The sequence below is a fragment of the Sphingopyxis sp. DBS4 genome (genome assembly GCF_024628865.1).
Taxonomy (GTDB): Bacteria; Pseudomonadota; Alphaproteobacteria; order Sphingomonadales; family Sphingomonadaceae; genus Sphingopyxis.
In genome coordinates this window covers 1,098,758-1,327,804 of the sequence record NZ_CP102384.1, presented here as the reverse complement: position 1 = coordinate 1,327,804, position 229,047 = coordinate 1,098,758, and the positions used below count along the sequence as shown (strand labels likewise).

The window sequence follows — 229,047 nt, the reverse complement described above, 5'->3', positions numbered from 1 at the left end:
CGAAGCGTTCGGCTATATCCAGTGAATGATAATGAAACGTTTCATAGGAGATTTTCCGTGAATGTCGCCGTGCTGGGAAGCCTGAACCTCGACGTCGTGTTTCACTGCGAAGCGCTCCCAATCCCGGGGCAAACGCTCCTCTGCGACGACTTCGCGACCGGCCCCGGCGGCAAAGGGCTCAATCAGGCTGTCGCGGCACGGCGCGCGGGCGCCGAGACGAGCTTGCTCGGCGCGGTCGGTGCCGATGCCAGCGGTGACGCGCTGCTGAGCTTTCTCAAGCGCGAAGATATTCTCACGCACGGGGTCGTAACCCTTGCCGATGCGCCGACCGGGGTTGCTCATATCGTCGTCGACCGAGACGGCGAAAATTCCATCATCGTCGCGAGCGGCGCCAACCGGGCCGTACCCGCGGATCGGTTGGCGACGGCAGGTTTGCAGGCGCTTGTCTGGCTCGCCCAACTCGAAATGGATATCGAGGTTGTAGGAGGCTTCCTGCGCGAAGGTCGGCAGGCAGGGGCAAGAACCATCCTGAACGCGGCACCGGCAATCGAAGCAGCCAGGAGTCTTTTCGGGGACGCCGACCTTATCATCGTAAACGAACATGAATTGGCGCAATTCAGCGGTGTCCCCTGCCCTGCCGGCAATGACGCGGCGATCGAGCAAGCCGCGCGCAAGCTCATGGTGCGCGATGATCAGATACTGATCGTCACCTTGGGAGCCAAAGGCACGCAGCTTGTCGATTCCAGGTCATCCTTTCATGTTGCCGCCGCTCCCGTGGTCGCCGTCGACACAACAGGTGCCGGGGATTGCTTCTGCGGCGTGCTAGCGGCAAGCTTGGCGCAGGGAGCGTCCGTCCCCGATGCCGTCCGCCGCGCGAATATCGCCGCGGGCATTGCAGTCGGGCGGACCGGTGCCGCGCCCGCCATGCCGCTGAAAGACGAAATCGAAGCCGTATCGAACGGCTGACAATTCGTCCTCGGCGTCATGCCGGCTGTGCGATAGGGGCGCTGTTTCAATATCCCCAACCTAAAATCCAGATTGGCGGCATGCTTGATTCAAGGACATGGCATGGCTCCTGAAGCGCGTTCGGATGGCAAGGAGCGGGCGAAGGATCGACGCTGTTTGCACACGACATGATCGCCGAAGCGGAGTTTGCTTGCCATCTTTGGCATCAAGCCATATGAAACGTTTCACGAATAGCCGCCGCATATTCGAAACGAGCGGCAAAACGCCTCGGAGCAGGGAGACGATATGCCATATGCCGACTTTCTCCGCGGGTGCCTGGGCCTGCTCATATTCCTTGCGATCGCGTGGGCCCTTTCGGAGAACCGGCGTGCAATTCACTATCGCGCCATGGCTGGCGGGCTCGTTGCGCAGATTTTGATCGCGCTGTTGCTCACGAAGGTTCCCGAGGTAGTCGATGCACTGGGCAGCGTCGCACACGGCGTCGACCATCTGCAGCGATCCGCCGAAAGCGGTGCGATGTTCGTTTTCGGCTATCTCGGAGGCGGCCCCCAGCCGTTCGTCCGGACCAACCCCCAGGCGTCCACCTTCATCTTTGCCGCCCAGGTGATACCGGCCGTTCTGCTGGTCAGCGCCCTCGCCGCGCTGCTTTGGCATTGGGGGCCCTTGCGCTGGATCGTGCGCGGTTCGGCCTGGCTCTTCGGCAGACTCTTCGGCGTCAGCGGACCGGTGGGCGTATCGACGTCCGCCTGCATCTTTCTGGGCATGATTGAATCGCCGTTGCTCGTAAGACCGCTGCTGCCGCGCCTCTCGCGCGGCGAGTTCTTCATCATCATGGTCGATGGCCTGTCCGTGATCGCCGGATCCTCGATGATCCTTTTGGGTGCCATGCTCGCAGGCAAGATTCCCAACGCCTTCACCCACCTCCTCACGGCCTCGCTGATCAGCACCCCGATGGCGATCACCCTGGCCCGGATCATGATCCCCAGCGAGGTCGTGCGCTCATCCGAGCGCATCCCGCTCGAGAGCAGCTACAAGAGCAGCCTCGATGCCATGACTCACGGAACGATCAATGCGGTGCGGATCGCCGCCTATGTGGTCGCCCTGCTGATCGTATTTGTCGGCTCGATCACTATCGTGAACGCGCTGCTGGCCCTCCTTCCCCACCAAGGGGCGCCTATCACGCTCACGTCGATCTTCGGGGCGCTGCTGGCTCCCGTGGCCTGGCTGATGGGTGTCCCGATGAGCGATCTGCAGACCGTTGGCGGCCTGCTCGGCACTAAAGTGACGCTCAACGAGGTTGTCGCCTATGGTCAATTGGCCGACCTGAGGCCCGGCACGCTGACCGAGCGCGGCACGCTGATCGCCACCTATTCGCTGTGCAGTTTCGGAAATTTCGGCAGCGTCGCCATCCTGATCGGCACGCTCACCGCCATGGCACCCGAAAAAAGCGACGAAATCGTCGATCTCGGCCTCAAGGCCTTGCTCGCGGCCTTTCTCACCACCTGCATGACCGGCACGATCGTCGGCTTGCTCAGCATTCTATTCTAGGAGCCTTCATGTCTGCCAAACCGAGCTTCGTCGCTTTCACGGGTGTCGATTCCGCAATGCTCATCAGCGATATGCAGACGCTGTCGCGGCACTATCCGATCGAATGGGGCATATTGATCGACGATGCGAAATCGGATGATCCGCTTTTCGCCGACGTCGATATCCGTGCGCGCCTTCTCGAATCGTCCGGGCTTCGTTTTGCCGCCCATGTTTGCGGCGAACAGGCTGGCCTGATCGCGAACGAGCCGGACCATGCAACGATCGACCTCACCCGATTTCAGCGTCTTCAGGTCAATCACGGCTTTTCGGGCAGTTCCCTGCAGCAGGTCGAAAACTGCATAGGTTTCGGGCGGTCGCGGACGATCCGAACCATGCTGCAAGCTCTCGACCGTTTCCCCGACGACACACGGCTGGATTGGCTCTTCGACACATCTTTCGGCACGGGAAAAACACCGGACGCCTGGCCCCCTCTGCCCGCCACCTCGGGTCCATTCTGCGGCTTTTCCGGCGGCATCCGTTCGGAAAATGCCCGCTCCGTCGTCGATGCGATCGCAGCGCCGGAAGGTGCGCAATATTGGATCGACATGGAATCGGGCGTTCGCACCGACGGCCGGTTCGACCTCGGCAAATGCGAAGCCGTCTGCCGCGCCGTGTTCGACTGAACGGCCCGATGCCGACATCATCAGGCGAGAGCGGAGTTCCGATGGCGACCGAAGACACAAAGACGGTCATCCTGGATACCGATCCCGGGATCGACGACGCCATGGCGCTTCTTTACCTGAGCGCATTACGGAGCGTCCGGTTACACGCGATAACGACGGTCTTCGGAAACGGCAGCGTGGAAATGACGACGCGGAATGCCGCCTATCTGGTCGAGCGTTTTGGCCTCGATCTTCCCATCTATGCCGGCGCGGCGGCTCCCCTCGTGGGCGCACGTCATATCCCCGAGCTCAAGGTACATGGAGAAGATGGGCTGGGCGACACGGGTCTCGCATCCGATTTTCCCCTTCCCTGCATGAATGCTCCCGCCTGGGAGCATATGGCCGAAACGATCACCGCCAATCCCGGAAAGATATCCTTGCTTGCGCTTGGCCCTCTGACCAATCTGGCGCTGGCCCTGCGTAACAGACCGGAAATCGCGGCCCTTACCCGGGAAGTCGTCGTCATGGGCGGCGCGTTTGGAACCCATGGCCGCCACGGCAATATCCGTCCCACGGCCGAAGCCAATTTCTTTTACGACCCACAGGCTGCCGACGAGGTACTGGCGGCATCCTGGCCGGTAACGGTCGTCGGGCTCGACGTATCGAGTTCCTGTATCCTGTCTTCGTCCCAAGCCCGGGCGCTGACAGTCGATGGCGGCGATCCCGGGGCGTTCCTCTGGCAAATCTCGCGCGGCTACGAGCGGATATACCGAATCTTCGACGGCGCGGACGGTGCCGCCATTCACGATGTCGCTGCCGCGGCCTGCCTGGCTTCGCCTGACCTCTTCGATACCCGAACGGGTCCGCTCACCGTGCAAACCGGAGGGAGATCGCCCGGTCGCTCATATATGGCAAAGACCGGGACGCGTCCGCTGCATCGCTATTGCGTCGACGTCGATGCCGAAAAACTTGTAGGCGCATTCGTTTCAGCCATTGAGCGCCTCGCGCAGGACGGCCGTGCGCCGGAGCCGCGGGACAAAATGCGATGAAAGTCTCCGTGGGGCTGTGGTCGACAGTCCTGTTATGGAGCCTCGCCGGCTGCGTTCAATTCGATGGAATATCGGACACGCCCGGTCCTTCACCCGCGACAGGCTGCGGGATCCGATCGGTTCGGCTCTGGGGCCAAGGGACTTTACCCGGAGAGCTGTCGCTCGACAGCGGGGTGGTCGGCGGACTTTCGGGCATCGACTACCGGTCCAGGCACGACGATTATCTGTTGATCAGCGATGATCGCGGCACTCATGGCGGCGGCAAAGCCTATGCGGCGACGATCGACTTCCTCCCCGACCATCGACTCTCCGTCCATGTCGCGGATTCCATCGCATTGCGACAGGCCAATGGCCGCCCTTTCTCCCGCGAGCAGGAACAGGGTCCCGGAACCGACGCTGAATCCGTTCGCGCGGGCGCCGGTGGCTGGATCTATTGGTCGAGCGAAGGCGACAGCAGGAAAGAACAAGGGCCGGACGTCTATCGGATGCGCTGGCGCGACGGCCGGAGCTTTCGACTCCCCCTTCCCTCCCGCCTGCTTCGGGATCCAGGCCAGAAGAGCGGCCCTCGCGACAATCGCTCCTTCGAAGGCCTGTGGGTCGACCAACGCACCCATGACGTCTGGCTTGGAATCGAAGCGCCGCTGATCGAGGATGGTCCACTCCCGACGCTGACGAGCGGCGCCTGGACGCGGATCATGCGTTTGCCCCATCGGCGGAATCGGGGAGCGGATTTCCTCTATCCCCTCGAGCCGATCGCCCGCGCCCTGCCGGGGAAGCTCGCCGACAATGGGCTCAGCGAACTGCTGGTGTTGCCCGGCCCGGCATTCCTCGTTCTCGAGCGATCAGGAAGCCAGCAAACCGATGGCTCGTTCCGCTTCACGACCCGCCTGTTCTGTGCGGCGCCGAAACCGCAAGCGACGGCGTCATCAGGGACTCGCGTGCTCGAAAAACGCCTCGTCGCCAACCTCAACGATCTGGGCAGTTTCGACAGCGCGAACTTCGAAGGGGTGACATTCGGCCGCCCCCTGCCCGATGGGCGCCGCAGCCTGATCCTCGTCGCCGATAATAATTTCGATGAAAGGCAACCAAACCGGTTCCTCGTTCTCGCCGTGGACGATCAGCGATAGGCAATGAGATGGTCACCCGTCCAGCCGACGAGAGCTTCGATGAAGCGGCGCACGGCCTGAGCGAACAGGCCCGCTTCACCCACGAGACATATCCGCATCCATGCCTATCCGCCGGATCATCGGATGTTCCAAACGAGGGGAAGCCTGGGCCTCCCCTCCCGCCATGGCAGCTACGCTCAGAAGCGTGCGCGCAGCGAAGCCGTGACGGTTCGCGGCGCCCCGATGAAATAGCGATCCAGCGTCGGCACCGTACCGGTCCCCGCGAGGCCGAAGTCCGGCAGCGTCGCCGTGGAACTGGTAACGGCGCCGACATATTTCTCGTTGAACAGATTATCGACGTTGAATTGCAGCTTCAGCTCCTTGAACGGACCCGTGTCGCCAAAGCCGTAGCTCGCGTTCAGGCCGACAACGGTGTAGCTGGGCAGATATTCGACACCCATTTCCCGATTGGTCGTCGGCTGGATAAGATGCGCCCCGACCCGTCGCCCGACATAGCGGCCGCTCAGTTGAAGGCTGGCGCCTTCGAAGGGCTTGATCTCGACCTGGCCGAACAGGCTGTTCGTCGGAATATCGCGAACCCGCGCGCCCCCGATCACACCGACGGAGGCCAACTCCAGCCGAGCGGCCGAGCCGACGGCGGGATCGTCATGCCGCGCGTCCTGATAGGAATATGAGAGGTAGAAATTGACCCAGTCATAATCGAGGATCGCGGTCGCCTCGATCCCCTTGCTTTTGGTACCTGCGATATTGGCGGCGCGCGTCGTCACGTTGCCGCGAATGATCTCATCGGGATCGACCCCGGTAATCGAAGTCGGCACCGTGCCGATATTATTCTTGAGCCGCGTATAATACCCCTGCAGCGAGAGAGCGATATGATCGGCGGTGAAACGAACGCCGGCATCCATATTCTCGGTCTCGATCGGGACGAGGTCGCGCGGATTGATCGCAGAATTCGATCCCAGGAAAGCGTCTTCGGGAATGCCCGCGAAATTCTGGGCATAGCCAGCGAAGATTTCGAGCCCCTTTACCGGCCTGAAACCAATTCCGATCTTGGGATTGATCCCCGAACTCTGGTCGAAGCGCACGAGTTGCCGATATTCCAACGGCGACCGGGCGCGATAGGCCACGTTGAACCAGGTCAGGCCCGCATCTAGCCGCAACATGTCGGGGATGATGTCAAACTGGTCCTGCACATAAAGCATGCTGGTATCGATCGTCGAACGGCGGTCATATTCGACATAGGCGAGGTCCGCACGATCGATTGCGATGCTCTGCGCCGAATTGAGGATTGGGTAGAAATTGCGGGTTTCCGAGGCCTTGGCATTTTCCCACCAGCCCCCTACCCGCAGCGTATTCCCCGGAAGAAAATCCTTGAACTGGAATTCGCCGGTCACCCCCATCCGGTCGGCATCGCGCGGAGTGAGGCGCATGTCCGCCGGACCACCGACGATATTACTGTTGCGCGTGGTGACGAGCGCCGGACGGATGGCGCCGCCCAAAGCATTATAACCAAGCACCGCATAGGGATCTTCGCCGGTGAGCCGGCGCTGACGATCCTGATAGCGCGAAGATTCGCCGCGAAGCTGCTGATAATAGGGATTGATGCTGAAGCTGACGTCGTCGGCAAGATAGAAACGCGTATTGATGTAGGCGAGGAAATCCTTGCGTGTGCCGCCAAGGGCACCACCATAATCGAGGTCGAGCGCCGGGATGCCGGTCAATGCGTCAAGCGCCCGATCGTTCCGGGGGTCGGACTTGAACTCGGCCAGGGAGATGATGTTGAAATCATTGTCACGCTGATCATTATAGGCCGCACGAAATTTGATGAAGCCGCCGTCGGCCAGATCCTGAACGGCCTTGAACTCGATATGATCGCGCCGCGAATGACGGCTTCGCGGCCCGGCCCAGATATCATTCTCCTGATGCGAATAGCTCAGATAGGATGTTAATCCGGGAAGCAGCTCGCCCGTGTCCAGACGGACATAGCCCCGATAGAAATTGTCCGAGCCCACGCCCGCTTCGACTGTCACACCCAGATTATCGCGGGGATCCGCGGTTATGAAATCGACGAAACCACCAAGCGCGAAACGCGAGGGCGCGCCGATATCACCTGCGCTTTGCGACACGTTGATCCGCGAAATATTGCTCGATTCGATGAAGCGTTGCGGCGGCGAACCCCCGTTGAATCGGGCGTCGCCGGTCGGGATGCCATCGAGCGTCAGACCCACCTGTTCCTTGTTGAGTCCACGCAGATAAAGCTCGAAGGAAAAGCTGCCGCCCCGCGCGTCACCGGAGGAGACCTGCACGCCGGGCACCTTTGCCAGGCTCTGCGTAACATCGGCGCCCAGTGGCCGCTCCTGAATGTCCTCCACGCCCAGAACCGCCGCCGCGCGCACATTGCCGGCACCGATTCGCTGCGCCGTCACAACGATCTCCGACTCTCCGCCACTCGCATCGGCCGCCTCCCGGGCCTCCGCAGTCGCGGGAAGCCCCAAGGTCGATAGGGACAAGATCCAAAGGCTGGCCCTGGACGATATATTTTTGGCTTGGCTACGACGCATCTTGATTCCTCCCCCACAATCGGCGGACCATGATCATAGCCTAATGAAACGTTTCATGCAACCTTCATAAAAATTCATTCCAGTTGAGAGCATCCAATCGCCTCCTCCGAATTTTACGCGATGGCCCCAGCTAAAGCGCGCCGGCTACCCGCCGGGGCACGACATCCCGTTGGTGCGCAAAGGCGATGACGCCAAAGGGAAATGCAATTCAGGGCGATACGGCGGTACGAGCAAGCTTGTGCAGCAGCGTCCTGAAGACCGTCAGATCGGCGGGATTGGACGGTTCGTAATTTCGTTGCTCGCCGACCTGGCGGCTGTTGCAGATGAAAAAGAGGATACCGGCACCGACGCCGTTGACGAACATCATCGTCGAGATGGAGGCGAAGGCGCCCTTCTCGATCCCATAAGCTAGCGTGCGGTCCATATCTTCGAGCACGCGAAAGGAAAATTGGACCGGATTGCCCCGCCGCACCGCGGTATCGGCGACCAGTCGCTGAAGAATCCGCGCGGCTGACGGTCGAACGAGGAAAAAATCGAGCCACGCGTCGAGGTGCGCGATGAGCCGCTCCATCGGGTCCGCGATGCCCGCGATCCGCGATTCGCTCGCTGCGCTCATATCGGCGAAGAGGCGCTCCTCAACGGCGTCGTAGAGCATCTGCTTGGTCGCAAAATGGTGGAGCAGCGAGGGCCGGCGGATGCCGACGGCATCGGCGATATCCTCGAGCCGCGACGCCCGGAACCCCATGATCGCAAAGACATGCTCGGCCTCGCGCAGGATCGCCTCGCGGGTCGCATCGGCGCGCTCCTTGCGCGTCGCCGGCATCGAAATGGCCATCTCCATCGGCCTTCTGTGGCCGATTCCCTTTGCTCTTGCAATTCGCCGACTCGCGGCTAGACATTCACCTACTCACCAGTAGGTGATTCAAATGCGGACAAACCGCGAAATCGGGAGGGTGTTTATGGTCAGGAAAAAAACGGGTCCGATGCGCGTGGCTTTGGCGGCCTCGGTTGCCATGGGGGCCATGGGGCTGGCGGCGACGCCGGCGAGCGCGCAGGCAAGCCAGTCGACGCAGGACATCGGCGTCGCCGACATCGTGGTGACGGCACAGAAGCGCGAAGAAAACCTGCAGGACACGCCGATTTCGATGGTCGCGCTCGGCGCCGAGGCGCTCGAGCAGAAGGGAATCGGTTCGCTGAACGATCTCTTCACCGGCACCGTGCCGTCGATCCGCATCGCGCCCTTCGTCGGCCGCGTGTCGGCGGTCAGCATCGGGATGCGCGGGCTCGTCCCGGTCGACGCGACGCAGGTGACGCGCGACGCGACGGTCGGCGTCTATATCGACAGCGTCTACCTCGGCCGCGTGTCGGGGCTCGGCATGGAACTGGCCGATGTCGAACGCATCGAGGTGCTGCGCGGGCCGCAGGGCACATTGTTCGGCCGCAACACGATCGGCGGCGCGATCAGCGTCGTGTCGAAGCGTCCGACGGGCGAACTCGGCCTCGACATGAAGGCCGGGATCGGCAATTATCGCGGCCGGTCGTTCGCGGCGCACGTCAACCTGCCCGAGGCGGCGGGGATCAGCGTCAAGATCGACGGCGTCTATGAAGGGCGCGGCGGACTGGTACAGAATCCGCTCGGCCCCCAAGCGCTCGACTATGGCGAGGTCAAGAAATACGGCTTCAAAATCTCGGCGCTGTGGCGTCCGGCCGACGATATTTCGGTCCTCTATTCCTACGACCTGTCGCGCGACAAGCCGACTGGCCTCTATCACTATATCACCGCATCGACGCAGTCGCCGGCCAATACGCCGTCGTTCGTCACGCTCGACACCGGCCGCGTCAAGACCGGCCGCATCGGCCTGCCGCTCTTCCGCAATCCGCAGGAAGCGAAAGGACACAGCCTGACCGCCGAATGGGAGCTCAGCGACGCACTGACCCTCCGCTCCATCTCCGCGTGGCGCAGCCTCGATTCGACGCAGATGGACGGCGACGAGGGGTCGAACACGACCTGGGGTCCGAACCGTCGCTTCGGTCGGCTCAGCTATGCCAATGTGAAGCAGAACCAGTTCAGCCAGGAAGTGCAGCTTGTCGGCGATCTGGGTGAACTCGAATTTGTCGTCGGCGGCTATTACTTCAAGGAAAACGGGCGCGACGAGGCGATCGTCTATTCGCTGGGGACGCTCAATTCTACGCTGACGGGGGTCAACCTCTTCCCCGAACCGTCGCCCGACGGCGGTGCGAGCCGCCTGCCCGACCGCGCCGCCGACGTCCGCGTCCGGTCGAAGGCATTGTTCGGGCAGGCGACCTGGTCGCCCGAGGCGGTTCGCGGGCTGCACATCACCGCCGGCGCGCGCTACACCGACGATCACAAGGACGGCCGCCTGCTGTTCATCGCCGGTGCCGACCCGGACCTCTCGTTCGTCTTCAATTCGAGCCGCGTCGATCCGATGGCGACCATCGCCTATGATTTCAGCGACGACATCAACGCCTATGTGAAGTGGAGCCGCGCCTATCGTGCCGGCGGTGCCAACACGCGCTCGACCATCCTGCGCACCTTCGGCGAAGAAGAGTTGACGGCGTGGGAGGCTGGAGTGAAGGCCGACCTGTTCGACCGCCATCTACGCGTCAACCTTGCCGCCTATACGAGCCGGCTGTCGAACCAGCAGGTCGATTTCCTGAACCCGGCGTTCATTTCGAACACCGAAACGGTGAACGCGCCCGAAAAGCGTCATATCAAAGGGATCGAAGCCGATATCACGCTCGTTCCCGTCCGCGGCCTGTCGCTGGCGGTCAACTATGTCTACACCGACGCGCCGCCGACGCCGGTTCGGAACATCTTCACCGGCGTGATCGAGGAAACTTTTTCGGCCTTCACGCCGAAGCATAGCGCGTCCTTCTCGGCCGACTATGCCTTCCCCGCCTTCTCCTTCGGGCAACTGCGCGCGCACGTCGGACTGGACACCGCGGGCGATTATATCCCGAACGGCACGGTGGACGTGAAGGCCGACAAGGCGCTGTTGCTGAGCAGCCGGCTGTCGCTCGGCGAGATCGCGCTCGGCGGCGGCGAGATGGAAATTGCGGTCTGGGGCAAGAATCTGACCAACACGACCTATAATCTGCTCGACTTCCGCATTCCGGGCCGCGTGACCGCGACATTCTATAACGAACCGCGTACCTATGGCCTCGAAGCCCGGATGAAGTTCTGAGGGGGGAGTCGCCCGGCGGGGTGGTTGCCGCCGGGCGATTTTTGAAAAGGGACAGGATATGAAAAAGGCATTTCTCGCGCTGCTGCTCCTCTCGCCCGCGACGGCGATGGCGCAGGGTGCCCCCGTTGCGACGGCGGCTGCAGTCGACCCTGCGACGACGGTAACGCGTGAATTCGCGCTCAAGGGCGGCGACAATTTCCGCGACGTCGGCGGCTATCGCACCGCGGACGGCCGCAAGGTGATGTGGGGCAAGCTCTACCGCTCGGCGTCGGTCGGGCGCTACACCGCCGAGGATCAGGCGCTGATCCGCGGCCTGTCGGTCGGGTCGATCATCGACCTGCGCTCGACACGCGAGCGCCAGGCCGACAAGTCCCCATGGATGCAGGGCGCCGACATCGGTTACTGGACGCGCGACTACGACCTGTCGGGCGGCAATCTGGGCGCGCTGTTCGCCAAGGGCGCGAAGATCGACGCCGCGACGATGCGGGGCGCGATGATCGACGGCTATCGCGCTTTCCCAAAAGAGCAGGCGGCGTCCTATCGCGTGCTGTTCGACCGACTGCTGCATTCCGACAAGGCGGTGATCGTCAATTGCACCGCGGGCAAGGACCGCACCGGCCTCGCCACCGCGCTTGTGCTGAGCGCGCTCGGCGTTCCGCGCGACACGATCATGCGCGACTATCTGCTCAGCAACAGCGCGCTCGACATGGATGCGCTGCGCGCCGATGCCGGGCTGAAAGCCGCGGCAGCGGCGCTGCCCGCCGACGTCATTCAGCCGTTGCTCGACGTCGAGCCGGCCTATCTCGACGCCGCGTTCGACCAGATCGACAAGGATTATGGCAGCGTCGAAAATTATCTGAAGCGCGAACTGGGGGTCGACCGCGCGGCAATCCAGCACCTGCGCCAGCGGATGCTGCGCTGAAATCCCAAACGCCGTCATTGCGAGCGAAGCGAAGCAATCCAGAGTAGGCATAAACCGCCCTGGATTGCTTCGCTTCGCTCGCAATGACGATTTCAGGAGAGACGAGGGTCTGCGATCTTACCCGCCGCTCGCCAGCGTCAGAAACACCGGCCGCTCGCCGCCGCCGTGCGCGGCGATGCGCGCGCCGCTGACATAGGCGGCATCGGGGGAGGCGAGGAAGCTCACGACCCCGGCAATGTCCGCGCCCGTCGCCATGCGGCCGAGCGGCAGCATCGCGTCGATGCGCTTCATGCCCTCCGCGCCGCCATAATGATCGATCGCCGCCTCGGTCGCGACGAGCCCGACGACGACCGCGTTGACGCGGACCTTCGGCCCCCACTCCATCGCGAGCGATTCGGTGAGGCTGAGCAGCCCCGCCTTCGCCGCGCCATAGACCGCGGTCCCCGGCGAGGGGCGCACTCCCGACACGCTGGCGATGTTGACGATGCTGCCGCCCTCGGCTTGGCGCTGCATGATCCGGTTCGCCGCCTGCGCGACGTGCAAGGGGCCGAGCAGATTGAGCGCCAGCACGCGCTCCGAAAAGCGCGGCGAGGCGGTCGCGGCGTCCGCCTCGGGCGAGCCGCCGGCATTATTGACGACAAGGTCGAGCCGGCCGTGGCGCGCGAAGATGCGATCGACCATCGCCTGCACCGCATCGGCGTCGCGCACGTCGCACGCCTCGAACTCGGCAGCGACGCCATTATGCGACGGCGGACGTTCGGGCGCATTGCGACCGCAGATCACGACCGCGAAGCCGTCGGCAAGCAGGCGCTGCGCAATCGCGCGGCCGATACCCTTGCCGCCGCCCGTGACCAGCGCCACGCGTCCTTTTCCGTCCGCCATATCCGCCTCCATCCTTCGACCGATCTCTTCGCTCCGGCAGCAAGAAAGTCTCCCCCCATATGGCGGTATCGGACCCACCGCCAGAGTCCCTAATCCAGCCTCGCAAATGCCCCATGCGTGTTGGAGAGGGAATTGAACAAGCAACTGACCATCGAGCAGTTCGTCGCCTCGCTGAAGAGCGGGATGACGATCGGAATCGCCGGCTGGGGGCCGCGGCGCAAGCCGATGGCGCTGGTCCGCGCGATCCTGCGCTCCGACCTCACCGACCTGACGATCGTCGCCTATGGCGGCCCCGACGTCGGGATGCTGTGCGCCGCGGGCAAGGTGAAGAAGGTCGTCTTCGGCTTCGTCTCGATGGACGCGATCCCGCTCGAACCCTGGTTCCGCAAAGCCCGCGAGGCCGGCGGGCTCGACATCCTCGAACTCGACGAGGGGATGCTGCAATGGGGCCTCAAGGCCGCGGCGTTCCGTCTGCCCTTCCTGCCGACGCACGTCGGGCTCGGGACCGACGTGATGACGCACGGCGGCTTCAAGACCGTCCAGTCGCCCTATGCCGATGGCGAAGTGCTGCTCGCGATGCCGGCGCTGAAGCTCGACGCGGCACTGATCCACGTCCAGCGCGCCGACCGGCTCGGCAATATCCAGGCGCTCGGCCCCGACACTTACTATGACGAATGGTTCGCGCGCGCCGCCGACCGGACCTTCGTCTCGGCCGAGGAAGTGGTCGACCGGATGGACCACAGCTATCCCGAGGATGCCCGCTTCAACATCGTCGAGCGCTGCTTCGTCCACGCGGTGGTCGAAGCCCCGTTCGGCGCGCACCCGACCTCGATGCCGCCCGCCTATGGCTGGGACATGAAGCAGCTCAAGGCCTACGCCGCAAGCGCGCGGGAAGAGGCCGGCTGGGACGCCTATGCCGCCGACATCATCGGCGCCGACGAGGCGGGCTATCTCGACCGCGTCGGCGGCAAGGACGCCGTCGCCGCCCTCCCCCTTCCCATTTTCTGAGGCGGCCGAGACCATGACCACCGCACCCGAATTCACCCTTTGCGAACAGCTCATCGTCGCCGCGTCCGAGGCGTGGCGCGCCAATGGCGAACTCGTCGCGACCGGCATCGGCCCCGCGCCGCGCCTCGCCGCCGGCCTTGCCAAGCTGACGCACACCCCCGAACTGATGATGACCGATGGCGAGGCGTATCTGGTCGAGGACCCCGTGCCGCTGGGCCCGCGCGGCTATGACGACCGCAAGGCGGCGGGCTACCTCCCCTTCTCGCGCTTCTTCGACGCCGCGGTGTGGTCGGGCAAGCGTCACGCGATGGTGACGCCCAGCCAGATCGACCGCTTCGGCCAGACGAACATCTCCTACCTCGGCGGCACCTACGACCAGCCGAAGGTGCAGATGCTCGGCGCGCGCGGCTTTCCGGGCAACAGCATCTGCCACATCAATTCGATGTTCATCCCCGCCCACTCGAAGCGCGTCTTCGTCGAGGGCGAGGTCGATATGGTGTCGAGCGTCGGCTACAACCCGGCGCGCCGCACCCCCGGCGTGAATTTCAGCCGCGTCGACCTGCGCCTGATCGTCACCGACCTGTGCGTCATGGACTTCGGCGGCAAGGACAAGGCGGTCCGCGTCGTCATGCTGCACCCCGGCGTGACCTTCGATCAGGTGCAGGACGCGACCGGCTTCGCGCTCGAAGCCGCGGACGAGATCAAGACCACCCCCGCCCCCACGCCTGAACAGCTCGCGATCATCGCGCGGCTCGACCCGCACAATATCCGCGCGGGCGTGCTCAAGGACAATCCCGCGGGCAAGAGGAGCTGAGCGATGAGCGATCAGAATGACGGGCTGGTCCCGCGCGTCGAGGAAACCCCGGTCTACGAGACCGATACGCCGATCCTCTACGAAGCCGCCGACGGCATTGCGTGGATCACGCTCAACCGCCCGCAATATCACAATGTCCAGAACAGCCAGATGACCTACGCGCTCGACGACGCCTTCTTCCGCGCCGTCGACGACGATGCGGTCAAGGTCATCGCGCTGAAATCGGACGCCAAGCATTTCAGCGCCGGGCACGACATCGGCACGCCGGGGCGCGATTTTCATTCGCGCGTCGAGCGCCGGCTGATGTGGTACGATCACTCGACCAAAGCGGGCGCCGAAAAGGCCTATGCCCGCGAGCATGAGCAATATCTCGGCATGTGCAAGAGGTGGCGGGACATTCCCAAGCCGACCATCGCGCAGGTCCACGGCGGCTGCATCGCCGGGGGGCTGATGCTCGCCTGGGTGTGCGACCTGATCATCGCATCGGACGACGCCTTCTTTCAGGACCCGGTGCTCCAGATGGGCTTCCCCGGCCTCGAATATTTCGCGCATTGCCATGAGCTCAACGTCCGGCTGGCGAAGGAATTTCTGTTCCTCGGCGAGCGGATGAGCGCCGAACGCGCGCGCGAGGCCGGGATGGTCAACCGCGTCGTGCCGCGCGCCGAGCTGGCGGGCGAGGTCAAGCGCGTCGCCGAACGGATCGCGACGCAGCCGCGCCTCGCGCTGCAGCTCGCGAAGCAGGCGTGCAACCATATGGAGACGCTGGCGGGCAAGAACGCCGGGATCGACGCGGCGTTCGGCTATCACCATTTCGCCCACGCCAACAACAGCCTCGTCAAGGGCGACTATATCGCCGGTTTCGACGGCAAGAAGATGGCCGAAGCGAACAAGAAGGACGCAAAGGAAGGCTGATGGCCGACGCGCTCGCCACCATCCTGACCGAACGGCTCGGCTGCCGCCTGCCCGTGATCCAGACCGCGATGGGCTGGATCGCGACGCCATCGCTCGTCGTCGCGTCGAGCGAGGCGGGCGCCTTCGGCTTCCTCGCGGGCGCGGTGATGCAGCCCGCCGAGCTCGAAGCCGCGATCCTTGCGGTCAAGGCGGGCACGAAGCAGCCCTTCGGCGTCAATTTCCACATGTTCCAGCCCGGCGCGGCGGAGATCGTCGAGATCATCCTGAAGCACCGCGATCAGGTGCGCGCGGTCAGCTTCGGGCGCGGCCCCGATGCGAAGATGATCAGCCGCTTCAAGGACGCGGGCATCCTCTGCGTGCCGACCGTCGGCGCGGTCAAGCATGCGCAGAAGATGGTGCAGCTCGGCGTCGACATGGTGACGGTGCAGGGCGGCGAAGGCGGCGGGCATACCGGATCGGTCGCCTCGACGATATTGCTGCCGCAGGTGCTCGACGCGGTGAAGGTGCCGGTGATCGCGGCGGGCGGCTTCGGCGACGGGCGCGGGCTCGCGGCGGCGCTGGCCTTCGGCGCGGTCGGCATCGCGATGGGCACGCGCTTCCTGATGACGCGCGAAAGCCCGATCCCCGACGTCACCAAGGCCCGCTATGTCGGCGCGGGCACCGACGACATCCTCGTCTCGACCAAGGTCGACGGGCTGCCGCAGCGAATGATCAAAAATGCGCTGCTCAGCCGGATCGAGCGCTCGACCGGACTCGGCATCTGGCGCCGCGCGGTCGAGAGCGGATTGCAGATGAAGCGCCAGACCGGCGCCTCGTTCGCCGAACTGTTCCGCGCGGCCAAGGGCATGACCAGCCACGGCGGCCTCACTTTGCCGCAGGCGATGATGGCCGCCTCCGCGCCGATGCTGATCCAGAAGGCGGTGGTCGAGGGCGATCCCGACCACGGGCTGATGGCGACCGGCCTCGTCGCGGGCCGGCTCGACGACCTGCCGAGCTGCGCCGACCTGCTTGGCGATATCGAGCGTGACGCGCGCACGCGCATCGCCTCCCTCTCCTCTTCCTCGTCAACAGGGGCCTGACCCATGCCGATCCATACCGAGATCAAGGACCGCATCGCCGAGATCGTCTTCGACGTCCCGCCGGTCAATGCGTTCGACAGTGAAACGTGGAACAGCCTGCCCGCAATCATCCGCGAGGCGGGACAGAACCCCGAAGTCAATGTCGTCCTCATCCGTGCCGCCGAAAGCGCGCGCGGCTTCTGCGGCGGCGTCGACATCAAGGAGATGCAGGCGCATCCCGAGCGCATCACTCTGCTCAACCGCGGCAATTACCTGACCTTCAAGGCGGTGCGCGATTGCGAGGTTCCGGTGGTCGTCGCGGTGCATAAATTCGTGATCGGCGGCGGCATCGGCATCTGCGGCGCGAGCGACACGATCATCGCCGCCGACGACGCCTTCTTCTCGCTGCCCGAGGTCGATCGCGGCGCGATGGGCGGTGCGTCGCATCTCTCGCGCATGCTGCCGCTGCACAAGGTGCGCGCGGCCTTCTTCACCGGCGGCAATATCCCGGTCGAGGAAGCCTACCGGCTCGGCGCGGTCGAGAAGATCGTGCCGCGCGCCGCGCTCGTCGAGGAAGCGCGCGCTTTTGCCGCCATCATCGCGGGCAAGTCGCGCAAGGCGCTGGTGATCGCGAAGGAAGCGCTCAACGGCCTCGAAGACCGCGACGTCGATCGCGGCTATCGCTGGGAACAGGGCTTCACGCTCGAAATGTATATGCACGAGGACAGCCAGAAATCGCGCGACGCCTTCGTCGAGACGGGCAAGGCGGCCGAATTCTGATGGACCTCGCCTACACAACCGAACAGCAGGCCTTCCGCGCCGAGGTGCGCGCGTGGATGGAAGCGAACGTCCCGCAGGAACCGCTCGTCACGCTCGAGCGCGAGGACGGCTATCACCAGCATGTCGAATGGGAGCGAAAGCTCGCGAGCGGCAATTGGGGCATGGTGACATGGCCCGAAGCCTATGGCGGGCGCGGGCTCGACCTCATCCAGTGGCTGATCTTCGAAGAGGAATATTATCGCGCCGGGGCACCGCTGCGCGTCAACCAGAACGGCATCTTCCTGCTCGGCCCGACGGTGATGGAATTCGGCACAGACGAACAGAAGGCGCGTTTCCTGACCCCGATGGCGAAGGGCGAAGTGATCTGGGCGCAGGCTTGGTCCGAGCCGAACGCCGGGTCCGACATGGCCGCGATCACAACCAAGGCGATCCGTGACGGCGATCATTATGTGATCACCGGCCAGAAAACCTGGTCGAGCCGCGCGAGCTTCGCCGACTGGGGCTTCGGCCTGTTCCGCACCGACCCCGATTCGAAGCGTCACAAGGGGCTGAGCTTCATCCTCTTCGACCTCAACTCGCCCGGCGTCACGCGCCGCCCGATCCGCCAGCTTCACGGCGACCCCGGTTTCGCCGAGCTCTTCTTCGACGAAGTGCGCGTGCCGGTCGAAAACCGCATCGCGGGCGAAGGCGAAGGCTGGAACGTCGCGATGGCGACCGCGGGGTTCGAGCGCGGGCTGATGCTGCGCTCGCCCGCGCGCTTTCAGGCCGCCGCCGAACGCCTCGTCAAGCTGTTCCGCCAGCATGAGGCGAAGGCCGCGCCCGCTGCGCGCGAGCAGGTCATGCAGGCATGGATGGACGCACAGGCCTATGCCTACAACACCTATGCGGTTGCGTCCAAAATCATGGCGGGCGGGCACATCGGCGCCGAGGCGAGCCTCAACAAGATCTTCTGGTCCGAACTCGACCGCGCCGCGCACCGCACCGCGATGCAGATCCTCGGCGCGTCGGCCGAGCTGCGCTACCTCGACGGCGGCGCGCTCAACACATGGCTCGAAGGCTATATCTTCTCGCTCTCGGGCCCGATCTACGCCGGGTCGAACGAGATCCAGCGCAACATCATCGCCGAGCGCCTGCTCGGCCTGCCGAGGTAAGCGGGCCCATGGACTTCACCATCACCGAAGATCAGGCGACGCTGACCGGGGGCGTGCGCGATTATCTCGCGGGTGTCCACGCGCCTGAATTGCTGCGCGCGCTCGACGCCAGCGACAGCCGCCGATCGGCCGACGTCTGGCAGGGCCTGACCGAAATGGGCCTGCCCGGCCTGCTCGTTCCCGAGGCGCAGGGCGGGCTGGGCCTGTCGCTGCTCGACGCGGTGCTGATCGCCGCCGAACTCGGCCGCGCCGGGGTCGCCGAGCCGCTCGCCGATACCGCGCTCGTCGCCGCGCCGCTGCTCTCGAAGGTGGGCGGACAGGAAGCATTGCTCGCGGCGATTGCCGCCGGCGAGGCCAAGGTCGCGCTCCAGCATCCGGTCAATCCGTGGGTCGCCGATTTGGACGGCGCGAGCCATCTCCTGTCGGTCGAGGACGGCGCGCTGCTGGTCGCCGAGCATAGCGGCGGCACCGACCTCCTCGACAGCGTCGATCCGCTGCGCCGCCTCTATGTGCCCATCGCACCTTCGGGCACAGCGGTCGGTTCGGCCGACGCGCTTCTCGATCATGCCGCGCTGATCGCCGCGGCGCAGCTTGTCGGCCTTGCCGACGCGATGCTCGAACAGGCGACCGACTATGCGAAGAACCGCAGCCAGTTCGGCCAGCCGATCGGCAGCTTTCAGGCGGTGAAGCACCACCTCGCAACCGCCGTCGTGAAGATCGAGTTCGCCAAGCCGGTGATCCAGCGCGCCGCGGTGGCGTTGCAGGAAGGCGCCGCCAGCGCCCCGGTCCACGTCAGCCACGCCAAGCTCGCGGCAAGTGACGCCGCCTGGGCGATGAGCGAGACCGCAATCCAGACGCACGGCGCAATGGGCTATACCTACGAGGTCGACCTGCATTTCTGGATGAAGCGCGCCTGGGCGCTCTCCGGCGCATGGGGCGACCGCGCCTTCCACCTTAGCCGCATCGACGCCGCCGTCCTCGGCGGTGCGCTACCGATCGGCCCCGGCCACAGCTTCGCATAAGGAAAAGGGAATAATGGCTGAAGCCTATATCATCGACGCCGTCCGCACCCCCATCGGGCGCAAAAAGGGCAGCCTCGCCGCCGTCCACCCCGCCGACCTCGCCGCGCATCCGATCAAGGCGCTCGTCGCGCGCACCGGCATCGACGCCGGTCTGGTCGACGATGTCGTCTGGGGCTGCTGCGACACGATCGGGCCGCAGGCGGGCGACATCGGGCGCACCGCGTGGCTCGTCGCCGGAATGCCCGAGCATGTCCCCGGCACGACGATCGACCGCCAGTGCGGGTCGTCGCAGCAGGCGGTGCATTTCGCCGCGCAGGGCGTGATGAGCGGCACGCAGGACCTGGTCGTCGCCGGCGGCAGCCAGGCGATGAACGCCATTCCGATCTCGGCGGCAATGTTCGCGGGTCAGCCCTACGGCTTCGACAGCCCCTTCATCGGCTCGAAGGGCTGGGACGCCCGCTACGGCACCGAAGAGGTCAACCAGATCAAATCGGCCGAGATGATCGCCGCCAAATGGCAGATCAGCCGCGAGGCGATGGAGGCGTTCGCGACCGAATCACACCGCCGCGCGCAGGCCGCGATCGACAACGGTTGGTTCAGGGCCGAGATCGCGCCGCTCGAAGGGCTGGAACAGGACGAGACCGTCCGCCCCCAGACGACCCCCGAGGGCCTCGCGACGCTGCGCACCGTCAACGAGGGCGGGGTGATAACCGCCGGCATCGCCAGCCAGAATTGCGACGGCGCCGCAGCGCTGCTGATCGCGAGCGAGGCGGCGGTGAAGGCACATGGACTGAAGCCGCGCGCGCGCATCCATCATCTGTCGGTGCGCGCCGACAATCCGGTGTGGATGCTGACGGGCCCGATCCCGGCGACCAAATATGCGCTCGAAAAGGCGGGCATGTCGGTGAACGACATCGACCTGTTCGAGTGCAACGAAGCCTTCGCCAGCGTGCCGATGGCGTGGATGCAGGAACTCGGCGTGCCGCACGAAAAGGTCAATGTGCAGGGCGGCGCGATCGCGCTCGGCCATCCGATCGGCGCCACCGGCGCGCGGCTGATGACGACCCTGCTCGGCGCGCTCGAACGCACCGGCGGCCGCTATGGCCTCCAGACCATGTGCGAAGGCGGCGGGCAGGCCAACGTCACCATCATCGAAAGGCTGTAAGCATCATGGGTATCTGCAACGGGCGGACCGTCATCATCACCGGCGCGGCGCGCGGGCTCGGGCGCTCCTATGCGCTCGCCTTCGCCGCCGAGGGTGCCAATGTCGTCGTCAACGACATCGGCACCAGCCTGTCGGGCGAGGGCCGCGACACCTCGGCGGCCGACGGGGTGGTTGCGGAGATCAAGGCGGCGGGTGGCAGCGCCATCGCCAATTATGAAGACATCACCGACTGGGACGCGGCGAAGCGCATCGTCGATGCCGCCGTCGAAGCGTTCGGCGGCCTGCATGTCGTCGTCAACAACGCCGGGATCGTGCGTGACCGCATGTTCGTGTCGGCAACGCCCGAGGAATGGGACGCAACGATGCACGTCCATCTGCGCGGCCATTTCTGCGTCGCCCGCCACGCCGTCGATTATTGGCGTGCCCAGCAGAAAGCCGGCAACCCCGTCGATGCGCGGATCATCAACACGACGAGCGGCGCGGGGCTGCAGGGCTCGATCGCGCAAGCGGCCTATTCGACCGCCAAGGGCGGCATCGCCGCACTGACTTTGGTGCAGGCCGCCGAGCTCGGCCGTTACGGCATCACCGCCAACGCCCTCGCCCCCGCGGCGCGGACGCGGATGACCGAACAGGCGTTCGCCGACAAGATGGCGGCGGTCGAAACCGGCTTCGACGTGCAGGACCCCGACAATATCGCGCCGACCGTCGTGTGGCTCGGCTCCGAGGCGTCGAAGCACGTCACCGGCTGCGTTTTCGAACTCGAGGGCGGGCGGATCACCATCGAGGACGGCTGGAACCTGGGCCCGACGGTCGATCAGCAAGCCAGGTGGAACCCCGCCGATGTCGGTGCGGCCGTCGACAAGCTGCTGTCCGAACGCCGCGAGCCGCGCAAGGTCTGGGGCAGCTAGGATGCATTTCGCCTTCACCGACGAACAGGCGATGATCGCCGAAACGGCGAAGGCCTTCTTTGCCGAGCAGGCAACGAGCGAGCGCACCCGCGCCGCGATGGCTGCGACGGGCGTCGACGAGGCGCTGTGGCAGGCCTTCACCGCCGAGCTCGGCCTCGCCGGGGTCGCGGTGCCCGAGAGCGAGGGCGGGGTCGGGCTGGGCATGATCGAGCTTGCTATCCTCGCCGAGGAAGCTGGGCGGCATGTCGCCGCGCTGCCACTGCTCGCCAGCGTCGGCCTTGCCATCCCGGCGATCCTCGCCGGCGGCAGCGACGGGCAGAAAATGCGCCTTCTTTCGCGCCTCGCGGCGGGCGAACTGGTCGCGAGCTTCGCCGAAGCCGCGCCCGGTACGATCTGGAGCGACGGGGCATTGACCGGCTCCGCGCTTCATGTCCCGCACGGCGCGCGCGCCGATCTCTTCGTCGTCGCGGTCGACGACAAGGCGCTGCTGATCGAGCGCGACACGCCGGGCCTTGCCGTCACCCCGCTCACCAGCATGGACCAGACGCGTCCCTATGCGCGGCTCGATTTCGGCGCGGTCGCGGCCGAACCGCTCGCCGATCCCGCCGCAGCCCTCGCCGCCGCGCGTCATACCGGCGCGCTCGTCCTCGCCGCCGATGCGCTCGGCGGCGCGCAGGCGTGTCTCGATCGCACCGTTGCCTATGCGCAGGAACGCATCCAGTTCGGGCGCGCGATCGGCAGCTTCCAGGCGGTCAAACATCGCCTCGCCGACATGATGGTCGGGATCGAGCAGGCGCGCTCGGCGGTCTATTGGGCAGCTTGCGCGATCGACGAGCGATCGGACGAAGCCGTCTTCGCGGTCCACGCCGCCAAGGCCTTCGCCTGCGACACCTACAGCGACGCTGCAGGCGAGATGATCCAGCTTCACGGCGGCATCGGCTTCACCTGGGAGCATGACGCGCATCTCTATTTCAAGCGCGCACGCAGCGATCGCACCCTGCTCGGCACCCCCGACTGGCACCGCGAGCGGATCGCGCAAATGGCCGGATTGGACGAAGCGGCATGAAGCTGGGATTCTCCCCCGACGAAGAGGTTTTCCGCGCCGAGGCCGCGGCCTGGCTGACGGCCGAATTGGGCGGTCCGTTCGCCGACGTGCGCGGGCTCACCAGCCTGACCGATGCACCCGAACGCCGCCGCGACTGGGAGCGGCGGCTCGGCGAAGCGGGCTGGAGCTGCGTCGGCTGGCCGAAAGCCTATGGCGGGCGCGACGCGACGCTCGCGCAGCAGGTCATTTTCGCCGAGGAATATGCGCGCGCGGGCGGCCCGCCGCGGCTCAACCATATCGGCATCGAGCTTGCGGGCCCGACGATCCTCGCCTTCGGCACCGACGAGCAGAAAGCCCGCTTCCTGCCCGCCATCGCAAAGGGCGAGGAAATCTGGTGCCAGGGCTATTCGGAGCCCGGCGCGGGGTCCGACCTCGCCAACGTCCGCACCCGCGCCTGGCGCGAGGATGATGATTGGGTGATCGAGGGGCAGAAGGTCTGGACCAGCCTCGCGCAATTCTCCGACTGGATCTTCGTCATCGCGCGCAGCGAGGAAGGGTCGCGGGGCCCCAAAGGCCTGTCCTTCCTGCTCGTCCCCGTCGACCAGCCCGGCGTGACCGTCCGCCCGATCCACCAGATCACCGGCGAGGCCGAATTCAACGAGACCTTCTTCGACGGCGCCCGCACCGATGCGGCGAACATCCTCGGCACGCCCGGTGACGGATGGAAGGTCGCGATGGGGCTGCTCGGCTTCGAACGCGGCGTTTCGACGCTGGCGCAGCAGATGGGCTTCCGTAACGAACTCGACGCCGTAATCGCGGCGGCGCGCACCAATGGCGCCGCGAAGGATCCGCTGATCCGTCAGCGCATCGCGAAGGCCGAGATCGGGCTCAGGCTGATGCGCTATGGCGCGCTTCGGATGCTCACCCACGCCGAGGACGGCAAGCTCAATCCCGCCGCGCTGACCTACAAGATCCAGTGGGCGACGTGGCGCCGCGACTTGGGCGAACTCGCAATGGACGTGCTCGGTCAGGCGGGCGAGACGACCCCCGGGGGTGACTATGCCTTTCCCGCCCTGCCCAACCTGTTTCTCTACAGCCGCGCCGACACCATTTATGGCGGCACCAACGAGATTCAGCGCAACATCATCGCCGAGCGCGCGCTCGGCCTGCCCCGCGAACCGCGCGGCGACCTCAAGTAAAGGAACCGAAACGTGGCACGCCCCGCACCCGACTATCCCACCCCGACCGGCCTTCTCAAAGGCAAGACTGTGCTGATCACCGCCGCCGCGGGCAGCGGCATCGGCGGCGCGGTCGCACAGCGCGCGGCGGAGGAAGGCGCCACCTTGTTCCTCTCCGACATGCACGAACGCCGCCTCGGCGAGACCGCCGATCGCATAGAGGGTCTGGGCTTCGCGCGTCCGGGCACCCTCGTCTGCGACGTCACCGACGAGAAGCAGGTGCAGGCGCTGGTCCAGGGCGCGATCGGCGCGATGGGGCATGTCGATGTGCTGATCAATAACGCCGGGCTCGGCGGCGCGGCGCCGGTCGTCGAGATGACCGACGAGCAATGGCACAAGGTGCTCGACGTGACGCTGACCAGTGTGTTCCGGATGACGCGCGCGATGCTGCCGCACATGTATGCGCGCCAGAAGGGAGCGATCGTCAACAATGCCTCGGTGCTCGGCTGGCGCGCGCAGAAATTGCAGGCGCATTACGCCGCGGCGAAGGCGGGAGTGATGGCCTTCACCCGCTGCTCGGCGCTCGAAGCCGCCGAGCAGGGCGTGCGGATCAACGCGGTGTCGCCCAGCCTCGCGATGCACGCATCGCTGTCGAAGGTAACGCCGCCGGGGCTGCTCGAGGAACTGACCGAAAAGGAAGCCTTCGGCCGCTATGCCGAACCGTGGGAGGTGGCGAACGTCATGCTGTTCCTTGCCAGCGACCTCTCTTCCTATATGGCGGGCGAAGTCGTCGCCGTGTCGAGCCAGCAGGCATGAGCGCGCGCGTCTTCGCCACCCCCGCAGCGCTGCTGGACGCGGTGGGCGAGAATTTCGGTCCGACCGAATGGGTCACGATCGAGCAGGAGCGCATCGACCTGTTCGCGCGGGCGACCGACGATCATCAGTGGATTCACGTCGACCCCGAACGCGCCAAGGACGGCCCCTTCGGCAGCACAATCGCGCATGGCTACCTCACGATGAGCCTCGTCAACCGCTTCCTTCCCGACCTGGTCGAGGTACGTGGCGTTTCGATGGGGATCAACATCGGCACCGACACTCTCCGCTTCCTGAACCCGGTTCGCACCGGCAGCCGCATCCGCGGCGTCGGAGAACTGGTCAAGGCCGAGGAAGCCAAGGGCGGCGTCCAGGCGGTGGTGCGCGTGACGGTGGAGATCGAGGGCGAGGAAAAGCCTGCGTGCGTGGTCGATACGATCAGCCGCTTTTATCCGGATTCCTAGGTTGGCTTTGGGGTGGGGAGCAGACGTTGACCAACCACTCCGTCATCCCGGCGAAGGCCGGGATCTCGCCGGTGCGTCATGGCGATAAGGTGAGATCCCGGCCTTCGCCGGGATGACGGAACTGGGGTCGAAACCATCCGATTCCCATCACGCCTTAAGCAAAAACTTCTGTACTTTCCCCGCTGCGTTCATCGGCAGCGCGTCCCTGATCTCCACCCGGCGCGGCACCTTGTAATTCGCCATATTGTCGCGGCACCAGGCGATGATCGCCTCCGCCGACGCAACCGCACCTGGCCGCAGCACGACGAACGCCACCGGCACTTCGCCCAGCCGCTCGTCGGGAACCCCGATCACCGCCGATTGCAGCACCGCCGGATGGGCGGCAAGCAGGCCCTCGATCTCCGCCGGATAGGCGTTGAAGCCGCCGACGATGAAGAGGTCCTTCGCGCGGTCGGTGATCTTCACATTGCCGCGAACGTCGCGCACCGCGATGTCGCCGGTGCGGAGCCAGCCCGCAGCGTCGATCGCGGCCGCGGTCGCTTGCGCGTCGTTGAAATAGCCCCGCATGACGTTGGGTCCGCGCACCAGCAGTTCGCCCGCTTCGCCCGCCGCGACGTCCTGCCCATCGCGATCGACGAGCCGGACCTCGATGCCGCTCAGCGGCCGCCCCGCGGTATTCGCCACCGTTTCCGCATCATCCCCGGCGCTGCACATGGTCACGACGCCGCACGTCTCGGTCAGCCCATAGGCCGTGAGCACGATATCGATGCCAAGCGTGCCGCGCATCTCCTCGATCAGCGTCACGGGAACCGATGCGGCCCCGGTAATCGAAACGCGAAGCGACGAGAGATCATAGTCGCGATACGGCCCGGCGAGCAGGCTCTGGAAAATCGTCGGCGGCCCCGGCAACAGCGTCACCCGCTCGGCCTCGATGCGTTTCAGCACACCCTCCGTGTCGAACACCGCGTGCGGCAGTACCGTCGCCCCATGCATCAGCGCGACAAGCCAGCCTGCCTTGTAGCCGAAACTGTGAAAGAAGGGATTGATGATCAGGAAAACATCATCCGGGCCATAGCCGAGCCCGCCGCCATAAGCGCGGTAGAGCCGAACATTCTGGCCGTGCGTCGTGACAGCGCCCTTGGGGTTGCCGGTCGTGCCCGACGTGAAGAGGATGTCGCTGACATCCTCCTCGCCAAGCGCCGCGAGCCGTTCGGAAATCGCCTCTTCCGCAACCCCTTCGCCCCGAGCCAGAAATTCACGCCAGGGCAGCCCCTCCCCCTCGCCTTCGAGCAGCACGACCTCACCCAGGTCGGGCAGATCCTCACCTGCGATCAGTGCCGGATAATCGGTGCCGAGAAAGCGACCGACGGTGAGGAGCAGCTTCGCGCCGCTCGCCCGCAATATATAGCCCGCCTCGCGCCCCTTGAGCCGGGTGTTGAGCGGAACGATCGCCGCGCCCGCCGCTTGCGCACCGACCGCCGCGATAATCCATTTGACCGAATTGGGTGCCCATATCGCGATGCGGTCGCCGCGCGACACGCCCGCGGCGATGAAGGCCGCGGCGCTGGCGCGGATCAGCGACGGCAGATCGTCATAGGCGACCGCCCGGCCATCCTCGCCACGGATCGCGATACGACCGGCATGCGCCGCTGCGGCATCGAAGATGTTGTGCGGGATCGTCATCTTCGGTTCGGACACGGTCATCATCTCTCCGTTCGCGCGCGCATAGCGCACGCCTTTTTCTGCTCGTTCCGGTGGCGCGCCGTGCCGCGTGCCACAACCCCTATTCGGGGGCTTCGGCATCAATATTGCCGCGCCAAGGGGGTGGCTTATAGAGAGAAGACGGCGGATCGGGGAACGGAGTCGGAATGCCCAGCTACAAACCTGTTGCCGAAGTCGACGAGTTGGTGACGCTGATCTATCGCGGCGCGCTGGAGGAAACGCCCTGGCAGAGCTTCCTCGAGGCGCTCAGCCACCGGATGCAGCGTCAGAGCGCCGCGATCACCCTGCGCCTCAGCCGCCCGGGGATGCCGCCCTTCATCATCTGGGCACCGCCATTGCCGATCGGAGAGCAGGAAGCTCGGCGCATCCATCGCATCCACGCCGAACTCGGCGATCTCGACCCGCTGCGCAACGCGCTTGCGCGGCCGGGCGATATCTATCGGCTGAGCGAGATCGTCTCCGCCGACGACCTGCACGGCAGCCGTTTCTATGCCGAAATATTGCAGCCCTATGGCATCGAATATCAGCTCGGCATGTATATTTCCGAACCCGACGGGTGGGAAGGCAATGTCGGCCTGACCGATGGTCCCGACGGCGAGGATTTCTCCGAAGACGACAAGGCAATGCTGATCGCACTTCGCCCGCATCTCGAGCTTTCGCTCGCGCTCTTCGCGCGGCTGCGGCGCGAAGAGACCGAGGTACAGGTGATGATCGACACGCTCGATCGGCTGACGCTCTGCACCTTCATTCTCGACGGCGCGGGACGCATCCTCCGTAGTAACAGCGCGGGTCGCGCGCTGCTGCGGTCGAGTACGGGTCTGCGCACCGCCAATGATCGGCTCGCGCTGGTCAGCCAGTCGGGCAATGCGCAACTTCAAAAGCTGATCGGCAGCGCCGTCGCCGCGCACCGCGAAGGCGGCGGCTTCGCCGAGGGGTTGCGCGTCGAGGCCGATTTCGATCGGCATCTGGGCATACTCGTCCGCTCGATCGAGGCCCGGTCGCATTACGGCAATGAAGCGGGCCCGGCAGCGGTGGTCTATGTCTCGGGGCTCGACAACCACCAGCCGCTAGAGGGGCTCGTTGCGCAGATTTTCGACCTGACACCGTCGGAGGCGCAGCTTGCGGCGCTGCTGGCATCGGGGCTCAGCCTTTCCGAAGCGGCCGAAAAGCTGGAGTTTACCGAAAATACGGTGCGCAGTTACTGCAAGACGATCCTCAGCAAGACCGGCGTGGGCCGCCAGGCCGATCTCGTCCGCCTGATTCTGCGCAGCGTCGCCGTGCTGGGATAGCCAAAATGCTTTTGCTCCCCTCCTCATTGCGAGCGGAACGCAGCAATGACGCGTCGGATCGAAAGCAAGACGCGATCTTCTAGTCCAATTGGCCGATGCAGCCCTTAGCTGCGGTCCTAGTCTCGCCCGATCGCCCGCGCCGCCGGGAGCAGGACAGGAGCGCGCAAGTCGATGGCAACCAACGCGGATAGGATCGCCTTTCGCAATGCACTGGGGTCCTTTGCCACCGGGGTGACGATCGTCACCACATGCGACAAGGCGGGGCAGGATTGCGGCCTGACCGCGAACAGCTTCAATTCGGTATCGCTCGATCCGCCGATGGTGCTGTGGAGCCTCGCGCGCGACTCACTGAGCATGGAAGCCTTTCGCGATTCCGAATATTTCGCGGTGCACGTCCTCGCCGCCGATCAGGAACCGCTATCCAACGGCTTCGCCAGGCGCGGCGCCGACAAGTTCGCGGGACTGACGCCGGATCGCGGTGCCGGCAACGTGCCGCTGCTCGCCGGCTGCGCCGCGCGCTTCCAGTGCCGAACGGCCTATCGATATGAAGGCGGCGATCATGTCATTTTCGTCGGCGAAGTGATCGCCTTCGACCATGACGACCGCGCGCCCTTGCTCTTTCACGGCGGCCGCTACGCGCTGGCCGCACGCCGAGCCGCCGCGCTCACCGCCAGCAACGCCGAGGAAATCGATACGCCGGGCAGCTTCGGCGAGGATTTTCTCGGCTATCTGCTCGGGCGCGCGCATTTCCAGCTTTATGGGCGCATGCAGGCCTGCCTGGCACGGCATCGCCTCGACGCCACCGATCATTTCGTCATCTCGATTCTCGGAATCCAGAACGGGCGCACCGCGGCCGAGGTGGAAGGGATGATCGGCTTCACCGGCGCGCGCATCACGCCCGAACATGTCGCTTCGCTGAGCGCGCGCGGCATCGTCCGGCCCGACCCCGCGACCGATCGCCTGTGGCTGACCGACACCGGACGCGGGATATTGATCGAACTCGCCGCTGCCGCCAAGGCAGCCGAGGAGGAAGCGCTCGAAACCTTCGACGACAATGAAGCGGCGCTGCTCAAACATCTGCTCAAGCACGTCATCCGGCATACCGATCCGGGCCTGCCCGACCCCTGGGCCCCCGCCGACGCAGCCTGAACCACGGGAGATCACCATGCCGGACGCCGACGACAAAGCCTATCCGAACCCCGACGCGATCGTAATATCCGAGCGCGTCGAGATTGCCGCGCCCGCCGCGCTCGTCTGGGACATCCTCATCGACCTGCCACGCTATGGCGAATGGAACCCCTTCTGCATCGCAGCCGAATCAACGCTCGAGATGGGCGCGCCGGTCCACATGACGCTGAAAAGCTATACCGAGCCCGATGCGACCTTTCCCAATTGCGAATATGTCTGCGCGTTCGAGCCCGAACGGCTGCTGTCGTGGGCGCTGCCGCACGACGACGCCTGGCCCTATCCCGCACGGCGCGACCAGATGATCGAGTCACTGGGCGAGGAAGCCTGCGCCTATCATTCGACCGACGCCTTTCTGGGGCCGAACGGCATTCATGTCATGCGCTTCGCCGGACCATGGGTAAAACGCGCCTTCGACGACACGGCGCTCGCCCTCAAGGTCCGTGCCGAGGCGATGCACGCCGCATCCCGTCGCGGCTGATACGGCTTCGCCGTTTCCGGACCATTTGGTCATCGCACATAAAAAAAGCCGGATACCGATTGCTTGGCATCCGGCTCTCCCATTTTACCCGGACAGGGTCCGATCAGAATTTGAATCCGACCTCGATGCCGTAGCTGCGGGGGTCGCCATACATGACGCCGGCGAAACCCAGCGAGCCGAAGTCGATGCCCGAAAGCATATAGTCTTCCTTGGTCAGGTTCCGGCCCCACACCGCGATCGAGGCCTTCGCGCCGCCGACATCGATGTCGGAGATCGACAGGCGCGCGTTGAGCAACCCGACCCCCCCGTCGGCAATCGCGTCGTTGAACGGATTGACCGGGTGCCAATAGATTTTGCTGCGATAACTCCAGTCGGCGCGCGCCGTGAAATTGCCGAAACTGCCGAGCGCCGTCTCATATTGCGCGCCGATATTCGCGGTCGTCGCCGCCGAATATTGGAATTTCGCGATTTTCGAGATGTCGCTGGTCACGCCGGTCAGCGGATCGACGAAGAGGAACTTCTTATATTTGCGATCGGTGTAGCCGATCGAGCCGTCGACGGTGAAGCCGTCGAAGAGACGCGCCTGAAGCTCGGCCTCGATGCCCGTATAGGTCGCTTTCGCGGCGTTGACCGTGGTGCTCGACGCGCCGCCGGTGCCGGCAAGGAACTGCTGCACCTGCAGATCGTCATAAGTCGCGCGGAAAGCCGCGACGTTGAAGCGCAGGCGGCGGTCGAACAGCTCGCTCTTGAACCCGATCTCGTAGGAGGTGAGATCCTCGGGATCGAAACCGTTATTGTCCGCCGCACGCGCGTTGAAGCCGCCCGCCTTGTAGCCCGTGCTCGCACGGACATAGGTCATGATGTCGTCGCTCCAGTTGTACGAGATGTTCGCCAGCCAGTTGAGCCGATTGAACTTGCGCGTCAGGTCGCGCGGCGCGGGCGGCACCGGCGCCGACTGGATCAGATGCTTCTTGTCCTCGGTGTAGCGGAGACCGCCGGTAATGCTCAGCCGGCTGTCGAGCGCCGCCGGTTTCCAGGTGAGCTGGGTGAAGGCCGCCATCGAGCGCGAGATATGGCGGTAGGACAGCAGCGTATCGAGATTGACGCCAAAACTGTTCAGGTCGACGCCCGGCGCGATCGGGATCGGCACCGGCGACGGAAGGACCAGCGTGAAACCCTGCGGATTGTCTTCGGTCGCGCGCTCGCGGAAATAATAAGCGCCGAGGACATAGTCGAACTCATCGCCGATCGAACCGATCAGGTTGAATTCCTGCGAGAACTGCTTCTGGTGCCGTTCGTTGCTGGTGTGGAACAGGTCGATCGGACCGACACCTTCGGGAATGAAGGGATAGGGCGGCGCGAGCACCGCCGGACTGACGAGGAAGCCGACGAGGCCGCCGTTGCCGTCGAGATCCGAACTATCGCTGACATTATCCCACTTGCGATAGCCGGTGATCGAACGCAGCGTCGCGTCGCCGATCTCCCAATTGATCGTCAGCGCATGGCCCTGCACCCGGTCGTGAGCGTTGCCGTCGTTGTCGAGGCGGACCTGCGACAGCCGGTCCTGCGAGACCTGCGGCACGGCCCCGCCCAAAGCGGATGAGGCGTTCAGATAGTCGAGGATATCCTGACGCACGGCGCGAAGCTGAAAGGCGTTGGCGCGGCCGTTGCGGTCGCTCGAATCGAAGACATAGTCGACGGTGAAACCCGTGCCCTTGTCGAAGCGCACCGCGGCGCGCACCGCGTCGGTGTTGCGGGCGCCGGGATCGCGCTTGTCGGACGGTTCGAGCAGATTATCGACCGTTCCGTCGCGCTGGCTGTGATAATAGCCGAGCTTCAGCGCGAGCCCGGTGTCGCCGAGCTCGCCCGTGTCGAGCAGCGCCTTCACCATATATTCGTCGAACTTGCCATAGCCGACCTGCAGCTTGCCCCCGAACTCCTTCGACGGTTTGGCCGAGATGAGGTTGACCGCGCCGCCGGTGGTGTTGCGACCGTAAAGCGTGCCCTGCGGACCGCGCAGCACCTCGACGCGCTCGAGATCCATCATGTCGAACAGCGCCCCCGCCGATCGCCCGACGATCACGCCGTCGACATAGAGGCCGACGGCCGGGTCGGCGGTCAGGATAGGGTCATTGTCGACGATGCCGCGGATCGAGATCGAGGGATTGGCGGTCGCCGAAGGGGTTTCGGTGATGATCAGATTGGGTGCCGCGCTGCCCAGCGCCGCGACGTTGGTGATCCCGCGCTGCTCGATCGCCTCGGCATTGATCGCGCTGATCGCCAGCGGCGTGTCCTGCAGGCTTTCGGAGCGCTTTTGTGCGGTAACGATGATCTCGTCGAGGCCGCCGGATGCGGTCTCCCCGGCAGCGGGCGCGGTCTCCTGCGCGTGCGCAGCGCTCGCCATCCAGGGCGCGATCAGCGCGACGGCGGCCAAGTGCGCGCGAAGATAAGTGCGGTGATTCATCAGTCCCATCCCTCTTTCAGTCAATTGCGGCGTATGATGCGCAATTTATCGATCAGATATCACGACATGCGTAACGTATACAATATATAACTACGCAAGAGGGTAATGACCTACCCCCTTTTGGTGGTAGGTGCGCGAACGAAAAAGGGGCGGCAAAGCCGCCCCAGGTCGCCGCGGAAATCCGCTCATGGCAAGTCGTTCAAATTCCCGGCTGATCTTTCGGGATGTGGACCCTCAGCCCGTCCAGATCCTCGGTGATATGGATCTGGCAGCTCAGCCGGCTGGTCCGCCTGACCTCGATGACGTCGGCGAGCGCGCCCAGCATCTCGGCCTCGTCCTCGCCCGGCGGGCCGACGCGCGCGGCCCAGGAATCGTCGACATAGACATGGCACGTCGCGCACTGGCGCACGCCTCCACATAGGGCATCGATCCCGTCGACGAGATTGCCGATCGCGAGATGCATCACCGCCATGCCTTCGAAATTGGTGCACGTCTTCTCGCTGCCGTCAGGCTGGACATAGGTAACGCGCGCCATCAGTTCGCGCCCGTCGCGTGCATCGGACAGCCTGCGGCCGCGGCTAGCGCGGCGACGTCGGCCGCCGGCCGTTCGGCAATCGCGCGGCGGCGATAGCGAACGCGGCATGGCTGTTCGGGCCAATAGGTTCCCGCTCCGGCAATCGGACGCGGTTCATCGATCAACTCCATCTCGTAGCGCTGGAGAAGGATGGCGATCACCACCTTCATTTCCATGCGCGCGAAATTGACCCCGGCGCAACGATGCATCCCACCGCCGAAACCGATCAGGCTGTTCGATTCGACCTTGGTATCGGCGCGTTCGGTATTGAAGCGTTCGGGATCGTAATCGTCGGGCCGATCGAATATCTCGGTCATCCGGTGGCTGACCGACGGCGCGAGCAGTATCCAGTCGTCCTTGCGAATCTGATAGCCCTCGCGCTCGAAATCGCTCGCGGCCTTGCGGATCATCGTGAAGGCGACGGGGTGCAGCCGCTCGGTCTCGCGCAGTGCAAGGTCCATCTTCTGCATCGCGATCGCCTGTTCCCAGCCGAGCTCGGCGCCGGTTCCGGACCCGATAAGGCTGCCGATCTCCTCGCGCAGCACCGCCTGATAGCCGGGGTTCTGGAGGACGTCGATGAGCGCCCAGCTCACCTGCCCCGCGGTCGTCTCATGTCCCGCCCAGACCAGCAGCAGGATCATGTGGATGATCAACTCGTCGGGGATCGGGCTGCCGTCGGGATAGGTCGAGGCGACGATGTCCTGAAAGAAATCGGCGGGTTCGACCGGGCTCGCGCGGCGCTGCGCGATCCATTGCCCGAGGATGCGGTGCAGCTTCTTCTTCGCGGCCTGGCTGCGGCGCATCTTCCTCGTCGGCAGCCACAACGGCAGGACGAATTCCATGCCGCCCGAAAAATCGCGGAACAGCTCGAAGAATTCATGCCCCAGCTTTTCCTTGAAATCGCGGCCCATGAAGGCGTGCGCCGCGATATCCATCACCACCGGGCCGAGCGTCGGGATCAGATCGAACTCCCCGCTGTCGCCGAGCCGGTCGCACAGCCCCAGCGCCTCCTCGGCCATCACGGGCACATAATTCTTCATCGCCGACGCCTTGAAGCGCGGCATGATCACCGCGCGCTGGCGCAGATATTCCTCCATCTCCGCGAAGGAATAGAAATCGGGCGAGAACATCTTGTGGAAGAAGGGCATCGATTCGCGGATCGACAGCAGCTTGTCGGTTTCCTGAAAGACGAAGCGGTTGTTGTCGGGGCCCAGCATCACGACCATCTTCCGCCCGCCCATGCGGAAGGAATAGATCGGGCCATGATCCCGATAGCCTTTGCGCAACAAGGCCACGGGGTCTTTGAAAAAATCGGTCAGATGGCCAAGGAACGGCTTTCCCCCGCCCATCGCGGGCGGCTTCATTGCGATTGCCGACATGATAATCTCCCTTTCCACGCCGTCTTCGCGGCCGGATGGAAGGATCATCGCGCGTCGCTGGCGCCTTGCCGAGCGCGTCGCGCCTCGATAGCGAATTTCAATCCTGTGAGGATCGCTTGACACGCCTGTCGGTGCCGAGCGAGCCGGAGCCGACGTCGCGTGCGACCATCGGCAGCGGAATCGGAGTCGAGGCGATCAGCAGGCCCACGTTGGTCTTGACCGCGGGCGACAGCGGCGCGTCGCGCGCGACCAGATCGCGGACCTCGCGGAACAGGCTCGCCAACCGCCGTTCGAGCAGCGCGCGCGATGCCTCCGAAAGCTCGCCGATCTCGAACTCCCAGATCGATCCGGGCGCCGAGAAATCATATTGCAGAAACTCCTCCTTCACCCGCCGGTCGAAGAAGCGCCGCATCGGCCCGCCGCGCCGCCAGCCGATGCTGCGCGCGGTCATCAGCCGGATCGCGTTGCCGGGGAGGAGCTGGATCAGCCCGATCCGCTCCAGCTTGAGCAAGGCAGGGACAAGCTGCGTCTGGTCGATGCCATAATCGGCCTCGATCCGCCCGACCGTCCAGCCGCCGAGCACGAGGTGAAAACAGAAAAGCGCGAGCGGCTCGTCGACCAGCGCCTGTTCCTGCGCGTCGGTCAGCGTCGTCGGCCTCGCGGGCCGCATCTCGTCGGCCATCCGCGCGAGCGTGAGAAAATCGATTCCCGCCAGTTCGCAAATCTCATCGATCCGCGCGAGGGAGAAGCTGCGCTGCGCGAAGGTACGCCGGACGCTGGCGTGGCTGATGCCGAGCGCCACCGCGACATCGGCATAGGTCATCCCCCGTTCCTTCAGCACGCGCTTCAGCGCCTCGACCAGATAGGCGCTCTGCATGTGCAGGGGCTCGGATGCCGTCATCGGGCGTTTATCGCCTTAAAGGACCGAAGCCTCAAGCGTGCAGAAGCTGTGGCAGAGCCGCGCATCGACGATCCGGTCGGGGCATTCCGGGTCGAACCAGCGGTCGATCCGCGCCCAATGATAGGGGTGCAGCATATAGGGACCGAGCAACCCTTCGCTGTCGCGATATTCCTGCTCCCAGACATGCGTCCAACGCCGTTCGCCGAATGCGGCATCGGCACGGCTGAGCTGCCAGTTGCGGATCGCAGGGATATAATGCGGCATCATCCGCGTTTCGGCCTCGAACTGCGCGACCACCTCGGGATCGCTGCCTTCGTCGACGCTGAGCAGCAGGACGCGATAGACCCCGTTTGCAAGGTCGGGATCGCGCTTGCCGTCGGGCGATCCTTGATAATCGGCGCCATCGACCGACGCGACGGGCGCCCCGGCCAGCAGCGTTGCCAGCACTGCGCCGAACGCGTCGCGCTGCTCCGCGCTGTCGAACGCGCCGTGCACGATCAGGTCGCCGCCGAAATGGCTGCCCGGCAGCGTCGCCGCGACGAGCCGGCGCCAGGCGCCGTGCGTGGCGGCGAGCACGCGCGCCTCGTCCGCGAGCGAATCGAGCGCCGCGGGATCGGCGAGCGTAACGAGGCGGGTCAGCTTAAACATTGCAAAGCCCCTCGATATCGGCGGGCTCGGCGGCGAAGAAACGGCGGCGACTGACCGCGCGCGCATCCGCTTCGGCCCACCAGGCGATAACCTCGGGATCATTGCCGCCGACGAAGCGCATCTGCCACCAGCCGCCGGTGTCGGTGATCGACCAGCGGAAGCTCAGCGTGTTGGACTGGTCGTCGAGCCACATCGGCGGGCTGACCAATATCTGCTCGAGCACCATGCCGCCCGCCCGCGCGCCGGGTACATAGCGCGCGAGATAATCGTCGAGCAGCGCCTTGCCCTCGCCCGGCTTCGCGACGATCTCGTCGATCGCGTGGATGAGCCGCCGTTCACCAGTCGTCATGAGCGGCCACCTCCAATATGATCTTGCCGCGGACATGCTGCCCCTCGACACGGCGGTGCGCTCCGGCCGCGTCGCCCAGCGGCATCGTCTCGATCGCCGGCGGCGTCACCTGCCCCGCGCCGCACAGCGCGGCGAGTCCTTTCAGATGCTCGGGGAGCCGCGCGACCGCGACCATATTCGACAATATGGCGATATCCTGCGCAGCCGCGCGCGCGACCAGGTCCTCGGCGGCGCGCGAGATCAGCGTCTCTATCTCGATATAGCGCCCGCCCGGCGCGACGATGTCGAGCGCCGAGGGAAGCAGCGTATCGAGCCCGACCGCGTCGAGCACCAGATCGACGCCGTCCGGCGCCCATTGGCGGACTGCTTCCACCACACCGCCGCCGCGATAGTCGATCGCCAGTTCGGCACCGAGACCTCGGACATAGGCCTGATTGTCGGCGCCGCAGGTCACCGCGACGCGCGCGCCCAGGGCTTTTGCGATCTGGATGCCAATACTGCCGACCCCGCCCGCGCCGCCGTTGATCAGCAGTTGCTGCCCCTCGCGCAAAGCTCCGGCATCGACGATCCCGCCATAGGCGGTCGTCCCCGCGACGGGCAGCGCCGCCGCCTGCGCGAAGCTCCACCCGGACGGCAAGGGTGCGAGAAATGCGGCGTCGGCAAGGCAGTATTCGGCGTAGGCCCCATCAAGCCCCTGCCCTTGCCGCGACATGCCGAAGACGCGGTCGCCGGGCCGGAAGGTTTCGACGCCTTCGCCGACCGCTTCGACGATACCCGCGAGATCGAAACCGAGCACGAAGGGGAAATGATATTGAATATAGGCCGACAGCTTGCCCTCACGCGTCTTCCAGTCGGCTGGGTTGACCCCGGCGCAGGCGACCCGCACCAGCACCTCGCCCGGCCCCGGCTGAGGCATCGGCAACTCGCCCCAGTGCAGCATGTCGGCACCGCCAAAGCCCTCGATGATCATCGCCCGCATCGCGGCTCTCCTATTCCGCCGCCTCTGCGGCCTGCGCCTTGAAATGCGGGATCACATGCGTGCCGATATTGCGGATCGTCTCGAGGATCGCCTCGTGCGGCACCGCGCCCATCTGGAAGAGGAAAAGAATCTCGTCCGCCCCCGCATCGAACAGACGCTGGACATAGCGAATGCAATCCTCCGCAGTGCCATAAGCGTCCTGCACCTCCTCATAGGCGCCGGTATGCTCGGAACCGATGGTGATCTTCTCTTCGGAGAGATAGGCGACGACCGCCGCCTTCTCCTGCTGGAGGATGGCGGCCTGTTCGTCGCCCGACAGATTCTCGACGGTCGGCTTGGGGCCGCCCTGATACCAGTAGCCGAGCGATTCAACGAAGAAGCGCTGGCCGCGCAGCCCGATGCGCCGAGCCTTCTCGCGGTCGTCCAGCACCAGCGCGGGGCAGAGCGCGGCGAGATGCTCGGTCGGGCGGAATCCGACCTGGTCCTCGGTCTTGCGATTTGCCCAGGCGGCGCGATAGATCGCATTCTTGCTCGCGATGTCGTCGGGTCCCGCAAAGCCGAGGACCAGCGCGCCGATGCCGCGCGCGCCGGCGGTGGTCAGCGCATCGGCGCGGGTGCACGCCATATAGAGCGGCGGGTGCGGATCCTGATAGGGTTTGGGATGGATCGGGCGGCGCGGGATCCGGATATGTTCGCCGTCGTGCTCGATCTCGTCCTGCACCATGATCTTGGGGATCAGATACATGCTCTCGTCGATCATCGGCTGGAGCGCGCCGAGGTCGTAGCCGAAGGTGCCCGCTTCCTGCTGGGTCCCGCCCTTGCCCATGCCGAAATGGACCCGCCCGTTCGACAATATGTCGAGCGTCGCGATGCGCTCGGCGACCTTGACGGGGTGGTTCATCGCAGGCGGCAGGCAAACGACGCCATGGCCGATGCCGAGCCGCGTCGTCTTGCCGGCGAGAAAGGCAAGGAAGGTCTCGGGCGCCGACATATGCGCATATTGGGTGAGCGCGGTATGCTCCACCGCCCATACGGTGTCGAAGCCCATCTCCTCGGCAAGCACCGCCTGCTCGACGATCTCGTGGAAACAGCGCGCCTCGTTCGCGCGCGACGTGTCCACCATCTGCGCTTCGTAAATGATCGAGAATTTCATGCCCGTCGACCCTCTCCGCCATCTGCTTTCGGCTGTGCATAGGGCGGCGGGCCGATCGCCCTCCTCGTCCAATTGGATCAATTCGCGCCGCGCCGCCGATGCTAGGCAAGGCGCGACAATCGGCAGGAAGAGGAATTGCGATGGGCATGTTCGAAGGCAAGGTCGCACTGGTCACCGGCGGCGCTTCGGGAATCGGGGTCGCAGCGGCGCTGCGCTTTGCCCAGGAGGGCGCCGCGGTGGTCATCGCCGACCTCAACGAGACCGGCGCCGAAGCGATCGCCGATCAGGTCCGCGCCGCTGGCGGCCGCGCCCGCGCGGTCCGCTGCGACGTCGCCAAGGCGGCGGACAATGACGCGATGGTCGCTGCCGCCCGGCAGGAATTCGGCCGGCTCGACGCCGCATTCCTCAACGCCGGCGCCTATGCGCAGACCGTGTTCGAGGACACCGATGCCGCGACGCTCGACAGCATGATCGCGATCAACCTCAAGGGCGCGTGGTTGGGCCTGCAGGCGGTGCTGCCCGCGCTCGAACGCGGCGGCGCGGCGGTGGTCACGGCCTCGACCTCGGGGATCATCGGGCTCAACGTCGCCGCGGCCTATAGCGCCGCCAAGCATGGCGTCATCGGCGCGGTGCGCTCGGCCTCGCAAAGCTTTGCGCGGCGCGGGCTGCGGGTCAATGCGATCTGTCCGGGGCCGGTCGCGACCGCGATCCTCGGCGTGACCGATCAGGCGCCGCTCCAGCCCGCCGACGCGCTCGCGCTTCCCGGCGCCGATGGCTTGCTGCTGCCGCAGCATATCGCCGAACTCGCGCTGTTTCTCGCGAGCCCGCGCTCGGGCGGGATCAACGGGCAGGAAATCATCGCCGACGCGGGCTTCCTCGCCAGCTATCCGCCGATGCCCGAATGAGCCGGCGGGCGCGTCAGTCGCGCTCGACGCGGATACGGCTGAGCCGGGTTCTGGCGATCAGCCAGCGCCCGCGCGCCTTGCGATAGCGGTCGTGATAATGGCCGAAGCCGTGGTGCGAGCGACCGGCAAGGTCGCTCCCTTCGCCCGCCCAGAAATGGTCGTCCATCGCCCATATGCCCTCGGCATCGCGCGCGCCGGTGAAACGAATCTCGAAGCTGTGGACATGATGGACCGTCGTGGCGTGCTCGAGCGCGGCGGCGACTCCTGCCACGAAGGCGTCGGCGCCGGTGGTCAACAGGGATTCGTCCGTCTCGCCCGGCATCTCGCGGAAATCGCCGACCATGTCGTCGGTCAGCAGGCTGCGCAACAGAGCCCAATCCTTGGTATCGAGCGCGCGCAGGTAGCGCGCCTTGAGCAACCGGATTTCCTCGATTGCGGCGAGATTGACGGCTTCGGTCACAATTTATGTCCTCTCCAGGAAGGCGGCTCGGTAGGCCGCGAAACGCTGTTCGACATCGGAGCGGACCAAGCCGAAATCTTCAAGGGCATATTTATGCGGCGCGCGATCTTCGCGCTTGTTGGCCTCGACCCATTCGGCCATCCCCGCCCGAACGTCCGGCGTTACCTCAACCCCCGCAGCTTCGAGCACGCGCGTGCCCTCGCCGATCGGATCGCTGAGCAGATCGGCGTAGCGAACGTCGATGAAATTCTGTCCCCCGACCTGGCTGCGCACCGCCATGAAGCGTTCGAGCAGTTCGGCAAGACGCGGCACCCAGAAAGCGGCAACGCTCGCCGGATCGACGCGGTCGGACACCATCTGATAGAGGCTGTGCTCCATGCTGCAATAGCTCGGCACCGTCGCCACCGGGTCGCGGTGGGTCATCACGATCTTCGCCTCTGGAAACAGCTCGATCACCGCGTCGAGCGCGAGCAGGTGGCCGGGGGTCTTGAGCACCCATTTGGCGCCCCCGCGGCGGCGATCCTGCCATTGCAGCGACTGGATGATCTGCTTCAGGTCGCGGTAGCACTGAATGCGGTCGTTCTCGGTCAGCCAGCGCGCATAGCCGGGGACGTGATAGGTTCCCTCGATCATCGTGCTCGAATAGAGCTGGCCGAGGATGATCAGCTCCTCGTCGGGCTGGTCGATGCTCATCGGATGGATCGACATGAGGTCGGGGATCGTCGCGAGCATATAGTCGAGAAAGCCGCGCGCTGCCGCGCGCCGCGGCTCGGGGTCCCCGCGCGTCTCGTTCGGGAAGGGCGCGTAATTCTGCGTCTCGAACCAGCGCGTCCCGGTCATCCCTGGCGCCGAGGCGAGCATCCGGTGGAGCATCGTGCTGCCGGTGCGCGGCAGCCCGACCACCACCGCCGCGACCTCGACCTTTTCGTCGAGGATTTCGGGATGGCGCTTGACCAGTTCGACATGGCGAAGGCGGTTGACCAGGCCATTGACGATCATCGCCGACGCGCTGCCGACACCCGCTTCGCTCAAGCGCGCTTCGCCGTTCAGCGCCGGAACCAGCGCGTCGATATTGGCGAAAAACCAGGTGTCGCCGAAATCCGAAAGCCCCGTCTGCTCGCAGGCGCGCGCCACCAGCGTCGCGCGATCGGGCACCTGTTCGACCGTCTCTCCCATCCCAAACCTCTTATGCATAATGCAGATTATTTGGGATATGATATACGATATTCGTATTTTTCCAAATATATTTCTACGCAGAACGACGAATGGTTTCGCTCAGGTCATGCCCGCATGGAGCAGATGAACGAGTTGCGACTGGCGCCGCGCACCGGTCTTCGCGAAGATCGAGCGCAGGTGCGAACGCGCCGTATTGTGCGCGATGCCCAGCCGGTCGGCAGCCTCGACCAGCGACCCGCCGCCCGCCAGCGCCGCGGCGAGCATGGCCTCCATCCGCGTGAGCTGAAACAGGTCGCGGATCGCCTCGGGATCGGGGGCCGCATCTTGCCCCGGATCGCTGACGAACAGCGCGAGCGCCGCGCCCTTGCCGCCGCGCATGAAGGCAGGGGTCGTGACGGCCTTCGCCACGACGGCAAGGTCGCGGCGGCCCGAGGGGCGTTCGATGCGGAAGCGCTGCGGCGGCGCGGCGGCGGGGTCGCTCTCGGCCTTCAGCAGCCGCAGCAGCTTGTCGAGCGCGCGGTGTGCATCGCTGGCCGTAAGGCGCAGCCGCCCGCCCGCGAGCGCCAGCCCGTCGCCCTCGGCGAGCAGCCGTTCGGCAACCGCATTGGCACGCACCAGCTTGCCGTCATGATCGAGAATGATCGCCGCGACCCCCATCTGCTCGACAACGCCACGATAGACGCCGTCCTCGGCGCCTGCCGCCTGCAAGCGCTCGAACAAGCGGAGCGCGCCGCGCAGATGCGGGACAAGTTCCTGCAGCGCTTCGCGCTCGGCTACGGCGAAATTGCTGCGACTGCTGTCGCGCGTCACCCGGAAGCGCGCCTCGAACCCGCTTTCGAAGCGCAGGTCGACGCCCAATATCTGATCGCCGCCCGCCGCTTCGAGGAAATCGCGCCAGAAATCGCTCGTCCGCGCATCACCCTGCACGAAATCGGCAAAGGCGGTCACCTTGCCCTCGGGCAGCCCCTTGAAGGGATCGCTGGTGAAATAGCTTTCGATATAATCCTCTGCGGTTTGGGGGTCTCCCCCCGGGGTGACCAGCGCGCCGGGACGGCTCGCCCCCGGCATCGTCAGGATCAGCGTCGCATAGCTGGCGTCCAGATAAAGCGCGAGGTCGCGCAGGAAATCCTCCCACGGCGTCTCGGCGAGCAGCCCGGCATAAAGGCCCAGCAGCAGGCCAGAAAACGCCGCATTGGTCCGGTCCGCCGTCACTGCCGCTCCCTCAATTCCATCCGTTCCATCCCACAAACAGGAGCCTATTGCCATGCCCATTGATCCCGTGCTCGCGCCGCTGCTGGACATGATAGGCGGCCTGCCGCACATGAACCCGCCGTTCGACGTCGCCGCGCTCCGCCTTGCCGACGAGCAGCCGATGCCTGTGTTCAGGGCCGAGGTGGCCGAGGTGCGCGACCTGACGCTCGACACCGCCGCCGGCCCCATCCCCGCGCGCCTCTATCACCCCGCGCCCGGCACCGAACTCCCGCTCCTCTTCTTCCTGCACGGCGGCGGCTGGGTGTTCGGGACGATTGAGACGCACGATCCGCTGTGCCGCGCGCTCGCCTCGGCGGCGGAGGTCGCGGTGCTGTCGCTCGACTATCCGCGCGCGCCCGAGCATCGCCATCCCGTCGCGCTCGACGCAATGCACGCCGCGCTGGTGGCAGCGGCGGCGCAGGCCGACGCGCTCGGCATCGACCCCGCGCGGATCGCGGTCGGCGGCGACAGCGCGGGCGGCAACCTGTCCGCCGCGCTCTGTCTGAAGCTGCGCGACGAAGGCGGCCCGGCCGTCGCGCACCAACTGCTCTTCTATCCCGTCATCGACAACGACTTCACCCGCGCTTCCTATGTCGAGAACGGCGCCGGCTATTTCCTGTCGAGCGCGATGATGCAGTGGTTCTGGGCGCAATATCTTGGCGATGCCGGCGGAGAACCCGGCCCGCTCGCCGCGCCGATCCGCGCGGCGAGCCTCGCCGGCCTGCCCTCCGCCACCGTGATCACCGCCGAATATGATCCGCTGCGCGACGAGGGCAACGCCTATGCCGAACGCCTCGCGGCCGAGGGTGTGGCGGTGACGCACAGCCAGACCCCCGGCGTGATCCACGGCTTTGCCTCGATGCTCGGGATGCTGCCGCAGGCCGATGTCGCGGTGGGCACCGCCGCGAAGGGATTGCGGCACGCCTTCGGGCTGATGGAGGCGGCGGCCTGACATGCGCGCGGGCGGATCACACCCCGTATCCGCCCGCGACCGCAATCTGCTGCCCGGTGACATAGGCGGCTTTCGACGAGGCGAGGAAGACAGCGGCATGACCGATTTCTTCGGGTTGTCCCCAGCGCTTGAGCGCGAGATTCTTGTGGACCTCCCTGGTCCACGCCTCGTCGAACACGCCCTGTTTCGACAGTTCCAGGAACATGCCCGCCTCGATCACCCCGACCAGGATCGAATTGGCGCGGATGCCATGCTTTCCTTCCTCGCGCGCGAAGCCCTTGATCAGCGCCTCGTTCGACGCCTTGGGCGCGACCGACAGGCCGTCGCGGTCGGGCCAGCGCAGGTCGCCCGCCGACCCCAGATGGACGAGCGAGCCGCCGCCCGCCGTGCGCATGTGCGAAATGATCGCGCGTGCCGCGTTGAAAAAGCCATGCACCTCGACGTCGATCGCGCGGCGCCATTGCTCGCTCGTCGTCTCGGTCAGCGGAACCTGCGCAACGAGCGGTCCGGCGCCCCACAGCAGCGTATGGACGCGGCCGTGCGCCGCGACCGCATCGTCGATCGCCGCCGCCAGCGCGGCCTCGTCGGTGACGTCGCAGCGGTGCAGGGTCGCCTTGCGCCCCATCGCCTCGATCTCGCCGGCAAGGGCCTTCGCGTCCTCTTCTTTCGACCGCCATGCGATCGCGACGTCGCTGCCGACTTTCGCGAATTCGCGCGCGATCGCGGCGCCGATGCCGCCCGTCGCCCCGAAAATCAGCACCGCGCCCGCGGGAAACAGCGATTCTGCACTCATGGTCACCCTCCCTGATCTTGCATGATGTTATTTTTCGTGCGATATAACATCGAAATGCGATAATATAATCGATTTTTGCAACGCAAAATGCAAATTTAAATATGGGACACGCATCAAGAGAGGTCTTTTTCATGGCGACAACCGCAGATTATGGGCTGGGCGACCAGGTCTTTCCGCGCGGCTGGTTCATGATCGCCGCCGCTGCCGAACTCGAAGGCACCACCCCGCTTCCCGTCCGCTTCTTCGGGCGCGACCGCGTCCTGTATCGCGGCGAGTCGGGTCAGGTCTATCTGGTCGACGCCTATTGCCCGCACATGGGCGCGCATCTGGCGAAGAACACGACAAGCTTCGTCATCCGCGACCAAGAGCATGTGCAGGGCGATTCGATCCGCTGCCCCTATCATGGCTGGCGCTTCGGCCCCGACGGGCGCTGCAACCAGATCCCCTATTCGCCGCAGCGCATTCCCGCCGCGGCCAAGCTCGAAAGCTGGCCGGTGATCGAGCGCGCGGGCTGCATCTGGATGTGGCATGATCCCGAGGGACTCGAGCCCGAATATGAGCTGCCCTCGTTCGAGGAATATTATCAGCCACATTGGGTCAAATGGGAACTCGACCGGCTCGGCGAACTGGCGAGCCACCCGGTCGAGATTCTCGACAATATGGCCGACCGCGCCCATTTCGAACCCGTCCACGGCAATGACGCGGTCGATGTGTTCGAGAACGACTTCGACGACCACCGCGTCGTCCAGCGCCTGCGCGCCGGTCACCGCACGCTGCAGGGTGAGGCTCCGCTCGAAACCGACACCTGGTATACCGGCCCCGGCATCCTCCAGTCGCGCATGTCGGGCCAATTCCCGTCGATCATCCTGATCACGCATACGCCGGTCGACGACGGCGTGGTCAAGGTGTGGCACGCGCTGCTGGTCAAGGTGCCGAACGCCGAGCCGACCGAAGACGATATCGCGATGGCGCGCGCCTATCAGGCCGCGGCCTGCGCCGCCTTTTCGCAGGATTTCGAAATCTGGTCGAACAAGAAGCCGTGCGTCAATCCGATGGCGGTGCAGGGCGACGGGCCGATCGGCAAGCTGCGCATCTGGTATCGCCAGTTCTACAACCCGCGCGCGCGCGCCGAGGAATTCCAGAAGCGCGTCAACGGCACCCACGTCACCCGCGGCACCCTGTCGGCGCCGTTCGAACAGAAGACCGCCTGAGCGGCGACAACCGAAAGCAGAGGAAAAGACATGGGCAGACTGGCAGGCAAGGTCGCGATCGTGACCGGCGCGGCGCAAGGCATGGGCGCCGCGACCGCGCGCCTTTTCGCGGCCGAGGGCGCGAAAGTGGTACTGTGCGACATATTGGAGGAAGCCGGACAGGCGACCGCGGCCGAAATCGGCGACGACGCAATGTTCCGCAAGCTCGACGTGCGATCGGACCGCGAATGGGAAGCGGTGGTTGCCGAGACGGTCGAGCGCTTCGGCCAACTCGACATCCTTATCAACAACGCCGCGATCGTTCATTTCAGCCCGATCGAGGCGATGACGGCGGAGGATATCGAGCGCGTGCTGGCGATCAACGTGATGGGGACGATGCTCGGCGCCAAACATGCCGCGCGCGCTATGGACGCGGCGGGGCGCGGGGTAATCGTCAACATCTCGTCGGTCGACGGGCTGCGCGGCTGCAACGGCCTGTCGGCCTATACCGCCAGCAAATGGGCCGTGCGCGGCCTGTCCAAGTCGCTCGCCTTCGAGCTCGGGCCGCGCGGTATCCGCGTTTGCACCGTTCATCCGGGTGGCGTGAACACGCAGATGGGCAATCCGACCGGGCTGACCGGCGACGCGGTCAATATCGGCTACGAGCGCGTGCCGCTCCAGCGGATCGGCGAACCCGAGGAGATCGCGCGCGCGAGCCTGTTCATCGCATCGGACGAAGCAAGCTATATCAGCGGCGCCGAACTCGCGGTCGATGGCGGATGGTCGGCAGGCTATTACCAGCCCTTCCTGCCCGGAGCCCCGGCAAGCCTCATCGGCCAGCCATGACGATATCACCGAATTGAGGCGGCAATGATGCGGGCAACGGACGATATCATTGCGATCCAGCAGTTGCTCGCCGCCTATGTTTTCGCAATCGATGCGAAGGACTATGATGCGCTCGACGCCGTCTTTCTGCCGGGCGCAACGGTCGACTATCGCGCGGCGGGCGGCGCAACCGGAAAATGGCCGACGATAAAGGCCTGGCTGGAGGCCGCGCTCGCTCCCTTTTCACTGACCCAGCATCTGATTGGGTTGCCGCTGATCCGCCTCGACGGCGACCGCGCAAGCGCTCGCACGATGCTGTTCAACCCGATGCGGCCGGCACGATCCTCGAACGACGCGTTGTTCTTCGTCGGCTGCACCTATCTCGACGACCTTGTCCGCACATCCGACGGTTGGCGGATCGCGAAGCGCGTCGAACAGGATTTCTGGGCCAAGGACGCGCCCGCCGACCTCGAGCCCGCGGCATGAGCGGCGATCCTTTCAGTCCCGTCGCGATCGGTCCGCTCACGCTCCGCAATCGCTTCATCCGCTCGGGCGCGAACGAGATGATGAGCAAGGACATGAAGCCGACCCGCGCGCTGCTCGATTTCCATGCGGCCTATGCGCGCGGCGGGATCGGGCTAACCACGCTCGCCTATGTCGCGGTGTCGAAGGACGGCCGCACCCTGCCCGGCCAGGGGGTGATGAGCGCCGACAGCCTGCCGCATTACCGCGCCGTCACCGACGCGATCCACGCAGAAGGCGCCAAGGCCTCGGCGCAGATCACCCACGGCGGCAGCTTCTGCCAGATCGCCGACCTCTCGACCCGGCGCGCGATGTCGGCAAGCGGCGGGATCGACAAGATGGGCGTGCTGATGGGCCGCTTCTTCCAGCGCGCGATGACCCGCGCCGACATGGACATGGTGCGCGCGGAGTTCGCCGCGGCGGCGCGGCTTTGCGAGGATGCGGGCTTCGACGCGATCGAGGTGCATATGGGGCACGGCTATCTGCTCAACCAGTTCATCTCGCCGCTCTCCAACAAGCGCCGCGACGCTTATGGCGGCTCGCCCGAGAACCGCATGCGCTTCCCCGCCGAGGTGCTCGCCGCGGTAAAACATGCGACCGGCGGACGGCTCGCAATCCTCGCCAAGATCAACCTGACCGACGCTGTGCCCAAGGGGGCCACGGTCGACGACGCGATCGTCACCGCCCGCGCGCTGGACGCAGCGGGCGCCGACATGCTCGTCCTGTCGGCGGGGCGCAATATCGAAAGTACATGGGCGATGTTTGGCAGCCCCCTGCCCTATGACGACCTCGCCGCGATGCAGGACGGATGGTTCGCCAGGCTGCAATTCGCCATCCTCAAGCGCAGCGTTCCGAAGCTGCCGCCGTTCCGCGAAAATTACCTGATGGAGCAGGCGCTGGCGCTGAAGGCCGGGCTGGGCACAAGCCCGATGAAGCTCGCCTATCTGGGCGGAGTCCAGTCGCTTGTCGCGGCGCAGGCGGCGCTGGACGCGGGCTTCGATGCCGTCACCCTCGCCCGCGCGCTGATCCACGATCCACACATGATCGAGCGCTGGCGGACGGGCGAAAGCAAGGTTTCGGGCTGCAACGCGTGCAATCGCTGCGTCGCCGTCATGTACGGCCCCGCAGGCACGCATTGCCCGGTCGTCGGCAATGCGCTCGCCCCGGAACTCAAGGACATATTCGCAGGAGAGACGGTTTCCCATGCTGCTTGAGAAGAAGGTCGTCGTCGTCAGCGGGGCCGGCCCCGGCATGGGACAGGCACTCGCGCGGATCGCGGCGCGCGAAGGCGCGAAGGTCGTGCTCGGTGCGCGCAGCGCCGATTTCATCGAGGGGGTCGCGGCCGAAATCCGCGCCGCAGGTGGCGAAGCGATCGCGGTGCCCGTCGATGTCGGCGATGCCGACCAGTGCCGCGCGCTCGCCGCCGCCGCGACGCAAGCGTTCGGCACGATCGACGGCCTCGTCAACAGCGCCTATATCCACGGCGCCTGGACTACGGTCGATCAGGCCGATCCCGAGGATTGGGCGAAGGTATTCGACGTCAACTGCCTCGGCGCCCTCAGGATGACGCAGGCGGTGCTGCCCGCGATGCAGGCGGCAGGCGGCGGCGCGGTGGTCAATGTCGCGACCATGTCGCAGGTCTCGCCTTTCCCCGGCGAGGGCGGCTATGCGAGCGCCAAGGGCGCGCTGACCACCATGACCCGCCACATGGCGCAGGATTTCGGCCGCTGGAACGTCCGCGTCAACGCAGCGCGCATGGGCTGGATCGGCGGCAAGCCCGTTTACGACTGGGTCGACCGCGAGGTCGCGGGCGGCGCCGACCGCGACGCGCTGGTCGCCGGGATCACCGCGCGCATCCCGCTCGGCGTTATTCCGCCCGAGGAAGAATGCGCGAAAAGCGTCCTCTTCTTCGTGTCCGATTATGCGAAAATGGTCACCGGCGCGACGCTCGACGTCAACGGCGGCCAATATATGGCGCCTTGAGATGAGCGACGACCGCCTGCTCTCCCCCGATGTCTGGCGCGACTTCTGCCGGCGGCTCGAAGCCGCGGGCGAGATCGTCACCGGCGCCGAGGCCGCCGCCAACCCGCTCGACCGCACCGAGGGCTATCGCTACCTCACCCGGCTCCTGCGCATCGCGCTCGACATGCAGCTCGAACATGCCGACCCCGATTTCCCGAGCTTCTATGCCGCCTCGCACGAGACGGCGAAGATCGGCGCCGACAATCCCGACAATATCTATATGAACGCGGCCGTTTCAGGCGCGCGCTCCTATCGCATCCGCGGTACGCGCGGCACGGTGCCGATCCTGAGCTTCGGCACCAAGGCGAACCGCTATGCGATCGACGGCACCATGGCCTCGACCGGCGAGATCGATTCGACCGACATGGCGGTCGCTCCCGACGGATCGTTCGAGATCATCGTCAGCCGCGAGCGCGTGCCGGGCAACTGGTTGCCGCTCGCCGACGACAGCTCGATGGTCATCGTCCGCCAGACCTTCCTCGATCGCGCAAGCGAGATTCCGGCATCGGTGACGATCGAGGCGATCGACGGCCCCGCCTATCCGGAGCCGCTGTCGCCCGACAAGCTGGAGGCCGCGCTCGAACGCGTCACCGGCTTCGTCGCGGGGACGGCACGCACCTTCGTGCAATGGACCGAGGATTTTCGTGCCGAACAAAAGAACCGGCTCGCGACGGTCGACCAGACGCGCTTCTTTCGCGCCGGGGGCGATCCGACGATCTTCTATCTCCACGGCTGGTGGCAGCTCGAACCAGGCGAGGCTTTGCGCATCGATACGCGCGTGCCGGAGTGCAGCTTCTGGAACTTCCAGCTCGACAATTACTGGATGGAATCGCTCGATTACCGCTACCATCGCATCCATGTGAACGGCCATGGCGCGCGGCTGAACGACGACGGCACGCTGACCCTGATCGTCGCCCCGCGCGATCCGGGTTTCGGCAACTGGATCGACACCGCCGGCCATCATCAGGGCACAATGCTGCTGCGCTGGACCGGTGCGACCGATCATCCCATCCCCGAAACCAGGATAATCCGCCTCGATGACTGATCTCGAAACCCGCATCGCCCGGCTGGAGGCCGAAAGCGATATCCGCCGCCTGAAGGCGCGCTACCTAAACGCCTGCGACGCGAAGGACGTCGACGCGCTCCGCGCCTGTTTCACCGAAGACGCGGTCATCGACTTCCCACCGCTCGGCGAGTTCGGTCTCGACGGTCTGATCGGCATCTTCACGCAAATGGCCGCGACGACGCCGATCACCGACGTCCATCAGGGCCATAATGGAGAGATCGAGGTCGCGGGCGACGAAGCGAAAGCGCGCTGGAATCTCGGCTATGCGACCTACGACCCGCGCACGCGGGGTTTCCGCTTGCTCGCGAGCTTCTACCACGACCGTTATCGCCGCACCGCGGACGGCTGGCGCATCTGCTATACGCGATCGGAACCGCGCGCGATCGTCGACGGCGTGCTGGCGGAGGACGGGATCAAGGCGAACTGGGTAGCGGCGTAAAAATAACCGATGTGTCACGTTCTACGTCTCATAGCTTCGTCATTCCCGCGAAAGCGGGAACCCAGTGTGGAGTCAGCCGATGCACGCTCTGGGTTCCCGCTTTCGCGGGAATGACGAAGGTTGGGAAATGTCCGCTCCCACCCCTTAATGGTCATGCCAGCGCACTTTCCGCAATCGAACCCCGCTCAATCGACCAGCGCGCACCAGCGATAGTCGTGCTTGATGAAATTCTGCCCCAGGCTGTAGCGCACGCGCCGTACACCCGGAATCTTGTCGATCGTCTGGTGCAGGAAATCGGTCAGTTCGTTGCCGTTTTCGACCAATGTCATCGCGAGCACGTCGGCACGGCCGAGCGTGGTCGCGACGAAACCGATCTCGGGCAGGCTCGCGAGCCGTTCGGCGACGTCTTCGATGTCCGCCGCCGTATCGGCCTCGACCCACAGATAGGCGAGGATGGGGTTGCGCAAACGATTGGCGTTGGTCACCGCGGCGACGCGGATCACGCGATTGTCGAGCAGCCGCTTGAGCCGCGAGCGGATCGTGCCTTCGGTCAGGTCGAACTCGCGGCCGATCTCGCGGTTCGACACGCGCGCGTCGTGGCCCAGCCGTTCGATGATCTTGTGATCGAGTTCGTCGAGGCTGATCCTGGTCATAGCGGAGCCCATTCCGGGTTATATTTGAATACCTTGAGCGCGAGACTGGGGAAAATCCGTTCCACCCCATCGATCTTCGCGATGACGTGGGTCAGGAGCTGCTGCATCTCCTCCAGCGTTTCCGCCACCACCTGTATCTCCAGATCGTGGGTGCCGATCGCAACGTTGACGGTGATGACGCGCTCGAGTTCGGCAATGTCGGCGCCCACCTCGCCGGCCGACCGCCCCTTCACCTGGACGCCGACCGGCGCCAGATAGCCGAAGCCCATGGCGGAAAGATCGCGCATCGCGACGACGCGCACCATCCGCGCATCCTCGAGCCGGCGCAGGCGGGTGCGCACCGTCGCCTCGTTGAGTTCCATGTCGCGTGCGATATCGCGGTTGGCGATCCGGCCGTTCTTGCGGAGCGCCGCAATGATCTGCTCGTCGACCTCGTCGAGCGCGAACGGCCCCGCGTCGGGCCCAGCACCCGCGGCCTTGCCCCGCGTCCTTTTTCCGGCTTTGGTCGCGCTTCGCAACGCCTTCACTCCCATTCCGCCCAAAAGGCCCGCAACGCGCGGACATGACTTTTCACAGACCGCATCGCCACCCTTCTGTCAACACCGTCAGCCGAAACCATATAAATTATGCATTTGCGTAGAAAAATGATTTTTCAAGAACGCAATTATTAGATAATGACGCATGACAAGTCGTGAATAGCAGGTTTCGGAGCCAAAGGGACAGAGGAGCAACCAGCGTGGCACGTCACGAAGTCGATATATTGGTCGTCGGCTCGGGAGCGGGCGCGCTCACCGCCGCCTTTACCGCCGCCGACGCCGGCGCCGATGTGCTCGTCGTCGAGAAAAGCGCGCGGTACGGCGGAACCTCGGCGACGTCGGGCGGCGGCATCTGGATTCCGAACAGCGCCGATGCGCGCGCCAAGGGCCACGCCGACGATCCTGCCGAAGCGCTCGGTTACATCAAGGCGCTGATCGGCGGCGACGTGCCCGAATCGAAGCTCGAGACCTATGTCGCAAGCGCCACGCGGATGCTGAGCTATCTCGAGGAACGATCGGACGTCCGCTACACCGCCTATGCCTATTCCGACTATCATATGGACGTCGCGGGCGCGCGCGACGGCTGGCGGACGCACGATCCGATCCCGCTGATGGCCGACACGCTGGGCGAAGATTTCTGGCAGATGGAGCCGCCGCATACCGAGACGCTGACCTTCGGCCGCTTCACCTGGACGATGGAGGAAGCGAAGCTGCTCCTGACCATGAGCCCCGGCGCCAAGCCGCTGCTGTTCAAGCTGATGCTGGCCTATGCGTTCGACCTGCCCTGGCGCTTCAAGACCAAGCGCGCGCGGCGGCTGACCGGCGGCAACGCGCTGATCGGGCGGCTCAAGCTGTCGCTCGACGCCAAGGGCGTGCCGATCTGGCTGAACACGCCGATGGTCGATCTGATCATCGAAAAGGGCCGGATCACCGGCGCGATCGTCGAGCGGGAAGGTCAGCGTATCGAGATCCATGCGCGCAAGGGCGTGGTGCTCGCGACCGGCGGCTTCGATCACAACGAGATTCTGCGTCGCAAATATCTTCCCCAGCCGACTTCGGCCGACTGGAGCGCGGGGGTGCCGAGCAACACCGGCGACGGGCTCGAAGCCGGGCTGCGCGCCGGCGCGGCGACCGACCTCATGGACTCGGCCTGGTGGGGGCCGGGCTTCCTGCTCGAAGGCGAGGATCGCGCGCGCATCCTGTTCGTAGAGCGCGCCCTCCCCTCCTCGATCATCGTCAACCAGGCGGGGCGGCGCTATATGAACGAGGCCGCCTCCTATCATGTCGCGGGCGGGGAGATGCATCGGTGCAACCGACCGGAGGCCCCGACCGTACCGTCGTGGTTCGTGTTCGACGCGCGTTATCGCGGCAAATATATGCTGGGGCCGATGATGGCGGGCAAACCCTCGGCCGACGACCGCCTGCCCGAAAATATGCGCAAGATTTTGAAGAAGGCCGACAATCTCACGGCCCTCGCGGCGCAGATCGGTGTCGACCCCGCGGTGTTCGCGGGCGAGGTCGCACGCTTCAACACCCATGCGGCAAAGGGCGAGGATCCCGATTTCGGTCGCGGCGCGTCGGCCTATGACCGGCATTATGGAGACGCTTCGGTGACGCCCAACCCCACGCTCGCGCCGATCGCCGAGGCACCCTTCTATGCGATCCCCATTTACCCATGCGATCTCGGCACCAATGGCGGGCTCCAGACCGACGACGACGGACAGGTGCTCGATACGGCGGGTAAGCCGCTCGGCGGGCTCTATGCGGTGGGCAATGTGTCGGCAGCGGCGATGGGCCGCACCTATCCCGGTGCCGGAGCAACGCTGGGTCCGGCGATGACTTTCGGCTGGCGCGCCGCGCGTCATGCGATGCGGGTGAATGATTAGGGCAACCCCCTCAAATCAGCGCCGCTTCTCAAAATCCCTTCGTGCTGAGCCTGTCGAAGCACCGCTCTTCCTTTCTGGGGCCGCAAGAAGAACGACCCTTCGACGGGCTCAGGGCGAACGGGTGAATTGGAAGGCGGGCGTTTTGACTTACCGCGCCAGATAGCCGCCGTCGACCGCGAGCGGGTGACCGGTGATGAAGCTTGCCTTGTCCGAGCAGAGGAAGACGACCGCGTCGGCGACCTCCTGCGCTTCGCCGATTCGGTTCATCGGGTGCATCGCGGCGATGAAGCGCGCTGCCTCTTCTTCCTGCGCGACCGCTTCGACCATCGGGGTGCGGATCGCGCCGGGACAGACCGCGTTGATGCGGATGCCCTGCGCGGCATAGCGTAGCGCCGCCGAGCGCGTCAGCCCGACAACGGCATGCTTCGACCCGCAATAGCCTGCACCGCCCGCCCCCGACAGCCCCGCAATCGAGGCGGTGTTGACGATCGCCCCGCGTCCGGCCTTTTCCATGTGACGCAGTTCTGCGGTCATGCAGAGCAAAAGCCCGCGCTGGTTGACCGCGATGCTGCGATCATAAGCAGTGAGATCGCCCCACGGCGTCTCCATCCCCTCAAGCGCGACACCGGCATTGTTGAAGGCGCAGTCGAGCGTTCCCCATTCCGCCACCAGCGCATCGACGAAAGCATCGACCGCCGCGCCGTCGGTGACATCGAGCGCTCCGTGGCGTGCCTCGCCGCCCGCCGCCCCGATCAGCGCCGCAGTTTCCGCCGCGCTGTCGGCATTCAGATCCCCGACCGCAACCCTGACACCCTCGGCAGCGAAGGCGAGCGCTGTCGCGCGGCCGATACCGCTGCCTCCGCCGGTGACGAACGCAACCTTTCCTGCCAGCAGCGGCATGAGCGTTCAGCCCGCCACCGTGCGCATGTTGGCAGGACTCCAATAGGCGCGCATCTCGGTCACCTTGCCCTCGATGTCGAACTTGAAGGTGTCGATCACCTCAATCTCTTTCGGCCCGCCGAAATCGACGATCACGGTAAAGGCAAAGGCGGCATAGTCGCCGCCGGTGCGCACCGGACCATCGAGGCGAAGCTTGGCGCCCGCCTGCATCGACATCGCGTAGAAGGCATGGATCGCGTCGCGGCCGCGATGGATCGGGGTGCCGATCGGATCCTCGACCGTCGCGTCGGCGGCATAGAGCTCGGCCGCCATGGCGGCATCGCTGTTGGCGAACGCCTCGACATAGCGCTCGACGGCGCGGACCATTTCCTCGTGGCTGGGCATGATATTCTCTCCGATAAGGGGGATGAAGGACCGGCGCGGCGTCAGCCGCCGAAATCCCACTCATGACCCCATTCATCTTCCCTGATGCTGATCGTCGGGGTGAAATTCTGCCAGTCGGGCCGAATCCCGCCGAAGCCATATTCGATGTCGAAGCCACCGGGGCTGCGCATGTAGAAGCTGACCATCTTGTCGTTCATATGCTTGCCGAGGCTCGACGATATATGGACGTTCGCCGCCTTCGCACGATCGAGCGCGCGGCCGACGTCGTCGAGGCCGGGCACCTCGACCATCATGTGCACAAGCCCGCTCGGCACCGGAAATTCGGCAAGCGCGACACTGTGATGGCGCGGATTGTCGCAATGGAGGAAGTGCAGGCCGACACCCGGATCGTCGGGCCCGCCGCCCTGAAGATAGGCGCGCATCGTGTCGGTGTCGCCGAAGCCGAGCAGATCGACATAGAAGCCGCGCGTTTCGGCCAGCTTCGTCGCCGGGAAGACGACATGCCCCATCCCCATCTCGCCCGTGACGAAGGCGGAAACCCCCGCGGGCGAAACGAAGGGGTCGCCGTCAACGACGCGGCCCCAGCCGATCTCCAGCCGGTTGCCCGACGGGTCAGCGCAGCGGACGAACTCGACGACATGACGGTCCTTCGCCTCTTCGGCGGAGGCAGGCTCGATGGCCACGCCCGCGTCGCGCAATCCCGCGATGCCGCGATCGAACGCGGCCTTGTCGGGATAGACGAGCCCCGCGGCATGGAAGCGCTCGCCGTCGCTCTGGCGGATCAACATGCGGAACGGGCGTTCGTCCATGCGCAACCGCAGCCCGCTGTCATGATCGGCCGCCTGCATTCCCAGTACCCGCTCGCCATAGGCACGCCAGGCTTCGATATCGACCGTATCGACCACGACATAGGCCAGTGACCTGATCGCCATTCGCTCATCCCCTATAGTCCCATGCGCATCCCGCGCACCAAGTTGAACGCAAGCTACAAGCGAACTCACCTCTTATCAAGTGCGATACGTAAAAATATGCGTTTAAAAATACGCAAACCGTTATTTCATATCGGCAGCAACTCCACCGGTGAAGCGCCCCCAGGACGCAGCCACCCCTACGGCAAGCAACGCTTTGCGTATCGAAGGTGGAGGCACGCTACGCGGCTCAGCCCGTCAAACGCTCCGCAACGCCGTTTTGCATAGAAAGTCGATTGACAGCTTGCGTAGAGAAATGCAATATTCTCTACGAATATAGAAACGATATGGCGAATGCGCCTTCCGCAAGCGCAGGAAACACCCGAGGAGAGCTTATGGCCACCGCCCTGAATCAAGCCGGCGAATCCGCCGTGCCCGCCGCCGAGGAGCTGATCGAACGCGCGCGCGCGATGATCCCGACGCTGAAGGCCCGGGCGCGCCAGACGACGCTGGACGGCAATGTCCCGGCGGAGACCGTGGCCGAGATGAAGGAAGCGGGCTTCTTCCGCATCCTGCAGCCCAAGCGCTGGGGCGGCTATGAAATGCACCCCAATGTCTTCTTCGCGGTGCAGAAAGCGCTTGCCGAAGGCTGCATGTCGACCGGCTGGATTTATGGCGTGCTCGGCTGCCACCCCTATGAACTCGCGCTGTTCCACGACGAAGCGCAGCGCGACGTCTGGGGTGACAACGATGGCGAGATGCTCGTCTCCTCGACCTATCAGCCGGTGGGCAAGGTCGAGAAGGTCGAGGGCGGCTTCTACCTTTCGGGACGCTGGGGCTTCTCCTCGGGATCGACGCATTGCGGCTGGGTGCTGCTCGGCGCGATCAATTTCGACACCGACGGCGGTCCGCCCGACATGCGCACCTTCCTGCTTCCGCGCGGCGACTATCAGGTCATCGAGGGGACGTGGGATGTGTTCGGGCTCCAGGGCACCGGCAGCTTCGACATCCTCGTCGAGCGCGTCTTCGTTCCGGAGCATCGCACCCACCGCGCGGCCGATGGCTTCGCTTGCGCGAATCCCGGCCAGACCGAGAATGATGGCTCGCTCTATCGCCTGCCTTGGGCGCAGGTCTTCGTGCGCTCGGTGTCCACCGCGGCGTTCGGCGGCGCCCGCGCCGCGGTGAACGCCGCGATGGAGATCATGCAGAGCCGCGTCTCGACCAACACCGGCAAGGCGTCGAAGGCCGACCCGCTGCTCCACGGCGCGATCGCCAAGGCCCATGCGCAGATCCTCGAAATGGAACTGACCCATCAGGCGACCTTCGACACGCTGATGACTAAATCCGAAAAGGGCGAGCCGATCACGCTCGAGGAACGCGCACTCTATGCCTATCAGTCCTCGACCGTCGTGCGGCGGCTCGCCGCGCTGGTCGACGGCATGGTCCAGCTTCTCGGCGGCCGCGCCATCTATATGTCGAGCGCAATCATCCAGCCGTGGCTCGATCTCAACGCGGCGCGCGCGCACGTCGCGAACGATCCGGGCAACCGCGCCGCCGACGTCGTGATGACGCAGCTCGGCGAGCCGCCGGCCTTCACCTTCATGTAAAAGGAAACGACCATGGGAGAGTTCAAGGAAACGACCTATCGCGTCGCGGGCGGCTATGACATCGCGATCACCGAAACGGGCGCGGGTCCGGCGGTCGTGTTCATTCACGGCAGCGGCCCCGGCGCGTCGGGGCTGTCGAATTTCAAGCAGAATGTCGCGGCCTTCGCGGACGCGGGCTACCGCGTGCTGCTGCCCGACATGATCGGCTATGGCGCGTCGTCGAAGCCCGAGGGGATCGACTATACGCTCGCCCTTTTCACCGACACCTTGTTCGACGCACTGAAACAGGCGGGCGTGGCCGAGGCGGTGCTGGTCGGCAATTCGCTGGGCGGCGGGGTCGCGGTGCAGATGGCGCTCGACCATCCGGGCTTTGCGACCAAGCTGGTGCTGATGGCGCCGGGCTGCATCGAGGAACTGCCCGTCTATTTCGCGATGCCCGGCATCGCCAAGATGGTCGGCGATTTCACCAGCCCCGATTTCACCGTCGAGGATCAGAAGAAGCTCGTCTCCAACCTCGTCTACGATGCATCGGTCATCACCGACGAACTGGTCGCCGAACGCTATGCGGTCGCGCGCACTCAGCCCAAGGACGTGCTCGCACGGATGCGCACCCCCAATCTGGCGCCGCGGCTCGGCGAACTGCCGATGCCGATCCTCGGCTTCTGGGGCCTCAACGACGAATTTTGCCCCGCCTCGGGCGCGCAGCGCTTCCTCGATGCCTGCCCCGATGCGCGCTTCATGACCTTCAACAAGGTCGGCCACTGGGTGCAGGTCGAGCGCACCGAGGAATTCAACCTTTATGCGCTGGCGTTCCTGCGTGACTGATGTCGCCGCCCATGGCGCCGAGCTGTTCGCCGCGCTGCGTGATCGCCGTACGCTCGCACCGCTCAGCGAGCGCGATCCGGCGCTGACGATCGACGACGCCTATGCGATCAGCCTCGCCTTCCTCGCGCGCCGCACCGCGGAGGGCGAGCGCGTCGTCGGCAAGAAGATCGGCGTCACGTCGAAGGCGGTGCAGGAGATGCTGGGCGTCCATCAACCCGACTTCGGCTTCCTGACCGATGCGATGCACGTCGCGGGCGATATCGACATCGACGCGCACCGGCTGATCGCCCCGCGCGCCGAGGCGGAGATCGCCTTCATCCTGAAAGCGCCGCTGCAAGGCCCCGGCGTCACCGCCGTCGATGTGATCGCCGCGACCGAAGCGGTCGCGCCCTGCTTCGAGATCGTCGACAGCCGCATCGACGACTGGCGGATCGGCATCGTCGACACCGTCGCCGACAATGCCTCATGCGGGGTGTTCGTGCTGGGCGAAGCACGGCGCGACCCGCGCGGGCTCGACCTGCCGGGCCTGCATGTCGCGGTGGCGAAGAACGGCGCGCCGCTGTCCGAGGGCTATGGCCATGCGGTGCAGGGCGATCCGGCGCAGGCGGTCGCCTGGCTCGCCAACACGCTCGGCGCGCACGGCGTCACGCTCGATGCCGGCGACATCATCCTGTCGGGCAGCCTCGTCCCGCTCGCGCCCGCGGTAAAGGGCGACACCTTCGAAATGATACTCGGCGACGGCCACCGCACGCTCGGCCAGTGCGTCGCGCGCTTTGTGTAAGGAACCATCATGACCCGCGTGAAGGCAGCGATCATCGGATCGGGCAATATCGGCACCGACCTGATGATCAAGATGATCAAATATCCGCAGAATATGGAACTGGTGGCGGTCGTCGGCATCGACGAGAAATCCGAAGGGCTCGCCATGGCGCGCGAGCGCGGCGTCGCGACGACGCACGAGGGGCTCGACGGGCTGAAGGCGATGGACGTCTATCCCGAGATCGGCATCGTCTTCGACGCGACCAGCGCCTATGCACACAAGGTGCATGACGCGGCGCTGCGCGCCGACGGCAAGCAGGTCGTCGACCTGACCCCCGCCGCGATCGGCCCCTATACGATCCCCACCGTCAACGGCGAAGCGAACCTCGACGCGGGCAACGTCAATATGGTGACCTGCGGCGGACAAGCCACGATCCCGATGGTCGCCGCGGTCAGCCAGGTGGCGACGGTCCATTATGCCGAGATCGTCGCCTCGGTCTCGTCGCGCTCGGCGGGTCCCGGCACGCGCGCCAACATCGACGAGTTCACCCGCACCACCGCGGGCGCGATCGAGAAGGTCGGCGGCGCGGCGCAGGGCAAGGCGATCATCATCCTCAACCCCGCCGAACCGCCGATGATCATGCGCGACACGGTGTTCACTTTGTCCGAAGGCGCCGACGAAGAGACGATCCGCGCTTCGGTCGAGGCGATGGTGAAGAAGGTGCAGACCTATGTCCCCGGCTATCGCCTGAAGCAGGACGTGCAGTTCGAGCGCTTCGGCGACAACAACAAGCTCAAGATTCCCGGCCGCGGCGAGTTCACCGGCATCAAGACGATGATCCTGCTCGAGGTCGAGGGCGCGGGCGATTATCTGCCGAGCTACTCGGGCAATCTCGACATCATGACCGCGGCGGCGAAGGCGACGGGCGAACTCCTCGCCGAACGCATCCGCGACGGAAAGAAGGTGGTGGCATGAGCCGGTTCAACGTCGAGGCGGGCGACAAGCTCTATATCCAGGACGTCACACTGCGCGACGGGATGCACGCGATCCGCCACATGTACGGCATCGATCATGTGCAGACGATCGCGAAAGCGCTCGACGAGGCCGGCGTCGACGCGATCGAGGTCGCGCATGGCGACGGCCTCAATGGCGCGAGCTTCAACTATGGCTTCGGCGCGCACACCGACTGGGAATGGCTGGAGGCCGTCGCCTCCGTGTTGACCAAATCGATCCTCACCACGCTGATCCTTCCCGGCGTCGGCACGGTCGAGGAACTACGCCGCGCCTATGACCTCGGCGTCCGCTCGGTGCGCGTCGCGACGCATTGCACCGAAGCCGACGTGTCGAAGCAGCATATCGGCATCGCGCGCGACCTCGGCATGGACGTCGCGGGCTTCCTGATGATGAGCCATATGATCGAGCCCGAGGCGCTGGCTGAGCAGGCTCTGCTCATGGAAAGCTATGGCGCCGAATGCGTCTATGTGACCGACAGCGGCGGCGCGCTCGACATGGACGGAGTGAAGGCGCGGCTCGACGCCTATGACAGGGTACTCAAGCCCGAAACCCAGCGCGGTATCCACGCACACCACAATCTGTCGCTCGGGGTCGCCAACAGCATCGTCGCGGCGCAATGCGGCGCAGTGCGCATCGACGCCAGCCTTACCGGCATGGGCGCGGGCGCCGGCAACGCCCCGCTGGAGGTGTTCGTCGCCGCCGCCGACCGCAAGGGCTGGAACCATGGCTGCGACGTCAACATGCTGATGGACGCCGCCGAGGATCTGGTGCGCCCGCTCCAGGACCGCCCGGTCCGCGTCGACCGCGAGACGCTCGCGCTGGGCTACGCCGGGGTCTATTCCAGCTTCCTGCGCCACGCCGAAAAGGCCGCCGAAACCTACGGACTCGATACGCGCACCATCCTCGTCGAACTCGGCCGCCGCAAGATGGTCGGCGGACAGGAGGATATGATCGTCGACGTCGCGCTCGACATGCTCAAGGCTCAAGAGACCGCCGCATGAACCACATCTCCACCGCTCGCCCCTTTCCCCACGAACAGGTCGAGCAGTGGGATGAGGAAACCGACGTCGCAATCGTCGGCTTCGGTGCCGCGGGCGCCTGCGCCGCGATCGAGGCAGCGGGCGCCGGCGCCGCGGTGACATTGTTCGAGGCGGCGTCGGGCAGCGGCGGCGCCTCGGCCTTGTCGGGCGGCGAAATCTATCTCGGCGGCGGCGGCGGCACCGACGCGCAGCGCGCGGCGGGGTTCGAAGACAGCACCGAAGCGCTCGAAACCTATCTGACGATGGCGGGCGGACCCGACGCCGATGCGGCGAAGATCGCGCTCTATGCGCGCGAAAGCCTGACCCATTATCAATGGCTCAAGGATCAGGGCGTCCCCTATAAAGGGACGTTCCTGCCCGGCAAGATCATCGAGCCCGCCGAGGATGACACGCTGATCTGGTCGGGCAGCGAGGCCGCCTGGCCCTTTTCCGACGCCGCGACGCCCGCGCCGCGCGGCCACACGATCCAATCGATGGGCTGGGGCGGCGGGCGCAAGCTGATGGACATATTCGAAGCCCGCGTCCGCGCGCTCGGCGTCGATGTGCGCTGCGACGCGCGCGTGCTGTCGCTGGTCGCCGATGGCGAGGGCCGCGTCGCCGGCCTCGTCGTGCGCATCGACGGACAGCCGCGGTTCGTGCGTGCGCGCAAGGGCGTCGTGCTCGCGACCGGCGGTTTCTGCATGAACCGCGACATGCTGCGTCGCTACGCGCCGCAGACGCTGCGCCTCACCGATCCGATCGGCGAGCAGGACAATGGCTCGGGAATCCTGATGGGCATGGGCGTCGGCGGCGATGCGATCCATATGGACGAGTTTTTCACCACCTGTCCGTGGATCATGCCCGAAAGCCTGGTGAAAGGCATTTTCGTCAACACGCACGGGCAGCGCTTCATCAACGAGGATTGCTATCACGGCCGGGTCAGCCGGACGATGCTCGACCAGCCGGAGGACCGCGTCTATCTGCTCGTCGACAATGCCATCTTCGCCCGCCCGCTCGACATCGCGCGGATCGAGATCGCGGCGGTCGGCGACAGTTGGGAAGAGATCGAGCGCGAACTGGGAATGCCCAAGGAGACGCTGGCGGCCACCGTACGCACCTTCAACCGCTATGCGGCCGAGGGGCGCGACCCCATGTTCCGCAAGGCGCCCGAGTGGCTGAAAGTGCTGGACGAAGGCCCGTTCGCGGCGCTCGAACTAAATGTCGGCACCAGCTTCTTTTCCTTCTTCACGCTGGGCGGCCTCGCCACGCGGCCGTCGGGCGAAGTGCTGGGCCGCGCGGGCGATCCCATCCCCGGCCTCTATGCCGCCGGCCGCGCGACGTCGGGCCTGCCGCGCTGGGGGCATGGCTATAGCTCGGGGCTGAGCCTCGCTGACTGCACTTTCTTCGGCCGTATGGCGGGGAAGAACGCAGCGGCGGGTTGAAACACAGCGCGTCCCCGCGAAGGCGGGGACCCACCTCCGATCGATTCCATCTTGCACCGACCGGTGATGGGCTCCCGCCTTCGCGGGAGCACATGGTTTTTCTTATTCGGCAGTTCAGTACACCACCGCCGGATTGGGTTCGGGCGGGCTGCCCAGCATCTCGCGGTGCGACGGCGGCGTCCGGCCGCGGTCGGTGATGCCATAGCGCCCGGCGATCTCGGCCCCGATCAGCGTGCGGCCCGACAGTTCGTCGCCCTCCGGGTCGTTGGCGATCGCATGGATGATATGCCCCGTGAACTGCGGCATCTCGGCCATCGCCATGAAGCCCTCATATTGCTCCTTGTGGACCTCGGCGGCGTTCAGTGCGCGCTCGGTGATCTGCGGTCCCAGCCAGATCGACACGGCGCGCACCCCGTGCGGCCTGAAATCGAACGCCATGTCGTGCGCCAGCTTGTCGACCCCGGCCTTCTGCGCGCCATAGGCGGGCCCGTGCATATAGCAGCTCGCGCCGAAGGAGGAGGTGAAGGCGACCAGCCCCGAACCCTGTTCGACCATCATCTTCGCCGCATGCCAGCTCCCGACATAGGCCGAGCGCAGCCCGACATCGATGATCCCCACCATCGCCAGTTCCTTTTCCCAGAAGGGCGCCTGCTCGATCAGCTGATGATGGATATGGGTCGCGTTGTTGACGAGGATGTCGAGCCGCCCCGCCTCGGCGCGGACCCGATCGAACAACGCGGCGATCTGGGCGTCGTCGGCGTGGTCGCAGGCGACCGCGATTCCCCTGCCCCCCGCCGCGGTCACCGCCGCCGCGGTCTCGTGGATCGTCCCCGCGAGCGGCTTGCCGTCCCAACCCACCGCATCGCTGTGCTCGACACTGCGTCCGGTGACGAATACCGTCATCCCCTTTTCGCCGAGCCCGATCGCGATGCCCTTGCCGGCGCCGCGGCTGGCACCCGTCACAACCGCAATAGCCGGATTCGTCATTATCCACTCCCAGATTGATCATTTGCGTAGCGTTGCCGCCCATATTCTACGATATTAGTCACAAAAATCCATGCAAATTTCCGCAAAGCACGGATTTCCTCTTCCTTATCGATCGTAAATGCGTGACAGGATGGCGACATCCTTTCGCACTTTGGAGAATCGGTTCGATGGACCAGGATCAGCTTTCCCCCACGCTCGGCGCCCCCGGCACCGCGGTGATCGTCACCGGCGGCGCGTCAGGCATCGGGCTCGCGTCGGCCGAGGCGCTTGCGGCGGTGGGGCGCAACGTCGCGCTGTGGGATATCGACGGCGGCAAGGCATCGGCGCAGGCGGACGCGATCGTCGCCCGCTTCGGGGTCAAGGCGCTGCCGATCGCGATCGACCTCACCGATATCGCCGCCTATGCCGCAGCGATCGACGCGAGCCGCGCCGCGCTCGGCCCGCTCGGCGGCCTCGTCCATGCGGCGGGGATCGTCGATACGGGTTCGCTGGAGGGCATCACCCCGCAAAGCTGGGACATGGGGATCAACACCCACCTCCGCCCGCTAGCACTGCTCACCCAGCAGCTTTATGCCGATTTCGCGGCCAATCCGGGCTCGGCGGTGGTCGGAATCGCCTCGATCAACGCGACGCTAGGCAATGCGGTGAACCCGATCTACAGCGCCGCGAAGGGCGGGATGCTGTCGCTGGTCCGCGCGCTCGCCGACCGGCTGGCGCGCGACAATATCCGCATCAATGCGGTATCGCCGGGGCAGATCAAGACACCGATGATGCAGCCCGCGATCGACAATCTGCCCGAAGGCTGGTTCGAGCGGCGCATCCTGCTCGAGCGGATGGGCGACCCAGCGGAGATCGGCCGCGTCGTGCGCTTCCTGCTGTCGAACGAGGCAAGCTACATCACCGCCGCCGAACTGGTGGTCGACGGCGGGAATATTTCGTCGCAGCGGCAATAGGCAGCGCGGCACTAGTTTGGATCGTCATTGCGAGCGAAGCGAAGCAATCCAGAGTGGCGTAAACCGCCCTGGATTGCTTCGCTTCGCTCGCAATGACGGCAATAGGGGTTGATCTTGACCGAGGCGCGCGCCGCGCTCAGGCTTGAACCTGCGCGCCCATCATCTCGAAATCGGCGAAGTCGGGCTTCGCCATCACCTCGGCGAAATGACCGTAGCTCCACGGCCAGGTCATCGGGACGCCATCCTTGCCCAGGTACCAGCTTGAGCAGCCCGATGCGAAGATCGTGCCCTTCGCGGCCTCGGTGCGCGCCCGGTCGTAACCTGCCATTGCATCCTGCGTGACGGAGATTTCGGCGCATTCGCCGGTCGCCACCTTGTCGAGAAGCTGCTCGATATAGCCCCACTGGCGTTCGGCCACGTCGATCAGCGAGAAATTGCCGACCGGCCCCGTCGGCCCGTTCAGGAAGAAGAAGTTGGGGAAATCGGGGAGCGAGATTGCATTGTAGGCGGTCGCATGGTCGCGCCACATCTCGTCGAGCGATGCGCCGCCGCGCCCCGTCACCACCGCCGGGCGGATGAAGCGATCGGCATGAAAACCCGTCGCGAGGATGATGAGGTCGAGCTCGTGGAGCACCCCGTCGCTGGTGCGGATACCCTGCGGCTCCACGCGTTCGATCCCCTCGATCACGATATCGACGTCATGCTGCTGGACGACCTGATAATAGTCGGGCGAGAAGATCAGCCGTTTGCACGCCGCGCGGTAATTGGGGCGCAGCCGTTCGCGCAGCACCGGATCGGCAACGCTTTGCTCCAGATTGTCGCGCACGATCGTCTCGATGATGTGCATCTCTTCGCTGTCGGGCTTGATGATACCCGCTGTGAAACGCAGCACGTTCGCCTGATATTCGGGGTCGTAGCGCACCGCGTCGATCAACGCCGGGTCGCGGCGGAAAGCTTCGCGCTCCTCCTCCGTATAAGGCGTATTCGGCATCGGCATGATCCATTGCGGCGAACGCTGGAAATGGCCGAGCTTGGCCGCGCGCCCGGCGAGCGCCGAGACGAGCTGGACGCCGGTCGATCCGCTACCCACCACGCCGACGCGCCGACCGTCGATCGGGGTCGATTCGTCCCAGCGCGCGCTGTGCGCGACCGTGCCGGCAAAGCTGTCCAGCCCCTCGATCTCGGGCATGCGCGGGTGATGGAGGACGCCGGTCGCGGTGATTACCACATCGGCCTCGATGGTCATGCCCGCTTTGGTGGTGACGGTCCAGATGCCGCCCCGATAGGTGCAGCTATCGACCTCCTGCCCGAAATGCGCGATTTCGCGGAGGCCATAGCGGTCGGTCACGCCCTCGAAATAATCCTGGATTTCCGGGCCGGGCGCCAGATAACTGCTCCATTCGGCATTGGGCGCAAAACTGTAGGTGTAGGCGTGCGCGGGAACGTCGCAGTTGAGCCCCGGATAGCGGTTCTCGCGCCAGGTGCCGCCGATCGTATGCGCCTTTTCGAGCAAGGTGACGTGCCGATAGCCCGCCTCGCGCAGCCTGATGCTCGCCAATATCCCCGACATGCCCGCGCCGATGACGACATATCGCAAATCCAGATTGCGCTGCACCTTATCCACTCCATCTGCCTGTTTCGATACTCTCCCCTATGCGGCCGCCACGGACCCGACATCACTCAAACGGACGATTTCGTGCCGGCATTCTCCCTCTATGGGCGTGACAGCAAAAAACCCGCGAATGGGGCCAGGAAAGACCGGTTCCACCGTTCGTCCGCGAGGTTGCCCCCTATCATGCCCCGCTCAGCTCGAAGGAAATCCAGATTGACTGCGATCACGCTCGATCAAGCCAATGCCATTATCGCCGCGGGTCTGGCAAAGGGCCGCGAGCTTGGCCTTCAGCCCCTCGCGATCGCAGTGCTCGATCCGGGCGGTCATCTTCTGGCCTTTCAGCGGCAGGACGGCGCCACGACATTGCGTGTCCAGATCGCGTCTGCGAAGGCCGGCGGCGCGCTCGGCCTCGGCGTTTCGTCACGCAGGATCGGCGAGATGGCGGCCGAGCGTCCCGCTTTCATCGCGTCGCTCGGCCCGATCGCGCCGCAGGGCGTGGTGCCGGCCGCGGGCGGCGTGATCGTGGCCGACGACGCCGGCCTGATCCTCGGAGCGGTGGGGGTTACCGGCGACACCTCCGACAATGACGAACTGTGCGCGCTTGCCGGGATCGCGGCTGCCGGACTGACCCCCGCGCAGAGCCAGGGTCAGCCTTCAACCGCGCGCCGGTAGTGCGGCAGCGCCACCAGCAACAGCGCGATGATGAGCGGCAGCACGGCGGCGCCGGCAATCGCGATCGAATAGCCGAGCGCGGCCTGATCGCCGAAGCCGAAATCGGTGATCGCGGCGATAACGCTCGCACCGAGACCCATCCCGATCAGGTTGACGAAGAGGAGCGAGATGGCGGTGACCTGACCGCGGAGCTGGTTCGGCGTCACATCCTGGATCGCGGTCAGCATCACGCCCTGCGACGCCTGACCGATCAGGGTGCCGATCGCCATCATCGTCAGCGACAGGAAGGCCGTCGGCATCAGGGGAGCGACGATGATCGGCAGCCCCTTCAGCACGGTGGCGATCAGCACGACACGCATATTCGCGTCCGCACGCCCGCTCTGCATCAACCGGCCGGCAAGCCAGCCGCCCGACAAGGTCCCGACGGTGCCGCAGACGAGCATTACCAACCCGTAGGAGAGGCCGACCTCGGCCGGGGTCATCCCATAGCTGCGAATGAGGAAGGTCGGGAACCACAGCGCGGTGCCGATCGCGAGCAGCGCAATCAGGCTGAGCGAGCCGATCAGCGATCCGAAGAGCGCCCAACGCTCGGCAATGTAGGCAAAGCCTTCGCGCAGGCTGCTCTTTGCCGAGAGGTCGGCGGCCAGTTCCTGCCGCGCGGGTTCGCGGATCGTCATCATCAGCGCGGCGACGACGAGTCCCGGCGCCGCCGCGCAGAGGAAAACCGCCTGCCACGGTGCGAAGGTGCCGAGGACCGGCAGCGTCCATCCCCCCGTCCCGGTGAAATGGCCGAGCAACCAGCCGCCGAACAGCAGCGCGAGCCCGCCGCCGATCGGATAGCCGATCGCATAGAAGCTGATCGCCAATGCTCGGCGGCGGCGCTCGAAATAGTCGCTGATCAGCGAATAGGCGGTGGGGCTGAGCGTCGCCTCGCCGACCCCGACCCCGACGCGCGCGAGGAAGAGGCCGATGAAACTGCTCGTGAAACCGCATGTCGCGGTCATCAGGGACCAGAAGAGTACCCCCCAGACGATCAGCGTCGCCCGCCGTTTCGTGCGGTCGACGAAGCGCCCGATCGGCAGCGCGGCGACGCTGTAGAGCAGCGAGAAAGCGAAACCCTGCAGCAGGCTGATCTCAAAATCGCTGAGGCCGAGATCCTGCTGGATCGGTTCGACCATCAGCGTCAACACGCGCGCATCGATCGCACTGAAGCAATAGCCGGCGAAGAGGATCGCGACGACGAGCCAGCGATAGACGCCGCGAGATGGAGAGGCCTCCACCTCCGGAGCGGCAGACGCGGACGCCGCCGCGCTCACCATGCCGAAGGCGGATCCCGCCGCGCCAATATCTGTTCGGTGCGCGCCGCGATCAGCACATCATTCTCCTCGCTCTCCGGCAGCAGCCAGAAGCGCCCCGCACGCACGCCGTCCAGCGCGAAGGCCGAAACCTCCGCGGGTTCGGTCAGCTTGAGTTTCAGCCCCGTCGTGCGGACCAGATCCTCCATCGTGCGATAGGCGACCTTCGTCTGCGCTTCATTCTCGACATAATCCGCCGGGCGCACCTCGCCCGAGGCCATGATCGCGGTGTTGACCGTATGCGGGCCGGGGAAGAGGACCGCAGCGCGCAGCTTTCCGCCCTCGCGCAGGAGCTGCTGGTGCAACACTTCGGAGATGCTGGTGACCGAGGCCTTGGTTGCGGCATAGATCGGTGTATTCGGAAGCGAGCGCAGGCCGCCGTTGGTCGAGCTGGTGTTGATCACCACCCCTTCCTCGCCCGCCTCGATCATCCGCGGCACGAACGCGGCGATGCCGTGAACGACGCCGAGGACATTGACGTCGATCCCCCAGCGCCAGTCACTGAGCGGCAGGGTCCATATCTTGCGCTGCGCTTCGCCCAGCCCGACCCCGGCGTTGTTGAAGAGCAGGTGCACGGTACCGAAATGTGCGAACACCTGATCGGCGAGCGCGCGCACCGACGCTTCCTTCGTGACGTCGCAAGCGATGGCGAGCACTTCGCCCGCGCCCAGCGCATCGATTTCCGCGCGCACCGTTTCGAGCCGCGCGGGATCAATATCGGCTATGACGACATGGGCGCCGGCGCGAGCGAGGTCGGCGCACAGGCATTTGCCGACGCCGCTCGCCCCGCCGGTAACGACCGCCACCCGGCCGGAGAAATCCTGCATCAGGCAGCCTTCCGCGCGCCGAGTTCGAGGCCGGTGTTGCGTGGGTCGTCGTGGCGCCCCACCCAATGCGGCGCGATCCATTCGCCGGGCACGGTGCGCAGAATGGTGCCGCCGGTCGCGGTGCCGCCCTCGACATATTCCATGTCGACGAGACGGCGGACCGGGATGTCGGCGAGCGGATCATAGGGCGATTCACGGAGCGTGATCGTTCCCGTCATCGCACGCCGCCCGCTGTAATTGCGCACCCAGTTGAGGCGGGTGAGAAAGACGTCGCCATCGAACTGACCCGGCGTGTCGATCGACGGCATTCCCTTGTAGCAGAAGAGATGCTCCTCGAACGCCAGCGGCGCATCGACCGCCTCGCCGATCGTGCCTTCGATCTCGAAATAGGCGATGCCGTGGCGCGAACAGGTCGCGCGCAGATGGTCGCCGTTGCGCTCGAAATGCGTCTCGGCGACCTTCTTCGGCTCGCCGAAACGCTCGCGGCCCGAGGTGACGACGGTTTCGCCCTCCATCGCCATGTGGAAGCAATAGGCACCCGGTGCGCCCTCGTGGGTGCAATTGACGCCGACGGTCAGCGCGCCGATCTCGACCGTGTCGGTTTCGGTCACATGCATCGCGACATGAACCATCTGCAGCCAGATTTCCGGGCGCTCGACCGCAACCAGCGGCTGGGGCAGCAGCGCGGCGATCACCTCGGGATCGGTTTCATAGGTAGCGCGGATACCATAGACGGTGTTCTTGAGCATTCCCGGCGCGCGGGTTTCGACTGGTCCCTGGACATAACGCAATCTGGACATCGCAATATTCTCCCAATGGCGCCCGCGGGCGCAGTTAGAGGATCGATCCGTACTGAACGAAAAAGGGGGTGTTATTCGGCCGCTTCGACGAGACGGCTTCCCTCGGGACCGTCGGCATAAAATTGCTCGAAATAGCGGCGGAAGCGAAGGATCGGACCGTCTCCGTCGCAGAGATAGGGCCGGGCACGGTGGATTTTATTGTGCCAGATCGGAATGTCGCCCTCGACGCCCTTCTGGCCGCACGTGCTCTCGATCGCCGCCTCGATCGCCTTTTCCTGCGGCGACCCGGGTTCGACCTTCGGATGGGTGAAGCAGAAGCGCAGTTCGACGTCATCGGCCTCGACCGGCGTCGCGATCACCAGCAGCGACAGTTCGACGAGCCCGCTCAGCCGCGTGAATTTCTGTCCCGCCCCGTTCTGGACGGTTTCCACCGAATAAGGGAGTTGCTTGCGCTCGCCCGACGGCAGGTCGACCGTCCGATGGCCCCGCGCGACGCTGCGCCGCAGGACGCCGTCATAATCGGTCTCGCCCTCGGGCACCGCATCCATCGCATGGACATAGGCGAAGTGCGCGACGTCGACTCCGTTTTCGGCAATTTCCTGCGGATTGCTGGCAAAGCGCCATTCGCGCTTGACCGGTTCGGCAAAGGCCGGATCGATGAATTCGGGATAGTCGATGACGTCGAACATCGGCGCGACATCGTCGGGATGATACCAGGCCCAGATGACGCCGCTCTTTTCGGCGACCGGATAGGATTTGGCAAGCGGCTCGCGCTTGGCACGCGGCGGAAAGGCCTTGGCGTAGGGGATCGCACTGCAAAAGCCATCCGGGCGGAACGCCCAATGATGGAAGGGGCAGCGCAGACTGTCGCCCTCGACCTGCCCGCCGTGTCCCATATGCGCACCGAGGTGCGGGCAATAGGCATCGAGCAGCCCGGCCTCGCCGCTCTCGTTGCGGAACAGCACGAGGTCGCGGCCGAAATAATGGACCGGCCGTACATCGCCCTGCTTCAGCTCGGCACCATAGCCGACCCCGAACCAGCCATAGGGGATGGGCATCGGAAAGCGTTCAACCTTTGGCAACGTCAGTCTCCCGAATGGCCGCCCTTACCGAGCGGTCCTTGTGAGGCGAGTGTATCGACTGCGACGCTGGAGGTAAGACCCAAATGGCGCACAGTTTGTGCGCTGTGACGAACAATGGACCGCGGCGGAGGCGTCCGGTCCGTCCCTCGTCCGGCAAATGCCGGAATTAGCGGGTTATCAACCGTTCGAGATAGGCACACAGCATATCGGCCAGCGCCCCGGCATAAGCTTCGATTTCATCCGGTGCGCGGGGCACAGACGAGAAGCTGGCCCCGACTTCGCCGAGCGTCGTTTCGATGAGGTTACCGGCGCGCGACCGATCCTCCGGCGCGACCCCGGGCAGGACCTCGCGCATGAAGGCTTCGAAAATATCGGCTGAGGCCGCCCGGACCTCAATCGCTTCGGGGGCATCGCGGTAAAGGGGCGCGGCATCGTCGAGCGCACCGCGAATCTGCGCCTCCTCGCATTCGGAGCGGATGAAGGCATGAACGAGCTTGCGCAGCCGTATCAGCGGCGGCGTGGGCTTGTCGGCGAGGATATCGCGCAGCAGCTCCGAGGTGCGACGCCATTCATCGCTTTGCAGCCTGAACAGGATCGCCGCCTTGTTGGGGAAATACTGGTAAAGCGATCCCACGCTGACCCCGGCGCGCTCGGCGACTCGCGCGGTGGTAAAACGGGGCGCTCCTTCCGCCATTAAAACCTGAACAGCGGCATCGAGCACGGCCGAAACCAGTTCGGTCGAGCGGGCTTGTTGCGGATGCTTTCGCGAGGAAACCCGCGGGGTTCTTGAGCGGGGCATGGAGAACTCCCTGCAATGCGAATATGAAACGCGACGCATTATTCGTATTTTCCATACCGGGCAAACATTCCTTCGCCCGACCATCGGAGAAACCACATGACCACTCTTGCCAGCGCCCCTGTGGCGCCTCTTCTCGATCGCCTGTTCGCCGAGGCCGACGCGGCATCGCCGCTCTCCAGCCCTGCTTTTGCGGCGCTGTCCGACGACGAAAGCCAGCGGCTGATGCGGAGCAAGAAGGATTACCGCGAACTATATGCGAATCTGAAAGAGTTTGCCTTGCCCGTGTCGCGCGAAACCGGACGGTTGCTCTACATGCTAGGCCGCGCCACGCGGGCGCAATCGATCGTCGAGTTCGGAACGTCGTTCGGTTTGTCGACCCTGCATCTTGCGGCGGCCCTCCGCGACAACGGCGGCGGCCGACTGATCACCAGCGGATTCGAGCCTTCGAAAATAGCGCGTGCAAGGGGCAATCTCGTTGCCGGCGGGCTCGCCGATCTCGTCGAGTTTCGCGAAGGCGACGCGCTCCGGACGCTTGCCGTCGACTTGCCGGAACAGATCGACCTGCTCCTGCTCGATGGCGCCAAGTCGCTCTACAGGGACATCCTCGATCTGGCGGAAAGCCGGCTTCGCCCGGGCGCGGTGATCGTCGCCGACAACGCTGATTATTGTCCGGAATATCGGGACCATGTCGGCTCGATCGCGAACGGTTATATCACGATGCCCTTCGCCGACGACGTCGAGCTGTCGATCTGGCTGGGCTGAACGACGCTTCCTGCCGGCCGACATCGGGAGATGCCGGCCGGCAGAACGCTCTGACGGCCGGGCGCAGGCCGCAATCGGCAAGAACTGTCGGGATGACCGGACGGGGTAGAACGATATCCACTAATATCGCGCTGCGAGCGACGCCGCCATCGACGGCCGGACCTTCACGCGCGAGAATTGGCGGACCAGATAGTCGATGAAGGCGCGCGTCGCGACCGACATGATCCCCGGCGAATAGACGACCCAGCATTTCCGGTCGTAAAAGGACCATTCGGCGTCGAGCGCGAGCATTCCCCCGCTGGCGAGATCCTGGCGGACGATGCTGACCGGAAGGCTCGCGATGCCGAGCCCCTTGCGCGCCGCGCTGCGCAGCGCGATGCCGCTGTTGCTCATCCAGCGCGCGTGGACCTTGACGCTGACATCGTCGTTGAAACTCATCGTCGCGCTGAGGTCGGTCAGACAGTCATGCTCCAGCAGATCCTGCGGCGCCTGCGGCCAGCCGCGCGCCGCGACATATTGGGGCGCGGCGCACAGGCAATAGGAAAGATAGCCGAAGGTGCGCGCACGCAGATTGGAATTGGGCAGGACGCCATAGCGGATGACAACGTCGAAACGCTCCTGCACGATCTCATTCTCGTTGAGATAGGCGATCGGTTCGATGACGATGCCGGGATGCTCGGTACTGAATTCGGCGAGCAGCGACGACATGAAGTCGGACCCGAAAATGTCGCTGAGACCGACGCGCAATCGCCCGACCGGTTCGGTGCTGTAGCGGCCGATCTGCTTTTCGACTTCGCCGAGGCGCATTTGCAGGTCGGCACATTCGCGGTGAAAACTCTCGCCCGCGCCAGTCAGCGAAAGACGGCGCGTGGTGCGAAGGAGCAACTGGACCCCCAACCGCTCTTCGAGCTCATGCACCGTCTTGCTGACATAGGATTTGGAAACCCCCAGATGATCGCCCGCGGCCGTAAAACTGCCTTGCTCGACAACCGCCAGAAATTCCTCGATTCCGCGCCAGCTCGACATCATCCCATCCCAAAAGGCCGGGATGCTATCAAGCAGGCGCCCGAATGCAATTGGCTATAAGCCCCTCCCCCCGGGGGAAGGGCTCGTCTCGATCATTCCGCCGCCTGTTTGACGAACAATTCGCGGCGCGGACCGATCTGGCCCGCGACCTTCCACAGCGCGTCGGCGTCGACGTCGTATACGTCGAGCGCGTTGATCCCGAGCATCGCCTGAATATCGTCGTCGGGCAGGCCGCCGAGGCTGACCGTCATCTTTTCGAGCGTGCTCGGCCAGGTGCCTTCGGGGTGCGGATAGTCGGTACCCCACAGGATGCGATCGACGCCGATATCGTAATAGGCCTGCGTCGTTTCCTCATCGGGTAGCGCCGAACAGCCGACCCAGACGTTGCGCGCGAAATACTCGCTCGGCTTCATGCTCATATTGGCATAATAGTCGCCGAGCTTGCCGCTCGTGTGCTTGGCCGATGCGCGAATGTCCATGAGCTGCATCACCCACGGAAACCAGAATTCGCCGCCCGCCTCGGTGAAGCAGACCTTGAGCTGCTTATATTCCTCGAACACCCCGCCGAAGGTCATCGACCAGAGCGGCCGCGTCATCCAGAAGGCGAATTCGCACAAATAGGTGCCGATCCAGCCGGGCTGGGTCGTATCATAAGCAGGCGCCCCGCCCGAATGGAAATGAAGCGGCATGTTATAGTCCTGGAGCATCGCCCAGATCCGGTGATATTTGGTGTGATTGTAGAGGTCGTATCCCTCGGTCACCGCGGGGAAGAACACACCCTTGAGCCCGTTCTTGCGCGCCCATTCGATCTCCTTCGCGGTTTCGTCGAGATCGTAGAGCGCCGGGATCACCGCAAGACCGATACGACGATGCGGATCGTCCTGGCAGAATTCGGCGAGCCAGCGGTTGTGCGCGCGGGCGCCCGCCCATTGCAGTTCGGCGCGCGCGGGCGATGGCTTCAGTCCGATGTCGGCGCCGAACGGCGGCGCGTTGCGTTCGGTGATGCCGTCGGGAAACAGCACTTCGGCCGCGACCCCGTCCTGATCGAGCACGCGGTTGCGGATCGTGCCGTCCCATGCGCCCTCGAGGCCATCGCCGACGCGCGCGCGCCACTTGTTGTTGAAATCGTCGATCAGGAAGCGCTTTTCATGCTCCTCGCGCGCCTTGATCTCGAGCTGCACCGTCTCGTCGAACTGCTGGTGATATTTCGATTCGAGATAGTCGCGATATTGCTCCGGCGGGAGGCCGACGTGGCCGTCCGACGAAATGACAAGATAACGATCCATGATTCCTCTCCGCTTCATTTTTTCCATGCACGCCGTGCCCGGCCGCTGACGCAGGCGGGACCAGGCGGATCTCGATGCTTCGACATTATGCGCTTCGCGCGCGCGAAAAAGCGGCCCGGCGGCAACGCACTATCGCTCGTCATGAACAATGTTCGAGCCGGACGGGGGCCGGACGCAGACTGGCAAGCAACAGCCCGCCGCTGATCGCCACCGCGATCGCGAACGGCGCAGGGAGCCAAAGCTGATACGCCATCGACGCGGCGATCGGCGGCAGGGTGATCGATGCGCCGGCAATCAGCGTGATCGCCGATGCGATGCCGACCTGCTCGCGCGCCGATCCGGCCAGCGACGCCGCAGCGCTGAAGCCCGGTCGCGCCAGGCCGTAACCGAAGCTCGCCAGCACAAAGCCCGAGACCGCCGCCCATACGCCGCCATCGAGCATGGCCGCGATATTGCCGCCGCAGGCCAGCGCCGCCCCGGCGCGCATCATCGTCGCGGGCGACAGCGACAACAGCCGCACGAGCCCCCATTGGGCGAGCAGCGCGGCGATCGCGCCGCTCGTCATGGCGATGCCGATCATCTGCTGCGCGGTCAGCGCCGCGGGCGGCGTGCGGTCGATGATGACGAAGCCGATCGTATAGAGGTTGATCGCCTGCGCCGAACAGAGAAGCAGCCCGAAATTGAGATGACGGCCGATTGTTCCCCGCCGCCACACCTCGGTGAGCGAGGGCGCATCGGGGTCGCCCGACGCCACTGCTTCTCCCGGTGAGGTGGCCGGAAGAAATATATAGCTTCCCCCGAGCGCCAGCAGCCCGAACAGCGCGAAGCCGAGCATCGGCCCCAGGGGGCCCAGCGGATCGACCATCATCGCGGGGGCGATCGCCGGGCCGACGATCGTCCCTAGGCTGAGCGCGCCGGCGAGTCCCGTGATCGCCTGCGTCCGCTGCGCGCCTTCGGTCCGCGCCGCGACGAATGCCTGCGTCGCGGTCGCCGCCGCCGACCCGAGCAGGCCATAGACCGAGCGCAGGCCAGCAAAGCAGCCGAAGGTCGCGAGTGGCGGCAGCAGGCCGGTCAGGCCAAGTTCGACCGACAGCGCGCAGCCGCCCATCGACAGCAGGAAGCCGACCAGCCCGGCGCGGATGTAGAAGGCCGCCCCGGCCCGCTCGATCCGTGACACCCAGAAGGGCGAGCTGATCGCCCATGTCAGCGCCGAGACCGAGAAGATACCGGCGACGAGGAAATCGGGGATATGCAGCATCCGCCCGATCGCCGGCATCACCGACACGAGGCCGAGATTGCCGATCGCGGTCAGGAAGGTGACGGCCCCCAGAAAGGGCAGCACCCACCGCGACCCGGCGAACGACGGGGAGGACAGCGCCGACATCGAACCGCCCCGATCAGAAGCGAATGCGCAGCTCTCCGCCGAAGCTGCGCGGATCGCCGAACTGACTGAGCGTCAGGACGCTGAGGTTGATCGCGCTGACCAGATATTCCTTGTCGGTCAGATTCTTGCCCCACAGCGCGACCTCGGCGGTCGTACCGCCGCCCAGCGCGATCCCGGCGAGCGCGATGCGGCCGTCGAGCAGGCCATAGGAGGGCATCTTGGCCAGCGGATCGGGGGTGATCGACGAGAACTGACTGCTCCGCCAGCTATAATTCAGGCTCGTCTCGAGCCGCGCGCCGCCGACATCGTGGCGATAGAGCGCGCCGATTTGGTAATTCCATTTGGGCACGCGCGAGAGGACATAGGTCTTGGTGACGTCGGTGCCGTCGGGCAGGACGAAGTCGGTGTAACGCGCATCGACATAGCCGCCGCCGAAGTTGAAGGTCAGCCCGTCGACCGGACGCAGCGTTCCCTCGACCTCGAAGCCCGTGAACTTCGCCTCACCGGCGTTGATGATGTTCGTCGTCACCAGCGACGGGACGAACACGCCAGCCTGAAAATCCTTGTAGATCGAATGATAGACGGCGGCGCTCAGATTGAGCGCGTTGCCGAGGCCGGCATATTTCATGCCGAATTCGAACGACGTCAGCTTTTCCGGGTTATAGGCCGTCATGAAGGCGCTGTTTGTCGCCGCCGTGTCATTGATGCCGCCGCTCTTGAAGCCCGTTGCGACGCGCGCATAGACCGAGAAATCAGGCCGGAATTTATAGAGAATGTTGAATTCGGGATTGAACCGCTTCCAGACACCCGAATTTTCAAGCGGAGTCAGATCGGTGTAACCGATCCCGCCGGAGCCCGGCCGCGCCCCCGCGGCGGGGCCACCGCTACGGGTGATCGGATTGCCGTCCTTATCGCGCAGGAACACCCCCGATCCGGGAGAGGCCGGATCGGTTCGATAGGCGGAATTGGAAAGCAGCAGCTCATAGGCGTGCTTGGATTCGCGCGTGTAACGGAGCCCCACCGACGCCGTCAGCTTCTCGTCGAGTGCGCGCGGCGTCCACGCAAGCTGGCCGTAGCCGGCATAGGATTTCGAATGGCCGCCGCGCTCGCTGATATCGAAGGCGTTGCCGCCGAACTGGAAGTTCCAGCGCGGATTATACACGTCGTAATCGTCATCGAGGTAGAAGGCGCCGAGCGTGTATTTGAAATCGCCGACAGTCCCGATCGCCTGAAATTCCTGGGTGAACTGCTTGTAATTGTTGTCGAGAATGATGCGCAGCAGGTCGAGCGGACTGCCGTCGAAATCGCTCGCCGACCGCGTAACAGCGGTTCGCCGTGCAGTGATCGACTTGAGCGTCAAGTCGCCAAGACCAGGTTCCCATTCGAGCGTCAGCGCGTGGCCGTTGGTGCGATAGTCGCTGCGGAGCGCGCTTTGCGCCCCGATCTCGCGCGTTCGCCCCGAAACGACATAGGGCGCGAGCAGCGCGTTGACGAACGCGGTCGTGCCGGACCCGGTGACCGCGGTGGTCGCGAGCTGGTTGGGAGTGCCTTTGCTGTCCGAAATATCATAGCTGTAGAGCGCGCTGAAGCTGTCCGACGGCCGCCACAGAAGATCGGCCCGCGCCGCCCACAATTCTTCCTCGCCGAAATTTTCCTTGCGCAGCGAATTGCGATAATAGCCGCCGTCGAGCTTGGTGATCACGCCGACCTTGGCGCTGAATCCCGCCACCTCGGGCAGATCGACCGAAATCCGCTGGTTGAACTGCCCCCAGCTCCCGACGCCCGCCAGATATTGTCCGCCGAACTCGCCGCTCGGCTTGCGGGTGATCAAATTGACCGCGCCGCCGATCGTATTCTTGCCATAGAGCGTGCCCTGCGGCCCGCGCAGCACCTCGACGCGTTCGAGATCGACCGTGTCGAAGGCAGCACCGGTCGATTTCCCGATCGGCACGCCGTCGATATAGAGGCCCACCGGCTGGTCGCGGGCGAGGCTGGTGTCGGCCGACGGCGACAGGCCGCGGATGGTGATCAGCGGACCATAGCTGTTACCGATGGTTTCGTTGATCTGGATGTTCGGGACGATCGTCGCGATGTCCGACACGGTGCGAACCTGCGCGCGGTCGATCGCGGCGCTGCTGACCGCCGAGACCGAGATCGGCACATCGACGAGCCGCTCCTCGCGCCGCTGTGCAGTGACGACAATATCGCCCTCACCGCTGGCGGCCTTGTCCGCCGCCGCGCCTTCGGATGCCTCCTGCGCCATCACGACCGATGAACTCAGCGCCGTCGCAGCCATGACCGCCCAAAGAGCAGTTTTCCGAAATACCATAATGCCTCCCTCTCCAGCAGCAGCTTCTTCCGAGCCGCCAAAATCCGGGCTTCTTCCTGCTTGGCCCGATTACGGAGCGGGACGATAACCAACCTTCCGTGGCGATAAAGCGCGCCATCGGAACTACACTGTTCACCCATGTGGCGAATAGCCGCGTACCCTGAAAATGGCACCCTTCCAGTTCCCGACCGGTTTGCCGCCCGCAGAATCGATGTGGTCGTTGCTGAATCGAACCAATTGACTGGACTATCAGTTCAGCATATTTCGTCACCGGCCGCAAGGGAATGCGGCGACGCAAGGGAGGAGATGCGCGCGGATGGCGGATGCAATATTCGGGGCGATCGACCAGCTCGGCTTTGTGGTCACCGACCTCGATCGCTCCCTGTCCAGCCGGATGCGCGCACTCGGCCTTGGCCCGTGGACGGTTTTTCGGGGGGTGACGCTCAGCGGACGTTTGCGGGGGCAACCGACTCAAGTCACGATCGACGTCGCCCTTGCCTATCAGGGAGACATGCAGATCGAACTGATCCAGCCGGTTGGCGACGCCCCTTCCCCCTATCTTGATGAAAAGGGCGCTCCGCTTTGCGGGATGCATCATATGGCGTGGATCGTCGACGATCTCGACGCAGCGGTGGCGAACGCGACCGCCCGGGGATTGTCCGTGGTGTTCGAGGCGTCGAACCCTTCGACCCGCGTCGCCTATCTGGAGGCCGAGGGCGATACCGGCGTGCTGTACGAATTCATCGAGGGTGCCGGAATGCACGAGATGGTCGCGGCCGGCGTTGCCGCGGCGCGGTGCTGGGACGGCAGCGACCCGGTCACGACGATCCATGTGGGAGGGCAATGACATGACCGACGGACGGCTCGCCGGGAAATCTGCGCTCGTGCTGGGCACTGCACCCGGCAATGTCGGCGAGGCGATCGCACGGCGCTATGTCGAGGCGGGCGCGCGCGTTACGGTCGCGGGCCGCCGCGCCGACGCGCTCGCCGAGGTAGCGGAGGCGATCGGCGCCGGCCGGCAGCTTTGCGACATCACCGTCGAAGGCGACCCCGAACGGCTGGTTGCGGACACCGCGGCGCGCCAGGGCGGGCTCGACATCGGGGTCAACGCGACCGGCTGGGGGTTGCTGAGGCCCTTTCTCGCCATGACGCGCGAAGATCTCGACACAATGAACGCGATCCAGTTCACCGGCCCCTTCCGCTTCTTTCAGGCGCTCGTCGCGGCGATGCCGCAGGGCGGATCGATCATCCAGATCTCGTCGGTCACCGCGACGATCATGTTCGACGACCACGCCGCCTATATGGGAACCAAGGCAGGCATGGATCATGTCATCCGCTGCATTGCGCACGAATTCGGTTCTCAGGGCATTCGCGCCAATTCGATCGCGCCGGGGGGTGTCTCCGATGCGCCGATGTCGGGTGGCGGGCTGATGCTCGATAGCGTCGCCGCCCTCTATCGGCGCGAAGTGCCGCTGGGACGCAGCACGTGCCGTGCCGACGTCGCCGACGCAGCGCTGTGGCTGGCGAGCGAAGAGGCGTCTTTCGTCACCGGCCAGACCATCCATGTCAGCGGCGGTCAGACACTGCGCCGCAATCCTTCGATCGGCGAGGTCTATGCCGCCTATGGCGCGGCGGGCTGACCGATGCGCGCGGCCGTCTATCAGGGAGCGAACCAGCCGCTGACGATCGAGCGGATCGATGATCCGCGCCCCAAGGTCGGCGAGGTGGTAATCGCGGTTGCGCGCGCGGGCATCTGCGGATCGGATCTGCATATGGCCGAATATGGCTTTGCACCCGCGGGCACGATCTTCGGCCACGAGTTCGCCGGAACGGTCGTCGAATGCGGCGCGGAGGTGCATGGCTGGGCGGTCGGCGATCGGGTGACGGCGCTGCCGCTCCACGTCTGTTCGCAGTGCGACGCCTGCGCCGAGGGGCTGCCCGGTCTCTGCCGCAGCGGCGTCTTCACCGGAACCTCGCTACTCGCGCAAGGCGCCTATGCCCAATATGTCGTCGCCCGTGCGGCGATGCTGCAGCGCCTGCCAGCCGGGGTCGGCTTCGACGAAGGCGCGATGGTCGAACCGCTCGCAGTCGCGCATCATGCCGTCGCGATGGCCGATCTCGGCGCCGCGGACGATGTGCTGGTGATCGGCGCCGGGCCGATCGGCGTCGCCGTGGCGCTGTTCGCGCGGCTTGCGGGCGCGCGCAGCGTCGTCGTCAGCGAACGCTTTGCCGATCGCCGCGCACTCGCGCTGGCGGTCGGCGCCAGCGCGGCGATCGATCCCGGCACCGGCCCCGTCGCAGCAGCCTTCTCTGCGCTTGCAGGTCGCGCGCCGCCGGTCATCTTCGAATGCGTCGGCGCGCCGGGGCTGATCCAGCAATGCATCGACCTGGCCGGTATCCGCGGCCGCGTCGTCGTTGCCGGCGCCTGTTTTCAGGACGACGCGATCAAGCCAATCACGGGGCTTGCCAAGGAAGTCTCGCTGCGGTTCAGCCAATGCTATACCGAGCGTGATTTCGAAGCGGTCATCGGGGCGATCGCCGCGGGCCGCGCCGACCCTGAACCGCTGCATACGCGCACCATAGGCTTCGACGAACTGCCTGTCGCCTTCGACGCGCTTCGCAGACCATCGGCCGATTGCAAGATATTGATCGACCCCGCCGCCTGATGCCAACCGAAGGAAGCCGCCATACCGGGGCAAGATCATTCCCGTTCCCCGATCGCGGCGAATGCAATAGGGCCTGAAGCATGAACATGGCCAAACCATCTCGCCCCAGGGGCCTGCGCGCGGGCGGACGGAACGGTTTCCAGCAACAGCGCAAGGAACAGACCCGCGCCGCGATCCTGGCGGGCGCGGCCTCCGTCTTTTCCGCCACCCCCTATGTCTTCGCGACGATCGACGAGTTGATCGCCGCGGCCGGGGTCAGCCGGGCCACTTTCTACACCTATTTCGATTCGAAACTCTCGCTCGCGCTCGCCATCTATGATTCGATCGAGAGCGATTGGCAGGGTCTTTACAACGAGCTGACGTCGATGAACCCGCCGGACCAGCTCGGCCTCGAAACCTGGCTCCGCCGCCTCGCCCATATCTATGTCGAGCACGGCTATATCACCTCGCTCGTCATCCAGCTCGCGACCTTCGAACCCAGCTTCAGACAGCGGCTTCGCGATGACGGCGACCGGCTGATCGACATGCTGGGCGGCGCAGGCATCCCCGGCTTTCGTGCCGCCTTGTCCGAAAAAATCGAGCGCGTGCGCGCCCGTTTGATCCTGACACGGCTCGACCAGATTTGCTCGGAGCTCGCAGCCGGCAATATTTTGTCAGGCGAGGAACAATCCCTCTACATCAAAATAGGCGCCAAAGATCTTCTCCGCTTCATTGGGATGACCTGAGCAACGAACGGATCATCATCCGGGACTCGAAACCTGCTATCGCAGGAGGCAATCATCGCCCCAGACCAGAATAGAGAAGCAAATGGTGCAGAAGAGGACTCAAATATTACGTTTAACTTATTGTAAGATAGGTATTTTCTCCTCGTGATTTTGAGATGATACCCAGTCCGATACCCCCTTTATATTCGATGTGGTGGTTCGAGTCCCAAAAGCTTAGTTCGCACGTTTCGGAGCGGCGATTCGGGACGTGATGTCATGGCAAACCGATCGAGACAGGCAATCGCGAGGATCACCCGCGCCAAGCCCCCTGCTTCACCTCCCACGATGCTCAACATGCCTTGAGAGGTATATCTTAGGAATATCCCCTGCGGGGTATAAACCCAATTTATTCCCTAGAGGGTATGGATCCAGCGTCACTGGCGATGTTTGGATTCAGCACTCGTCAGGCACCTTCAATGCCGGCTCGCCCGTTCCCAGCGCTTTGAAATATAAGTCTGGAATATATCCAAGACGCACTTCACGCATATAATTCAAACCCAATTCCGTTTAGAGGTCGCCCAGCACCCTCACGTTGGCATCAAAGATAATAGCGTGACGGGTAGAAATCGTGATCGTCATCGTCGCCGAAAATCCGATCACCTTCGAAGCGCGCGGCGAGCCCATCTGCCGAGAAGACCGCTTCCCGCGCCGCTAGTCGCTTGTCGGCGAATTCGACGAACGCGCCGACCCGGCCTTCCGAATCGCTTCCGATCTGGGAACGCAATGTCGAGACGAGACCGCGCATGCGCTCGAGCGCGGCAAGTTCTTCGAGAACCTTGTCGAGTTCGGCCACCCGGCGCTTCTGAATATGCTCTGCGCGTGCGCGCCGCTCCCGACTCTGCTGCTCCTCTTCACGCCGCCGCGCTTCTTCATCACGCCGGACCCTGTCGGCTTTTAGCGCCGCCGCGTAGACGGCGATCCCCACGGCAATATCGCCGGCGATCAATTCGAGGCGCTGGACCTTGGCGTCACGAAACGACCGCCGCGGACTGGCGTCCCAGAAATAGTGCTGATCGAGTTCGAACGAGAGCTGTCCGGTGGCATGATAATCCCATTCGGGAAACCGAGGTGCGAACTCGAAGCCGAAGTCGTCGTCGTCATCCCAACTCCGCGGCTTTCGGCGCTTGGCCCAGTATCGCTCCTGCTTCGTTTCCCAAGCTTCGCGCTCTTTCTGCTCCTTCTCGGTGAGCACATGCTTTTCGCGCCGCGTGAGTTCCGTCACCGCGAAGCCGACGCTTTCCCCGTCGCAGAGGAAGACAGCGCCCTTCTCTCCTGCTCCGAGCGTAATGCCGAGAGCCTCCGCCGCCGCGATGATCCGGTTGAGCACCAGTTCGAATCGGTCGATCGAAGCGGTGTCGACCAGCGTAGGGATGATGCCCTTTCCGCGCGCTGCGACGAGGATCGAATCGGCTCCGGGTTTCGCCTTTCGAAGCTTCGCAGCGGTGGCCGTGACGATCCGATGTGCGGGAACCACGGCCTCGCTATCAATCCCCGATGCCGCGATGCGCGCCTGCTCGCGGACGGCGGACATGGCTTCCGACTCTTTGCGCAGCTCACCGCTCATGATGCTGATCTTTGCGGCGGCTCCCTCCTTTGCCGGAGGCAGGGGCGTCTGCTCGACCGGCTTCCCCGCATGCTTCTTCGCCCACCACCCGAGCGGAGGCTTGGGAATATCGTGCTTCTTGCAGATCTTGTGCAGCGCTACGTCCGAAAGGAAGAACTGCTTGGCGAGCTGCGTCATCGGCTTCGACCAGACAAGGTCGTAGAATTCCTGTCGGCTGAAGGATTGCGACATCGCACGCGGCTCCGGATGGATTGGGAGGAAGAGACTCTGAGGCGGCCCATATCCCCCCGACCGACGCCAAAAATCAAACCGTTTCGGCTCGAGACTCGATGGTTTCGCCGCTCGAAAACAATTGGCACACGATGCTTGTCATCGCACGGCGGCGCTGCTAGTGGCGCCCCTCGTTGCCGCTTTAGCTCAGTTGGTAGAGCACATCATTCGTAATGATGGGGTCACAGGTTCGAGTCCTGTAAGCGGCACCATCGAACCCATTGAAAATAAACGATTTTATTCGGGCGTTCGGCACGGGCTGCGGCGCCTTGTTCGCGTGCGCCAGGAAGCGCAGCATCCCACCATCGTCAACCAACAGTTGAGGTGATGTCGATGTTGACCGTCCGTCAGATCCAGTCGCTCCGCCCCCGCCCCAAGCCATATAAGGTCTATGACGGGAATGGGCTATTCCTGCTGATTCAGCCCAATGGTTCGCGCCTCTGGCGCTTCCGATACCGGCTCTATGGTCAAGAGCGAAGGTTGTCGCTCGGCAAATATCCGATTGTGGGACTGAGGGCCGCCCGCGCGAAATGCTTCGACGTCCGCGATCAACTCGCGGCGGGGCTCGATCCCGCCGTCGCGAGGAGAAATCGGAACCTCGAGACCATCGCAGCGTGCCGGGTGACCTTCCGTGCCATCGCCGACGAATATATCGCCAAGATGGAAGCCGAAGGAAAAGCGCTGACGACCCTCGCGAAGCTCCGCTGGTTTCGCGATTTGCTCGACCCGCACATCGGCGCAATGCCAATCGGCGGGGTATCGCCGCACGACCTGCTCTCGGCCCTCAAGACGATCGAGCGCCGGGGCCACCATGAGACCGCTACCCGGACGCGGGGGTTTGCCGGACGCATCTTCCGCTACGCGATTGCGACCCTTCGCGCCGAGCACAATCAGGCCGAGGTACTCCGCGGCGCCTTGCTCGTCCCGCGGGTAACCCACCGCGCCGCGATCGTCGATCCGCGGCATGTCGGCGAACTCCTGAGGGCGATCGACCGATACAGCGGACGCCCGGAAACGCGGATTGCGCTGCAGCTTGCGCCGCATGTCTTCCTGCGACCGGGCGAGTTGCGCACCGCCGAGTGGAGCGACATCGATTTCGAGGAGGCGGTCTGGACCATACCGGCGACCCGGACGAAGATGCGACGGCCCCATGCCGTGCCCCTGTCGAAACAGGCACTCGCGCTTCTCGAACAGCTGCGGACGATCGGCAATCCGGGACGCTTTCTTTTCCCTGCTCTGCACAATTGGCAGCAGCCGATCTGCGAGAACAATCTCAATAACGCCCTTCGTCGGCTGGGATACGAAGGCGACGAGATGACCGCGCACGGGTTCCGGGCGATGGCTAGCACGCTGCTGAACCAGAGCAGCCTGTGGAATCAGGACGCCATCGAGCGTGCGCTGGCGCATTACGATCCCGACCCCGTCCGCGCGGCCTACAATCGGGCGAGCTATTGGGACGAGCGGGTGCGAATGGCCCAATGGTGGTCTGACCATCTCGACGGCCTCCGCGACGTCGGGAATGTCATCCATGTCGATTTCCGTCGCGGAAGATCGGCAAGCCTGCCGGCCTGGCAGGAACGCTAGTGCTTCTCGAACAGCCGTTTCAGGCTGTCGTACCGGATGAAGGTCGAGCGCCCCACCTTGACCGTCTCGATCTCGCCGGCGGCGATGAGCTCATAGATTGTCGAGCGGCCGATGCCGGTGAGCTTTACCGCCACCGCGATCCGGACGCATATCGGCTCCAGCGCAGCCGCGTCGACAGGCGCCGAGCAATCTGAAACGACGCCAGTAGACGGATGCGACTTCCGCATCATCGCGATCTGCCGCGGACAAAGGCGCGGTCGCTGGCAAGGAACGCTTCCAGCATGGCCGGAACCAGGTCGCTCACCGGCTCCTCCTTGCCATAGGCCTCCCGATATGCGGCCGCATATTCGACGAGTGCCGCATGGAGATCTGGCATGACGCCGATCGTTAATCTGACCGGTGTCCGGTCGGGAAGCCGCGGAAGTTTCAAGTCAGCCATCGACTTTCTTCCCGCCCTGCCATGGCGCCAGCAGGATATCCTTGTGGACAACGACGCGCAGCGGCCACCCTGGGCGCACGCGCAAGGTCGACTGGATGTCGAGCGACCGCCCGACGATCTGGTCGCCGGCGCGCGCGCCATTCTGCTGCGCCGCCTCGCGGATGGCGCCCACGAGATCGGTTTCGCCGCTTCCGAACCCTATTTCGGTCCCGACGCCGAGCAAGGTCGAAAGGGCGACGCCCCTGAGGAGCTGCCAACCATGCCGGTCGATCCGGTCCGATAACCCCGCATATCCCTGCCTATCGGTTGCCGGCACATTGTCGATGCGGATCGAAGAGCCGTCAGGAAGGATGATGCGCTGCCAGACCACGAGCGCTCGGCTCTGCCCGAAAGCAACGACGCTGTCGTAGCGGCCGATCAAGCGCGAGCCCTGCGGGATCAGCATCGTCCGTCCCGTCACGCTGTCATAGGCATTTTCGGTAACCTGCGCCGTGACCAGCCCAGGCAGATCGGAATCGAGACCGGTAATCAGGCTTGCGGCGATAACGCTCCCTGCGCTCAGGACATGAGGTGAGACAGCCGGCATCAACCGGTGCGGGCTGACCTCGTCGTCGCGATTGGTGCGACCGACGAGGTCATTCTTGCGCAGCTGTCCGCCCGGATCGCGCTCCGCCGCCGCTGCCGCCGGCTGCGCGACCGCAATGTCTTCCCGGACAATCGCAGGTGGCGGAGCGGCTAAGCTCTGTCCTGCCAGCGGCATCATCACGCCGGATTCCCGCGCCGCAAGGACGGCGGCGGCACGACGCTGGCGTTCGGCCTCGGCATCTTGCGCCGCCCGCCGGTCTGCATTCGCAAGGGAATCCGCAGCGTCTGCATTGTCTGCGATCCCGCGCCGATGATTGAGGATCGGCCTGCCGAGATCGCCGGGAAGCGGCGGGCCGAGCTTCGGTACATCGCCGTAGCTGGCGGGAGCACCGGCGAGCGCGTCGGGCGGCACCTTCGCGCCGGTTTGGGTATCGTCCGCAGCGACGACCAGGCCGAGACCTGCGGGCTTGAGCGCCAGCCACGCGACCCCGGCAATCGCGACCGAGCCAGCGGCGGCGATGCCGACGATAGCTCCGCGGCGGAAACGGGTGACGCGCATCGGCGCAGCGCGGAGCGCCAGCGTTTCGGGATCGGCCTTGGCCGGAACCGCGCCGCCGGGCGGGACATCGGCCGCGCTCATTGTCCCTTCCCCCGCTTCGGCCGACCGGCTGTGATGCGCACGATCTTCTGCTTCTTGCCGCCGAGCCGGAGTTCGGCGGCGGCGAAGATCCGATCGACGACATAATAGCGGCCCGCGACGCGATAGTTGACGAGGCTGGCTTCGCCGTCATCGCCGAGGACGAACAGCGGCGGCGCCTCGCCCACGGTGATGCTCGGCGCAAACTCGATATAGGTCTGCCGCCCGTCGTCAAAGGCGCGCAGCGGTCGCCACGCGGGCTTGTCACCCGAAATCGCGTAGCTGAAATTGAGGCTGTCGAGCTGCAGCCCTGCCGCAACAGGGGCCGCTGCGATCGCCGCATCCTGCCGTCGCCGCAGCGCGATCAGCTCATCCTCAGGATATCTCCACGAGAGCGCAGCCATTGCGCCCGCCGAACGACTCTCGAGTTCGAGCCGATAGACGCGGCGGTCGGTGGTCACGACAAGGTTGGTTCGCAGACCGGCGGAGAAGGGCTTTACCAATATATGGCTGCGCCGCCCCTCACCGCTCCCGCTCGTCGTATCGCCCACGGTCCAGCGCACCGTGTCGCCGGCGGCGACCGCGACGATCGTTTCGCCCGGCTGCAAGGCGATATCGGTGATCCGCTCGGGCGCGGCATAGAGGCGGAACAACGCGCCCTCCGCATAGGGATAGACCTGGACGGCATCGAGATAACCCGCGCGCGACGGCTCGCGGAGCGCCGCCTTGTTGGCGGCATCGACACGCGCGACGGGTTGGGCGGCAGCGGGAAGAGCGAGGGTGGCAATGCTGGCAGCAAGCATCAGTATCCGGATCATCGGTCGTTCCTTTCGGGAGTGGATGCAGGTTCGGGGGGGACGCCGCCGGCTTCGGGCCGCGCGAAGTCGGATAGGTCGCCGTCGGGTCCAGCGACCACCGCATCCGGCATGGCAGACGCGCCGCCCGGCGCCGTGGCCGCGGTTTCGAATTCGCGGCTCCAATCGATCGCGTCGACATACAGGCCGAGCGGATTCTTGCGCAGCGTCTCGGCGCTGCGCGGCGGCCTGAGCTTCACCCCGAGCATCGCGGTCCAGCGCGACGTGCCCGAGAGGCTGCCGCGCTCATATTCTCTTTCGGTCCATTTGACCTGGAAGCTGGTGTCGGACGCCCGCACGACGCTGGTGACCTGGACCGACACGGTCCGCCGCCCGACGTCGGCGAAAGGATCGGCGGCGCGGGCATATTCACCGAGGAAAAGCGCGGCGCGATCGGTCGCGAAATCGTAAGCTGACAGCCAGTTCTCGCGCATCAGCACCGGATCGAGCGACCGCGCCCGGACGTTGGCGACGAAGCGTCCGAGGTGCCAGGCGATTTGGGGGTCGGTCGGCCGATAGCCCGTGACCGCCGGCGCCACCGCGCGCGCCTCACCGAGCCGGTCGACCTCGACCACATAGGGAACGACGCGGCTCTGCAGCGATTGCCAGACGAGTGCCGCTGCAAGTCCGGTGGTGATGAGCAGGCCGCCGAGCGCCATCAGCCGCCAGTTGTGGGCCTGCGCGCGCGCCGAGCCGAGCCGATTGTCCCATATTTGCCCGGCTCGGCTGTAGGGCGTCTCGGACTCGGGTGTCCGTCCGTAGCGCTCGGCCGTTCGTCTGAATCGCATCTGTCAGTCCCTTTCCTTGATGTCGGGTGCAGCGCCGGCACCACCCTTGTCTCCGCCCTGGATGGTGTGGAGCGCCACCTGGCGACGGTGCCGGCGCGCATCGTCGGCGCTGCCCGGAAAGAGCTGGCGATAGCGCTCATCGAGCCGGTCGACGCGGAAGTCGATGCCCTGCGCCTGCCCCATAAGCCGATCGATCTCGCCGAGCTTCTCGCGCAGCCGGTCGAGTTCGGGAAAGTCGATGCGGGCGAGATTCTTCTGCTGGTTGACGAGCATCTGCGCCTCGTTCTGAAGCGACTGGATTTGCTGGTTGATCTGCTGGAGCGTCCGCGCCGCGGTGAGCAGATTCTGCGAATAATTGGCGCTGTCGAACACCGGCATCGCCTGCGCGGGCGATGCCGGGCCGGCGACCCCGAGACCGGCGGCGGACGCACCGAGCAACGCGGCGATCATATAGCACTTCATTCTTCTTCTCCTTGCGTGGGGCGGGCGGCGGGAAAACGGGCGAGCAGGTCGGCCGCCCAGGGGAGACCTGCGGAGGTGAGGAAGGCACCCGCGAAATCGGCGGCGCCCCCGTCGGCGAGAAGGCGGTCGATCCGCTTCTGCGCCTCGGGGTCGGAGGCGCCGCAGAGCGCGAGCGCGAGGGGGCCGAGCCCGAGTTCGAACAGTCGGTTGCCGCGCGCCGATTGCAGATAATATTGGCGCTTCGGCACCGCGCGGCTGACGAGTTCGATCTGCCGCGCATTGAGGCCGAAGCGCTCATAGGCGGCGGCGGACTGCGGCTCGATCGCGCGGTCGTTGGGGAGAAGAATGCGCTGGGGACAGCTCTCGATGATCGCGGGCGCGATCGCGCTGTCGGCGATATCGGCAAGCGACTGGGTAGCGAACAAGACGGCGACGTTGCGCTTGCGCAGCACCTTCAGCCATTCGCGGATGAGGTTCGGGAAGCCGAGGATGGTGAGGGTGCGCAGATGTGCCTCGCCCAGCATCGGCTCGAGACCGCCGGTGAGCGGCGTGTCGGCGAGGAGCCCGTCGAGATACATCGGGGTCTCGGGCACGCCGATGGCATGGGGTCGTGTCGAGATCGTCCCATGCAGGAAGGTCAGCGTTTCGCCGTCGTCCAGCGCGCGGACCTCGGGCATGAACCCGGCAAGGAGATCGAGCGCGCGGTCGGTCTCGGCGACGAAGCGATCGAGCGCCTGCCGCCAGTCGCGGCCCTTGAGATCGTCGCCGCGTTCGACCAGCAGGCGCCCGGCGCGGTCGCCCGCCGCGTCAGCCAGCTGCGGAGCGCTTCGTTGACGATGCGCGACTTGTTGCCGCCGCGCCGCACGACCAGCGCGTCGAGCGCATCGCTCAGCTCGCGGTCGATATAGAGATTCTGGCGGACCTTCATCGCTCAGAGCCCCGGCAGCAGGTCTTGCGACTGCGCCTGGTTGATCGCATGACCGCGCACGATCGTGGCGCGAACGCGGTCCATGACGCGCTTGTCGGCGGCAGCATCGGGATCGTCGCGTTCGAGATCGGGCAGCTCGAGTTGCTGGGCCCGCGCGGACACGGGGGCCGGTTCCTCGATCGCGGGATGACGCTGCTGCTCGAGCCCGCCGTCATCGTCGGCGCCCGCGCGACCGTCGCCCGCCAGACGATCATCGGCTTCGCGGACAAGCCCGCTCCAGTCGTCGGCACGCGGCGCGGGCCGGTCGGCGTAGTCACCGGTGCCCAAGGCGGGCGGCGGCACGACGCGCCCGCGAAAATTGCGGTCCTCATAATAGCGCAGCTTCCTGGCGCGGATCGGCGCCATGCCCGATACGAGGACGAGTTCATCGGCGGGCGGCAGCTGCATCACCTCGCCCTGCGTCAGCAGCGGGCGCGCGGTTTCCTGGCGGCTGACCATGACATGCGCGAGCCAGGGCGCGAGGCGGTGGCCGGCATAGTTGCGCATCGAGCGCTGCTCGGTCGCGACGCCGAGCGCACCCGCGAGAGCGCCGGCCTTGTCGAACACATGCGGCGCATAGGCATCGAACGAATACCACCACCAGAAGATGGCCCAGGGGCGGTAGACTGGAACGCCGCCGACCTCGAACCAGGCTACCCCGAGTTCGGTCTGATAGCCGAGCATCGCCGCACACCATTGCGTGGCGATCCACACTCCCGCGAGCACGATCGCGAGTACGACGAGAATCTGGCCGATCAGTAGCTTGGTCGGGGTCATGAAGCGGCTCCGCCCCGGGGCGGCAGTCGCCCCGGTTCACGCCCCGAAGAATTGACGAACTGGCAAACTGAGAAAATTACGCCCTTCACGCGCCACCAGGCGACACGGCGCGCCATACTTGCCGCTCAGCTAGATGGCGGGGTAGACCAGACGGATAGACTATGCCGGTGAATGGGCAGGCGCAGGCCTATGACCACGGAGATCGAATGGCGGGCAATCACACTTACGGTCAGGACAGCAAAAAGCGCGCGAGGCACATCGCCCTTAAGCGAGCGGTAAAATTGGTCACGACCAAGCGCAACACCGCTGCCATCGTTGCGAGCGATCATGTGCGTCGCGTCTGGCGCGCCAAGCTCAACTCCGACAATCGGTACGATACCGAAGCCATGTCGGCCCTTCGCCCGAACGACATCGCCAGCTGGGAGCGGTACCGACGAAATGTGGTAGGCAAGCGTCGACCGGAGGAGATTACCGTCGCTTACCTCGCGGGGCCGGAGCCCGGCAACGATCTCCAGGAACTGCTGGAACTTGGTGTGCGTCCCGAGAATATCTGGGCGTTCGAGAGCAAGGGGTCCGACGCGAAAGCAGGTCACGAGCAGCTCGCGGGCCTCGCGACACGCGGCGTGAAGTTCCTACATATCGACATCGAGGACTTTTTTGCCGGCTCGCCGCGGCGATTCGACATTATCTACATTGACGCCTGCGCGTCACTTCCAGCCGAAGCGCGGCTTTTGGTAACTCTTTTTCGGCATGCCGCATTGGCACCACTCGGCGTCCTCATCACTAATTTCTCGAAGCCCGACGAAACCAATGTGGTGCAGCTAGAGAAGCACGTCCACGCCATTGCGGCATATCTTTATGGAAAAGACTTCCTCGACATCAAGAAGGGCGGGTGGACGGACGGTGCAGCCGCCCACGGCTACGTCATGTCGCAGAGCGAGATTTTGCCGCTCGAAGATGGCGAGGACGCACCCGAGTGGAACGACCGGCTGTTTCAAGATGTCGTGCGCGAGGAGTTCGCGCACTATTATGGTTCCTTCGTCACGCGACACATCATGGACATCGCCGCCCTGATCGCCCCGATGGCGCGTCTGGCAAACACGAAATTCTGGAAGCAACTCTCGTCACAGCCGATAGAGGTCGCGGCGAAACGCGGGCGTGAGATGTTGGTGTGGCCCGATGTCGACGATGAAGACGGGGCGGACTTCGATTTCGAGGCAGAGCCAATCGCCCTGAAGGGAGGCGAGGCTATCAGTGAGTCCGGGACGCATTCGCTCCTTAAGTCGTTCGAATTGTGCGGCGCTTACGGCTCGCTACCAGATCAGGACGGTCTTGTTCAAAATCTTGCGGGATTCATTCACTCCTGGATGCAAGCCCTGCGCGGAAAGGACCAAGGCAAAATGACTGGAGCGGACCTTGCCGCCGCCTATTATGGGCTGCGCGGCGACACCGAGTTGCAGTCAGATGGGTTGCGCCGGGTGACAGAGTATACCTACAGGAAGATGTCCTTTCTCTGCGACGTACCCAATGCAGATATGGGCTTCTATCCGGCCATTGCGCAGCTTGCCCATCCGAGCCACTGCAACGTCAGAGAGGCAAGACGCTACCGCTACACCGCCAAGACGAACGAGATGTTTCTCGACGTCCTCCCGTTCGACGAGTGTCGCTATGTCTACGACTGGCTCTCCGTCTTCTCGCTGGTACCGGGCGATTGGGCATACGAGTCTTGACCGGCCCCCACCGAGTGGTCCGCTGGGATTGTTAGTGCATTGACGCGTCCATCGCCAGTGTTGGCCGCAGGTGGAGCGAAGCGGAACCGGCGGGCGACACTGGCGATGGAACGGCCTCCGGCGCCGGTGGTCGATATCCCAGCGAGCTGTGCGGCCGGACGGTGTTGTAATGCCGCCGCCAAGCCTCGATCAGGATCCGGGCCTCCGCGAGCGAGTAGAAGATCTCGCCGTTGAGCAGCTCATCGCGCAGGGATCCGTTGAAGCTTTCACAATAGCCATTCTCCCATGGCGATCCGGGCGTGATATACAGCGTCTTCACGCCGATCTGGGCGAGCCATTGCTGCACCGCCGTCGCGATAAACTCCGGGCCGTTGTCCGACCGGATATGCGCCGGCGGCCCACGCGTGACGAACAGCTCGGCCAGTGCCGCGAGCACGTCGTCGCTCTTGAGCTTACGCGCCACCGGCAACGCCAGGCACTCCCGGCTCGCCTCGTCGATGATCGACAGGATCCGGTATTTGCGACCATCGTGCGTCCGGCCCTCGACGAAGTCGTAGGACCAGACATGGCCGGGATATTCTGGCCGCAGCCGGATGCACGATCCGTCGTTCAGCCACAGACGCCCGCGCTTCGGCTGCCTTTGTGGCACCTTCAGCCCTTCGCGGCGCCAGATACGCTCAACCCGCTTGCGGTTCACATGCCACCCCGCATCGCGTAGCAACGCCGTCACCCGGCGATAGCCATAACGACCATATTGCCGGGCCAGTGCGATGATATCCTCAGTGAGGGCCGCTTCGTCATCCGCCCCGCGTGGCGCCTTGCGCTGCGTCGATCGGTGCTGCCCGAGCACGCGGCACAGCCGCCGCTCGGACACCGGCATCATCATTCTGATGTGGTCGATACAGCGCCTGCGGCGTGCGGGGCTCAGAAGTTTCCCCGGGCAGCCTCCTGCAGGATCAGCTTGTCCAGCGTCAGGTCCGAGATCGCACGACGAAGCCGCGCATTCTCCTTCTCCAGATCCTTCATCCGACGCGCCTGATCGGTCTTCAGGCCGCCATATTCCTTGCGCCACCGATAATAGGTCTGCTCGCTGATCGCGATCCGACGACACGCCTCGGCGGTCGTAGCGCCCTGCGCAAGCACAACCTCCGCCTCACGTAGCTTGCCGATAATCTCTTCCGGGCGATGCTTCTTGCTCGGCATTCTATATCTCCTTCGTCGTCCAAAATATCATCAATTTTGGACCACTCAGAAGGGGGCAGATCACTGACGCTGTCGGCATCGCCCGCTTTCACCGGCGGCGCGCGAGCGCAAGCGCAACTGAATGAAACCCTCCTGTCGAACGCGGCCAGATTACTCCTTCGGCCGCAAATCGTAATCGGACTTGTGATGGAGAAGGTTAAAGATGGCGTCCTGGTCGACGAGCAGTCTCTGGCGTTTTTGCAAAGCGGCCTCGCAGACCTCGTGCGAGAAATCGAGGCCAGCACCTCGACCGCGTAACCTGTCTGCCAAGCCCGCCCGCTGCCCCGATTCAGCCGCCAGGAAGTGAGCTGATATTAGTTGACCGCAGACCGGATTTAATGATCGCCTGATTACAAAGGGATTTTCTCTGCCGTCTGCTTACCGTTGGGATGCGTATCATTCATCGGTTTCCCTTGACCTGCTCTGCCTATTACGCCTCCGCGAAGCCCGCCGGGCGGGTTTCTTTGCGCCGCTTTTCGTCAGTCACCGAAGCCGCTCGCAGGCCCAGCGCATATTTCGCGCATTCGCGGGGGCGCGCCGCGCGATGAGACGCGCAGTCTGCCCCGACCGCCGTCCGATCGGCTGGTCAAGAGCAGGTTGGATGCGAGCGGGCACGCTATTGGTTTTATGTGCGGTCCTCATTCTCTTGGCAGCGCAAAAGGCGGCACTCGACGTGCGGCAGGCAGCTCAGATACAGTTCATGCACGGAATGGGGATCTTCGCATGCGCGACATTTATGAACATAGGGGCTGAGAAGGCGAAATATGTGCCTGCCTGCTTTATCGCGGGGATCGTACTTTATTGCGGACCGGTGTATTTGGCTGCCGCATCAGATTTCTCGCCTCCCCCCGCCGTTGGCGTTGCAGGTATGCTGTTCCTCGGCATCGGCTGGTCCATTCTGGCCATCGCCTCCGGCACGATCGATCAGATAGACAGGAAGAATTGAAGACATCGGGCCTGGTTCGAACGGCGGGACGCGGGACGCGGGACGCTCGATGCGAGGACGAACGCAAGATCGCGATAAAGGGGTAATGTTCCGAATCTGTGTAAAAGGGACACGACAATCAGACTCCGTCGGAGGAGCGGTCAGCCTGGAGAGGATGTCAATGAAGCTTAGTCATTTCGACCTCAATCTGCTTCGATCGCTGGACGTATTGCTCGCCGAACGCAATGTGACGCGCGCCGCGGCCAAACTCTATGTCACGCAGCAGGCTGCCAGCGGCGCGTTGCAGCGGCTGCGTCAGCATTTCGACGATGAATTGCTCACCCGCGTCGGAAGGCGCCTCGAATTGACGCCGCTCGCCAGATCGCTGGTCGTCCCGGTCCGCGAGGCCCTTCTAGCCGTCCAGTCTGCCTTGGACACTTTCCCGACCTTCGACCCCAAGGACACCATGGCGACCTGCCGTATCGCGATGTCGGATTACGCGCTGCTGGTGCTGTTGCCGCGCTTTCTGCAACTGCTCGGCGAGCGGGCGCCGCAGGTCAAGTGTATCGTGGAACCCCTGACCAAAGACAGTTTCGATCGGTTGGAAATGGGCGATCTCGACTTCTGCGTCGCGGCACATGATGTACGGCTGTACGGGGCGCATCGGCCCAGCAGCAAGATTCGGTCAAAGGAAATGTTTCACGACGATTTCGTGTGTGTCGTCGATCCGAAACGGGTTGATGTTTCGCGCGGTATGTCGCTCTCGACTTACCGTTCCCTCCGGCACAATTCCGCCGCTTTCGGCACGGGCGTCAATTCCATTGTCCAGCGCGCCTGGGCCAACTCCAATTTCGATTTTGAAATCGCGGTGATGGCGCCGAGCTTCTCGGCTCTGCTATTCATGCTGCCTGGAACATCCTTGGTCGCGACCGCGCAAAGGCGCCTCGCTAACACCATCGCCCCGCGCCTCGCACTTGCGATCGTAGATTGCCCGCTCAAATTGCCCGACCTTCAGGAAAGCCTCATGTGGCATGATCGAAGCGAGAATGACCCGGTCCACATATTCCTGAGGGAAACGCTCCAGGACGCCGCGTCGGAATTGGATAGGCCTTGTCGAGCAGCCAGCGAATCTTGCTGAGCGTGATCTCCGCCATGCCTTCACGCTCGTTCTTGGCGATCCATTCCAGCGCGACCGATTTGAAACTGTTATCCTCTTCGACGCGCGCCTTCGCGAGGTCGATCTTTCGCTGATGCGACGGGTCGATCCCGAGCGCCAGCAGGCGCCGTGCCTCATCACGCTTCGCTCTTGCATCCGCGAGGCCGAGGGCCGGCCACTGTCCCAGCGACTGGGTCTTCTGCTTTCCGAGCCAGCTGTAGTTCAGGCGCCAGAGCTTCGACCCGTTCGGTTTGACGAAGAGGTGTAAGCCACCGCCGTCGAACATCTTGTAGGGACGCTCGCGAGGTTTCGCGTTCGCAATAGTGGTGGCAAAGAGCTTGCTCATAGGGGTATCGCCTTCACGAAGAGGCGAAATCGATACCTATCGGGGTGCCCTATTTGTTCCCGATTGGTGCCGTATCCGCCCGGATTTGACCGGACGGCTATAGCACAAAAAATGGCTGAAATCTCCCGTTTTTCGGACGTTCTCGGACGCCCCCGGAAGAACAAATGGTGCCCAGAAGAGGAAACTAAGAATACTCCTATGATTTTGATAAGAAAAATCAAACTATCATGAAAATACAAGATGACCCCAATGAAGACACCCCAGATTCAGAGATGAAGTGATAAGATTACCGATCAACAACGCAGCATCTCACTTAATCTTATACATTCCGTATTCGTCCCATACAATGCTTTTCTTTCAAAACTCATATGGTGTCCATCTGGTATCTTTTCTGACAAGGCTCTCGGAATCGACGAAGCGCGAGCACCGATCGCCGACGCGCTCGCCGCCTTGAGCGATGTCAGCGATACCGAGCTCGCGGGCTACCTAGCCTATGGCAGTGATCACAATGGGAAGGATGACAGCGCCCGCAACTGTTCGATCACGCGCCGGTGATCGGCGATATCCACACTCGCCATGTGAAGCCGGTGAACGGTTGTGCCCACCCGGTAGCGGCCAAGCACTCCCGGGGCGCTTCGAAGCGCCGCATGATGTGGGTAGAGCAACGTCAGCAGGCCGCATTCATAGAGCTGCCCATAGGCCATCATCTGATAGACATCCGACTGGGATACGCCCTGTTTGGGATCGTCGATGCGCGCCGCGATGCGTTTCCATTTCGTGTCTATGATCTGAACGACCTCGTTACCCCGCCGGACCAAGATATCGGGCTTTGTCTGGAAGGTGCGACGGCCATCGCCGGCCTCTTCAAGACAAAAGAGGCGTCCGCCTTGAAGATGCACGGTCAGCCCGGAACCCGAAAGCGCCCGGCGTAGCATCCGGCCAACATACTCCTCGAAGAGTGTATTCATCTCGAACAGTAGGGAGAAGCCAGCCTGCTCGCCCACCGATGTTGTCTGAAATCGCTCGCCAAGAAGAAGCCGCGCGAGAGCCAGCAAATCCTTCCAGCGGGCATTAGTACGGTCGAGCTGCACCTCGTCCCAGCGCAGTGCCTGCGGAGACATGGGCGTGATGTCGGCATAACTGAAGGCAAGTTCGGCCAATCGTCTCTGATTGTCCGGGCTTTGCGATATCCGGTGCAGGCGATCGATTGCTGCCCGCATGATCTGGTTGATCGCGATATCGGGGGAAAGCTCGTCGAAGCGGCACGCGAGCCGAGCGGGATTGGCTGCGAGCCTGGAAAACTGACGGGTCATATCGAGCCGTCCGCGAAGCGTGGCGAGGTCTTCCTCGCGCTCCACATACCGGCGCGGCATACCCTGACGCAGCGCGTCGATCAGCTTGAGACTGAAGAGCCGGATCAGAATTTCGAGAAGATTGTCTTTTTGCCAGCCAAGCTCGGTGACAGAGCCACCGTCGATATCAAGATCCATGGCGACAGCGAGCAAATGAATGAGCTTCTTTCGGATCAGCCCTTGCACCGCCTGCTCATCGCCAACTGCAGGAACATCGATCTTCGGAAGTATTTCCAAGGTGCAGTTGTCTGCAACAACGATTCCGACCATTTGCTTGGCGCCAAGTGCGTTCCGGCCGTGAGTGAGAATCCGCCTACCGTTTTCGCCACCCAGCGGAGACTTACGCGCTACGGCAGCGAGACGATCCGCCGCCCACACGGGGATTTGCGTCTCCTTGTCATCGCCGTAAGCGATCGATTTCCATTCAAAGAGTGTGCGCCGGATCACGCGAGACCGGAATAGGCTTCAGTCGCAAAATCTTTGCGGACCGACCAGCGCCATCGTGATGGCATATCGGCGTCCATGTCGAGACCTGCGGGAGGTTTGAGCTCGTCACGCTTGAGGAATCGCTCTCCATTCGGGTCGCCAAGGATCGCGGCAACCTTTGCCCAGTCCTCGTAAAAATATTCGGCCAGGAGCGGGATCACGCGTCCGCGCATACAGTCGTCGACATCTTCGCGCGACCGGCAACCGATGAAGTAGGCGTGGCCGATCTGGTGCTCGCGATCGAACAGATATTCGATGCGCTCGTTGAGCACGCGAAGCAGTTGCGGCAGATCGACGCCGCTGTCGGCGGCCGCCTCGGCGAGTACCTCCGGCTTCGGCAGCATCTCGACAAATTCGAACCGCCGCCGAAGGGCCGTATCGAGCAAGGCGATCGAGCGGTCGGCCGTGTTCATGGTGCCGACAATGTGCAGGTTGGAGGGAACACCGAACTCGTCCTCCGAATATGGAAGACGCACCTTCAGCTCGTTGGCTTGACCGAGCCTCTTGTCCGGCTCGAGGAGGGTGATGAGTTCTCCGAACACCTTCGAGATATTTGCGCGATTGATCTCGTCGATGACAAGCACAAACTGGTCGGGTGCGCCTGAAGTCGGCGACGAGCCCGACTGCTGGCTGTTCAGATAGCGTTCGAGCGCCGGGATATCGAGTTCCGCTCTGGTGAGAAGGTAGATGGTACGCATGCTGAATTTGCGCTGGTATATCTCGCTGACTGGCACGCCTTCGCGATCGACCCACAGCCATTTGACCTTGCGGCGGTGAGCATAGCCGCCTTCGGGACGCGGGCGATATTCATAACCGCCCTCGACAACACCGATCGCGCGGAAAAGACTATTGCCTTTCGAAACGACGACAAGATCTCCTTCCCTTACCCAGTTGCGGAAGATGAAAGGCATCTGGACGCGCCCGGAGAATGAATTGGGATCGTCCGCGCCATCGCCATGTTCGCGCTGCGCAGCGATGATCGCCTCGCGCGAGGCATATTGGTCATCGCTCCAATCGATGTCGCCAAAGCCAAGTAGCGTATGACCCTCGGCAATTGCTTCTTCGAAGAGATAGGCGTCTTCGGGATTGGCCGCCTCGCCGATGGACGTCTTGAAGACCTGCCGCTCGCCGACGCGAATTGCGCCGGGTCCTTCGGAATGACCGAGGCTGGTTTCAGCGCGACGCGCAATGCGGCGGAATATTCCCGGAAAGGTCTCGAGACGAAAGCCCCCGCCTCCCTCTTCGCCATCCGCCCCCGTCACGGGTTGCTTTCCCTCGACAAAATCCTCGTAGCTCATCGACTGATGGAAGGTGACGAACTCGATACGCTTCGCGTCGCTTAACCGGCGATAGCTTGCCATGAGCTCGCTCCGATCGGCCGGCACCGGTTCGCCGCAGAGCCGGACGGCCTCGGCAGCGGTCTCATAGGTCTTGCCGGTTCCCGGCGGCCCGTAAAGAATGAGGTTGGTCGGCCGGCTCAAGCGACTGGCTTCGTCCATATTATCTTCGACCAAAGCCGGATCCTTCCCCATTATTTCAAACCCCAATCGCTCCAGGATCGTGTTGGCCGCCTGTTCACCGTAACCGCCGTAAAATTCGCGGGCGCTTTTCGATTTTCCTTCGGGCATGAATCCGTAGGATGCCCCCACCGTCGCTTTTGCGGGAAGCAGCATCCCACCGGGAAGGCGGCGCGTCCAATAGTCGCGCGGCTTGCCGAAGCCATATTTGGCAAGGAACGCGTCAACGCCGATCGTCTCGCACTCCGTCATAGCCTCCTCGACCGCCTCGCGGGTTAACACGTCTTTCCGCATATCTTCACCCTCCGACATGGCGACCCAAATGAAGCTCTGGACGTCCATCAACGATTCCGGGGCCCACCCCCACTCTTCGAGAGTCTCACGCATCCGACTTACGAGCGCTTGAAACTCTTCAAAATCTGCGAGCTCGAACTGCGATGCAGCGAAGAGACGACGACCGAGCAACTGCTTGCCTAGCCGCCCGAAGGTGCGTGCTTTGAACCAGCAAGCGTCGTTGACGTTGCGAGTGCCGAACACCGATATCGCGATGTTCAGAATTTCGCCCCGTTTCAGGGTATCGACCCCTGCGTCACGCAGCGCCTCAAGCTCGCGCGCACATATTTCGAGCTCCGCAAGATCATCGCCTTCGATCTCAGAGAGCCGGGCGATCGTCTCGTAGAAGCGGCGCTGCATACCCGCATTAGCCTGCGCCACCGCGCCTTGCGTCCGCCAACCGAGCGGCAGACCCTGACGCGTACTCAGTAGTAGCGACTTATAGACATTACGGCCCCGCTCTTCAGCGGGCTCGCCGGATGCGGCAGAAGCCATGAGAAAGTTACCGCGGGCTTCACGCTTGTAAGCAGTCTCCTGGTCGTAGAACTCCCCTTCCTCATCGGAGAAGCGCTCGAAGTCGGGCATCTTCTCGAGAAAGTCGAAGCGAAGCTTTTCCATTCCCTGCGCAAAGAGGTCGGGCACCTCCTCGCCGTCGCGCCAGACGAGCGCACGGCCATAGTCACCAAGCCAGTTGCTCCACTTCGCTAGGCGGTTCCTCGGATTTTCCGATTCCGGCATCAGGGTGCGATATTCGCTGCCCCCCGTCAGCGCGTCTGCCCGGATCGAGCGGATGCGGGCACGTAGCCTTTCGAAGCAATCGTCGGCAAACGCCGCATCAAGATCGGCATAGGGAAAACCAAGGTCGCGAAGATTATCCTCGATCTTCCCAACAGCGTAAATGCGCGCAGCCTGCGCGGATTTGGACGTTGCGCCCTTCCAATTGAGATAGTTTCGGAACGCCTGCTCATCCATTCTTTATCTTCATCCCGTGCTATGCAGGCGCGGTCACATCGCCCTCGCCCCATGAGCAGACATTGGCGCTCGGCTGCTCAGGGGCGCTCAAAAAAACCCCGCCGCCGACAAAGTGCTCGCGGCGTCGCGCGACATCCGAGCCTGCTTAATCCTTCGCCACTACCGTGTCATAGAGGCCGTAATGAGTCAGCCCTTCGTGGCTTTCGATGCCGGTATATCGTAGCGAGGCGTCCTCGTAGCGACGGAAGGCGAAGACGGCCTCATTCATTCTCTCCGTGTTAAACACTTTCAGACGCACCAAGAGATGGAAGTCCGCCACCGTCAACCCGGTGACCGTTAAAAACAGGTCTGGCTCCAGCTTGGTAATAACATCTTGGAGCGTGTTTTCACGAAAATCAGTCAGATACATGAAGGCCGGAATACGGGTAGCAAACTTGATCAGCTTTTCCTGAACGAGCTTCCGCTTCGATTTATATTCCTTTTCCTCTTCGGTCAGCTCTTGCCTTTCCTTCCTGGAAAGCTCGCTATCCTTCGCCTTGTTCTTGAGTTCTTTGACCTTCTCGCTCTTGTTGATAATGGTTTCGATCACATTGTCGCCTAGGGCGCGCCAGCCCTCTATGCGTCCGACGGCGGCCATCGCCTCGGGATTATCGAGGACGCGGCGCAACGTGTCGTTGTCCACGTTGACAAGCATTGCCGATTCCCATTTGCGGGCCAAAAGCGTTGCCGATGTACCTGCCATCGCGATGTCGAGAATGCCGCCCGCGTCGATTTGCGTCATATTCGCGCCGTCGTAGGCCAGGACCGGCAGGAATGAGACAAGTTCGCGCACGGCGTTTTCCGGATTCGCTTCGCCGGGCGACAGACCGATGCCGTATGCCGACAATTGCCGCAGCGCGCGCGTAGGTGCGAAGTCGAATACGAAACAGACGGGCTTGAAGATCTCTTCCTCGTTGGGGTTATCGCCGTTGGGGTTCTTGAGTGACCACGGTGACTGCACGCGGAAGGCCGCCTGAAAATAGGTTTCAGGAGACTTGAGATTGCGCAGCATCAGGATCGACGCCCATTGCTCCACCGTGACGCCGGTTGTGAGCTTGCCGCATGAGAGCGTGATCGTCTTGGTTTCGAAACCGCTACCGATTGCCTCGCGAACGGGCGGCAAGGCGTCGAGGCCGATTCCCGCTGCAGGTCCGGCCGACACGACAACGTTATAATCATGCCAGAAAATGTTATGTTTTTCTTCCAGAAGGTTCGCCATCGCGTAACAGGAGGCGACGTTGGGCAAGAACCAGAAGCTGTGCTGCAGATGCGGCAGCAGCCTCGTGTCTGAATATGGCCATGGTGGAACGATACCAGCCTTGAGACTATCCAAGGATCGAGGTGCGTCCGGGGCGTTGCGAATGACGTTCAGCCATTTCTGCACCTCATCCTTGTGCTTGAACTGTGCCAGTATGCCCGTTCCGCTCGCAGCGAAAAATTCATTCAGATCGAACTCGTCGAACTCCCCGCCACTAGCGATGTGCGTTATCTCCGGCGGCATCTGGTATGTCAGCAACCGCATTTGCGGCAGCGCTCCATAGGGGTTTCGCTTGCCGGGGTTCGTCGCCGCGAACTCGGCCTTGGCCCGCTGTTCGTCCGTGTAAGTCCAATTGAATATCTGTTCTTCAATGAATTCACCGGTAGCCAGCGCCTTGAACGGGGTGCCGGATAGATAGAGGTACGCTCGTGTGGTGATCGGCAGAAACTCCGCCTCGCTCTCCGACAGGACACCCAAATCCTCGTTCACGTTCTCAAGATCAGCGGCATATTCGATGCCGGCTTCCTTTTTGGCAACGGCCGCATCTTCGCCTTCGAAAAGCTCCTTGGCTGTCTCGCGCCATGCGCCGAAATGATATTCATCGAATACGACCAAATCCCAATTTGTCGTGTGAACCCATTCGTGTCGGGCTTTGATGTTACCAGCCTTGTCGCGGCCTAACAGATCCTGGAACGACCCGAAAAAGACCACGGGTTTGTCGGGATCCACCTGGCTTGGATCTCGCCCGGACTTTCGCGACAGATATTGCCAGCCATCAAAATCGACGTGAGATTCGAGGTCCGTCTGCCAGGCGTCTTCGACCGCTGGCTTGAAGGTCAGGACAAGAACGCGCTTGGCGCTCAGCTTCTTCGCAAGCTGGTAGCTGGTGAAGGTTTTGCCGAAGCGCATTTTCGCGTTCCAAAGGAAGCGAGGCACGGCGGTGGCATCTTCCTGCCAGCGCGATTGATAATAGGCGTAGGTCTGCTCCAACGCCCGCGTTTGTTCATCGCGCGGCGGAAAATCTTCGTGGTGGTTACCGCTAAACTGCAGGCCGCTGCGAAGCTCAGCCAAGACGGTCTTCACGTCGGCAACCGTGCATCGCATCCATTCGAGCTGGGGATTGGCAAAACCCTTGCGCCGCAGCGCATCGCGCACGGTGTGATCCGTGAATATTCCGCCGTCATCCCGCTCGGCACTTTCGTCCAGCTCGATGGTGTAGTTGGCGATGGCGGCGGTCTTTAGCTGCTCGGCTACCCGCTGTTTCACATTGCGGCTAGTCTGGCCGACTTTCAGTAGGCCGTCATGGGCCGCGTCAGCGATGGCGTAGGCATAGATGCGCGGACGCGCTTCGGGTTTCGGTGTGAGGATTTCCTCAATTGTGGGCTTATTCACGACCGCCCCCCATTGGGCGGATCATCTGCTCTATGAAGGCCGTCTCATCATCGGTGAGACCATATTTCTGGTATAGGGCTGAATCGCTCCATTTTTGATCCCACGGCTGGATAGGGACCCAGCGGTACATACCTCGAAAAACATGCTGTGCTGGTTTGCGAAGCGAAACAAGGAACCTTGCCAGCCTCGTTTGCAGATAAGACTCGATACTTTCTGCCTCATCTTTTGAATTTAGAGGGCCCGCAACAAGATAAGTTTGGGTGCATACAGACCCCGGCTCGCCGATGATCGGCGGTCCAAGAACAATGTCCACGCCGCTTCTTTCGCGCTCACGGCCCGAACCCGCAACAGGAAGAAATAATTTCCAAACGTCTATCAACTGGATATTTTTGGTTATCTCTTTGCGCTCGATTGCACCGCGGACTCGTTTCGTCGCTTTATTGGCATAAAGCAGCACCTGAGCATCGTTCGGAATCGAATCGCGAATATAGTTCGTAAAATTCGTAGCTAAACCGAAAGGCGTGTCTCCGCTGACGAGCTCCTCAAAAGACCGCTCGCCTGCCGCCAGCACTTTGTGCAGAATACCGACGGCGCGATTGTCACGAACGAATACATCAAACTCGTCCAAGATACGCGGATGCGGCCCAATGGTCACGCCGTTCCGATGGTAAGTGCTATCGCATGGCCCCGGATTGTCCCGGTTCCATAAGAAATAGCAAATGCCGCCACCGATCCCTACGGTTGGAAAGGCGTCCTTTGCGTTCTCATAGTCAACAAGAGTTCGAATACGTCGGTCGGCAAGAAATTCGGCGCGAAAATCGCCAAGGCCACGCCCGCCAGCCATCCACCGAGAAGGGATAACCATGCACAGGAACTTCGGCTCTAACTTCACGGCTTGCTGAACGAACATCTGATAGATGGGGGAATCATTGGTTCCGCCGCCACCGCCTGTCATCTGATATGGCGGATTCCCGATAATAACGTCGAACTGCATTTCGCCTCCGAAAAGCTCGCCGAGGCGGCCTTTGATGTCGTCCGTATGAATGAATGCATAGGCGTGAGTCTCCAACCCCTCGCCGCGATCAAGCGTTTCCTTGCTGGCTCCGCAAAACGCGCAACGCCCCTTGTCCCAAGCGTGCTCAGTGCGCTGAAACCAAATATTACCTTCATCATGAGCGAAGCTCTTGGCAATCGAATGTTCGCCCCTAGCGTGCTTTGAACAATAAAGGCTCCGCCGCGTGAGTAAGCTGGTTAGCGTCGTGATACCGATGCCGAACACCTGCCGGGTCAGGATATGATCGACCCGCGTCTGCAGGTCGGGAATTTCCTCCGCCAGCCCCGCGATCAGTCGCGTGGTGATTTCACGAAGGAACACGCCAGATTTGGAGAATGGGTCGAGGAACGTGACCTTGCTGTCCGCCCATATATTTGCACCGCCATTACTGGCCGACCATGCCTCCGTCAGCGTATCGAGCATCCGGTTGGCGAACTCCGGCGGCGTAAACACCTCGTCGTTGGAGAGGTTAGCAATGCAGGTCAGAACATCGGGGTTACGCCCCCGCAAGGTAAACCCTGCTTGCCCGTTCATACAGCCCCCCTCGTTTCGCCACCTGCAAAGCCCGCCAAGTCATTTACCGTCACTGGCGGATATGACGAAGTGGGCGTAAAAATCTCGTGCTTGCCGAGACCGGCGAACAGCGAGCCTTCCGCACTAAAACTTGCCATACCGGTTAGGACATCGAGCCTGAAATCGCGGCGCTGGAATTTTCCTCTGCCCAAATAGCCCCATTCGACCACGCGGATCGGCGCGGAATCAATCGCGCGCATCGTCATAGCATCGCCGTGGACGAGGTTGAGCGACAGAACCTGAAAGGCCGCACGGTATAGATCCTCCTCCGTACTCAGCGCCAGATAGTCCGCGAAAACCTCCAGCATATTGGCGCGACATTCGGCGATGTTGTCGGCCAGCAATTCGATGCCATAGCAACACATCAAGCCCAACAGCGCGTGATGCCGTTTCTCGAAATCTGACTTGCCGAATTTCAGCTCCACGGCGGCAAGCTTACGTTGCAGGATCGGCACGAGGAAATTCCCGCTGCCACAGGCAGGCTCCAAAAAACGGGCGTCGATCCGTTCCGTCTCGCCCTTCACGAGATCGAGCATCTTCTCCACGAGCCAAGGCGGTGTGAACACCTCTCCGTGATCAGCCACACGCTTCCTGGATTTAATTAGGCTCATGAAGAAAAAAACGCCGTGATCATTGCGTAAATGCTACCCCCTGGGTCAGGTCGATAGCCTGTTCAACCAATGCTCTCAACCGATTGGTCATTCCTTCCCGCTTCCTCAACCGCAGTCAGCGCACGCGGCGCGCCGGGAAGCACAGCGTCCATATCGGCGGTGACGCTTACCGAACTGTTTCCACCGATTTACATTGCGAAGACGAGGTTGAGCGAATCGGACGTCGTCCGATTGGCGACTGACATCGCGGCTGTGCCACTTGGCCCTTTCGCTGTGTCAAATTATGTACTCGGCGCCGCCTAAACGCCGCCTACGCGGCGCGGGTGAAGTGGTCTAAGTCTATTGCGTTTGGCCATTTTCCGGTTGGTCGGCTTTTGGAGTCATAATACGGTTAGCTGCCATTGGCGAAGAAACGCCGCGAAACCCTGACGTGTATGCGCCACCTTTTCGCAGCTAACAGGCCTAGAATACGCGGGCTTCTAATCCACGCGCAGTCTCTTGGGTTCATGTGCGAAGGGCGCGTCTGATTATGACGCTAAGTATCAAGATACTTCGCCAAGCGTTCGCTTGCTCCCGCCATTCGTCCGGAAAGGTCTGAGCGGTGAGATCCTTGCTCGTGAATATGCTGCCGCATCTCGTTCAAGCGCTCCAATCGACGCTCAAGTATTCTCTCGGGTTCGCCCGAAGATTGAGCGCTTCCGAAAGCCTCATTGGCCCATGACATCAGCGCGTTGAGGCCGAGTAGCACTAGGCGTGTTTCCGTCACGTGACACGCGAACGCGTCTGAGACCGCGTTGAACACGTTCAATCGATCTCTTGGACGCGTGCTCTGCGTATCGGTAACGCCCACAAAATTATGCGCACAAATCCGGCAGAGTTCGCGAAGATCGGCAAGCCGCTCGCCGGCGCGGCCCTGTCCGATTGTTCGGCTTGCGGATTCCATTGCTTGTTTGAATCGCTCGATGGCTTTGACGGGGTCATTTCGTCCCAAAGCCTGTCGACCCAGTTCAGCGTAGGCGCGAGCGCGAAGGAACGCGACATGACTACGGATGTCGTCAGGTGCTGCCTTCCCCACGACATCCAAAATGCCGAGCCAATCGCTTAGATGCGCCTTCGTTTCCAGCCAAGTGGGGAGCAATTCGACCCTACTGGATTTGAAGCGACTGGCCTCAGCAAATGCCTTGTCGGCTTCGTCGTATCGCGGTGGAGTGAGCTTGAGCTGGCACTGCCCCAAGATGCAATGAAGGTCGCCGCTTTTCTTATTATCCTTGACCGCGTTGCGGGCCGAAAACTCGGCGGCTTCGTAGTCGTCCTCCTTCCAGAGTGCGACGACTGTTCTTATCGCAAACGACACGCGGTCATCGACGCGCGGGGACTTTGAGCGCAAACGCGCACACTCTTGGGCGAGGCGCTTGGGATTTTGGACGCGCGCCTCAAGAATATCTCGCATGAGCAAGATGGGTTCCGGCACCTCCAGTTTGGCGCCCGTCCGCGGATCGCCGCCGCTAGCGTAGAGGTGGAATTCGCGCAAACGAGCAAGATCGTTGTTCAACACCTGTTCGTCGGCTTCCAGCACCTGCTTTAATTCAAGATGGGTGGTTACACCCAGAGAGCATAAGGCAAAAAGTGTGCGCGTTTGCGAGTCCGTGAGTTCGCGCAATTCACGTTCGAATGCGAACCGGCGCACCTCCTCCCCGTCCTTTCCCTTCCAGTTCCGCACAGCATCGTTGATGTTCTGACCCAGCGAGGCTAGGCGAATGATTGAAGAACAGAAAATGGGTGAGCCTTTTGAGGCGCTATGCAACTGCTTGATCAACCCATCGTTGATCTGGATCGATCGCTCGGTCGCCACCATCTTGGCATATTCGGTAAACTCGCGAAGGTCGAAGCCACGCACCGGAATACGCTGTGTGTCGGCCCCCAATTCAAGTCGCGACGTGAACAGAAACCGGCATCCGGTGTCGTGTAATCGCCCTGCCAGCTGCAGGATGATGGAAAATAGGTTATTTTGTTCCTCGGCCGGCAGGGTATCGATGTCGTCCACGACCACGAGACTAGGGAACAAGCGTAGACCATCGTAAACGAGATCCAGTAGCTCACCCTGGTCTCCTTCAGCCGCCTCGATTTCATGGTCCATCGCCCCGCATTCGCATGCGAGGGCCTCAAGAAAGTCGACCGGCGTGGAAAAGTCCGTCCGCGTCATTTCCTCGTAGCGGCCCAATATCGCGGAAAACGCTCGTTGTTTTGCCGAAAGCCAGATCAGCTTCGTGGCCCAGCTCGGCGCGTCCTCGAGAAACTGCTGACAAAATTCATACGCGATCGCAGTTTTTCCGGTGCCCCCGAGGGCGGTCAGCGTCTTCACGGCGGTATGCTTATCTATGAGCCAATCCCACAGCCGAAAAAGGTAGTCACCGCGTCCCACAAAACGGATGAGGTTCGGGTCTCGCGGCGGTAGATTGTGCTCGATCCTCCGCGGAGTGCCGCCAAGAGCCCGCCCCGAGCATAGGAGCTGAAGCAACGATGCATCGTCCGAAACGGGCATGCATGAGTCGCCTATTCGAGCAAAAATGGCATTCTTTTGATAGCTGGCCTTGTTTTTGACCTCTGGCGCGCCGCGCGCCATCCGAACAACAGCGCACGACGCGTCTCGCATCGGCACAACGAGAAGACCCACCTCTCGCGGGCCCATCGAAGTCATCACCGTGTGACTTGCAAACCGGCAATCGATCCGCTGCTTTGTATAGGTCTTGAGCTGCTCGTTGAGCTTCTCGACCGTGAACCCGCCAGCATTCAAGTTGTAACAACCGACAATGGGTTGCGCCGCATATTGATCGACACCGGCAATAATGTATCCGCCGTAGCTATTGTGAAAGGCTGTCACATCTTTGACGAGTTCAGCTATTTCGAGTGCCGCAGCTTGCAGCTCGGGGGCACTTCCACGTCCCGAGAGATTGGGAAGATGCCGTTTGTAATCCCACAGCGAGGTCTCATAGCTGTGTGGAAGACCATTAGGGAGAAGATAGTCGAGCACCTTCGCGTCTAGGCAGAGGTCGAGGACGTGGCCGTGTAATTCCTTCTCGGCACTAAGTCCTGTAAGCGCGAAATTATTGGCGTTCGTACTGATTTTTGCCTCCCCGTGTATATTATAGAATGAGGCTAACGTTGCGCGGTCGCTGCGACAATACCTCGCTTTCCTCCTCTTTCGCCCTGTAAGAGCGCTGTTGAGATGACAAGCCGGAATCAACTCCAGTTTGAAACCTTCTCACCGGTGCGAGGTGGCCGGTTGCGGTCAGGCAGCTTTCGAATGAGGAACTGACAAAGCTGTCGTGACACTTATCGATTTCAAGCGGATGTGGCCCCTCAGAATCCTGCCCGAATACCCAATCGTACCGTCAGTGGTCGCAGCGGCGTGATCTGCTTGCCGTCGGCGACGGTGAATGGGTTGCCATAGGAGAAGGTATTACCGCTGGCATCGAGCAGGTTCGTGGCATCCAGCGAGATGGCCCAGCCTTGCGATGCGACAAGCGACGCCGACAGGTCGACCTGGGTCGTTTCGCCATGTTCGAGGATGAGTGGCGCCGTCGTCCCCAGGCTCGACGCGCCGATCAGGCGGACGGTACCGTCGAGCTTGAAGGTAAGGCTGGAGGACAAGGGCCTCTCCCAAGCCGCGCTGAAACGCGCACCGGTCCGCGCAATATTAGGCAGCGGCCGTTCGTCGGCCTCTTCGAGCCCTTCGGCAGGGTTGGTCAGCGCGCTGCGATTGACGAACATCGCGCCATCGAAGAACAGGCGATCGGTCGCATGCCAGCGGCCGTTGATTTCAGCACCGTAGACCGTGCCGCGTCCGATATTTTCGGTAAAGGGCAGCCCGTCGACCCCGATCAGATCGGCCTGGATACTTGTCCAGATCGAATAGGAGGTCGTGATGCCGCCTGAGAAGCGGGACGTGGCAGTATCGGCTTCGCTCCCGAACCTGATTCCGAGCTCCGCGGTGTGGATCGAATCCGAATCGAAGCGCTGCGCGGTGTTGACCCGCCCCCCGGTGATCGCGATGCCGCCGCTCCGAAAGCCGCTTTGGTAGCGGAGAAAAGTTAGAAGTTCGGGGTTCGGTTTCCACGACAGCGCAGCGGTCGGGAGGACACGAACCTGCCGACGCTTCGGTTCGAAATCCTGATCCGAGCCACCCATCAACTCGCCGATCGTCTCAGCAAAGACGACACGTCCGCCGAGTGTCCCGGACAGGCGCGGAGCGATCTGCTGCGTCGCTTCGCCGAAGACGGCGACCTCGGTCTTCTGGTTGCGCAGCCGCGCGAGCGTGACGGGCGCGTCGAGCGGACCGAGACGACGGTCGATGCGGTCGATGTTGTGGACGAGACCGAGCCCCACGACCCAGCTGTTGCCGAACGGCCCGCGGTGCGAAAGTCGCGTCTCGTGGGTCAGCAGGCGAATTTCCTCATGCCCTTCGAAAATCTGCACCTCGGGATTGCCGCCAAATCCGGTCGCATCGAAGGTTTCCGACAAGCCATGGTCAACGATACCCGTCGATGAGATGAGCTTGAGATCGCTCCAGTCTTTGGCAATCTCGAACCCCGCCGCCTTGAAATCATTGTCATACGGCTGCGGGATATTTGCAGCATGGGTCCGACGCGGCTGATCGGACTCGGCATATTGGCCGTCGCGGGTGTCGATATTCTGGAGCAACGCGTTGACATCGATCGTCCAATTATCTCCCGGTTCAATTCGCAAGTTTGCGCGTGCGCCATCGATGCGGGTCCGGTTGGTATTCTCGGTCCCCAACGTGCTATTGTCGATATAGCCGCCTTCGACCTGTTTGTAGCCGACGACGCGAAGCGCCACCCGGTCGGTCAGGATCGGGAGATTGACCATTCCCTCGATATCATATCCCGGCTCGGCTCCTCGCGTGAACGATCGACCTGCGGTTGCCGAAGCGTGAAAGCCACCCGCGTCCGCCATTTTCGGAACGATCCGAATGATCCCGCCAAGCGCTCCGGCGCCATAGAGCGTGCCTTGGGGGCCCTCGATCACTTCGATGCGGTCGATATCATAGAGGCGCAGGTCAGGCTCGGGCGCATTATAGGTGAGCCGAAGGTCACCGAGATAGATACCAACGGTCGACTGGGTCGGTCCGGAAAAGCTGCTGTCGGCGATTCCGCGCACAAACAATTTGTTGCGGCCCGGCCCCAGATTGGTCGAGGTCAAGGTCGGGATGCGCGCGACAAAGGCAGCAGTGCCCTGACTCTCTCCAATACCGACGCTGCCTACCGACTCGATATGCGCGGTGCCCGGATAGCTGTCGAGCGGCTGGCCTTGCTTGGTCGCAGTAACGATGATTTCAACGGGCGGCGTCATCGTTGCCTCGATACGCGGCGCGGGGGGTGCAAGCTTCGGAGGCGCCACGGGCTTCGGCCTCGCCTGCGCCTGCGGCGCCGGAATGATACGAACGGTCTCGGCATCGACGATCCGGTAGGTAAAACCGGTACCTCGCAGCATCATGGTGAGCGCCTGTGCGATCGTCATCCGGCCGCGAACCGGCTTGCTGCGCACACCTGCCAGACGCTGATCGATGCCGCCGATAGAAATTTGCGTCTCGTTTCCGAGCGTGATCAAGGCATTGTCGAGACGCTGGGCCGGAATATTAAAGTTGCGGCTTTCCGCCGCCGCCGCCGCCGCCGGGCTCGCAGTAACGATGGCGATTGCCGCGGCAGAAAGAAAATGATTCCAGGTCACCGGATTAGCGCGTCAATTGCCATCCTTTGGCACTATGGCGGGCATGGACGCCAAGCAAGGACTCCAGTTGCCGGAAGAGCTTCGCTTCGTCGCGATCGATGCGGATAACGCCCGAAAAGCGCCGGCTTGTCAGATCCGGCGAAACAGTCACCGGCGTGCCAAGCGAACGCGAGAGATCGAGCGCGATCGTGGTGAGCGGCGCATCATGATAACTCAGCCTCCCCTGCCGCCACCCGCCGACCGAAGCCGGGTCGATGGCCGTCACCACCGCCTTGGACTTGCCGCGCTGGACACGGAGCTGTTTGCCCGCCGTTACCGTGACCGCTTGGGCGCCCGGATCATATTGGATGCTGCCTTCGGACACGCCGACTTCCAGGCCGTTTACCGACTGGCGCACGTTGAAGATCGTGCCGAGATCACGGAGCGTTCCGTCGCCCGTCTCGACGACGAACGGCCGCGCGCTGTCATGCTTGATCGTGAAGATCGCCTCGCCGCTGTCGAGGCGCGCGAAGCGTTCGGCCTTGCGATCGAGGTGAATAGTGGTGCCACCGTTGAGGCCGATCGTCGATCCATCGCCAAGAGCGATTTCGCGTGTTTCGCCGGGCTGGGTCGTAATCACTTCCACTCCAGGCGATCGAAAAAGCATAGGCGACAAGAACAGCGCGAGGACGAGACTCGCCGCGATCGAGAGAAAAGCGGTGCGCCGATACCAGGGCCGGGCACCGGGCTCGTTGTCATTGGTCAGCAGCGGCTCATATGCCTCGGGCGCACTGGTTTCGGCCAGTTCTTCCGAAAGACGCTCGTCGGCGAGCGCGACGGCATCATAGGCATCGGCGTGCGTCGGATCGGCTTCCATCCAGGCTGTGAACTCGGCCCACAGCGCGCCGTCGGCCGCCGGCCCTTGCAACCGTACATGCCATGCGACGGCCTCGTCCACGATGCTACCGGTCCCCATCATCAATTCCTTCGGCCACTTGACGTTGCGGCGCGTCGATATCCACATCCAGCTGCTGTTTGAGCTCCAGAACCGCGCGGTACCCCCGTTGCAAATGCTTCTCCACCGCGCTCACGCTGATCCCCATTTGGGCGGCGATCTGCTTTTGTGGCACGCCATCGATCCGCACGGCGCGAAACGCGAAGGCGGTGCGCTCGGGCAAGGCGTCGAGCACCGCATCGACCCGCCTCAGCTGGTCGCGGGCCACAAGCATGCGTTCGGCCGATGGCTGCGCATCGCGCGGTGCGGCCATGCTGCCGTCGATATGCCCCTTCGTCCATTCCTGCTCGCGCGCGATGCGGCGCTGCGCCGAGCGGCGCCGGTCGAGGACCAGATTCTCCGCGGTTCGATAGAGATAGGCGAGCGGCTCGGCGATCAGGCTCGCGTCGATACCGGCGAGCTTCAGCCACAGTTCCTGCAGGATGTCTTCACCGTCTCCATCGCCTCGAAGACGAACGCGCAAATAGCGCGACAAAGCTGGCCGATTGGCCATGAATATCGCTTCGAGCCCGCCGGATCTATTCATCAAACGCTGCGCTCTTTCGTCTTCGTCCTTGCGGCAAGGCATAGTGTCTGCCTCATATGGCGCGAATATGAAAGGCGTGAGGCTGCACGAAGCGGTTAAGGCGAACGGCGCGCTCATTGCGGACGATCCGTAACTCGCCACAGAGCGAAACCAAGCAGGCCCGCAGCGACCAACGCCTGCAGCAGGGCATGATAACCGGCACCCACGAGCCCTGCAGAGCGGGTAAACAGGGGCAGCAGCGGCATGAGGCCAAGTCCGGCGATTATATTTGCCCTCACCGACAAGCCGGGTCGCCCGATGGCGATCAGCGCTGCACTTGTCGGTGGCCCTGCCATCGCGACGACGCGGGCGAGCGTCAGCCAGAGCATGACCCCGGCAGCGTCGGCGAAGGCTTGCCCGCCGATCAATATTGCGATTTCGCGCGAAAAGAAAGCGAGGATGACGAGAAGAGGCAGCGCCGTGGCGAACGCAATGCCGATGCACCGGCCGAGCGCCTGCCGGATAACGAGACCCGCGCCGCCGCCAGCCGCGAGGCGCGCGAGCTCGGCATAGGCGGCTTGCCCCAACATTTGCGCAGGCTGCGAAATGACGATCGTCGCGCGGTGGGCGATCGAATAGAGGCCCGCCGCTGCCGGGCCGAGCATTGCCCCGACAATGAGCGGTGTCAGCCGTCCGGTCAGGTCGCCAAGCATGATATCGGCATTGGCGGTGAGCATGAAGCGGCCCAGCCCCTCATGCTCGCGCCGCGCGTCCGCGATGGCGCCTAGCAAGGGCTGATCGAGCATATGACGACGGGCGAGATAGATCGCCGCAATCCATAGCGACGCGCCCTCGAGAAGCGCAGCGACGAGCCACGCAACGAGGAAGGCCGTGAGCCCCAGATCGAAGACGATGATGATCAGCGTCCCGAGCAGCCGCATCACCGGGGTGACGATATTGTGAAGCGCGAGGAGGTCGAAGCGCCGTAGTATCTGCAAATAACCGCCCGGCGTCGCGCGCACTGTCGCCAGAACGGCAAAGCAATAGGGGACCGCGAGCGCCTGCGCGTCCGCCGACCATCCGAGCAGCGGGCCGACGAGCGGCACCGCAAGCGCTGCGACAATGACGGAGGCGACGCCCGCCGCCAGTTCGATGGCGCCGGCAAAGCGAAGCAGCCGGATGAGCTTCGCATGATCGGTCTCGGCGGGCTGGACCCCGTAGCGAACGATCGCGTGCCAGCCCGGAAAGGCGATGAGGCCGCCGATCAGCATCGCGAAATAATTGACGAGCACCAGCACGCCATATTGTTCGGGGCCAAGGACACGCGCGGCGACGACGACATAGATGAGACTGATCAGGCCGGCCGCAGCCTTGCCGCCAAGCAGGAGGCCGAGATTTTCGTAGATGCGGCGAACCGGTCCCGGCGGCGCCTTTGCGGTCTCAGTAAGCAAGGCGGCCATCGGGGGACCTGCCCTCGGGCATGACGCCGCGCGCGAGGCAAGCGATCGCACGGGCGGCGCGCGCCGACGATGGCTCGGCGGTGAGGTCGAACGTATGGTCGAAGAGTCGGCGCTGCACGGACCGATAGCGGCCCGGGTGATCCGCCACCGCTTCCTCCAAACCGCGACCGAGGTCGCCGGCTCCCGAGATCACCGGCCCCGATTGCCAATGGGCGAAATTGGGATCCCGGTCGGGGTCGATGCCGTGGCTGTTGAGGAAAAGACAGGGCCGCGGCGATTTCAAAAACTCGTAGATCTGGCTGCTTACGTCGCCGAGATAGATGTCCGCGCCGTTGGTGTAGCTCATGTCGGTCAGCGCGGCGCTGCCGAGATCGATATGGATATTGGGCGCCGCCGCATATCGCCTGTGCAGGTTGCCGGGCAGGCCGAAGCGGAGCTTGTCGATCGTCACCGCCATCCGCCGCTCGAACATCATGATGTGCGGCGCGAAAATCAGATTGTAACGATCGGAACCAAGGAAATAGTCGAGTACCGCGCGGCCCTGCTTGTACCAGGATGAGAGATGCGGCGAGACGTGCGGATTGTAGAGGACGATCGGCCGATTGCTGCCGCGAAACTTGATCGGCCGTCCCTGCCCTGCCGCGATATCGAATTTGGGATAGCCGGTGATCGTCAGGCGATCCGGGCACACGCCCGCTTCCCGGGTCAGCCTGTCCCGGATTTTCGGGCCTGCCGCCAGGATATGATCGAACAGCGCCGCGGACTTGCCGAAGCCGATCGCCCGGTCACCGGCGCCATGATCGGTCAGCACCATGCGGAGCGATGAAAGGCCGTAGCGCGTCTTGAGGATGAGCGACGTCCGCTCGGTCACGACAAGCAAATCGAGCGAGCGGAAGAAGTCGAGATTGTCACGATATACCAACAATTTGGCGGCCGGAAGAATCGATCCGAGCACTGCGTTGAGGCTCCGCGACGCAGCCGAATTCAGACCAAGCGCGACAAGCCGGATGCCAGCCGGCACAGTGCCGCCCATCAACCGGATCGCCTCGCGCGCCAGCAGATCACTGGTGGTCGCGACCATGATATCGGCGCCCGTGCCTGCGCGCGCCAGGGCCATAGCGACCGGCAAGCTGTGCGCCATCTGATGAATCTGGTCGTGGTTGAAGAGAAAGCCGATCCGCATAGGGAGAACGACGCCGCGGCGGCCTGATATCCACAGCAAGTGCGGAAAATAATTCGGGCGGCGTCGTTCCTGCGGAGGAAGTCGCCCATGACATCATCGCGTCCGCTCTCGATCTTCGATCTCGATCGCACCTTGACCATCCACGGGACCTGGTCGCCGTTCCTGCTTTTCGCTGCGCGGCGGCATGCGCCGTGGCGCCTCGTCTTCGTCCCGCTCGTGGTCGCCTTGATGGCGGCGTACAAGGCCCGCTTGCTGTCGCGCAAACAGCTCAAGCAGGCGATGCAGCGCCTTATGCTCGGAAGCGCTGTCGATCTCGACACAATAACCGATCTCGCGGGCGCCTATGCCGAGCAGAGTCTTGCACAAAATATCCATCGGGATGGCGTTGTGAACATCGCAGCCGAGAAAACAGCCGGGCGCCGCGTCGTCATCGCATCGGCCGCGCACCTGTTCTATCTCGAGGCCATCGCCGAGCGGCTCGGCGTCACCGATGTGGTCGGTACGGGGTCGATGTGGCGCGGGCGCGACCTCACGCCCCGGATCGCCGGCGCGAATTGCTACGGCGCGGACAAGCGTCGCATGCTCGAACATTGGCTGGCGAGTCAGGAGATCGATCGCGTGGACGTCCACATCCGCTTCTTTTCGGACGATCTTTCCGACCTTCCTACCTTCGAATGGGCCGATGAAGCGGTGGCGGTCAATCCGTCGCGCCGGTTGCTCCATATGGCCTTGCGACGGGGATGGACGGTCTATGACTGGCGTCAGCCAAAAGCTGCGCCCGTGCGAAGCCTGCACGAGCGGCGCTCCATTCGCGGCTGACGGGCAACCCTCATCTCCGACAATTGCGTGTCGCGAAGCGCAGCAGGTTCCACCAGACGGGGGCATGGGGAAGCCAATGAAAGGCGTTCGCCTCGCGTGAGCCGTCATCCGGCTGCGCCGACGGCTTTGGCGGATTGCTGTGCTGCGGACCCGGTGCCGTCATCGACCAGCCGACAATATCGGCTGCCGGTCGGTGGGCAGCCGCATCATCAGGCGGTCGAGGCGGAACCAGCGCGACAGATGCCGCGCGGGTTGGCTCGCCGACACCAGCATCGCCTCGATGGCGCCGGGCCCGCGACGGATCTGGGCGCGAAGCATCGCGAGCGCAACACAGGCAAAGCCAAACAGGATCGCGACCTGAAACAGGGGCGCTAACGCGTTGGCGCCATCCTCGATCGCGACGATCGTCTGGACGAAGCCCACAATCAGCATGATGCCGAGGCCCAGCCCAAGCGCGGACGTCGATCGCTTGGGCGGAACACCGAGGGCAAAACCGAAGAGCGGGACAAGAGCGATAAAGGCGGCGGACACAAACCGGCTACCGAACGCTGCGCGGGCTGCCGCGCGTTCGGGCTCGGTCGGGGCGTGAGACGCGGCGCGCCACAGATCGCCGAACATGAGCCGGTCGTTTCGATGGCGCGGCGTCATATGGACGGGCTTGGCGGCCATCAACTCTATGGGCATCGCCATCGCTTGAAACGACGTGACTTCGAGTCGGCCGCTGGGGGACGTCACGACCACATGGCCATCGAACAGTCGCAACAAGACCCCCTCGTGCCCGCCATTGATCACCCGCCCTTCGCGCGCGGCAACCGTCAGGCTGCGGCTCTGCACAAGAAGTCCGCGAAAAATGCCCGTGCTCCTGTCGACGGCATCGACATGAAACATCGTCCCGGGCCTGGGACGCAGAAACTCGCCCGGCGCGATCGACAGGCCGAGATTGCCAAGCGCGATCGACGTGCCGAGCGCATCGAGCCGCTGCTCGCCGGCCGGTTCTATATAAGCGCGAATGCCGACATGCAGCAGCGCTACCGCCAGCCCGAACATCAGCGGCGCGCGGAGCAAGCGACGGGGGGAGAGACCGATCGACGCAAATATGTCGAGTTCGCCCTGAAGAGCGAAGTCGCGAAAGACGACCGCGACCGATACGAACACGGCAATCAGCAGGCCAAGCCCGAGATATTCGGGAACAAGATAGAGCATCAGCTTGATCAGCACGGCGACGGGCTGCTCGACATTGCCAAGCAACGCCATCAGCCGGCGGCTGTTCTCGAGTGTCAGCAACAAGACAATTACAGCGCTGACGGCGAGAAAGGGCCGTGCGAGCCGCCGCGCGATATAAAGATCGATCGCGGACATCAGGCCGCCCGGCGGAGCGACGCGAACGAACGATAGCGGCCGAACAGCGCGCCGAAATGATCGTCGATCAGCGGCACGCTCCCGGCGCGCCGGGCGACGGCCGCAGCGAGCGCTGCCGGATCGCGCGCGAGGAGCCGTCCGATCGCATGCGCCGCAGCGCCTGCATCGCCCGCTTCGTAGAGTTCGCCATTGTCGCTGCGCACGAAGTCCGACGCGCCGCCTTCGTCGGGGACGATCAACGGCAGACCCGATGCCGCGGCCTCCGCCGCGACAAGGCCGAAGGTTTCGGCTTCGCAGCCGTGGATCAGCGCGTCGGCGCTGGCCATCACGCGTGCCAGCAAGGCGCGATCGGCGACCGGCGCAAGGAGATGGACGTGCGGATTACTGCCGATCTGGCGGACGAGCCGTGCACGGTCGCGGCCGTCACCGACAAGGACCAGGCCGATCGGACGATGCTGTGACGCCGCGAGGCAGGCATCGATCACCAGCGGCCAACGCTTTTCGCCGCTGTGGCGGCCAACCCCGATCAACAGGGTCGCGCTTTCCGGGAGCGCGCAGCGCGCGAGAAGATCCCGCCGCAGGCCGGGATCGCGGTGCGCCGGCGAGAAGAGCCCCGGATCGACTCCCATGGGTATCGTCTCGACTCCCGCCACACCGCCCGCCCTGAGCCGCGCCGAAAGATGGCGATTGGCGCTGACGACGCTGTCGAAGCGCGCACCCAGCCGGCGCAGATGGCGCCAGAAGAGATCGAAGCTCTTGTCGATCGTCTTGCGGCTGCCGAACCGCCCGAACCAGCGATAGGCATAGGCAGCTAGCGGATCGGCATGCATGATCAGGGCCCGCGGCGCATCGCCCTGCCAGTCGGCGACGATATTGGCGGTGCGCCAGGGCGATGAGGCTTCGACCACATCGGGGCGTTCGGCGTCGAGGCGCGCATGAACGGCCGCGGCGTCGTCGAAATAGCGATAGCGCCGGTCGACGAGCAATTGCGGGCTCGCAACATGGACGATCGTGCCGCCGCCCGCCCGCCGCTCGACCCGATCGTGCGAGCTTGGCGCAATGACGACGATTTCATGTCCCATCGCGGCGCCGATCGCGAGCTTGCGGTCGATATAGGTTTTCACCCCGCCGCCGTGCGGCGTATAAAAGGCGCAGACGTCGACGATCTTCATTTGCGTTCCAGTGGCTTATATCTCAGCCCGCTCAGATAATTCATGACGACCTCGGTGCGTGTTGGCCCCGCGCCCACCACGACCGACGCGGCAGCCGCCTTCGGCTTCGACCAGCCGAGCTTCGGATTGCCGCCGAACCCGAGCCCGTCGGACAATTTGTCCCATTTGAGATTATGGTTGCGATCGTGCAGGACCGACAGGCTGTACCGGCCGGGTGCCGGGACGCGCAGACAGAGGGTGACGGGCCCCGATGGCGGCAGCTCCAGGTCCACTCGCCGGAACAACTTTTGCGCGTTGATCAGGACCGCATCGTCGGCAAGGAAATCGCTGTCGTTCGCCGGATAGAGTTCGGCGCGTACCAGGCCCTTGCGATCCTTGAGGCCGATCACCGAGACGAGGACCGCCGGACCCGTTTCATTCGCCCGGCACGCGGCCCCGGCCTTGCCCAGCGACGGGTCGGGTTTGACGGGGGCTGCCGCCACCAGCAACAGCGCCATGGGTGCAATCGCGACCTTCACGACCGATGCGCCTTCGCAAGTTCCGAGAGCGTCAAAACGGCGCCGAGAAGAAGGTGCACGAACAGGATCAATCCGGCGATCATTGCGATCAGCGGCCCGATCGCGCCGTCGTGCCCGATCAGGAAGAGCGCAACGCTGGCGAAAACAAGATCCTTGTTTGGCACGAAAGGCAGGCGCGTTACGAGCAGTTGCAGTGTGGCGAGGAGGAGCAGCGAGCCCATGGGCACGGCCGGCAAGGCGCTGTGCCACATCACGCCCGAGAGCAAGGTGGTCAGCAGCAGCCGGCCGGTATGGACGCCGAAGATCATCTTCAGGTCGGAGCGGGATAGCGAGAAGATGCGGTGCCTGAAGGCGAGCAGGGCGAGCGAGAGCCCCATGATGACCGCCGCCGACAGCGCGACGGTTCGACCATGGAATTCGGGGGCCACCTCTCCGATGACCGGCCAGGCAAGCGCGAGCATCGCCAGGGTCATGAGATTGCCGGCGACCGCCGAAAGGATGCTGACATCCTTGATCGCGCCGAAAGGCGCCGCCGCCATCTTTGCATGGCGCCGCGCCCAGCCGTAGAAATAGGCCTCGCCGCTATAGCCGAACAATATCTCGTTGCTGACGAGCTTGCGCAGCAGCGCAGCGAAACCGGTGCGCGGAATGTTCCACAGGCGCCGGAATATCAGCCATTCGGAGGCCGGCAGCGCGAAATAATAAGCAGCAAAGGCAATCCAGAAGACCGGCGACGCGGGGACACCCCGCACGAGTCCGGCCAAGCCGATGCTCGAAAGCTTCGAGCCGAGCGCGGCAAGGAGCGCGAGCGACAGGCCGAGAGAAAGATATTTTTGCCAGGGATGTTGCTCTTGGAGGAGAGGACGAAGGCGCTCTGCCCATCTATTTGGCGTTGCACCCAATGCTTGAGAAGCCATCGATCACCTTTTGGCAGGGGTCACTGAGGGACTGACGCCAAGCCCCCGGTAAATCCGCACCAGCGATTCAGGAAAATCGGCCGGATGCCAGGTCTGCGTAGGCGGCCGGCTGGTGCGACCGCGTAAAAGCACCGAGCGCGCGAATAATCTCGCGCATCAACCGCGGCGAATCGACGTCGTGCGGATGGACCGCGAGACGGACCGTCGATGCACGTGCGAGCAACGTCGTTGCGAGGCGCGACCACAGGATCGAGCTCGCGATGCGCAGGCGCGACCGGCTCGCGTAGGTCACGACCGGCCCGCGCGCGAAAACCGCGAAATTCTGGGGATTCCAGACGCGTAAATGATCTTCGATCAAGCGTATATCCTGCGCCGCGAGCGCGGCGAGACTATCCTCTCCATAGAGCCACGCAGGCGCGACAAACCCGTCGATCGGCCGGCCGATCACCTGTTCGATCATATCGCGGCCTTCCCCTATTCGCGCTTCGGCCTCGCGCGTCGAGAGGCCGAGGAATTCACCCTCGCCGGCCGTCATGCGCGAAGCCTTCCAGCGGGTGGCCGCGCCTGCATGGCGGCTCTCGTCGATGTGAGTGAAACCATGCAGGAATATTTCGCAGCCCGCGTCGGCCCAGCCGCGCAGGCGGCGGGCGAACTTCGGATCGTCCGTCAACAGGCCCTGCCGATGAAAATCGGGAACGACAAGGAGGGCGTAGCGTCCCGGACCCACGGCCGCTTCGACGATCGGAACGAGGCGGTCCAGACGCTCGGCATGAACCGGCGTGACATCATGGATCGAGGCCAGCAGGCGGCGCGCGGTCATCGAGCCAGCCGGTCAAAGAGCGCCAGATATTCGGCCGCCGAGGCACCAAGCCTGTGGCGATCCGTGATCTTGCGCGCTGCATTTGGTGCAGGAGGCGACCGGCGGAGCTGCGCGACGATCGCCCCGGCGATGGCTTCGGGTTGCCGCTGGCGAACGATCGCCCCCAGTTCGGGCGACGGGAAGATTTCGGGCAAGGCGAGCGAACAATCGGTGGTCACGATCGGGACCCCCGCCGCGATCGCTTCGACGAGGACCGCGGGATAGCCTTCATAATGCGAGCTCATCAGATAGAGGTCCGCCTGCGCAAGATAGGGCGCGATATCGGGAACATGGCCCGGCATCTCGACGCGCGCCGCGACACCCAGCCTTTCGGCTTCGCGTTCGAGCCGTCCGCGCAGCGGCCCTTCGCCCAGGATCAACAACCGTGCCCTCAGCGCCGAAGGGAGTTCGGCGAAGGCACGGAGGGCGGTGATCAGATCCTTCTGCGGCGCGAGCCGCGCGGCGCAGAGGATGAGCGGCGCGGGTTCGAGGCCGGCACGGCTGTGCGGGGCGGCGGCATCGTCCTCGAGGATGGGCTCGGCGATTTCAATCACGGCATGGCCCGGAAATACCGACCGCGCTTCGTCAAGCAACGAAGGCGACATCGCGACCAGCATGTCGATCGGCGCGGCGGCGAGCCGGATCGCCGCATCGGCGAGCCCGCATATGTGGTGGCGAATCCCTGCCCGGCGGATCGGGTTGCTGAGCTTGTTGACGAAAATTGGCCGCTTGGCGAAGCGTCGGCGCGCGAGAAAGGCGAGGATGATGAGGTGAAAATTGCCCGGCGAAAAGATGATATCGGGCGCCTCGGCCCGCACGATCCGCGCCATCCGCCACCCGAGTTGCATGCGCGACCAGGGGCTGCGCAATGTTTCGGGCGAGCAGGTCCTGACCGCGACGCCGGGGCCGACGAGCGCGCGTGCCGCGCCCGTCTGCGTTCCGCAAATGATCGTCACCCGCCGCCCCAGTTCCGCCCAGCGATTGGCGAGGCGAATGGCGATGCGTTCGCTGCCTCCGGTCGAGAAATCATGGAGGATGATCGCGATATGCTCGGCATGGGTCATGGTCAGAATTTCTGCCTCAGAAAGATCTGGACGCGCGCGTCCTGGCGCTGGATGTCGCGATCTTGCTGATCGCGAAAATCGATGCCCACCGACAGGCGTCCGGGCTCCCCTGCGGGATATAGACTGGCCGTCAGCCCCCAGCCGCGAACCTCGCGAGGCGCGCCGCCGGCAAGGTCGGTGATGCGCTCGACGGCCGTCCGCCTGTTCGCAGGACCGGTGTCGAACAGCGTGCCCGCCAGATCGAGGCGATCATCGCGGGTCCAGTGCAGGGCGACGGCGCGCTCGTCGGTACGATAATAGCGGTGCGGGCCGACGATGAACGCCGGATGCCACCGCTGGGCGACATAGGTGCCTGCGAGCGTCAGCGTGTCGCGATCCGAGATATCCCGGGACAGGTCGGCACCGATCGCCATCATCGCGAAGCGCTGATACTCGAAACTTTGCCCGGCCATTCGCGCGGACTCCGACCGTCCGCGCATGGCGGCCAGATGAAAGGCTCCGCCGTCCCATTCGCGGCCGCCCGATTGGCTCCTGATGGTGCCGAGCATCGCGACGTCGCCGTTCAGCATGATGATGGGAGAAGGAGCTGCCGGGATATGATCGGCCGAAAAGGCCGCAACCGGTGACCGCATCGATGTTCGCCCGTAATGTACGGGCGCGCTATGCGTGACAGCAATATTCGGCGCTGCCTCCTGCGCCATCAGGGCGCATGGATCGAGCATGGCTGCAACCGCTGCGGCACGGATCGCTAAAGCCCTCATTCCATATCCCCCGAGTTCGCGGGGCACCTGCCAGCCAGATGCCTGAAGGGTCAGACGCCATGGGCCTCGCGTTTCCACACCTGACACGGGGAAGTGCGGATCGCGCGGCTCCGCGGCGTCATTCAGCCGATCTCGAACCGGAAGGAGCAACGCGGATGAGCAAGAAGGTGGCAGGCGTGACTATGCTGATCGCGATGGCGCCGATGCTGTTTGTCGCGACGGTCCCGCCAGCCGCTTCCGCTGCGCAGCCGTACACGTCCCCGCAGCCCGTCACCGCCGGGCTCTCGATCATGGCCTATAATGTGAAAGGCCTGCCCTGGCCTATAACCTCCGACCGCGCGGTCGACTTCGCGCGCATCGAGGAGCGCCTTCTCGCAATGCGGGCACGCGGCGCGCAACCGCATGTGGTCATCCTGCAGGAAGCCTTCACTGCGCCAGCCAAGGCGATCGCCAGACGCAGCGGCTATCGTTATGTCGTCGAAGGTCCGTCTCGCGATCTTCCGAGCCCGGTCCAGCCGCGACTGGGCGATCGCCCCTTCATCGACGGCGCCAGCTTTTTCAAGGGCGAGCGGTCGGGCAAGCAAGTCTCTTCAGGGCTCATGCTTGCGTCGGACTATCCCATCCTCTCGGTGCGCCGCGAGGCCTTTCCCGCCTTTGCCTGCGCCGGGTATGACTGCCTCGCCAACAAGGGCATATTGATGGTGACCATTGCCGTTCCCGGAAGTGCGACGCCGGTGACCGTGGTCACCACGCATATGAACAGCAAGAAAGCCTCCGGCGTCAGCCAGGAGCGCTCGCTTTATGCCTATCGGCGACAAGTCGAAATAATCGACGATTTCTTGACGCGATACCGCAACCCCGACCTGCCGGTCATTCTGGCGGGCGATTTCAACGCGAGCTCGGCCGAGCGACGGAGCTTTCTCACAGCTCACAGCGCGGCCAACTGGACCACCAAACGCCGGCTGCCGATCGACAATGCGCTCCAGCATTGCCTCAAGCCCGGCGAACCATGCGGACGCGCCGTGCCCTCGATCGTCGCGACGGTGTTCCAGAGAGGGCGCGACTGGCAATTCTTCTCACCGGGCTATCGCGCCTCGATCCAAGCGATTGCGATGGCGGTGCCGTTCGGCCGTGAGCGCGACGGCACGATGCTCTCCGATCATGTCGGCTATGGGGTGACCTATCGCCTGACTCAGGCGCTCACCGCGCATTCCCTGCGGCATCGCTCGAACGGCTGACGCGGCGGAGGGTGCGCCTCAGGCGGCTGGTGCGGATTCGCGCCGCGTGAGCGCCAGCAGCACCGCGGGAAGAAAGAAGAGCACCAGCGGCACGGCGGCGATCAGGCCGAAGATGATCGCGGTCGCCAGCGGCTGCTGAAGGCCGGCGCCCCGGCTGATCCCCAGCGCGAGCGGCGCGAGTGTCAGGACTGCGATGAGGGCCGACATCAGGATCGGACGTAGCCTCTTCTTGCCGGCCTCCAGCAACGTCGCAGCCGTCATGGGGCTGTCGCGGTCGATTTCTGCGAGGAAAAAGATGACGAGCTCGGCGACCATGCCGACGACCATGGTGAGCCCCATGAGCGCCGAAATATTGAGCTCGATTCCCATGATCCACAGGCCGATCATCACGGCTGCCGCAGTGAGTAGCACCGTGGCAATCGCCGCGACCGTCCAGCCGGCGCGCTCGAACAACAGGGTGATGAGCAAGGCGCTGAGCAGCAAGGCGGCGCCGAATACCAGCGAGAGATCGGCGAAGCTCTTTTGCTGCTCGGCATAAAGCCCGCCATAGTCGACGCGGACCGAGGCGGGCAGCTTGAGCCGTCCGACCGCGCTCTTGATCTCGGTCATCGCCGAGCCGAGATCGCGCCCCTCCAGCCGCGCGGTCACGGCAATATAAGGCGCCAAATTCTCGCGCGTGAGCTGCTTTTGGCCGCCCTGCGTCGACACGGTCGCGACCGCCGCAAGCCGGATGCTGCTCCCGTCGGGCGCAACCAGCGGCAGGTTTTCGATTTGCGCGACGTCGCTGCGTAAATCCTGCGGCGCGCGCACGCGCACGCCAATGAGCTGCGCGCCGATGCGGACCTGCGTCGCCGGGGTGCCGCCCACGGCAGTTTCGAGCTGCGAAGCGATGCTGTTGGGGTCGAGGCCATATTGGGCCGCGGCGCCCGGATCGACCGCGATGCTGATCGCGTCGCCCGCGACGCGCAGGCCGTCGATGACCTCGACCACGCCCGAAATCTTACCGATACGATCGCCGATAGCCTTCGCCGCGGTTTCGAGCGCTGCCGGATCGTCGCCGAACAATTTGACTTCGATCGGCTGCGGCACCGCAGTCAGGTCGCCGATGAGATCCTCCATGAGCTGGATCAGTTCGACTTCGAGACCTGGCACTTGAGCCGCGATCTTCTCGCGCATATCGGTCATCACCGCTTCGATATTCCGCCGCGAGCCGCCCTTGAGGCGAATGAAATAATCGCCCTCGTCCGCCTCGGTCAGGCCACCGCCGAGCTGAAGTCCGGTCCGCCGCGAATAGCTGGCGACCTCGGGCGTCGCGCGAATGATCGTCTCGACGCGTTGCAGCAGCGCGTCGGTATCTTCGAGCGATGCGCCCGACTGCGCCTTATAGTCGATGACGAACCCGCCTTCGTCCATCTTGGGCATGAAGCCCGAGGGCACGTTACGCCACGCCATATAACCGCTGACCGCCAGCAGCGCCGCGACCACGACCGCGAGCAAGGCCGGCCGCCCGAACGCGCGCGTGCTGGCGCGACCGTAGCGATCGAGCAGCGGATCGAGGATCTTGTTGGCGCGATCGGCGGACTCGGCGTCCTTCTCGCGGAGCCAATAGGCTGCGACGAGGGGGATGACGAAGCGCGCGAAGAGCAGGGAAATGACCAGCGCCGCGACCATCGTAATCGCAAGCGCCTTGAAGAAGCCGCCGGTCACCCCGCTGATGAAGGCGAGCGGAAGGAAGACGACGATCGTTGCGGTGGTCGAGCCGAGCAGCGGCATGCCCATTTCGGCTGCGGCGGAGAGCAGCGACCCGGGTTCGGCCAACCGCTGCTCCTGCATCCGCCGCATCATATGTTCGAGCATCACCACCGCATCGTCGACCACGAGCCCGACCGCCGCAGCCATGCCGCCAAGCGTCATCATGTTGAAGCTCATGCCGAACGCGAAGAGCAGTAGGCAGGTGGCGGCGAGCACCGCGGGCAGCATCAGGCCGGTGATGACCATCAGCCGCCCCGATCGCAGGAAGACGAAAAGCACGATCCCGGCGAGCAGCGCGCCCATCAGGATCGCGTCGCGCACGGCATTTGCCGCGCCGACGACCAGTTCGGACTGATCGTAGAAGGTGGTGACCTTGACCGATGGCGGCAGATGCAGTTCGGCGATCCGCGCATCGACCGCTTTGACGATCGCCACCGTATCGCCCTTCAGCGCCTGGCGGACGTTGACGAGGACAGCCTGCTTGCCGTCGGAGGTTACGCGGTTGAACGCCGGGGCCGTCGAGGGCGAGATCGTCGCGATCTGCCCGAGCGTGACGACCCCTGCCCCGCCTGCGGCCGCCTTGACCGGGATCGCGCCAAGATCGTCCGCATTGGCGACGCGGTTCTCGATCAGCACCAGATAGAGACGGTGGCGATCCTCGATCTTGCCGAGCCCACGGACCATATTGGCCTTGCCGAGCGCGGTGACGACATCGGTGAGGCTGATCCCGAGCGATTGCAGCCGAGCGGGATCGACATCGACCGCGAATTCGCGCGGACTGCTTCCCAATATGTCGACGCCGGCGACGCCCTCGACCGAAGTCAAGGCAGGCAATATCTTGAGATCGGCGATCGCACGAAGCGCCTCGGGGCTGAGGCTGTCCGAGGTCAAGGCGAAGCCGGTGACCGGGAAGATCGTCGGGTCCGAGCGGCGAACGTTGAAGCTCGTGCCCGGCGGCAAGGTCGGCAGCAACGTCGCGAGCGCGCCCTGCGTCGACTGGGCGGCCGCCACCATATCGTCGCCCCACTGGAAATTGAGCGCAACCTCGGCGCTCCCGCGGCTCGTGACCGAGCGGACATTGGTCACGCCAGGCACCGCGCGGAGCCCGATTTCGATCGGGCGGGTGATCTCGGCTTCCATCTGCGCGGCGTCGCGGTCGCCGGCGTCGACCGACACGACGACGCGCGGATAATCGATGTTCGGGAACAGCCCGACCGGCACGCGCGTCGCCGATACCACCCCCGCGAGCGCGAGCAGGATCACCGTGAGCCAGATCGACCGCGCATGCTTGCTGATGACGTCGGTCACTTCTTCGCGCCCTGGATGCGGGTCTTCATCCCGTCCTCAAGCGCGGTTACGCCAGCCGTCGCGACGCGTTCGCCGGCCTTCAGCCCGGAGGTGACGCTGATCCGGTCGCCGGTGCGCGGCCCGACGACGATATCGCGTCGCTTGGCGATAGTGTTCGCGATGACGAAGACGAAGGGCTGCCCCCCGTCATCGAGCAGCGCCGCATAGGGAATGGTGATGCCGCCCGAGATATTGGCGAGCAACACGCGCCCGGTCAGGCTTTCGCCCGCACCGACGCCGCGCTCATTCGGTATCTGGACATAGACCGACGCCAGCTTCGTCACCGAGTCTACCACGCTGTCGACCGACAGCACAGGGACGTTGAAGGCCCGCTTGCTGCCAGCCGCGGTAACCTCAACATAGCTCCCCTTGGGAATGCGCCGCGCGATCGCGGGATCGACGCCGAAGCGCGCGCGCAAGTCGCCTTCCTTGACCAGCGATATGATCGTCGTACCGGCCGCGACGAGTTCGCCCGCGCTTGCTCCGATCACCTCGACCGTGCCGCTTGCCGGTGCACGAAGCACCAGTGCCCCGTTGCGGGTGGCGAGGCTCGCGCGCGATGCGTCGGCGGCCTGTTTCGCGGCACGTGCGGTTTCGACCTCGGCATCGCTCACCAACCCGTCGGCGCGAAGGCGCCGCGCCCGGGCGTGCGCCAGATCTGCGGCATTGGCATTGGCCGAGGCGGTGGCGAGATCGAGCCGCGCGGTCGGGCTTGGGCTCAGCCGTACCAATATCTGGCCGCGCGTCACGTGGCTTCCTACCGGCGCATCGACGGCCTGAACGATCGCCTCCATCGGAGCCGAGAGCGTATATTTGCCCGCGCCATTGGCCTCGGCCGCGCCATAGAGCATGATCTTCTCGTCGATATCGCCGGTGGTCACGGCCGCAACGTCGATCGTCGCGACCGGATCGGCGGTCGCGGCCGTATCGGTCGAGGATTGGCAGCCGCCCAGAAGACAGGCGAAGACGAGCGGCAGAGCGAGGGACGTCCGGCTGATCATAGGGTCCAGGATTCCTGCGGGGCGCCGACGAGCAGTTCGAGCGCAATGGTTTGTTCGGCGATCGCCTGCTGCGACTGGAGAAGGAGCAATTGCCGATCGCGAAGGCTTTGCTCGGCGACCTCGGCGGTCGCCAGCGCAAGGTCGCCGCGCTGCGCTGCGCGGCGGCTCGCTTTCGCAAAGTTTTCGATGGCAGGCATACCAGCGTGAAGGATCTCATATTGCTGGCGCGCGATCGCGAGCCCCGACACCGCGGCGGCGATATCGGCGCGGGTCTGGAAGAGGCGCGCATCATATTCCTGATGGAGCGCTTCGCGCGTGGCCTCGGCGACCGCGATACCCCCGCGATTGCGGTTCCATAGCGGGAGCGTGAAGCCGATCGACGGGCCGAGCAGCTTGTTGCCGCCCGTATCGCGCGCGCCGTTGATCGTGAGATCAAGGTTCGGGAACTGATCGAGAATCGCGCGGCGGACAGCAGCTTCCTGCGCATCATAGCCGGCACGCAGCGCGTCGAGATCGCTGCGATTGGCAAGAGCGAGAGCGAAGAGGCGATCGGTCCCAGGCACCCCGGCCGGCATCGGTACCGGCGCGAGCCGCAGGGCATAGTCGGGCGGCAGACCGAGCAAGCGGTGCAGTTCGGATCGCGCGGCCGCGAGACCGGTCTGGGCGCTACGGAAATTGCTCTGCGCATCGAGCGCGGCGATGCGCGACGACTGGACCTGATCGGGCGAAATGTCGCCGCGGCCCGCCGCCTTCAGATAGCGGCCGAGAAGCGCTTCGCTCGCGTCGGCGCTGGTCGCCGCATTGGCAAGCGCCTGCTCGAGCGAGAGAACCCGCACCGCCTGCAGCCGCGCGTTGCAAGCCGTCTGCCATTCGGCCCAGGCAAGGTCGAGCCGCACCTGCCGTGCCTCGGCGACGGCCTGCGCGCGCTGCACCTTTTGCGTGCGCAGTGCATTCAGGCTGAAGCCCAGCGCGCCGGCGATATTGTCGAGCGGGTCCGGCCCCGAAAGAATATGGTCGACGCCGAAGCTGAAGGTCGGGTCGGGAAGCAGTCCCGCGGCAAAGACCTGCGCGTCACCGACACCGGCGCGCGCGCGCTGCGCCTTGAGATCGGGATTGGCGATCACCGCGAGGATCGCGATGCCATTGGGGTCGAGCGGCGCCGAAAGGTCGAGCGCGACGGGCTTCAGATAGGGCCGGTCAATCGTCGTAGCGTCGCGCGACAGGATATCGGTTAGCGGGGCCTGAAGCGACGGCGCAGCACCGGCATCGACGAGGAGCGGCTTTGGCTCGTAGTGAGCGCACGCCGCCAGCGGGAAGAGCAGCAACAGTGTCGATGAGGCCCAGAACCGCTTGATCATGCTCGAACGATAGCCCTTTCGTGCCTGGACGCACGCCATTAACAACTCGACATCATTAACATTGGGATCGTGCGGAATCGACATTGGGCTGTTGACGCCGCTGAAACGCAGAATCCGCACCCCATAAGGAAAAATGGGGCCGACGCTCCGGCGGCGACACACTCAGGCCGGCCGGAACGCGATGAGCACGACGCCCACAGTGATCAGGCCGCCCCAGAGCCACGCACGTCCAACGTCTCCCTCCCCGGCGCAGGCATGAGCGCGGGGGCCTATCGGAACGAACTCGCGCCGGCGCCGGCATTTCGGTTCGCCTGCTCGCCGCGCAGTCACTGTTCGGCATTTACGGGCGCCATTTCGGCGGCGGCGGCCTGATAACGACTACGCTTTGCGGGCTGCCAGTGAACATCCGCCCCCGCGAACTGTTCGCGATCCGCACCGCGATACTAGTGGCCACGAACTTCGCCGCGGCGTTCGTGTTCATCCATCCGTCCGGTTCCCCATCATGTCCATAATCAGACGACTGCTTTCAGTGTCGGCCAACCACGGACTGAGCGGCCAACATGAGGCGCAAAACAGCCGATCTTCATTGGCCGCTGGGCGGGCGAGCCTGGACGGTGCAAGCCACGGCTTTCTTCTTCTGTTGCGCCTGCTTCTCGCAGTCGGCAAATTTCTTTTCATTTCCCTCGTACAGCCTCGAAGCCCGTGTGAAAGCGTTCCACCGTGCAGGATCATCAGTCTGCATCAACCGAACAGCGGCGCCCCACATGTCGCTTTCTAAAAGGCTGGCTGCACGCCTCTCCGGCCAATGCCAGTCCTCGGGCACTGCTCGATCTATCGCGGTCGGAACAGTGCAGCCCGCCATGAAGGCGAGGATTGCGGCGACGCCAGCGGCGACAGCGACCCAAAAGTTCTGCTGCTCCTGTGTTCGTGCCGAAGCGACGACGAGCCTGATCGATTTCACTGCCTCATCAAAACGCGAACGCGCGTCGCGCAGGGCTTGTTGCTCGGTCTCGCGAGCGCGCGCACCCGCCGTCCTGATCTGCTCGCCCATGGCCTCGGGCGTGAGCGCCAGCGCGGGACGTTCGGTCAACCGCTTGAAGGCCTCGCGCGCCTTCTCCCAGTTCTGGTCGATCTTGGCGAGATCGTCGCTGTAATCCCGCCCCGCCAGATCGTTCAGACGCAAGCCGAACTGATCGATGGCCGCCTCGAGCGTCGACATTTTTCCCGACATTCGGTCGAAGGCTTGGTCGAGGGCGATATCTTCGGCGGCGACGTCATCGGAGCCGATATTTTTGGGTTCCAAGTTTGGCATGGCGACACCCTAAAGCCCCATGCCGAGGGAACGCGAGGGGCGGAGATACTCCTGGAGCGCCTGAGACACCGATTGTTTCTCAAGCGATTTCACGCCTAGCTCGTGAGCACGATTTCGGAGCAACGACTCGAGCTGCGGGTCGCGGTGCAGGCTTTTTGCCATGTCATTGAGATGAGCTCCAACACGCTTGGCACCGACATCGTCATAGTTCGCCTTATGCTCCCGAAGCTTCTTGGCGCTCGCCTGCCATTCGGCAACGAAGCGATCCGCCCGGGCCGGTGCGTCGAGACGCAGTTTCGCCTCGGAGCGCATCGCTTCCAAAGCACGCTGTGTGCAGCCGCTCGCCGCCTCCGCGGTGAGCGACGGATCATTGCGCAGCGCGGTGGCAAAATCCCTCGCCCCGTCGGTGCGAAGAGCGTCGATGTCGCGCGCAGCCGCATTGAGGCTTTTCTGCTGGTGGATGACCGGCGACAGCCCCTTGGCATGCATGCCATCGATCTCGCGCTGCGCGCGAGCATAGCGCTCGACTGCTTTGTCGAGCGCGCTGCGATCGGCCGCCGGGCCCAGCCCCCGCGCGCTGACGCGAATATTGCGGGTGCGTTCGGGCTGTGGTTGCGCGGGAGCCGCTTTGCCGAGGGATGCGGCAGAGACCGTGCGCTTGAGCTTCAGGCCCGCGAACATGCTCCGCTTCGGTTCGGCCGCCTTCGGCGGCGGCTCGGTCCCGATATTCCTGGACCGGTAATCGCTCGCCATGTCCTTGCCGCGCTCGCGGCTGAGGGTGCGAACGAGTTTGGACTGGCTGGCGAAGTCATCCTTGCCATAATGGACGTCGACAGCCTCGCGATGCCGCGACATCGCCACATAGGCACCATGCCTGTCCATTCCCGGCGTCGCGAGCAGCTGCACCCGATCGACGGTCATGCCCTGCGCCTTGTGGATCGTCGCCGCATAGCCATGATCGACATGGGCATAGTCCTTCAGATCGAACGCCACGCGTCGCCCATCGTCGAGCGTCACCACCATGCTGGTCGGATTTGCAGACTGCACCGCGCCGAGCGAACCGTTCTTCACGCCGAGGTCACGTTCATTCTTGAGGAACATGATGCGATCGCCTGTCGCAAAGCTTCGCTCGCCACGCTCGACAGCGAGCTTAACCTCATTGCCCAGCGTCCCGCCCGCTTTCAGCCGCTCACGCACCGCCTCGTTGAGCTCACGAACCTCGTCATTGGTGTGGGTGAGGATGATGCGGCTGGCTTCCGGATAGGCCTGACGATCGCGATCCCAGGCATCGACCAGTTCCACCCGCGCGGTCTCGCGCGTGTCGGCGACATGCACAAAGCCGGCCTCAGCATAACGCCCGATCGCCTCGCCGGTCCGCCCGGTGGCAAGTTCGCGCGTCGCCTCGCGCTGCCAGTCCTCCTGCTGCCGTCGGATATCCATGATCTCGACGGCACCATGACGTTCGGCCGCGGCGCGGAACGCCGCGCCGGCCTCGATCGCCTGCAGCTGTTCAGGGTCGCCGACGAGAACGACCTTCGCGCCCTGCTTCGCCGCCTCGGATACGACGCGTTCGAGCTGACGCGTGCCGACCATCCCCGCCTCGTCGATGACGAGAATATGTTTGTCGGTCAGCCGCTCACGATCATTCGCCCATTGATGTTCCAAGCTTGCGAGCGTGCGCGAGCCGATCCCCGAGCCACTCTCGAGACCTTCGGCTGCAATGCCCGAGAGCGCGGCGCCCTGCACCGCGTAACCCGCCCCTTCCCATGCCTCGCGGGCAACGCCGAGCAGCGCACTCTTGCCCGTTCCGGCATAGCCGATCACGTTGCTGACGCCGCGTGCCGATGTAACATGTTCGAGTGCGCCGCGCTGCTCCGGGGAAAGCTGCAAACCGCGATCAAGCGCGCGCTCCAGCGCCCGTTCGCGATGGCGGTCGAAGACAGCGTGATTACGCCGCGCGTCGAGCGTGGCGGTTGCCCGTTCCAACCGTTCTTCCGTCTCGATCATCGATCGCGACGTGAACCGATCATCGCCCCGCCCGTCCTTGCCGAGCGCCACCAAGTCGGGAGAAGATTTGACCGCCGACATCACGGCATCGAACTGCTCCTTGCCGTCGCTGTGCCGGTGCACGAACATCGCGAGGTCGCGGTTGGTGAACGTCGCCTGGCGATGCGTGATCGCGTCGAGCGCGATGCCGGGATCGGCGAGGATCTTCTCACCGTTCGCCCGGGCGATCTCGATATGCTCGGTGAGCCGGTCGGCCTCCAGTCCGTCGGCAGCCATGCGCGACGCCGCCGGGCCGATCTTGTGCTGCGGTTCGAGGTCGATGCCTTGCGCTTCCAGCGTGCGATGATCGATGCGCGCGTCGATGTCGAGCGATGCCAGGCGTTCATTCACGTGGTCGGCCCAGGCCTCGCGCCAGTGGGTCAGCAGCTCGGTGCGGTTCCAGTCGCGAACCTTCGCGCCGAACTCCGCGCTGCCATCCTCACCGAAGCGAATCTCGCGCATCGTCAGCATGACATGCGCGTGCGGCTTCCCGAGGCCGTCGGCGCCGATGTCCCAATGGACATTGAGATCGGCGATCATGCCGCGCTCAACGAACTCGGCAGCCACAAAATCACGAGCCAGCTCGATGCCCTGTTCCTGGGTCATTTCGCGCGGAATCGCGAACTCAATCTCGCGGGCGAGCTGCGCGTCCTTGCGGATTTCGACAGCTTCGATATCATTCCAGAGCTGCTCGCGGTTGCGCCATCCCTCACCAGCGCCCTCGGGCAGCATCACCTCGCTGTGAACGACCCCAGTCTTGTTCGAAAAATCATGGCTGCGACCGAGCCGCTCGTCGTGCAGCCGGTCGGCCGACCGATAGGCGGCGGCGGCGACCGCGCTGCTGCCGGCGGCGCGCGAAATGACTTTTGCGGAGAAATGGTAAAGCGCCATAGCGCCGTACCATTTACAGCAAAACGAGCACGTCGGCACGACGTATAAGCGCGCCCTCACACGATTTCATCGCGCTCGGGATCACAGCTTCTCACGAGATTTCAGCTACTTGAACGACGTTGAGACTCGGCATAGCTGGTTCGTCCGACCCCATTAACATGGAAGGACAGACGATGCGTAAACCACGCGATTTCGACGCCGAACTCCAGGCCCTCATCGACAAGACGAAGGCGCTCAAGACGAAGAAGCAAAGCCAGCTCGGGGAGCTGGTCATGGCAATCGGCGCCGACGCCATGTCGATCGAACAGCTCGCGGGCGCGCTGATCGACGCCGTCGGCGCCGACCCGGCGCGGAAGGAGGCGTGGCGCAAGAGCGGCGCGGCCTTCTTTCGTGGCGACGGCGCCCGCGCTCGCAAAGGCGCTCACCGCAACGCGGGCGGCGCAGCGGCGAGCGGTCCAAGCCCGCAACCGCCTGCAGGCGAAGCGGGCGCGGCATGACACGCGGGCGTGGCAGGTGAAGCGCCGCGAGCGCACGCGCCAGCTGATCGAGCTGGGCGGGCTCATCGCCAAGGCCGACCTCGTTGAGCTGACCGGTGACGATCGCGCGGTCCTGCTCGGCCTGCTCGTCGAGGCGGCGGCAACGCTACGCAGCGAAGCGCGCGAGCAGCAATTGCTGCTCTGGCGACGGCGCGGGCAGCGCGCCTTCGATGCAGCAGCGACCGACCTGTAAGGCTCCCTTACTGGAGATTTACCTTCGGCTGTCATGATCCGGGCATGGCACGGCAATGGCAGCAGCATAAAAGGAGACGCCGGCCGAAGAATTCGGCCGTCAATTTTCTCGTCGGCGCAGGGGTGGTCGGCGCGGTCGTCGGCCTAGGCTCCGCCGCGACCACCCCCGAAGGACGCACGCAATTAATGTCGGCGGCGAGTGACGCGGCGGTAGCGACCGGAATGGCTCGTGCGCGCGCACCGAAAGAGGGTGATTATTGGCGACGCTGCGACGACGCGCGCGCAGCTGGCTCGGCACCGATTTATCGGAGCGAGCCGGGCTATCGCGATGACCTCGATGCAGACAATGACGGGACCGCGTGCGAGCCCTATCGCGGGCAGTAGCGAGCGCTATTTCGCTTTGGCGCGGCCGTGCGTTGCGGGCTTACGGCCCCCGCCGCGCCCCTTGGTGCCGAGACCAATCTGCTTCGCAAGTGCACGGCGCGTTTCGGCATAGTTGGGCGCGACCATCGGATAATCCTTCGGCAGGTTCCATTTCGCGCGGTAATCTTCAGGCGTCATGCCATAATGCGTCATCAAATGGCGGCGCATCATCTTGAGCTTTTTGCCGTCTTCGAGACAGACAATATAATCGGGTTTGATCGACGCGCGGACCGACACGGCAGGCTGCTGCGGCTCGGGTTCGGGCTCAACCTTGGAAGACAGACCGGACAGCGCTTCATGCACTGAACGGATGACAAGCGGGATGTCCGAAATCGCGACGCTGTTGTTGCTGACGTGGGCGGCGACAATATCGGCGGTCAGCGTGACCAGCGTTTCGGCATCTTCCATTTGCGTTTTCCTTCGAGGTCTAACCACTTCGGTTGTTCCTTAGCGCCACATTCCCTTTCGGACAAATGACGTAGTTCTCGCAAATGTAATAAATCATGCCGCGCTATTCTGGCGGCAGTCGCCCAGCCGTGCGGCGAAGCTGTTCGAGCCGCTCCGAACAAATGGCATGCACGACCCGCCCGAGTTCTTCGACGCGCGCCCCAAGCCAGCGCAATTCCTCTTCGGTGATGCGGTAGTGCTTCGAGTAGCGCGCCTTCACATAGGCTTCCTTGAGCTTCTCGAAGTGCCTGCGATCCGATTTCAGTTCGCGCGGCCAAACATCGACGAGCCGCATATCAAGGCGTTCTGCCTGGGTACGCAGAAAGCCCAGATTGTGGACATGCGGCGTATAGAAGGTGCAGACCAGAAGAACGCCGTGATAGAGGCTCTCCGTGCCCTGATGTAGAAGAAACGCCGCTTTCTTCCAGTCTCGTTCTTCCAAATAGAAGCGGTACCCTTTTAGGAAACTCGCTGCGCCGGGTATCCACTCGTCAAAATACTCCTGCGCCATGTCGAGCGCCTCATCGGGCGTCTTCGGCTTGGGCTTGTGCAATTCCTTGTCGTCATATTCGTAGAGGGCGATGCCGTCCTTCGCGATGTCCATGAAGAAATAGCGGCCATGCGCGAGCCCGTCGTTCACTTCCTGCATGGTGTGAATAATGAGGTTGACGGGCGTGTGCAGCGTCTTGTCGATCGCCAGCTCGCGGTCCAAGCGATCCTCGATCTTGGGCCAAAACTCGACCTTGTCGGTGAGGCGCTTGTCGCTGACGATGATCAGCAGATCGAAGTCGGAACGATAGCCCTTGGCGGTGTGCGGCTCGTCGACCCAGCCGCCGCGCGCATAGCTGCCGTACAGGATGATCTTGTCGATCCGGCCCTTCTTCTTCCAGCTCATCGTCGCGAGCGCGATGCTGTCGGCGAACTCTTCGAAGATGATCTGCTTCACGCGCTCGAGTTCGCGCTGCTTGTTCGCGGGAAGATGATCGAGATCGGTTCTCATTGTTATCACCCTGTAATTGCGAAGGCCGGATGGCAAGCGCCATCCGGCCTTCGCGCGCTCCTCACAGCCGGAAACGCCACCACCATGGATCCTTTTCGTCCATTGCGACCATGAGGACGCGAAGGCTTCCGGCAAAATGCCATTCGACATCGGCGACGGTGATGCCGAAGCGCTGTGCGATTTCCGAATAGCTCAATTCCTCGACACGGATGGCAAGGAAGACCTTGCGGTCCATTTCCTCCATCCGGTCGACGGCGCGCTCGGCGCGCCACAGGCGCAGCCGGTCCTCGCGGTTCATGCGCGCGCTCATTGGTCCGCTCCCGCAAAGGCCAATAGAAAGTCAGCTGCCTTGCTCGCCTGACTGGCGGCGCGGATGATTGCCTTTTCGTCGTCGCGCAGCACCGACAGCCATGACGCGATATAGTCGGAATGACGAACGGTCGGCGCGATGCCGAGCGACGCACAGGTGAACGCCGACGCTATCTCGGCGACAAGTTCCTCCTTCGCGTAGCTGTCCGATCCGAACCCGCCCTTCTGGTCGCGGTCCAGACGGCTGCCGTGACCGGTCCAATGACCAAGCTCATGCAGCGCCGTCCGATACCAGTTGATCGGCTCATGAAACGCCGCCTGCGGCGGCACAGCCACAAAATCATGGCTCGGGCTGTAAAAGGCTTCACCGCCGCCAATCTGGAAGCGCGCGCCGCTCGCGGCGATCAGCGCGTCGGCCGCGCCGATGGCAATCACCGGATCGGGACTGACCATCGGCGTGATATAGGCCTCGGGCAGTCCCTCACATTGATCAACATTGAACACGACGAAGCGCTTGAGGAACGCCACCTGCCGCGCTTCGCGTTCGTCGCCGCGCGCGGCTTCGGCTTCCGCCTTGGGCGTGAAGCGATCGGCATAGCAGATGACCGTGCCCTTCTCGCCGCGCCGGACATTGCCGCCTGCGGCTTCGGCCTGCCGGTAAGTTAGCCAGCGCTGCGACGCATAGCCCTTGGCGACAACCTCGGCCCACAGGATCAGGACATTAATGCCGGTATAGCGCCGCGCGGTTCCGGCATTTTGCGGCATGGTGCATCCACATGCCGCGCTGTCCCAAGGCTGCACCCATGGCAGCCGCCCTTCTTCGAGCTCCACGATGATCCGGTTGGTGACCTCCGAATAGAGGCTCGCCCGTTCGATTCTTTCCTTGCGCATATCCTTGCTCCTTCCAGCCACCGCACCCCGGCCCGGAAGGGGGCGGAGGTGGGCGGCAGGAAGGAGCCGGCAGACCCGCATCATCGGGCGGGCTGCATCCGAAGGACCGAAACGAAGAGGAGGACCCGCAGGGTTGCGGCCCGACCGGGCGGGGCTAAGGCGAGTGACGCCCACCTCCGTCCCCGCAGCGCCGGGACATCTACGCCGCCGCAACGCGGCGACCGAATGCGCGCCAGCGGCGCCCTCGTCCCACGCGAATCAGATCATCCCCGCGCCGGTTACGGCGCGACATTTTGAGCGCGGCCGTCGCCGACGGCCTCATTTCCCTTCGGGCGGTGTCATCTGCGAGACGCTGTGAGAAAAAAAGTTCGAGCTACGCCAATACAGCCCGCGAACCTCCACGGACGCCCATGGATGCCCACGGCCCTACGCCATCTTGCGATAGCAAAAAGGGCGGGTTTCTGCGGTGTTGACGAAGGCAGCCCCGATCCCCTTCTATGATCTCCCGTCGCAATATGATCCCCCGACATATGGAGAAAAATCGCATGGCATATCAATCTCCCCTCCGTCTCATGCGGCTTACCGAAGTCCTCGATCTCACCGGGCTCAGCCGCGCCACACTGTATCGCAAGATCGCCGCCGGCACCTTCCCGCCGCAGCACAAGCTCGCCGAGCGCTGCTGCGGCTGGCGCGTCGGCGAAGTCGAGCTCTGGCTCCGCAATCCGGTTTCGTTCACGCTCGCCGACCTTGAGCGCTATCGCGACGCTGCCTGAAGGCCAGACACGGCAAAGCCCCGCGCCGCATCCGCGGCGCGGGTGGAAGTCCGCCTCAGTCGGCGGGGTTCCAGATGAGGGCGTAGCCATCCTCGCCGTCCTGCCCGGCCGCGCGGCCGAGGTTCGCATAGAGGCGGCGCGGCCCGAACTCGGGAGCGGCGAGGCTCAGCGAGACATAGGGTTCGCCCGATTGCTGTCCGACGCGGATCCAGCCGGCACCGATCTCGACGCCTTCGGACCAGACCCGGTAGTCGGGCTGGACGTCGCCGCTCTTCGAGCGGTTGGTCCGGATTTCGATCGCTGCGCGGATCGAGAGGGTCTTGAGTTGGCCCACGAAACCCGTTTCGATGGTGCCGTTCACAAAGCCGATAGCTGCCATTGGTCGTCTCCTTGAAGTACCGCGGGACCATCCCTGCGGCATGGGGCGGACCAGGAACCGGCGCGTAAGGCGTGCCGGGAACCCGAAGGGCCGAAGCGAAGCGGAGGAGTGCGGCGGCGCGATTATTTGAAGCGAAGCGGCCGCGAGGAGCGTGCGCAGCACGCGGGGAAATAATCGCGCCGCCGCGCTTTCGCGGGACGCCGCGCCGGTTCAGGTCACATCGCCCGTCGCCGGGATGGTCCTGCAGACCAGGTGGAGCGTGCCCGCGCTATCCGCGTGAACGATCAAACGAAACTTGAGTGAGAAATGCGATCTAACCGCGAACTGTGGCTACGATCAGAGCGGCCGCGCCCGAGTGGCAGTCCGTCTTCCTATCGGCTCATACCGCGCGGCAAGAAACCATGTCCAGGGCATGCGATTTGGCGTTTTCGTACAATCCCTGGGTCAGAAACGATATTATCGGGCTCGCCAACTTCCGTCCGGGCTTGGCGATTAGCGACCCCGGCAAGTCAGGATGGAGGGGCGAAGGATGCAGCATCCTCGTATGGGCGGCGCGAAGGCAACTTCGCGTCGCCTCTTTCTTTGGCTGAACCGCGGGCCGTCGCCGCTTGCGGCGGCGGCGCGCCCAAGTCATGAGCGCCGCGCCGGCCAACAAGGCCGGCGCGTCATTTTGCGCCCGCAGAAAAATAAGGCGGGCGACCAAAGCCGCCCGCCGTCTTCTCATGCTGCCAAAGGCTGTCCGTCTTCTGCATCGGGTTCGGACGCTGCCGGAGCCGCAAGCTCGTGCGCGACTCGCCGCGCCGATTTGACGCTGCCGACCCCGCCCCGCGTCGTATAGGCCGAAGGCGGAAACGCCATCCATTGCGGCACCCACGGTTGAGCCTTCGTCCGACCGTTTGACCCTTCAAGGCAATCGGAGACGATGGCCTTCAACGCCTTGCCCTTCTCACCGGCGTTCGCTGCGGCGACCTCCGGTCCCGCAACCTCGCCGACGATGGCGAGCAGAACTTCGCGGTCGCGAAGCTGGTCGAAGAAGGCCCCGTCCGCCGACCAGTGCTGGCGCATGTCCGTGCCGAGATGGAGCCCGATCATCTCCACCGCCTCGCTTCCTGCCTGCAACGTCTCCCCCATGACGATCGCCACAATCTCCAGCACCACCGGATCGGGAAGGTCCAGCAGCCGCGCGAACAGCGGGGCAAAAGGGGGACGGTTCATTGGCCTTCCCGTGACGGTCGGTGCGTCCTCGTCGAACCCGAGCACCGCGAGCACAGCACGGCGCTTGAGGTCGAATGCAGTTTCTGCGGAAGACGTCTCGACGCTCTCGGCAATATCCTCCTTTGGCGCCCGTTGGCCCTCGACATCGACGCGCCAGAGGTCGGCCCCCGCGATGACATGCGCGAGCATCGCCCGCAGCGCGACGCCGCCATGCCCTGCCAGATCGGCGCGCACCGCCGCATGGCGGTGGAGGTCGATATAGGCATTGAGCGGACCCGACACTTCGGCACGAACGGGCTTGGCGGTAAGGGCATCCCCGTCCTCGCTCCCACCTCCGCCCGAAAGCCGCTTCGCTTCTTTGGTGGTGACAAACCCCTCGTGGAAAGTCACCTCGCCGCTCTCGCGAACCTCGACATAGATGCGGCCGCCCTTGCGCTTGCCCGCATGAGTGTAATCCCACGAGCGGAACCAGTCGCCCCGCGCCATGACGGAAACATCTGACCATCCGGCTTCGAGATACTCCGCCTTGCGCGCCTCGATGGCGGCGTTCTGCGCCGACCAGAAGCCATCGGCGTCGGCAAAGAAGCTGTCCTCGCCGAACAGGTCAGACACGACTGCAAGCTTTGCTTCCTCGGCATCGAACAGGGCATGCTTGACCGCGATAGCCGTGCCGCCGAACAGCCATGCTTTCAGTTGATGGCCGGTCGGACAATAGGCGCCTTCACCGTCGAACAGCGCGAGCCATGACTTCTGCTGGCTCTTCGATGCAAGGGTCAGATGCCGGACGGTGCCCGCATCAATCTCGCCGCCGCGATAGAGGGTGCGGATGCGCGGGAGCAGATTGCCAAGCGCAAGGATGCGCTTCACCGCGCCCGGCTCGAACCCGAAACGGTCCGCGACCTCCTCGACCGACCGCCCCGCCTTCACAAGCGCGACGAACGCTTCCCACTGGCTGACCTCGTCGGGCTGCACCCGCGCGAGATTTTCGAGCATCGACGCTTCGAGCGCATCGGCATCATCGCCCTCGTCGAGAATGGCGCAGGGAATGGGCCGTACCGCCCCACCCTCACGCGCCACTGCGCCGACGGCGGTAAAACGCCGACGCCCCGCGACGATCTCGTAATGTCCATCCGCACAGTTCGGACGCACCAGCAGCGGAACGAGCACGCCCCGCGCGCGGATGCTCGGCATAAGGTCTGCGACGTCGGGGTCTTTCCCCTTCCGGCGCATATTGGCGGCTGCGATGGACAGGTTACCCAGTTCAATGAAATCAAGCTTCATGACTTACTTCCTTCTCTCTTCAACCACACCCGGCCCCGGACGGCGGGGCGGGCGGCGAGAAAAGGCGACGGGATCGCGCCAAAGGACGGCGCGCACCCAAAGGGCTGCAACGAAGTGGAAGAGCCGGGCAACGCCCGGCTTGCGCGACGGCCGAGCGGTCCCATAGCCGAGCGCCGAACGACACGCTGTCCGTGGCCGGCTCAAAACAACGCCGCCGTGCGGTCAGCGCGGCGTCCTCATCGGACAACGGACGCGCCCTTGGCCGAAGCCGCAGGCGGGGCGGCGTGCGCGCGCAGATGTGCTTAGCCGCAGCCCCGCCAAGACCAGCGAGCCAAGAGCGCAGCGCGGCAACCCAAGCAAACGCGCGACCTCTGGCGGCAGCCTGCCGCAGCCAGTGCGCGCTCATTTGAGGCCGCGCTCAACTTGCTTTCGGCTCTGTCCTTTTCAGGTCTCCCAGGCCTGATTGAGAACCACCGCTGCTAACGCCGATTTGTCATGCGGGAAAAATCGACCGTAATGCTTCGCGACAATTTCCGGGCTGTCCTGGATGGCATAGCCCGCTTGCTCGTAGGAGCCGGTCTTCTTGAGAACGTGCGTTGCCAACACATCGCGCACATTGTGCGGGCCGTGCGGAAGTAGGCCCTTGATCGCGCCGCGGCCGGTATAAGGATTATAGATGCCATAGCGCTGGATCTGACGTGCTCCCCTGAAATGTGACCGATTTTGAGTAGAGTCCGACACGAAGGAGTCGGACAGAATGAAGCGAAGCAGGTTCAGCGAAGAGCAGATCATCGCGATATTGAAGGAGCAAGAGGCGGGGATGCCGACGGCGGATGTATGCCGCCGTCATGGGATCAGCTCGGCGACCTTCTACAAGTATAAGGCCAAGTTCGGGGGTCTGGACGTGTCGGAGGCGCGGCGGCTTCGGGCGCTTGAGGACGAGAATGCGAAGCTGAAGAAGCTTCTGGCCGAGGCGATGCTCGACAATGCGGTGCTGAAGGATCTGACATCAAAAAAATGGTGACGCCCGGCGCCAAGCGGGAAGCCGTCGCATATGCTCGTGACCATCACGGGCTGAGCGAGCGTCGGGCGTGCAGCCTGGTCGGCGTGAGCCGCCGGGTGATCAGATATGAGCCAACGAGGCCGGATGACGGTGCTCTGCGGCAACGCCTGCGCGAGCTGGCGGCCGAGCGCCGCCGGTTCGGCTATCGTCGTCTGGGGTATCTTCTGGCGCGGGAGGGCATGCGCCCGAACCACAAGAAGCTGCTGCGCATCTATCGTGAGGAGGGACTGCGGGTCCGCCGCCGTGGTGGCCGCAAGCGGGCCCTGGGCACGCGGGCGCCGATGGCACTGCCGCAGGGTCCGAACCAGCGGTGGTCGCTCGACTTCGTGTCGGACAGCCTGGTGTGCGGTCGGCGGTTCCGCATCCTGTGCATCGTCGATGACTTTACGCGGGAATGTCTGGCGCTGGTGGCCGATACGTCGCTGTCGGGCATCCGCGTTGCCCGGGAACTGACGACGCTGATCGGCCTGCGGGGGAAGCCTCACATGGTCGTCAGCGACAACGGCACCGAACTGACCTCGTCGGCGATCCTGCGCTGGTCGCAGGAGCGTCAGGTCGAATGGCATTATATCGCGCCGGGGAAGCCGATGCAGAACGGCTTCGTTGAAAGCTTCAACGGACGCCTGCGTGACGAATGCCTCAACGAGACCCTGTTCACGTCGCTGGCGCATGCCCGCTTCGTGCTCATGGCTTGGCGATACGATTATAATCACGTCAGGCCGCACTCGAAACTGGGCGGGCAAACACCCGCCGAGATCGCCGGCCAATGGTCCTGGGGGCATGCCCCCAGGACCATTGCCATCCCATCAATCAACCATCATGAAGGAGCCGGACTCTACCTCTGACTGGTAACAATCAGGGGAGCACGTCAGATCGTCAGGCGCCAAGCGTCGTAGAAGCCGACCTGACTATAAGCGGCATTCTTCGTGGTCAGCTTCGCCGACTTCACGAAGAAGGTCTTCGGATCCTCAACGCGCCCAAGCAGAATTTGCCGATCGCGCTCGAGGTAGAGATCGATGAACTCATAGAGTCGCCCAAGATCGGGCAGCAGCAGGCGGTAAGGCTTCCGGCTGAAGAAGGACGAGGACGCATTCTTGAAGGCAACCGCCGGAATGAAGACCTCCCAACCGCCGGAAAGCTCATTCCATCGCAGTTCACCGCACTTCAGCTTTTCAAGCTGCTTCTCGCTGCTGTGGTGCCCGCCCCGGACGCAGAAGCGAAGCTGGCGCAGGTTCTTTTGCCGCAGGCCAAGATGCAGTCCGAAGCGCAGCATCAGAAAGGCGCGCACGGCCTCGGCCGCCGCTTTCGGATAGCGACGCGCACTCGGCAGCCGGTCCAGTATCTCCTCGGTGATCTTGCGATATTCGCCGACGGGGCTCTCAGCTTCAAGGATGGGCAATATGGGCTCGAAGGGATCGCGATGAACCTTCGCGACGCGCTGGACGTCCTTCTTTCGGTTCAGCGCATAAATGGTGAAGCGGTCACAGACCGCATCCCAGTCCCGCCGCGCCTCTTCGACTTCCGCAGCTGAAATCAAACCTTCAACGGGTTGCAGCGCATCTGCGAGGTCAGAGTGCTGCCGCATCCAGCCCGTCTTGTCTCTCGCAAGCGAGAGCGCGAAATCGAGCATGTTGATTTCCCAGCTCGTGTAGAAACCGCGGCGATCTTCGCGCCAATGGAGATACCAGTCCCAAAGAGACGGGAAGAGAAGCATGGCGAGGCACAGCCGATCGATAGGAACGCCGAGCCCCTTGATCTCGCCGCCGGCCGGCGACCGCAGCGCGCCGAAGAGCAACCCGAGATGCTCGAGTTTCTGCGATGCAGTCTCTTCGCCCCACATCCCCTGCCGTAGAAGCCCCGACGGAGCCAGGGTTGAGGTCTTGAACGCGATGAGGCGGCCGACTTCTTGCTGGAGATGCAAAGGTGCATCCCGGCACGCCAATTCCGTTCCCTCGTCCGGATCATCCTTAACGGAGCCGCCGCCGCCTCGAACACGGCCATCACCAAGGATTCCCGGAAAACGAAGCGAGAAGCGCTGTTGCGTCGCTTCGCGCTGGAAGCGCCGATAATCTGTGGCGCCCTCGATGATCACCGAGCGCACCCACGCCAATATCTCCTCGCGCTCGCGCTTGGGGCGTTTCGAGAAATCGCTCGGAAGGTGCCAGGCAAGCCGCCGACGCTCGGCGGTCGTAAGTTTCGCAATAGCAGGCCGCGCAGCGGCTCGGCCGCTCCGGTCCAGCTTCGCGTGGAAATAGCCCGTCGGCAGCCGATAGCGCCGCTCGATTCGTTCTAGGACGGCGAGGCTTTCTACGGTCCCTGGCGATTTTGCACCGACAGCCCAGGTCTGGATCGTCTTGCGGTCGATTTTGTCGCCGGGACGAATGATGGCGCGATGGAGATGATTGCAGCTGTCGCCGTGCCGCATCATGTGCAGCGAGAGCGCTTCCGGGAAAGTCGGTGGATCGGTCCAGTCCTCGGCCGACGGCTCGGGGTATTCGACAATCGGCTTCGGCTTGGGTCCACGCTTCAATTTGGGCCGAAGGACGGTCTCCGCTTCGTCACTGGCGGATATAGGGGATGGTCGTTCTGCCAATATTGTGGGCACGTTTGAAAAGCTCCTGAAATGGGGTGCGGAGCGGCGCCCGATGCCAGAAGCCTATTTTCAAAAGGAAAATGCGTTGTATCCCGGCCAAAGCAGCCACGCGACTGCACCGACAGGCGGAAGATATTCTCGGAATCAGATTCTGCGCGACGATGCTTGTCTTCGCCCCGGCACGCTGGTAGAGGCGCCCCTCGTTGCCGCTTTAGCTCAGTTGGTAGAGCACATCATTCGTAATGATGGGGTCACAGGTTCGAGTCCTGTAAGCGCACCATCGACCCCATAATTCAATGACTTAGATGGCGTGGACCGAGATGGTTCTTGCGGCTCGCAATGCTGCCCGCGACCCTCATGCCCGGAAAAAAGAATTGATCCGTTCCCGACGACCGGCGATTAGAACACCGGGGGGAGAATGACGCAGTCACGACTCTCAGGAAGGGCACGCAACAGCGCGCCGACTTGAGAGCGGACAATTCAAGCTGCTCCCGCACTCTCGTCAGTTCGGTAGATCAGAGAAGCTTGTGACGGCGCCACGATTTTCAGATAATCCTTTTGCAATACTCGGCGTCAGCCCCAGATCGCGGCGAAGCGAGATTAACGACGCTCACCAAGATGCGCTTCTCGATGCCGAGACCCCTGACGACGAGCGCAAGCTCGATATGGCGCGGCAAGCCCTTTTCACGCCGCGAGACCGTTTGTCGGCCGAACTGGCCTACCTTCTGGGGATGCGACCGAGCGATGCGCGCAAGGCACTAAGCTTCCAATCTTCGACGGAATTCGAGCAAGCTGCCAAAAATGCCGATGGCATTGCCCAGGCGAACCTCTTGGCAGAGGCCGCATCTCTCGCAACTAGCAAAGAAGGTGCCCGAGAAATTGTGGATCAACTTCTGGCGGCTCACGAGGAGATCGACGAAGGGGATCTTCACCGAACCGTCGAGGAGGAGAGATCGGTTTCCGGCTTCGGTACTGTTTCCCGTGCCGATCTTGGCAGCGAACTCAAGACAATCACCGAGCAGCATGCAGAAACAGCAATTGCAGCCTTCAAACGTTTTGACGCCCCTGCCGCTGAGGTCCTTCGCATTATCGAAGTGAGATGCGCCGCCAGCACACTTCGCCAGGACCGGCTGGCTATCGCCCTTCTAGCGCAATATGAACGTTCCGTCTCGACTACGCTCGAGAACGAAACATCGGCGATTTCCTCATTGCTGGACGAGTATGTCGAGGACCTTTCGGGTCGCGAAGCTTTCCCGGAGATCGAACGAAGATTGATTGATTGGGACAAGGTTGCCCAGCCGCTGCAACGGGCGGATGAGCATCTTGGCGCCGATGAAGTTCACTCCCAACGCCTGTACAAGGTCATTCGAAGGGCCGTGCTCACATTAGCCAATGAGCGTGAGCGTCCTTCGGATGCACTGCGTCTGAGCGAACTGGCTCAAAAGCTCTTCGCCGAGCTCCCAACCGCCGCGGCGCAGCTGGCGACGGATGTCGAGGCATTGGTTTCGCTCGAACAGGATCATCGGGTCGCATCAATCCTCATGCCATTGGCTGCCGCAGTTGATGCAGCGGAAGCGAATTTGAGCAAGATTAGCGCTACACTGGCACGGTCAGGCTTCACCGTTAATTCTCCTGATCCGATCGGAACGATACGACGCCTGTACGGAGAGATCGTCGATAATCAGAGAGATCAGAATGTCATAGCCGGTGCCGTGCGCATCGTTCGGTCCCTGTCGATCGCCCTCCACAATGAGCAGGAGGATTGCGATGGAGCGACCATCATTCTCGACTACCTGTTTCTGGTAGTCGATAGGCTGCCGAAAGAACTAGGGGCCGCTCTGCGCCGAGATCGCAACACGCTTGAGCGGACGACGGCATCCATTCGCTTGGCGGAGGCACTCAAATCCGGAAGGTTGAAGGATGCGAAGCTTCACTGCGCGATCCTTACCGAGAGCGACGACCCCGAGGAGCGGGCGCGTTTCATCCAAATACAACGACAAATCGACGAGAAAATCAGCTCCGCCCGCACCAGCTCGTTCGTAACCTGGGGTATCATTGGCCTCATTGCCGTCGTTGCAATCTACAGCAATTCCGGAAGCAAAGCAGACAGCGTTGCCGACGAGGCTGCCTACGCGAGTTCGGAGGACGCTTTCGTCGACGAGGCAGCCCAGGCTACGGACGAGCAATCATCCTATCCGAGCGAAGCCACCGCTACGTCAGATGACGGCATGGAGACACCCCCTGCCCCTTATTCAACGGCATCGCTCTCGATATCGGAACTTCGCTACTGTCTCAAGCAGACCGAACGGCTAGAGGCAGCGCGAACGGCCGTAAGCTCATATCCACAGCAAAACCGCTTCAATTCGGAGGTCTCGGACTTCATTAGCCGATGTGGTCGCTTCAATTACGATCAAAGAGACAAGTCGGTCGTCGACGGCGAAATTGCCGTTGAATCGGACCGGCTACGGCAAGAAGGCATCGAGCTGGTTGGGCGAGCCCCCTCGCCGACGCCAATTACTCCGCCCGCACAATCCTTTGCGCCCTCGAATCCCGGTACGCCGACGTTCGGGGATGCGGTTGATGCACTCGAAGAAAGTGGCACTGATGGACAATGATGTCGAAACCTGGGCGAACCTGGCTTCGGACTACTGGAAGTTGCTGCGCAGTTGCGAGCGAGTATCCGAAAGCCTCCCTGAGGGCAGGAGCGAACGGTTCGCGGCGCAGCTCCGTTTCTCGTCGGGCAGGCTTACGCAGCATCTCGCGGCTCTTGAAATCGAGCTCGCCACTTTCGAGGGCCAGCCATTTGGCCCCCAAATTCCGGCCGTGGCGATCAATCACGAAGAGTTCGCTGATGCGGATTCTTTAATTGTCGACAAAGCCATCGAACCGGCGATTATCTATAAGGGACAAGTAGTTCATTCGGCACGGGTGGCGATTAAGAAGGCGGACGACCATGTACCTCGGGATTGATCTTGGAACCTCAAATTCGGCGATAGTCGGTATCGATAGCGGCGGTATCCGGCTCTTCAAAACGGACGACGGGAAAGATGTGCTGTCGAGCATGCTCCACTTCGACCGGCGCGGTCATATGTCCGTGGGAACCCGCGCTCAGGCACAAGCGGAGCTCTCGCCGGAAAACGTCGCGCAGGGTTTCAAGCGGCTCATGGGGACATCGAGTACGATCGAGCTAAAGGGCGCGGAAAAAACGCTCACTCCTGAAGAAGCAAGCTCGGAGATTATCCGACAGCTCATTCGGCAGACGACGGCCGAAGCCGGCTCGGTCGAGGTGGAAGGCGCGATTATCACGATCCCCGCAGCCTTCAACCAGATGCAGTCAGAGGCGACGATCCGTGCTGCCAGGGAGGCAGGGTTGCCACGCGTCGGATTGCTTCAGGAACCCGTGGCTGCGGCCATGGCCGCCCTGGAAGGTGCGTCACGGCGTGATGGCCGCTTTCTCGTTTACGATCTCGGCGGCGGCACTTTCGACGTTGCGTTGGTTGAAGCCAGCGGCGGGGCCGTCAATGTGATAGCGCACGAAGGCATCAATATGCTTGGTGGCCGTGACTTCGACCGGAGCATTTTGGATTCCATCGTGCGCCCATGGCTCGCGGGCAAATTTGACCTGCCCGCCGACGCCTCGGTTCGTCCCGAATATCGGCGGATGTTTGGTATCCTGCGAATGAAGGTCGAGATGGCCAAAATCGAGCTATCTACCCGCGACAAAGCTATTGTCTTCCTGAGCGAAGAGGATGCGCGAACCACCGACGAATCCGGCGCCGAGATATACGCCGAAGTCGAGGTCACGCGCGCTCAGCTTGAAGGGCTGATCGCGGACCAGGTTAGTGACTCGATTGCATTGTGCCGTAAGATACTGACGGACAATGGGTTGAGCCAAGATGACATCGACCGGATCGTTTTCATTGGCGGACCGTCAAAAATGCCGGTCATACGCGAGACGGTGAGCCGCGAACTGGGGATTCCAGCGGACCATAAAACCGATCCGATGACAGCCGTTGCGAGAGGCGCCGCAATCTTCGCAGAGAGTCGCGATTGGGGAAGTCCGACGGGGCAAAGGAAAAGCGCACGCGGAACCATAGCGGTCACCGGAAAGCTTGAACTGAATCTGGCATTCACGGCGCGAACGTCGGACGAAAATGCGCGGTTGCGTATCACCTCCGACACGCGCGGCCAGACTTATCGCTATCAAATTACAGGGCCACAAGGCTTCGATAGCGGAATCGTCAACTTCGACGGCAGTGCCTCGCTCAGCCTTCCTCTCCCACACCTCGGCGCTCATCAATTCCAGTTGTCCATTACCGATCAGGACGGCCGTCCCGCATGTGCCACCCAAACCATAGAATTTCACAGATCGGCAGCGACTGCGGCCGCCATCCACGCAACTCAAACCGTCTCGGTCAAGGTCGCGGACGGCCCTGCGTCCGAGCGCCGCAACATTCTCGTGCCACTCATTTCGAAAGGCACGCCGCTACCGGTCAAAGGCACGTCGTCCTATCGTCTTCGAGAAACGTTGACCGGTGGCGTGTCCTCCCATTTCGACGTTGAATTGTTCAATCATGCAGAGGGTGTCGGCGACCCCCTGCTGAACCTGTCCGTTGGCGTTTTTCGCGTTCACGCAGACGACATCCTTGATCAAGGCGACACGTTGGTTGCGGGTTCCAGCGTCGAGATCCATTGGAGCATGGATGACAATGGTTTGATCAATTGCGAAATTGCTATTCCGGACCTTGGAATTCATCTGGACAATAAGAGCTTCTATGTCCCGCAAGCAAACCACGAACGCTTCGACGGTGACGAGGGAGGGCAACTCGCGTCCAAGAAGCTGAACGAAGCGCAGGAAGCCCTCTCTCACGCGAGGTCCGCTCTCGGCGCGTCGCCTGAGCTGGACCGAATGGAGCGGAGGCTCGCGCGCCAGCAGGATCTCCTCGACAATTCCACTGACGCCGAAGCCCGGCGTTCGGTGACAGAAGAAGCGCTACACGTCCAACAGGAGCTGGCCAGGCTTGGTGATGCACCTGAGCATCGCAAAGCAATTCTGCTCGAAGAGATCGACCGGATCGAGGAAGGTGCGGCCGACCTCATCGACAAAATCGAGGCAGAAACGGCCCAGCGCCTTTCCATCCTGCTACATTCGGCTCGCGAAGAACTCAGCAACGGCAATTGGAAGAAGGCCAGAGACCTCGTCGAACAGGCGCACGCGATCTTTCAACGCGCCCTATTTCAACAACCCGCCTTCATTGCGGCCGTCTTCGAAAACCTCCGTGACGAGCGGTTCTCCGCGCTCGACAAGGGCCTGCACGATCGTCTCTCCCGCGAAGGCGAAGCGGCGATCTCCAACGGTGATGTGGAGGGGTTGCGAGATGTGGTCGGGCAGATGTTCGGAAATCGAATGCCGACTGAACACTCTTCGAAGGGCGTCTCGATGCTCGCTGGCCTTCTGCGATAGGGCGTACGAACCTTGATCGGACGGATATGAAAAACGGTGTAGCTCGGCGGTGATCAACCAGCTCCGAAAGAGGTTCCGATCACTTGCCGACGACTTCTTTTTCATGATCCACGATGGGCGTGCACGGCAAGTTGCGGCCTCACAAGCCGCGATCGACTACGCGACTGACGAGTTGGAGAATAGCCTGGCTGACGCACGGGCGGAACTCGCCGTCGAGCGCGAGCGATTGTTCGGCCAGAAAATTCGTGCCGCGCGCGCTGAACTGGATGCGGGGCGGCGACAACAATCTCGTCTCACTCATGAGCTGTCGGTGTTCCAGACGGACTACCCCGCCAAAATCAAAGCGAAACTTCAGACCCTGAATCTCGTGAGACACGAACTCTCACTCGTTGTGGAAGCCATCGAACAGGCCCGCGGGGACGTCGCCGAGGCGAAGCATGACATCGACCGCTGGCACCGACGAGCTAATTCGCGACTTCCTCTTTATGGCAAACATGGAAAGGAAATTCCTAACCATCGGTTTTTCTCATTCAGCAAAGCGGACCTGAGGTCTGCACATCAAAGGCGAGAAACTGCCCAAGCATCTCTCGACGGCGCGAGGTCCGAGCGCGATGCGGTAAAGTCGAGAATGCGCGGCTGCCAGATCGCAATCAGGGTGCTCAACGCCGATCGAAATCTTCGACGCAAGCTTATCGCGGAGGGACACTCCTGCGCTAGCATCCGCCGGGATCTCGACGGAGCGAGAGTAGAGGTCGAGCGGCTGGAGGCCTGGGAGCAGAGCATTCTTCAATCTGAGTGCCAATTTTGCAAAAATGGTCCTCAAGCCAGATCCATACTCGCCATCGAGGCTCAAATTTCGGAGCAGTTCGCCCGGCGCAAGGAGAGAATGGCTTTGTTCGACACCCCCGAGGAGCGCGCAAGACGTCGTGCGCGCTATTCCGACCAGACAGCATGAGCAAATCACCCGCGGCTCTGATGTCCTCCGTCCGCGGACAGAGGACATCAAACCTAACCGCCCTTTAAGCTATCCCAAGTGGAGGCCATCGACATAATCCGTCAGAGTGCTCAAACCTGAGGTTGATCGGATCAACTCGATCGGCCGGCCACCGAGATCAAGGTTCTCGCAGTGCAGCCAGGAAACCACAGCTTCATCGCTGCCTAACTCTCGGTTCAGGCTGTCAAACAGCCGCACGAGATATTGACCGGCCCGAAAGGCCGGTTCGGGTCGAGCGAGTCGGAATGTCCCGTTACGCAAGTCCGTTGCGCGATTGCCCGCTATGCCGAGGATCTCTCCAAGCAATTCGTCACCGATGCTCCAGATCGCAGCAACGCGCGCCACAGCCTCGGACAGCACGCGGCTCTGCGCGTCCGACGATGTCTCCATCATCTCCTCTTTCCGATCCACGGTCAGTCCTCCAGCAAGGCAGTGATCGCCGCTTCATCATCGCTGCGCAGCGCATCCAGATAGTCGCTCCACCATTGGTGCATCCGTACCCGCTCCTCCCAATAGGGCGTCCGGTTATAGATGCGGCGGATCTGATTGTTGTCGGCATGCGCGAGCGACCGCTCGATAGCATCGGGGTTCCACTTGCCGCACTGGTTGAGAAGCGACGAGGCCGTCGCGCGAAATCCATGGGACGTCAAATCCCGCGGCCCGTAGCCCATACGGCGATAGGCCGCATTCATCGTATTCTCGCTGAGCGGTCGCTTCCACGTGTGGAACGCCGGAAAGACATAATCCTTGCCGCCGACATAGGGCCGCAGCTCTTCTAAAAGGGCGATCACCTGCCGCGACAACGGGACATAGTGGGGCCGCCGCATCTTCATGCGCTCCGGCGGGACAGTCCAGACGGCCTTCTCGAAATCGAACTCGGCCCAGCGCGCGAGCCGCAGCTCGCCGGGCCTCGCCATGACGTGCGGCAACATCTTGCAGGCGAGCAAGGTGATCGGATAGCCCGAGTATCCGTCTAGCGCGCGAAGGAACCCACCTACCTCCTCCGGCTCGACGAGCGCGGCGTGGTGCTTCGGCCTCGGTGCAATCAGCGCACCGCGCAGAAGCGTTGTCGGATCGGAGTCCGCTCGTCCCGAAGCGGCGGCATAGCGAAACACACGGCTCGCAAAGGAACGGCAGCGACGCGCCGTCTCGAAGTGCCCTTGGGCCTCGATTTTCTTGAGCACCGCGAAGAGATCGACGGCTTGCAGGTCCGCGATGGGCGTGCCCGCGATCGGCCTAAGCTTTTCGAGAAGCCACTTCGTCTTCTCAATCGTCGCTTCGCTCCGGCCTTCCTTGGTGACCATCTCGATATATTCCTCGGCGAGATCGCCGAAACAATTCGAGGCCTTGAACTTGCCGACGAGCTTGTGACGCTTGCGTTCCGCGAGCGGATCGGTCCCCTCATGGATCTTCAGCTTGGCCTCGTCGCGCTTGCGTCGGGCTTCGGCGAGGCCGACATTCGGATAGGCGCCAAGCGCAATGCGCTTCTGCTTTCCATGCATGGTGTATTTGAACCGCCACAGGCGCGCACCGGTCGGGTGCACCTCAATGTAGAGGCTGTGGGCGTCGGAGACTTTGTAGACGCGATCCCGCGGCTTGAGGGACCTGATTTGAACATCGCTAAGAGGCACGGCTCAACTCCTTTAAAAGGGTTAGGACCGGCACCAATCACAGCGCTCGAGGCGAACGGGCCATCGAGCAAAACTCACTCCAAAAAGACGGGCCATTATGGCTTTTTTGATGGCCCGTTTCGGAGTGAGATTGTGTGAGACACCCTCGGATAATTCGGAACAAAACCCACGGAAAACTAACAGATTTCCGGGATTTTGTCGATTGCCCTGAGAAGGGTAAATGGTGCCCAGAAGAGGACTCGAACCTCCACGACCTTGCGATCGCCAGCACCTGAAGCTGGTGCGTCTACCAATTCCGCCATCTGGGCACGGGGTAGGAGCGGGCGCTTAGCGGCGCCGTGCTCGGCTTGTCAACCGCGCTGCGCATATCGAGGCATATTTTATCGGCAATCGACGGTTTCGCGCGCGCGGCGGCGCCCTGCCCCTTGCCCGCCGCGCCGCTTCGCGGCATGGGAAGCGCCTGGATGCCGCCCCGGCGGCTTTAGAGAATCGGATACAGGCGGACATCATGCAGAAGCTCGACGGACAGTTGATCACCGTTTTCGGCGGCAGCGGCTTCCTCGGCCGCTATGTCGTGCAGCGGTTACTCGCGCGCGGCGCGCGGGTGCGCGTCGCCGAGTGCGAGCCGCGCAAGGCGCTGTTTCTCAAGCCGCTCGGCGGGCTCGGCCAGACGCAGTTCGTCGCCGCCGACGTCCGCGATGCCGCCAGCGTAACGCGCGCCGTCCAGGGCAGCGACGCGGTGATCAACCTCGCCGGCAGCTTCGACGACATGAAGGCGGTGCAGGCCGATGGCGCCCGGCATGTCGCCGCCGCGGCGAAGGCGGCGGACGTCCGCGCGCTCGTTCACGTCTCGGCGATCGGCGCCGACCCCGAAGGCGCATCGGCCTATGCACGCAGCAAGGGCGCGGGCGAGGCCGCGGTGCGCGCCGCCTTCCCCGCCGCCGCGATCCTGCGCCCGTCGATCCTCTTCGGCCGCGAGGACCATTTCATCAATCGCTTCGCGGCGCTGATCCGTCTGGCGCCAGTCGTTCCGGTGATGGCGCCGAACACGAGCCTCCAGCCCGCTTATGTCGGCGACGTCGCAGACGCGGTCGTCGCGGCGCTCGGCGACACCGCTGCGGGCAAGATTTTCGAGCTCGGCGGGCCCGAGGTGCTGACGATGGCGGCGCTTCAACAGTGGGTCGCGTCAGCCACCGGACGTAAGCGGTTGTTCGTCGAGCTTCCTGACGCGGTGTCAGGCGCGATCGCGACGGCTTTCGGCTGGGCGCCGGGCGCGCCGATCACCAAGGATCAGTGGCTGATGCTCCAGCGGGACAATGTCGTGGCGGAGGACGCCGCCGGGCTTGGCCAGTTCGGCATCGTTCCGACCTCACTCGACGCGGTCGCCGGTGGCTGGCTGGTGCAATATCGCCGCCACGGGCGCTTTGCCCAGACCGCCTGACGGCCGCCCGCATCAAATCGCCGCTGGCAAAATCGCCCTGCCCCCCGTAGGTCAAGCGATGGATGGGGGCGTCCGGCGAAGGTCGGACGCCCCTTCGCATCCTCGCAACCTTGATATGGGAACTCCATGAGCATCTGGCTGACCGCGATCATCCTCGGCATTGTCGAGGGGCTGACCGAATTTCTTCCCGTCTCGTCGACCGGGCATCTGATCCTCGCGACCGAACTGCTCGGCTATGACGCGTCGAAATGGGCGGTGTTCAACATCGCGATCCAGCCGGGCGCGATCCTGGCGATCGTCGTCCTTTACCGGCATCTCTTCTGGGACATGGCGGTCGGCTTCTTCCGGCGCGACCCGCAAGCCATCGCTTTCGTATGCAACCTGCTGCTGGCCTTCATCCCCGCGGTCGTGCTCGGGCTCGCCTTCGGCGACCAGATCGAGGCGCTGCTGGAGAATGCGACCGTCGTCGCCTGGGCGCTGATCATCGGCGGCATCGGCATATTGCTCGTCGAGCGCTTCGCGAAGCCGCGGGAAAGCGGTGGAGTCGCGGCGCTGTCAGTGCGCCAATCGGTCATCGTCGGCCTCGTCCAGTGCCTCGCGATGGTCCCCGGCGTTAGCCGCTCCGGGGCTACGATCATGGGCGCGATGGCGCTGGGCGTCGACCGCAAGACCGCCGCCGAATTCAGCTTCTTCCTCGCGCTGCCGACGCTGACCGGCGCGACCGTGCTCCAGCTCGCCAAGCATCACGACGCGATCACCCGGAACGATATCGGGCTGATCGCGGTCGGCGCGCTGGTGTCGTTCGTCGTCGCCTGGGCGGTGATCAAGGCCTTCCTGGCGGTGGTCACCCGCTATGGCTTCGGACCCTTCGCCTGGTATCGAATCGTTGTCGGGGTGGCGGCGCTGGCGTGGCTCGCTGTCAGATAGGTCCGAAACGATACCAATATGCGAAAGATTATTACACGCCGCCGCCGTGAGGTCGATTTTCCCTAAATTAAGGTCAGTAATACTGTCCTGATTGCGATTTTAGTCGTGACAGGCGAATTCACGCCATGCCATCGCCCTTGGCAACGAAGGGGATACTGCATGGCTTCCGAACGCATGCTCCAATTTGTGGGGCGTGACCAATCCTATCCGGACAAGCGCTCGCCCGAGGAGCGCGCGCGCGATTTCCGCGAGATCGCCGAGCGCTACGCGGCGCCTGACGCCGATGCGCAGGCGTCGCGCTGCTCGCAATGCGGCGTGCCCTATTGCTCGGTGCATTGCCCGCTGCACAATCATATCCCCGACTGGCTGCGCCTGACCGCCGAAGGGCGACTGCGCGAGGCCTATGAGCTCAGCAACGCGACCTCGACGATGCCCGAGATTTGCGGCCGCATCTGCCCGCAGGATCGCCTGTGCGAAGGCAATTGCGTGATCGAATTTTCGGGCCATGGCGCGGTGACGATCGGCAGCGTCGAGAAATATATCACCGATACCGCCTGGGCCGAAGGCTGGGTCGAGCCGATCCGGGCGGGCAAGCCGACCGGCCAGTCGGTCGGCATCGTCGGCGCGGGCCCCGCCGGGCTGACCGCCGCCGAATATCTGCGCGTCCAGGGGCATGAGGTGCATATCTACGACCGGCACGACCGCGCCGGCGGGCTACTCACCTATGGCATCCCGGGCTTCAAGCTGGAGAAGGACGTCATCATGCGCCGCATCGAGCGGCTGGAGGAAAGCGGCATCCGCTTTCACCTGGGCTTCGCGGTCGGCGAGGATGCGACGCTCGACCAGCTTCGCGCGAAGCACGACGCGATCCTGATCGCGACCGGCGTCTACAAGGCGCGCGAGATCAACGTGCCGGGAAGCGGCGCCGAAGGCGTGATCGCCGCGCTCGACTATCTGATCGCCTCGAACCGCAAGAGCTTCGGCGACGAGGTTCCGGCTTTCGACGACGGCCGCCTGAATGCAAAGGACAAGCATGTCGTGGTGATCGGCGGCGGCGACACCGCGATGGACTGCGTCCGCACCGCGGTGCGTCAGGGCGCGAAGTCGGTCAAATGCCTCTATCGCCGCGACCGCGAGAATATGCCGGGCTCGCAGCGCGAGGTCGCCAATGCCGAAGAGGAAGGCGTCGAGTTCGTCTGGCTCTCCGCCCCCGAAAGCTTCACCGCCGACAAGCATGTGAAACAGGTCGCGGCGCAGGGAATGCGCCTCGGCGCCCCCGACGCGAGCGGCCGCCGCAGCCCCGAGCCCGATCCGGGCCGCAGCTTCGACCTGCCCGCCGACATGGTGATCAAGGCGCTCGGCTTCGATCCTGAGGAGCTGCCGCACCTGTTCGGCGCGCCCGACCTGTCCGTCACCCGCTGGGGCACGCTACGCGTCGATCATCAGACGATGATGACCAGCCTGCCGGGCGTCTTCGCGGCCGGCGACATCGTGCGCGGCGCCAGCCTGGTCGTCTGGGGCATCCGCGACGGCCGCGATGTCAGCGACCAGATGGCAAAGTGGTTGAAAGCGAAAGCGAAAAGCGAAAAGAAGGCGGCATGACCAACAGGGAAGGAAAATTGATCATGTCGACCTGGAAAACCATGCTGCTCGCCGGCGCCATGGCATTCGTGCCCATGCAGGCTTTCGCCGCGCCCGAGGAGGCCCCCGATGCCGAAATCGTCGCCCCCGCCGTCGAAAGCGATGAAGGCCACGGCATGAGCGACGAGGCCATGATGGCCGACGCCAAGGCGAAGATGCAGAAGGAAATCGATCAGGCTGTCGCGATGATCGAAAAGATATTCGGCACCGACAAACTGCCGCCGATCGCGCCCGCACAGCTCGCACTCGCGCAGCAGACGACGACCGCGCTGGTTCCGCCGGGCAGCCTGGAGAAGATGCTCGACAATCTCTATGGCAAGCTTTTCAAAGGATTGATGGACGAATTTGGCGGCACGTCCGACCTGATGCTGTCGATCAAGACCGGCGTTGAGAGCGAGAAGATCGCCGCACTCGACGATAAGACCAAACTGGCGGCGGCTGGCATCTTCGATCCCTATCGCCAGCAGCGCGAGGATCAGATCACCAACATCGTCAAACCCCTGATCAGCGAGGCGCTGACCGATCTCGAAGGGCCGATGCGGAACGGGCTGGCGCACGCCTATGCCCGCAAGTTCACCGCCCAGCAGCTCGGCGAGATGAATGCCTTTTTCGCGACCCCGGCCGGCAAGGCCTATAGCTCGGAATGGATGGCGCTCCAGGCCGATCCCGAACTGATGCTCGCGATGATCAAGGCGGTGCCGCCGCTGGTGGGCAAGTTCATGGATCGCGGCTCGGAGATCGAGGCCAAGTTCAAAGATCTGCCCAAGGAAAAGCAACTCGCCGACCTCAGCGACGCCGAACTCGCGAAGCTCGCCAAGCTGATGAAGGTCAGTGTCAAGGAGCTGAAGGCGCATCGCGACGAGTGGAATACCCCGGTCGAGGAAGCGACCGAAGCCACCGAAGCGGTTGATGCAGCGGCCGACGCCGCGGCGGCCGATGCCGATGCAGCAGCGGATGCGGCACAGGCCGCGGCCGATGCCGCCGAAGCGACGGTAGACGACCCCGCCTACAACCGCGACAATTGGTCGGAGGCTGACCGCCAGCGCGTCGAGCAGCTCGAGGAAGCGGCGAGCAACGCCTCGTCGGCCGCCTATGATGCCGAGGAACAGGCCGTCGCCAACGCTCGCAAGAAGAAGCCGTCGACCTAAGACCCCATTCTCATCCCGGCCTTCGCCGGGATGAGGAACCGGGAAGCAGACCCGTCAGGACGAATATGATGACCCATTACCCCACCCCCGATCACGCGCGGCTTGCCGAAAGCGGCATGTATCGCCCCGACCTCGAATCCGATGCCTGTGGCGTCGGGCTTGTCGCGGCGACCGACGGCAAGCCGTCGCGCCGCGTCGTCGAGGCGGCGATCGAAGCCCTGCGTGCCGTCTGGCACCGCGGCGCGGTCGACGCCGACGGCAAGACCGGCGACGGAGCGGGCATCCATGTCGACCTGCCGGTCCGCTTCTTCGACGATGCGATCGCGGCATCGGGGCACAAGGTGCGCCCGAACCGCCTCGCCGTCGGCATGGTCTTCCTCCCGCGCACCGACCTCGGCGCGCAGGAGGAGTGCCGCACGATCGTCGAGGCCGAGATCATCGACGCGGGCTTCACCATCTATGGCTGGCGCCAGGTGCCCGTCGACGTTTCGGTGATCGGCGACAAGGCGCAGCAGACGCGGCCCGAGATCGAGCAGATCATGATCGCCGGGCCGCTGCCCGACGAACAGTCGGTCGCCGAGTTCGAAAAGCAGCTCTATCTCGTCCGCCGCCGCATCGAGAAAAAGGTGATCGCGGCGCAGATCCACGATTTCTACGTCTGCAGCCTGTCGGCGCGCTCGATCATCTACAAGGGACTGTTCCTCGCGGAGAGTCTGGCCGATTTCTATCCCGACCTCACGAACAAGCTGTTCGAGAGCCGGGTCGCGATCTTCCACCAGCGCTATTCGACCAACACCTTCCCGCAATGGTGGCTCGCCCAGCCCTTCCGCTGCCTCGCCCACAATGGCGAGATCAACACGATCCGCGGCAACAAGAACTGGATGAAGAGCCACGAGATCAAGATGGCGAGCCTCGCCTTCGGCGAGCATTCGGAGGATATCAAGCCGGTGATCCCGGCGGGCGCGTCGGACACCGCGGCGCTCGACGCGGCGTTCGAGACCTTGTGCCGCGCCGGCCGCGACGCGCCGACTGCCAAGCTGATCCTCGTCCCCGAAGCCTGGGGCCATGACGACGACATCCCCGACGCGCATAAGGCGATGTACAGCTACCTTGCCAGCGTGATGGAGGCTTGGGACGGCCCCGCCGCGCTCGCGATGACCGACGGCCGTTGGGCGGTCGCGGGGATGGACCGCAACGCGCTCCGCCCGCTGCGCTACACGCTGACCGCCGACAATCTGCTCGTCGTCGGCTCCGAAAGCGGCATGGTGCTGCTGCCCGAGGCGAGCATCCGCAAGAAGGGCCGCCTCGGCCCCGGCCAGATGATCGCGGTCGACCTTGACGAGGGCACGCTCTACGAAGACCGCGCGATCAAGGACAAGATCGCCGGCGACGCCGACTATGCCGCGCGCGTCAAGGGCTTCCGCACCATGGCCGACCTGCCCAAGGGCGGCAAGGCGACGCTCGAGCCGTGGGACCGCGCCGAACTGCTGCGCCGCCAGGTCGCGGCTGGCCTCACCATGGAGGATATGGAACTCATCCTCTCCCCGATGGTCGAGGACGCGAAGGAAGCGATCGGGTCGATGGGCGACGACACCCCGCTCGCGGTCATCTCCGACAAGCCGCGCCACGTCGCGCAATTCTTTCGCCAGAATTTCAGCCAGGTCACCAATCCGCCGATCGACAGTCTGCGCGAGCGGCATGTGATGAGCCTTAACACGCGCTTCTCCAACCTCGGCAATATCCTCGACGAAAAGGGGCAGAGCGCGCACGTCCTCGTGATCGATTCACCCGTCCTCGTCGGCGACGACTGGGACCGGCTGCGCGCCTATTTCGGCGATGCCGTCGCCGATATCGACTGCACCTTCGCCGCCGGCAGCGACGCATCGGCGCTCCGCGAGGCGATCGCGCGCATCCGCCGCGAGGCAGAGGATGCGGTGCGCGCCGGGCGCAGCGAATTGTTCCTGTCCGACCAGAAGATCGGCGAAGACCGCGTCGGGGTCGCGATGGTGCTCGCCGCCGCCGCGGTCCACACCCATCTCGTCCGCAAGGGCCTGCGCAGCTACGCCTCGATCAACGTCCGTTCGGCCGAGGTGCTCGATACCCATGCCTTCGCGGTGCTGATCGGCGTCGGCGCGACGACCGTCCACGCCTATCTCGCCGAAGCCGCGATCGCCGACCGCCACGCGCGCGGCCTGTTCGGCGGTGACCTGTCGCTGGGCGACTGCCACCTCCGCTATCGCAAGGCGATCGACGACGGCCTGCTCAAGATCATGGCGAAGATGGGGATCGCGGTGGTCTCCTCCTATCGCGGCGGCTATAATTTCGAGGCGGTCGGCCTCAGCCGCGCGCTCGTCAACGACCTCTTCCCCGGCATGCCCGCGAAGATTTCGGGCGAGGGCTATCAGTCGCTGTTCATCAATGCGACCGAGAAGCATGAGGCCGCGTTCGACGCCCGCGTCACCACCCTGCCCGTCGGCGGCTTCTACCGCCATCGCGCGGGCGGCGAGACGCACGCCTATTCGGCGCAGCTCATGCACCTTCTCCAGACCGCGGTCGCGACCGACAGCTACTCGACCTACCTCCAGTTCGCGCGCGGTATCGCCGACCTGCCGCCGGTCTATCTGCGCGACCTGATGGAATTCAACTATCCGGCGCAGGGCGTTGCGCTCGACAGCGTCGAGGCGATCACCGAGATCCGCAAGCGCTTCGTCACCCCCGGCATGTCGCTGGGCGCGCTGTCGCCCGAAGCGCATGAGACGCTGGCGATCGCGATGAACCGCATCGGCGCGAAAGCGGTGTCGGGCGAAGGCGGCGAGGCGAGCGAGCGCTACCAGCCCTATGCCAACGGCGATAACGCCAACAGCAACATCAAGCAGATCGCGAGCGGCCGCTTCGGCGTCACCGCCGAATATCTCGGCGCCTGCGACGAGATCGAGATCAAGGTCGCGCAGGGCGCCAAGCCCGGCGAGGGCGGCCAGTTACCCGGATTTAAAGTCACCGAGTTCATCGCGCGCCTGCGTCACTCGACGCCGGGCGTGATGCTGATCTCACCCCCGCCGCATCACGACATCTATTCGATCGAGGATCTGGCCCAGCTCATCTACGACCTCAAGCAGATCAACCCGAAAGCGCGCGTCTGCGTCAAGCTCGTGAGCTCGGCGGGCATCGGCACCGTCGCGGCGGGCGTCGCCAAGGCGCACGCCGACGTCATCCTCGTCTCGGGCAACACCGGCGGCACCGGCGCTTCGCCCCAGACCAGCATCAAATATGCCGGCACCCCATGGGAAATGGGCCTGTCCGAGGTCAATCAGGTGCTTACGCTCAACGGCCTGCGCCATCGCATCCGCCTGCGCACCGACGGCGGGCTCAAGACCGGCCGCGACATCGTGATCGCCGCCATATTGGGCGCCGAGGAATATGGCATCGGCACTTTGAGCCTCGTCGCGATGGGCTGCATCATGGTGCGCCAGTGCCATAGCAACACCTGCCCGGTCGGCGTCTGCACGCAGGACGAGAAATTGCGCGCGAAGTTCACGGGTTCGCCGGAGAAGGTGATCAACCTGATGACCTTCATCGCCGAGGAAGTGCGCGAAATTCTCGCCAAGCTCGGCTGCCGCAGCCTCGACGAGGTGATCGGCCGCACCGAACTCCTGCGTCAGGTCAGCCGCGGCGCCGAGCATCTCGACGACCTCGACCTCAATCCGATCCTTGCCAAGGTCGACGCGCCCGACGAGGAACGCCGCTCGCAGGGTCCGAACTTCCGCAACCCGGTGCCCGACAGCCTCGACGCGCAAATCCTCAGCGACGCGAAGCCTTTGTTCGAGCGCGGCGAGCGGATGCAGCTCACCTACAATGTCCGCAACACTCACCGCGCCGTCGGCACCCGCCTGTCGGCCGAGGTCACCGCGCGCTTCGGGATGAACGGGCTCGCCGACGACCATGTCCAGGTGCGCCTGCGCGGCACCGCGGGCCAGTCGCTCGGCGCTTTCCTGTGCAGCGGCATCACCTTGGAAGTGTTCGGCGACGCCAACGACTATGTCGGCAAGGGCCTGTCGGGTGGGCGCATCATCGTGCGCCCGACCGTGTCGAGCCCGCTCGTCAGCCAGCACAACAGCATCGTCGGCAACACCGTCCTCTATGGCGCGACCGCCGGCACCCTGCTCGCGGCGGGTCAGGCAGGCGAGCGTTTCGCGGTCCGCAACTCGGGCGCAAAAGTCGTGGTCGAGGGCTGCGGCGCCAACGGCTGCGAATATATGACCGGCGGCACCGCCGTGATTCTCGGCCCCGTGGGGTCGAACTTCGGCGCGGGCATGACCGGCGGCATGGCTTTCGTGCTCGACACCGACGCCGGCTTCGAGCGCCGCGCGAACGGCGAATCGATCGTCTGGCAGCGACTTGCGAGCGGCCATTGGGAAGCCGTGTTAAAAGCCCTCGTCGAGGAACATGCGCACGCCACGGGCAGCAAATGGTCGGCCGAAATCCTTGCCGATTGGGACCGTTGGCGCGATCGTTTCTGGCAGATATGCCCGAAGGAAATGCTGAGCCGCCTCGCCCATCCGCTGACTGAAGAGACGATGGAGGTCGTTGCCGCGGAATAGGCAACGCCTTTCACCATCGGCCATCGTCGCTATCGGGATGCGGCATTAACGGAGTGCTGACACCTTCCTCCTATGCGCGATGAGCGCCTGGAAAGAATGGCTGGGCTGAAAAGGCTATGCAATGATGTCCCCCGGCCTCTCGCACCGGATCAACGCCCGTTTTGGCACCACGCGCGGCCTTGTACGGCTGATCCTGTCCTATGGCGAAACGACGCTGGGGTTAGCCTCAGTCGAGGAGCCGGATGCGGAGGCGGTGCGGCGGCTCGTTTTCGTCTGCCACGGCAATATCTGCCGCAGCGCTTTCGCCGACGTTGCAGCGGCCGAGGCGGGGCTCGCCACCGCTTCCTTCGGTCTTTCGGCTTCGCATGGCGCGCCGGCGCACCCGCCGGTCGTCGCGATCGCCGGGGAAATGGGGATCGATCTTAGTCGACATCGCGCCACGGAGCGCGAGGCCTATCAGCCGCAGCCCGGCGATCTGCTGCTCGCGATGGAAGCGCGCCAGCTTCGCCGGATCGCCGCCGACGAACGGCTCGCGCATCTGCCGCGCACGCTGCTCGGCCTCTACACCCGCCCGGTCATGCCGCACCTTCACGACCCTTACCGGCTGAACGATCCCTATACGCGCGCCTGTCTTCAGCGGATCGCCGGCGCAATCCCCGAGCTCAGCTCCCGCTTCCCAAAAGCCGCGCGATGATCCCGGCCAGATCGGCCAGCGTCGGCACCGGATCGGAGAATTTGGCCACATAATAGCCGGTATCGAACCGAAAGAAATCGGCCGCATAGGTGGTCAATTCACGCAATTTTTCGCCCGCCGGCAGGTCTTTGGCCCGCAGTTGATCGACCAATCGCTTGGTATCGGGCAGCACATAGCGGGCGCGATGGTCGCGATACCCCGATGCCAATTGGCCCGCGACACCGCCCACGAGGCTGCGATAGAGCGCGAAGGCGAAATGCGCCCCGCTCTGGCTGGCAAGCGGCAGGCTGCCCCACAATCGCCCATTGACCTCCATCAACCAATAGCGGCCGCTCGCCGCGTCGTGGCGATATTCGACCATCGCGGGCCCTTCCCACCCGATCGCACGCAGCAAGGCTTCCGATTTTTCCATCTGCGCGCGATGGTCGGACAGCGGCACCGACCGACACAGGGTCGATATGCCCCCGCTCGCGGGATATTCGCGCAGCCTTTCATGCTGAAAGCGCAGCGTTGCCCGGCCGCCTTCCATCATCAGCATCTGGCCGAAGCCATAGCCCTGACACCAGCTCTGGACGAGCGGATAGACGCCGAGCGGATCGTAGCGTCGCAGGATCGCGACCAGCGCTTCGGCGCCATCGGCGCGCTCGGCCTTCTCGAAGCCGATGCCCGCCGCTTCCAGCCGCTCCCACATCGCGGGCGGATCGCTCCATTTCAGGATAACCGGATAGGCAATATCCGCCGCCTTCGCCTCGAAATCCTGACCGGCCAGCGGTTGCCAGGTGTCGGGAACCTCGATTCCCGTCTCGCGCGCCCGCGCCAGCGTGTTGAGCTTGTCGAGCACGAGGTCGAGTTGTTCGTGCCGGGGGCTGGCGATCCGGCACCCGCCGATCGCAGGCGGCATGTCGGCGAGTTCGAGCAGGTCGGCTTCGCTGATCGGGATCACCGCCCCCGCCCCGCTCGCCGCGACGACCTCGGGCAGCCAGTCGGCTAGCGGAACGCCCCGGGGGCGCAGGATATGCTGGCGGGTGTAACGCGAATGGCCCCCGATCGACCAGCGCGAGCGCCCGGCCGCGATCACCGGCACGCCGTGCGCCCCCAGTTCGCGCACCACCGTCAGTCCGATGCTGCTGTCGACGCCGAGGACGATGGCCGGGGGCAGTCCCCGATCGCGGGTCATGCCGGGCGGAGCCGGCGCTCGTAGCGCCACGTGCCGATCATCTGCTCGGCCATGCGCAGCCCGGTTCGCACCGTGCTCGGCCCCAGTCGCGGCGACGACGCCCGACCGGTCCGCGGCGCCGCAAGCGTCGCGAAGCCGCGCGATTCGATCCGCGGTTCGCGCGCGATATGGCGGCAGAGTGATTCAAGGCGGCGCATCACCATGCGGTTGGGCCGCTGCCGGTCGCGCGAGAGCATCTCGAAACTATGGGTGACGATCATGAACAACGGCGCGCCGGACTCGCAGGCATGGTCGAGCGCGGCACTCATTTCGCGCGACGACAGCGCGCAGACCTGCGCGGGACGGAAATGACCCGGTCGATCCTCGATGCCCGAAACGGGTATTTCGATCAGCGATCCGACCGCCACCGGGTCGGACGCCGCCACTGGCAGGCTGATCGCGCATCCGCGCCCGGCATAGTCGGGATTGAAGCTGCTGTCCCAGCTCAGTCCCAGCGCCTCGAGCGCGGCGAGCGTGCGATCGTCGGCGCCGAAATTCCCGGCGCGAAAGGCGGTCGGAGCGGGCGCGCCCGCCTGTACCAGCGCGTCGCGCGCCCAACCGAGCAGCGCGATCTGGTCGGACAGCGAGAAATCGCCGATATTGCGCCCGCGCCGTCCCTCGACCGGCGAATCCTTCGCCCATTCCAGCCATTCGGTGTGGATGTGAAGCTGCACCTCGTGCCCGCGCGCCAGGATCGGCTCGATCATCCGCGCGACGATCTCGGGGCCGTGGACGAGGCCCGGCATCGGATCGACGAAGAAGACCCCGCGTACCCCGTGGCGGTCGAACCGGTCCATCTGCCAGCCGACGCCGAACGCGCCCGCCGCCGTCTCGCCCAGCACCGATTGCCGCAGATTCTCCTCGACCGGCAGGCCGTTCGCCTGCCGCCCCGCGGACAATTCGGTGTCTATCGTGATCAGCGCGGCAACGCTCATATCATCTCATTCCGGTCGCAGATGCGAAAGCTGCCCCCGTCCTAGCAGCGAATAGCTCATAAATCGGTAACGCGGGCGGCGGTCAAGGGCGGTGATTCCGTGGCAAGTCAGACATTTGTCGTACCTCCGCCTCCTGTCGTCGCAGCGCACCCAGGCGTTCAGCGCAGCGAAAGCGTCTTCTCTTTATAGGCACCCTTCGCTTTCCCCATCCCGAAAGGATGAAGCCGTGCGCCTGACCATCGCTGCCCTTCCCCTGCTGGCACTTCTCGCACCGCTGCCCGCCGCCGCTGCCGACCCTGCGGCCGGACGCGCCGTCGCGACGCTCAACGATCCCGCGATGCAGAACCGCATGGCCGATACCGTCACCGCGCTCGTCGGCGCGTTGATGCAGATGAAGGTCGGCCCGCTCGCCGAAGCCGTCGCGCGCGTCGATCCCGAATCCGACGCGGCCTATATCCCGCCCGACGCCACGGTCGGCGACATCGCCGGACGCGATCCCCATTATGCCGAGCGCATGGGCGACGACGTCCGCGCCGGCACCCGCATGGCCGGCCACGCCGCCTCGGCGCTCGCGGCTTATGCCCCCGTTCTCAAGGATATGGCACGCGATCTTGCGGCGCAATGGGAGCGCGAACGCGCGGCCGCGCGGCGCTGAGCATCTTGCCTTCCGTCATTCGCATAGCCGTTGCGCCCGGCGCCTCCCTGCCGCTATGCCGGACCCATGTGGCAACTCTATCAATTCCCGCTCTGTCCCTTTTCGCGCAAGATCCGGCTTTTGCTGGGGGAGAAGGGAGTCGGCTATGAATTGGTGCGCGAATCGCCATGGGAGCGCCGCGACGAATTCGTCGACCTGAACCCTGCGGGGCGCACTCCCGTCATGGTCGATCAGGACCGCGGACAGGTGCTGATCGACAGCAATGCGATCGCCGAATATTTCGAAGAGACGGTCGAGGGCAAGGCGATGATCAACGGCACCGCCGCCAGCCGGGCCGAGATCCGCCGTCTCGTCGCCTGGTTCGACCAGGATTTCTATTATGAGGTCACCGGGCCTTTGCTGTTCGAGCGGATGCAGAAGCGCATCGTCCACCGCCAACCGCCCGACGGCGGCGCGCTGCGCGAGGCGATGAAGGCGGCGAACCAGCATCTCGACTATATCGACTATCTGATCGACCACCGCACCTGGCTCGCCGGCGCGACGATGAGCCTCGCCGATCTGGCGGCCGCAGCGCATATCTCGGTCGCCGACTATCTCGGCGGCATCGACTGGACCGGGCACGAGCAGACCAAGGGCTGGTATTCGGGCCTCAAGTCGCGCCCCAGCTTCCGCCCCCTTCTCGCCGAGCGGATGGAAATCATCACGCCGCCGAAATATTATGAGGATGTGGATTTTTGACGCGCCACGGAATGCGAAGCGTTCCGAAGCGTCAACCCCCGCGAAAGCGGGGGTCGGTGGCAGCCTGATAGCACCACAGCGGAATAAACCGACAGCGGCCCCCGCCTTTGCGGGGGCGACGTCACGTTAAATAGGGACTGTCCCTATTTATTGTGCCGCGCCGCGATCAGATAGTTGAGTGCCTCGCTGCCCCCCAGCTTGAAACCGCGCGCGGGTGACGGCGACAGGCCGGTGCGGTCGATCACCTCCAGCCCGGCGCCTTCCAGCAATCCCGCCAATTCCTCGGGCTTCAGGAACTGGTCCCAGTCGTGCGTCCCGCGCGGCACCGCGCCGACGCGCTCGGCCGCCTCGACGAGCAGCAGCTTCGACCATAGGGTGCGGTTCGGGGTCGACAGGATCATCAGCCCGCCCGGCGCGAGCCGCGCCGCGAGTTCGGCGACGAAGGCAGCGGGATCGGTCACATGCTCGACGACCTCCATCGAGGTGACGAGGTCGAACTGCGTCTTCTTCCGGCTTCCGTTCGTGTCGAGCGAAGTCGAGACACCTCGCGTCCGTGCGCGGCCGACGGGCATCTCGACTTCGCTCGATGCGAACGGATTTTGAGAATCCAGCGTCGCCAGTTCGCCCGCGACATAGGTAATCGCCAGCCCCTGCCCCGCCGCATGACCCTGCGCTGCGACGATATTCTCGGGCGCCGCATCGACCCCCGTGACCTTCGCGCCCATCCGCGCCAGCGGCTCGGCGAGCAGCCCGGCACCGCAACCGACGTCGAGCGCGCAGCGCCCGGCGAGCGGGTGGCGCTCGCGCGCATCGACCTGCCAATGCATGTCGATCTGTTCGCGAATATAGGCAAGCCGCACCGGGTTCAGCCGGTGCAGCATCGCCGACGAGCCGTGCGGATCCCACCAGTCGGCGGCGAGCGCGCCGAAATGGGCGGCTTCATTCGGATTGATCGTCGCGGCGCTCATGCTTTGCGATGTGGCACCGCGCCTTCACCGGCGCAAGAAAATCACCTCCATGGAGTATAAATTTAGATGTCTTGCGACCGATTGCCCCGAAAATTTGGATTTTCGTTTCCCATCACAAGAAAATTTACTCCTCTAAGGGGTATCCCCGCCTTGCCATCGCCCTCCCCCTTCCCTAACAGCCGGACGCCGCAGAAATCCAAGTGGTTGCGGCGGAAACCAGTTTTCGAAAAGGCGGGGCGAGATGGCGCGGATCGTGATGAAATTCGGGGGCACGTCGATGGCGGGCACCGAGCGGATTCGCACCGTCGCGAAACTCGTCGCGCGCGAAGTGGGACAAGGCAACGAGGTTGCCGTCGTCGTTTCGGCGATGGCCGGCGAGACCGACCGGCTCGTGGGTTTCTGCCGCGAGGCGAACCCGCGCTACGACCCCGCCGAATATGACGTCGTCGTCGCCGCGGGCGAGCAGGTCACCTCGGGCCTGCTCGCGCTGACGCTTCAGGCGATGGGCGTCCCGGCGCGAAGCTGGCTCGGCTGGCAGCTCCCGATCCGCACCGAGGAAGCGCACGCGCGCGCGCGCATCGCGGGGATCGACACCGGCGCGTTGCTCGCCGCGATGGGCAAGGGCGAGGTCGCGGTGATCCCCGGCTTTCAGGGCATGATGGACGACGGCCGCGTCGCGACGCTCGGCCGCGGCGGGTCGGACACCAGCGCGGTCGCGGTCGCCGCGGCGGTGAAGGCCGACCGCTGCGACATCTATACCGACGTCGACGGCGTCTACACGACCGACCCGCGCATCGTCGCCCGCGCGCAGAAGCTCGACTATGTCACCTATGAGGAAATGCTCGAACTGGCGAGCGTCGGCGCCAAGGTGCTCCAGACCCGCTCGGTCGGCCTCGCGATGAAGGAGGGCGTGCGCGTTCAGGTGCTCTCCAGCTTCGTCGAGGGCGACGAGGCGCCGAAGCAGGGCACTATGATCGTCAGCGACGAGGAAATAGAGGAACTTCAAATGGAACGGCAGCTGATCACCGGCATCGCCCACGACAAGAATGAGGCGAAGATCATCGTCACCCGCGTCCCCGACAAGCCGGGCGGCGTCGCCAACATCTTCGGCCCGCTCGCCGCGGCCGGGATCAATGTCGACATGATCATCCAGAACGTCGGCCGCGACAAGGGCGAGACCGACGTGACCTTCACCGTTCCCGCCACCGACCTCATCCGCTCGATCGACCTGCTCGAAGGGTCGAAGGAGAAGATCGGCTTCAACCGCATCCTGTCCGACGACAAGGTCGCCAAGGTCAGCGTCGTCGGCGTCGGCATGAAGAGCCACGCGGGGGTCGCGAGCACGATGTTCCGCGCGCTGGCCGACCGCGGCATCAACATCCAGGCGATCTCGACCAGCGAGATCAAGGTCAGCGTGCTGATCGACGAGGATGAAACCGAACTCGCGGTGCGCGTGCTGCACACCGCCTATGGTCTCGACGCCGCCGACTGATCCTATTCGGCGGCGACCGGCTGCAACCCGCCCGCGCGGCGGCGCAGCCGGACCTGCCCGATCCATTGCACGACGCTGAAATGCACCGCGAACAGCGCGGCTTTCGACGCGAGCGGAAACACGCCGACGAACAGCGGCCACCAGGCGGTGAAGCCGATCGCGATCACCAGATTGGCGACGGCGGTGAAAAACATCATTGCCGCCCACACATAGCCGAAGCGATCCATGACATCGCCGACCAACTCGACCTGCTCGGGCGGAATATAACGGTTGAGCCAGCCGCGGCGCAACATCGCGGCGCCGACGATCAGATAGACGACCGAGGGCTTCGCCATCACGAAGCGCGGGTCGCCGGTCAGCATCGTCGCGGCGGCCGAGAAGACCACCATCGCAAGACTGATCCACTGGAGCGCCGCCACCGGCCGCCCGCGCGCAAGCTCGTGGCCGACCACCGCCACCGCGACCACCATCCCCGCGATCGTCGCGGGAACGATCCCCACCCCGACGCCGAGCAGGACGGCAAAGACGATCACGCCCAGCGAATCGAAGATCATCGGCCCGACGGCATAGAGCAGGTTGCGCATGGCTCGTCCTTTTCGCGACTCAATGTTGTCGTCGTAAACATTGCCTGCGAGGCCGCGGCAGGTCAAGTTGAAATTTACGGTGTCAACATTGAGGCGGACAGAAAGATTCGGAGTCCGGATCGAGTCCGGGATGACGAAGATCTGGAAACGTCCGTTTTCGACCGATTGAGGACGCCCGGCATCTCCTAACTTTGTCATCCCCGCGAAAGCGGGGACCCAGAGCGTGCGTCGGCTAACCCCACACTGGGTTCCCGCTTTCGCGGGAATGACGAAAGTGGGGAGTGTCCGCTCTCCACCCCAATGCCGCCGCCCCCAGATAATCCTTTCCTACATTCTCCCACCATGCTCCAAACTGACGGATGGAGCACACGCCGCCGCCATCGCCTTCGCGCGGCACACGACCCGCTCACCTCCCCCTGCCCGCCCGTCTTAAAGCGACAAAGGAGACAATATGGACGCGCACGTCCGTATCCTTTGTCGCTTTAAGCCCAAAAGAAAGGCCCGCCCCCGGGCCCATATCCCCGGAGGCGGGCCCACGACCCGTCATCCTAACCGCCGCCGGTCCCGCGGCATGATGCGGGACCGGCAGGTCCGCAGATTAGCCGACGTCGAAACGGTCGGCGTTCATCACCTTGACCCAGGCCTTGACGAAGTCGCGCACGAACTTCTCCTCATGCCCCTTCTCGGCATAGACTTCGGCGGTGGCGCGAAGCTGCGAGTTGGAGCCGAAGATCAGGTCGGTGCGCGTCGCGCGCCAGCGCTCGGTGCGGCCGCCGCGGTCGTAGCCGATGAACTCCTCGTCGCCGCTCGCATCGACCACTTCCCAGATCGTGTCCATGTCGAGCAGATTGACGAAGAAGTCGGTGGTGAGTTGCCCGACGCGGTTCGTGAACACGCCGTGCCTGCTGCCGCCCTGGTTCGCGCCGAGGACGCGCAGGCCCCCGACCAGAACCGTCAGTTCGGGCACCGACAGGCCGAGCAGCGACGCGCGATCGAGCATCAGTTCCTCGGTCTTCACGCTGTGCTTGGTGGCGAGATAGTTGCGGAAGGCGTCGGCCCTCGGCTCCATCACCTCGAAGCTCTCGACGTCAGTCCACTCCTGCGCCGCGTCGCCGCGGCCGCCGGTGAAAGGCACCGCGACGTCGAAGCCCGCATCCTTCGCCGCCTTCTCGACCGCCGCGCTGCCCGCAAGGACGATCGCGTCGGCGAGCGACAGGCTGCCGCGCAGTTCATCGATCTTGCCGAGCACTTTCGCAAGCTCGGCCGGGTCGTTGACCGCCCAGTCCTTCTGCGGCGCCAGCGCGACGCGCGCGCCGTTGGCGCCGCCGCGAAAGTCGGTCTTGCGGAAGGTCGAGGCCGACGCCCAGGCCGCCTTGACGAGTTCGCCGACGGTCAGCCCCGAGGCGAGGATCGCACTCTTGAACGCCGCGACGTCACCGTCCGACGGCTTGCTCCCCGCCGGCACCGGGTCCTGCCAGATCAGATCTTCAGCCGGCACTTCGGGGCCGAGGTAGCGGACCTTCGGTCCCATGTCGCGATGGCAGAGCTTGAACCAGGCGCGCGCGAAGGCGTCCTTGAACGCTTCATGGTCGTTCCTGAACTTCTCCGAAATCCGGCGCAGTTCGGGGTCCATCTTCAGCGCCATGTCGGCGGTGGTCATCATCGTCGGCACCTTTTTGCCCGGATTATGGGCGTCGGGGGCCATGTCCTCTTCTTTCTGGTTGATCGGCTGCCACTGCTGCGCGCCGGCAGGGCTCTTCACCAGCTCGTAATCATAGTCGAGGAGCAGGCGGAAATAATTTTCCGACCACTCAGTCGGCGTGTTCACCCACGCGCCCTCGATGCCGCTGGTGATCGCGTGCGCGCCCACCCCGGTCTCGAAGCTGCTCGTCCAGCCGAGCCCCATCAGCGAGATGTCGGCGGCTTCGGGCGCCGCGCCGACCAGGCTCGCATCGCCCGCGCCATGCGCCTTGCCGAAGGTGTGGCCGCCGGCGGTGAGCGCCACCGTCTCCTCATGGCTCATCGCCATGCGCTCGAAGGTGATCTTGATGTCGCGCGCCGATTGCAGCGGGTCGGGATTGCCGCCCGGCCCTTCGGGATTGACGTAGATCAGGCCCATCTGGATCGCCGCGAGCGGGTTTTCGAGGTCGAGTTCCTTGTCGGGGTCGATGCGCGTCTGGACGCCTTCGTTGACCCATTGCTCCTCGGCGCCCCAATAGATATCGCGCTCGGCCTCATAGACGTCCTTGCGACCGCCGCCGAAGCCGAACACCGGGCCGCCCATCGATTCGATCGCGACATTGCCGGTCAGGATGAACAGGTCCGCCCACGAGATCTTCGCGCCATATTTCTGCTTGATCGGCCACAGCAGGCGCCGCGCCTTGTCGAGATTGCCGTTGTCCGGCCAGCTGTTGAGCGGCGCGAAGCGCTGCTGCCCGCTGTTCGCGCCGCCGCGGCCGTCGGCGGTGCGATAGGTACCCGCGGCGTGCCACGCCATGCGGATGAAAAAGGGGCCGTAATGCCCATAGTCGGCGGGCCACCACGGTTTGCTGTCGGTCATCAGCGCGGTGATGTCGGCCTTCAGCGCCTGATAGTCGAGCGACTGGAAGGCCTTGGCATAGTCGAAATCCTCACCCATCGGATCGGGCGAGGCGCCGTTCTGGGTCAGGATGTCGAGCGGCAGCGCGTCGGGCCACCAATCCTTGTTCGTGCGGCCGAGCAGTGAGCGGAAACGGTCCTTGCCGCCAAAGGGGCAGCCTGTCTGGGGGGCGTTCATGCAGTCTCTCCTCTCTTATGGATATTATGCGGTCATGATGCGGCGGAATGACGCGAGCGTGACGCAGACGCCCGCTTCATCGGCCTTGCCGGAAACGGTCGGCGCGTACGGACGTCGAGTCGATGGCGTCATCCTTTCGTTCTTGCCGGGTCAGGTTACGCCGCACCTCTCAATCGACCTAAACGAATAAGCCGGACATAGTCATCGAACGAACCGATCAGACGCGGGCCGGTTGCCTCTATGGGAGGGGTCCGTCCCGCTCCGGCCACGGCCCGGCGAAGTCCCGCAACATTGGCCGCCGCGGCGGGTTGCTGAAGGGTCGCGACATGATGGCATGGCGCGGCAGCAGGAGTATGGAAAGTGGCTAACAACCCCAACCAGCAGAACCACAAGAACCCGCAGGCGGACCGCGACGAGGAACAGCGTCGCCAGCAGCAACAGCAGGGTGGTCAGGATCGCCAGCAGGGCGGCCAACGTTCCGATCAGGATCGGAACAGGAATCCGCAGCAGCGCTGATCCAGCCTGCGTGAAAAAGGGCCGCCCCCTCGCGGGAGCGGCCCTTTTCCTTTGCGGTGGGACAGCCCGCTCAGAAACTGACCTTGACCGTCCCGCCCCAAGTGCGGGGATCGCCCGGCAGGCCGACGATCAGCCCGGTATTGCCCGGTCCGACGCTGAGCTGGTCGATATAGTCCTGATCGAACGCATTCCGGACCCAGGCGAAGAGGTCGAGGCCATTCTCGGTCCGGAACCCGGCGCGGAAGTTCGACAGCGAATAGCCCTTGACCCAGGTATAGGCCGACGGCGTCGGGTTCGACGACCAGTCGGACCGGTAGCTGCCGTCGTAACCGAAATAGAATTGCCCATCCTGGTCGAAGAGCTTCGATTCGGCGTTGACCTCAGCCCCGAAGGAAAAGGCCCATTTGGAAACCCCCGGCAGCCGCTGGCCCGAAATGTCGCAGTTCGGTGGGCTGTTCGTCCCGCCCGACTGCTCGGGCGCGCACGGCGCATCGACGAATTTCACATATTTGGCATCGGTATAGGCGCCGTTGACATAGGCCCGGAAGCGTTCGCTCGGGCGGATCGAGAAATCGCCCTCGAAGCCCTGCGTCCGCACCTTCCCCGCATTGGCAAGATAGCCGCGCAGCACGCCGAACTGGCCATTGTTCACATTGGCCTGGAAATTCCGGATATCGCTGCGGAAGGCGGTGAGGTTGAAGGTGGCGCGGCGGTCCCAAAACTCGGCCTTGATCCCCGCCTCGTAATGATTGACCGACTCCGGCTTCACCGTCGCAGCGCCGAGCAGCGGATTGTTGTCCGCATCGTTCGGCACGCCATTCTGGTTGATGCCGCCCGATTTGAAGGTCTTGGCATAGGTCGCATAGAAAAGCAGATCGCGCGTCGCCTTGTAGGTCGCGGTCAGGTCGTAGCTGAAGTTCCAGTCGCTGAACGCGGGCGCATATTCCTGCGGCGCGAACACGCCGAGCCGCGCGAGCGTGACCGCATCGGTCGGCCCAAAGACGACCGGCGTTCCGTCGCCTGCAAAAACACGCCGCTGATAAAAGCCTTCCTTCTTGTCATAGTTCAGCCGGACGCCGGGCTGAATCGTGAACTGGTCGCTGATCTTCCAGCTCGCCTGCCCGAACAGCGCGGCGCTGGTGTTCTTGAGGAACTGGGTGTTGATCGCGGTCAGACCGTCGAGCACCGACGGGTCGTTCGCCAGCGCGCTCGTCGGATTGAGCGTCCAGCGGCTCGACGCCGGGCCATGCTGCTCGGTCCCCTGCGTGTCGATGCGCTGGTAATAATAGAAGCCGCCGAGCACGAAGTCGAAGCGGTCGCCAGTGTAATTATAGCGCAATTCCTGCGTATACTGGTTCTGCTGCGACGGGTTCTGCGACTTGGTGACGATCGGCAGGCCGGTGAAGTCGCGGTCGTTCTCGGGCTGCCAGTCCCAATAGCGCCACGCGGTAACCGAGGTCAGCGTGCCGGGGCCGACGTCCCATTTGACGCGCAGCGCGACGCCGCCGATCTCGTTCCCCGCATTGAGATTGGCGTCGAGGTCGGTCAGCCGGTCATAGGGGTTGGTGCTCGGCACGACATAACCCTGCGCCGCGGCGAGCGCGGCATATTGGCGGTTCGTCGGGCGCTGCGTCTCGCCGGTGCGCACGAACACCGACGCGCAGCAGACCGCATCCTGCTTGTTCCAGTCGCCCGAAAGCGTGATCGAAAGATCGTCGTTCGGCTGCCACAGCAATTGACCGCGAATGCCGATATTGTCCTGGCTCTGAACCCAGCGGTCGGTCGTGACGTTATAGATGGTACCGCGACGGCTGGTCGACGAAATCGCAACGCGCGCCGCAAGATGGTCGGTGAGCGGGCCGGAGATCGCGGCCTTCGCCTGCTTGAAGTTCAGATTGCCGATGCTGACCTCGGCCTTGCCCTCGAAATCGAAGGTCGGCTGGTTGGTCGTGATGTTGATCGCGCCCGCGGTGGTGTTCTTGCCATAGAGCGTTCCCTGCGGCCCGCGCAGCACCTCGATCTGCGCGACGTCGAGGAAGTCGAAGGTCGAGGAGGCGACGCGCGAATAATAGACGTCGTCGACATAGATGCCGACCCCCTGCTCGATCCCGTCGTTGGTAAGTCCGAAGGGAGCGCCGATGCCGCGGATGTTGACCGCGGTGTTGCGCGGGTTCGACGAGTAAAATTGCAGCGTCGGGGTGAGCTGGGTCAGACGGCCGACGTTGAAACTGCCGGTATTGTCGATCTGTTCGCCCGCGACGACCGAGATCGCGATCGGCACATCCTGCGCAGTTTCCTGGCGGCGGCGCGCGGTGACAAGAATGTCGCCGCCATAGCTACCGCCCTCGACCTGCGCAGCGGTGGTGTCGACGTCCTCGGCATCGGCAGCGGTTTCGGCGGCAAGTGCCGGGGTTGCAGCGAGCGCGAGAAGCAGGGTGAGCGAGACGGAGGCGGCCGGCAGGCGCCGGCGGGCAGACGGATATTTTGCGGTCATGACAATTTCCTGTTGCAAGAAAATTGCCACATCCGGCGGTCCGGTCTGCGGCATGAAATATGGAACGATCCCCTTTCGGGGGAATGAAGTCAGTTCGGGTAGCGGTGGCGTTCGGTGACGTCGACCTGCACCAGCCGCCCCTCGTGGACGGTGAGCTGGATGGCGCCGAACTTCAGCTTTTCAAGCGCGTCGAGCACCGTCTGGACGGCGCGGGGCACTTGCTCGGACCCGCCTTTGGCGGCCTCCTTGAAGGAGCTCATGCAAATTTCCTTTCCCTGTGGATTCGCTCCCCAAGCATATGCCAAGTGATTTAGTTGACAATGATTGATTTGCTTTCTGCGCCGAAAGGCCCGGTTGTCGCGCCGAACCGAGTCCCGCGCACGGCGGGACGAAAGCGCGATTATCGCAATCCATTGCGCCCGCGCGCGACTGCTGGCAAAGGCGCTTTCGATGAGCAATCTTAACGATCTTATGGCGCGCGGAACCGTGCTTCTCGGCAGCGATTACGCCATTTTGTGCGGGGCAATGAGCTGGGTCTCGGAGCGCCATCTGGTGAGCGCGATCAGCAACGCGGGCGGCTTCGGCGTCATCGCCTGCGGTGCGATGACACCCGAACTTCTCGATGCCGAGATCGCAGCGACCAAGACGCTCGCGACCCGCAATTTCGGCGTCAACCTGATCACCATGCACCCGCAACTCTTCGACCTGATCGACGTCTGCGCAAAGCATGGCGTCGGCCATGTCGTCCTCGCAGGCGGCCTGCCGCCCAAGGGAAGCCTTGAGGCAATCAAGGCATCGGGCGCGAAGGTCATCTGCTTCGCGCCGACGCTGGCGCTGGCGAAAAAGCTCGTCCGGTCGGGCGTCGATGCGCTGGTCATCGAGGGCATGGAGGCCGGCGGCCACATCGGCCCCGTATCGACGAGCGTGCTGGCGCAGGAAATTCTGCCGACGCTCGCGGACGAGGTGCCGATCTTCGTCGCCGGCGGCATCGGCCGCGGCGAGGCGATCGCCGGCTATCTGGAGATGGGCGCTTCGGGCGTCCAGCTCGGCACGCGCTTCGTCTGCGCGACCGAAAGCATCGCGCATCCCGCTTTCAAGAAGGCGTTCATCCGCGCCTCCGCGCGCGATGCGGTCGCGAGCGTGCAGATCGATCCGCGCCTGCCGGTGATCCCGGTTCGCGCGCTCAAGAATAACGGCACCGAGGCCTTTACCGCCAAGCAGCGCGAGGTCGCGAACCTGCTCGACACGGGCGAGGTCGACATGCTGGAAGCGCAGCTTCAGATCGAGCATTATTGGGCGGGCGCCCTGCGCCGCGCGGTCATCGACGGCGACGTCGAGGGCGGTTCGTTAATGGCAGGGCAATCGGTGGGTATGGTAACGTCGGAGGAGAGCGTTGCCGATATCATCGCGGCTTTGGTGCAACAGGCCGAAGCCGCATTGCACGCACGGGGTTGAGGCCGCATGTTCGCGGTTGGGGAGAATTTCATGACTATGTCGCGCAAGATCATCATGGCCGGGCTGCTTGCGAGCGTCGCCGCCTGCGCACCCAAACCGCCGCCGCCGCCGCCTCCCCCGCCGCCGCCGGTCACGATCGTCATTCCGCCGCGGCCGTTGCCGCCGGGCTATGCTTCGCTGACGCAGATACTGCCCGGCCGCGGGATCGACGGCCATTTCGTCACCGCGAACAGCAATATTTCGGGCGACCGTGCCTTCTGGCAGCTCAAGATCGGCCTCAACGTCGCGGCGATCGGTTGCCGCGGCACCGAGGAAGCAACGCTGGTGTCGGCGTATAACAATATTATCAAGGCCCATGCGAAGATCATCAAGTCGAGCGAAAAGGCGGTCATCACCCAGCTCGGCAAGGAGAATGGCAACAACGGAATCGCCCCGCGCGATCGCTTGTCGACCCAGCTCTTCAATTATTTCGCACAGCCCCCCGCACAGCGCGCCTTCTGCGCCCGCGCCAACGAGATCGCGCAGCTCGTTTCCTCGACGCCAAGCGCGCAAGTCATCGAGCAGGCGCCGGCGCAGCTCGCGCGGCTCGATCAGCCATTCCTCGATTTCTATGAAGCCTATGCCCAGTATCAGCTCGACGCGGCGGCATGGGACGCGAAATATGCGCCACCCCCGGCGATCATGACCACTCCGGCCGTGACGCCTGCAGCGCCCTATGGCCCGGCGTCTCCCGAAACGACGACGTCGGCGACGCCACCGGCGACCAACCCCGGCGCCTGATCGCGACAGGAAATTTCGCGCGCGCCCTTGGCGGCGGGGCATCGCATCTGTTAGCACGGACGGGACATGACCAACGCCCCGCCTCCGCCGACGTCGGCCGCCCAGTCGGCGCGCACCATCCTGACCCGACTGCACGAGGTCATGGCGGCGCGCAGCAATGCGCAGAGCAAGCTCAATCAGGTCGTCGGCATCATCGGCGAATGCCTGCACAGCGAGGTCTGCTCCATCTATCTGCTGCGCGACGGAACGCTTGAACTCTATGCGACGCGCGGCCTCAAGCAGGAGGCGGTGCACGTCACCCGCCTCGCGCTCGGCGAAGGCCTTGTCGGCACGATCGCCGCGCAGATCGAGACGCTAAACCTCGACGAGGCGGCGGCGCACCCGGATTATTCCTATCGTCCCGAAACCGGCGAAGAACTCTTCCACAGCTTCGCCGGCGTGCCGATCATCCGCCGCGAGCAGGCGGTCGGCGTGCTCTGCGTCCAGCATAGCGATCCACGCCGCTATGAAGAGATAGAGATAGAGACGCTGCAGACCGTCGCGATGGTGCTGTCCGAACTGATCGCCAACGCCGATCTGGTCGACACCACCGCGCGCATCGACGCCGCAGCCGCCGATCAGTCGGCGCAGCGATTGTCGGGGCAAAAGCTCGTCGACGGCATGGGCGCGGGCATCGCGGTCTTTCACCAGCCGCGCATTACCATCGAACATACGGTCGCCGACGATGTCGAGGCCGAGCGCCACCGCGTCTATGCCGCATTCGACAAGATGCGCGAACAGATCGACCGCATGACGAGCCAGGCCGAATTCGGCATCGGCGGCGAGCAGGAAGAGGTTCTCGAGACCTACAAGATGTTCGCCTATGACGAGGGCTGGTCACGCCGGATCAACGAAGCGATCGACAGCGGCCTGACCGCCGAGGCCGCAATCGAGCGCGTCCAGCAGCGCACCCGGATGCGGATGCGCCAGATCGACGATCCGCTGCTGCGCGATAGGATGCACGATCTGGAGGATTTGTCGAACCGACTGATCCGCATCGTGTCGGGGCAGATGGGCACCGCGGCGCAGATGGGCCTACGGCAGGATTCGATCCTGATCGCACGCAACCTCGGCCCCGCCGAACTGCTCGAATATGATCGCCGCCGGCTGAAAGGCGTGGTTCTCGAAGAAGGGTCGCTGACCGCGCACGTCATCATCGTCGCGCGCGCCATGGGGGTTCCGGTCATCGGCCGCGTCCGCGACGTGCGCTCCTCGATCCGTGAGGGCGACCTGCTGCTGCTCGATGCCGGCGCGGGCACCGTCCACGTCCGCCCGACCCAGGCCGTGCAGGATGCCTTCGACGCCAAGCTCGAAATCACGCAAAAGCGCCGCGCCGATCTGGCCGCACTGCGCGATCTGCCCGCGATTACAAAGGACGGCGTGCCGATCGAGCTGATGATCAATGCAGGGCTGCGCGAGGACGTCGCCGCGCTCGACCTGACCGGGGCGCGCGGCATCGGGCTGTTCCGCACCGAATTCCAGTTCCTCGTCTCGGCGACGCTGCCGCAGCGCGAGCGGCAGCAGCGGCTCTACCGCGACGTCCTCGACGCGGCGGGCGACCGGCCGGTCATCTTCCGGACGGTCGATATCGGCGGCGACAAGGTGCTGCCCTATATGAACATGGAGGATTCCGAGCAGGAGGAAAATCCCGCGATGGGCTGGCGCGCGCTGCGCCTGGCGCTCGAACGCGAAGGACTGCTGAAGGTACAGGCGCGCGCGCTGATGGAGGCGGCGGCCGGCCGGACGCTCAACGTCATGTTTCCGATGGTATCGGAACCCTGGGAATATGAGGCAGCGCGCGAGCTGTTCGTCAAGCAGCGCGCCTGGCTCGCGAGCCACAACAAAAAGCTGCCGGTCGCGATCCGCTATGGCGCGATGCTCGAAGTGCCGGGGCTGGTCGAGACGCTCGATCTGATGCTGCCGCATCTCGACTTTCTGTCGATCGGCACCAACGACCTCACCCAGTTCCTCTTCGCCGCTGATCGCGCGCACCCGCGGCTTGCCGAACGCTACGACTGGCTGTCGCCGACGGTCATGCGCTATCTCGCGCGCGTCGTGAAGCTGGTGTCGGGCAGCAAGGTCACACTCGGCGTGTGCGGAGAAATGGCGGGACGTCCGTTGGAGGCGATGGCGCTCCTCGGCCTCGGCATCGAACGGCTGTCAATCACGCCGGCGGGGGTCGGCCCGGTCAAGGCGATGATCCGCTCGCTCGACCTGGGCGCGCTACGCGCGGATATGCCGGCCATCCTGGCCCACCCCGCGGCGGACCCGCGCGGACAATATCAGGATTGGGCCAAGGCCCATAAGGTCGATCTGGGCGACTAGCGCCGGTCAGTGCTGCTGGACTCGAATAATGTTTATGATATGTTCTCATCAGAAGGAGAGCGATCATGACCGAATCCCCCACCCGAGCCAGCGGCCAGTGCCATTGCGGCGCGATCCGCTATTCGATACCGACCGCGGTCGAACATCATGCGCTGTGCCATTGCCGCGACTGCCGCCGCCATGCCGGCGCGCCGATGGTCGGCTGGGCGCTGGTCAATCAGGCCGATCTGGAGATGACCGGCACGCCCAAAATCTATGTATCATCCGAACATGGCCGGCGCCATTTCTGCGCCGATTGCGGCACCGGCCTCTTCTATACCAACGAGGCGATTTTTCCGGGCCAGATCGACGTCCAGTCGGCAACGCTCGACGATCCGGACCTGATCCCCGCCGGCGCGCAGATCCAGATTGCCGAGCGCATCGGCTGGATGGAGAAGCTGGACGAAATGCCGACGTTCAATCGCTATCCGGGGATGGATTAGGGCAGGATAGTTTTGGCTATCTCGTCATCCCGGCGAAGGCCGGGATCTCACCCTCTCGACCTGACGCACCGGCGAGATCCCGGCCTTCGCCGGGATGACGAGACAAGGATGGCAGGGTTTCAGTCTAACCCGTTCTCGCTCTATGGCCCCTTCCCGTCCGCCGCGACGATGGCAGCGACCAGCTTAGCGATGTCGAGCCGCTGCTTTCCATCGTCGTAACCCTGACGGACGATGACGAGTTGGCGCGAGGGGATGACCACCAGATATTGGCCGCGGTTGCCGAAGGCTCCGAAAGCATCGGCTGGGATGCCTTCGGACTTGTTCAACAGCCAGAAACAGGCGCCGTAGCCGAACGCTCCCTCGGGCTGCGGTCCGGTCGGCGCGGTGACGAAGCGGCGCCAGTCGACGGGCAGCAGGCGCTCGCCCCGCCACCTCCCGTCATTCTGGTAGAGGAGGCCGAGCCGCGCCAGGTCGCGCGCGGTGGTCCACACCTGACTCGACAGGATATAGTCGCCGTCCTTGTCATGCTCGGCAAAGGTGCGCGTCATGCCGATGCGGTCGAAGAAGGCGTTGGGGTCGAGCGTGCGGCCCGCCTTCGCCTCGGCTGCCTTCAGCGACAGCGTCGCGAGCAGCGTGTCGTTATTGGCGTAGCGGTACTGCGTGCCCGGCGGATTGAGCAGCGGCCATTGCGTCGTCCACTGACGCACCGATGCACCGCCCATATAGATGGCGTCACTGCGATTGCCCGCCGTGTCGCTGGTCAGCCCGCTCGCCATGCGCATGAGCTGCTCGGTCGTGATCGCCGCGCGCGGGTCGCCCGGCGACTGCCATTCGGCGATCAGCGCGGGCGCCTTCACATCGACCGAGCCTTGCAGCACTGCATGACCGATCAGCGTCGCCGCCATCGACTTGGCGACCGAGAAGGTGCGCTGCGCGGTGTGAACATCGTGCCCGCCCCAATAGCGCTCGACGACAATCCGGCCGTTCTTGACGATCAGCAGCGAACTCGTCCGCCCGCCATAGGCCGCGACAGCCTCCGCCGCGCTCGCAAACGGCGTAAAGCCGCGCGGGACCGGCGCGCGCGCATCCCTGTCGCCCATCGGCCATGGCTGATCGTCGAGCACCGGGCGGGCGGCGCCCGTGAAGCCGGCGATCGGTATCGGGGCGGCGCCGATCGGCAGCGTGACGCACCCTTCGCCGGTTATCCACTGCGCAAGGCGCGGCGGCATGTCGTCCCGATACCTGACGCGGACGACCTTCGCCTTGTCGTCGACATCGGCGTTCAGCGCGTGCACATCAGCCTCGATCTCGAGATAAATGCCGGTCAGTTCGTCGCGTTCGATCGCCTCCAGCGGCTTGCCCGCACCATTCCACAACGCCGAGCAGGTGAAGGCCGCGCGATAGCCGGCCGCCCAGGCCCGATCGATCTCGGTGGCCGCCTGCACCGGAAGCGCGGCGGCCGCGAGTGCCAGGCCGAAAGCGGCGCGCGCCAGCATCTCAGGGCCGTTCGCCGAACGCCGCGCGCTGCGTTTTCTTCGCGCGGTCCCACCAGGCACGGCGGATGACGTCGGCGACCCGCCCGGGATCGTGCGGACCATAGCGGACGAGCAGGCCGGGCCAGCCTTCGTAATGCGGAGTCTGCCAGAAGCTGTCGGGATCGGTTTCAAGCAGCACCTCCTTTTCCTCGTGCGGGGCCATGACATGAAAGCTGCCCGCCTCGCGTCCCGGCGACACGAAGGCCTTGCCGCTCACCTTGGGGCACGGCGTGCCATAGAAGGGCGCCATCTCGACGTCGGGGAGCGCGAGCGCGAAAGCGACCACATCGTCCCAATTGTCGAAGCGCGCCGCCATCTATCCGCCCCTGCCCTCGCGCCGCCGCTCGTCCCACCAAGCCATGCGCTCGGCGATCCGTTTCTCGAAACCGCGATCGACGGGGCGGTAGAGGTCGAGGGGTTTCATTTCGTCGGGCCAGTAATTGGCGCCCGAAAATCCCTCGGGCGCGTCATGGTCGTAGGCATAGCCCGCGCCATAGCCGAGATCCTTCATCAGCTTGGTCGGGGCGTTGAGGATATTCGCGGGCGGCGCGAGGCTGCCGGTGTCGCGCGCCGCGCGCCATGCGGCCTTCTGCGCCATATAGGCGGCATTCGATTTGGGCGCGGTCGCGCAGTAGAGGCATGCCTGCACGATCGCGAGTTCGCCTTCCGGTGAGCCGAGGAATTGATAGGCGTCCTTCGCGGCAAGGCATTGCACCAGCGCCTGCGGGTCGGCGAGGCCGATGTCCTCGCTCGCGAAACGGGTGATGCGACGCAGGACATAGAGCGGCTCCTCGCCCGCGACGAGCATCCGCGCCAGCCAGTATAGCGACGCCTGCGAGTCCGATCCGCGCATTGCCTTGTGCAGCGCCGAGATGAGATTGTAATGACCGTCGCGGTCCTTGTCGTAGACGGGCATGCGGCGGTGCAGGAATTGCGCAAGCTCGCCGGGATCGAGCGGCCGTTCGATCGTCACCGAAAACAGCGTCTCGACCTGATTGAGCAGGAAGCGCCCGTCGCCGTCGGCGCTCGCGATCAGCGCGGCGCGCGCTTCGGCGGTGACCGGCAGGCGCTGGCCGATCTCCGCTTCGGCGCGCTCGATCAGCGTGCCAAGCGCCGTTTCGCCGAGGCGATGGAGCACGAGAACCTGCGCGCGGCTGAGCAGCGCGGCGTTGAGCGCGAAGCTGGGGTTCTCGGTCGTCGCGCCGACGAGCACGACGGTGCCGCGCTCGACGAAGGGGAGAAAGCCGTCCTGCTGGGCGCGGTTGAAGCGGTGAATCTCGTCGACGAACAGCAATGTGCGCCTGCCCGCCGCCGCCATCTTCTCAGCATCTGCGAACGCCTTCTTGAGATCGGCAACCCCCGAAAAGACCGCCGACAGCGGCGCGAAGCGCAGGCCGACCGCTTCGGCGAGCAGCCGCGCGATCGTCGTCTTGCCGGTGCCCGGTGGTCCCCAGAGGATGATCGACGACAATTGCCCCGCCGCGACCATGCGGCCGATCGCACCGTCCGGGCCGGTCAGATGTTCCTGCCCGACGACATCGGACAGCGTCTTCGGCCGTAGCCGTTCGGCAAGCGGCCCATCGCCGGGGGTGACGGAGGCCGGCGGCTCCTGATCGGCGAACAGATCATCCGCCATGCTAGCCGCGCCGCTGCTTCTGCCGGATCAGCCGCAAATAGGTGTCGGCGACCGACTGATTGATCGCATCCCATTGATAGGCGCCGCTTTCGGCACGGGCGGCGGCGCCATGCGCCGCGCGCAGTTCGGGATCGCGGCAATAGCGCTCGAGATCGTCGGCGAAGAGCGTGATCGCGCCCGGCGAGACGAGGTAGCCGGTCTGTCCATGCTTGACGATGCTCGCGCTGCCGGTGGCGCGCGCGGCGACCACGGGCAGCCCGCACGCCATCGCCTCCAGCGTGACATTGCCGAAAGTTTCCGTGATCGAAGGATTGAAGAAGATGTCGCATGAAGCGAGCGCGCGGGCGAGGTTCTCGCCGCCCTGGAAGCCGACAAACTTTGCCTGCGGCAGGCGCGATTCGAACCAGTCGCCGGCGGGGCCTTCGCCGATCACCACAACCTGATGCGGCACCTTGCGGCGCTGAAGCTGGTCGATCGTGTCGGCGAAGACATCGAGCCCCTTTTCCATCACGAGGCGGCCGAGGAAGGCGACGACCGGCACGTCGTCGGCGATCCCCCAGCTTCGCCGCCAACTCATGTCGCGGCGGCCGGGAGTGAAGGTGTCGCGTTCGACGCCGCGGGTCCAGATGCCAATGTCGTAGTTCATCCGCTGCTGGCGGAGCACCTGCGCAAAGCTCTCGGACGGCGCGATGAGTGCGTCACAGCGGCGGTAGAGCCGACGCAGCCACGCGACGACGATCGGTTCGAGAAAGGAGAGGTTGTAATAGCGAAAATAGGTCTCGAAGCGCGTGTGGACCGAGCAGGCGACCGGGATATTGCGCCGCCGCGCCCACGCCGCCGCCTGCCGCGACACGCGGTCGGGGCTGGAGATGTGAAGGATGTTGGGCGCGAACTGCGCGATGTCCTGGCGCACCCGCGACGAGAAATGGAGCGGAATGCGATATTCGGGGCGATTGGGGATCGCCATCGACGGCACGCTGACAAGGTCGCCGGTCGGCGCAAAATCTGGGTCGTCGACGGTCGGCGAATAGACGCGCACCGCCGCGCCCTGAGCCAGCAGATAGCCGACGAGCCGATTGAGCGCCTTGTTCGCGCCGTCGGTCGTCATGTTGTAGTTGCCGCTGAACAGGGCGATGCGAAGGTCCGAAACTTCCATCCGCCCTCCGCTAGTCCTTTGGCGGGGCAAAGGCAATTGCGTCAAAAGTCGTCGGGTTTGTCCAGCGGCGCTTCAGGGTCGATCTCGACCGGCGGGTGGAGGCGCAGGTGATGGACGCGCCTTTCGTCGGCCTCGGTCACCTCGATGCGCCACCCGCTCGGGTGATGGAGGATTTCACCGACCTCGGGGACATGGCCCGCGAGCACCGCCGAAAGCCCGCCCAGCGTGTCGACATCCTCCTCGACCTCGGCGAGCCGCGGGTCGATCGCTTCGCCGATGTCGTCGAGTTCGGCGCGCGCGTCGGCTTCCCAGCAGCCATTCTCGCCCGGCACGAACAGCGCGGTCGGCTCGTCGTCATGCTCGTCCTCGACCTCGCCGACGATTTCCTCGACCAGGTCCTCGAAGGTGACGAGGCCTTCGGTGCCCGAATATTCGTCGATCACGATCGCGAGATGGGTGCGCTTCGCGCGCATCTCCGCCAGCAGGTCGAGCACATCCATCGACTGCGGGACGTAGAGCGGCTGGCGGATCAGGTCGAGCAAAGGCGGTGGCGCCTGCCCCGCCGCGAGCACCGCGAACACGTCCTTGACGTGAATCATCCCGACAACCTCGTCGAGCGTTTCGCGATAGACCGGCAGGCGGCTGTGCCCCGCGTCGGCGAACAGCGCCACGACCTCCTCGAAGCTCGCGCTCTCGGGAATAGCGACGATCTCGCCGCGCGGTACCGCGACATCGTCGACGGTCTGCTCGCCGAAATGCAGGAGGTTGCGGACCATCTTGCGCTCGATCGGCGAAAGGTCACCGACGGCGCTGGCTCCGCCGCGGCGGTCCTCACCCTCTTCTTCGGCCTCGTCGATGACCTCTTCGATCTGTTCGCGAAGCGACGGCTCCTTGTCGCCGCCGAAGATCAATGTCTTGAGCCCGGCCAGCAGGCCGGATCTACTGTCGTCTTCCGATCGGCTCGAAGAGTCCCGGTCGTCGGGCATGATGGCGTCTGTTCCCCTGTTAATCCTGATCCGCATATGGATTGGCGATGCCCAGCGATGCAAGCGCTTTCACTTCCAAGGCCTCCATCGCCTGCGCGCTCGGATCGTCCATATGATCGTAGCCGACGAGATGGAGCGTGCCGTGAACGATCAGATGCGTCGCATGGTCGGCAATCGAAATCCCCTTCTCCTCCGCCTCGCGCACGCAGGTTCCGCGGGCGAGGACGATGTCGCCGAGCAATATCTCGCCGTCGTCGCTGTTGCTGAGCGTGTCGAGCAGATCGGCCTGAACCTGCGGAAAGGACAGCACGTTGGTCGGCTTGTCACGCCCACGGAAATCGCGGTTGAGCGCATGAACCTCCGCATCGTCGGTCAGGCGCACCGCGATCTCGACGAGCGGGGCGGCATTGGCAAGCTCCGCCCACGGCGTGAGCGCGAGCGCCGCAGCAGCGGCTTCGGCGGCGCGCGCCTCCCAGTCGAGCGCATCGGGCCAGGGGCTCGCTTCGTGGGTTTCGACGCTCAGCATGAAAAAGGGACACTCCGAAAAAGCGCGGAAAACTGCCTAACTTTACTCGCAAATCGCATTTGCATTGATGGCGAGACGGCAAGGCGGATCATAATCGGACGGTATCGCGGCCGGACAATGTAGGACAGCGGATTTTTTCGTCATCCCGGCGAAGGCCGGGATCTCATCCTCGGAAACATACGCACGGGCGAGATCCCGGCCTCCGCCGGGATGACGTGAAGGAAGGCCGACTTCATTGCGGCGCCGGTGAGGGCGGCGGCTGCGCCGGCGGCCGGTCGCCGATCGGCAGCTTGAGATCGATCTTCGTGCCGCCGATCTCGGTGCTGATCACGGCCTGGCCGTCCTTGACCCCGACGCTGGTCTTGTCGGCGATCGGCACGCTCGGAATATCGAGGGGAATGTCGGGAATGTCGAGCGGCTGCACCGGACCGCCCGGATCGGCCGCCGGACGCTCCTTCCGGGCTGGCGCGGCGGCACGACCGCTCGCCTGCAGCATGAAATCGCGCCAGATGCGCGCGGGAATGCCGCCGCCCGCGGCGCCATGAAGCGGGCTATTGTCGTCGTTGCCGATCCAGACCCCGACGACCAGCCCGTTGGCGTAGCCGACGAACAGCGCGTCGCGGCTGTCCTGCGTGGTGCCGGTCTTGCCGAAATTGGCTTGCGGCAGCCGCGCGGCACGGCCGGTGCCGCGATTGACCGCGGCGCGCAGCATCTGTTCGATATCGTCGTGGACGCGCGACGAGAAATGATCGGGCCCCCAGACCCAGCGCGCGAACCAGCCCGGCTCCTCTTCCGTAAAGGCGTGCGGGACGACCGGATAGCTGTTCGCGGCGACCGCGGCATAAGCAGCGGTGAGTTCGAGCAAGGTCATGCTCGACGTGCCGAGCGCAAGGCTGGGGTCGCCCTTTGCCAGCGGCGAGGTGACGCCAAGGTCGCGCGCCATGCGGATGATCTTGTCGTCGCCGACCTCGCGAAACAGCCGCACCGCGGCGACATTGCTGGAGGCCGCAAAGGCATCTTCGAGGGTGATCGTGTCCGAATAGGCGCCGCCGGCATTCTTGGGCTGATAGGCGCCGGTGTCGATCGGGCGATTGTCGATCCGATCCTCCGGCGTCTTCCCGTCCTCCAGCGCGGCGAGATAGACGAACAGCTTGAAGGTCGATCCCGGCTGGCGCCGCGCCTGCGTCACGCGGTTGAAGGGCGAGGCAGCATAGTCGCGGCCGCCGACCATCGCGACGACCTCGCCATTCGGACGCATCGCGACCATCGCGACCTGTGCCTTGCCCAGCCCGGCGCGCGCGGTGACGCGACGCGCGATCCCCTGTAGCCGCGCGTCGAGCGTGGTGCGGATCGTCTGGCGCGAATAGCCGACATCGCTGAGCTGGCGCGCCTCGGGCAGCGCCCAGTCGGCGAAATAAGTGCCGGTAGGCAGCGTGTTGCGGCTACGCACGTCGATACGCGGGGCGCGGATCGCCCTGGCCTCGGCGGCGGTCAGATAGCCCGTGTCGGCCATCGCGGCGACGACCAGCTTCATTCGCTTCGCCGCAAGATCGGGATTCTTGGTCGGCGCGAGGCGCGACGGCGCCTGCACGAGCCCCGCGAGCATCGCCGCCTGCGCCGGGGTCAGCTTCTCGGGCTGGCGCGAGAAATAATGGAGCGACGCCGCGCGCAGCCCGTAGGTGTTGTCGCCGAAATAGGCGTTGGAGAGATAGCGTTGGAGAATCTCGTCCTTGGTCAGCCAGGCTTCGAGCCAGAAAGCGATCAGCGCCTCGCGCGCCTTGCGGCCGAGGGTCTTTTTCGGGGTCAGGAAGGTGAATTTGGCGAGTTGCTGGGTGATCGTGCTGCCGCCCTGCTTGCGGCCGCCGGTCAGATTCGCCCAGACGGCGCGCGCGACGCTGCGCGGATCGACGCCCCAATGGCTGTAGAAACGGCGGTCCTCGATCGCGATGAAGGCGCCGGGGACATGCTTCGGCAGCTTCGCGACGTCGACCGGCGCATCGACGATCGCCCCCATGCGCGCGATCGGGGTGCCGTCGGAAGCGAGCAGCGTGATCTCCGGCGGCGCGATCGGTTGCAGCGATTTCGACAAAGGCGCGGTGAGTGCGAGCCAGCCGACGAGCAGGATGAAGACGACCGCGAAGATCGCGAAGCCGCGCGAGACGCGGCGTGTCCATTTGCGGAAACGACTTTCGGGCGCGGGCAGCGGGACCGCAGGCGCGAACGGGTCGGGATAGGGGGCAGCCGGCGTTTCGGGCGGCGACGGCGGAACGGAGGATCTGGATTTCAGGAAATCGAACATGCGCGAAAGCGCGTATTACACGCACAACACAGCCTTGGCAAACGGGTTCGCACACTTGGTGGGAGCGAAGGAACGAGGTCGTTGCCGAAGAGGGTGAGGACCAATTGACATGGCGCGCAAAAAAGGGCCCGCCTCCCTTTCGGAGGGCGAGCCCCTTGTTCGTGCGGAAGGCGATCAGCCCTTTTCGGGCGGCGCCACGGTGATGCGGACGCGCTCGCCCGAATTGCCGGGGAAGCCGGTGAACATCGCCTCGACGAGGTTCGGGACCAGCGCCTGCAGATTATTGTCGCGCGACTGCGCCTCGGCATGGCCCTCGAACAGGCGATAGCCGTCGGAAGCGCGGTTGATCTGGAGATTGAGGCCGCTGGTATAGACGGTGTAGCTCGACACGTCGTTATAGCCCCAGCCGGGACCGAAGCCGCCCCACAGGAAGGGATCGCGCCAGCCGTAGACATAGCGGCGGCCGCGCGGCCCGCGGACGATCACCGGGCGATAATAGGACGGGCCGAAACCGCCGTACCAGGGGTCGCCGAAGCCGGGCGACGACACGACGCGCTCACGCCCCTTGTCGACGCCATAGTCCATGCGGACGACCATATCCGGCCGCTCGCCATTGGCGGCGGGGCGATAGCCGTAGCGGGTCAGCTCGCCGGCGACGAGGTTGGCATATTGGCCGAACTCGATGCCGCCCTGCAGCGCCGGGTTGCTCGCCTCGATCGCGAAGCTCTGGCCCTGCGGCGCCGGAAGCTGCGTCTGGAAACGCGCGACGTCGGCCTTGAAGGGAGTCGCGCAGCCGGCCAATGCCAGCGCCGCGCCCGCAATGGCGGCCAGACCGAGCCGCCGGGAAATATTCTTGTTCATGCTCATGCTCCGTGATTCGGACGGGCGCGCATATTGCGCCGTTTATAACATGACTACGCCGATGCGACTTAACCTTGGTTGAACTCGCTTCGCCGCACGACGGCACCTTCCGTCAATATGGGGAAGCGCCGCCGATAAACAAGAATTTCCTTTGGCAAAAAGCAGTTTGCTCAGCGGCACAGCCCCAGCGCGGCATAAGCGGCATCGAGCGTCGGTTTCGCGAGAAGGCGCGCCTTTTCCGCGCCCTTTTCGAGAATGGCGTCGAGCGCCGCCGTATCGTCCTTCAGCGCGACGAAGCGCGCGTTGATCGGGCCGAGCGTTTCGATCAGCAGCGCGCCGAGCGCGGGCTTGAACGCGCCGAACCCCTGCCCCGCATAGTCGCGCAGCACCGCATCGACGCTGGTGTCGGCGAGCGCGGCATAGATGCCGACGAGGTTGCGCGCCTCGGGGCGACTCTCCAGCCCGGCAGCCTCGGACGGCAGCACCTCGGGATCGGTCTTCGCCTTCTTGACCTTCTGCATCATCGTGTCGGCATCGTCGGTCAGGTTGATGCGGCTCATGTCGGACGGATCGGACTTGGACATTTTCGCGGTGCCGTCGCGCAGGCTCATGATGCGCGCCATCCCGGCCGGGATGATCGGTTCGGGCAAGGTGAATACCGGCGCGTCCTCGCTGGCATAATCATTGTTGAACTTCTGCGCGACGTCGCGCGCGAGTTCGAGATGCTGCTTCTGGTCCTCGCCTACGGGCACGTGCGTCGTCTGGTAGAGCAGCACGTCGGCCGCTTGCAGAACAGGGTAAGTGTAGAGTGCCGCCGACGCGCTTTCGCGATTCTTGCCCGACTTGTCCTTGAACTGCGTCATCCGGTTGAGCCAGCCGAGCCGCGCGGTGCCGTTGAGGAGCCATTGCAGTTCGGCATGCGCGGGGACGCGCGCCTGATTGAAGAGCAGCGAGCGGTCGGTGTCGATGCCACAGGCGACGAGCGCGGCGGTCATCGCGCGGGTGTTGGCGGTGAGTTCGGCCGGAACGTGCGGCATCGAGATCGCGTGGAGGTCGGCGAGGAAATAGAGCTTGTCGCCCTCCATCTCGTCCTGCATCCGCACCCAGTTGCGGATCGCGCCCAGATAATTGCCGAGGTGCAAATTTCCGGTGGGCTGGATGCCCGATAGCGTCCGCATGTCTTACTCCTGAGATTTTGCCGCACCGTTGCGGCGGCGCCGCGTCAGCATGGCGAGCAGATCCTTGTCAAGCGCGCCGGTGACGAAGGCCGCGGCAAAGAAGACCGCGCCCCCCACGCCGCACAGCGCGGCGAGCGCGCCGACGCGCTGCACGACATTGCCGCCGTACCAGGGCTGCATGAGCGGCATCATCCACCAGAGCAACGCCGCCATCGCAGCGACCGCAACGAGCTGGCGCGTGATCCGCCCCGCGAGCTTCGCGGTGAAATGGAACCAGCCGCGGCGGTGCAGGATGACATAGAGGAGGAGGCAGTTGAGGCTCGCCGAAACCGCGGTCGCGCCCGCGAGCCCGACGATGCCGAAGCGCTCGACGACATAGAGGTTGATCGCGATATTGACGATCAGCGAGGCAAGCGCGGTCCACACCGGGGTCCGCGTATCCTCGCGCGCGAAGAAGCCGGGGTTCAATATCTTGACGATGACATAGGCGGGCAGGCCCGCAACGAGCGCGACGACGATATGCGCCATCGTCGCGCCGTCAGCGTCGGTGAATTTCCCGCCGACGAAGAAGGCGGTGACGAAGGCGGGCGCGCAGATCGCAAGCGCGGCGGCGGCGGGCAGCGTCAGCAGCGTCGCCATCTCGAAGGCGTTGGCCTGCAGCCGCTGTGCCTCGGCGGCGTCGCCGCTGTGGATATGGCGCGACAGCATCGGCAGGATCGCGGTGCCGAGCGCGATGCCGACGATGCCGAGTGGAAGCTGGTTCAGCCGGTCGGCGAGCTTGAGCAGCGTCAGCGATCCCTGCGGCAGCGAGGTCGCGAAGAAGGTGTCGACGAACTGGCTGACCTGATAGATGCCGGCGCCGAAGGTCGCGGGCAGGATCAGCATCCCGAGCCGCTTCACCTCGGGGGTGAATTTGGGGAAGCGGAAGCGCAAGGTCAGGCCTGCACGGCGGACCGACCACCAGAGATAGGCGAGCTGGGCGATGCCGGCGAGACTGACCGAAACGGCGAGTGCCTCGGCGACGATCCGGTCGTCGCCCCGGGGCCCGCGCAGCCACCAGCCGGTAACGATGCCGCCGATCAGCAAAATGTTGAGCAACACCGGGGCAAACGCCCCCGGCGCAAAGCGCGAGCGTGCGTTGAGCAGCCCCGACAGCATCGCGACGAGGCTGATCAGCGCAAGATAGGGAAAGGTCACCCGGCTCAGGAACACCGCGAAATCGAACTTGCCCGGCACGTTCTGGAAATCGCGCGCGAGAATCCAGACGATCCCCGGCATCGCGATCATCATCACCGCCGAAAAGGCGAGCAAGACCCAGAGGAAGACCGAGAGCACGTCGTCGGCGAATCGCGCCGCGGCCTCCTCACCCCCTTCGCCATGCAGCGCACGGCTGTACATCGGCACGAAAGCGACCGAGAAGGCGCCCTCTGCAAACAGGCGGCGGAAGGTGTTGGGCAGCGTGAAGGCGAGCTGGAAAGCGTCGGCGGCGAGCCCGGCGCCGAGCACGCGGGCGAGCAGCATGTCGCGCACGAAACCGAACAGGCGGCTGACCATCGTCAGCCCGCCGATCGTCCCGACGCTCTTGACGAGGCTGGTCATGCGGCCTCTTCTTCAATCACCATCGTCATTGCGGCCCCGGCGAAAGCCGGGGGAAGCAATCCAGAATGTGCGTAAACCGCCCTGGATTGCTTCGCTTCGCTCGCAATGACGAGGTTTTCAAGTCAGATCAGGCCTGGCCGACCGGCGCCATCTCGCCAACGTCGCCCTGCGCCTGCGCCTGCTGCATGAACAGACCGTGGAAATCGATCGGTTCGAGGAGCAGCGGCGGGAAGCCGCCGTCGCGGACGACGTCGGCGACGACGCGGCGCGCGAAGGGAAAGAGGATGCGCGGCGCTTCGGCGAGGAAGAAGGGCTGAAGCTGGTCGTCGGGGACGTTGCGGACCCCGAACAGGCCGGCATATTTCAGGTCGACGACGAACATCGTGCCCTCGTCGGACTTCGAGCTGATGTCGATCTTCAACGATACTTCATAGAGATTCTCGCCGACATTGTCGGCGCCGATGTTGAACTGGACATCGATCTGCGGCGCCGATTGCCACTGATAGGCGGCCGGGGCGTTCGGATTCTCGAACGACAGATCCTTCACATATTGCGAGATCAGGCCGATCGCGGGCGCGGTGTCCTCTCCATTTGCCTGCGGGGCGGGATTGATGTCGGTGCCGGTCTCGTCAGCCATGATCGTAACGCTTTCGTTGGAAATAAAGGATAGGGTCCGCCCGTGGACGGCCCGGGGACGGAAGGTTGCGGCGGCGCTTAGCAGCGGCGACGGAACAGCACAATGGGCGGCGCGCGTCGCCCAGGATGCCCCGAATCGTTGACCCGCCGCGATGCCGGGGCCATGGTGGTTTGAAACATGGCCATGGATCGCCTATGTAATGGCCGAATAGACTTTCCCGTAATAATCGGATTTTGCCTGTGACTGCTTTTTCGATCGTCCTGCTCGCCATGATCGCTGCCTTTCTGGGTATGCGGCTCTATTCGGTGCTCGGCAAGCGGACCGGACACGAGCAGGAACCCGTCCTGCCGCGGCGTGACGAGCGCGCGGCGCCCGCACCGGTTCGTCTCGACGAGAGCGATGCGCCCGCGGCGCTGCCCGCCGCCGGTGCGAGCGGCGCCGGACTCGTCTACGAACCCGCGGCCGAGGCCGGTCTTCGCCAATTGCTCGCCGCCGACCGCCATTTCGACGCCGGCCGCTTCATGGAAGGCGCCGAGGCGGCGTATCGCATGATCCTGGAGGCTTTCTGGGCGGGCGACCGCGACACGCTGCGCGACCTGTGCGACGACGACAGCTATGAAGGCTTCGTCGAAGCGATCGAGGCGCGCACCGCGCGCGGCGAAAAGCTCGACAACCGCCTGATCGGCATCGATTCGGCCAAGATCACCGCGGTCGAGCTCAGCCGCCGCGAGGCACGGATCACGGTGCGCTATCAGGCCGACATCAGCGCGGTGACCCGCGATGCCGAGGGCAAGATGATCGCAGGCTCGATGAGCGACGCGGCGCAGGCCGACGATTTGTGGACCTTCCGTCGCCAGATCGGCAGCAGCGATCCCAACTGGCTGCTCGACGAAGTCGAAGCCGCCTGACCTCGATGCGGCGGGTCGCGACGGCGGACGCGCCGCGGGCGCGGGCTTGCGGATTCGCGATTCTCGCCATCCTGCCGTTGTTGTCGGGCTGTGCTTCGGTGATTCCCGAGGCGGGAAGCCGTCCGGCCACGACCCGGCCCGCGCCGACTCCGGCGCCATCGTTGGGCACGCCCTCCTATATACCGCGCCCCTCAGCGCCCGCGAGCGCGGCGGCGAGGCCGATTCCGGCGACCCCCAATCCACCGCTGCCCGCGCCCGTTCCGCCCGCCACCGCGACCACCGCCGCCGAGGCCGGGGTCCTTGCCGGTCCCGAGTATAATGAACTCGGCGTCGCGGCCGATCAGGCGACCGCCGCGCTCAAGGCGTTCCGGCTGAGCTGCCCTTCGCTGCTTCGCCGCACCGATGCGAGCGGCCTCACCCAGAATGGTGAGTGGGCCGAAAGCTGCAACGCCGCGACGGGCTGGGCCGATCGCGACGCGAGCAATTTCTTCAGCCGCTATTTCGGCACGGTGCAGGTCGGCGCGGGTACGGCGTTCGTCACCGGCTATTACGAGCCCGAAATCGCGGCCTCGCGCGACAAGCGCCCGGGCTATGACGTCCCTATCTATCGCCGCCCCGCCGATCTGATCGACGTCGACCTTGGGGTCTTTTCGAAGGATTTGCAGGGCAAGAAGCTTCGCGGCCGCGTCGACGGCAGCAATTTCGTGCCATACTACGACCGCGCGACGATCGAGCGCGGCGCGCTCGCGGGGCGCGGGCTGGAGATTGCCTGGGCGGCCGACGCCGCCGAATTCTTCTTCCTTCAGGTGCAGGGTTCGGGACGGCTGCGCCTGCCCGACGGCAGCGTCATGCGCATCGGCTACGACACGCAGAACGGCCGCGACTATGTCGGCATCGGCAAGCTGCTGCTCGATCGCGGCGAACTCCAGCCGGGGCAGGCGTCGATGCAGGGCATCCTCGATTATCTGCGCGCCGATCCGGTGCGGGGGGCGGCGGTGATGAACGAGAATCCAAGCTGGGTCTTCTTCCGCGAACTGACCGGTCCCGGTCCGCTCGGCGCGCTCGGCGTTCCCGTCACCGGTCGCGCGAGCGTCGCCGCCGATCCCAAATATGTGCCGCTCGGCGCGCCGGTCTTCCTCTCGCTCGACCGCGCCGAACCGAACGGGCTGTGGATCGCGCAGGACACCGGCGGCGCGATCAAGGGCGCGAACCGCTTCGACAGTTTCTGGGGCGCGGGCGAGGCCGCGCGGGCGACCGCCGGCGGCATGGCGGCGCGCGGTTCGGCGCTGCTCCTGCTGCCGCGCGCGAGCGTCGCGCGGCTTACGGCACGCCCCTGACATGGCGCGGCGGCTCGCCCCCGAGGAAAGCGTGTTGTGGAAAAAGGTGGCGGCAACCGTCGCGCCGCTGGCGAAGCGACCGACGCCGGTCGAGCCCAAGGCGCCGCCGACGATCAAGCCGCCCAAGACGGTCGTGCGCGCGGCCGCACCCGCCGCCGCGCCGCGTCCTTCGTCACCGCTGCCACCGCCGCGCCGGACTTGGGCGAGCAGCACGCTCGACGGCCATTGGGACCGGCGGCTGCGCAAGGGGCTGGTGCGCCCCGACATGAGCATCGATCTGCACGGCCATACGCTGGCGTCGGCGCAGGCGCTGCTCGACGAGGCGATCGGGCGTGGGCTGCTGCGCGGCGCGCGGGTGCTGCTGGTGGTCGCGGGACGACTGCGGCCGGGTGCCGACCGCCTGCCACAGATGCATGGCGATCCCCGCCCGCGCGGCGCGATCCGCGCCTCGCTGCCCGAATGGCTGTCGGTGTCGCCCTATGCCGACCGCATCGTCGCGCTGCGCCCCGCGCATATCAGCCATGGCGGCGGCGGCGCGGTCTATGTCATCCTGCGCCGCGGGCGCGAGGAATAGTCGCACGCAAAGGCGCGAGGAGAATAAGAAAATATCTCACACAAAGACACAAAGAGGGCGCGCCATGCGACTGCTGCCGTTCGTCGCGGCAGGCGACCTTCTTTGCAAAGGCGCTTCGCGCGATCCAGACACGCAGCGGCGTCAACGAAGGCTGCCCTCTTTGTATCTTTGTGTGAGCCTTTCTTCTTCGCGCCTTTGCGTGAGATAAATCTAATCGAGCAGCGCGCGCATCAATATGCCGCGATAGATGGCGGTCAGCTTGTGCAGATCGTCGACCGCGACCGCCTCGTCGAGCTTGTGCATCGTCGCATTGATCAGCCCGAACTCGACCACCGGGCACAGTGCATGAAGGAAGCGCGCATCGGAAGTACCACCGGTCGTCGACAATTCGGGGCGAAGGTCTATCTCGGCGTGGATCGCCTCAGCGACCAGTTCCGACAGATCGCCTGGCGGCGTCAGGAAAGCTTCGCCTGAAATCTTGCCGAGCACCTTTGCTTCGGGCTCGACGTCCCGCGCCAGCCGCTCGACCATCGCGACGAGGTCGGCGCCGCGGTGCTGGTCGTTGAAGCGGATCGACAGCCGCGCGCGCGCCGACGCGGGAATGACGTTGGTCGCGCCGTTGCCGACCTCGATATCGGTGAATTCGATGTTCGACGGCTGGAACCAGTCGGTCCCGGCGTCGAGGCTGACCGCATCGATCGCCGCCAATATCTTCACCAGCTTGGGGATCGGATTGTCGGCAAGGTGCGGATAGGCGACGTGGCCCTGCGTCCCCGGCACGTCGATCCAGATATTGACCGACCCGCGCCGCCCGATCTTCGCCATGTCGCCGAGCCGGTTCGCCGAGGTGGGTTCGCCGACGAGGATCATGTCGGGCTTCACCCCGCGCGCGTCCATATGCTCCATGAGCGCGCGGGTGCCGAAGATCGCGGGGCCTTCCTCGTCGCCGGTGATGATCAGGCTGATCGTCCCAGCCTCCGCGGGGGTCGCAGCGGCGGCCGCGACGAATGCTGCGATAGCCCCCTTCATGTCGACCGCGCCGCGGCCGTAGAGCAGCTCGCCGCGAACTTCGGGCGCGAAGGCGTCGCTCGTCCAGCCGACGCCCGGCGGCACGACGTCGAGATGGCCGGCAAAGCCGAAATGCACCGGCCCCTTGCCGGCGCGCACCGCGAGCAAATTCTCGACCGGGCCGTCGGGTTCGATCCCGTCGATGAAGCGCTCGACCGTGAAGCCGAGCGGGATCAGCGCCGCTTCCATCACGTCGAACACGGCGCCGGTGGCGGGCGAGATGCTCGGCGCGGCGATCAGCGCCTGGGCGAGGGCGACGGGGTCGACAGCGTGGGTCATACCGCTCCCTTACCCCTTCGTGCGCGCTCAAGTCGAGGCTTTGCATCGCGGCGATAATGTGCGAAACAAAGGCAGAACAAAGAAGGGATTGCCCGATGCCCAAGCTCGACCTCGATGCCATTCCGCAAACCAACGCCACCGGCTATCCCGCGCCCTATGACGCGCCCGTGCAGGGCCGTTGGTATCGCCGCCTCGCGCCGTCCGCGGGCCTCAGCGATTTCGCGGCGAGCCACGTCGTGCTGAAACCCGGCGCCTGGTCGTCGCAGCGCCACTGGCACGACGGCGAGGACGAAATGCTGGTGATGATCGCGGGCGAAGCGGTGCTGATCGAGGATGATGGGCGCTGGCCGATGCGGCCGGGAGACATCGCGGTGTGGCCGAAGGGGAACACCAACGGCCATCATCTGGTCAACGAATCGGATGCCGACTGCGTGTTCGTCGCGCTGGGCGGCGGCAAGAAATACGATACCGGCGGCGGCTATTCGGACATCGACATGCTGTTCACGCCCGACGGCTATTTTCACAAGGACGGCACCCCCTATCCGAGGGCGCGGCTTCCGTGATCCTGGCGCCGTTATCCGCGCGTCGCAGCGGCGAAGTGACACGACGACAAGGATTCCAGCTTTCGGTCGCGTGACGGCAATATTCGATCGAAAGCCGCCCCCTCCCCCTCAATGCATATGCTTCAGCTTGTCGGGATTGCGCATCACATAGATGCCGGCGACCTTTCCGTCCTCGATTTCCAGCGCCGTGGTCTGAAGCTCTCCGTCGGCCTCGCGGGTGACGAAGCCCGGCAGGCCGTTGATCGTGCCGGTGTGGACAAGCGTCGAGCCATGTTTGGCGAACAGCACCGCAAGGCTGCGGTGCAGCGTCATCACCGTGTTGAAACCGAGCACCGGCACCATTGCCGCGGGGCGCTTGCCGCCGCCGTCGGACCACATGCCGACGTCTGCCGCGAGCATCGCGCCGAGCGCTCCCATGTCGCCGCTGCGCGAGGCAGCGAAGAAGGCGTTGGCAATTTCGAGCCCCCTTTCCTTCTCCAATCTGTAGCGCGGGCGCGCATCGCGGACGTGCGTGCGCGCCCGCGCCGCGAGTTGGCGCGTCGCGGGAGGATCGCGGTCGATCGTCTTCGCGACCTCATCATATTCGACGCCGAAGACATCGTGGAGCAGGAAGGCCGCGCGCTCCAGCGGGGAGAGCCGTTCGAGCGCGAGCATCAGCGGCAGGGTGACGTCGTCCTCTTCCTCCTCCTCGACCAGCGGATCGGGGAGCCAGGGGCCGATATAGGTTTCGCGGGTAGCGCGCGCCGATTTCAGTTGGTCGAGGCAGAGCCGCGTCACGGTGCGGCGCAGGAAGGCCGCGGGCTCGCGCACCGCGTCGCGGTCGGTGCCGAGCCAGCGGAGGAAGGCATCCTGCACCACATCCTCGGCATCGGCGACCGAGCCGAGCATGCGGTAGGCGACACGGACGAGGAGCGGGCGGAGCGGGTCGAAACTCGCCGCCGCGTCCTGCCCCCCGAAATTTTCGCCGCTGATGCCTTCCCCCATCATCAGGCGGCCTTCGCCGGCACGCCGCCCTCGTACCAGAGGTCGAAACCCACCGCGATGCGGTTCCAGCCGTTGATGACATTGATCATCACGGTCAGGTTCATCTGTTCCTCCGCGGTGAAATGCTCGTCAAGCGCCGCGCGCGCTTCCGCCTGTGTGTGCCCTTGCGAGAGGCGGGTCAAGGCGTCGGTCCAGGCGAGCGCGGCGCGTTCACGAGGCGTATAGACGGGCGCCTCGTGCCAGGCGGCGAGCAGGTAGATCCGCTGTTCGGTCTCCCCCGCAGCGCGCGCATCGGCGGTGTGCATGTTGATGCAGTTGGCGCAGCCGTTGAGGATCGACGAGCGGATTTTCACCAGTTCGATCAGGCTCTTCTCAAGGCTCTTTTCGGCCGCGAGGCTGACCGCCATCCACTGCTTCATGAGGTGCGGCGAGGCCGCGAAAGGGTCGGTTACCTTGGTCATGTGTGTCTCCTTGACTTGGGTTGTACAAGCATGACGAGACAGCGGTGGTGGATGTGACATGCGACGTGAAAAAATCGGATCGCGATCGCATTTTCTGGTCGTGCCACGCCAAAGTGCTGGAAACGCACCGTTTCATATAATGCGCTTTGACGGCCCGCGAAGCTGCACTAGCATCGCACCGTCTTTCGACAGGAGGGGAATGGTGATGAAGTTTCTCGATGGATTTGGCAAACAGGCCTATGCGCTGCTGCGGATCGTGGCGGGGCTGCTGTTCCTCGCGCACGGGGTGCAGAAATTCTTCAATTTCCCGGTCGATTTTCCAATGCCGCTGAACCCGATGCTGCAGGCGGCGGGAGTGATCGAGCTGGTCGCGGGCGGCCTGATCGTGATCGGCCTATTCACCCGCCCCGCGGCCTTCATCGCCAGCGGCATGTCGGCGGTCGGTTACTGGATGGTCCACGGCAGCAAGAGCTTCTTCCCGATCGTCAACGGCGGCGAAGCCATCGCGCTCTATTGCTTCATCTTCCTGTTCATCGCGACGCGCGGCGCGGGGATCTGGAGCGTTGATGGCGCGCGGAAATAAGCAACGCCTCGCTCGCCCGCCTTTGCCCGGCGGTTTAAAAATCCCTTACGGCTTCCTATCTGGAGCGAGACAGGATTTTTGAACAGGAGGCCGGAGTGGCTGGCGGTTGGACGCGCGACGGTGCGGTTCAGGAGCAGATCGACGACACCGTGACCGATGCGGTGCTGAACGCGCGGCGGGCGATGCCCGCCGGCGAGAGCGCCCGCTATTGCCGCGAATGCGGCGAGGAAATCCCCGAACGCCGGAGGCTGGCTCTGCCCGGCGTGCAGACCTGTGTCCCGTGCCAGTCGGGCCGCGACACGGCGAGAAAACATGAGCTGTTTAACCGCCGCGGCAGCAAGGATAGCCAGCTTCGCTGAAAGAAGGGGCGGCCCTTGCAGAGCCGCCCCAGTCACGGGCTTCACATGGTGGTGAAGTCGGTCAGAGCCTGCGCGTATTCGCCTCGATCAGCTTCTTCGCTTCGGCGATCGCCTTTTCGGTGGTCAGCTTCTTTTCCTGCACCTCGTCGGCCATGCTCAGCAGGCGGCCGCTGATGACGGTGCCGGTCTCGGCCTCCTCGTCGATCGCGATCCCGCCCTTGGTGGCGGCGACGCGGTCCCATTCGGCGCGGACGGCGGCCCAGTAATCCTTGGTCGCGGCCCAATAATCGTCGGCGGCCTTCACGTCATACTGATCGTATTTGATATAGGTGTTGAGGACATATTCCTGGACGATCGGCACCAGCTTGCCGTCCTTGATCCCCATCTTCGTATTGTCCTGCCAGTGAATCCAGCCGTCGGGGGTCGGCTGGTGGCGGTTGATCGAATAATAGCGGTCGTAGACGGGTTTGCGTACCGCGTCGCGGCGCGCGAGCGGACGCCACGTCCAGTTGGAGCGCCAGCGGCGGATGCCCGCCTGCGTCTCGAACTGGCCCCATCCGCCATAGCGCGGGCTGTCGTCGACCTGATACACCGTCTGCGACCAGCGGCCAGTGCGCATCTTTTCGGGGACGGCTTCCCAGGTCCATTGGTTGCGGTCGGAATAGACGAGCAGCTTCGCGGGCTCATATTCCCAGTCCTGGCGCCAATGCTTGATGATATGGCTCTTGCCCTCGTCGTCGGTGATGACGAGCATGTGCTGAAGGATGATCTTGCGGCCACTGTCCTTGATGACGCGCACGACTTCGTTGCCGCCCGAGCGTTTGGGTTCGAGCGGGGTGTAGTCCTTGTCCCAGCGCGTCGACTCCTGCATGTTGAAGCCAACGTGGTAATTGCCCGCCATGGCAAGGATGTCGGCGCGGTCCTGCTCGAAGTTGGCGGCGGCCTCTTCGGCCGCGATCGGCGGATGCGCGGCGGCGGGAACCGCAGCACCGAGCAGAAGCAGCGCGGCGGCGATCGAGCGACAGGTCTTTTTCATCGGTGCAGTCCTTCGGGGGTCAGAAGCGATAGCTGAGCGACACGCTCGCGTTGCGGCCGGGCTGGGTATAGGCGTCGGCGCTCGCGGGCGGGACGAGCAGCCCCGGCAGCGCGGGATCGGGCGGGCTGAGCGGGACGAGCGCGAGCCCGCGCACGTCGCTCCACCAGCTATATTTCTTGTCGAGAATGTTGAAGATGCCGCCGCGCAGCGTCAGTCCATCGGTGATCCGCACGAAAGCGGTCGCGTCGAGGATAGTGAAGGCATCGGGACGGAAACATTCGGCAGAGCAGACCCCGGCAGCACGCGACGCCTCCTTGCGGCCGCTGTGGGTCATGATGATCTGGCCGCCGAAGCGTCCCGTGGGCTCGCGGTAGCCGACGCCGGCGACGAGCTTCACCGGATCGATCGTCGACAATGGCGTGCGCACGCCGTCGGGATCGATCTGGTTGCCCTTGGCATAGGATAGGGCGAGCGTCGCAAAGAGGCCGGAGGACGCCCGCCCCTCGAACCGTGCTTCCGCGCCTTTGACGCGGACACGATCGAGATTGATGAATTGATAGACTGCCGGATCGGTGGGCGTGAAGCTGCCGCTCACCACCTCTTGGCTGATGAAATCCTTGTAACGCGCCGAAAAGGCGGTGAGGTCGAGGCTGACATGGTCGCTGTTGAAGCGCAGTCCGCCCTCGAAGCTCTGGCTGCGTTCGGGACCGAGATCGGGATTCGGCTTCGACGTGTAGCCATAGGTCAGATTCTCGAAGAACTGGTTGACCTGCCCCGGCTCGGGCGCCTTGAAGCCCGTCGCATAATTGGCGAACAAGCGCACCTGGTCGGTGACCTTCCACACCGCGCCGAATTTCGGCGACAGGCGCGAATCCTTCTGCCCGGCGCCGGTGAAGCCCGGCAACAGCGCGTCATTGCGCGGCGACAGATCGTACCAGTCGAAGCGCAGCGCCGGATAGAGCAACAGGCGGCCGTCGGCGATCGAGATTTCATCGCCGACGAACAGGCCGGCGCGGGTGAAGTCGGTCGTCGGGAAGGCGCGGCTCGGGAAGACGTCGGGCGGCGTCGGCAGCACGCCATCGCGCAGGCCGCGCTGGCGTGTCTTGCTGATGTCGCCGCCGAAGACGAGGCGGTGGCCGATCGCGCCGGTCGCGAAATCGGCGCGCGCATCGGCGGCGGCGCCGAAGACGCGGTTTTCGAAAGTGTTGAGGCGTTCGCGGTCGGCGGCGGGGGTGCGGTCCTCGTCGGTGAACTGCACGTCCTCGCCGTCCTGCCAATAGAGCGCGACGCGCGCGAAATCGATCGCGCCCTCGCCCTGCCAGCTCCAGTCGAGCGACACGCGCTTGCGCTCGCCGGTGTCGATGCCCTGCAGCAGTTCGACCGTGGGGCTGAGACTGGAGAGGCCGTCGGTGAAGAGGTGGGTGCCGAGATATTCGCCGGTCAGGCGCAGCTTGTGGCCGTTCGCAGGATCGTAGACGATGCGCGCGAGCGCCGCGTTCGAGCGGCCGTCCTGCGGGTTGGGCCTGGTGCGCGCGGCGCCGGTGCCGCCAACGGTGCCCTTGTTGTCGAGTTCGTTGAAGTCGCGGCGAGTATAGGCGGCCATGACCGACCAGTCACCGCTGCGTCCCGCCAGGATCGCGGTCTCGCTGAACTCGTTATCCGCGCTGCTGTAGGCGGCGCGGACGAGACCGCCGACGGCTTTACCGGTTTCGAGAAAGTCGGATGGGTCGGCGGTGATGAAGCTGACCGCGCCCGCGAGACCATCGCTGCCGTAGAGCGCCGACGAGGGGCCGCGCAAAATCTCGACCGATTTGATGAGGCCGAGGTCGACATAGTCGCCGCGCCCGACATTCTGCGCGCCGAAGCTGAAGCCGTCGGGAACGCGCACGCCATCGACCTGGATCAGCACGCGGTTGCCGCCGATACCGCGGATGTTGAAGCCGTCGTTGCCCGCGCGGCCGGTCGCGCTGAGCGCCGCGTTGAAGCGTGCGGGCTGGCGCTGGACGCTGACGCCGGGCTCGAAGCGAACGAGGTCGCGGATGTCGATGACCAGCTCGTCGGCGATCTGCTCGTCGCTCTTCACGGTGACGGTCGATGGCACATCTTCGGCATTGGTCGCGATACGCGTCGCGGTGACGACGATCTGGTTCTTGCGTGCGAGCCAATATTCGCCGTCATTGTCCTGCGCGAAGGCCGGCTGCGCGGCCGCGGCGAGCGCAAGGCCCAGCGCGCTGCCGGCGGCAAGACGGGTGGCGGACGGCGAGCAATGGCTAGACAAAATTCTTCCCCTGATAATTTGCGAGTGATTCGCAATAGCGTCGCTCTAGGGGCACGGATTCGCAGGGTCAAGTTTTATGCTATTGAGAATCGTTTGCGTATACCAATTCATCGGGAAAAGTGACGATTGCCCTGCCCGCTTCCGCACGGCATGATGGCGACAGGGGGAAAGATGATGCCGTCGCAGGTCTTCATCAGCTATTCGTCGAAGGACCGCACCATCGCGAATATGGTGTGCGCGCTGCTCGAGGCGCGCGGCCATCGCTGCTGGATTGCGCCGCGCGACATCGTGCCCGGCACCTCGTGGGGCGAGGCGATCATCGACGGGCTCAAATCGTCGACGGTCTTCGTCCTCGTCTTTTCGAGCCACGCCAACACATCGCCGCAGATATTGCGCGAGGTCGAACGCGCGGTGCACCTCGGCCTGCCGATCATCCCCTTTCGCATCGAGGATGTCGTCCCCGAGCGCAGCCTCGAATATTTCATGAGCGTGCCGCATTGGCTCGACGCGCTGTCGCCGCCGGTCGAGGATCATATCGCCCGGCTGGGCGATGTCGTCGCGATGCTCGTCGAAGGCCCGAAAACCGACTATCTTCCCGGCAAGCCGCGCGGGGTTAAGCGCTTTAGCTGGAACAACGGGCTGGTGCGCGCACTCGCCGGCGGCGCGGGGCTGGCGCTGCTGCTGCTCGCGGCCTGGCTCGGCGGGCTGGCGCCGCCGGGGTCGGCGATCGGCTGGATCGCTCCGCTGCTCGCGCTCGCCATCCCGGCGGGCGTCATCGGGAGCGGGCAGGTCCGGCTATGGGCTGCGCGCGGCGTGCAGGCCGCGCTGCTCGCGCTGCTGCTCGCGGCGGGCGGCGTCTATGGCTGGGCCTCATCCTCCTATATCGTCGCGGGGGAGAATGGAGCGCCGCTGGTGCGCGGGACCACATGCACGCCCGACGCGAAATTGGTGTTCGAGAGTGAGTGCCCCGACCTCCCCTCCGATGCGCTCGCCGATGCCGCCTATGATCCCGCCGCGCTTTGGACCGCGGCCTCGATCGGGCAGGTGAAGCTGATGCTCGGCGGTGCGTGGGCAGCGATTGCAGCGGCGGCGGCGCTGCTCGTTTCGGGATGGCTTGGCGGGCCGCGGCGGCTGAAGCAGGAGGATTGAGATGCGAAAGGCGCGGATGACGATGCTGCTGGCGGCGCTGACGTCGCCGGTGACGGTGACGGCGAAGGAGCCGATCGACGCGGCCGGGCTGAAGGCGATCGAGGCGAAGGTGGCGCGGCAAAGCTGGTATCCCGACGGCTATTACGACATCCGCATCGCCGCCGAGGGCCAGATGGCCGATTTCCCGCGCGACAATCTGACAATGGACTGGGGCGACGGCGAGCCGCCCTCTTATGACGTGATCGACTGCAACGCCGAATATGTCAGCCTCGACGATACCGACCCGCTGACCGCGCGCTACGGCGGCGTCGCGCTGGAGGTGGCGCGGCTGCGTGCCGAGTTCGAGCGGATGAAATATCCGCTCGCCGTCTATGCCGAGCCCCTGCTCGCGTTCGAAAAGGCGAAGATCGAGGAGGCGAAGGCGGCGCCCGAACCGATGACCGACGAAGAGATCGAAGCGGAAAATGCCGCCGCCGATGCCGCCACCGAGGCCGCCGACGAAGCCGCCGCCGAGGCGGCAGCAAGCGCAGCCGACGCCGCGGCAAGTGCGGCCGCAGACGCCGCGATGGAAGCCGACGCATCGGATGCGGCGGCGGAACCCGCCGACGGGGGCTATTTCGAAAATGATCCCTATCAGCAGCTCGCCAAGGCGGTCGAGGCGAACCGCCAACGTCTGGCACCCCAGCTCCCCAAGGTCGTTGCCGACGGCGGTTGCGGCGCGGGCGAAGGCAGCGCGGTGATCGTCAGGACGTCGCCGCCGCAAGGTGAGGTGCTGCTGATCAACGCCTTCGCCTTCAAGGTCTGCACGCGCAAGAAACCCGACCCGTGGGACCGCTTCGCGTGCAAATGGAACGAGGTCGAGACCGGGGTCGAGAAGCGGCTTTCGGGGCGTTATGTCTATCAGGTGAAATGGCCCGACGGGGCGGTGCGCAAGGGCACGCGCGAGATCGTCCCCAATTATGAGGACGAGGATGTCGCGGCGGTCGTGACCTTCAAGAAGACGGGCAGTTGAGGATGATCGGCCGGATGCCGCTCGCGCTGCTCGCGCTCGCCGGCCCCGCTGTCGCCGCGGCGCAGGATCCGGCTGTCGCCGACGCCGCGGGAATGAAGGCGATCGAGGCGAAGCTGCCGAAACAGAGATGGTATCCGGACGGCTATTACGAGGTGCGGGTCGCAGCCGAGGCCGAAATCGCGGAAGTTGCCGAGGTTCCCGAGCCGGGACAGGGCGAGCCCTATAATCTCATGACCTGTGGCACCGATACTCCCGGCGTGGATGCATCCGACCCCGCCTTGCGCGATTACGGCGCCATCGCGCTCGACACCGCGCGGCTGCGCGCCGCGCTGGTCGCCCGGCATTATCCCGAACGGCTGTTCGCCGCCCCGCTCGCGGCGTTTGAACGCGAGCGGCTCGCCGGCGTCCGGCCGAACGACGCTCTCTATGCCGACCTCGCGGCGGCACTCGACACGGCGCGGGCGGCTTCGGCGCCCGACCTGCCGCCGGTCGTCGCGGTCGATACCTGCACACCACCGCCGCCGCCTCCACCCCCGCCTCCTCCGCCACCCGCAGCCATGCCTTCTCCGCCGCCATCCGCAGCGCCGCCGCCGAGGCCGACCACCGCCGTTCCGCGCCGCGCGCCGGGCGTGACCTTCGTCACCCAGCCGCCCGCGGGCGAGGTGCTGATGATCAGCGCCTTCGCCTTCAAAGTGTGCGTGCTCAAAAAGCCCGACCCGTGGGACCGTTTCGCTTGCCGGTGGAACGAGATCGAGACCGGCGCCGCAAAGCCCATGTCGGGCCGCTTCGTCTATCAGGTCAAATGGCCCGACGGCACGGTGCGCAAGGGCACGCGCGAAATCGCTCCCGGCGGATCGTCGATAGTGACGTTCAGGAAGGTCGGCAGCTAGAGCGCGATCATTCTGATGACGGGAAGGTAGTCCAAACTGATCCCGCCCTAACTCCCTGGCCCCTCATAAGCCTCGACGATCCGCCCGACGATCGGATGGCGGACGACGTCGGCGGCGGTGAAGCGGCTGACGTTGATGCCTTCCAATCCTTCGAGCCGCGCGACCGCGTCGGCGAGGCCGGAGGTTGCGGGCACCGGCAGATCGACCTGCTTGGGGTCGCCGCAGATCACCATGCGGCTGTTCATGCCGAAGCGGGTCAAGAACATCTTCATCTGCGGGATGGTGGTGTTCTGCGCCTCGTCGAGGATGATGAAGGCATCCGCCAGCGTCCGCCCGCGCATGAAGGCAAGCGGCGCGATCTCGATCTCGCCGCTCGCGATGCGGCGCTCGACCTGCTCGGCGGGCAGGCAGTCGTGGAGCGCGTCGTAGAGCGGGCGGAGATAGGGATCGACCTTTTCCTTCATGTCGCCGGGGAGGAAGCCGAGCTTCTCCCCCGCCTCGACCGCGGGGCGCGAGAGGATCAGGCGCTGGACGCTGCCGGTGATGAGCTGCGCCACCGCCTGCGCGACCGCGAGATAGGTCTTGCCCGTCCCCGCCGGGCCGAGCGCGAAGATCACGTCGTCGCGCGCGAGCGCCTGCATATAGGGCACCTGCGACGGCGCGCGCGGGACGATCGTCTTCTTACGCGTGCGGATCATCACCGTCGGCGTTTCGCTGGCGTCGTGGCGGATGATGCCCGCGAGCGTCGGCTGTGCCGACATCGCGATCACCCCGTCGACGAGCCCCGCGTCGACCTCCTGCCCCTGTTCGATACGGTTATAGAGTTCGGTCAGCACGTCGCGCGCGCGGGCCGCGGCCTCCGCCTCGCCCTCGATCTGCACGCGGTTGCCGCGCGCCGAGATATAGACGCCGAGGCGGTTCTCGATCGCGACGAGATTGCGGTCGAACTCCCCAAAGAGGATGCCCAAAAGCTGCGTTCGCTCGAATTCCGCGGTCAGTCGGACGCGGTCGCCGGGTTCGGCGGGGGTTGCGGCGGTCAGCGGGCGTTTGGACATCAAGCCTCCTGCAATTGGCGCAAAATCGCGCCCAGACTGTTCGGACCTGCCGAAATGATTTCGACATCGACCATATCGCCGATCGCAAGCCCGGGCGCGGTGACATGGACCGACTGAAGCCACGGTGATTTGCCGATGAGTTGGCCGTCCAGTTTGCCCTTGCGTTCGAGGAGCAGACGCGTGGTGCGGCCGACGGTCGTTTCGTTGAACGCCTGCTGCTGCTCGTTGAGCAAGGCCTGCAAGCGCTGGAGGCGGTCGTTCATCACTGCTTCGTCGATCTGCCCGTCCATCGTCGCGGCGGGGGTGCCGGGGCGGCGTGAATATTTGAAGCTGTAGGCCATGGCGTAGCGCGTCGCGCGGACGATATCGAGCGTCGCCTGGAAATCCTCCTCGCTCTCGCCGGGGAAGCCGACGATGAAGTCGCCCGAAATCGCGATGTCGGGCCGCACTTCGCGGACGCGTTCGATGACCTTGAGATAGCTCTCGACACTGTGGCTGCGGTTCATTGCCGCGAGGATGCGGTCGCTGCCCGCCTGGACCGGCAGATGGAGGAAGGGCATCAGCTTCTCGACCTCGCCATGCGCCGCGATCAGGCTGTCGGTCATGTCGTTGGGGTGGCTGGTCGTGTAGCGGATGCGTTCGAGGCCGTCCTCTTTCGCGAGTTCGCGGATCAGGCCGTCGAGGCCGATCGCCCTGCCCTTGTCGTCCTCGCCCTCCCACGCATTGACGTTCTGCCCGAGCAGCGTGATTTCGCGCACGCCGCCCGCAACGAGCGCGCGCGCCTCGGCGATCAGGTCGGCGAACGGCCGGCTGATCTCGGCGCCGCGCGTATAGGGAACGACGCAATAGGTGCAGAATTTGTCGCACCCTTCCTGCACGGTCAGGAAGGCAGTCGGACGCTGGCCGCCGGCGCGTTTCGGCAGTGCGCCGAACTTGCTGTCGAGCGGCATGTCGAGGTCGATTGCTTTCTCGCCGCGTTCGGCGCGCGCGATCAGATCGGGCAGGCGGTGATAGGCCTGCGGGCCGACGACGACGTCGACCGACGGCGCACGGCGCGCGATCTCGGCGCCCTCGGCCTGCGCGACGCAGCCCGCGACCGCGATCGTCGGGGTGCTGCCGTCCTCACGCTTCAGCCGGCCGATGTCCGAATAGACCTTTTCAGCCGCCTTCTCGCGGATGTGGCAGGTATTGAGCACGACGAGGTCGGCGTCGGCGCCCTCGGCGGCGGGCATATAGCCCTCGGCGCCGAGCATCTCGGCCATGCGCTCGCCGTCATAGACGTTCATCTGGCAGCCGAAGGATTTGACGTGAAAGGTCTTGGGGGCGGGTGCGGACATGGCGGCCCCGATAGAGGAAGCAGGCGGGGATTTGAAGGAGATTCGGCCGGTCATCCGTCGCCCTCGATACTCGCAGGCTGATAGCGGACCGGCGCGACATAATGCGGAAAAGGCCGCAGCGGCTTGCCGAGCGTCGCGACCAGCGCCTCCTCGATCCGCCGCCGTGCTTCGGCGGTGATCGCCTTGCGGCCGGGAAAGTCGCGCGGGTGAAAGGGTTCGAGAAAATGGATGTCGAGCCGGAAGGTGCCGGGGCGCGCGAGGATGCGGCGGGCATTGTCGATCCCCGCCTCGTCGCCGATCCAGCCGATCCACTCGGCGATCGGCCCGTAATCGAGCATCACCGGCTGGACGAGCACCGCGGGCGGCGGCGGATCGAGCACCTGCATCATCGAGGTCTTGAACGGCAGCAGCGACTGGCCGTCGGTCGTCGTGCCCTCGGGGAACACCGTCACCGCCCAATTGTCGGCGAGCGCCTCGCGCAGCAGGTTGATCTGGTCGGCGACCCCGCCGCGATCCTCGCGGCTGACGAACACGGTGCGGTTGAGGCGGCAGAGCCAGCCGATCACCGGCACCCGGCCCAATTCGGCCTTGGCGACGAAGGCGGTGCCGCTCGCCCCCGCGAGCGACAATATGTCGACCCAGCTTATATGGTTCGAAATGAAGAAGACGTCGCGCCGCAGCGGCGTCCCGTGCCGCACCACCCGCGCGCCGGCAATGCGCGCGGCGAGGAACAGGAACAGCTTCGGAAAGGGCGAGCCGTAGCTGACGAACCGGTAGAGGTAATGGAGCGGCACCAGGACGAGGAGCGAGAGGAGAAGCAGCATCACGCGCCACGCGATGCGCGCTTTTCCCCTCAGCGAAATCGGCGCCGGCTGCCCCGCCGCGATCGCGGCGCGCGCTGCGGCCGGATCAATCCTTGCGGTCGAGCCGGACGCCATAAAGCTCCATGCGATGATCGACGAGGCGGAAGCCCAGCCGTTCGGCAATGACCTTCTGCAACGCTTCGAGTTCGGGGTCGACGAATTCGATCACCCTTCCCGTCTCGACATCGATCAGATGGTCGTGATGCGCCTCGGGCGCGGCTTCGTAGCGCGAGCGGCCGTCGCCAAAGTCGTGACGATCGAGAATCCCGGCCTCTTCGAATAGGCGAACGGTGCGATAGACGGTTGCGATCGAGATACCGCTGTCGATTTTCGACGCGCGTTCATAGAGCGTCTCGACATCGGGATGATCTTCGGAATCGGAGATGACGCGGGCGATGATGCGGCGCTGCTCGGTGATGCGCAGCCCCTTTTCGTGGCACAATGCTTCGAGGTCGATGGTTCCGGACATGCGGGCCTTTCCTGCCTTATGCAGTCGTGTCTTTCCTTATGCCAACTGTATAGGCACGGCCCGCAGATAGAACAAGGGCGGCACCCGCAGGCGCCGCCTCGCTGCCTCTCCGATCGGGCCGATCGCCCTTCAATTCAGGCCTTGCGGCGCTTGCGTCCACCGCCGCGCCCCTTGGTGCCGAGGCCGATTTCCTTTGCGAGCGCGCGGCGCTTTTCGGCATAGGCGGGCGCAACCATCGGATAGTCGGCGGGCAGCCCCCATTTGGCGCGATAGTCGTCGGGCGTCATGTTGTAATGCGTCATCAGGTGACGGCGCAGCATCTTCAGCTTCTTGCCGTCCTCGAGGCAGACGATGTAGTCGGGCTTCACCGACGCGCGCACCGACACCGCCGGCACCGGCTTTTCCTCGATCACCGGCTGCTCGCCAAGGTTCGACAGCGCCGCATGGACATTGTTGATCAATATGGCGAGGTCCGAAATGGCGACGCTGTTGTTGCTGACATGCGCCGCAACAATATCGGCGGTCAGCGTCACGAGCATTTCATTGGTATCGGCTTGATCCGACATGGGAGGAGTTTCCTTTTCTACGAGATTCCCAGAAGAGCGGGCGGATTATAGTGCGGCATTAGTATCGAGGCGCGATTCATGCCATTCTGGATGTAATTTCGCAATCACCGATTTCGGCCGCAAATCCTAGCGACAGCGCATGGTTATCGCATCGCGCACGACCCCGTCGCCGCCGCGATAATAAGCTGGACGGCGACCGCATTCCGAAAAACCCGCGCGCTCGTAAAGATGAACGGCGTCATTATCGGCCCGCATTTCGAGAAAATACTCCTCGGCGCCTTCTTCCTTCGCCCAGGCCATCCAGTCGTCGATCAGCATCCGGCCGACCCCACACCCCCGCGAGGCCGGGTCGACCGCCAGGAGGAGAAGCTCGCTTTCGGGCCCGGCCAGGCGCGCCGCGGAAAAGCCGCACGCCGCATCGCCGTCCCAGGCGAGACAGACACGCGCCGAAGGAAGCGCGAACAGGGTAAGAAGCTGCGCGGTGCTCCACGCCTCGCCATAAGCGGGATCGAAGGCGGCCTCCATCACGCGCATCGCCGCCGACAGATCGCCGACGCGGGCGGTGGCGAGGCGTATCGAGCGGCTCATACGGCCGCCATCGGCTTGGCATCGGGCGCGCGGCCGTAGATCGGGCTGGGGTCGGCGAAGAGCGCGCCGACCGGCAGGTTCGGGAAAGCGCGAGTGTCGGGCAGGACGGCGATGGCGCGGCCGCTGCCACGGCGCGCGACGAACGCCTCGGCGCGGTTGCCGATCACCAGTTCGTCGCCGGCCCGGATCGCCTCGTCGGGAAGCAGCGAACGAAGATCGGCGCGCGGCGTCAGGTCGGCGGCGAAAGGCTGGACGAACCATTGCCCGTGCCCGCCCTCCATCACGATCAACGCGCCGCCCGCGGCGGCGATCGCCTCCGCGGCGCCCGCGGCGACGAGCGCGAGGGTCGAAAAGCCCTGCACCGGCACACCCCAGCCGAGCGCGAGCGCGCGCGCCGCTGCCACACCGATCCGTACCCCGGCGAAGCTGCCCGGACCGCAGCCGACCGCAATCGACGCCGCGTGGCCGCCATCGGCGAGTTCGGCGATCAGTGGGACGAGCCGTTCGGCATGGCCGCGTCCGATCACCTCATGTCGGAAATCGACGACGCACCCATCCTCGACCAGCGCGACCGAGCAGGCCTCGCTGGCGCTGTCGATGACGAGCGTTCGTCCCTCAGGCAATGCGGTTGAAACGCTCGAAATCGGGGCGCGGGCTGCGCTCGAAGATGCTCGCGGGATCGCCATAGCCCAGCGTCGAGATGAAATTGCTCTTCACGTGCGGCGTGTCGCCAAAGAAGGCGGCGTCAACCGCCGCATTGTCGAACCCCGACATCGGCCCGGTATCGAGCCCCAGTGCGCGCGCCGCGAGGATGAAATAGGCGCCCTGCAGACTCGAATTGCGGAAAGCGGTGGTCTCGGCCAGCGCTTCGTTACCGACGAACCAGCTCCGCGCATCGGTGTGTGGAAACAGGTCGGGCAGATGTTCGAAGAATTGATGGTCCATCGCGATGATCGCGGTGACCGGCGCCTTCAATATCTTGTCGGCATTGGCGGGCATGGCGATTGCAGCAAGCTTCGCCTTCGCCTCATCCGATACGCACCAGATGATGCGCGCCGGCAGCGCATTCGCGCTCGTCGGCCCATATTTCATCAGATCCCAGATCGCGCGAAGCTGATCCTCCGACACCGATCGGTCGAGATAGAAGTTATAAGTGCGCGCGGTGCGGAACAGTTGGTCGAGAGCGCTATCGGAAAGCGGCTCGCTCATCGAGGTATCTCCTGGCTGAAAGTCTGGATCAGACGGCGTGGACTGCCGTTACCTCGGGCACATAATGTTTCAAGAGGGCTTCGATGCCATTTTTCAGCGTCGCGGTCGACGACGGGCAGCCCGAGCAGGCGCCCTGCATCTTGAGATAGACATTGCCCTTGTCGAAGCCGCGATAGATGATGTCGCCGCCGTCGTTGGCGACCGCGGGGCGGACGCGCGTCTCGATGAGGTCCTTGATCTGCTCGACGATGTCGGCGTCAGCCGGATCGTCGGCAAAACCGCCCTCCTCCTCGCCGGGCACGCTGATCCCCGCGGCGCTCGCGGGGTTGAAGAGCGGCATGTCGGCGAGGAAATGGTCCATCACGATGCCGAGCACGTCGGGCTTCGCATCGGCCCATTCGGCGCCCGGCGCGATCGTCACCGACACGAAATCGCGGCCGAAAAAGACGCCGGTGACGTCGCCGAGTGCGAACAGCGCGGTCGCGAGCGGCGAGGCCTCGGCCTCTTCGGGGCTCGCGAAATCGCGGGTTCCCGCCTCCATCACCGCCCGGCCGGGCAGGAATTTGAGCGTCGCGGGATTGGGCGTCGATTCGGTTTCGATCAGCATGAAGCGCATGTGGGACGCCGCGGGGCTTTGTGCAAGGTTGCAGGCTTAGCTATGGCCTTCCAATGCGCCGTTTCACCCATTTCGCCGCGCTCGACTGGTCGGGTGCGCGCGGCCCGCGCCAGCGCGGGATCGCGCTGGCGGTTGCGAGCGGCGCCGCGGCGCCCGCATTGGTGCGGCCGGGGCATGTCTGGTCGCGCGCCGAGATATTGGCGTGGCTTGAAGAGATTGCGGCATCGCGCGCCGACATGCTGATCGGCTTCGACTTTTCGGCAGCTTTCGCCTTTGCTGATCGCGGCGCCTATTTCCCCGAATGGACCGAAAGCCCCGCCGACCTTCCGGCGCTATGGGCGCTGGTCGAGACGCTCACCGCTCGCGACCCGCATTATGAAGTCGCCAGCTTTCTCGCTCACCCGGAAGCGCGGCGCCATTTCCGTCATGGCCAGGGCGATGTCGGCGACCTTTATACGCCCGGCGCCGGGCGGCTGCGCGTCGTCGAACAGCATCAGCGCGCAACGCGGCAGGCCGCGAGCGTCAGCAATTTCAACCTCGTCGGCGCGGCGCAGGTCGGCAAGGCGAGCCTCGCGGGAATGCGCCTGCTTCAGCGCGTGCATGGCCGCATCCCGCTCTGGCCGCTCGATCCCGTGCCGCCCAGCGGCCCGCTGCTCGTCGAAATCTACACCAGCCTCGCCGCGCGCGCGGCAGGAATGCCACCGGGGCGCAGCAAAATTCGCGACGGCAAGGCGCTCGACGCCGCCCTCGCCGCACTCGGCTCGCCGCCCGCCGGCGTGACGGGATCGATGAGCGATCATGCCAGCGACGCGCTGCTGACCGCCGCCTGGCTGCGCGCGATCGCATCGGACACGGAGCGCTGGTCGCCTGCGCCGCTTTCCGACACGCTCGCCGCGACCGAAGGCTGGACCTTCGGCATAATCTGACGCCTTCACCGCCCGCATTTTTCCGGCCACCGGATATTTCCATATCCGGCAAAAATGCTCTAGGGAGACCGCGCGCCGGCTTAGCTCAGTTGGTAGAGCAACCGCCTTGTAAGCGGTAGGTCGTCAGTTCGAGTCTGACAGCCGGCACCAGCACCCCCTTGAAAGACAAGGGCTTTTTGCTCGCAAACCCGCACAAAAGCTGGTAAAATCGACGCCTCGGCCGTCCGAGGATGTCCCCCTTTGTTCCGCACCGTCCGGGCCATTTGGGGCCACCAGAAGGGGGGCCACCCCGTCTCAACAGCTCGTGGCCCCAAATCATGCTTTCAGTCACTCAGATTCGCGCCCTCAAGCCCAAGGCCAAACCCTACAAGGTCGCCGACGCAAAAGGGCTCTTCCTTCTCGTCCAGCCGTCGGGCGCGCTCCTCTGGCGCGTCAAATATCGCTTCCACGGTATCGAGCGAAAAATCTCGCTCGGCCGCTTTCCCGACGTCAGCCTCAAGGAAGCGCGCGAGAAGCGTGACGAGGCCCGCGCCAAGCTCGAAGACGGCATCGACACCTATGTCGAGCGCCGCATCGCCAAGATCGAGGCGAAGACCGCTGCCGAGTCGACGTTCCGGTTCGTCGCCGACGAGTTCCTCGAAAAGATGGAACTCGAAGGTCGGTCGCCGCTGACGGTCAAGAAGAACCGCTGGTATCGCGACCTCCTCGATCCCGATATCGGCCGGTTGCCGGTCGCTTCGATCACCCCGCAACTGCTCCTCGAATCGATCAAGCGGGTCGAGCGGCGCGGACACCATGAAACCGCCCAGCGTCTGCGCGCCTTCGCGTCGCGCGTCTTCCGCTATGCCTGTGCTACCGTCCGCGCCGACCGCAATCCGGCTGAAGTCCTGCTCGGCGCGTTCGTTACTCCCACCCGGCGCCATCGCGCCGCAATCCTCGAACCGACCCACGTCGGCCAGTTGCTGCGCGCGATCGACGGCTACGACGGTCGCCCGGAAACCCGGCTCGCGCTCCAGATCATTCCCCATGTCTTCCTGCGTCCCGGCGAACTCAGAAAAGGCGAATGGGACGAAGTCGATTTGGAAACAGAGGTTTGGCGCATTCCGGCCGCGCGCATGAAAATGAAGGAAGAGCACGTCGTTCCCCTCTCCTCGCAGGTCATCGCCCTGCTGAAGGCGCTGAAAGCGATCGGCAATCCAAGCAAATATATGTTCCCAGCCTATCACAGCCTGCGGCAACCGATGTGCGACGGCACGCTCAATGCCGGGCTCCGCCGCCTCGGCTATCACAAGGACGAGATCACCTCGCACGGGTTCCGCGCGACGGCAAGCACGCTCCTCAATGAAACCGGGCTCTGGCATCCCGACGCCATCGAGCGCGCACTGGCGCACAAGGATTCGGATCGGGTTCGCGCCGCTTATCACCGGGGAACCTATTGGGATGAGCGCGTCAGGATGAATCAGTGGTGGTCGGATTATCTAGACCGGCTTCGCGACAATCTGCCGACCGACGATCTTGGTTCCGACGCGGGAGCCCCCACCGAGCGGCGGTCGGAAACGCTCAACCCATCACAAGGCCAAATTATCGCCTTTCCGAAGGCTAATCGCCGCTCGGCTTGGGGGAGTTCTTTACCCAAATAGGCGCTTCGGCGCTCAAAGAATTATTCGAAAAGCGTGCGCTGATCGGTGCCTCATAAGGCTTCGCTCACCCGACCGTAATATTTACAAGATTGTAGGAACCTAAATGGCATGGCATCGAGGCTAGGGAGGTTCTGATGGCGGGCACGATTCAAGCAATTCGCTTTAAGCAATGGCTGCCGGAGTGGGATCACTTCGACTTCGATCCTGCTCAGCACAGGCGCAAACCTGACGAACATATTCTCCTGTTCTCGATGCCAGCAGTGCAATTGAGAGCCTTAAGTGGCGTATACCGTCGCACGCGCGATCACGAAGGTGGCGAAGGTCTTCAGCGCCTCCACGATCCCAAGCGCTCAGCCGCTATACGCGATTTCGTTCGCTTCGGACATCCCTATAGCGGCCTCCCAATCGCGGCGCGGGACGACGCTTCCGCAGCCATGCGCAAACCCGGCTGGCTCCCCACTGCCATTGTCGTCAACATCCTCACTAAAGAGGACGAAAGACGAGGTCGCAAGGTTGCCACGTCCGACTTAGTCTCGATCAACTGACCGGCCCCCACCGAGTGGTCCGCTGGGATTGTTAGTGCATTGACGCGTCCATCGCCAGTGTTGGCCGCAGGTGGAGCGAAGCGGAACCGGCGGGCGACACTGGCGATGGAACGGCCTCCGGCGCCGGTGGTCGATATCCCAGCGAGCTGTGCGGCCGGACGGTGTTGTAATGCCGCCGCCAAGCCTCGATCAGGATCCGGGCCTCCGCGAGCGAGTAGAAGATCTCGCCGTTGAGCAGCTCATCGCGCAGGGATCCGTTGAAGCTTTCACAATAGCCATTCTCCCATGGCGATCCGGGCGTGATATACAGCGTCTTCACGCCGATCTGGGCGAGCCATTGCTGCACCGCCGTCGCGATAAACTCCGGGCCGTTGTCCGACCGGATATGCGCCGGCGGCCCACGCGTGACGAACAGCTCGGCCAGTGCCGCGAGCACGTCGTCGCTCTTGAGCTTACGCGCCACCGGCAACGCCAGGCACTCCCGGCTCGCCTCGTCGATGATCGACAGGATCCGGTATTTGCGACCATCGTGCGTCCGGCCCTCGACGAAGTCGTAGGACCAGACATGGCCGGGATATTCTGGCCGCAGCCGGATGCACGATCCGTCGTTCAGCCACAGACGCCCGCGCTTCGGCTGCCTTTGTGGCACCTTCAGCCCTTCGCGGCGCCAGATACGCTCAACCCGCTTGCGGTTCACATGCCACCCCGCATCGCGTAGCAACGCCGTCACCCGGCGATAGCCATAACGACCATATTGCCGGGCCAGTGCGATGATATCCTCAGTGAGGGCCGCTTCGTCATCCGCCCCGCGTGGCGCCTTGCGCTGCGTCGATCGGTGCTGCCCGAGCACGCGGCACAGCCGCCGCTCGGACACCGGCATCATCATTCTGATGTGGTCGATACAGCGCCTGCGGCGTGCGGGGCTCAGAAGTTTCCCCGGGCAGCCTCCTGCAGGATCAGCTTGTCCAGCGTCAGGTCCGAGATCGCACGACGAAGCCGCGCATTCTCCTTCTCCAGATCCTTCATCCGACGCGCCTGATCGGTCTTCAGGCCGCCATATTCCTTGCGCCACCGATAATAGGTCTGCTCGCTGATCGCGATCCGACGACACGCCTCGGCGGTCGTAGCGCCCTGCGCAAGCACAACCTCCGCCTCACGTAGCTTGCCGATAATCTCTTCCGGGCGATGCTTCTTGCTCGGCATTCTATATCTCCTTCGTCGTCCAAAATATCATCAATTTTGGACCACTCAGAAGGGGGCAGATCAAGCGTGTCGATCGACTGCCAGTGGCAGGCGCTCTACGAGCGTATCTGGCGCCCAGAATTCTTCCCGAAATGGGCCTCCGGGCTGTCGGAAGCCGACCTGCGCAAAGAGAGTGGAGCATGGGTTGCGACGGGTCCGGAAGGGCCGGTTCGCATCCGGTTCACGGCGCATAATGCCTATGGCGTGATGGATCATTTCGTCGAACCGGGCGACGGAAACGAGATCCATATTCCGCTGCGCGTGATCCGGAATGGCGACGGCGCCGAGGTGCTGCTGACGCTCTATCGCCAGCCCGATATGGATGACGAGCGGTTCGCGGCCGATGCCGAATGGGTCCATCGCGACCTCGCCGCGCTCAAGAAACTGGTCGAGGAAACGCGCTGACGGAACGGGCCGTCAGTTCGAAGCGACGGCCTTTTCGAGGGCGGCGATATGCTGTTCGCAGGCCTCCTTCACGAGCTTTTGCAACAGTTCGATCCGTTCACCGATCCATTCCAGTTCCTGCGGCGTGATCTTGTAATGCGGCGAGTAGCGCGCGTTGACGTAGGCCTGTCGCAGCAGCTCGAAACAGCGCTGGGCGAACTTAGTATCGCGGGGCCAAACCTGAATCAGGTCGAACAATAGAGGCTCCGCCTGACCGCGCAGAAAGTTCAGCCGGTGCGACTTCGGGCTGTAGAGAGCGAGCGTGAGAAGGACGCAGTGATAGAAGCGCTCCGTCGCTTGGTGCAGGTCGAATGCCGCCTCGTTCGTATAGCCCTTTTGCATCGCGTTTTGGGCCAGTTCGAACCGCCGTGAAGCACTCAAGAACCATTCCCTGAAGTTCTTCCGCGCCTCTTTCAGCGTGGCTTCTGGTGTCAAAGGCTTGGGCTGTTCGAACGGATGATCTTCGGCCCCGTAGAGCACGATCCCCTGTTCATAGATGTCGATGAAGAACGGCCGACCGCGCTGGAGCTGGTCATTCACATCCTGCAAACTGTGAACGATGAAGTTGACCGGCGCCGAAATCCGCTTCGATATCGTCACCTCGCGAAGAAGATGATCATCGGCCTTGGCCCAATATTCGACCGTATCAGTCAGGCGATCGTCGTTGACGACGACGAGGATATCATAGTCCGAGAAATAGCCGCCAACGGGGTCTTCGACCCAATTACCGCGTGCATAGGAACCGTAGAGGACGACCTTGAGGATACGCCCCTGCTTCTTCCATTTCTGCGTGGCGAGGCTGGTAGCGTCCTCGAACTCGGCGAACAGGATTTGGACGATCCGTTCGAGATCGCGGCGTTTCCGGTCGGGCAGATGATCGAGGCTCGTTTTCATTTCCGATCCTGACTCGCGTTATTTTCGCCGCTTGCCAAGCCCATAAAGCTCTCATGCCGTTCGGTCTTCGCCGCGCGGCGCGATGACTTTTCAATCGGGAAGAGCGCGGGCGATTTGTGTCAACGCATAGGCAAAGCGGCCCTGCACCTCAGGTATCGGAAGGGATAGTCGCCGGGCGATTTCGACGACCGAAAGATCGTCACGCCGCGCCATCAGGAAGATGGTGCGATCGGTTTCGGAGAGGGCCGCAAGCGCCCGGTCGAAGCGGTCGGCCCGCTCGCGATCCCGCGCGGTCTCGATGCCCAGCCTCCAGCGCAGCGCCGCCAGCCTGTAGCCGATCCGGCGTCGGAAGCGATACCTGCGCATGGCCCTTCCCTCCTTCCTTCAACCGCAATCGGCCCCGGCGAAGCGGGGTGGGCGGCAAGAGCGAACCGGCAGTCCCGCCCATGAAGGCGGGCCGCACCGGGAGGCCGGAACGCAGTGGAGGACCCGGGCGCGCAGCGTCCGGGTTGCGGCACGCCGGGGCGGGACTAGAGGGCAGCGACGCCCACCCCGCTTGGCCGAGGCCGACACGAGCAACGCCATCGCGCGGGACGCGCGATGACATTTTTCCCGTCAGGGATCGTTACCCGCATGGGCCGAGACGGTGCAACCGACTCGGTGGAGCGAAGCGGAATAGACCCCGGCCGCCCGCACGGGCGGGACGGCGAGCCGAACAAAGCCACTTCCTGCGCTCGCCCAGAAAAAGGCGCTTGAGGTCGCGCGGGCATCAGTTCGAGTCTAAAATTTGCTGAAATTTTTCCGGGGCCACGCTGGGGCCACGACTTTTCGAACTATAGATAATTGTTTATTTTCAAGTCATTCCAGCCGAATTGAGGAAACGACAGCCGCACCAGCAGCCCCTTGAGACCCATGGGTTTTCCCGTAAATCAGCGGCTTGCCGTCAACCGGCCGAAGCGCATTTACGAGCTGGACGGCAAAGTCGATATGGGTGGCTGTGGCAATAATCCGATCCGGCTTGTTTATCCGGCATTCGCACGCTTCTTTGCCGGAGCGAGGTCGTTCAGGACGAGACAATAGATGGGAGAATGCGCATGACGGGTTTCGGAGGCTATCAGAACGAGATTTACGGCGCTGGCTTGCAGGGCGTGCTGCCCACGATCCCGGTCGACGCCGCAAATCTCGAAGCCCGCGCGACCGCGGCCATGTCCGAGAGCCTGCGCAACTATGTCCAGGGCGGCTGCGGCGACGAGCACACGCAGAACCTCAATTCCGCCGCCTTCCGCCACTGGGGGCTCGTACCGCGGATGATGGTCGACGCGACCGTCCGCAATTTGTCGATCGAGCTTTTCGGTATGTCCCTCCCCACCCCGCTGTTCATGGCGCCGATCGGCGTCACGGGAATGTGCACTCCCGATGGGCATGGCGACCTGCACGCCGCGCGCGCGGCGGCGGCGACCGGCGTGCCGATGATCGCCTCCACCCTCGGCAACGACCCGCTCGAAGATGTGGCGGCGGCAATGGGCGATACGCCCGGGCTGTTCCAGCTCTACACGCCGAAGGAAAAGGAACTTGCCGAAAGCCTCGTCGGCCGCGCCGAGCGAGCGGGCTACCGCGCGATCGTCGTCACGCTCGACACCTGGGTCACCGGCTGGCGCCCGCGTGACCTCAACAGCGGCAATTTCCCCCAGCTTCGCGGCCATGTTCTCCAGAATTATTTCGGCGACCCGGTCTTCCGGAAACTTCTCGGCAAGCCCGTCGAGGGCCATCTTGCCGAGGCGATCGGGCTATGGAGCCGGCTGTTCGGCAAGGTGCTGACGTGGGACGACATGGCGTGGCTTCGTTCGATCACCTCGCTGCCGATCATCCTCAAGGGCATCTGTCATCCCGACGACGCGCGGCGGGCGATCGATACCGGCGCCGCAGCGATCTATTGCTCGAACCACGGCGGACGGCAGGCGAACGGCGGCATCGCCGCGATCGACATGCTGCCCGCCGTCGTCGCCGCGGCGGGGGACACGCCGGTGCTGTTCGATTCGGGGGTGCGCTCGGGAAGCGACGTCACCAAGGCTCTCGCGATCGGCGCCCGCGCCGTCGGCATCGGGCGCCCCTTCGCCTATGGCCTCGCGCTCGGCGGCGCCGAGGGCGCGGCGCACGTGCTTCGCTGCATCCTCGCCGAGGCCGACCTGCTCATGGCGGTGAACGGCTATCCGACAATCGCCGATCTGAAAGCGGCGGACATCAGACGCGCCGGAGCAGGAGACTGTTAAGGGATAGAGCGTCTTTGGTAGCGGAGGAGGGATTCACACGAAAAACATAAGATACTGATTTATAACAACGTTCTTGATCGTCGTGCCGATAATTCCGCTCAATCCACCCCCAATTTTACCCCTTCGCGACAGGCCGTGCCGAAATATCGACAGGCCGACATGCGCGATCCCTGCTACGCCCGAGAACGCGGCTGTTTACAGTGTGATCGCAGAAAGGACCGCAGACTATCGACAAACACCACGGTTGCACGGCCGACCTTGGCTGCCTCGATGTCGCCGGAAGCGATGAGCTGGTAGATCTTGGATTTGCTGAGCCCCGTCATCCGTACTGCGTCGGGAATGCGAACGCTTATCGGCCCAATCGGGGGCGCGTCGTCGCCATTCGTTGCAGGCTGCCGGGCCGACATCGGACTATTTCTTACGTGCCCGGCTGAACGAGCGGTCGCTCGCCAGGAAGCCGCTAAGCATGAATGGAATGAGGTCCGGTACGGACTCGCGTCGGCCGTAGGCCGCCTCATAGGCCTCGGCGTAGTCGTTCAGCGCTTCGATGAGATCCGGCATGACGTTGATCGTGATCTTAACCGGCGTCCGATCGGGCAGCCTTGGCAGCTTCAAATCAGCCATGACGGCCTCCCCAGGGTCCGGGCAATATGATGTCTTTGTGCACGACCACCCGTAGCGGCCAGCCGGGGCGAACGCGCAAGGTCGGCTGGATATTGAGATTGCGCGTGACGAGCTGATCGCTGGCGCGCGCGCCGCTCTGCTGCGCTGACTCGCGGATCGCCCGGACAAGGTCGCTTTCGGTGCTGCCGAAGCTCAATTCAGTGCCGACGCCCAGCAATGTCGACAGGGCGACGCCCTTCAGAAGCTGCCAAGTATGCCGGTCGATCCGGTCGGACAGACCCGCATAGCCCTGCGTATCGGTCGCCGGCACATTGTCGATACGAATCGACGAGCCGTCGGGCAGGATGATCCGCTGCCAGACGACCAGCGCACGGCTCTGCCCAAACGCTACAACGCTGTCGTAGCTGCCGATCAGCCGCGATCCTTGCGGAATGAGCAGACCGCGCCCGGTCACACTGTCATAGACGTTCTCCGTGATCTGCGCGGTGACGAGCCCGGGAAGATCCGAGTTGAGCCCGGTTATGAGGCTCGCGGCAATGATGCTGCCGGCCTGCAAGATCCAAGGCGATACGGACTGCGCCAGCGCGTGCGGATTGATGTCGTCGTCGCGATTGGCGCGGCCGACCAATTCGTTCTTGCGCCCCTGGGCGTTAGGATCTCGGTCAGGGTCGAGGAGCGGCTTGGCAGTCTCGGCCGATGCTGGCGGAACACTTGCATCGGTAGTCACCGGTGCAGGGGCGGCGGCGCGACCGCCGCCCGCCAATTGCAGCATGACGCCAGACTCGCGTGCGGCCTTCTGCTCAGCGGCGATGCGCTGGCGCTCGGCTTCGGCTTCCTGCGCGGCCCGGCTCACCGCATCGGCAGCGGGGTCAGGGGGAACCATCCCGCCAAGCTGCCGCTGGCGCTCGAGGATCGGCCGCCCGAGATCACCGGGAAGCGGTGGCCCGAGCTTCGGCACGTCGCCATAGCTCGTCGGCGCGCCCGCGAGCGCATCAGGCGGCGCCTTCGCGCCAACCAGCTTTTCATCGCTTGGTGCGATCAGGCTCAGGGTCGCGGGCTTGAGCGCCAGCCAGGCGACGCCGATGATCGCGGTCGAGCCGGCGGCAGCGATGGCGACGATCGCACCGCGGCGAAAACGGGTGACGCGGCCCGGCGCCGCGCGCAGAACGAGCGTTTCGGGGTCGGCTTTGGGCGCCGCGATCGGCGCGGAAGAAGCGGTTGGATCGGTCACGCGCCCCTCCCGGCCTTGCGCTGCCGGCTCTTCGGCTGGGCGGCGGTGATACGGACAATCTGCTGTTTCTTGCCGCCAAGGCGCAGCTCGGCGACACCGAACAGGCGGTCGACCACATAATAGCGGCCGGCGACGCGATAGTTGACGAGCTGGGCCTCGCCATCCTCGCCAATCACGAACAGCGGGGGCGCCTCACCCACGGCGATCGCGGGCGAGAACTCGATGTAGGTCTGCCGCCCATCGTCGAACGCGCGCAGCGGCCGCCAGGCCGGCTTGTCGCCCGAGATCGCATAGTTGAAGTTGAGGCTTTCGACCGAGAGGCCCGACGCGATCGGCGTCGCCGCCACGGCTGCATCCCGCTGACGCCGGAGCGCGATCAGCTCGTCATGTGGATAGGTCCAGGAGATCGCCGCCATCGCGGTCGCGGGCGTGCTTTCGAGCTGGAGATGGTAGGTCCGGCGATCGGTAGCAATGACAAGGTTTGTGCGTAGGCCCGCCGAAAACGGCTTGACGAGGATGTGCACGCGCTTGCTTTCGCCGATGCCGCTGGTGGTATCGCCGACAGTCCAGCGCACGGTGTCGCCGGCGGCGACGGACACAATCGTTTCGCCCGGCTGCAAGGCAATGTCGGTGATGCGCTCGGGCGCGGCATAGAGCCGGTAGAGCACGCCTTCCGCCCAGGGATAGACCTGGACGGCATATATATATCCCGCGCTCGACGGCTCGCGCAGTGCCGCCCGGTTGGCGGCAGTGACGCGCGCGGTCGGTGACGCGGGTTCGCGGCTCTGCGCAGCGGCGGGCATGGCAAGCGCCATCGCGCTCGCCGCCAGGATGAGGGCACGGATCATTGGTCGGTCCTTTCGGGGGATGGTGCGGCTGCGGGTTGAGCAAGGGTCGGATCGAGCGGCGAGCCCAGCGGAATGTCGGCGGGCGGCGCGACCGGGAGTGATTGTGCGGGATCGGGCACGGCCGATGGTTGCGGCGAAGGTGGCCGGTCCTGCGGCGTTTCCAGTTCGCGGCTCCAGTCGATCGCGTCAACATAGAGACCGAGCGGGTTTTTTCGGAGCACATCGGCCGAGCGCGGCGGCTTGATCTTCACCGTGAGCATCGCCGTCCAGCGTGACGTGCTGGCGAGGCTTCCCCGCTCATATTGCTGCTCGGTCCATTTGACCTGGAAGCTCGTATCTGACGCGCGGACGATGCTCGTCACCTGCACCGAAACCGTCTTGCGCCCGACATCGGCGAACGGATTGGAGGTGCGGGCATATTCGCCGAGGAACAGTGACGCACGTTCGGTCGCGAAATCATAGGCTGATAGCCAGTTTTCACGCATCAATACCGGATCGAGCGAGCGCGCTCGAACGCCGGTGATGAACCGGCCGAGGAACCATGCGATCTGCGGATCGGTCGGCCGATAGTCCTTGGCGGCAGGCGCGACGGCCTGTGCTTGCCCGAGTGCATCGACCTCGACCACATAGGGCACGACGCGGCTTTGCATCGATTGCCAGACCAGCGCGCCCGACAGACCAGTGGTCAGGAACAGGCCGCCGAAGGCCATCAGCCGCCAGTTCTTCGCCTGTGCGCGAGCCGAGCCGATACGCTCATCCCAAAGCTGGCCCGCTCGTTGGTAGGGTGTCTCGGGTTCGGGCGTTCGCCCATAGCGCTGCAATGCGCGTCGAAATTTCATCGCTCAGTCCCTTTCCTTGATGTCTGGAGTGGCGCCAGCGCCGCCGCGGTCGCCGCCCTGGATTGCGTGGATCGCCATCTGACGGCGGTGGCGAGCATTCTGGCTGGCATGAAGCTTCTGCGCCCAGGCGGGTGTTCCTTCAGCTGCGCCTGTCGGCGCGGCTGCGGGGGCGCCGCCGCCGGCACGGGTGCTTCCTGCTTCCCATGCGGCGCGCTGCCCACGATCGGCGGCAGCGCTAACGCCGAGACCGCCGCTCATCCGGTTGGCAGCCGCGCCGCGCATGGCGGTCGCAACGCCGCCGAGGCCCGCGCCGACGCTGGTCGAGCCCGAGGTTTCCTGCCCGAGCTTGTAGGCGGTGGATGCGGCAGACCCCATCGATGTACCGGCGCGGATCGCGCCGAGACCGGCCCCCGCGAGACCGCGTGCCGCGCCGACGGCGCCAGCGCCTGCCATCGCAAGACCTCCGCCGGCAAGCGCGGTAGTGGCGATCACCGATCCGGCGCCGAGCTGCGGCGCGCCGGCGACGAGGCCGGATGCGATTCCCGGGCCGAAGATGGAGAGGCCAAAGATCGCGAGGCTCGCGAGCATCAGCGACACGGCCTGTTCGATCGACACCTCGTCGCCGGTGATCGCACTGGTGAAGTCGGCGAAATAGTTAGAGCCGATGCCGACGATGACCGCGAGCACCATGACCTTGATGCCCGAACTGACGACGTTCCCGAGCACCCGTTCGGCGAGGAACGACGTGCGGTTCCACAGCGCAAAGGGCACGAGCACGAAGCCGGCGAGCGAAGTGAGCTTGAATTCGAGGATTGTGATGAAAAGCTGGATCGCGAGGATGAAAAAGGCGGCGATGACGACGACCCAGGCGATCACCAGCACGGCGATCTCGATGAAATTGTCGAAGAAGGCGATCGGGCCAACCAACTCCTTCGCCTGCTCGAGGAGCGGCCATGCTGCCTCGAAGCCGGTCCCGGCCAGCTTGCCGGGTCGCAATAAATCGTCAGCCGTAATCGCGCTGCCCCCTGCGGTGAGGCCGAGGCCGGCGAAGCTGCGAAAGATGATATCGGACAGTGTCGAGAAGCTGTTGAGGATCAGGGCGAAGACGCCGACATAGAGGATCTTCTTGAGGAACTTGGCGATGACGTCGTCTTCGCCGCCGAGCGCCCAGAACAGCCCGGCGAGAGTGATGTCGATGCCGATCAGGATCGTGGTCAGGAAACCGACGTCACCGCCCAACAGGCCGAACCCGCTGTCGATGTAGGAGGCGAAGGCCTCCATGAACTGATCGATGACATTCAGGTCATCCATATGGGCGGGTTCCTGCTTGAAGTTGAAAGGTGTCGCGGGGACCGGCGGCCATGAGAGGGGCAAGCCCTACGGCCCCCGCGACGAGACAGGTTCGGACCGGGGGGAGCTGGGGGCGCGGTCCTCGCCTGCCTCAGCTCATTGGCGTGGCGTGTAAGCCTTGCCGTCGCCGAGGAAGCGGCGCGTTGACTCGCGTGCCTCGCGCGCGATCTGGCCCCGCTGCGCCTGCTCGACCGATTCCGCCCGGAACTGCGCCGCCATCATTTGCTGAAGCTGGAGCTGCTGCTTGGCGGTGAGCGCGAGAAGCTGGTTCGTGGCCTGCTGCGCCTGAAGCGAGCCTTCCGCGCCCTGGCTGCGCGCGACGATGTCGGCGAGCGCCTGCGTGTCGCTCCGTACGTTGTCGACGATGCGGTTCTGGACCCCCATCGTCTGGCGAAACGCGGACATTGCGGTATCGAGTTGATCGCGTGCGCGAGCCACACGCTGATCGCGGCGGAACACCTGATCGAACTCCTGCGGGTAGAGCTGGCGGAAGCGCTCGTCGAGCTGATCGATGCGGAAGTCGACGCCCTGCGCCTGGCCCATGAGCTGGTCGATCTGCTGGAGGCGCTGGCGAAGCTCCTGAAGTTGCGGGAAATCGATCCTGGTGAGGTTTTTGCCCTGGTTGATCAGCATTTGCGCTTCGTTCTGGAGGCTCTGGATCTGGTTATTGATCTGGGCGAGCGTGCGCGCGGCGGTGAGCAGGTTTTGCGAATAGTTCGATGGATCGAACACGCTGAGCTGGGCCGCGACGGGCGTCGAGGTCAACGCGATGCCGATACCGAGCGAGCCGACGGCGCCGAGCGCGAGAGCAGAGAGGCACGCATATTTGCGGATAGGGATACGGGGCACGGGAAATTACTCCTTGTCTTCTGGGGGGCGGGCGGCAGGGTGACGCCCAAGCAGGTCGGCCGCCCAATCGAGGCCGGCTTGGGAGAGAAAGGTCGCGGCGAAGTCGGCCTGGCCCTTTTCGGCCAGCACCGCGTCTATGCGCTTCTGGCTGTCGGGATCGGACGCGCCGCACAACGCCAGCGCGATCGGGCCTAGCCCAAGCTCGAACAGCCGGTTGCCGCGCGCTGATTGCAGATAATATTGCCGCTTGGGCGTCGCGCGGCTGACCAGTTCGATCTGGCGCGCGTTGAGACCGAAGCGGACGTAGGCCGTCTGGCCCTGCGGCTCGATCGCCCGATCATTGGGCAGCAAGATGCGCTGCGGACAGCTTTCGATGATGGCCGGCGCGATCGTGCTGTCGGCGATATCGGCTAGGCTCTGTGTCGCGAACACGACGCTGACGTTCTTCTTGCGCAGCACCTTCAGCCACTCACGAATGCGCGCGGCGAACAGCGGGTGGTCGAGGAACACCCAGGCTTCATCCAGTACGAGAAGCGTCGGCCGCCCGGTGAAGCGCTCTTCGAGCCGGTGGAACAGGTAGGTCAGCACGGGCGCAACGACGCCCGCCTGCCCCATCAGCGCTTCAGTCTCGAAGCACTGCACGTCGGCGATCGCTAGATCGTCTTCGGCGGCGTCGAGCAGGCGGCCGAACGGTCCTTCGAGCGTATAGGGCGTGAGCGCCGATCGCAGCGGTGCCGATTGCAGCAGCAGCGACAGGCCGGTGAGCGTGCGTTCCTCGATCGGGGCAGTCGCGAGATTGGTGAGCGCCGACCAGACGGCCTCCTTGATCTCGGGTGTGACCAGTACTTTCTCATGGGCGAGCAGCGCGCCGATCCATTCGGCCGCCCAGGCTCGTTCGTTGGAGCGATCGATGTGGCGCAGCGGCTGGAAGGCGATCGTTCGCCCGCCCTCGTCATCGGCATGACCGCTCTCGCCGCCAAGCCCGAGCGCGTGATGCGCGCCGCCCATCGCCAGCACGGCCGCGCGCGCCGAAAATCCCTTGTCGAAGACATAGACCTGGGAGTCTGGATATCGCCGGAACTGAAGCGCGAGCATTGCGAGCAGCACCGACTTTCCGGCCCCGGTGGGTCCGACGATCAGCATATGACCGACGTCGCCGACATGCGTGCTGAGACGGAACGGCGTCGAGCCGCTGGTTTCCGCATAAAGCAGCGGCGGACCGTCGAGATGCGGATTACGCGCCGGTCCTGCCCATACCGAGGACAGCGGCATGAGATGCGCGAGATTCAGGGTGTGGACGATCGGTTGCCGGACGTTCGCATAGACATGGCCCGGCAGGCTCGACAGCCACGCCTCGACCACATTCATGCCCTCGCGGATGCAGGTGAAGCCGAGCCCGTTGACGATGCGCTCGACCGCGCGGACCTTTTCCTCGACGCGGGCGCGGTCGATATCGGCAACGGTGATCGTCGTCGTCAGATAGCCGAACGCGACATGATCGCCGCCGAGCGCCTGCAAGGCCAGGTCGGCATCGACCACCTTGTTGTCGGCATCGCTGTCGAGAAGCTGGACCGGCTGGTTGTAGATGACTTCGCGCAGCAGCGCGGTGATCGACTTGCGCTTGTTGAACCACTGCCGCCGCAGGCGAGTGAGCGCTTTGGTTGCGTCGGTCTTGTCGAGCGCAATGAAGCGCGTCACCCAGCGATAGCCAAAATCCTCATGGTTGAGTCCGTCGAGGATGCCGGGACGGCTCGCGTTCGGAAATCCGAGAATGGTCAGCGTCCGCAGATGCTGGTCGCCCAGCATCGGCTCCAGCCCGCCGGTCAGCGGCGTGTCGGCCAGCAGCCCGTCCAGATAGATGGGCGTTTCGGGCACGGCGACGACATGGCGGCGCGCGGAGATCGCACCGTGGAGAAAGGTCAGCATTTCGCTGTCGCCGAGCGCGCGCACCTCGGGCATGAAGCCTCTGAACAGGTCAAGCGCGCGATCCGTCTCGGCGATGAAGCCGGCAAGCGCTTGTCGCCAGTCGCGGCCCTTCGCGTCGTCGCTGCGCTCGACCAGCGCTCGGCCCGCCGTGTCCGCCTGATCGGGCGGAGGCAGGAAGGTGAGCGTCAGATAATAGCGGCTCTCGAAATGCGCGCCCGCGCTTTCGAACGCCGCGCGCCGTTCCTCATCGACCAGCCACGACGCCGCATCGGGAAAGCTGCTGTCGGGATAACCCAGCGCTTCGCGCCGCTCGGCCTCGAAATGGAG

208 protein-coding genes, 4 tRNA genes and 1 pseudogene (2 of these 213 only partly in view) are annotated in these 229,047 nt (G+C 64.4%); 92 read left to right on the top strand and 121 right to left on the bottom strand.

Annotated elements, in window-relative coordinates; translation table 11 throughout:
• From NP825_RS06165 to NP825_RS06145, 5 genes are all read left to right on the top strand, one after another.
• Window positions 1-966, top strand: the 3' portion of a protein-coding gene (locus tag NP825_RS06165) for a ribokinase (RefSeq protein WP_257549436.1). Its footprint begins 15 nt before the window's first position; only the last 966 of its 981 coding nucleotides appear in the window; the start codon falls outside the window, past its left edge; it ends in the stop codon at window positions 964-966.
• Window positions 967-1,251: 285 nt separating this feature from the next.
• The gene (locus NP825_RS06160; protein ID WP_257549434.1) at window positions 1,252-2,514 is read left to right on the top strand and encodes a NupC/NupG family nucleoside CNT transporter; all 1,263 of its coding nucleotides are present in this window, start codon (window positions 1,252-1,254) and stop codon (window positions 2,512-2,514) included.
• Between the two features lie 8 nt (window positions 2,515-2,522).
• Window positions 2,523-3,176 (top strand): hypothetical protein, encoded by a 654-nt coding sequence (locus NP825_RS06155; RefSeq protein WP_257549432.1) that lies wholly within the window; start codon window positions 2,523-2,525, stop codon window positions 3,174-3,176.
• Window positions 3,177-3,217: 41 nt separating this feature from the next.
• Window positions 3,218-4,204, top strand: a complete 987-nt coding sequence (locus NP825_RS06150; protein WP_257549430.1) for a nucleoside hydrolase — start codon at window positions 3,218-3,220, stop codon at window positions 4,202-4,204.
• Window positions 4,205-4,377: 173 nt separating this feature from the next.
• Window positions 4,378-5,331 (top strand): esterase-like activity of phytase family protein, encoded by a 954-nt coding sequence (locus NP825_RS06145; RefSeq protein WP_257549428.1) that lies wholly within the window; start codon window positions 4,378-4,380, stop codon window positions 5,329-5,331.
• Between the two features lie 176 nt (window positions 5,332-5,507).
• Here the strand turns inward: NP825_RS06145 and NP825_RS06140 are convergent, their stop codons facing one another.
• Together NP825_RS06140 and NP825_RS06135 are read right to left on the bottom strand one after the other, a co-directional pair.
• Window positions 5,508-7,757 carry a TonB-dependent receptor gene (locus NP825_RS06140; RefSeq protein WP_257549426.1) on the bottom strand — a complete coding sequence of 750 codons (2,250 nt, stop codon included), beginning with the start codon at window positions 7,755-7,757 and terminating at the stop codon, window positions 5,508-5,510.
• Window positions 7,758-8,100: 343 nt separating this feature from the next.
• The gene (locus NP825_RS06135; protein ID WP_257549423.1) at window positions 8,101-8,733 is read right to left on the bottom strand and encodes a TetR/AcrR family transcriptional regulator; all 633 of its coding nucleotides are present in this window, start codon (window positions 8,731-8,733) and stop codon (window positions 8,101-8,103) included.
• Window positions 8,734-8,851: 118 nt separating this feature from the next.
• On the opposite strand from NP825_RS06135, the gene NP825_RS06130 reads away from it, so the two are divergent.
• Window positions 8,852-11,098: a TonB-dependent receptor gene (locus tag NP825_RS06130; RefSeq protein WP_257549421.1), complete on the top strand. Its 2,247-nt coding sequence runs from the start codon at window positions 8,852-8,854 to the stop codon at window positions 11,096-11,098.
• 58 nt (window positions 11,099-11,156) lie between these two features.
• Window positions 11,157-12,020, top strand: a complete 864-nt coding sequence (locus NP825_RS06125) for a tyrosine-protein phosphatase (protein ID WP_257549419.1) — start codon at window positions 11,157-11,159, stop codon at window positions 12,018-12,020.
• A gap of 117 nt (window positions 12,021-12,137) precedes the next feature.
• Here NP825_RS06125 and NP825_RS06120 read toward each other — a convergent pair whose 3' ends face one another.
• Window positions 12,138-12,902, bottom strand: a complete 765-nt coding sequence (locus NP825_RS06120; protein WP_257549417.1) for an SDR family oxidoreductase — start codon at window positions 12,900-12,902, stop codon at window positions 12,138-12,140.
• 132 nt (window positions 12,903-13,034) lie between these two features.
• Here NP825_RS06120 and NP825_RS06115 point away from each other — a divergent pair, with 132 nt between their 5' ends.
• Genes NP825_RS06115 through NP825_RS06055 form a run of 13 tightly spaced genes read left to right on the top strand, consistent with a single transcriptional unit; the run spans window position 13,035 to window position 25,220 of the window.
• On the top strand, window positions 13,035-13,910 hold the full coding sequence (locus NP825_RS06115) for a CoA transferase subunit A (RefSeq protein ID WP_257549415.1): 876 nt from the start codon (window positions 13,035-13,037) through the stop codon (window positions 13,908-13,910).
• Between the two features lie 13 nt (window positions 13,911-13,923).
• Complete coding sequence (locus NP825_RS06110) at window positions 13,924-14,724, top strand: CoA-transferase subunit beta (protein WP_257549412.1); 801 nt, start codon at window positions 13,924-13,926, stop codon at window positions 14,722-14,724.
• 3 nt (window positions 14,725-14,727) lie between these two features.
• Complete coding sequence (locus tag NP825_RS06105) at window positions 14,728-15,636, top strand: enoyl-CoA hydratase (protein ID WP_257549410.1); 909 nt, start codon at window positions 14,728-14,730, stop codon at window positions 15,634-15,636.
• Window positions 15,636-16,715, top strand: coding sequence for a nitronate monooxygenase family protein (locus tag NP825_RS06100; protein ID WP_257549408.1), 1,080 nt, complete (start codon window positions 15,636-15,638; stop codon window positions 16,713-16,715). The genes NP825_RS06105 and NP825_RS06100 overlap by 1 nt, the downstream gene beginning before the upstream one ends.
• A 3-nt stretch (window positions 16,716-16,718) precedes the next feature.
• Window positions 16,719-17,474: an enoyl-CoA hydratase family protein gene (locus NP825_RS06095; RefSeq protein ID WP_257549406.1), complete on the top strand. Its 756-nt coding sequence runs from the start codon at window positions 16,719-16,721 to the stop codon at window positions 17,472-17,474.
• Entirely contained in the window at window positions 17,474-18,625 is a 1,152-nt protein-coding gene (locus NP825_RS06090; RefSeq protein ID WP_257549404.1) for an acyl-CoA dehydrogenase family protein, read from the top strand. Before NP825_RS06095 ends, NP825_RS06090 begins: the two co-directional genes overlap by 1 nt.
• A gap of 8 nt (window positions 18,626-18,633) precedes the next feature.
• Entirely contained in the window at window positions 18,634-19,647 is a 1,014-nt protein-coding gene (locus tag NP825_RS06085) for an acyl-CoA dehydrogenase family protein (protein WP_257549402.1), read from the top strand.
• A gap of 13 nt (window positions 19,648-19,660) precedes the next feature.
• Window positions 19,661-20,812 carry an acetyl-CoA C-acetyltransferase gene (locus tag NP825_RS06080; RefSeq protein ID WP_257549400.1) on the top strand — a complete coding sequence of 384 codons (1,152 nt, stop codon included), beginning with the start codon at window positions 19,661-19,663 and terminating at the stop codon, window positions 20,810-20,812.
• 5 nt (window positions 20,813-20,817) lie between these two features.
• Window positions 20,818-21,720, top strand: coding sequence for an SDR family oxidoreductase (locus NP825_RS06075; RefSeq protein ID WP_257549398.1), 903 nt, complete (start codon window positions 20,818-20,820; stop codon window positions 21,718-21,720).
• Between the two features lies 1 nt (window position 21,721).
• Complete coding sequence (locus NP825_RS06070) at window positions 21,722-22,786, top strand: acyl-CoA dehydrogenase family protein (protein WP_257549396.1); 1,065 nt, start codon at window positions 21,722-21,724, stop codon at window positions 22,784-22,786.
• Window positions 22,783-23,964 (top strand): acyl-CoA dehydrogenase family protein, encoded by a 1,182-nt coding sequence (locus NP825_RS06065; protein ID WP_257549394.1) that lies wholly within the window; start codon window positions 22,783-22,785, stop codon window positions 23,962-23,964. The genes NP825_RS06070 and NP825_RS06065 overlap by 4 nt, the downstream gene beginning before the upstream one ends.
• Before the next feature lie 12 nt (window positions 23,965-23,976).
• Window positions 23,977-24,759 carry an SDR family oxidoreductase gene (locus NP825_RS06060; RefSeq protein WP_257549392.1) on the top strand — a complete coding sequence of 261 codons (783 nt, stop codon included), beginning with the start codon at window positions 23,977-23,979 and terminating at the stop codon, window positions 24,757-24,759.
• Window positions 24,756-25,220, top strand: a complete 465-nt coding sequence (locus NP825_RS06055) for a MaoC family dehydratase (protein WP_257549390.1) — start codon at window positions 24,756-24,758, stop codon at window positions 25,218-25,220. Before NP825_RS06060 ends, NP825_RS06055 begins: the two co-directional genes overlap by 4 nt.
• A gap of 147 nt (window positions 25,221-25,367) precedes the next feature.
• On the opposite strand, the gene NP825_RS06050 is transcribed toward NP825_RS06055, so the two are convergent.
• The gene (locus NP825_RS06050; RefSeq protein WP_257549388.1) at window positions 25,368-26,924 is read right to left on the bottom strand and encodes a FadD3 family acyl-CoA ligase; all 1,557 of its coding nucleotides are present in this window, start codon (window positions 26,922-26,924) and stop codon (window positions 25,368-25,370) included.
• Window positions 26,925-27,088: 164 nt separating this feature from the next.
• Between NP825_RS06050 and NP825_RS06045 the strand changes: the two genes are divergently transcribed.
• From NP825_RS06045 to NP825_RS06035, 3 genes are all read left to right on the top strand, one after another.
• Window positions 27,089-28,231: a helix-turn-helix transcriptional regulator gene (locus tag NP825_RS06045; protein ID WP_257549386.1), complete on the top strand. Its 1,143-nt coding sequence runs from the start codon at window positions 27,089-27,091 to the stop codon at window positions 28,229-28,231.
• Window positions 28,232-28,402: 171 nt separating this feature from the next.
• Complete coding sequence (locus NP825_RS06040) at window positions 28,403-29,380, top strand: flavin reductase family protein (RefSeq protein WP_257549384.1); 978 nt, start codon at window positions 28,403-28,405, stop codon at window positions 29,378-29,380.
• Between the two features lie 16 nt (window positions 29,381-29,396).
• Window positions 29,397-29,897: an SRPBCC domain-containing protein gene (locus tag NP825_RS06035; RefSeq protein WP_257549382.1), complete on the top strand. Its 501-nt coding sequence runs from the start codon at window positions 29,397-29,399 to the stop codon at window positions 29,895-29,897.
• A 103-nt stretch (window positions 29,898-30,000) separates the two neighbouring features.
• On the opposite strand, the gene NP825_RS06030 is transcribed toward NP825_RS06035, so the two are convergent.
• The 8 genes from NP825_RS06030 to NP825_RS05995 form a co-directional block, all read right to left on the bottom strand.
• The gene (locus tag NP825_RS06030) at window positions 30,001-32,370 is read right to left on the bottom strand and encodes a TonB-dependent receptor (protein WP_257549380.1); all 2,370 of its coding nucleotides are present in this window, start codon (window positions 32,368-32,370) and stop codon (window positions 30,001-30,003) included.
• A 190-nt stretch (window positions 32,371-32,560) separates the two neighbouring features.
• A complete protein-coding gene (locus NP825_RS06025) occupies window positions 32,561-32,896 on the bottom strand; it encodes a 2Fe-2S iron-sulfur cluster-binding protein (RefSeq protein WP_257549378.1) in 336 nt (111 codons plus the stop codon).
• On the bottom strand, window positions 32,896-34,314 hold the full coding sequence (locus NP825_RS06020) for a cytochrome P450 (RefSeq protein WP_257549376.1): 1,419 nt from the start codon (window positions 34,312-34,314) through the stop codon (window positions 32,896-32,898). Before NP825_RS06020 ends, NP825_RS06025 begins: the two co-directional genes overlap by 1 nt.
• A gap of 97 nt (window positions 34,315-34,411) precedes the next feature.
• Window positions 34,412-35,215, bottom strand: coding sequence for a helix-turn-helix transcriptional regulator (locus tag NP825_RS06015; RefSeq protein ID WP_257549374.1), 804 nt, complete (start codon window positions 35,213-35,215; stop codon window positions 34,412-34,414).
• A 15-nt stretch (window positions 35,216-35,230) separates the two neighbouring features.
• Window positions 35,231-35,863, bottom strand: a complete 633-nt coding sequence (locus tag NP825_RS06010) for a Dabb family protein (protein WP_257549372.1) — start codon at window positions 35,861-35,863, stop codon at window positions 35,231-35,233.
• Complete coding sequence (locus NP825_RS06005; protein WP_257549370.1) at window positions 35,856-36,212, bottom strand: hypothetical protein; 357 nt, start codon at window positions 36,210-36,212, stop codon at window positions 35,856-35,858. The genes NP825_RS06010 and NP825_RS06005 overlap by 8 nt, the downstream gene beginning before the upstream one ends.
• Window positions 36,199-37,191: an NADP-dependent oxidoreductase gene (locus NP825_RS06000; RefSeq protein ID WP_257549368.1), complete on the bottom strand. Its 993-nt coding sequence runs from the start codon at window positions 37,189-37,191 to the stop codon at window positions 36,199-36,201. The genes NP825_RS06005 and NP825_RS06000 overlap by 14 nt, the downstream gene beginning before the upstream one ends.
• 10 nt (window positions 37,192-37,201) lie before the next feature.
• Window positions 37,202-38,344: an LLM class flavin-dependent oxidoreductase gene (locus NP825_RS05995; protein WP_257549366.1), complete on the bottom strand. Its 1,143-nt coding sequence runs from the start codon at window positions 38,342-38,344 to the stop codon at window positions 37,202-37,204.
• 140 nt (window positions 38,345-38,484) lie between these two features.
• Here NP825_RS05995 and NP825_RS05990 point away from each other — a divergent pair, with 140 nt between their 5' ends.
• Window positions 38,485-39,249, top strand: a complete 765-nt coding sequence (locus NP825_RS05990) for an SDR family NAD(P)-dependent oxidoreductase (RefSeq protein WP_257549364.1) — start codon at window positions 38,485-38,487, stop codon at window positions 39,247-39,249.
• Between the two features lie 13 nt (window positions 39,250-39,262).
• Here the strand turns inward: NP825_RS05990 and NP825_RS05985 are convergent, their stop codons facing one another.
• The 3 genes from NP825_RS05985 to NP825_RS05975 form a co-directional block, all read right to left on the bottom strand.
• Window positions 39,263-39,709 carry a nuclear transport factor 2 family protein gene (locus NP825_RS05985; protein ID WP_257549363.1) on the bottom strand — a complete coding sequence of 149 codons (447 nt, stop codon included), beginning with the start codon at window positions 39,707-39,709 and terminating at the stop codon, window positions 39,263-39,265.
• A 3-nt stretch (window positions 39,710-39,712) separates the two neighbouring features.
• Window positions 39,713-40,885, bottom strand: coding sequence for a sulfotransferase (locus NP825_RS05980; protein WP_257549362.1), 1,173 nt, complete (start codon window positions 40,883-40,885; stop codon window positions 39,713-39,715).
• Window positions 40,886-40,984: 99 nt separating this feature from the next.
• Entirely contained in the window at window positions 40,985-42,097 is a 1,113-nt protein-coding gene (locus NP825_RS05975) for a helix-turn-helix transcriptional regulator (protein WP_257549361.1), read from the bottom strand.
• A gap of 52 nt (window positions 42,098-42,149) precedes the next feature.
• Here NP825_RS05975 and NP825_RS05970 point away from each other — a divergent pair, with 52 nt between their 5' ends.
• Window positions 42,150-43,088, top strand: coding sequence for an alpha/beta hydrolase (locus NP825_RS05970; protein WP_257549360.1), 939 nt, complete (start codon window positions 42,150-42,152; stop codon window positions 43,086-43,088).
• Window positions 43,089-43,104: 16 nt separating this feature from the next.
• Here the strand turns inward: NP825_RS05970 and NP825_RS05965 are convergent, their stop codons facing one another.
• Window positions 43,105-43,881, bottom strand: coding sequence for an SDR family NAD(P)-dependent oxidoreductase (locus tag NP825_RS05965; RefSeq protein WP_257549359.1), 777 nt, complete (start codon window positions 43,879-43,881; stop codon window positions 43,105-43,107).
• Between the two features lie 131 nt (window positions 43,882-44,012).
• On the opposite strand from NP825_RS05965, the gene NP825_RS05960 reads away from it, so the two are divergent.
• Genes NP825_RS05960 through NP825_RS05930 form a run of 7 tightly spaced genes read left to right on the top strand, consistent with a single transcriptional unit; the run spans window position 44,013 to window position 49,945 of the window.
• Complete coding sequence (locus NP825_RS05960) at window positions 44,013-45,092, top strand: Rieske 2Fe-2S domain-containing protein (RefSeq protein WP_257549358.1); 1,080 nt, start codon at window positions 44,013-44,015, stop codon at window positions 45,090-45,092.
• A 30-nt stretch (window positions 45,093-45,122) separates the two neighbouring features.
• On the top strand, window positions 45,123-45,917 hold the full coding sequence (locus NP825_RS05955; protein WP_257549357.1) for an SDR family NAD(P)-dependent oxidoreductase: 795 nt from the start codon (window positions 45,123-45,125) through the stop codon (window positions 45,915-45,917).
• 24 nt (window positions 45,918-45,941) lie between these two features.
• Window positions 45,942-46,382: a nuclear transport factor 2 family protein gene (locus tag NP825_RS05950; protein ID WP_257549356.1), complete on the top strand. Its 441-nt coding sequence runs from the start codon at window positions 45,942-45,944 to the stop codon at window positions 46,380-46,382.
• Window positions 46,379-47,632: an NADH:flavin oxidoreductase gene (locus NP825_RS05945; protein ID WP_257549354.1), complete on the top strand. Its 1,254-nt coding sequence runs from the start codon at window positions 46,379-46,381 to the stop codon at window positions 47,630-47,632. Before NP825_RS05950 ends, NP825_RS05945 begins: the two co-directional genes overlap by 4 nt.
• Window positions 47,622-48,401 carry an SDR family oxidoreductase gene (locus tag NP825_RS05940; protein WP_257549352.1) on the top strand — a complete coding sequence of 260 codons (780 nt, stop codon included), beginning with the start codon at window positions 47,622-47,624 and terminating at the stop codon, window positions 48,399-48,401. Before NP825_RS05945 ends, NP825_RS05940 begins: the two co-directional genes overlap by 11 nt.
• 1 nt (window position 48,402) lies before the next feature.
• A complete protein-coding gene (locus NP825_RS05935; RefSeq protein WP_257549350.1) occupies window positions 48,403-49,485 on the top strand; it encodes a DUF1214 domain-containing protein in 1,083 nt (360 codons plus the stop codon).
• Window positions 49,478-49,945 carry a nuclear transport factor 2 family protein gene (locus NP825_RS05930; protein WP_257549348.1) on the top strand — a complete coding sequence of 156 codons (468 nt, stop codon included), beginning with the start codon at window positions 49,478-49,480 and terminating at the stop codon, window positions 49,943-49,945. The genes NP825_RS05935 and NP825_RS05930 overlap by 8 nt, the downstream gene beginning before the upstream one ends.
• 185 nt (window positions 49,946-50,130) lie before the next feature.
• Here NP825_RS05930 and NP825_RS05925 read toward each other — a convergent pair whose 3' ends face one another.
• On the bottom strand, window positions 50,131-50,598 hold the full coding sequence (locus NP825_RS05925) for an Lrp/AsnC family transcriptional regulator (protein WP_257549346.1): 468 nt from the start codon (window positions 50,596-50,598) through the stop codon (window positions 50,131-50,133).
• The gene (locus tag NP825_RS05920; protein WP_257549344.1) at window positions 50,595-51,116 is read right to left on the bottom strand and encodes an Lrp/AsnC family transcriptional regulator; all 522 of its coding nucleotides are present in this window, start codon (window positions 51,114-51,116) and stop codon (window positions 50,595-50,597) included. The genes NP825_RS05925 and NP825_RS05920 overlap by 4 nt, the downstream gene beginning before the upstream one ends.
• A gap of 218 nt (window positions 51,117-51,334) precedes the next feature.
• Between NP825_RS05920 and NP825_RS05915 the strand changes: the two genes are divergently transcribed.
• Window positions 51,335-53,020 (top strand): FAD-binding protein, encoded by a 1,686-nt coding sequence (locus tag NP825_RS05915; protein ID WP_257549342.1) that lies wholly within the window; start codon window positions 51,335-51,337, stop codon window positions 53,018-53,020.
• Between the two features lie 147 nt (window positions 53,021-53,167).
• Here the strand turns inward: NP825_RS05915 and NP825_RS05910 are convergent, their stop codons facing one another.
• The 3 genes from NP825_RS05910 to NP825_RS05900 are packed head-to-tail and all read right to left on the bottom strand — an operon-like array spanning window position 53,168 to window position 55,236.
• Window positions 53,168-53,920 carry a glucose 1-dehydrogenase gene (locus NP825_RS05910; protein WP_257549339.1) on the bottom strand — a complete coding sequence of 251 codons (753 nt, stop codon included), beginning with the start codon at window positions 53,918-53,920 and terminating at the stop codon, window positions 53,168-53,170.
• 6 nt (window positions 53,921-53,926) lie between these two features.
• Window positions 53,927-54,304, bottom strand: a complete 378-nt coding sequence (locus NP825_RS05905; protein WP_257549337.1) for a nuclear transport factor 2 family protein — start codon at window positions 54,302-54,304, stop codon at window positions 53,927-53,929.
• Window positions 54,305-54,345: 41 nt separating this feature from the next.
• The gene (locus NP825_RS05900; protein ID WP_257549335.1) at window positions 54,346-55,236 is read right to left on the bottom strand and encodes a VOC family protein; all 891 of its coding nucleotides are present in this window, start codon (window positions 55,234-55,236) and stop codon (window positions 54,346-54,348) included.
• 371 nt (window positions 55,237-55,607) lie between these two features.
• On the opposite strand from NP825_RS05900, the gene NP825_RS05895 reads away from it, so the two are divergent.
• Genes NP825_RS05895 through NP825_RS05870 form a run of 6 tightly spaced genes read left to right on the top strand, consistent with a single transcriptional unit; the run spans window position 55,608 to window position 61,879 of the window.
• Window positions 55,608-56,819, top strand: coding sequence for an acyl-CoA dehydrogenase family protein (locus NP825_RS05895; protein WP_257549333.1), 1,212 nt, complete (start codon window positions 55,608-55,610; stop codon window positions 56,817-56,819).
• A gap of 12 nt (window positions 56,820-56,831) precedes the next feature.
• Window positions 56,832-57,644, top strand: a complete 813-nt coding sequence (locus tag NP825_RS05890) for an alpha/beta fold hydrolase (RefSeq protein WP_257549330.1) — start codon at window positions 56,832-56,834, stop codon at window positions 57,642-57,644.
• Complete coding sequence (locus NP825_RS05885; RefSeq protein ID WP_257549327.1) at window positions 57,637-58,425, top strand: fumarylacetoacetate hydrolase family protein; 789 nt, start codon at window positions 57,637-57,639, stop codon at window positions 58,423-58,425. Before NP825_RS05890 ends, NP825_RS05885 begins: the two co-directional genes overlap by 8 nt.
• Before the next feature lie 9 nt (window positions 58,426-58,434).
• Window positions 58,435-59,379 (top strand): acetaldehyde dehydrogenase (acetylating), encoded by a 945-nt coding sequence (locus NP825_RS05880; protein WP_257549317.1) that lies wholly within the window; start codon window positions 58,435-58,437, stop codon window positions 59,377-59,379.
• Complete coding sequence (gene dmpG, locus NP825_RS05875) at window positions 59,376-60,419, top strand: 4-hydroxy-2-oxovalerate aldolase (RefSeq protein WP_257549315.1); 1,044 nt, start codon at window positions 59,376-59,378, stop codon at window positions 60,417-60,419. Before NP825_RS05880 ends, dmpG begins: the two co-directional genes overlap by 4 nt.
• The gene (locus NP825_RS05870; protein WP_257549313.1) at window positions 60,416-61,879 is read left to right on the top strand and encodes an FAD-dependent oxidoreductase; all 1,464 of its coding nucleotides are present in this window, start codon (window positions 60,416-60,418) and stop codon (window positions 61,877-61,879) included. The genes dmpG and NP825_RS05870 overlap by 4 nt, the downstream gene beginning before the upstream one ends.
• Window positions 61,880-61,993: 114 nt before the next feature.
• Here NP825_RS05870 and NP825_RS05865 read toward each other — a convergent pair whose 3' ends face one another.
• Window positions 61,994-62,866 (bottom strand): SDR family NAD(P)-dependent oxidoreductase, encoded by an 873-nt coding sequence (locus NP825_RS05865; protein WP_257549311.1) that lies wholly within the window; start codon window positions 62,864-62,866, stop codon window positions 61,994-61,996.
• Window positions 62,867-63,033: 167 nt separating this feature from the next.
• On the opposite strand from NP825_RS05865, the gene NP825_RS05860 reads away from it, so the two are divergent.
• A complete protein-coding gene (locus NP825_RS05860; RefSeq protein ID WP_257549309.1) occupies window positions 63,034-63,819 on the top strand; it encodes an SDR family NAD(P)-dependent oxidoreductase in 786 nt (261 codons plus the stop codon).
• Between the two features lie 136 nt (window positions 63,820-63,955).
• Here NP825_RS05860 and NP825_RS05855 read toward each other — a convergent pair whose 3' ends face one another.
• The gene (locus NP825_RS05855) at window positions 63,956-65,434 is read right to left on the bottom strand and encodes an NAD(P)/FAD-dependent oxidoreductase (RefSeq protein ID WP_257549306.1); all 1,479 of its coding nucleotides are present in this window, start codon (window positions 65,432-65,434) and stop codon (window positions 63,956-63,958) included.
• A gap of 210 nt (window positions 65,435-65,644) precedes the next feature.
• Between NP825_RS05855 and NP825_RS05850 the strand changes: the two genes are divergently transcribed.
• On the top strand, window positions 65,645-66,103 hold the full coding sequence (locus NP825_RS05850) for a heme-binding protein (RefSeq protein WP_257549304.1): 459 nt from the start codon (window positions 65,645-65,647) through the stop codon (window positions 66,101-66,103).
• On the opposite strand, the gene NP825_RS05845 is transcribed toward NP825_RS05850, so the two are convergent.
• From NP825_RS05845 to NP825_RS05825, 5 genes are all read right to left on the bottom strand, one after another.
• Complete coding sequence (locus tag NP825_RS05845; RefSeq protein ID WP_257549302.1) at window positions 66,079-67,422, bottom strand: MFS transporter; 1,344 nt, start codon at window positions 67,420-67,422, stop codon at window positions 66,079-66,081. The genes NP825_RS05850 and NP825_RS05845 overlap by 25 nt on opposite strands.
• Window positions 67,416-68,285: an SDR family NAD(P)-dependent oxidoreductase gene (locus NP825_RS05840; RefSeq protein ID WP_257549300.1), complete on the bottom strand. Its 870-nt coding sequence runs from the start codon at window positions 68,283-68,285 to the stop codon at window positions 67,416-67,418. The genes NP825_RS05845 and NP825_RS05840 overlap by 7 nt, the downstream gene beginning before the upstream one ends.
• Window positions 68,285-69,085, bottom strand: coding sequence for an acetoacetate decarboxylase family protein (locus tag NP825_RS05835; RefSeq protein WP_257549298.1), 801 nt, complete (start codon window positions 69,083-69,085; stop codon window positions 68,285-68,287). Before NP825_RS05835 ends, NP825_RS05840 begins: the two co-directional genes overlap by 1 nt.
• Before the next feature lie 71 nt (window positions 69,086-69,156).
• On the bottom strand, window positions 69,157-70,167 hold the full coding sequence (locus tag NP825_RS05830; RefSeq protein ID WP_257549296.1) for a Rieske (2Fe-2S) protein: 1,011 nt from the start codon (window positions 70,165-70,167) through the stop codon (window positions 69,157-69,159).
• Between the two features lie 166 nt (window positions 70,168-70,333).
• On the bottom strand, window positions 70,334-70,888 hold the full coding sequence (locus tag NP825_RS05825; protein WP_257549293.1) for a TetR family transcriptional regulator: 555 nt from the start codon (window positions 70,886-70,888) through the stop codon (window positions 70,334-70,336).
• Between the two features lie 174 nt (window positions 70,889-71,062).
• On the opposite strand from NP825_RS05825, the gene NP825_RS05820 reads away from it, so the two are divergent.
• Window positions 71,063-71,728, top strand: coding sequence for an O-methyltransferase (locus NP825_RS05820; RefSeq protein WP_257549291.1), 666 nt, complete (start codon window positions 71,063-71,065; stop codon window positions 71,726-71,728).
• 120 nt (window positions 71,729-71,848) lie between these two features.
• Here NP825_RS05820 and NP825_RS05815 read toward each other — a convergent pair whose 3' ends face one another.
• The 4 genes from NP825_RS05815 to NP825_RS05800 all read right to left on the bottom strand — a co-directional run bounded on the left by NP825_RS05815 (window position 71,849) and on the right by NP825_RS05800 (window position 77,720).
• Window positions 71,849-72,754 (bottom strand): LysR family transcriptional regulator, encoded by a 906-nt coding sequence (locus NP825_RS05815; RefSeq protein WP_257549289.1) that lies wholly within the window; start codon window positions 72,752-72,754, stop codon window positions 71,849-71,851.
• Between the two features lie 92 nt (window positions 72,755-72,846).
• Window positions 72,847-74,040: an amidohydrolase family protein gene (locus NP825_RS05810; protein WP_257549287.1), complete on the bottom strand. Its 1,194-nt coding sequence runs from the start codon at window positions 74,038-74,040 to the stop codon at window positions 72,847-72,849.
• 139 nt (window positions 74,041-74,179) lie between these two features.
• On the bottom strand, window positions 74,180-75,424 hold the full coding sequence (locus NP825_RS05805; RefSeq protein ID WP_257549285.1) for an MFS transporter: 1,245 nt from the start codon (window positions 75,422-75,424) through the stop codon (window positions 74,180-74,182).
• A gap of 13 nt (window positions 75,425-75,437) precedes the next feature.
• Window positions 75,438-77,720, bottom strand: coding sequence for a TonB-dependent receptor (locus tag NP825_RS05800; RefSeq protein WP_257549283.1), 2,283 nt, complete (start codon window positions 77,718-77,720; stop codon window positions 75,438-75,440).
• A 349-nt stretch (window positions 77,721-78,069) separates the two neighbouring features.
• Between NP825_RS05800 and NP825_RS05795 the strand changes: the two genes are divergently transcribed.
• The 4 genes from NP825_RS05795 to NP825_RS05780 all read left to right on the top strand — a co-directional run bounded on the left by NP825_RS05795 (window position 78,070) and on the right by NP825_RS05780 (window position 81,144).
• A complete protein-coding gene (locus NP825_RS05795; RefSeq protein ID WP_257549281.1) occupies window positions 78,070-78,600 on the top strand; it encodes a VOC family protein in 531 nt (176 codons plus the stop codon).
• Window position 78,601: 1 nt separating this feature from the next.
• Window positions 78,602-79,393 (top strand): SDR family NAD(P)-dependent oxidoreductase, encoded by a 792-nt coding sequence (locus tag NP825_RS05790; RefSeq protein ID WP_257549279.1) that lies wholly within the window; start codon window positions 78,602-78,604, stop codon window positions 79,391-79,393.
• Between the two features lie 3 nt (window positions 79,394-79,396).
• On the top strand, window positions 79,397-80,419 hold the full coding sequence (locus tag NP825_RS05785; RefSeq protein ID WP_257549277.1) for an alcohol dehydrogenase catalytic domain-containing protein: 1,023 nt from the start codon (window positions 79,397-79,399) through the stop codon (window positions 80,417-80,419).
• Window positions 80,420-80,505: 86 nt separating this feature from the next.
• Entirely contained in the window at window positions 80,506-81,144 is a 639-nt protein-coding gene (locus NP825_RS05780) for a TetR/AcrR family transcriptional regulator (RefSeq protein WP_257549275.1), read from the top strand.
• 577 nt (window positions 81,145-81,721) lie between these two features.
• Here NP825_RS05780 and NP825_RS05775 read toward each other — a convergent pair.
• Complete coding sequence (locus NP825_RS05775; protein WP_257549273.1) at window positions 81,722-82,978, bottom strand: hypothetical protein; 1,257 nt, start codon at window positions 82,976-82,978, stop codon at window positions 81,722-81,724.
• A 175-nt stretch (window positions 82,979-83,153) separates the two neighbouring features.
• On the opposite strand from NP825_RS05775, the gene NP825_RS05770 reads away from it, so the two are divergent.
• Window positions 83,154-83,229 (top strand) — tRNA-Thr (locus tag NP825_RS05770).
• A 121-nt stretch (window positions 83,230-83,350) separates the two neighbouring features.
• Window positions 83,351-84,601, top strand: coding sequence for a site-specific integrase (locus NP825_RS05765; RefSeq protein ID WP_257549271.1), 1,251 nt, complete (start codon window positions 83,351-83,353; stop codon window positions 84,599-84,601).
• Here NP825_RS05765 and NP825_RS05760 read toward each other — a convergent pair.
• The 9 genes and pseudogenes from NP825_RS05760 to NP825_RS05720 form a co-directional block, all read right to left on the bottom strand.
• Complete coding sequence (locus tag NP825_RS05760) at window positions 84,598-84,831, bottom strand: helix-turn-helix domain-containing protein (RefSeq protein WP_257549269.1); 234 nt, start codon at window positions 84,829-84,831, stop codon at window positions 84,598-84,600. The genes NP825_RS05765 and NP825_RS05760 overlap by 4 nt on opposite strands.
• Window positions 84,828-85,040 carry a DUF2274 domain-containing protein gene (locus NP825_RS05755; protein ID WP_257549267.1) on the bottom strand — a complete coding sequence of 71 codons (213 nt, stop codon included), beginning with the start codon at window positions 85,038-85,040 and terminating at the stop codon, window positions 84,828-84,830. Before NP825_RS05755 ends, NP825_RS05760 begins: the two co-directional genes overlap by 4 nt.
• Window positions 85,033-86,265 carry a TrbI/VirB10 family protein gene (locus NP825_RS05750; RefSeq protein WP_257549265.1) on the bottom strand — a complete coding sequence of 411 codons (1,233 nt, stop codon included), beginning with the start codon at window positions 86,263-86,265 and terminating at the stop codon, window positions 85,033-85,035. Before NP825_RS05750 ends, NP825_RS05755 begins: the two co-directional genes overlap by 8 nt.
• On the bottom strand, window positions 86,262-87,080 hold the full coding sequence (gene trbG, locus NP825_RS05745; RefSeq protein WP_257549263.1) for a P-type conjugative transfer protein TrbG: 819 nt from the start codon (window positions 87,078-87,080) through the stop codon (window positions 86,262-86,264). The genes NP825_RS05750 and trbG (NP825_RS05745) overlap by 4 nt, the downstream gene beginning before the upstream one ends.
• Entirely contained in the window at window positions 87,077-87,904 is an 828-nt protein-coding gene (gene trbF / locus NP825_RS05740) for a conjugal transfer protein TrbF (RefSeq protein ID WP_257549261.1), read from the bottom strand. Before trbF (NP825_RS05740) ends, trbG (NP825_RS05745) begins: the two co-directional genes overlap by 4 nt.
• A 3-nt stretch (window positions 87,905-87,907) precedes the next feature.
• Entirely contained in the window at window positions 87,908-88,366 is a 459-nt protein-coding gene (locus NP825_RS05735) for a type IV secretion system protein (protein WP_257549259.1), read from the bottom strand.
• Window positions 88,363-88,848: pseudogene (locus NP825_RS05730) on the bottom strand (conjugal transfer protein TrbE); the annotation flags it as partial. The gene NP825_RS05735 and the pseudogene NP825_RS05730, both read right to left, overlap by 4 nt.
• 155 nt (window positions 88,849-89,003) lie before the next feature.
• Window positions 89,004-89,294 carry a hypothetical protein gene (locus tag NP825_RS05725; RefSeq protein WP_257549257.1) on the bottom strand — a complete coding sequence of 97 codons (291 nt, stop codon included), beginning with the start codon at window positions 89,292-89,294 and terminating at the stop codon, window positions 89,004-89,006.
• A gap of 3 nt (window positions 89,295-89,297) precedes the next feature.
• Window positions 89,298-90,110 carry a type IV secretory system conjugative DNA transfer family protein gene (locus NP825_RS05720; RefSeq protein ID WP_306998602.1) on the bottom strand — a complete coding sequence of 271 codons (813 nt, stop codon included), beginning with the start codon at window positions 90,108-90,110 and terminating at the stop codon, window positions 89,298-89,300.
• 206 nt (window positions 90,111-90,316) lie between these two features.
• On the opposite strand from NP825_RS05720, the gene NP825_RS05715 reads away from it, so the two are divergent.
• Window positions 90,317-91,840 (top strand): hypothetical protein, encoded by a 1,524-nt coding sequence (locus NP825_RS05715; protein ID WP_257549255.1) that lies wholly within the window; start codon window positions 90,317-90,319, stop codon window positions 91,838-91,840.
• A 31-nt stretch (window positions 91,841-91,871) separates the two neighbouring features.
• Here NP825_RS05715 and NP825_RS05710 read toward each other — a convergent pair.
• A protein-coding gene (locus tag NP825_RS05710; protein WP_095387322.1) for an IS3 family transposase occupies window positions 91,872-93,043 on the bottom strand; the annotation gives its coding sequence in 2 pieces (ribosomal slippage) (window positions 91,872-92,779 and window positions 92,779-93,043; 1,173 coding nt in all).
• Window positions 93,044-93,683: 640 nt separating this feature from the next.
• Between NP825_RS05710 and NP825_RS05705 the strand changes: the two genes are divergently transcribed.
• Together NP825_RS05705 and NP825_RS05700 are read left to right on the top strand one after the other, a co-directional pair.
• The gene (locus NP825_RS05705) at window positions 93,684-94,028 is read left to right on the top strand and encodes a DUF423 domain-containing protein (protein WP_257549253.1); all 345 of its coding nucleotides are present in this window, start codon (window positions 93,684-93,686) and stop codon (window positions 94,026-94,028) included.
• Window positions 94,029-94,188: 160 nt separating this feature from the next.
• Entirely contained in the window at window positions 94,189-95,145 is a 957-nt protein-coding gene (locus NP825_RS05700) for a LysR family transcriptional regulator (RefSeq protein WP_257549247.1), read from the top strand.
• Here NP825_RS05700 and NP825_RS05695 read toward each other — a convergent pair.
• The 12 genes from NP825_RS05695 to NP825_RS05640 all read right to left on the bottom strand — a co-directional run bounded on the left by NP825_RS05695 (window position 95,030) and on the right by NP825_RS05640 (window position 114,986).
• Window positions 95,030-95,509: an Arm DNA-binding domain-containing protein gene (locus NP825_RS05695; protein WP_257549246.1), complete on the bottom strand. Its 480-nt coding sequence runs from the start codon at window positions 95,507-95,509 to the stop codon at window positions 95,030-95,032. The two genes, NP825_RS05700 and NP825_RS05695, sit on opposite strands and share 116 nt — an antisense overlap.
• A gap of 503 nt (window positions 95,510-96,012) precedes the next feature.
• Window positions 96,013-97,308: an McrC family protein gene (locus NP825_RS05690; protein ID WP_257549245.1), complete on the bottom strand. Its 1,296-nt coding sequence runs from the start codon at window positions 97,306-97,308 to the stop codon at window positions 96,013-96,015.
• Window positions 97,305-100,169 carry an AAA family ATPase gene (locus NP825_RS05685; RefSeq protein WP_257549244.1) on the bottom strand — a complete coding sequence of 955 codons (2,865 nt, stop codon included), beginning with the start codon at window positions 100,167-100,169 and terminating at the stop codon, window positions 97,305-97,307. Before NP825_RS05685 ends, NP825_RS05690 begins: the two co-directional genes overlap by 4 nt.
• 145 nt (window positions 100,170-100,314) lie before the next feature.
• Window positions 100,315-102,858, bottom strand: coding sequence for a GIY-YIG nuclease family protein (locus NP825_RS05680; RefSeq protein ID WP_257549242.1), 2,544 nt, complete (start codon window positions 102,856-102,858; stop codon window positions 100,315-100,317).
• The gene (locus NP825_RS05675) at window positions 102,851-104,446 is read right to left on the bottom strand and encodes an Eco57I restriction-modification methylase domain-containing protein (protein WP_257549240.1); all 1,596 of its coding nucleotides are present in this window, start codon (window positions 104,444-104,446) and stop codon (window positions 102,851-102,853) included. The genes NP825_RS05680 and NP825_RS05675 overlap by 8 nt, the downstream gene beginning before the upstream one ends.
• A complete protein-coding gene (locus tag NP825_RS05670) occupies window positions 104,443-105,096 on the bottom strand; it encodes an SAM-dependent methyltransferase (protein ID WP_257549238.1) in 654 nt (217 codons plus the stop codon). Before NP825_RS05670 ends, NP825_RS05675 begins: the two co-directional genes overlap by 4 nt.
• 535 nt (window positions 105,097-105,631) lie before the next feature.
• The gene (locus NP825_RS05665; RefSeq protein WP_257549236.1) at window positions 105,632-108,127 is read right to left on the bottom strand and encodes an ATP-binding protein; all 2,496 of its coding nucleotides are present in this window, start codon (window positions 108,125-108,127) and stop codon (window positions 105,632-105,634) included.
• Between the two features lie 329 nt (window positions 108,128-108,456).
• Window positions 108,457-110,844 (bottom strand): TonB-dependent receptor, encoded by a 2,388-nt coding sequence (locus NP825_RS05660; RefSeq protein ID WP_257549234.1) that lies wholly within the window; start codon window positions 110,842-110,844, stop codon window positions 108,457-108,459.
• Window positions 110,845-110,848: 4 nt separating this feature from the next.
• Window positions 110,849-111,799 carry a FecR domain-containing protein gene (locus NP825_RS05655; RefSeq protein WP_257549232.1) on the bottom strand — a complete coding sequence of 317 codons (951 nt, stop codon included), beginning with the start codon at window positions 111,797-111,799 and terminating at the stop codon, window positions 110,849-110,851.
• Window positions 111,786-112,481, bottom strand: a complete 696-nt coding sequence (locus NP825_RS05650) for an RNA polymerase sigma factor (RefSeq protein WP_257549230.1) — start codon at window positions 112,479-112,481, stop codon at window positions 111,786-111,788. The genes NP825_RS05655 and NP825_RS05650 overlap by 14 nt, the downstream gene beginning before the upstream one ends.
• Window positions 112,478-113,803 (bottom strand): lipopolysaccharide biosynthesis protein, encoded by a 1,326-nt coding sequence (locus tag NP825_RS05645; protein ID WP_257549228.1) that lies wholly within the window; start codon window positions 113,801-113,803, stop codon window positions 112,478-112,480. Before NP825_RS05645 ends, NP825_RS05650 begins: the two co-directional genes overlap by 4 nt.
• A complete protein-coding gene (locus NP825_RS05640) occupies window positions 113,784-114,986 on the bottom strand; it encodes a hypothetical protein (protein WP_257549226.1) in 1,203 nt (400 codons plus the stop codon). The genes NP825_RS05645 and NP825_RS05640 overlap by 20 nt, the downstream gene beginning before the upstream one ends.
• A gap of 87 nt (window positions 114,987-115,073) precedes the next feature.
• On the opposite strand from NP825_RS05640, the gene NP825_RS05635 reads away from it, so the two are divergent.
• A complete protein-coding gene (locus NP825_RS05635) occupies window positions 115,074-115,805 on the top strand; it encodes an HAD family phosphatase (protein ID WP_257549224.1) in 732 nt (243 codons plus the stop codon).
• A gap of 159 nt (window positions 115,806-115,964) precedes the next feature.
• Here NP825_RS05635 and NP825_RS05630 read toward each other — a convergent pair whose 3' ends face one another.
• From NP825_RS05630 to NP825_RS05600, 7 genes are all read right to left on the bottom strand, one after another.
• Window positions 115,965-117,164, bottom strand: coding sequence for an LptF/LptG family permease (locus NP825_RS05630; protein ID WP_257549221.1), 1,200 nt, complete (start codon window positions 117,162-117,164; stop codon window positions 115,965-115,967).
• Entirely contained in the window at window positions 117,164-118,336 is a 1,173-nt protein-coding gene (locus tag NP825_RS05625; RefSeq protein WP_257549219.1) for a glycosyltransferase, read from the bottom strand. Before NP825_RS05625 ends, NP825_RS05630 begins: the two co-directional genes overlap by 1 nt.
• The gene (locus tag NP825_RS05620) at window positions 118,333-118,854 is read right to left on the bottom strand and encodes a DUF2141 domain-containing protein (protein WP_257549217.1); all 522 of its coding nucleotides are present in this window, start codon (window positions 118,852-118,854) and stop codon (window positions 118,333-118,335) included. Before NP825_RS05620 ends, NP825_RS05625 begins: the two co-directional genes overlap by 4 nt.
• A complete protein-coding gene (locus NP825_RS05615) occupies window positions 118,851-119,771 on the bottom strand; it encodes a hypothetical protein (RefSeq protein ID WP_257549215.1) in 921 nt (306 codons plus the stop codon). Before NP825_RS05615 ends, NP825_RS05620 begins: the two co-directional genes overlap by 4 nt.
• Before the next feature lie 67 nt (window positions 119,772-119,838).
• Entirely contained in the window at window positions 119,839-120,591 is a 753-nt protein-coding gene (locus NP825_RS05610) for a polysaccharide deacetylase family protein (protein ID WP_257549213.1), read from the bottom strand.
• On the bottom strand, window positions 120,588-121,694 hold the full coding sequence (locus NP825_RS05605) for a glycosyltransferase (RefSeq protein ID WP_257549211.1): 1,107 nt from the start codon (window positions 121,692-121,694) through the stop codon (window positions 120,588-120,590). Before NP825_RS05605 ends, NP825_RS05610 begins: the two co-directional genes overlap by 4 nt.
• Before the next feature lie 2 nt (window positions 121,695-121,696).
• Complete coding sequence (locus NP825_RS05600) at window positions 121,697-122,326, bottom strand: hypothetical protein (protein WP_257549209.1); 630 nt, start codon at window positions 122,324-122,326, stop codon at window positions 121,697-121,699.
• Between the two features lie 284 nt (window positions 122,327-122,610).
• Between NP825_RS05600 and NP825_RS05595 the strand changes: the two genes are divergently transcribed.
• A complete protein-coding gene (locus NP825_RS05595) occupies window positions 122,611-123,693 on the top strand; it encodes an endonuclease/exonuclease/phosphatase family protein (protein WP_257549207.1) in 1,083 nt (360 codons plus the stop codon).
• Between the two features lie 18 nt (window positions 123,694-123,711).
• On the opposite strand, the gene NP825_RS05590 is transcribed toward NP825_RS05595, so the two are convergent.
• The 5 genes from NP825_RS05590 to traA all read right to left on the bottom strand — a co-directional run bounded on the left by NP825_RS05590 (window position 123,712) and on the right by traA (window position 133,400).
• On the bottom strand, window positions 123,712-126,753 hold the full coding sequence (locus NP825_RS05590; RefSeq protein ID WP_257549205.1) for an efflux RND transporter permease subunit: 3,042 nt from the start codon (window positions 126,751-126,753) through the stop codon (window positions 123,712-123,714).
• A complete protein-coding gene (locus NP825_RS05585) occupies window positions 126,750-127,793 on the bottom strand; it encodes an efflux RND transporter periplasmic adaptor subunit (RefSeq protein WP_257549203.1) in 1,044 nt (347 codons plus the stop codon). Before NP825_RS05585 ends, NP825_RS05590 begins: the two co-directional genes overlap by 4 nt.
• Window positions 127,790-129,151, bottom strand: a complete 1,362-nt coding sequence (locus tag NP825_RS05580; RefSeq protein WP_257549201.1) for a TolC family protein — start codon at window positions 129,149-129,151, stop codon at window positions 127,790-127,792. The genes NP825_RS05585 and NP825_RS05580 overlap by 4 nt, the downstream gene beginning before the upstream one ends.
• 583 nt (window positions 129,152-129,734) lie before the next feature.
• A complete protein-coding gene (locus NP825_RS05575) occupies window positions 129,735-130,463 on the bottom strand; it encodes a DUF6118 family protein (protein ID WP_257549199.1) in 729 nt (242 codons plus the stop codon).
• 9 nt (window positions 130,464-130,472) lie between these two features.
• Entirely contained in the window at window positions 130,473-133,400 is a 2,928-nt protein-coding gene (traA, locus tag NP825_RS05570) for a Ti-type conjugative transfer relaxase TraA (protein WP_257549197.1), read from the bottom strand.
• A gap of 173 nt (window positions 133,401-133,573) precedes the next feature.
• Between traA and NP825_RS05565 the strand changes: the two genes are divergently transcribed.
• From NP825_RS05565 to NP825_RS05555, 3 genes are read left to right on the top strand one after another with little or no spacing between them, the layout of a single operon-like run.
• On the top strand, window positions 133,574-133,897 hold the full coding sequence (locus tag NP825_RS05565) for a conjugal transfer protein TraD (protein WP_257549195.1): 324 nt from the start codon (window positions 133,574-133,576) through the stop codon (window positions 133,895-133,897).
• A 16-nt stretch (window positions 133,898-133,913) separates the two neighbouring features.
• Complete coding sequence (locus tag NP825_RS05560) at window positions 133,914-134,129, top strand: conjugal transfer protein TraD (protein WP_058802007.1); 216 nt, start codon at window positions 133,914-133,916, stop codon at window positions 134,127-134,129.
• Between the two features lie 44 nt (window positions 134,130-134,173).
• The gene (locus NP825_RS05555) at window positions 134,174-134,512 is read left to right on the top strand and encodes an excalibur calcium-binding domain-containing protein (RefSeq protein ID WP_257549192.1); all 339 of its coding nucleotides are present in this window, start codon (window positions 134,174-134,176) and stop codon (window positions 134,510-134,512) included.
• Between the two features lie 6 nt (window positions 134,513-134,518).
• On the opposite strand, the gene NP825_RS05550 is transcribed toward NP825_RS05555, so the two are convergent.
• The 4 genes from NP825_RS05550 to NP825_RS05535 form a co-directional block, all read right to left on the bottom strand.
• Window positions 134,519-134,959, bottom strand: a complete 441-nt coding sequence (locus NP825_RS05550; RefSeq protein WP_058802008.1) for a MucR family transcriptional regulator — start codon at window positions 134,957-134,959, stop codon at window positions 134,519-134,521.
• A 103-nt stretch (window positions 134,960-135,062) separates the two neighbouring features.
• Window positions 135,063-135,998: a HEPN domain-containing protein gene (locus NP825_RS05545; protein ID WP_058802009.1), complete on the bottom strand. Its 936-nt coding sequence runs from the start codon at window positions 135,996-135,998 to the stop codon at window positions 135,063-135,065.
• 61 nt (window positions 135,999-136,059) lie between these two features.
• Window positions 136,060-136,308, bottom strand: a complete 249-nt coding sequence (locus NP825_RS05540) for a sigma-70 region 4 domain-containing protein (protein ID WP_257549190.1) — start codon at window positions 136,306-136,308, stop codon at window positions 136,060-136,062.
• A complete protein-coding gene (locus NP825_RS05535; protein ID WP_257549188.1) occupies window positions 136,305-137,198 on the bottom strand; it encodes an ArdC family protein in 894 nt (297 codons plus the stop codon). Before NP825_RS05535 ends, NP825_RS05540 begins: the two co-directional genes overlap by 4 nt.
• 545 nt (window positions 137,199-137,743) lie before the next feature.
• On the opposite strand from NP825_RS05535, the gene NP825_RS05530 reads away from it, so the two are divergent.
• Window positions 137,744-137,971 carry an AlpA family transcriptional regulator gene (locus tag NP825_RS05530; protein ID WP_257549186.1) on the top strand — a complete coding sequence of 76 codons (228 nt, stop codon included), beginning with the start codon at window positions 137,744-137,746 and terminating at the stop codon, window positions 137,969-137,971.
• A 55-nt stretch (window positions 137,972-138,026) separates the two neighbouring features.
• Here NP825_RS05530 and NP825_RS05525 read toward each other — a convergent pair whose 3' ends face one another.
• From NP825_RS05525 to NP825_RS05515, 3 genes are all read right to left on the bottom strand, one after another.
• Window positions 138,027-138,350 (bottom strand): DUF736 family protein, encoded by a 324-nt coding sequence (locus tag NP825_RS05525; RefSeq protein WP_058453987.1) that lies wholly within the window; start codon window positions 138,348-138,350, stop codon window positions 138,027-138,029.
• Window positions 138,351-139,070: 720 nt separating this feature from the next.
• Complete coding sequence (locus NP825_RS05520; RefSeq protein WP_257549182.1) at window positions 139,071-140,846, bottom strand: ParB/RepB/Spo0J family partition protein; 1,776 nt, start codon at window positions 140,844-140,846, stop codon at window positions 139,071-139,073.
• A 444-nt stretch (window positions 140,847-141,290) separates the two neighbouring features.
• The gene (locus NP825_RS05515) at window positions 141,291-141,638 is read right to left on the bottom strand and encodes a hypothetical protein (protein WP_257549181.1); all 348 of its coding nucleotides are present in this window, start codon (window positions 141,636-141,638) and stop codon (window positions 141,291-141,293) included.
• On the opposite strand from NP825_RS05515, the gene NP825_RS05510 reads away from it, so the two are divergent.
• Window positions 141,604-142,754, top strand: a protein-coding gene (locus NP825_RS05510) for an IS3 family transposase (protein WP_257549180.1) whose coding sequence is annotated in 2 segments (ribosomal slippage) — window positions 141,604-141,856 and window positions 141,856-142,754 — 1,152 coding nt in all. Because the reading frame shifts where the segments join, the coding sequence is not laid out codon by codon here. The genes NP825_RS05515 and NP825_RS05510 overlap by 35 nt on opposite strands.
• A gap of 23 nt (window positions 142,755-142,777) precedes the next feature.
• On the opposite strand, the gene NP825_RS05505 is transcribed toward NP825_RS05510, so the two are convergent.
• A complete protein-coding gene (locus NP825_RS05505) occupies window positions 142,778-144,502 on the bottom strand; it encodes a hypothetical protein (protein WP_257549179.1) in 1,725 nt (574 codons plus the stop codon).
• A gap of 205 nt (window positions 144,503-144,707) precedes the next feature.
• Between NP825_RS05505 and NP825_RS05500 the strand changes: the two genes are divergently transcribed.
• The 5 genes from NP825_RS05500 (at window position 144,708) to NP825_RS05480 (ending at window position 150,921) form a co-directional block, all read left to right on the top strand.
• A tRNA-Thr gene (locus NP825_RS05500) sits at window positions 144,708-144,782 on the top strand.
• A gap of 247 nt (window positions 144,783-145,029) precedes the next feature.
• Window positions 145,030-147,117 carry a hypothetical protein gene (locus NP825_RS05495; RefSeq protein WP_257549178.1) on the top strand — a complete coding sequence of 696 codons (2,088 nt, stop codon included), beginning with the start codon at window positions 145,030-145,032 and terminating at the stop codon, window positions 147,115-147,117.
• Window positions 147,107-147,472: a hypothetical protein gene (locus tag NP825_RS05490; protein ID WP_257549177.1), complete on the top strand. Its 366-nt coding sequence runs from the start codon at window positions 147,107-147,109 to the stop codon at window positions 147,470-147,472. The genes NP825_RS05495 and NP825_RS05490 overlap by 11 nt, the downstream gene beginning before the upstream one ends.
• Entirely contained in the window at window positions 147,456-149,966 is a 2,511-nt protein-coding gene (locus tag NP825_RS05485) for an Hsp70 family protein (RefSeq protein WP_257549175.1), read from the top strand. The genes NP825_RS05490 and NP825_RS05485 overlap by 17 nt, the downstream gene beginning before the upstream one ends.
• Window positions 149,967-150,015: 49 nt before the next feature.
• Window positions 150,016-150,921, top strand: coding sequence for a hypothetical protein (locus NP825_RS05480; protein WP_257549173.1), 906 nt, complete (start codon window positions 150,016-150,018; stop codon window positions 150,919-150,921).
• Between the two features lie 69 nt (window positions 150,922-150,990).
• Here NP825_RS05480 and NP825_RS05475 read toward each other — a convergent pair whose 3' ends face one another.
• The 3 genes from NP825_RS05475 to NP825_RS05465 all read right to left on the bottom strand — a co-directional run bounded on the left by NP825_RS05475 (window position 150,991) and on the right by NP825_RS05465 (window position 152,899).
• The gene (locus NP825_RS05475; protein ID WP_257549171.1) at window positions 150,991-151,353 is read right to left on the bottom strand and encodes an MbcA/ParS/Xre antitoxin family protein; all 363 of its coding nucleotides are present in this window, start codon (window positions 151,351-151,353) and stop codon (window positions 150,991-150,993) included.
• 20 nt (window positions 151,354-151,373) lie between these two features.
• Entirely contained in the window at window positions 151,374-152,591 is a 1,218-nt protein-coding gene (locus NP825_RS05470) for an integrase arm-type DNA-binding domain-containing protein (RefSeq protein ID WP_257549169.1), read from the bottom strand.
• Between the two features lie 221 nt (window positions 152,592-152,812).
• A tRNA-Leu gene (locus tag NP825_RS05465) sits at window positions 152,813-152,899 on the bottom strand.
• Window positions 152,900-153,099: 200 nt separating this feature from the next.
• On the opposite strand from NP825_RS05465, the gene NP825_RS05460 reads away from it, so the two are divergent.
• The 6 genes from NP825_RS05460 (at window position 153,100) to NP825_RS05435 (ending at window position 163,040) form a co-directional block, all read left to right on the top strand.
• The gene (locus NP825_RS05460; protein ID WP_257549167.1) at window positions 153,100-154,032 is read left to right on the top strand and encodes a complex I NDUFA9 subunit family protein; all 933 of its coding nucleotides are present in this window, start codon (window positions 153,100-153,102) and stop codon (window positions 154,030-154,032) included.
• A 126-nt stretch (window positions 154,033-154,158) separates the two neighbouring features.
• Window positions 154,159-154,959 carry an undecaprenyl-diphosphate phosphatase gene (locus NP825_RS05455; protein WP_257549165.1) on the top strand — a complete coding sequence of 267 codons (801 nt, stop codon included), beginning with the start codon at window positions 154,159-154,161 and terminating at the stop codon, window positions 154,957-154,959.
• A gap of 159 nt (window positions 154,960-155,118) precedes the next feature.
• Window positions 155,119-156,561, top strand: coding sequence for an NAD(P)-dependent oxidoreductase (locus tag NP825_RS05450; RefSeq protein WP_257549163.1), 1,443 nt, complete (start codon window positions 155,119-155,121; stop codon window positions 156,559-156,561).
• 23 nt (window positions 156,562-156,584) lie between these two features.
• On the top strand, window positions 156,585-157,748 hold the full coding sequence (locus NP825_RS05445) for a DUF2059 domain-containing protein (protein WP_257549161.1): 1,164 nt from the start codon (window positions 156,585-156,587) through the stop codon (window positions 157,746-157,748).
• Window positions 157,749-157,813: 65 nt separating this feature from the next.
• Window positions 157,814-162,346 carry a glutamate synthase large subunit gene (gene gltB, locus NP825_RS05440; protein WP_257549159.1) on the top strand — a complete coding sequence of 1,511 codons (4,533 nt, stop codon included), beginning with the start codon at window positions 157,814-157,816 and terminating at the stop codon, window positions 162,344-162,346.
• Window positions 162,347-162,470: 124 nt separating this feature from the next.
• Window positions 162,471-163,040 (top strand): phosphotyrosine protein phosphatase, encoded by a 570-nt coding sequence (locus NP825_RS05435; RefSeq protein ID WP_257549157.1) that lies wholly within the window; start codon window positions 162,471-162,473, stop codon window positions 163,038-163,040.
• Here the strand turns inward: NP825_RS05435 and NP825_RS05430 are convergent.
• The gene (locus NP825_RS05430; RefSeq protein WP_257549155.1) at window positions 163,009-164,217 is read right to left on the bottom strand and encodes a carboxylate--amine ligase; all 1,209 of its coding nucleotides are present in this window, start codon (window positions 164,215-164,217) and stop codon (window positions 163,009-163,011) included. The genes NP825_RS05435 and NP825_RS05430 overlap by 32 nt on opposite strands.
• On the bottom strand, window positions 164,214-165,191 hold the full coding sequence (locus NP825_RS05425) for a hypothetical protein (RefSeq protein WP_257549153.1): 978 nt from the start codon (window positions 165,189-165,191) through the stop codon (window positions 164,214-164,216). The genes NP825_RS05430 and NP825_RS05425 overlap by 4 nt, the downstream gene beginning before the upstream one ends.
• 226 nt (window positions 165,192-165,417) lie before the next feature.
• On the opposite strand from NP825_RS05425, the gene NP825_RS05420 reads away from it, so the two are divergent.
• The gene (locus NP825_RS05420) at window positions 165,418-165,846 is read left to right on the top strand and encodes a hypothetical protein (RefSeq protein ID WP_257549151.1); all 429 of its coding nucleotides are present in this window, start codon (window positions 165,418-165,420) and stop codon (window positions 165,844-165,846) included.
• Window positions 165,847-165,912: 66 nt separating this feature from the next.
• Entirely contained in the window at window positions 165,913-166,584 is a 672-nt protein-coding gene (locus NP825_RS05415) for a glutathione S-transferase family protein (RefSeq protein ID WP_257549149.1), read from the top strand.
• A gap of 143 nt (window positions 166,585-166,727) precedes the next feature.
• Here the strand turns inward: NP825_RS05415 and ubiG are convergent, their stop codons facing one another.
• On the bottom strand, window positions 166,728-167,552 hold the full coding sequence (ubiG, locus tag NP825_RS05410; RefSeq protein ID WP_257549147.1) for a bifunctional 2-polyprenyl-6-hydroxyphenol methylase/3-demethylubiquinol 3-O-methyltransferase UbiG: 825 nt from the start codon (window positions 167,550-167,552) through the stop codon (window positions 166,728-166,730).
• Between the two features lie 241 nt (window positions 167,553-167,793).
• On the opposite strand from ubiG, the gene NP825_RS05405 reads away from it, so the two are divergent.
• Window positions 167,794-169,044 (top strand): aspartate kinase, encoded by a 1,251-nt coding sequence (locus NP825_RS05405; protein ID WP_257549145.1) that lies wholly within the window; start codon window positions 167,794-167,796, stop codon window positions 169,042-169,044.
• Between the two features lie 2 nt (window positions 169,045-169,046).
• On the opposite strand, the gene NP825_RS05400 is transcribed toward NP825_RS05405, so the two are convergent.
• Window positions 169,047-169,628, bottom strand: a complete 582-nt coding sequence (locus NP825_RS05400; protein ID WP_257549143.1) for an inner membrane-spanning protein YciB — start codon at window positions 169,626-169,628, stop codon at window positions 169,047-169,049.
• Window positions 169,629-170,226: 598 nt separating this feature from the next.
• On the bottom strand, window positions 170,227-172,404 hold the full coding sequence (gene katG / locus NP825_RS05395; protein WP_257549141.1) for a catalase/peroxidase HPI: 2,178 nt from the start codon (window positions 172,402-172,404) through the stop codon (window positions 170,227-170,229).
• A 360-nt stretch (window positions 172,405-172,764) separates the two neighbouring features.
• On the opposite strand from katG, the gene NP825_RS05390 reads away from it, so the two are divergent.
• A complete protein-coding gene (locus NP825_RS05390; RefSeq protein ID WP_257549139.1) occupies window positions 172,765-172,920 on the top strand; it encodes a hypothetical protein in 156 nt (51 codons plus the stop codon).
• A 70-nt stretch (window positions 172,921-172,990) separates the two neighbouring features.
• Here the strand turns inward: NP825_RS05390 and NP825_RS05385 are convergent, their stop codons facing one another.
• A complete protein-coding gene (locus NP825_RS05385; protein ID WP_257549137.1) occupies window positions 172,991-175,414 on the bottom strand; it encodes a TonB-dependent receptor in 2,424 nt (807 codons plus the stop codon).
• An 89-nt stretch (window positions 175,415-175,503) separates the two neighbouring features.
• Window positions 175,504-175,674: a YezD family protein gene (locus tag NP825_RS05380; protein WP_257549135.1), complete on the bottom strand. Its 171-nt coding sequence runs from the start codon at window positions 175,672-175,674 to the stop codon at window positions 175,504-175,506.
• Between the two features lie 190 nt (window positions 175,675-175,864).
• On the opposite strand from NP825_RS05380, the gene NP825_RS05375 reads away from it, so the two are divergent.
• The 4 genes from NP825_RS05375 to NP825_RS05360 all read left to right on the top strand — a co-directional run bounded on the left by NP825_RS05375 (window position 175,865) and on the right by NP825_RS05360 (window position 180,495).
• Complete coding sequence (locus NP825_RS05375) at window positions 175,865-176,869, top strand: nitronate monooxygenase family protein (RefSeq protein ID WP_257549133.1); 1,005 nt, start codon at window positions 175,865-175,867, stop codon at window positions 176,867-176,869.
• A gap of 30 nt (window positions 176,870-176,899) precedes the next feature.
• Window positions 176,900-177,649: a hypothetical protein gene (locus NP825_RS05370; RefSeq protein WP_257549131.1), complete on the top strand. Its 750-nt coding sequence runs from the start codon at window positions 176,900-176,902 to the stop codon at window positions 177,647-177,649.
• 66 nt (window positions 177,650-177,715) lie between these two features.
• Window positions 177,716-180,013, top strand: a complete 2,298-nt coding sequence (gene ptsP, locus NP825_RS05365) for a phosphoenolpyruvate--protein phosphotransferase (protein WP_257549129.1) — start codon at window positions 177,716-177,718, stop codon at window positions 180,011-180,013.
• Window positions 180,014-180,078: 65 nt separating this feature from the next.
• Window positions 180,079-180,495: a GFA family protein gene (locus tag NP825_RS05360; protein ID WP_257549127.1), complete on the top strand. Its 417-nt coding sequence runs from the start codon at window positions 180,079-180,081 to the stop codon at window positions 180,493-180,495.
• Window positions 180,496-180,635: 140 nt separating this feature from the next.
• Here NP825_RS05360 and NP825_RS05355 read toward each other — a convergent pair whose 3' ends face one another.
• The 11 genes from NP825_RS05355 to secB all read right to left on the bottom strand — a co-directional run bounded on the left by NP825_RS05355 (window position 180,636) and on the right by secB (window position 192,908).
• Window positions 180,636-181,991 (bottom strand): serine hydrolase, encoded by a 1,356-nt coding sequence (locus tag NP825_RS05355; protein WP_257549125.1) that lies wholly within the window; start codon window positions 181,989-181,991, stop codon window positions 180,636-180,638.
• Window position 181,992: 1 nt separating this feature from the next.
• Entirely contained in the window at window positions 181,993-182,346 is a 354-nt protein-coding gene (locus tag NP825_RS05350) for an MmcQ/YjbR family DNA-binding protein (RefSeq protein ID WP_257549122.1), read from the bottom strand.
• Window positions 182,347-183,666: a replication-associated recombination protein A gene (locus NP825_RS05345; RefSeq protein WP_257549120.1), complete on the bottom strand. Its 1,320-nt coding sequence runs from the start codon at window positions 183,664-183,666 to the stop codon at window positions 182,347-182,349.
• A gap of 1 nt (window position 183,667) precedes the next feature.
• Window positions 183,668-184,822, bottom strand: coding sequence for a glycosyltransferase family 1 protein (locus tag NP825_RS05340; protein ID WP_257549118.1), 1,155 nt, complete (start codon window positions 184,820-184,822; stop codon window positions 183,668-183,670).
• A 41-nt stretch (window positions 184,823-184,863) separates the two neighbouring features.
• Window positions 184,864-185,808, bottom strand: coding sequence for a hemolysin family protein (locus tag NP825_RS05335; protein ID WP_257549116.1), 945 nt, complete (start codon window positions 185,806-185,808; stop codon window positions 184,864-184,866).
• A 19-nt stretch (window positions 185,809-185,827) separates the two neighbouring features.
• The gene (gene ybeY, locus NP825_RS05330) at window positions 185,828-186,334 is read right to left on the bottom strand and encodes an rRNA maturation RNase YbeY (protein ID WP_257549114.1); all 507 of its coding nucleotides are present in this window, start codon (window positions 186,332-186,334) and stop codon (window positions 185,828-185,830) included.
• A gap of 232 nt (window positions 186,335-186,566) precedes the next feature.
• Window positions 186,567-188,633 (bottom strand): transglycosylase domain-containing protein, encoded by a 2,067-nt coding sequence (locus NP825_RS05325; RefSeq protein ID WP_257549112.1) that lies wholly within the window; start codon window positions 188,631-188,633, stop codon window positions 186,567-186,569.
• Between the two features lie 174 nt (window positions 188,634-188,807).
• Entirely contained in the window at window positions 188,808-189,500 is a 693-nt protein-coding gene (locus NP825_RS05320; RefSeq protein WP_374046532.1) for a DUF4136 domain-containing protein, read from the bottom strand.
• 164 nt (window positions 189,501-189,664) lie between these two features.
• Window positions 189,665-190,672 (bottom strand): tryptophan--tRNA ligase, encoded by a 1,008-nt coding sequence (trpS, locus tag NP825_RS05315; RefSeq protein ID WP_257549108.1) that lies wholly within the window; start codon window positions 190,670-190,672, stop codon window positions 189,665-189,667.
• Window positions 190,673-190,675: 3 nt separating this feature from the next.
• Window positions 190,676-192,271 carry a murein biosynthesis integral membrane protein MurJ gene (murJ, locus tag NP825_RS05310; RefSeq protein ID WP_257549106.1) on the bottom strand — a complete coding sequence of 532 codons (1,596 nt, stop codon included), beginning with the start codon at window positions 192,269-192,271 and terminating at the stop codon, window positions 190,676-190,678.
• A 127-nt stretch (window positions 192,272-192,398) separates the two neighbouring features.
• Window positions 192,399-192,908 carry a protein-export chaperone SecB gene (secB, locus tag NP825_RS05305; protein ID WP_257549104.1) on the bottom strand — a complete coding sequence of 170 codons (510 nt, stop codon included), beginning with the start codon at window positions 192,906-192,908 and terminating at the stop codon, window positions 192,399-192,401.
• A 239-nt stretch (window positions 192,909-193,147) separates the two neighbouring features.
• Between secB and NP825_RS05300 the strand changes: the two genes are divergently transcribed.
• From NP825_RS05300 to NP825_RS05290, 3 genes are read left to right on the top strand one after another with little or no spacing between them, the layout of a single operon-like run.
• Complete coding sequence (locus NP825_RS05300) at window positions 193,148-193,816, top strand: Tim44/TimA family putative adaptor protein (RefSeq protein WP_257549101.1); 669 nt, start codon at window positions 193,148-193,150, stop codon at window positions 193,814-193,816.
• 5 nt (window positions 193,817-193,821) lie between these two features.
• Complete coding sequence (locus NP825_RS05295; protein ID WP_257549099.1) at window positions 193,822-195,153, top strand: murein transglycosylase A; 1,332 nt, start codon at window positions 193,822-193,824, stop codon at window positions 195,151-195,153.
• 1 nt (window position 195,154) lies between these two features.
• The gene (locus NP825_RS05290; RefSeq protein ID WP_257549097.1) at window positions 195,155-195,727 is read left to right on the top strand and encodes a Smr/MutS family protein; all 573 of its coding nucleotides are present in this window, start codon (window positions 195,155-195,157) and stop codon (window positions 195,725-195,727) included.
• 210 nt (window positions 195,728-195,937) lie between these two features.
• On the opposite strand, the gene dapE is transcribed toward NP825_RS05290, so the two are convergent.
• Window positions 195,938-197,074 (bottom strand): succinyl-diaminopimelate desuccinylase, encoded by a 1,137-nt coding sequence (gene dapE, locus NP825_RS05285; RefSeq protein ID WP_257549094.1) that lies wholly within the window; start codon window positions 197,072-197,074, stop codon window positions 195,938-195,940.
• Between the two features lie 95 nt (window positions 197,075-197,169).
• Here dapE and NP825_RS05280 point away from each other — a divergent pair, with 95 nt between their 5' ends.
• Complete coding sequence (locus NP825_RS05280) at window positions 197,170-197,637, top strand: cupin domain-containing protein (RefSeq protein WP_257549092.1); 468 nt, start codon at window positions 197,170-197,172, stop codon at window positions 197,635-197,637.
• Window positions 197,638-197,745: 108 nt separating this feature from the next.
• Here NP825_RS05280 and NP825_RS05275 read toward each other — a convergent pair whose 3' ends face one another.
• Both NP825_RS05275 and NP825_RS05270 read right to left on the bottom strand, forming a co-directional pair.
• Window positions 197,746-198,624 (bottom strand): sigma-70 family RNA polymerase sigma factor, encoded by an 879-nt coding sequence (locus NP825_RS05275; RefSeq protein WP_257549090.1) that lies wholly within the window; start codon window positions 198,622-198,624, stop codon window positions 197,746-197,748.
• Window positions 198,624-199,082, bottom strand: coding sequence for a carboxymuconolactone decarboxylase family protein (locus tag NP825_RS05270; RefSeq protein WP_257549088.1), 459 nt, complete (start codon window positions 199,080-199,082; stop codon window positions 198,624-198,626). The genes NP825_RS05275 and NP825_RS05270 overlap by 1 nt, the downstream gene beginning before the upstream one ends.
• Before the next feature lie 205 nt (window positions 199,083-199,287).
• Here NP825_RS05270 and NP825_RS05265 point away from each other — a divergent pair, with 205 nt between their 5' ends.
• Window positions 199,288-199,665, top strand: a complete 378-nt coding sequence (locus tag NP825_RS05265) for a DoxX family protein (RefSeq protein ID WP_257549086.1) — start codon at window positions 199,288-199,290, stop codon at window positions 199,663-199,665.
• Window positions 199,666-199,760: 95 nt separating this feature from the next.
• Window positions 199,761-200,024, top strand: coding sequence for a DksA/TraR family C4-type zinc finger protein (locus tag NP825_RS05260; RefSeq protein WP_257549084.1), 264 nt, complete (start codon window positions 199,761-199,763; stop codon window positions 200,022-200,024).
• A 61-nt stretch (window positions 200,025-200,085) separates the two neighbouring features.
• On the opposite strand, the gene NP825_RS05255 is transcribed toward NP825_RS05260, so the two are convergent.
• Together NP825_RS05255 and NP825_RS05250 are read right to left on the bottom strand one after the other, a co-directional pair.
• Entirely contained in the window at window positions 200,086-201,060 is a 975-nt protein-coding gene (locus NP825_RS05255; protein WP_257549082.1) for a DUF6607 family protein, read from the bottom strand.
• 19 nt (window positions 201,061-201,079) lie between these two features.
• Window positions 201,080-203,338, bottom strand: a complete 2,259-nt coding sequence (locus NP825_RS05250; protein ID WP_257549080.1) for a TonB-dependent hemoglobin/transferrin/lactoferrin family receptor — start codon at window positions 203,336-203,338, stop codon at window positions 201,080-201,082.
• Window positions 203,339-203,512: 174 nt separating this feature from the next.
• Between NP825_RS05250 and NP825_RS05245 the strand changes: the two genes are divergently transcribed.
• Genes NP825_RS05245 through NP825_RS05235 form a run of 3 tightly spaced genes read left to right on the top strand, consistent with a single transcriptional unit; the run spans window position 203,513 to window position 206,389 of the window.
• Window positions 203,513-204,487 (top strand): toll/interleukin-1 receptor domain-containing protein, encoded by a 975-nt coding sequence (locus NP825_RS05245; RefSeq protein ID WP_257549078.1) that lies wholly within the window; start codon window positions 203,513-203,515, stop codon window positions 204,485-204,487.
• 1 nt (window position 204,488) lies between these two features.
• Window positions 204,489-205,499: a hypothetical protein gene (locus NP825_RS05240; RefSeq protein ID WP_257549076.1), complete on the top strand. Its 1,011-nt coding sequence runs from the start codon at window positions 204,489-204,491 to the stop codon at window positions 205,497-205,499.
• Window positions 205,496-206,389, top strand: a complete 894-nt coding sequence (locus NP825_RS05235) for a hypothetical protein (protein WP_257549073.1) — start codon at window positions 205,496-205,498, stop codon at window positions 206,387-206,389. Before NP825_RS05240 ends, NP825_RS05235 begins: the two co-directional genes overlap by 4 nt.
• A gap of 47 nt (window positions 206,390-206,436) precedes the next feature.
• Here NP825_RS05235 and NP825_RS05230 read toward each other — a convergent pair whose 3' ends face one another.
• The 9 genes from NP825_RS05230 to NP825_RS05190 form a co-directional block, all read right to left on the bottom strand.
• On the bottom strand, window positions 206,437-207,444 hold the full coding sequence (locus tag NP825_RS05230; protein ID WP_257549071.1) for a PhoH family protein: 1,008 nt from the start codon (window positions 207,442-207,444) through the stop codon (window positions 206,437-206,439).
• Window positions 207,444-208,793, bottom strand: coding sequence for a tRNA (N6-isopentenyl adenosine(37)-C2)-methylthiotransferase MiaB (gene miaB, locus NP825_RS05225; protein WP_257551311.1), 1,350 nt, complete (start codon window positions 208,791-208,793; stop codon window positions 207,444-207,446). The genes NP825_RS05230 and miaB overlap by 1 nt, the downstream gene beginning before the upstream one ends.
• 38 nt (window positions 208,794-208,831) lie before the next feature.
• A complete protein-coding gene (locus tag NP825_RS05220; RefSeq protein ID WP_257549069.1) occupies window positions 208,832-209,719 on the bottom strand; it encodes a 1-acyl-sn-glycerol-3-phosphate acyltransferase in 888 nt (295 codons plus the stop codon).
• Window positions 209,691-210,113, bottom strand: a complete 423-nt coding sequence (locus NP825_RS05215; RefSeq protein ID WP_257549067.1) for a Fur family transcriptional regulator — start codon at window positions 210,111-210,113, stop codon at window positions 209,691-209,693. The genes NP825_RS05220 and NP825_RS05215 overlap by 29 nt, the downstream gene beginning before the upstream one ends.
• Window positions 210,114-210,247: 134 nt before the next feature.
• Window positions 210,248-210,679 carry a MucR family transcriptional regulator gene (locus NP825_RS05210; RefSeq protein WP_257549065.1) on the bottom strand — a complete coding sequence of 144 codons (432 nt, stop codon included), beginning with the start codon at window positions 210,677-210,679 and terminating at the stop codon, window positions 210,248-210,250.
• Between the two features lie 126 nt (window positions 210,680-210,805).
• Window positions 210,806-211,267: a GNAT family N-acetyltransferase gene (locus tag NP825_RS05205; protein ID WP_257549063.1), complete on the bottom strand. Its 462-nt coding sequence runs from the start codon at window positions 211,265-211,267 to the stop codon at window positions 210,806-210,808.
• Window positions 211,264-211,890 carry a tRNA (adenosine(37)-N6)-threonylcarbamoyltransferase complex dimerization subunit type 1 TsaB gene (tsaB, locus tag NP825_RS05200; protein ID WP_257549061.1) on the bottom strand — a complete coding sequence of 209 codons (627 nt, stop codon included), beginning with the start codon at window positions 211,888-211,890 and terminating at the stop codon, window positions 211,264-211,266. The genes NP825_RS05205 and tsaB overlap by 4 nt, the downstream gene beginning before the upstream one ends.
• Entirely contained in the window at window positions 211,883-212,476 is a 594-nt protein-coding gene (locus tag NP825_RS05195) for a malonic semialdehyde reductase (protein WP_257549059.1), read from the bottom strand. Before NP825_RS05195 ends, tsaB begins: the two co-directional genes overlap by 8 nt.
• 28 nt (window positions 212,477-212,504) lie before the next feature.
• A complete protein-coding gene (locus tag NP825_RS05190) occupies window positions 212,505-213,083 on the bottom strand; it encodes a NifU family protein (protein WP_257549054.1) in 579 nt (192 codons plus the stop codon).
• Between the two features lie 62 nt (window positions 213,084-213,145).
• On the opposite strand from NP825_RS05190, the gene NP825_RS05185 reads away from it, so the two are divergent.
• From NP825_RS05185 to NP825_RS05170, 4 genes are all read left to right on the top strand, one after another.
• Window positions 213,146-214,018, top strand: coding sequence for a hypothetical protein (locus NP825_RS05185; RefSeq protein WP_257549046.1), 873 nt, complete (start codon window positions 213,146-213,148; stop codon window positions 214,016-214,018).
• Between the two features lie 74 nt (window positions 214,019-214,092).
• Window positions 214,093-214,168 (top strand) — tRNA-Thr (locus NP825_RS05180).
• A 167-nt stretch (window positions 214,169-214,335) separates the two neighbouring features.
• On the top strand, window positions 214,336-215,658 hold the full coding sequence (locus NP825_RS05175; RefSeq protein ID WP_257549040.1) for an integrase arm-type DNA-binding domain-containing protein: 1,323 nt from the start codon (window positions 214,336-214,338) through the stop codon (window positions 215,656-215,658).
• Window positions 215,659-215,792: 134 nt separating this feature from the next.
• On the top strand, window positions 215,793-216,203 hold the full coding sequence (locus NP825_RS05170; protein ID WP_257549037.1) for a hypothetical protein: 411 nt from the start codon (window positions 215,793-215,795) through the stop codon (window positions 216,201-216,203).
• Between the two features lie 31 nt (window positions 216,204-216,234).
• On the opposite strand, the gene NP825_RS05165 is transcribed toward NP825_RS05170, so the two are convergent.
• Window positions 216,235-217,406 (bottom strand): IS3 family transposase gene (locus tag NP825_RS05165; protein WP_095387322.1). Its coding sequence is split into 2 segments (ribosomal slippage): window positions 216,235-217,142 and window positions 217,142-217,406, totalling 1,173 coding nucleotides; the frame shifts between segments, so codons are not numbered across the junction.
• Window positions 217,407-217,472: 66 nt separating this feature from the next.
• On the opposite strand from NP825_RS05165, the gene NP825_RS05160 reads away from it, so the two are divergent.
• On the top strand, window positions 217,473-217,850 hold the full coding sequence (locus NP825_RS05160; protein ID WP_257549035.1) for a polyketide cyclase: 378 nt from the start codon (window positions 217,473-217,475) through the stop codon (window positions 217,848-217,850).
• A 12-nt stretch (window positions 217,851-217,862) separates the two neighbouring features.
• On the opposite strand, the gene NP825_RS05155 is transcribed toward NP825_RS05160, so the two are convergent.
• Together NP825_RS05155 and NP825_RS05150 are read right to left on the bottom strand one after the other, a co-directional pair.
• Window positions 217,863-218,783 (bottom strand): nucleotidyltransferase and HEPN domain-containing protein, encoded by a 921-nt coding sequence (locus NP825_RS05155; protein ID WP_257549033.1) that lies wholly within the window; start codon window positions 218,781-218,783, stop codon window positions 217,863-217,865.
• A gap of 90 nt (window positions 218,784-218,873) precedes the next feature.
• Window positions 218,874-219,149, bottom strand: a complete 276-nt coding sequence (locus NP825_RS05150) for an RNA polymerase sigma factor (RefSeq protein ID WP_257549031.1) — start codon at window positions 219,147-219,149, stop codon at window positions 218,874-218,876.
• A gap of 728 nt (window positions 219,150-219,877) precedes the next feature.
• On the opposite strand from NP825_RS05150, the gene NP825_RS05145 reads away from it, so the two are divergent.
• On the top strand, window positions 219,878-221,053 hold the full coding sequence (locus tag NP825_RS05145) for an alpha-hydroxy-acid oxidizing protein (RefSeq protein WP_257549029.1): 1,176 nt from the start codon (window positions 219,878-219,880) through the stop codon (window positions 221,051-221,053).
• A 173-nt stretch (window positions 221,054-221,226) separates the two neighbouring features.
• Here the strand turns inward: NP825_RS05145 and NP825_RS05140 are convergent, their stop codons facing one another.
• From NP825_RS05140 to trbE, 8 genes are all read right to left on the bottom strand, one after another.
• Entirely contained in the window at window positions 221,227-221,460 is a 234-nt protein-coding gene (locus NP825_RS05140; protein WP_051035681.1) for a helix-turn-helix domain-containing protein, read from the bottom strand.
• Between the two features lie 4 nt (window positions 221,461-221,464).
• Window positions 221,465-221,677, bottom strand: coding sequence for a DUF2274 domain-containing protein (locus NP825_RS05135; protein ID WP_058454876.1), 213 nt, complete (start codon window positions 221,675-221,677; stop codon window positions 221,465-221,467).
• Complete coding sequence (locus NP825_RS05130; protein ID WP_058454877.1) at window positions 221,670-222,908, bottom strand: TrbI/VirB10 family protein; 1,239 nt, start codon at window positions 222,906-222,908, stop codon at window positions 221,670-221,672. The genes NP825_RS05135 and NP825_RS05130 overlap by 8 nt, the downstream gene beginning before the upstream one ends.
• The gene (trbG, locus tag NP825_RS05125) at window positions 222,905-223,756 is read right to left on the bottom strand and encodes a P-type conjugative transfer protein TrbG (RefSeq protein WP_058454878.1); all 852 of its coding nucleotides are present in this window, start codon (window positions 223,754-223,756) and stop codon (window positions 222,905-222,907) included. Before trbG (NP825_RS05125) ends, NP825_RS05130 begins: the two co-directional genes overlap by 4 nt.
• A complete protein-coding gene (trbF, locus tag NP825_RS05120; protein ID WP_058454879.1) occupies window positions 223,753-224,595 on the bottom strand; it encodes a conjugal transfer protein TrbF in 843 nt (280 codons plus the stop codon). The genes trbG (NP825_RS05125) and trbF (NP825_RS05120) overlap by 4 nt, the downstream gene beginning before the upstream one ends.
• Before the next feature lie 3 nt (window positions 224,596-224,598).
• Window positions 224,599-225,906 (bottom strand): P-type conjugative transfer protein TrbL, encoded by a 1,308-nt coding sequence (gene trbL / locus NP825_RS05115; protein ID WP_058454880.1) that lies wholly within the window; start codon window positions 225,904-225,906, stop codon window positions 224,599-224,601.
• Window positions 225,907-226,041: 135 nt separating this feature from the next.
• On the bottom strand, window positions 226,042-226,794 hold the full coding sequence (trbJ, locus tag NP825_RS05110; protein ID WP_058454881.1) for a P-type conjugative transfer protein TrbJ: 753 nt from the start codon (window positions 226,792-226,794) through the stop codon (window positions 226,042-226,044).
• Between the two features lie 6 nt (window positions 226,795-226,800).
• Window positions 226,801-229,047 carry the 3' portion of a conjugal transfer protein TrbE gene (trbE, locus tag NP825_RS05105; protein WP_058454882.1) on the bottom strand. 222 nt of this gene lie beyond the right edge of the window, so 2,247 of the gene's 2,469 nt are visible here — the last part of the coding sequence; the start codon falls outside the window, past its right edge; it ends in the stop codon at window positions 226,801-226,803.

What these genes read in the sequence shown, in the direction of transcription:
- NP825_RS06160 (WP_257549434.1), top strand. Translation starts at nt 1,252, where the DNA reads ATGCCATATGCCGACTTTCTCCGCGGGTGCCTGGGCCTGCTCATATTC.
- NP825_RS06155 (WP_257549432.1), top strand. Translation starts at nt 2,523, where the DNA reads ATGTCTGCCAAACCGAGCTTCGTCGCTTTCACGGGTGTCGATTCCGCA.
- NP825_RS06150 (WP_257549430.1), top strand. Translation starts at nt 3,218, where the DNA reads ATGGCGACCGAAGACACAAAGACGGTCATCCTGGATACCGATCCCGGG.
- NP825_RS06135 (WP_257549423.1), bottom strand. Translation starts at nt 8,733, where the DNA reads ATGGAGATGGCCATTTCGATGCCGGCGACGCGCAAGGAGCGCGCCGAT.
- NP825_RS06130 (WP_257549421.1), top strand. Translation starts at nt 8,852, where the DNA reads ATGGTCAGGAAAAAAACGGGTCCGATGCGCGTGGCTTTGGCGGCCTCG.
- NP825_RS06125 (WP_257549419.1), top strand. Translation starts at nt 11,157, where the DNA reads ATGAAAAAGGCATTTCTCGCGCTGCTGCTCCTCTCGCCCGCGACGGCG.
- NP825_RS06120 (WP_257549417.1), bottom strand. Translation starts at nt 12,902, where the DNA reads ATGGCGGACGGAAAAGGACGCGTGGCGCTGGTCACGGGCGGCGGCAAG.
- NP825_RS06110 (WP_257549412.1), top strand. Translation starts at nt 13,924, where the DNA reads ATGACCACCGCACCCGAATTCACCCTTTGCGAACAGCTCATCGTCGCC.
- NP825_RS06105 (WP_257549410.1), top strand. Translation starts at nt 14,728, where the DNA reads ATGAGCGATCAGAATGACGGGCTGGTCCCGCGCGTCGAGGAAACCCCG.
- NP825_RS06100 (WP_257549408.1), top strand. Translation starts at nt 15,636, where the DNA reads ATGGCCGACGCGCTCGCCACCATCCTGACCGAACGGCTCGGCTGCCGC.
- NP825_RS06095 (WP_257549406.1), top strand. Translation starts at nt 16,719, where the DNA reads ATGCCGATCCATACCGAGATCAAGGACCGCATCGCCGAGATCGTCTTC.
- NP825_RS06090 (WP_257549404.1), top strand. Translation starts at nt 17,474, where the DNA reads ATGGACCTCGCCTACACAACCGAACAGCAGGCCTTCCGCGCCGAGGTG.
- NP825_RS06085 (WP_257549402.1), top strand. Translation starts at nt 18,634, where the DNA reads ATGGACTTCACCATCACCGAAGATCAGGCGACGCTGACCGGGGGCGTG.
- NP825_RS06080 (WP_257549400.1), top strand. Translation starts at nt 19,661, where the DNA reads ATGGCTGAAGCCTATATCATCGACGCCGTCCGCACCCCCATCGGGCGC.
- NP825_RS06075 (WP_257549398.1), top strand. Translation starts at nt 20,818, where the DNA reads ATGGGTATCTGCAACGGGCGGACCGTCATCATCACCGGCGCGGCGCGC.
- NP825_RS06070 (WP_257549396.1), top strand. Translation starts at nt 21,722, where the DNA reads ATGCATTTCGCCTTCACCGACGAACAGGCGATGATCGCCGAAACGGCG.
- NP825_RS06065 (WP_257549394.1), top strand. Translation starts at nt 22,783, where the DNA reads ATGAAGCTGGGATTCTCCCCCGACGAAGAGGTTTTCCGCGCCGAGGCC.
- NP825_RS06055 (WP_257549390.1), top strand. Translation starts at nt 24,756, where the DNA reads ATGAGCGCGCGCGTCTTCGCCACCCCCGCAGCGCTGCTGGACGCGGTG.
- NP825_RS06050 (WP_257549388.1), bottom strand. Translation starts at nt 26,924, where the DNA reads ATGACCGTGTCCGAACCGAAGATGACGATCCCGCACAACATCTTCGAT.
- NP825_RS06045 (WP_257549386.1), top strand. Translation starts at nt 27,089, where the DNA reads ATGCCCAGCTACAAACCTGTTGCCGAAGTCGACGAGTTGGTGACGCTG.
- NP825_RS06040 (WP_257549384.1), top strand. Translation starts at nt 28,403, where the DNA reads ATGGCAACCAACGCGGATAGGATCGCCTTTCGCAATGCACTGGGGTCC.
- NP825_RS06035 (WP_257549382.1), top strand. Translation starts at nt 29,397, where the DNA reads ATGCCGGACGCCGACGACAAAGCCTATCCGAACCCCGACGCGATCGTA.
- NP825_RS06030 (WP_257549380.1), bottom strand. Translation starts at nt 32,370, where the DNA reads ATGGGACTGATGAATCACCGCACTTATCTTCGCGCGCACTTGGCCGCC.
- NP825_RS06025 (WP_257549378.1), bottom strand. Translation starts at nt 32,896, where the DNA reads ATGGCGCGCGTTACCTATGTCCAGCCTGACGGCAGCGAGAAGACGTGC.
- NP825_RS06020 (WP_257549376.1), bottom strand. Translation starts at nt 34,314, where the DNA reads ATGTCGGCAATCGCAATGAAGCCGCCCGCGATGGGCGGGGGAAAGCCG.
- NP825_RS06015 (WP_257549374.1), bottom strand. Translation starts at nt 35,215, where the DNA reads ATGACGGCATCCGAGCCCCTGCACATGCAGAGCGCCTATCTGGTCGAG.
- NP825_RS06010 (WP_257549372.1), bottom strand. Translation starts at nt 35,863, where the DNA reads ATGTTTAAGCTGACCCGCCTCGTTACGCTCGCCGATCCCGCGGCGCTC.
- NP825_RS06005 (WP_257549370.1), bottom strand. Translation starts at nt 36,212, where the DNA reads ATGACGACTGGTGAACGGCGGCTCATCCACGCGATCGACGAGATCGTC.
- NP825_RS06000 (WP_257549368.1), bottom strand. Translation starts at nt 37,191, where the DNA reads ATGCGGGCGATGATCATCGAGGGCTTTGGCGGTGCCGACATGCTGCAC.
- NP825_RS05995 (WP_257549366.1), bottom strand. Translation starts at nt 38,344, where the DNA reads ATGAAATTCTCGATCATTTACGAAGCGCAGATGGTGGACACGTCGCGC.
- NP825_RS05990 (WP_257549364.1), top strand. Translation starts at nt 38,485, where the DNA reads ATGGGCATGTTCGAAGGCAAGGTCGCACTGGTCACCGGCGGCGCTTCG.
- NP825_RS05980 (WP_257549362.1), bottom strand. Translation starts at nt 40,885, where the DNA reads ATGGGAGAGACGGTCGAACAGGTGCCCGATCGCGCGACGCTGGTGGCG.
- NP825_RS05970 (WP_257549360.1), top strand. Translation starts at nt 42,150, where the DNA reads ATGCCCATTGATCCCGTGCTCGCGCCGCTGCTGGACATGATAGGCGGC.
- NP825_RS05965 (WP_257549359.1), bottom strand. Translation starts at nt 43,881, where the DNA reads ATGAGTGCAGAATCGCTGTTTCCCGCGGGCGCGGTGCTGATTTTCGGG.
- NP825_RS05960 (WP_257549358.1), top strand. Translation starts at nt 44,013, where the DNA reads ATGGCGACAACCGCAGATTATGGGCTGGGCGACCAGGTCTTTCCGCGC.
- NP825_RS05955 (WP_257549357.1), top strand. Translation starts at nt 45,123, where the DNA reads ATGGGCAGACTGGCAGGCAAGGTCGCGATCGTGACCGGCGCGGCGCAA.
- NP825_RS05950 (WP_257549356.1), top strand. Translation starts at nt 45,942, where the DNA reads ATGATGCGGGCAACGGACGATATCATTGCGATCCAGCAGTTGCTCGCC.
- NP825_RS05945 (WP_257549354.1), top strand. Translation starts at nt 46,379, where the DNA reads ATGAGCGGCGATCCTTTCAGTCCCGTCGCGATCGGTCCGCTCACGCTC.
- NP825_RS05940 (WP_257549352.1), top strand. Translation starts at nt 47,622, where the DNA reads ATGCTGCTTGAGAAGAAGGTCGTCGTCGTCAGCGGGGCCGGCCCCGGC.
- NP825_RS05935 (WP_257549350.1), top strand. Translation starts at nt 48,403, where the DNA reads ATGAGCGACGACCGCCTGCTCTCCCCCGATGTCTGGCGCGACTTCTGC.
- NP825_RS05930 (WP_257549348.1), top strand. Translation starts at nt 49,478, where the DNA reads ATGACTGATCTCGAAACCCGCATCGCCCGGCTGGAGGCCGAAAGCGAT.
- NP825_RS05925 (WP_257549346.1), bottom strand. Translation starts at nt 50,598, where the DNA reads ATGACCAGGATCAGCCTCGACGAACTCGATCACAAGATCATCGAACGG.
- NP825_RS05910 (WP_257549339.1), bottom strand. Translation starts at nt 53,920, where the DNA reads ATGCCGCTGCTGGCAGGAAAGGTTGCGTTCGTCACCGGCGGAGGCAGC.
- NP825_RS05905 (WP_257549337.1), bottom strand. Translation starts at nt 54,304, where the DNA reads ATGCCCAGCCACGAGGAAATGGTCCGCGCCGTCGAGCGCTATGTCGAG.
- NP825_RS05900 (WP_257549335.1), bottom strand. Translation starts at nt 55,236, where the DNA reads ATGGCGATCAGGTCACTGGCCTATGTCGTGGTCGATACGGTCGATATC.
- NP825_RS05895 (WP_257549333.1), top strand. Translation starts at nt 55,608, where the DNA reads ATGGCCACCGCCCTGAATCAAGCCGGCGAATCCGCCGTGCCCGCCGCC.
- NP825_RS05890 (WP_257549330.1), top strand. Translation starts at nt 56,832, where the DNA reads ATGGGAGAGTTCAAGGAAACGACCTATCGCGTCGCGGGCGGCTATGAC.
- NP825_RS05880 (WP_257549317.1), top strand. Translation starts at nt 58,435, where the DNA reads ATGACCCGCGTGAAGGCAGCGATCATCGGATCGGGCAATATCGGCACC.
- dmpG (WP_257549315.1), top strand. Translation starts at nt 59,376, where the DNA reads ATGAGCCGGTTCAACGTCGAGGCGGGCGACAAGCTCTATATCCAGGAC.
- NP825_RS05870 (WP_257549313.1), top strand. Translation starts at nt 60,416, where the DNA reads ATGAACCACATCTCCACCGCTCGCCCCTTTCCCCACGAACAGGTCGAG.
- NP825_RS05865 (WP_257549311.1), bottom strand. Translation starts at nt 62,866, where the DNA reads ATGACGAATCCGGCTATTGCGGTTGTGACGGGTGCCAGCCGCGGCGCC.
- NP825_RS05860 (WP_257549309.1), top strand. Translation starts at nt 63,034, where the DNA reads ATGGACCAGGATCAGCTTTCCCCCACGCTCGGCGCCCCCGGCACCGCG.
- NP825_RS05845 (WP_257549302.1), bottom strand. Translation starts at nt 67,422, where the DNA reads ATGGTGAGCGCGGCGGCGTCCGCGTCTGCCGCTCCGGAGGTGGAGGCC.
- NP825_RS05840 (WP_257549300.1), bottom strand. Translation starts at nt 68,285, where the DNA reads ATGCAGGATTTCTCCGGCCGGGTGGCGGTCGTTACCGGCGGGGCGAGC.
- NP825_RS05835 (WP_257549298.1), bottom strand. Translation starts at nt 69,085, where the DNA reads ATGTCCAGATTGCGTTATGTCCAGGGACCAGTCGAAACCCGCGCGCCG.
- NP825_RS05820 (WP_257549291.1), top strand. Translation starts at nt 71,063, where the DNA reads ATGACCACTCTTGCCAGCGCCCCTGTGGCGCCTCTTCTCGATCGCCTG.
- NP825_RS05815 (WP_257549289.1), bottom strand. Translation starts at nt 72,754, where the DNA reads ATGTCGAGCTGGCGCGGAATCGAGGAATTTCTGGCGGTTGTCGAGCAA.
- NP825_RS05810 (WP_257549287.1), bottom strand. Translation starts at nt 74,040, where the DNA reads ATGGATCGTTATCTTGTCATTTCGTCGGACGGCCACGTCGGCCTCCCG.
- NP825_RS05805 (WP_257549285.1), bottom strand. Translation starts at nt 75,424, where the DNA reads ATGTCGGCGCTGTCCTCCCCGTCGTTCGCCGGGTCGCGGTGGGTGCTG.
- NP825_RS05800 (WP_257549283.1), bottom strand. Translation starts at nt 77,720, where the DNA reads ATGGCTGCGACGGCGCTGAGTTCATCGGTCGTGATGGCGCAGGAGGCA.
- NP825_RS05795 (WP_257549281.1), top strand. Translation starts at nt 78,070, where the DNA reads ATGGCGGATGCAATATTCGGGGCGATCGACCAGCTCGGCTTTGTGGTC.
- NP825_RS05790 (WP_257549279.1), top strand. Translation starts at nt 78,602, where the DNA reads ATGACCGACGGACGGCTCGCCGGGAAATCTGCGCTCGTGCTGGGCACT.
- NP825_RS05785 (WP_257549277.1), top strand. Translation starts at nt 79,397, where the DNA reads ATGCGCGCGGCCGTCTATCAGGGAGCGAACCAGCCGCTGACGATCGAG.
- NP825_RS05780 (WP_257549275.1), top strand. Translation starts at nt 80,506, where the DNA reads ATGGCCAAACCATCTCGCCCCAGGGGCCTGCGCGCGGGCGGACGGAAC.
- NP825_RS05775 (WP_257549273.1), bottom strand. Translation starts at nt 82,978, where the DNA reads ATGTCGCAATCCTTCAGCCGACAGGAATTCTACGACCTTGTCTGGTCG.
- NP825_RS05765 (WP_257549271.1), top strand. Translation starts at nt 83,351, where the DNA reads ATGTTGACCGTCCGTCAGATCCAGTCGCTCCGCCCCCGCCCCAAGCCA.
- NP825_RS05760 (WP_257549269.1), bottom strand. Translation starts at nt 84,831, where the DNA reads ATGATGCGGAAGTCGCATCCGTCTACTGGCGTCGTTTCAGATTGCTCG.
- NP825_RS05755 (WP_257549267.1), bottom strand. Translation starts at nt 85,040, where the DNA reads ATGGCTGACTTGAAACTTCCGCGGCTTCCCGACCGGACACCGGTCAGA.
- NP825_RS05750 (WP_257549265.1), bottom strand. Translation starts at nt 86,265, where the DNA reads ATGAGCGCGGCCGATGTCCCGCCCGGCGGCGCGGTTCCGGCCAAGGCC.
- trbG (WP_257549263.1), bottom strand. Translation starts at nt 87,080, where the DNA reads ATGATCCGGATACTGATGCTTGCTGCCAGCATTGCCACCCTCGCTCTT.
- trbF (WP_257549261.1), bottom strand. Translation starts at nt 87,904, where the DNA reads ATGCGATTCAGACGAACGGCCGAGCGCTACGGACGGACACCCGAGTCC.
- NP825_RS05735 (WP_257549259.1), bottom strand. Translation starts at nt 88,366, where the DNA reads ATGAAGTGCTATATGATCGCCGCGTTGCTCGGTGCGTCCGCCGCCGGT.
- NP825_RS05725 (WP_257549257.1), bottom strand. Translation starts at nt 89,294, where the DNA reads ATGAAGGTCCGCCAGAATCTCTATATCGACCGCGAGCTGAGCGATGCG.
- NP825_RS05720 (WP_306998602.1), bottom strand. Translation starts at nt 90,110, where the DNA reads ATGACCCCGACCAAGCTACTGATCGGCCAGATTCTCGTCGTACTCGCG.
- NP825_RS05715 (WP_257549255.1), top strand. Translation starts at nt 90,317, where the DNA reads ATGGCGGGCAATCACACTTACGGTCAGGACAGCAAAAAGCGCGCGAGG.
- NP825_RS05705 (WP_257549253.1), top strand. Translation starts at nt 93,684, where the DNA reads ATGCGAGCGGGCACGCTATTGGTTTTATGTGCGGTCCTCATTCTCTTG.
- NP825_RS05700 (WP_257549247.1), top strand. Translation starts at nt 94,189, where the DNA reads ATGAAGCTTAGTCATTTCGACCTCAATCTGCTTCGATCGCTGGACGTA.
- NP825_RS05695 (WP_257549246.1), bottom strand. Translation starts at nt 95,509, where the DNA reads ATGAGCAAGCTCTTTGCCACCACTATTGCGAACGCGAAACCTCGCGAG.
- NP825_RS05685 (WP_257549244.1), bottom strand. Translation starts at nt 100,169, where the DNA reads ATGGATGAGCAGGCGTTCCGAAACTATCTCAATTGGAAGGGCGCAACG.
- NP825_RS05675 (WP_257549240.1), bottom strand. Translation starts at nt 104,446, where the DNA reads ATGAACGGGCAAGCAGGGTTTACCTTGCGGGGGCGTAACCCCGATGTT.
- NP825_RS05670 (WP_257549238.1), bottom strand. Translation starts at nt 105,096, where the DNA reads ATGAGCCTAATTAAATCCAGGAAGCGTGTGGCTGATCACGGAGAGGTG.
- NP825_RS05655 (WP_257549232.1), bottom strand. Translation starts at nt 111,799, where the DNA reads ATGGGGACCGGTAGCATCGTGGACGAGGCCGTCGCATGGCATGTACGG.
- NP825_RS05650 (WP_257549230.1), bottom strand. Translation starts at nt 112,481, where the DNA reads ATGAGCGCGCCGTTCGCCTTAACCGCTTCGTGCAGCCTCACGCCTTTC.
- NP825_RS05645 (WP_257549228.1), bottom strand. Translation starts at nt 113,803, where the DNA reads ATGGCCGCCTTGCTTACTGAGACCGCAAAGGCGCCGCCGGGACCGGTT.
- NP825_RS05640 (WP_257549226.1), bottom strand. Translation starts at nt 114,986, where the DNA reads ATGCGGATCGGCTTTCTCTTCAACCACGACCAGATTCATCAGATGGCG.
- NP825_RS05635 (WP_257549224.1), top strand. Translation starts at nt 115,074, where the DNA reads ATGACATCATCGCGTCCGCTCTCGATCTTCGATCTCGATCGCACCTTG.
- NP825_RS05630 (WP_257549221.1), bottom strand. Translation starts at nt 117,164, where the DNA reads ATGTCCGCGATCGATCTTTATATCGCGCGGCGGCTCGCACGGCCCTTT.
- NP825_RS05625 (WP_257549219.1), bottom strand. Translation starts at nt 118,336, where the DNA reads ATGAAGATCGTCGACGTCTGCGCCTTTTATACGCCGCACGGCGGCGGG.
- NP825_RS05615 (WP_257549215.1), bottom strand. Translation starts at nt 119,771, where the DNA reads ATGGCTTCTCAAGCATTGGGTGCAACGCCAAATAGATGGGCAGAGCGC.
- NP825_RS05610 (WP_257549213.1), bottom strand. Translation starts at nt 120,591, where the DNA reads ATGACCGCGCGCCGCCTGCTGGCCTCGATCCATGATGTCACGCCGGTT.
- NP825_RS05605 (WP_257549211.1), bottom strand. Translation starts at nt 121,694, where the DNA reads ATGACCCATGCCGAGCATATCGCGATCATCCTCCATGATTTCTCGACC.
- NP825_RS05600 (WP_257549209.1), bottom strand. Translation starts at nt 122,326, where the DNA reads ATGCGGTCACCGGTTGCGGCCTTTTCGGCCGATCATATCCCGGCAGCT.
- NP825_RS05595 (WP_257549207.1), top strand. Translation starts at nt 122,611, where the DNA reads ATGAGCAAGAAGGTGGCAGGCGTGACTATGCTGATCGCGATGGCGCCG.
- NP825_RS05585 (WP_257549203.1), bottom strand. Translation starts at nt 127,793, where the DNA reads ATGATCAGCCGGACGTCCCTCGCTCTGCCGCTCGTCTTCGCCTGTCTT.
- NP825_RS05580 (WP_257549201.1), bottom strand. Translation starts at nt 129,151, where the DNA reads ATGATCAAGCGGTTCTGGGCCTCATCGACACTGTTGCTGCTCTTCCCG.
- NP825_RS05575 (WP_257549199.1), bottom strand. Translation starts at nt 130,463, where the DNA reads ATGCCAAACTTGGAACCCAAAAATATCGGCTCCGATGACGTCGCCGCC.
- traA (WP_257549197.1), bottom strand. Translation starts at nt 133,400, where the DNA reads ATGGCGCTTTACCATTTCTCCGCAAAAGTCATTTCGCGCGCCGCCGGC.
- NP825_RS05565 (WP_257549195.1), top strand. Translation starts at nt 133,574, where the DNA reads ATGCGTAAACCACGCGATTTCGACGCCGAACTCCAGGCCCTCATCGAC.
- NP825_RS05555 (WP_257549192.1), top strand. Translation starts at nt 134,174, where the DNA reads ATGGCACGGCAATGGCAGCAGCATAAAAGGAGACGCCGGCCGAAGAAT.
- NP825_RS05550 (WP_058802008.1), bottom strand. Translation starts at nt 134,959, where the DNA reads ATGGAAGATGCCGAAACGCTGGTCACGCTGACCGCCGATATTGTCGCC.
- NP825_RS05545 (WP_058802009.1), bottom strand. Translation starts at nt 135,998, where the DNA reads ATGAGAACCGATCTCGATCATCTTCCCGCGAACAAGCAGCGCGAACTC.
- NP825_RS05540 (WP_257549190.1), bottom strand. Translation starts at nt 136,308, where the DNA reads ATGAGCGCGCGCATGAACCGCGAGGACCGGCTGCGCCTGTGGCGCGCC.
- NP825_RS05535 (WP_257549188.1), bottom strand. Translation starts at nt 137,198, where the DNA reads ATGCGCAAGGAAAGAATCGAACGGGCGAGCCTCTATTCGGAGGTCACC.
- NP825_RS05530 (WP_257549186.1), top strand. Translation starts at nt 137,744, where the DNA reads ATGGCATATCAATCTCCCCTCCGTCTCATGCGGCTTACCGAAGTCCTC.
- NP825_RS05525 (WP_058453987.1), bottom strand. Translation starts at nt 138,350, where the DNA reads ATGGCAGCTATCGGCTTTGTGAACGGCACCATCGAAACGGGTTTCGTG.
- NP825_RS05520 (WP_257549182.1), bottom strand. Translation starts at nt 140,846, where the DNA reads ATGAAGCTTGATTTCATTGAACTGGGTAACCTGTCCATCGCAGCCGCC.
- NP825_RS05515 (WP_257549181.1), bottom strand. Translation starts at nt 141,638, where the DNA reads ATGATCTGCTCTTCGCTGAACCTGCTTCGCTTCATTCTGTCCGACTCC.
- NP825_RS05490 (WP_257549177.1), top strand. Translation starts at nt 147,107, where the DNA reads ATGGACAATGATGTCGAAACCTGGGCGAACCTGGCTTCGGACTACTGG.
- NP825_RS05485 (WP_257549175.1), top strand. Translation starts at nt 147,456, where the DNA reads ATGTACCTCGGGATTGATCTTGGAACCTCAAATTCGGCGATAGTCGGT.
- NP825_RS05475 (WP_257549171.1), bottom strand. Translation starts at nt 151,353, where the DNA reads ATGATGGAGACATCGTCGGACGCGCAGAGCCGCGTGCTGTCCGAGGCT.
- NP825_RS05460 (WP_257549167.1), top strand. Translation starts at nt 153,100, where the DNA reads ATGCAGAAGCTCGACGGACAGTTGATCACCGTTTTCGGCGGCAGCGGC.
- NP825_RS05455 (WP_257549165.1), top strand. Translation starts at nt 154,159, where the DNA reads ATGAGCATCTGGCTGACCGCGATCATCCTCGGCATTGTCGAGGGGCTG.
- NP825_RS05450 (WP_257549163.1), top strand. Translation starts at nt 155,119, where the DNA reads ATGGCTTCCGAACGCATGCTCCAATTTGTGGGGCGTGACCAATCCTAT.
- NP825_RS05445 (WP_257549161.1), top strand. Translation starts at nt 156,585, where the DNA reads ATGTCGACCTGGAAAACCATGCTGCTCGCCGGCGCCATGGCATTCGTG.
- gltB (WP_257549159.1), top strand. Translation starts at nt 157,814, where the DNA reads ATGATGACCCATTACCCCACCCCCGATCACGCGCGGCTTGCCGAAAGC.
- NP825_RS05435 (WP_257549157.1), top strand. Translation starts at nt 162,471, where the DNA reads ATGTCCCCCGGCCTCTCGCACCGGATCAACGCCCGTTTTGGCACCACG.
- NP825_RS05430 (WP_257549155.1), bottom strand. Translation starts at nt 164,217, where the DNA reads ATGACCCGCGATCGGGGACTGCCCCCGGCCATCGTCCTCGGCGTCGAC.
- NP825_RS05425 (WP_257549153.1), bottom strand. Translation starts at nt 165,191, where the DNA reads ATGAGCGTTGCCGCGCTGATCACGATAGACACCGAATTGTCCGCGGGG.
- NP825_RS05415 (WP_257549149.1), top strand. Translation starts at nt 165,913, where the DNA reads ATGTGGCAACTCTATCAATTCCCGCTCTGTCCCTTTTCGCGCAAGATC.
- ubiG (WP_257549147.1), bottom strand. Translation starts at nt 167,552, where the DNA reads ATGAGCGCCGCGACGATCAATCCGAATGAAGCCGCCCATTTCGGCGCG.
- NP825_RS05405 (WP_257549145.1), top strand. Translation starts at nt 167,794, where the DNA reads ATGGCGCGGATCGTGATGAAATTCGGGGGCACGTCGATGGCGGGCACC.
- NP825_RS05400 (WP_257549143.1), bottom strand. Translation starts at nt 169,628, where the DNA reads ATGCGCAACCTGCTCTATGCCGTCGGGCCGATGATCTTCGATTCGCTG.
- katG (WP_257549141.1), bottom strand. Translation starts at nt 172,404, where the DNA reads ATGAACGCCCCCCAGACAGGCTGCCCCTTTGGCGGCAAGGACCGTTTC.
- NP825_RS05385 (WP_257549137.1), bottom strand. Translation starts at nt 175,414, where the DNA reads ATGACCGCAAAATATCCGTCTGCCCGCCGGCGCCTGCCGGCCGCCTCC.
- NP825_RS05380 (WP_257549135.1), bottom strand. Translation starts at nt 175,674, where the DNA reads ATGAGCTCCTTCAAGGAGGCCGCCAAAGGCGGGTCCGAGCAAGTGCCC.
- NP825_RS05375 (WP_257549133.1), top strand. Translation starts at nt 175,865, where the DNA reads ATGAGCAATCTTAACGATCTTATGGCGCGCGGAACCGTGCTTCTCGGC.
- NP825_RS05370 (WP_257549131.1), top strand. Translation starts at nt 176,900, where the DNA reads ATGACTATGTCGCGCAAGATCATCATGGCCGGGCTGCTTGCGAGCGTC.
- ptsP (WP_257549129.1), top strand. Translation starts at nt 177,716, where the DNA reads ATGACCAACGCCCCGCCTCCGCCGACGTCGGCCGCCCAGTCGGCGCGC.
- NP825_RS05360 (WP_257549127.1), top strand. Translation starts at nt 180,079, where the DNA reads ATGACCGAATCCCCCACCCGAGCCAGCGGCCAGTGCCATTGCGGCGCG.
- NP825_RS05355 (WP_257549125.1), bottom strand. Translation starts at nt 181,991, where the DNA reads ATGCTGGCGCGCGCCGCTTTCGGCCTGGCACTCGCGGCCGCCGCGCTT.
- NP825_RS05350 (WP_257549122.1), bottom strand. Translation starts at nt 182,346, where the DNA reads ATGGCGGCGCGCTTCGACAATTGGGACGATGTGGTCGCTTTCGCGCTC.
- NP825_RS05345 (WP_257549120.1), bottom strand. Translation starts at nt 183,666, where the DNA reads ATGGCGGATGATCTGTTCGCCGATCAGGAGCCGCCGGCCTCCGTCACC.
- NP825_RS05340 (WP_257549118.1), bottom strand. Translation starts at nt 184,822, where the DNA reads ATGGAAGTTTCGGACCTTCGCATCGCCCTGTTCAGCGGCAACTACAAC.
- NP825_RS05335 (WP_257549116.1), bottom strand. Translation starts at nt 185,808, where the DNA reads ATGCCCGACGACCGGGACTCTTCGAGCCGATCGGAAGACGACAGTAGA.
- ybeY (WP_257549114.1), bottom strand. Translation starts at nt 186,334, where the DNA reads ATGCTGAGCGTCGAAACCCACGAAGCGAGCCCCTGGCCCGATGCGCTC.
- NP825_RS05325 (WP_257549112.1), bottom strand. Translation starts at nt 188,633, where the DNA reads ATGTTCGATTTCCTGAAATCCAGATCCTCCGTTCCGCCGTCGCCGCCC.
- NP825_RS05320 (WP_374046532.1), bottom strand. Translation starts at nt 189,500, where the DNA reads ATGAGCATGAACAAGAATATTTCCCGGCGGCTCGGTCTGGCCGCCATT.
- trpS (WP_257549108.1), bottom strand. Translation starts at nt 190,672, where the DNA reads ATGCGGACGCTATCGGGCATCCAGCCCACCGGAAATTTGCACCTCGGC.
- murJ (WP_257549106.1), bottom strand. Translation starts at nt 192,271, where the DNA reads ATGACCAGCCTCGTCAAGAGCGTCGGGACGATCGGCGGGCTGACGATG.
- secB (WP_257549104.1), bottom strand. Translation starts at nt 192,908, where the DNA reads ATGGCTGACGAGACCGGCACCGACATCAATCCCGCCCCGCAGGCAAAT.
- NP825_RS05295 (WP_257549099.1), top strand. Translation starts at nt 193,822, where the DNA reads ATGCGGCGGGTCGCGACGGCGGACGCGCCGCGGGCGCGGGCTTGCGGA.
- NP825_RS05290 (WP_257549097.1), top strand. Translation starts at nt 195,155, where the DNA reads ATGGCGCGGCGGCTCGCCCCCGAGGAAAGCGTGTTGTGGAAAAAGGTG.
- dapE (WP_257549094.1), bottom strand. Translation starts at nt 197,074, where the DNA reads ATGACCCACGCTGTCGACCCCGTCGCCCTCGCCCAGGCGCTGATCGCC.
- NP825_RS05280 (WP_257549092.1), top strand. Translation starts at nt 197,170, where the DNA reads ATGCCCAAGCTCGACCTCGATGCCATTCCGCAAACCAACGCCACCGGC.
- NP825_RS05275 (WP_257549090.1), bottom strand. Translation starts at nt 198,624, where the DNA reads ATGATGGGGGAAGGCATCAGCGGCGAAAATTTCGGGGGGCAGGACGCG.
- NP825_RS05270 (WP_257549088.1), bottom strand. Translation starts at nt 199,082, where the DNA reads ATGACCAAGGTAACCGACCCTTTCGCGGCCTCGCCGCACCTCATGAAG.
- NP825_RS05265 (WP_257549086.1), top strand. Translation starts at nt 199,288, where the DNA reads ATGAAGTTTCTCGATGGATTTGGCAAACAGGCCTATGCGCTGCTGCGG.
- NP825_RS05255 (WP_257549082.1), bottom strand. Translation starts at nt 201,060, where the DNA reads ATGAAAAAGACCTGTCGCTCGATCGCCGCCGCGCTGCTTCTGCTCGGT.
- NP825_RS05245 (WP_257549078.1), top strand. Translation starts at nt 203,513, where the DNA reads ATGCCGTCGCAGGTCTTCATCAGCTATTCGTCGAAGGACCGCACCATC.
- NP825_RS05240 (WP_257549076.1), top strand. Translation starts at nt 204,489, where the DNA reads ATGCGAAAGGCGCGGATGACGATGCTGCTGGCGGCGCTGACGTCGCCG.
- NP825_RS05230 (WP_257549071.1), bottom strand. Translation starts at nt 207,444, where the DNA reads ATGTCCAAACGCCCGCTGACCGCCGCAACCCCCGCCGAACCCGGCGAC.
- NP825_RS05220 (WP_257549069.1), bottom strand. Translation starts at nt 209,719, where the DNA reads ATGGCGTCCGGCTCGACCGCAAGGATTGATCCGGCCGCAGCGCGCGCC.
- NP825_RS05215 (WP_257549067.1), bottom strand. Translation starts at nt 210,113, where the DNA reads ATGTCCGGAACCATCGACCTCGAAGCATTGTGCCACGAAAAGGGGCTG.
- NP825_RS05210 (WP_257549065.1), bottom strand. Translation starts at nt 210,679, where the DNA reads ATGTCGGATCAAGCCGATACCAATGAAATGCTCGTGACGCTGACCGCC.
- NP825_RS05205 (WP_257549063.1), bottom strand. Translation starts at nt 211,267, where the DNA reads ATGAGCCGCTCGATACGCCTCGCCACCGCCCGCGTCGGCGATCTGTCG.
- NP825_RS05195 (WP_257549059.1), bottom strand. Translation starts at nt 212,476, where the DNA reads ATGAGCGAGCCGCTTTCCGATAGCGCTCTCGACCAACTGTTCCGCACC.
- NP825_RS05190 (WP_257549054.1), bottom strand. Translation starts at nt 213,083, where the DNA reads ATGCTGATCGAAACCGAATCGACGCCCAATCCCGCGACGCTCAAATTC.
- NP825_RS05185 (WP_257549046.1), top strand. Translation starts at nt 213,146, where the DNA reads ATGCGCCGTTTCACCCATTTCGCCGCGCTCGACTGGTCGGGTGCGCGC.
- NP825_RS05175 (WP_257549040.1), top strand. Translation starts at nt 214,336, where the DNA reads ATGCTTTCAGTCACTCAGATTCGCGCCCTCAAGCCCAAGGCCAAACCC.
- NP825_RS05170 (WP_257549037.1), top strand. Translation starts at nt 215,793, where the DNA reads ATGGCGGGCACGATTCAAGCAATTCGCTTTAAGCAATGGCTGCCGGAG.
- NP825_RS05155 (WP_257549033.1), bottom strand. Translation starts at nt 218,783, where the DNA reads ATGAAAACGAGCCTCGATCATCTGCCCGACCGGAAACGCCGCGATCTC.
- NP825_RS05150 (WP_257549031.1), bottom strand. Translation starts at nt 219,149, where the DNA reads ATGCGCAGGTATCGCTTCCGACGCCGGATCGGCTACAGGCTGGCGGCG.
- NP825_RS05145 (WP_257549029.1), top strand. Translation starts at nt 219,878, where the DNA reads ATGACGGGTTTCGGAGGCTATCAGAACGAGATTTACGGCGCTGGCTTG.
- NP825_RS05140 (WP_051035681.1), bottom strand. Translation starts at nt 221,460, where the DNA reads ATGTCGGCCCGGCAGCCTGCAACGAATGGCGACGACGCGCCCCCGATT.
- NP825_RS05135 (WP_058454876.1), bottom strand. Translation starts at nt 221,677, where the DNA reads ATGGCTGATTTGAAGCTGCCAAGGCTGCCCGATCGGACGCCGGTTAAG.
- trbG (WP_058454878.1), bottom strand. Translation starts at nt 223,756, where the DNA reads ATGATCCGTGCCCTCATCCTGGCGGCGAGCGCGATGGCGCTTGCCATG.
- trbF (WP_058454879.1), bottom strand. Translation starts at nt 224,595, where the DNA reads ATGAAATTTCGACGCGCATTGCAGCGCTATGGGCGAACGCCCGAACCC.
- trbL (WP_058454880.1), bottom strand. Translation starts at nt 225,906, where the DNA reads ATGGATGACCTGAATGTCATCGATCAGTTCATGGAGGCCTTCGCCTCC.